Origin of the sequence: Delftia sp. CH05, from assembly GCF_009827015.1 — a bacterium.
Lineage (GTDB): Bacteria > Pseudomonadota > Gammaproteobacteria > Burkholderiales > Burkholderiaceae_C > Comamonas > Comamonas tsuruhatensis.
Map to the genome: position 1 here is coordinate 1 of NZ_WUMG01000001.1, position 223581 is coordinate 223581.

202 protein-coding genes and 1 pseudogene (1 of these 203 only partly in view) are annotated in these 223581 nt (G+C 67.8%); 83 read left to right on the forward strand and 120 right to left on the reverse strand.

The features are described 5' to 3' along the window. Positions 1-205 (forward strand): hypothetical protein (locus tag GRX31_RS30725; protein WP_209801177.1); only part of this gene is annotated, 205 nt, incomplete at its 5' end. Positions 206-457: 252 nt separating this feature from the next. Here GRX31_RS30725 and gshB read toward each other — a convergent pair. The 7 genes from gshB to GRX31_RS00035 form a co-directional block, all read right to left on the reverse strand. After that, a complete protein-coding gene (gene gshB / locus GRX31_RS00005) occupies positions 458-1408 on the reverse strand; it encodes a glutathione synthase (RefSeq protein ID WP_016454229.1) in 951 nt (316 codons plus the stop codon). A gap of 79 nt (positions 1409-1487) precedes the next feature. After that, a complete protein-coding gene (locus GRX31_RS00010) occupies positions 1488-2669 on the reverse strand; it encodes a benzoate/H(+) symporter BenE family transporter (RefSeq protein ID WP_160850952.1) in 1182 nt (393 codons plus the stop codon). Between the two features lie 50 nt (positions 2670-2719). Beyond that, on the reverse strand, positions 2720-4588 hold the full coding sequence (locus tag GRX31_RS00015) for a potassium transporter Kup (protein WP_026062036.1): 1869 nt from the start codon (positions 4586-4588) through the stop codon (positions 2720-2722). Positions 4589-4685: 97 nt separating this feature from the next. Then, positions 4686-5981, reverse strand: coding sequence for a glutamate--cysteine ligase (gene gshA / locus GRX31_RS00020; protein ID WP_012207794.1), 1296 nt, complete (start codon positions 5979-5981; stop codon positions 4686-4688). An 80-nt stretch (positions 5982-6061) separates the two neighbouring features. Beyond that, positions 6062-7528 carry a TrkH family potassium uptake protein gene (locus GRX31_RS00025; RefSeq protein ID WP_133072711.1) on the reverse strand — a complete coding sequence of 489 codons (1467 nt, stop codon included), beginning with the start codon at positions 7526-7528 and terminating at the stop codon, positions 6062-6064. Between the two features lie 9 nt (positions 7529-7537). Continuing rightward, on the reverse strand, positions 7538-8995 hold the full coding sequence (gene trkA / locus GRX31_RS00030) for a Trk system potassium transporter TrkA (protein WP_016454226.1): 1458 nt from the start codon (positions 8993-8995) through the stop codon (positions 7538-7540). Positions 8996-9054: 59 nt separating this feature from the next. After that, positions 9055-10335, reverse strand: a complete 1281-nt coding sequence (locus tag GRX31_RS00035; RefSeq protein WP_016454225.1) for a glutamate-5-semialdehyde dehydrogenase — start codon at positions 10333-10335, stop codon at positions 9055-9057. 178 nt (positions 10336-10513) lie between these two features. Between GRX31_RS00035 and GRX31_RS00040 the strand changes: the two genes are divergently transcribed. Beyond that, positions 10514-10816 carry a hypothetical protein gene (locus GRX31_RS00040; RefSeq protein ID WP_016447204.1) on the forward strand — a complete coding sequence of 101 codons (303 nt, stop codon included), beginning with the start codon at positions 10514-10516 and terminating at the stop codon, positions 10814-10816. A 12-nt stretch (positions 10817-10828) separates the two neighbouring features. On the opposite strand, the gene holA is transcribed toward GRX31_RS00040, so the two are convergent. From holA to leuS, 3 genes are all read right to left on the reverse strand, one after another. Further along, a complete protein-coding gene (gene holA, locus GRX31_RS00045) occupies positions 10829-11881 on the reverse strand; it encodes a DNA polymerase III subunit delta (protein WP_016447205.1) in 1053 nt (350 codons plus the stop codon). A gap of 5 nt (positions 11882-11886) precedes the next feature. Beyond that, positions 11887-12393 (reverse strand): LPS-assembly lipoprotein LptE, encoded by a 507-nt coding sequence (locus tag GRX31_RS00050; protein ID WP_016447206.1) that lies wholly within the window; start codon positions 12391-12393, stop codon positions 11887-11889. A 157-nt stretch (positions 12394-12550) separates the two neighbouring features. Beyond that, entirely contained in the window at positions 12551-15286 is a 2736-nt protein-coding gene (gene leuS / locus GRX31_RS00055) for a leucine--tRNA ligase (protein ID WP_160850954.1), read from the reverse strand. 351 nt (positions 15287-15637) lie between these two features. On the opposite strand from leuS, the gene GRX31_RS00060 reads away from it, so the two are divergent. Next, entirely contained in the window at positions 15638-16852 is a 1215-nt protein-coding gene (locus GRX31_RS00060; protein WP_016447208.1) for a mechanosensitive ion channel family protein, read from the forward strand. Between the two features lie 59 nt (positions 16853-16911). Here the strand turns inward: GRX31_RS00060 and GRX31_RS00065 are convergent, their stop codons facing one another. From GRX31_RS00065 to GRX31_RS00080, 4 genes are all read right to left on the reverse strand, one after another. Next, positions 16912-17391, reverse strand: a complete 480-nt coding sequence (locus tag GRX31_RS00065; protein ID WP_016447209.1) for an ExbD/TolR family protein — start codon at positions 17389-17391, stop codon at positions 16912-16914. Between the two features lie 24 nt (positions 17392-17415). After that, positions 17416-18147 carry a MotA/TolQ/ExbB proton channel family protein gene (locus GRX31_RS00070; protein WP_016447210.1) on the reverse strand — a complete coding sequence of 244 codons (732 nt, stop codon included), beginning with the start codon at positions 18145-18147 and terminating at the stop codon, positions 17416-17418. 30 nt (positions 18148-18177) lie between these two features. Then, a complete protein-coding gene (gene dapB, locus GRX31_RS00075) occupies positions 18178-19014 on the reverse strand; it encodes a 4-hydroxy-tetrahydrodipicolinate reductase (protein ID WP_017407286.1) in 837 nt (278 codons plus the stop codon). A 124-nt stretch (positions 19015-19138) separates the two neighbouring features. Continuing rightward, positions 19139-19687, reverse strand: coding sequence for an outer membrane protein assembly factor BamE (locus GRX31_RS00080; RefSeq protein WP_016447212.1), 549 nt, complete (start codon positions 19685-19687; stop codon positions 19139-19141). A gap of 156 nt (positions 19688-19843) precedes the next feature. Here GRX31_RS00080 and fur point away from each other — a divergent pair, with 156 nt between their 5' ends. The 3 genes from fur (at position 19844) to GRX31_RS00095 (ending at position 23221) form a co-directional block, all read left to right on the forward strand. Beyond that, entirely contained in the window at positions 19844-20269 is a 426-nt protein-coding gene (gene fur / locus GRX31_RS00085) for a ferric iron uptake transcriptional regulator (RefSeq protein WP_013804774.1), read from the forward strand. Positions 20270-20412: 143 nt separating this feature from the next. Next, entirely contained in the window at positions 20413-21990 is a 1578-nt protein-coding gene (locus GRX31_RS00090; RefSeq protein WP_160850957.1) for a DUF1800 domain-containing protein, read from the forward strand. 16 nt (positions 21991-22006) lie between these two features. Then, positions 22007-23221 (forward strand): DUF1501 domain-containing protein, encoded by a 1215-nt coding sequence (locus GRX31_RS00095; protein ID WP_160850959.1) that lies wholly within the window; start codon positions 22007-22009, stop codon positions 23219-23221. Here the strand turns inward: GRX31_RS00095 and sigJ are convergent, their stop codons facing one another. From sigJ to GRX31_RS00120, 5 genes are all read right to left on the reverse strand, one after another. Beyond that, positions 23222-24145: an RNA polymerase sigma factor SigJ gene (sigJ, locus tag GRX31_RS00100; protein WP_016447215.1), complete on the reverse strand. Its 924-nt coding sequence runs from the start codon at positions 24143-24145 to the stop codon at positions 23222-23224. It abuts the gene before it with no gap. A 70-nt stretch (positions 24146-24215) separates the two neighbouring features. Then, on the reverse strand, positions 24216-24716 hold the full coding sequence (locus tag GRX31_RS00105) for an NUDIX hydrolase (protein WP_017407282.1): 501 nt from the start codon (positions 24714-24716) through the stop codon (positions 24216-24218). Between the two features lie 92 nt (positions 24717-24808). After that, a complete protein-coding gene (locus GRX31_RS00110) occupies positions 24809-25351 on the reverse strand; it encodes a GNAT family N-acetyltransferase (RefSeq protein WP_026062867.1) in 543 nt (180 codons plus the stop codon). 87 nt (positions 25352-25438) lie between these two features. Beyond that, complete coding sequence (locus GRX31_RS00115) at positions 25439-26440, reverse strand: HD-GYP domain-containing protein (RefSeq protein WP_016447218.1); 1002 nt, start codon at positions 26438-26440, stop codon at positions 25439-25441. Beyond that, positions 26437-30225 carry a PAS domain S-box protein gene (locus GRX31_RS00120; RefSeq protein ID WP_160850961.1) on the reverse strand — a complete coding sequence of 1263 codons (3789 nt, stop codon included), beginning with the start codon at positions 30223-30225 and terminating at the stop codon, positions 26437-26439. Before GRX31_RS00120 ends, GRX31_RS00115 begins: the two co-directional genes overlap by 4 nt. Positions 30226-30363: 138 nt before the next feature. On the opposite strand from GRX31_RS00120, the gene GRX31_RS00125 reads away from it, so the two are divergent. Next, on the forward strand, positions 30364-30636 hold the full coding sequence (locus GRX31_RS00125) for a DUF2061 domain-containing protein (RefSeq protein ID WP_160850963.1): 273 nt from the start codon (positions 30364-30366) through the stop codon (positions 30634-30636). A 411-nt stretch (positions 30637-31047) separates the two neighbouring features. On the opposite strand, the gene GRX31_RS00130 is transcribed toward GRX31_RS00125, so the two are convergent. Further along, positions 31048-32016 carry a LysR family transcriptional regulator gene (locus GRX31_RS00130; RefSeq protein ID WP_160850966.1) on the reverse strand — a complete coding sequence of 323 codons (969 nt, stop codon included), beginning with the start codon at positions 32014-32016 and terminating at the stop codon, positions 31048-31050. A 246-nt stretch (positions 32017-32262) separates the two neighbouring features. On the opposite strand from GRX31_RS00130, the gene GRX31_RS00135 reads away from it, so the two are divergent. Further along, positions 32263-33621: an aspartate aminotransferase family protein gene (locus GRX31_RS00135; protein ID WP_016447223.1), complete on the forward strand. Its 1359-nt coding sequence runs from the start codon at positions 32263-32265 to the stop codon at positions 33619-33621. A gap of 79 nt (positions 33622-33700) precedes the next feature. Here GRX31_RS00135 and GRX31_RS00140 read toward each other — a convergent pair whose 3' ends face one another. Together GRX31_RS00140 and GRX31_RS00145 are read right to left on the reverse strand one after the other, a co-directional pair. Then, on the reverse strand, positions 33701-34729 hold the full coding sequence (locus GRX31_RS00140) for a Bug family tripartite tricarboxylate transporter substrate binding protein (protein WP_016454212.1): 1029 nt from the start codon (positions 34727-34729) through the stop codon (positions 33701-33703). A gap of 109 nt (positions 34730-34838) precedes the next feature. Next, positions 34839-35855 (reverse strand): FadR/GntR family transcriptional regulator, encoded by a 1017-nt coding sequence (locus GRX31_RS00145; RefSeq protein ID WP_160850968.1) that lies wholly within the window; start codon positions 35853-35855, stop codon positions 34839-34841. A 244-nt stretch (positions 35856-36099) separates the two neighbouring features. On the opposite strand from GRX31_RS00145, the gene GRX31_RS00150 reads away from it, so the two are divergent. The 10 genes from GRX31_RS00150 to GRX31_RS00195 all read left to right on the forward strand — a co-directional run bounded on the left by GRX31_RS00150 (position 36100) and on the right by GRX31_RS00195 (position 47469). Then, entirely contained in the window at positions 36100-37305 is a 1206-nt protein-coding gene (locus GRX31_RS00150; RefSeq protein WP_034365479.1) for an ABC transporter substrate-binding protein, read from the forward strand. 194 nt (positions 37306-37499) lie between these two features. After that, positions 37500-38360 carry a branched-chain amino acid ABC transporter permease gene (locus GRX31_RS00155; RefSeq protein ID WP_016447227.1) on the forward strand — a complete coding sequence of 287 codons (861 nt, stop codon included), beginning with the start codon at positions 37500-37502 and terminating at the stop codon, positions 38358-38360. A 5-nt stretch (positions 38361-38365) separates the two neighbouring features. After that, positions 38366-39358, forward strand: a complete 993-nt coding sequence (locus tag GRX31_RS00160; protein WP_026062103.1) for a branched-chain amino acid ABC transporter permease — start codon at positions 38366-38368, stop codon at positions 39356-39358. Further along, entirely contained in the window at positions 39355-40134 is a 780-nt protein-coding gene (locus GRX31_RS00165) for an ABC transporter ATP-binding protein (RefSeq protein WP_012207823.1), read from the forward strand. The genes GRX31_RS00160 and GRX31_RS00165 overlap by 4 nt, the downstream gene beginning before the upstream one ends. Then, positions 40131-40841 (forward strand): ABC transporter ATP-binding protein, encoded by a 711-nt coding sequence (locus GRX31_RS00170; RefSeq protein ID WP_017404300.1) that lies wholly within the window; start codon positions 40131-40133, stop codon positions 40839-40841. The genes GRX31_RS00165 and GRX31_RS00170 overlap by 4 nt, the downstream gene beginning before the upstream one ends. A 32-nt stretch (positions 40842-40873) precedes the next feature. Then, entirely contained in the window at positions 40874-42169 is a 1296-nt protein-coding gene (locus GRX31_RS00175; RefSeq protein WP_160850970.1) for a Zn-dependent hydrolase, read from the forward strand. After that, on the forward strand, positions 42166-43632 hold the full coding sequence (locus GRX31_RS00180) for a M81 family metallopeptidase (protein ID WP_160850973.1): 1467 nt from the start codon (positions 42166-42168) through the stop codon (positions 43630-43632). The genes GRX31_RS00175 and GRX31_RS00180 overlap by 4 nt, the downstream gene beginning before the upstream one ends. Before the next feature lie 208 nt (positions 43633-43840). Beyond that, positions 43841-46150, forward strand: a complete 2310-nt coding sequence (locus GRX31_RS00185) for an NADP-dependent malic enzyme (protein ID WP_016447231.1) — start codon at positions 43841-43843, stop codon at positions 46148-46150. A 324-nt stretch (positions 46151-46474) separates the two neighbouring features. After that, entirely contained in the window at positions 46475-46894 is a 420-nt protein-coding gene (locus GRX31_RS00190; RefSeq protein WP_160850975.1) for a ribonuclease domain-containing protein, read from the forward strand. A gap of 149 nt (positions 46895-47043) precedes the next feature. Next, positions 47044-47469, forward strand: coding sequence for a barstar family protein (locus GRX31_RS00195; protein WP_013804792.1), 426 nt, complete (start codon positions 47044-47046; stop codon positions 47467-47469). A gap of 66 nt (positions 47470-47535) precedes the next feature. On the opposite strand, the gene rsmA is transcribed toward GRX31_RS00195, so the two are convergent. The 3 genes from rsmA to GRX31_RS00210 form a co-directional block, all read right to left on the reverse strand. Next, positions 47536-48303 (reverse strand): 16S rRNA (adenine(1518)-N(6)/adenine(1519)-N(6))-dimethyltransferase RsmA, encoded by a 768-nt coding sequence (gene rsmA, locus GRX31_RS00200; RefSeq protein WP_017404994.1) that lies wholly within the window; start codon positions 48301-48303, stop codon positions 47536-47538. A 76-nt stretch (positions 48304-48379) separates the two neighbouring features. Then, the gene (locus GRX31_RS00205) at positions 48380-49807 is read right to left on the reverse strand and encodes a peptidylprolyl isomerase (protein WP_016447234.1); all 1428 of its coding nucleotides are present in this window, start codon (positions 49805-49807) and stop codon (positions 48380-48382) included. Positions 49808-49848: 41 nt separating this feature from the next. Next, positions 49849-52284: an LPS-assembly protein LptD gene (locus GRX31_RS00210; RefSeq protein ID WP_043791605.1), complete on the reverse strand. Its 2436-nt coding sequence runs from the start codon at positions 52282-52284 to the stop codon at positions 49849-49851. A 92-nt stretch (positions 52285-52376) separates the two neighbouring features. Between GRX31_RS00210 and GRX31_RS00215 the strand changes: the two genes are divergently transcribed. Further along, positions 52377-53474, forward strand: a complete 1098-nt coding sequence (locus GRX31_RS00215) for an aminoglycoside phosphotransferase family protein (protein ID WP_074921144.1) — start codon at positions 52377-52379, stop codon at positions 53472-53474. 13 nt (positions 53475-53487) lie between these two features. Next, positions 53488-54240: a 16S rRNA (uracil(1498)-N(3))-methyltransferase gene (locus tag GRX31_RS00220; protein WP_160850977.1), complete on the forward strand. Its 753-nt coding sequence runs from the start codon at positions 53488-53490 to the stop codon at positions 54238-54240. Here GRX31_RS00220 and GRX31_RS00225 read toward each other — a convergent pair. Both GRX31_RS00225 and GRX31_RS00230 read right to left on the reverse strand, forming a co-directional pair. Then, positions 54227-55111, reverse strand: a complete 885-nt coding sequence (locus tag GRX31_RS00225; RefSeq protein ID WP_047219259.1) for an alpha/beta hydrolase — start codon at positions 55109-55111, stop codon at positions 54227-54229. The genes GRX31_RS00220 and GRX31_RS00225 overlap by 14 nt on opposite strands. Next, complete coding sequence (locus tag GRX31_RS00230) at positions 55111-56625, reverse strand: M20 family metallopeptidase (RefSeq protein ID WP_016447239.1); 1515 nt, start codon at positions 56623-56625, stop codon at positions 55111-55113. Before GRX31_RS00230 ends, GRX31_RS00225 begins: the two co-directional genes overlap by 1 nt. 123 nt (positions 56626-56748) lie before the next feature. Between GRX31_RS00230 and GRX31_RS00235 the strand changes: the two genes are divergently transcribed. After that, a complete protein-coding gene (locus tag GRX31_RS00235; RefSeq protein ID WP_016447240.1) occupies positions 56749-57138 on the forward strand; it encodes a MerR family transcriptional regulator in 390 nt (129 codons plus the stop codon). Positions 57139-57176: 38 nt separating this feature from the next. After that, positions 57177-57818: an NAD(P)H-dependent oxidoreductase gene (locus GRX31_RS00240; RefSeq protein WP_034365457.1), complete on the forward strand. Its 642-nt coding sequence runs from the start codon at positions 57177-57179 to the stop codon at positions 57816-57818. Here GRX31_RS00240 and GRX31_RS00245 read toward each other — a convergent pair. The 4 genes from GRX31_RS00245 to GRX31_RS00260 all read right to left on the reverse strand — a co-directional run bounded on the left by GRX31_RS00245 (position 57802) and on the right by GRX31_RS00260 (position 61450). Beyond that, positions 57802-58965, reverse strand: a complete 1164-nt coding sequence (locus tag GRX31_RS00245) for a glycerophosphodiester phosphodiesterase (protein ID WP_202396449.1) — start codon at positions 58963-58965, stop codon at positions 57802-57804. The genes GRX31_RS00240 and GRX31_RS00245 overlap by 17 nt on opposite strands. 70 nt (positions 58966-59035) lie before the next feature. Then, positions 59036-59620, reverse strand: a complete 585-nt coding sequence (gene metW, locus GRX31_RS00250; protein WP_012207840.1) for a methionine biosynthesis protein MetW — start codon at positions 59618-59620, stop codon at positions 59036-59038. Then, positions 59617-60765: a homoserine O-succinyltransferase MetX gene (gene metX, locus GRX31_RS00255; RefSeq protein ID WP_047217601.1), complete on the reverse strand. Its 1149-nt coding sequence runs from the start codon at positions 60763-60765 to the stop codon at positions 59617-59619. Before metX ends, metW begins: the two co-directional genes overlap by 4 nt. 106 nt (positions 60766-60871) lie before the next feature. Continuing rightward, entirely contained in the window at positions 60872-61450 is a 579-nt protein-coding gene (locus tag GRX31_RS00260) for a TMEM165/GDT1 family protein (RefSeq protein WP_034348253.1), read from the reverse strand. Between the two features lie 493 nt (positions 61451-61943). On the opposite strand from GRX31_RS00260, the gene GRX31_RS00265 reads away from it, so the two are divergent. Continuing rightward, entirely contained in the window at positions 61944-62309 is a 366-nt protein-coding gene (locus tag GRX31_RS00265) for an RNA recognition motif domain-containing protein (RefSeq protein ID WP_016447246.1), read from the forward strand. Between the two features lie 255 nt (positions 62310-62564). Next, positions 62565-63095: an RNA recognition motif domain-containing protein gene (locus GRX31_RS00270; protein WP_074921147.1), complete on the forward strand. Its 531-nt coding sequence runs from the start codon at positions 62565-62567 to the stop codon at positions 63093-63095. Between the two features lie 103 nt (positions 63096-63198). Here GRX31_RS00270 and GRX31_RS00275 read toward each other — a convergent pair whose 3' ends face one another. From GRX31_RS00275 to GRX31_RS00290, 4 genes are read right to left on the reverse strand one after another with little or no spacing between them, the layout of a single operon-like run. Further along, complete coding sequence (locus GRX31_RS00275) at positions 63199-63999, reverse strand: SDR family oxidoreductase (RefSeq protein ID WP_016447248.1); 801 nt, start codon at positions 63997-63999, stop codon at positions 63199-63201. A gap of 41 nt (positions 64000-64040) precedes the next feature. Then, a complete protein-coding gene (gene lptC / locus GRX31_RS00280) occupies positions 64041-64658 on the reverse strand; it encodes an LPS export ABC transporter periplasmic protein LptC (RefSeq protein ID WP_016454197.1) in 618 nt (205 codons plus the stop codon). Further along, complete coding sequence (locus tag GRX31_RS00285; RefSeq protein WP_016454196.1) at positions 64655-65215, reverse strand: KdsC family phosphatase; 561 nt, start codon at positions 65213-65215, stop codon at positions 64655-64657. The genes lptC and GRX31_RS00285 overlap by 4 nt, the downstream gene beginning before the upstream one ends. Then, the gene (locus GRX31_RS00290) at positions 65215-66216 is read right to left on the reverse strand and encodes a KpsF/GutQ family sugar-phosphate isomerase (protein ID WP_016447251.1); all 1002 of its coding nucleotides are present in this window, start codon (positions 66214-66216) and stop codon (positions 65215-65217) included. Before GRX31_RS00290 ends, GRX31_RS00285 begins: the two co-directional genes overlap by 1 nt. Before the next feature lie 94 nt (positions 66217-66310). Between GRX31_RS00290 and GRX31_RS00295 the strand changes: the two genes are divergently transcribed. Then, positions 66311-66868, forward strand: a complete 558-nt coding sequence (locus GRX31_RS00295; RefSeq protein WP_016454194.1) for an adenine phosphoribosyltransferase — start codon at positions 66311-66313, stop codon at positions 66866-66868. 17 nt (positions 66869-66885) lie between these two features. Here the strand turns inward: GRX31_RS00295 and GRX31_RS00300 are convergent, their stop codons facing one another. From GRX31_RS00300 to rpmH, 7 genes are all read right to left on the reverse strand, one after another. After that, complete coding sequence (locus GRX31_RS00300; RefSeq protein WP_016447253.1) at positions 66886-67623, reverse strand: hypothetical protein; 738 nt, start codon at positions 67621-67623, stop codon at positions 66886-66888. 177 nt (positions 67624-67800) lie between these two features. Then, a complete protein-coding gene (locus tag GRX31_RS00305) occupies positions 67801-68280 on the reverse strand; it encodes a Crp/Fnr family transcriptional regulator (RefSeq protein WP_016447254.1) in 480 nt (159 codons plus the stop codon). A gap of 222 nt (positions 68281-68502) precedes the next feature. Beyond that, positions 68503-69924: a tRNA uridine-5-carboxymethylaminomethyl(34) synthesis GTPase MnmE gene (mnmE, locus tag GRX31_RS00310; protein ID WP_016454193.1), complete on the reverse strand. Its 1422-nt coding sequence runs from the start codon at positions 69922-69924 to the stop codon at positions 68503-68505. A 100-nt stretch (positions 69925-70024) separates the two neighbouring features. Continuing rightward, complete coding sequence (gene yidC, locus GRX31_RS00315; RefSeq protein ID WP_016447256.1) at positions 70025-71734, reverse strand: membrane protein insertase YidC; 1710 nt, start codon at positions 71732-71734, stop codon at positions 70025-70027. After that, entirely contained in the window at positions 71731-72021 is a 291-nt protein-coding gene (gene yidD, locus GRX31_RS00320) for a membrane protein insertion efficiency factor YidD (protein WP_016447257.1), read from the reverse strand. Before yidD ends, yidC begins: the two co-directional genes overlap by 4 nt. Continuing rightward, positions 72018-72527, reverse strand: coding sequence for a ribonuclease P protein component (locus GRX31_RS00325; protein ID WP_047217511.1), 510 nt, complete (start codon positions 72525-72527; stop codon positions 72018-72020). Before GRX31_RS00325 ends, yidD begins: the two co-directional genes overlap by 4 nt. A 58-nt stretch (positions 72528-72585) precedes the next feature. Then, the gene (gene rpmH, locus GRX31_RS00330) at positions 72586-72720 is read right to left on the reverse strand and encodes a 50S ribosomal protein L34 (protein WP_012207856.1); all 135 of its coding nucleotides are present in this window, start codon (positions 72718-72720) and stop codon (positions 72586-72588) included. Positions 72721-73134: 414 nt separating this feature from the next. Between rpmH and dnaA the strand changes: the two genes are divergently transcribed. The 3 genes from dnaA (at position 73135) to gyrB (ending at position 78563) form a co-directional block, all read left to right on the forward strand. Further along, a complete protein-coding gene (dnaA, locus tag GRX31_RS00335; protein ID WP_016447259.1) occupies positions 73135-74541 on the forward strand; it encodes a chromosomal replication initiator protein DnaA in 1407 nt (468 codons plus the stop codon). Positions 74542-74662: 121 nt separating this feature from the next. Continuing rightward, positions 74663-75781 carry a DNA polymerase III subunit beta gene (gene dnaN / locus GRX31_RS00340; protein ID WP_016447260.1) on the forward strand — a complete coding sequence of 373 codons (1119 nt, stop codon included), beginning with the start codon at positions 74663-74665 and terminating at the stop codon, positions 75779-75781. Between the two features lie 202 nt (positions 75782-75983). After that, on the forward strand, positions 75984-78563 hold the full coding sequence (gyrB, locus tag GRX31_RS00345; RefSeq protein WP_016447261.1) for a DNA topoisomerase (ATP-hydrolyzing) subunit B: 2580 nt from the start codon (positions 75984-75986) through the stop codon (positions 78561-78563). An 81-nt stretch (positions 78564-78644) separates the two neighbouring features. On the opposite strand, the gene GRX31_RS00350 is transcribed toward gyrB, so the two are convergent. Then, positions 78645-79790 (reverse strand): CaiB/BaiF CoA transferase family protein, encoded by a 1146-nt coding sequence (locus tag GRX31_RS00350; RefSeq protein ID WP_160850982.1) that lies wholly within the window; start codon positions 79788-79790, stop codon positions 78645-78647. 94 nt (positions 79791-79884) lie between these two features. Continuing rightward, the gene (locus GRX31_RS00355) at positions 79885-80805 is read right to left on the reverse strand and encodes a LysR family transcriptional regulator (protein ID WP_074921252.1); all 921 of its coding nucleotides are present in this window, start codon (positions 80803-80805) and stop codon (positions 79885-79887) included. A gap of 126 nt (positions 80806-80931) precedes the next feature. Between GRX31_RS00355 and GRX31_RS00360 the strand changes: the two genes are divergently transcribed. The 3 genes from GRX31_RS00360 (at position 80932) to GRX31_RS00370 (ending at position 82907) form a co-directional block, all read left to right on the forward strand. Then, the gene (locus GRX31_RS00360; RefSeq protein WP_099751006.1) at positions 80932-81903 is read left to right on the forward strand and encodes a tripartite tricarboxylate transporter substrate binding protein; all 972 of its coding nucleotides are present in this window, start codon (positions 80932-80934) and stop codon (positions 81901-81903) included. 11 nt (positions 81904-81914) lie between these two features. Further along, on the forward strand, positions 81915-82379 hold the full coding sequence (locus GRX31_RS00365; protein ID WP_160850985.1) for a MaoC family dehydratase: 465 nt from the start codon (positions 81915-81917) through the stop codon (positions 82377-82379). 129 nt (positions 82380-82508) lie between these two features. Then, positions 82509-82907: a YkgJ family cysteine cluster protein gene (locus GRX31_RS00370; RefSeq protein ID WP_013799932.1), complete on the forward strand. Its 399-nt coding sequence runs from the start codon at positions 82509-82511 to the stop codon at positions 82905-82907. A 7-nt stretch (positions 82908-82914) separates the two neighbouring features. Here GRX31_RS00370 and GRX31_RS00375 read toward each other — a convergent pair whose 3' ends face one another. The 5 genes from GRX31_RS00375 to GRX31_RS00395 all read right to left on the reverse strand — a co-directional run bounded on the left by GRX31_RS00375 (position 82915) and on the right by GRX31_RS00395 (position 90914). Then, complete coding sequence (locus tag GRX31_RS00375) at positions 82915-84315, reverse strand: sensor histidine kinase (RefSeq protein WP_013799933.1); 1401 nt, start codon at positions 84313-84315, stop codon at positions 82915-82917. A 4-nt stretch (positions 84316-84319) separates the two neighbouring features. Beyond that, a complete protein-coding gene (locus tag GRX31_RS00380) occupies positions 84320-85024 on the reverse strand; it encodes a response regulator transcription factor (protein WP_017407046.1) in 705 nt (234 codons plus the stop codon). A 153-nt stretch (positions 85025-85177) separates the two neighbouring features. Further along, positions 85178-86314 carry a TolC family protein gene (locus GRX31_RS00385; RefSeq protein ID WP_223275166.1) on the reverse strand — a complete coding sequence of 379 codons (1137 nt, stop codon included), beginning with the start codon at positions 86312-86314 and terminating at the stop codon, positions 85178-85180. 316 nt (positions 86315-86630) lie between these two features. Further along, the gene (locus GRX31_RS00390; RefSeq protein ID WP_160850989.1) at positions 86631-89744 is read right to left on the reverse strand and encodes an efflux RND transporter permease subunit; all 3114 of its coding nucleotides are present in this window, start codon (positions 89742-89744) and stop codon (positions 86631-86633) included. A gap of 21 nt (positions 89745-89765) precedes the next feature. Then, positions 89766-90914, reverse strand: coding sequence for an efflux RND transporter periplasmic adaptor subunit (locus GRX31_RS00395; RefSeq protein WP_016454185.1), 1149 nt, complete (start codon positions 90912-90914; stop codon positions 89766-89768). 816 nt (positions 90915-91730) lie between these two features. On the opposite strand from GRX31_RS00395, the gene dinG reads away from it, so the two are divergent. Further along, positions 91731-93905 carry an ATP-dependent DNA helicase DinG gene (gene dinG / locus GRX31_RS00400; RefSeq protein WP_160850992.1) on the forward strand — a complete coding sequence of 725 codons (2175 nt, stop codon included), beginning with the start codon at positions 91731-91733 and terminating at the stop codon, positions 93903-93905. A 1523-nt stretch (positions 93906-95428) separates the two neighbouring features. On the opposite strand, the gene GRX31_RS00410 is transcribed toward dinG, so the two are convergent. Then, positions 95429-96061, reverse strand: coding sequence for an acyloxyacyl hydrolase (locus GRX31_RS00410; protein WP_016452298.1), 633 nt, complete (start codon positions 96059-96061; stop codon positions 95429-95431). Positions 96062-96237: 176 nt separating this feature from the next. Beyond that, a complete protein-coding gene (locus tag GRX31_RS00415; RefSeq protein WP_016447272.1) occupies positions 96238-96783 on the reverse strand; it encodes a Spy/CpxP family protein refolding chaperone in 546 nt (181 codons plus the stop codon). A 309-nt stretch (positions 96784-97092) separates the two neighbouring features. Between GRX31_RS00415 and GRX31_RS00420 the strand changes: the two genes are divergently transcribed. Beyond that, a complete protein-coding gene (locus GRX31_RS00420; RefSeq protein WP_016447273.1) occupies positions 97093-98130 on the forward strand; it encodes a recombination-associated protein RdgC in 1038 nt (345 codons plus the stop codon). Positions 98131-98194: 64 nt separating this feature from the next. On the opposite strand, the gene GRX31_RS00425 is transcribed toward GRX31_RS00420, so the two are convergent. From GRX31_RS00425 to GRX31_RS00460, 8 genes are all read right to left on the reverse strand, one after another. Further along, complete coding sequence (locus GRX31_RS00425; protein WP_047217528.1) at positions 98195-99382, reverse strand: acetyl-CoA C-acyltransferase family protein; 1188 nt, start codon at positions 99380-99382, stop codon at positions 98195-98197. Positions 99383-99481: 99 nt separating this feature from the next. Then, complete coding sequence (locus GRX31_RS00430; protein ID WP_160850994.1) at positions 99482-100270, reverse strand: enoyl-CoA hydratase/isomerase family protein; 789 nt, start codon at positions 100268-100270, stop codon at positions 99482-99484. A 7-nt stretch (positions 100271-100277) separates the two neighbouring features. Continuing rightward, on the reverse strand, positions 100278-102113 hold the full coding sequence (locus GRX31_RS00435; RefSeq protein ID WP_160850996.1) for an AMP-dependent synthetase/ligase: 1836 nt from the start codon (positions 102111-102113) through the stop codon (positions 100278-100280). 145 nt (positions 102114-102258) lie between these two features. Continuing rightward, positions 102259-103077, reverse strand: a complete 819-nt coding sequence (locus GRX31_RS00440; protein ID WP_016447277.1) for an ABC transporter ATP-binding protein — start codon at positions 103075-103077, stop codon at positions 102259-102261. A 25-nt stretch (positions 103078-103102) separates the two neighbouring features. After that, a complete protein-coding gene (locus tag GRX31_RS00445) occupies positions 103103-104284 on the reverse strand; it encodes an ABC transporter substrate-binding protein (protein WP_016447278.1) in 1182 nt (393 codons plus the stop codon). Positions 104285-104320: 36 nt separating this feature from the next. Continuing rightward, positions 104321-105358 (reverse strand): branched-chain amino acid ABC transporter permease, encoded by a 1038-nt coding sequence (locus tag GRX31_RS00450; protein ID WP_046239407.1) that lies wholly within the window; start codon positions 105356-105358, stop codon positions 104321-104323. Between the two features lie 22 nt (positions 105359-105380). Beyond that, a complete protein-coding gene (locus GRX31_RS00455) occupies positions 105381-106262 on the reverse strand; it encodes a branched-chain amino acid ABC transporter permease (protein WP_017406956.1) in 882 nt (293 codons plus the stop codon). Next, a complete protein-coding gene (locus GRX31_RS00460; protein ID WP_160850998.1) occupies positions 106259-107143 on the reverse strand; it encodes an ABC transporter ATP-binding protein in 885 nt (294 codons plus the stop codon). The genes GRX31_RS00455 and GRX31_RS00460 overlap by 4 nt, the downstream gene beginning before the upstream one ends. 130 nt (positions 107144-107273) lie before the next feature. Between GRX31_RS00460 and GRX31_RS00465 the strand changes: the two genes are divergently transcribed. Next, on the forward strand, positions 107274-108017 hold the full coding sequence (locus GRX31_RS00465; protein WP_016452290.1) for a TetR/AcrR family transcriptional regulator: 744 nt from the start codon (positions 107274-107276) through the stop codon (positions 108015-108017). Positions 108018-108217: 200 nt separating this feature from the next. On the opposite strand, the gene GRX31_RS00470 is transcribed toward GRX31_RS00465, so the two are convergent. Genes GRX31_RS00470 through GRX31_RS00480 form a run of 3 tightly spaced genes read right to left on the reverse strand, consistent with a single transcriptional unit; the run spans position 108218 to position 110511 of the window. After that, positions 108218-109843, reverse strand: coding sequence for an ATP-binding protein (locus GRX31_RS00470; RefSeq protein ID WP_160851000.1), 1626 nt, complete (start codon positions 109841-109843; stop codon positions 108218-108220). A gap of 14 nt (positions 109844-109857) precedes the next feature. Continuing rightward, a complete protein-coding gene (cueR, locus tag GRX31_RS00475; RefSeq protein ID WP_046985949.1) occupies positions 109858-110295 on the reverse strand; it encodes a Cu(I)-responsive transcriptional regulator in 438 nt (145 codons plus the stop codon). Between the two features lie 21 nt (positions 110296-110316). Continuing rightward, complete coding sequence (locus GRX31_RS00480; protein ID WP_012201975.1) at positions 110317-110511, reverse strand: heavy-metal-associated domain-containing protein; 195 nt, start codon at positions 110509-110511, stop codon at positions 110317-110319. Positions 110512-110811: 300 nt separating this feature from the next. Here GRX31_RS00480 and GRX31_RS00485 point away from each other — a divergent pair, with 300 nt between their 5' ends. After that, entirely contained in the window at positions 110812-112515 is a 1704-nt protein-coding gene (locus GRX31_RS00485) for a methyl-accepting chemotaxis protein (RefSeq protein ID WP_016447285.1), read from the forward strand. Positions 112516-112620: 105 nt separating this feature from the next. Here the strand turns inward: GRX31_RS00485 and GRX31_RS00490 are convergent, their stop codons facing one another. The 6 genes from GRX31_RS00490 to GRX31_RS00515 form a co-directional block, all read right to left on the reverse strand. Beyond that, positions 112621-113739: an alkene reductase gene (locus GRX31_RS00490; protein WP_160851002.1), complete on the reverse strand. Its 1119-nt coding sequence runs from the start codon at positions 113737-113739 to the stop codon at positions 112621-112623. An 81-nt stretch (positions 113740-113820) separates the two neighbouring features. Next, complete coding sequence (locus tag GRX31_RS00495; RefSeq protein ID WP_160851004.1) at positions 113821-114402, reverse strand: NADPH-dependent FMN reductase; 582 nt, start codon at positions 114400-114402, stop codon at positions 113821-113823. A gap of 4 nt (positions 114403-114406) precedes the next feature. After that, positions 114407-115381, reverse strand: a complete 975-nt coding sequence (locus GRX31_RS00500) for a tripartite tricarboxylate transporter substrate binding protein (protein WP_160851006.1) — start codon at positions 115379-115381, stop codon at positions 114407-114409. A gap of 64 nt (positions 115382-115445) precedes the next feature. Continuing rightward, positions 115446-115997 (reverse strand): VOC family protein, encoded by a 552-nt coding sequence (locus tag GRX31_RS00505; protein ID WP_160851008.1) that lies wholly within the window; start codon positions 115995-115997, stop codon positions 115446-115448. A 12-nt stretch (positions 115998-116009) separates the two neighbouring features. Beyond that, on the reverse strand, positions 116010-116396 hold the full coding sequence (locus GRX31_RS00510) for an NIPSNAP family protein (protein ID WP_047469599.1): 387 nt from the start codon (positions 116394-116396) through the stop codon (positions 116010-116012). A gap of 13 nt (positions 116397-116409) precedes the next feature. Further along, the gene (locus GRX31_RS00515; RefSeq protein ID WP_160851010.1) at positions 116410-117165 is read right to left on the reverse strand and encodes an SDR family NAD(P)-dependent oxidoreductase; all 756 of its coding nucleotides are present in this window, start codon (positions 117163-117165) and stop codon (positions 116410-116412) included. A gap of 114 nt (positions 117166-117279) precedes the next feature. Between GRX31_RS00515 and GRX31_RS00520 the strand changes: the two genes are divergently transcribed. After that, on the forward strand, positions 117280-118053 hold the full coding sequence (locus GRX31_RS00520; protein ID WP_012201983.1) for an IclR family transcriptional regulator: 774 nt from the start codon (positions 117280-117282) through the stop codon (positions 118051-118053). Between the two features lie 71 nt (positions 118054-118124). Here the strand turns inward: GRX31_RS00520 and gstA are convergent, their stop codons facing one another. Both gstA and GRX31_RS00530 read right to left on the reverse strand, forming a co-directional pair. Next, positions 118125-118733 carry a glutathione transferase GstA gene (gstA, locus tag GRX31_RS00525; protein WP_013799958.1) on the reverse strand — a complete coding sequence of 203 codons (609 nt, stop codon included), beginning with the start codon at positions 118731-118733 and terminating at the stop codon, positions 118125-118127. Between the two features lie 95 nt (positions 118734-118828). Further along, the gene (locus tag GRX31_RS00530; RefSeq protein WP_017405070.1) at positions 118829-119416 is read right to left on the reverse strand and encodes an NADPH-dependent FMN reductase; all 588 of its coding nucleotides are present in this window, start codon (positions 119414-119416) and stop codon (positions 118829-118831) included. Positions 119417-119718: 302 nt separating this feature from the next. Here GRX31_RS00530 and mnmG point away from each other — a divergent pair, with 302 nt between their 5' ends. The 8 genes from mnmG (at position 119719) to GRX31_RS00570 (ending at position 127472) form a co-directional block, all read left to right on the forward strand. Further along, positions 119719-121698 carry a tRNA uridine-5-carboxymethylaminomethyl(34) synthesis enzyme MnmG gene (gene mnmG / locus GRX31_RS00535; protein WP_160851012.1) on the forward strand — a complete coding sequence of 660 codons (1980 nt, stop codon included), beginning with the start codon at positions 119719-119721 and terminating at the stop codon, positions 121696-121698. Next, positions 121695-122357 carry a 16S rRNA (guanine(527)-N(7))-methyltransferase RsmG gene (gene rsmG / locus GRX31_RS00540; protein ID WP_160851014.1) on the forward strand — a complete coding sequence of 221 codons (663 nt, stop codon included), beginning with the start codon at positions 121695-121697 and terminating at the stop codon, positions 122355-122357. Before mnmG ends, rsmG begins: the two co-directional genes overlap by 4 nt. 106 nt (positions 122358-122463) lie before the next feature. Continuing rightward, positions 122464-123078 (forward strand): LysE family transporter, encoded by a 615-nt coding sequence (locus GRX31_RS00545; RefSeq protein WP_160851016.1) that lies wholly within the window; start codon positions 122464-122466, stop codon positions 123076-123078. A gap of 13 nt (positions 123079-123091) precedes the next feature. After that, the gene (locus GRX31_RS00550) at positions 123092-123862 is read left to right on the forward strand and encodes a ParA family protein (protein WP_016447291.1); all 771 of its coding nucleotides are present in this window, start codon (positions 123092-123094) and stop codon (positions 123860-123862) included. 2 nt (positions 123863-123864) lie between these two features. Beyond that, positions 123865-124443, forward strand: coding sequence for an RBBP9/YdeN family alpha/beta hydrolase (locus GRX31_RS00555; protein ID WP_202396451.1), 579 nt, complete (start codon positions 123865-123867; stop codon positions 124441-124443). Positions 124444-124456: 13 nt separating this feature from the next. Further along, positions 124457-125392: a ParB/RepB/Spo0J family partition protein gene (locus GRX31_RS00560; protein WP_016447293.1), complete on the forward strand. Its 936-nt coding sequence runs from the start codon at positions 124457-124459 to the stop codon at positions 125390-125392. Between the two features lie 196 nt (positions 125393-125588). After that, complete coding sequence (locus GRX31_RS00565) at positions 125589-126623, forward strand: peptidoglycan-binding domain-containing protein (protein ID WP_016452287.1); 1035 nt, start codon at positions 125589-125591, stop codon at positions 126621-126623. A gap of 24 nt (positions 126624-126647) precedes the next feature. Next, a complete protein-coding gene (locus tag GRX31_RS00570) occupies positions 126648-127472 on the forward strand; it encodes a class I SAM-dependent methyltransferase (RefSeq protein ID WP_160851019.1) in 825 nt (274 codons plus the stop codon). A gap of 16 nt (positions 127473-127488) precedes the next feature. Here GRX31_RS00570 and sorU read toward each other — a convergent pair whose 3' ends face one another. From sorU to GRX31_RS00595, 5 genes are all read right to left on the reverse strand, one after another. Continuing rightward, complete coding sequence (gene sorU / locus GRX31_RS00575; RefSeq protein ID WP_160851021.1) at positions 127489-127836, reverse strand: SorU family sulfite dehydrogenase c-type cytochrome subunit; 348 nt, start codon at positions 127834-127836, stop codon at positions 127489-127491. Between the two features lie 95 nt (positions 127837-127931). Then, the gene (gene sorT, locus GRX31_RS00580) at positions 127932-129185 is read right to left on the reverse strand and encodes a SorT family sulfite dehydrogenase catalytic subunit (protein ID WP_160851024.1); all 1254 of its coding nucleotides are present in this window, start codon (positions 129183-129185) and stop codon (positions 127932-127934) included. 34 nt (positions 129186-129219) lie between these two features. After that, positions 129220-129807, reverse strand: a complete 588-nt coding sequence (locus GRX31_RS00585; protein WP_016447298.1) for a hypothetical protein — start codon at positions 129805-129807, stop codon at positions 129220-129222. Continuing rightward, entirely contained in the window at positions 129804-130379 is a 576-nt protein-coding gene (locus tag GRX31_RS00590) for an RNA polymerase sigma factor (protein WP_016452283.1), read from the reverse strand. Before GRX31_RS00590 ends, GRX31_RS00585 begins: the two co-directional genes overlap by 4 nt. 98 nt (positions 130380-130477) lie before the next feature. Next, positions 130478-131500 (reverse strand): AraC family transcriptional regulator, encoded by a 1023-nt coding sequence (locus GRX31_RS00595; protein ID WP_160851026.1) that lies wholly within the window; start codon positions 131498-131500, stop codon positions 130478-130480. 65 nt (positions 131501-131565) lie between these two features. On the opposite strand from GRX31_RS00595, the gene GRX31_RS00600 reads away from it, so the two are divergent. Beyond that, entirely contained in the window at positions 131566-132840 is a 1275-nt protein-coding gene (locus GRX31_RS00600) for an MFS transporter (protein ID WP_016447301.1), read from the forward strand. Positions 132841-132996: 156 nt separating this feature from the next. After that, complete coding sequence (locus GRX31_RS00605) at positions 132997-134286, forward strand: M20/M25/M40 family metallo-hydrolase (RefSeq protein ID WP_016452280.1); 1290 nt, start codon at positions 132997-132999, stop codon at positions 134284-134286. A gap of 188 nt (positions 134287-134474) precedes the next feature. Here GRX31_RS00605 and GRX31_RS00610 read toward each other — a convergent pair whose 3' ends face one another. Together GRX31_RS00610 and GRX31_RS00615 are read right to left on the reverse strand one after the other, a co-directional pair. Continuing rightward, positions 134475-135476 carry a Bug family tripartite tricarboxylate transporter substrate binding protein gene (locus GRX31_RS00610; protein WP_012202001.1) on the reverse strand — a complete coding sequence of 334 codons (1002 nt, stop codon included), beginning with the start codon at positions 135474-135476 and terminating at the stop codon, positions 134475-134477. A gap of 71 nt (positions 135477-135547) precedes the next feature. Further along, positions 135548-136756, reverse strand: a complete 1209-nt coding sequence (locus GRX31_RS00615) for a CaiB/BaiF CoA transferase family protein (RefSeq protein WP_154832980.1) — start codon at positions 136754-136756, stop codon at positions 135548-135550. Positions 136757-136885: 129 nt separating this feature from the next. Between GRX31_RS00615 and GRX31_RS00620 the strand changes: the two genes are divergently transcribed. Beyond that, positions 136886-137791: a LysR family transcriptional regulator gene (locus GRX31_RS00620; protein ID WP_016452279.1), complete on the forward strand. Its 906-nt coding sequence runs from the start codon at positions 136886-136888 to the stop codon at positions 137789-137791. Here the strand turns inward: GRX31_RS00620 and GRX31_RS00625 are convergent. Continuing rightward, on the reverse strand, positions 137781-139205 hold the full coding sequence (locus tag GRX31_RS00625; RefSeq protein ID WP_013799978.1) for an FAD-binding oxidoreductase: 1425 nt from the start codon (positions 139203-139205) through the stop codon (positions 137781-137783). The two genes, GRX31_RS00620 and GRX31_RS00625, sit on opposite strands and share 11 nt — an antisense overlap. An 81-nt stretch (positions 139206-139286) precedes the next feature. Continuing rightward, positions 139287-139646, reverse strand: a complete 360-nt coding sequence (locus tag GRX31_RS00630) for an EF-hand domain-containing protein (protein ID WP_043789497.1) — start codon at positions 139644-139646, stop codon at positions 139287-139289. Positions 139647-139825: 179 nt separating this feature from the next. Here GRX31_RS00630 and GRX31_RS00635 point away from each other — a divergent pair, with 179 nt between their 5' ends. Together GRX31_RS00635 and GRX31_RS00640 are read left to right on the forward strand one after the other, a co-directional pair. After that, positions 139826-140398 (forward strand): cob(I)yrinic acid a,c-diamide adenosyltransferase, encoded by a 573-nt coding sequence (locus GRX31_RS00635; RefSeq protein ID WP_017405705.1) that lies wholly within the window; start codon positions 139826-139828, stop codon positions 140396-140398. 18 nt (positions 140399-140416) lie between these two features. Then, complete coding sequence (locus tag GRX31_RS00640; protein WP_016452275.1) at positions 140417-141322, forward strand: LysR substrate-binding domain-containing protein; 906 nt, start codon at positions 140417-140419, stop codon at positions 141320-141322. Positions 141323-141334: 12 nt separating this feature from the next. Here GRX31_RS00640 and GRX31_RS00645 read toward each other — a convergent pair whose 3' ends face one another. Next, positions 141335-142564 carry a D-amino acid dehydrogenase gene (locus GRX31_RS00645; RefSeq protein WP_160851263.1) on the reverse strand — a complete coding sequence of 410 codons (1230 nt, stop codon included), beginning with the start codon at positions 142562-142564 and terminating at the stop codon, positions 141335-141337. A gap of 222 nt (positions 142565-142786) precedes the next feature. Here GRX31_RS00645 and GRX31_RS00650 point away from each other — a divergent pair, with 222 nt between their 5' ends. Together GRX31_RS00650 and GRX31_RS00655 are read left to right on the forward strand one after the other, a co-directional pair. Then, positions 142787-143668 (forward strand): amino acid ABC transporter substrate-binding protein, encoded by an 882-nt coding sequence (locus GRX31_RS00650; RefSeq protein WP_160851028.1) that lies wholly within the window; start codon positions 142787-142789, stop codon positions 143666-143668. A 14-nt stretch (positions 143669-143682) separates the two neighbouring features. Next, positions 143683-144444 (forward strand): aspartate/glutamate racemase family protein, encoded by a 762-nt coding sequence (locus GRX31_RS00655; protein WP_160851031.1) that lies wholly within the window; start codon positions 143683-143685, stop codon positions 144442-144444. On the opposite strand, the gene boxA is transcribed toward GRX31_RS00655, so the two are convergent. The 4 genes from boxA to GRX31_RS00675 form a co-directional block, all read right to left on the reverse strand. After that, complete coding sequence (boxA, locus tag GRX31_RS00660) at positions 144438-145769, reverse strand: benzoyl-CoA 2,3-epoxidase subunit BoxA (RefSeq protein WP_160851033.1); 1332 nt, start codon at positions 145767-145769, stop codon at positions 144438-144440. The two genes, GRX31_RS00655 and boxA, sit on opposite strands and share 7 nt — an antisense overlap. 26 nt (positions 145770-145795) lie before the next feature. After that, on the reverse strand, positions 145796-147223 hold the full coding sequence (boxB, locus tag GRX31_RS00665) for a benzoyl-CoA 2,3-epoxidase subunit BoxB (RefSeq protein ID WP_047475127.1): 1428 nt from the start codon (positions 147221-147223) through the stop codon (positions 145796-145798). A 38-nt stretch (positions 147224-147261) separates the two neighbouring features. After that, positions 147262-148932: a 2,3-epoxybenzoyl-CoA dihydrolase gene (gene boxC, locus GRX31_RS00670; RefSeq protein WP_046238977.1), complete on the reverse strand. Its 1671-nt coding sequence runs from the start codon at positions 148930-148932 to the stop codon at positions 147262-147264. A 194-nt stretch (positions 148933-149126) separates the two neighbouring features. Continuing rightward, a complete protein-coding gene (locus GRX31_RS00675) occupies positions 149127-150041 on the reverse strand; it encodes a helix-turn-helix transcriptional regulator (RefSeq protein WP_013799986.1) in 915 nt (304 codons plus the stop codon). 174 nt (positions 150042-150215) lie between these two features. On the opposite strand from GRX31_RS00675, the gene GRX31_RS00680 reads away from it, so the two are divergent. From GRX31_RS00680 to GRX31_RS00705, 6 genes are all read left to right on the forward strand, one after another. Beyond that, positions 150216-151808, forward strand: coding sequence for a benzoate-CoA ligase family protein (locus GRX31_RS00680; protein WP_160851035.1), 1593 nt, complete (start codon positions 150216-150218; stop codon positions 151806-151808). Between the two features lie 164 nt (positions 151809-151972). Continuing rightward, positions 151973-153136 (forward strand): ABC transporter substrate-binding protein, encoded by a 1164-nt coding sequence (locus GRX31_RS00685; protein ID WP_016447315.1) that lies wholly within the window; start codon positions 151973-151975, stop codon positions 153134-153136. 42 nt (positions 153137-153178) lie between these two features. Continuing rightward, positions 153179-154051, forward strand: a complete 873-nt coding sequence (locus GRX31_RS00690) for a branched-chain amino acid ABC transporter permease (protein WP_013799989.1) — start codon at positions 153179-153181, stop codon at positions 154049-154051. 3 nt (positions 154052-154054) lie between these two features. Further along, complete coding sequence (locus GRX31_RS00695; RefSeq protein WP_046984855.1) at positions 154055-155122, forward strand: branched-chain amino acid ABC transporter permease; 1068 nt, start codon at positions 154055-154057, stop codon at positions 155120-155122. Beyond that, positions 155115-155873: an ABC transporter ATP-binding protein gene (locus GRX31_RS00700; RefSeq protein ID WP_160851038.1), complete on the forward strand. Its 759-nt coding sequence runs from the start codon at positions 155115-155117 to the stop codon at positions 155871-155873. The genes GRX31_RS00695 and GRX31_RS00700 overlap by 8 nt, the downstream gene beginning before the upstream one ends. Beyond that, complete coding sequence (locus GRX31_RS00705; protein WP_016447319.1) at positions 155866-156579, forward strand: ABC transporter ATP-binding protein; 714 nt, start codon at positions 155866-155868, stop codon at positions 156577-156579. The genes GRX31_RS00700 and GRX31_RS00705 overlap by 8 nt, the downstream gene beginning before the upstream one ends. Here GRX31_RS00705 and GRX31_RS00710 read toward each other — a convergent pair whose 3' ends face one another. The 3 genes from GRX31_RS00710 to GRX31_RS00720 all read right to left on the reverse strand — a co-directional run bounded on the left by GRX31_RS00710 (position 156580) and on the right by GRX31_RS00720 (position 160221). Then, positions 156580-157053: a hotdog fold thioesterase gene (locus tag GRX31_RS00710; RefSeq protein WP_012202024.1), complete on the reverse strand. Its 474-nt coding sequence runs from the start codon at positions 157051-157053 to the stop codon at positions 156580-156582. Positions 157054-157191: 138 nt separating this feature from the next. Further along, a complete protein-coding gene (locus tag GRX31_RS00715) occupies positions 157192-158706 on the reverse strand; it encodes an acetyl-CoA hydrolase/transferase family protein (RefSeq protein ID WP_012202025.1) in 1515 nt (504 codons plus the stop codon). Positions 158707-158913: 207 nt separating this feature from the next. After that, complete coding sequence (locus tag GRX31_RS00720; protein WP_017405691.1) at positions 158914-160221, reverse strand: solute carrier family 23 protein; 1308 nt, start codon at positions 160219-160221, stop codon at positions 158914-158916. Between the two features lie 195 nt (positions 160222-160416). On the opposite strand from GRX31_RS00720, the gene GRX31_RS00725 reads away from it, so the two are divergent. The 7 genes from GRX31_RS00725 to minE all read left to right on the forward strand — a co-directional run bounded on the left by GRX31_RS00725 (position 160417) and on the right by minE (position 167798). Then, complete coding sequence (locus tag GRX31_RS00725; protein ID WP_160851040.1) at positions 160417-162480, forward strand: acetoacetate--CoA ligase; 2064 nt, start codon at positions 160417-160419, stop codon at positions 162478-162480. An 88-nt stretch (positions 162481-162568) separates the two neighbouring features. Beyond that, positions 162569-163726, forward strand: a complete 1158-nt coding sequence (locus tag GRX31_RS00730; protein WP_160851042.1) for an acyl-CoA dehydrogenase family protein — start codon at positions 162569-162571, stop codon at positions 163724-163726. Between the two features lie 195 nt (positions 163727-163921). Beyond that, positions 163922-164938, forward strand: a complete 1017-nt coding sequence (locus GRX31_RS00735) for an acyl-CoA dehydrogenase (RefSeq protein WP_160851045.1) — start codon at positions 163922-163924, stop codon at positions 164936-164938. 24 nt (positions 164939-164962) lie between these two features. After that, positions 164963-165751 carry a crotonase/enoyl-CoA hydratase family protein gene (locus GRX31_RS00740; protein ID WP_154833006.1) on the forward strand — a complete coding sequence of 263 codons (789 nt, stop codon included), beginning with the start codon at positions 164963-164965 and terminating at the stop codon, positions 165749-165751. A gap of 168 nt (positions 165752-165919) precedes the next feature. Continuing rightward, positions 165920-166666 carry a septum site-determining protein MinC gene (gene minC, locus GRX31_RS00745; RefSeq protein ID WP_017405687.1) on the forward strand — a complete coding sequence of 249 codons (747 nt, stop codon included), beginning with the start codon at positions 165920-165922 and terminating at the stop codon, positions 166664-166666. A 49-nt stretch (positions 166667-166715) separates the two neighbouring features. Further along, positions 166716-167528 carry a septum site-determining protein MinD gene (gene minD, locus GRX31_RS00750; protein ID WP_017405686.1) on the forward strand — a complete coding sequence of 271 codons (813 nt, stop codon included), beginning with the start codon at positions 166716-166718 and terminating at the stop codon, positions 167526-167528. A 6-nt stretch (positions 167529-167534) separates the two neighbouring features. After that, the gene (gene minE / locus GRX31_RS00755; RefSeq protein ID WP_016447328.1) at positions 167535-167798 is read left to right on the forward strand and encodes a cell division topological specificity factor MinE; all 264 of its coding nucleotides are present in this window, start codon (positions 167535-167537) and stop codon (positions 167796-167798) included. A 19-nt stretch (positions 167799-167817) separates the two neighbouring features. On the opposite strand, the gene GRX31_RS00760 is transcribed toward minE, so the two are convergent. The 3 genes from GRX31_RS00760 to GRX31_RS00770 are packed head-to-tail and all read right to left on the reverse strand — an operon-like array spanning position 167818 to position 170535. Then, entirely contained in the window at positions 167818-169155 is a 1338-nt protein-coding gene (locus GRX31_RS00760) for a sensor histidine kinase (protein WP_160851047.1), read from the reverse strand. Continuing rightward, entirely contained in the window at positions 169145-169825 is a 681-nt protein-coding gene (locus tag GRX31_RS00765) for a response regulator transcription factor (protein WP_016452258.1), read from the reverse strand. The genes GRX31_RS00760 and GRX31_RS00765 overlap by 11 nt, the downstream gene beginning before the upstream one ends. Then, a complete protein-coding gene (locus GRX31_RS00770) occupies positions 169825-170535 on the reverse strand; it encodes a PepSY domain-containing protein (RefSeq protein WP_337193828.1) in 711 nt (236 codons plus the stop codon). Before GRX31_RS00770 ends, GRX31_RS00765 begins: the two co-directional genes overlap by 1 nt. A gap of 148 nt (positions 170536-170683) precedes the next feature. Between GRX31_RS00770 and GRX31_RS00775 the strand changes: the two genes are divergently transcribed. Beyond that, positions 170684-171883, forward strand: coding sequence for a DUF5666 domain-containing protein (locus GRX31_RS00775; RefSeq protein ID WP_160851051.1), 1200 nt, complete (start codon positions 170684-170686; stop codon positions 171881-171883). Here GRX31_RS00775 and GRX31_RS00780 read toward each other — a convergent pair. The 18 genes and pseudogenes from GRX31_RS00780 to GRX31_RS00865 form a co-directional block, all read right to left on the reverse strand. Continuing rightward, the gene (locus tag GRX31_RS00780) at positions 171880-173295 is read right to left on the reverse strand and encodes an amino acid permease (protein WP_160851053.1); all 1416 of its coding nucleotides are present in this window, start codon (positions 173293-173295) and stop codon (positions 171880-171882) included. The two genes, GRX31_RS00775 and GRX31_RS00780, sit on opposite strands and share 4 nt — an antisense overlap. Before the next feature lie 210 nt (positions 173296-173505). Next, complete coding sequence (locus GRX31_RS00785) at positions 173506-174009, reverse strand: flavin reductase family protein (protein ID WP_046986323.1); 504 nt, start codon at positions 174007-174009, stop codon at positions 173506-173508. Positions 174010-174199: 190 nt separating this feature from the next. Beyond that, a complete protein-coding gene (locus GRX31_RS00790; protein ID WP_016447334.1) occupies positions 174200-174835 on the reverse strand; it encodes a 3'-5' exonuclease in 636 nt (211 codons plus the stop codon). 44 nt (positions 174836-174879) lie between these two features. After that, positions 174880-175368, reverse strand: a complete 489-nt coding sequence (hpaR, locus tag GRX31_RS00795; protein ID WP_013800005.1) for a homoprotocatechuate degradation operon regulator HpaR — start codon at positions 175366-175368, stop codon at positions 174880-174882. An 86-nt stretch (positions 175369-175454) separates the two neighbouring features. Then, positions 175455-176276 (reverse strand): aldolase/citrate lyase family protein, encoded by an 822-nt coding sequence (locus tag GRX31_RS00800; RefSeq protein ID WP_012202038.1) that lies wholly within the window; start codon positions 176274-176276, stop codon positions 175455-175457. A gap of 18 nt (positions 176277-176294) precedes the next feature. Further along, positions 176295-177749, reverse strand: a complete 1455-nt coding sequence (locus tag GRX31_RS00805) for an NAD-dependent succinate-semialdehyde dehydrogenase (RefSeq protein WP_016452253.1) — start codon at positions 177747-177749, stop codon at positions 176295-176297. A 45-nt stretch (positions 177750-177794) separates the two neighbouring features. Beyond that, positions 177795-178628: a 2-oxo-hept-4-ene-1,7-dioate hydratase gene (gene hpaH / locus GRX31_RS00810; RefSeq protein ID WP_034365851.1), complete on the reverse strand. Its 834-nt coding sequence runs from the start codon at positions 178626-178628 to the stop codon at positions 177795-177797. Between the two features lies 1 nt (position 178629). Then, positions 178630-179064, reverse strand: a complete 435-nt coding sequence (locus GRX31_RS00815; RefSeq protein ID WP_016447338.1) for a 5-carboxymethyl-2-hydroxymuconate Delta-isomerase — start codon at positions 179062-179064, stop codon at positions 178630-178632. Beyond that, positions 179065-179883: an extradiol ring-cleavage dioxygenase gene (locus tag GRX31_RS00820; protein ID WP_160851055.1), complete on the reverse strand. Its 819-nt coding sequence runs from the start codon at positions 179881-179883 to the stop codon at positions 179065-179067. 1 nt (position 179884) lies between these two features. Then, positions 179885-180211, reverse strand: coding sequence for an aromatic ring-opening dioxygenase subunit LigA (locus tag GRX31_RS00825; protein WP_133072877.1), 327 nt, complete (start codon positions 180209-180211; stop codon positions 179885-179887). Between the two features lie 20 nt (positions 180212-180231). Continuing rightward, a pseudogene (locus tag GRX31_RS00830) lies at positions 180232-181227 on the reverse strand (tripartite tricarboxylate transporter substrate binding protein); the annotation flags it as partial. Positions 181228-181269: 42 nt separating this feature from the next. After that, positions 181270-182727, reverse strand: a complete 1458-nt coding sequence (hpaE, locus tag GRX31_RS00835; RefSeq protein WP_160851059.1) for a 5-carboxymethyl-2-hydroxymuconate semialdehyde dehydrogenase — start codon at positions 182725-182727, stop codon at positions 181270-181272. Between the two features lie 27 nt (positions 182728-182754). After that, positions 182755-183516: a fumarylacetoacetate hydrolase family protein gene (locus GRX31_RS00840; protein WP_160851061.1), complete on the reverse strand. Its 762-nt coding sequence runs from the start codon at positions 183514-183516 to the stop codon at positions 182755-182757. Further along, positions 183513-184193: a fumarylacetoacetate hydrolase family protein gene (locus GRX31_RS00845; RefSeq protein ID WP_070080774.1), complete on the reverse strand. Its 681-nt coding sequence runs from the start codon at positions 184191-184193 to the stop codon at positions 183513-183515. The genes GRX31_RS00840 and GRX31_RS00845 overlap by 4 nt, the downstream gene beginning before the upstream one ends. Before the next feature lie 164 nt (positions 184194-184357). After that, a complete protein-coding gene (locus tag GRX31_RS00850; RefSeq protein ID WP_160851063.1) occupies positions 184358-188035 on the reverse strand; it encodes an IPTL-CTERM sorting domain-containing protein in 3678 nt (1225 codons plus the stop codon). A gap of 217 nt (positions 188036-188252) precedes the next feature. Beyond that, a complete protein-coding gene (locus GRX31_RS00855) occupies positions 188253-188675 on the reverse strand; it encodes a universal stress protein (protein ID WP_016447345.1) in 423 nt (140 codons plus the stop codon). Between the two features lie 63 nt (positions 188676-188738). Then, positions 188739-189629: a metallophosphoesterase gene (locus GRX31_RS00860; RefSeq protein ID WP_160851065.1), complete on the reverse strand. Its 891-nt coding sequence runs from the start codon at positions 189627-189629 to the stop codon at positions 188739-188741. A gap of 49 nt (positions 189630-189678) precedes the next feature. After that, positions 189679-190638 (reverse strand): LysR family transcriptional regulator, encoded by a 960-nt coding sequence (locus GRX31_RS00865; protein ID WP_016452246.1) that lies wholly within the window; start codon positions 190636-190638, stop codon positions 189679-189681. A 147-nt stretch (positions 190639-190785) separates the two neighbouring features. On the opposite strand from GRX31_RS00865, the gene GRX31_RS00870 reads away from it, so the two are divergent. Then, a complete protein-coding gene (locus GRX31_RS00870; protein WP_016447348.1) occupies positions 190786-191205 on the forward strand; it encodes a hypothetical protein in 420 nt (139 codons plus the stop codon). A gap of 299 nt (positions 191206-191504) precedes the next feature. Here the strand turns inward: GRX31_RS00870 and GRX31_RS00875 are convergent, their stop codons facing one another. Then, positions 191505-193370, reverse strand: coding sequence for a phosphoenolpyruvate carboxykinase (GTP) (locus tag GRX31_RS00875; RefSeq protein ID WP_016447349.1), 1866 nt, complete (start codon positions 193368-193370; stop codon positions 191505-191507). Between GRX31_RS00875 and GRX31_RS00880 the strand changes: the two genes are divergently transcribed. Continuing rightward, positions 193354-193605, forward strand: a complete 252-nt coding sequence (locus GRX31_RS00880; protein WP_126311565.1) for a hypothetical protein — start codon at positions 193354-193356, stop codon at positions 193603-193605. The genes GRX31_RS00875 and GRX31_RS00880 overlap by 17 nt on opposite strands. Before the next feature lie 92 nt (positions 193606-193697). Here GRX31_RS00880 and GRX31_RS30490 read toward each other — a convergent pair whose 3' ends face one another. Further along, positions 193698-193847, reverse strand: a complete 150-nt coding sequence (locus GRX31_RS30490; protein ID WP_016447350.1) for a hypothetical protein — start codon at positions 193845-193847, stop codon at positions 193698-193700. Positions 193848-193937: 90 nt separating this feature from the next. Then, entirely contained in the window at positions 193938-195137 is a 1200-nt protein-coding gene (locus tag GRX31_RS00885; protein WP_016447351.1) for a threonine ammonia-lyase, read from the reverse strand. A gap of 135 nt (positions 195138-195272) precedes the next feature. On the opposite strand from GRX31_RS00885, the gene GRX31_RS00890 reads away from it, so the two are divergent. Further along, positions 195273-196301, forward strand: coding sequence for a helix-turn-helix transcriptional regulator (locus GRX31_RS00890; protein ID WP_160851068.1), 1029 nt, complete (start codon positions 195273-195275; stop codon positions 196299-196301). Between the two features lie 107 nt (positions 196302-196408). Next, a complete protein-coding gene (locus tag GRX31_RS00895; RefSeq protein WP_160851070.1) occupies positions 196409-197536 on the forward strand; it encodes a siderophore-interacting protein in 1128 nt (375 codons plus the stop codon). A 45-nt stretch (positions 197537-197581) separates the two neighbouring features. Here GRX31_RS00895 and GRX31_RS00900 read toward each other — a convergent pair whose 3' ends face one another. Together GRX31_RS00900 and GRX31_RS00905 are read right to left on the reverse strand one after the other, a co-directional pair. Further along, complete coding sequence (locus GRX31_RS00900; protein ID WP_160851072.1) at positions 197582-199102, reverse strand: class I adenylate-forming enzyme family protein; 1521 nt, start codon at positions 199100-199102, stop codon at positions 197582-197584. A gap of 45 nt (positions 199103-199147) precedes the next feature. Next, a complete protein-coding gene (locus GRX31_RS00905; RefSeq protein WP_160851074.1) occupies positions 199148-200842 on the reverse strand; it encodes an acyl-CoA dehydrogenase family protein in 1695 nt (564 codons plus the stop codon). A 45-nt stretch (positions 200843-200887) separates the two neighbouring features. Here GRX31_RS00905 and GRX31_RS00910 point away from each other — a divergent pair, with 45 nt between their 5' ends. Continuing rightward, positions 200888-201541: a TetR/AcrR family transcriptional regulator gene (locus tag GRX31_RS00910; RefSeq protein ID WP_016452241.1), complete on the forward strand. Its 654-nt coding sequence runs from the start codon at positions 200888-200890 to the stop codon at positions 201539-201541. Positions 201542-201567: 26 nt separating this feature from the next. Here GRX31_RS00910 and GRX31_RS00915 read toward each other — a convergent pair whose 3' ends face one another. From GRX31_RS00915 to GRX31_RS00925, 3 genes are all read right to left on the reverse strand, one after another. After that, positions 201568-202746 carry a sensor histidine kinase gene (locus GRX31_RS00915; protein WP_016452240.1) on the reverse strand — a complete coding sequence of 393 codons (1179 nt, stop codon included), beginning with the start codon at positions 202744-202746 and terminating at the stop codon, positions 201568-201570. Further along, entirely contained in the window at positions 202731-203456 is a 726-nt protein-coding gene (locus GRX31_RS00920; protein WP_016447358.1) for a response regulator, read from the reverse strand. Before GRX31_RS00920 ends, GRX31_RS00915 begins: the two co-directional genes overlap by 16 nt. 132 nt (positions 203457-203588) lie before the next feature. Further along, positions 203589-204593, reverse strand: a complete 1005-nt coding sequence (locus GRX31_RS00925) for a fimbrial protein (RefSeq protein WP_160851077.1) — start codon at positions 204591-204593, stop codon at positions 203589-203591. Positions 204594-204941: 348 nt separating this feature from the next. Between GRX31_RS00925 and GRX31_RS00930 the strand changes: the two genes are divergently transcribed. The 9 genes from GRX31_RS00930 to GRX31_RS00970 all read left to right on the forward strand — a co-directional run bounded on the left by GRX31_RS00930 (position 204942) and on the right by GRX31_RS00970 (position 213166). After that, a complete protein-coding gene (locus GRX31_RS00930) occupies positions 204942-206411 on the forward strand; it encodes an efflux transporter outer membrane subunit (RefSeq protein ID WP_046982603.1) in 1470 nt (489 codons plus the stop codon). Next, on the forward strand, positions 206408-207562 hold the full coding sequence (locus GRX31_RS00935) for an ABC transporter permease (protein ID WP_016447361.1): 1155 nt from the start codon (positions 206408-206410) through the stop codon (positions 207560-207562). The genes GRX31_RS00930 and GRX31_RS00935 overlap by 4 nt, the downstream gene beginning before the upstream one ends. A 15-nt stretch (positions 207563-207577) precedes the next feature. Continuing rightward, entirely contained in the window at positions 207578-208336 is a 759-nt protein-coding gene (locus tag GRX31_RS00940; protein ID WP_016447362.1) for an ABC transporter ATP-binding protein, read from the forward strand. Beyond that, positions 208333-209277, forward strand: a complete 945-nt coding sequence (locus GRX31_RS00945) for an HlyD family secretion protein (RefSeq protein WP_160851079.1) — start codon at positions 208333-208335, stop codon at positions 209275-209277. Before GRX31_RS00940 ends, GRX31_RS00945 begins: the two co-directional genes overlap by 4 nt. After that, positions 209270-209974, forward strand: a complete 705-nt coding sequence (locus GRX31_RS00950) for an MtnX-like HAD-IB family phosphatase (protein ID WP_160851081.1) — start codon at positions 209270-209272, stop codon at positions 209972-209974. Before GRX31_RS00945 ends, GRX31_RS00950 begins: the two co-directional genes overlap by 8 nt. 174 nt (positions 209975-210148) lie before the next feature. Continuing rightward, a complete protein-coding gene (locus GRX31_RS00955) occupies positions 210149-211090 on the forward strand; it encodes an alpha/beta hydrolase (RefSeq protein WP_016452235.1) in 942 nt (313 codons plus the stop codon). Then, positions 211080-211448, forward strand: coding sequence for an EamA family transporter (locus GRX31_RS00960; protein ID WP_012202070.1), 369 nt, complete (start codon positions 211080-211082; stop codon positions 211446-211448). The genes GRX31_RS00955 and GRX31_RS00960 overlap by 11 nt, the downstream gene beginning before the upstream one ends. 1 nt (position 211449) lies before the next feature. After that, positions 211450-211944: a DMT family transporter gene (locus GRX31_RS00965; protein WP_016452234.1), complete on the forward strand. Its 495-nt coding sequence runs from the start codon at positions 211450-211452 to the stop codon at positions 211942-211944. After that, positions 211937-213166, forward strand: a complete 1230-nt coding sequence (locus GRX31_RS00970) for a DegT/DnrJ/EryC1/StrS family aminotransferase (protein ID WP_160851083.1) — start codon at positions 211937-211939, stop codon at positions 213164-213166. The genes GRX31_RS00965 and GRX31_RS00970 overlap by 8 nt, the downstream gene beginning before the upstream one ends. Before the next feature lie 36 nt (positions 213167-213202). Here GRX31_RS00970 and GRX31_RS00975 read toward each other — a convergent pair whose 3' ends face one another. Genes GRX31_RS00975 through GRX31_RS00985 form a run of 3 tightly spaced genes read right to left on the reverse strand, consistent with a single transcriptional unit; the run spans position 213203 to position 216544 of the window. Further along, positions 213203-214108: an arginase family protein gene (locus GRX31_RS00975; protein WP_160851085.1), complete on the reverse strand. Its 906-nt coding sequence runs from the start codon at positions 214106-214108 to the stop codon at positions 213203-213205. Further along, positions 214090-215163 (reverse strand): GNAT family N-acetyltransferase, encoded by a 1074-nt coding sequence (locus GRX31_RS00980; RefSeq protein WP_160851087.1) that lies wholly within the window; start codon positions 215161-215163, stop codon positions 214090-214092. Before GRX31_RS00980 ends, GRX31_RS00975 begins: the two co-directional genes overlap by 19 nt. A 7-nt stretch (positions 215164-215170) precedes the next feature. Next, positions 215171-216544 carry an aspartate aminotransferase family protein gene (locus GRX31_RS00985; RefSeq protein ID WP_016447370.1) on the reverse strand — a complete coding sequence of 458 codons (1374 nt, stop codon included), beginning with the start codon at positions 216542-216544 and terminating at the stop codon, positions 215171-215173. Between the two features lie 280 nt (positions 216545-216824). Here GRX31_RS00985 and GRX31_RS00990 point away from each other — a divergent pair, with 280 nt between their 5' ends. The 3 genes from GRX31_RS00990 (at position 216825) to GRX31_RS01000 (ending at position 220719) form a co-directional block, all read left to right on the forward strand. Beyond that, positions 216825-219242, forward strand: a complete 2418-nt coding sequence (locus GRX31_RS00990; RefSeq protein ID WP_160851090.1) for a TonB-dependent hemoglobin/transferrin/lactoferrin family receptor — start codon at positions 216825-216827, stop codon at positions 219240-219242. A 172-nt stretch (positions 219243-219414) separates the two neighbouring features. Beyond that, entirely contained in the window at positions 219415-219903 is a 489-nt protein-coding gene (locus GRX31_RS00995; RefSeq protein WP_012202078.1) for a hypothetical protein, read from the forward strand. A gap of 6 nt (positions 219904-219909) precedes the next feature. Beyond that, positions 219910-220719 carry a DUF4198 domain-containing protein gene (locus tag GRX31_RS01000; protein ID WP_160851092.1) on the forward strand — a complete coding sequence of 270 codons (810 nt, stop codon included), beginning with the start codon at positions 219910-219912 and terminating at the stop codon, positions 220717-220719. Between the two features lie 100 nt (positions 220720-220819). On the opposite strand, the gene GRX31_RS01005 is transcribed toward GRX31_RS01000, so the two are convergent. Next, positions 220820-222751: a RecQ family ATP-dependent DNA helicase gene (locus GRX31_RS01005; RefSeq protein ID WP_017405658.1), complete on the reverse strand. Its 1932-nt coding sequence runs from the start codon at positions 222749-222751 to the stop codon at positions 220820-220822. Positions 222752-223212: 461 nt separating this feature from the next. Here GRX31_RS01005 and GRX31_RS01010 point away from each other — a divergent pair, with 461 nt between their 5' ends. Continuing rightward, a protein-coding gene (locus GRX31_RS01010; RefSeq protein ID WP_160851094.1) for a DUF7948 domain-containing protein crosses the window boundary here: on the forward strand, positions 223213-223581 show its 5' end (the start). 2007 nt of this gene lie beyond the right edge of the window; the window shows 369 of its 2376 coding nt (coding positions 1-369); the start codon lies at positions 223213-223215; its stop codon lies beyond the right edge, outside the window.

A 223581-nucleotide genomic window follows, 5' to 3' on the forward strand; every position in this document is an offset into this window, starting at 1 on the left:
AACTCTACAGTTCGATCTTGAATTTAAAGTCTTTCGACTAACTCATAAAAACGGAATTGAAGTGAACTTCACTTCTATTCTCATGAGCGTTTTTTGGCTTCAAAGAGCCGAGTTCCAAAGAACTTGGCTGTTCGCCTCAAACGCCCACGCTTATCGGCTGTATATTTTTAAGGATCGAAGCGAAGAATTTCTTCTTTGCTTCTGACTTGCTGCGATCAGCGAAGCCTTGAATTCTAGCACAGTTTTTAGCGTCGTTGCAATCAAATTTCTTCGATTTTTTCAACACCAGCGATCTGCATTGCTCTCTTCAGCAGAGCTTTGCATTGTAGCACGTTTTTTAACGGTCTTGCAAAACTCTGGAAGCTTCACTTTTCAGACATTTGCGTGTCATCGAGTGCAGGGGCGCAATTCTAGCACCAAAACTTGGCGGATGACTGGCGTCATCCGCCAAGTTTTTTCAAGCCGCCGCCAAGGCCTGTTCCAGAGCGTCGACGAAGAGGCTGGCCACGTCGCAGCCGGTCTGGTCATGGATCTCCTGGAAGCAGGTGGGGCTGGTCACATTGATCTCGGTGATGCACTGGCCGATGACATCGACACCGGCCAGCAGCAGTCCACGCTCCATGAGGAGGGGACCGATCTCTTCGGCCATGGCCTTGTCGTGCTGGCTCAGAGGCTGGGCCACGCCCTTGCCGCCCGCTGCCAGGTTGCCGCGCACTTCGTTGCCCTGGGGAATGCGTGCCAGGCAATAGGGAACAGGTTTGCCGCCGATGACGAGCACACGCTTGTCGCCCTCGGTGATCTCGGGCAGGAATTTCTGCACCATGACGCTGCTGGCACCGCCCTGGTTCAGGGTTTCGATGATGCTGCCCAGGTTGCGGCCGTCGGCGCCCACGCGGAAGATGCCCATGCCGCCCATGCCGTCCAGCGGCTTGAGGATGATGTCCTGATGCTCTTCATGGAAGGCGCGGATGTCCTGCGCGCTGCGCGTGACCAGGGTCGGGCCGATGAATTGCGGGAATTCGAGGATGGCCAGCTTTTCCGGATGGTCTCGCAACGCCCTGGGCTTGTTGAAGACCTTTGCGCCTTCGCGCTCGGCCTGTTCCAGCAGGTGCGTGGAGTAGAAGTATTCGGAATCGAAGGGCGGGTCCTTGCGCATGAGGATGGCGTCGAAGCCCGCCAGCTCCTCCAGGCCTTCCTTGGAGATTTCAAACCACTGCCGGGCATCTCCCGTGAGCTGGATGTGCCGCACCTGGGCGACGACCTTGCCGCCGCGCTGCCAGGAAAGCTGCCTGGGTTCGCAGGCCACGATGGAGTGGCCGCGCCGCTGCGCCTCGCGCATCATGGCGAAGGTGGTGTCCTTGTAGGTCTGGAACGATTCGAGCGGATCGGCGACGAAGAGGATTTGCATGGGTTGTGTGCAGAAGGCGGCGGCCCGTGCCTCGCCTGTATGGGAGGCGGAAGTGGGGTGCCCGGGCCTGGGCCGCGTATCAGTCAGCCCGTGCACGTCGGTAATGTTGCACAAATAGCGCCAGGCTGCCCGCGACCACGCCCCAAAACGCCGAGCCGACTCCGGCTATCACCACGCCGCTGAGCGTCACCAGAAAGGTGATCAACGCAGCCTCCCTGTGTTCCTCCCCCTTGAGAGCTGTCGCCAGGCCGCTGCCTATGGAGCCCAGCAGGGCCAGTCCCGCTAGGCAGACCACCAGTTCCTTGGGGAAGGCGGTGAGCAGTCCCGTGACCACGGCGCCGAAGATGCCGATGACTATATAGAAGAGGCCACAGATCGCCGCCGCCGTGTAGCGGCGGGATTTGTCCTCATGGGCCTCGGGGCCCATGCAGATGGCAGCGGTGATGGCACTGAGGTTGAGCGCGTAGCCACCGAAGGGGGCCAGCACCAGGGTGGCGATGCCCGTCATGCTGATGATGCGGGAGATGGGCAGGTCGTAGCCGGTGGCACGGATGACGGCCACGCCGGGCAGGTTCTGCGAGGCCATGGTGACGACGAACAGGGGCAAGGCCAGACTCACCAGGGCGGGCACCGAGAACTGCGGCATGGTGAAGACTGGCCAGGCAAGGCCTGCATGCACGGCGGACCATTGCATTTGCCCGTTGAGCGCCACCCAGGCGATGGAGGCCACCAGCGTGGCGATGACCGCATAGCGCGGTGCCAGGCGGCGCGACAGCAGATAGGTCAGCAGCATAACCAGCACCAGGGGCAGCGCATCCCTGGCGGCGGCAAAGGCCTGCATGCCGAAGTTGGCCAGTACGCCCGCCAGGAGGGCGGCAGCGATTTCCATGGGGATGCGGTTCATGACGCGCTCGAACCAGCCTGTGGCTCCCACCAGGATGATCAGCCCCGCGCTGATGATGAAGGCGCCAATGGCCTCGCCCATGGAAAAGCCCCCGGCAAGCCCTGCCGTGGCAAGGACGGCTGCGCCTGGCGTGGACCAGGCGACCATGACCGGCATGCGCAGTATCAGCGAGGGCAGCAGAGAGCACAGGCCCATGCCCAGTCCCAGCGCCCAGATCCAGGACGTGATCTGCTCGGGCGTGGCATGGAAGGCCTGGGCGGCCTGAAAGACCAGGGCCACCGAGCTGGTGAAGCCCACGAGCACGGCCACGAAGCCGGCTGCGAAGGCAGAGGGACTCAAGTCACGGAAAAAGCGCATCGCGCGATTCTGTCACCACAGCCGCCGACCGTGCGATGCGCTGGCGACGCCTACAGCTCGATCTTGGAGCCCAGCTCCACCACGGAGTTGCTGGGCAGGTGCAGGAAGTCGGAGACACGGCTGGCGTTGCGGTGCATCTGGGCAAACAGCTTTTCGCGCCAGGGCGCCATGCGGTGGCTGATGCGCGGGATGATGACATCGCGCGACAGGAAGTAGCTGGTCTCCATGGCGTCGAGCTGGCAACCCCGGGGACGCAGCAGGGACAGTGCCGCCGGCACGTCCGGTTCGTTCTTGAAGCCGTAGTTGATGATGACCTGCCAGCAGTCGCTGCCCAGCGCCTCGATCTCGGTGCGCTTGTCCAGGCCCACCCAGGGAATTTCATGGTTGCGCACCGTGACGAAGATGTTCTGGTTGTGCAGCACCTTGTTGTGCTTGAGGTTGTGCAGCAGGGCGTTGGGTACGGTGCCCGGTTCGCCGGAAAGAAAGACGGCTGTGCCCGTCACGCGCGCCGGCGGATGGCGCCAGACCGATTCGAGGAAACTCTTGAGGTCGATGGCATCGGCCTGCAGCTTTTCGTGCAGCAGCTCGCGGCCCTTGCGCCAGGTCATCATCAGCGAGAACACCGTGCCGCCAATCAGCAGCGGGAACCAGCCGCCGTCGAACAGCTTGAGCAGGTTGGACGAGAAGAAGGCCAGGTCCACCAGGAAAAAGAATCCGGTGGCCGCGATGCACAGGGCCAGCGGGTAGTTCCAGCGGTAGCGGATCACGAAGAAGGTCAGCGTGGTGGTGATCAGCATGTCCAGCGTGACCGCAATGCCGTAGGCGGCCGCCAGGTTGCCGCTGGAGCGGAACAGCACCACGGCCAGCGCAATTGCCACGAACAGGCTCCAGTTGACCAGGGGCATGTAGATCTGGCCGGTCTCGCGCACGCTGGTGTGGCGCACTTCCAGGCGCGGCAGATAGCCCAGCTGTATGACCTGGCGCGTGACGCTGAAGGCGCCCGTGATCAGGGCCTGCGAAGCGATGACCGTGGCCATGGTGGCCATCAGCACCAGGGGCAGCAGCGCCCAGGCCGGGGCCATCATGTAGAAGGGATTCTTCACGGCGGCCGGGTTGGCCAGCAGCAGCGCACCCTGGCCGAAGTAATTGAGCGTGAGGGCAGGCATGGCCACGGAGAACCAGGCCAGGCGGATGGGCTTCTTGCCGAAGTGGCCCAGGTCGGCGTAAAGCGCCTCCGCCCCGGTCACGCACAGCACGACGGCGCCCAGGATGATGAAGCTGGTGCCGGGGTTGTCCCAGATGAAGCGCACCGCGAAGTGCGGGCTGATGGCCGCCAGGATTTCGGGATGGCCCGCGATCTGGTGCACGCCCAGCGCTGCGATGGTGGCAAACCAGACCAGGGTGATGGGGCCGAAAAACCGACCGATCCCCGCCGTGCCGTGCTTCTGGAACCAGAAAAGCAGGAAGAGGATCACCAGGGTCAGCGGGATCACGGCCTTGGTGAAGTGCGGAGAGACCACTTCCAGGCCTTCGACGGCCGAGAGCACGGAGATGGCCGGCGTGATCACGCCATCACCATAGAACAGCGAAGTGCCGAAGATGCCGATGAGCAGCAGCACGTTGCGCAGGCGGGGCTTGTCCTTGACGGTCTGCGAGGCCAGGGCCAGCATGGCGACCAAGCCGCCTTCGCCGTTGTTGTCGGCACGCAGCACCAGGACCACGTACTTGAGCGAGACGATGACCGTCAGGGTCCAGAACAGCAGCGACAGGACGCCGTAGATGTTCTCCTGGGTGAACGGCACATGGCCCGAGCCGAAGACCTCCTTGACCGAATACAGCACGCTGGTGCCGATATCGCCATAGACCACGCCGATGGCGCCCAGGGTGAGCGCGGCCAACGAAGATTTGGTTTTCTGCACAGGTCTATGCGCCATCCCGTGGGGAGATGGCTTCAGTCAATTGAAATGCCGGCATTGTCCGCTGTCCTGATGACGAGCGCATCGGACAGCACCCCGATCAGTCGTAGATTTCCGCGTTGGGGTTGGTCGCCTCCAGCTCATAGCTGGCCGCCAGCATGGCGACCCGGGCCACCACGCCATACATGTAGAAGCGGTTGGGCATGCTGGCACCCGGGCGCGCGCCGATCTGGGGCAGCTGGGTGCTGTGCTGGAAGGCCAGCGGCACGAAGCCGGCGCCGGGCGCGTTGAGGTTTTCGTCCACATCGCGTTCGGGATGCATGCGGTAGAAGCCGCCGACCACGTAGCGGTCCATCATGTAGACCACGGGCTCGGCCACGGCGTTGTTCATGCGCTCCTGGGTGAGCACGCCTTCCTGGATGATCACGTCGTGCACGGTCTGGCCGTCCTTGATCATGCCCATCTTGTTGCGGCTCTTGCGCGGCAGCTCGGCCAGCTCCTTGGCATCGCGCACGGTCATCACGCCCATGCCATAGGTGCCGTTGTCGGCCTTGACGATGGCAAACGGCTTTTCCTTGATGCCGTACTCCTTGTACTTGCGGCGCACCTTGGCCAGCAGCACATCGACCTGCTCGGCCAAGCCTTCCATGCCCACGCCATTGGCGAAGTCGATGCCTTCGCTGCGGCCGAACAGCGGGTTGATCAGCCAGGGATCGATGCCCAGCAGCTTGCCGAAGCGCTTGGCCACTTCCTCGTAGCTCTGGAAATGGCGGCTCTTGCGGCGCACGCTCCAGCCTGCATGCAGGGGGGGCAGCAGGTATTGCTCGTACAGCTCCTCGACGATGCCCGGGACGCCGGACGACAGGTCGTTGTTGAGCAAGATGGTGCAGGGATCGAAATCCTTGAGACCGATGCGGCGCTTGCTGCGGATCACCGGCTCCAGCGTCACCGTGTCGCCATGCGGCAGGGTGACGGTGGTGGTCTTCTTGACATCGGGGCTGATGGAGCCGATGCGCACGTTCAGACCGGCCATGTTGAAGATGCGCTTGAGCTGCACCACGTTGGCCAGGTAGTGCGTGTTGCGCGTGTGGTTCTCGGGAATGATGAGCAGATTGCGCGCTTCGGGGCAGATCTTCTCGATCGCCGCCATGGCCGCCTGTACGGCCAGCGGCAGCATTTCGTCGGTCAGGTTGTTCCAGCCCCCGGGGAAGAGGTTGGTGTCCACGGGTGCGAGCTTGAAACCGGCGTTGCGGATGTCCACCGAGCAATAGAAAGGCGGCGTGTGTTCCATCCATTCGAGCCGGAACCAGCGCTCGATCGCCGGCATGGAGTCGAGGATGCGCTGCTCAAGCTCGTTGATCGGGCCGGTCAGGGCCGTGATGAGATGTGGAACCATAAAGACCCTCTGGGTACGACGGTGGGGGCAATTGTAGAGATTGGACCATGGTCTAGGTGTTTTCCCCAGTCTTTGCAGCGTCAGCGGCGCCAGAAAGCCGGCGAAAGCAAGGCCATGAAGCTGAGGATTTCCAGGCGCCCCAGCAGCATGGCCAGGGTGCAGACCCAGGTCTGGAATTCGGTGAGCACAGCATAGTTGGAGGACGGGCCCACCGCGCCCAGGCCCGGCCCCATGCAGTGCACGCTGGCCAGCACGGCGGAGAAGGCGGTCACCGGGTCCAGGTCGGTGAGCAGCAGCACCATGCTGAGTGTGATCACGGTGGCGCCATAGACCAGCATGAAGGCCAGCACCGAGAAGATCATGCGGTTGTCCACCACGCCGGTGCCCAGCCGCACGGGCTGCAAGGCGCGCGGATGCGCGAGCCGCGTGAGTTCACGCCGCGCCTGCTTGAGCAGGATGAGCATGCGCACCATCTTGATGCCGCCGCCCGTGGAGCCCGCACTGGTGGCCACACCCGACATCAGCAGCATGAGCACGGGCGCAAAGACGGGCCAGCTCAGGTAGTCAACGGTGGTGAAGCCCGTGGTCGTGGCCACCGAGACCACGTGGAAGATGCCATAGCGCAGCGCCTCGACAGGCCCGTACACGCCCTTGGCCCACAGCAGCAGCGCGACGATGAGCCCGCCGCCCAGCAGCACGGCCAGCGTGGCGCGCATTTCGGGGTCGCGCCAGAAGCCGTCCCAGCGGCCCTTGCGCATGGCCACGAAGTACAGCGCGAAGTTGCAGCTGGCCAGCAGCATGAAGACCAGGGCGGTCAGTTCGATCAACGGCGAGTCGAAATACGCAAAGCTGGTGTCATGCGAGGACAGGCCACCGAGGCTGACGGTGGCGAACATGTGCATCAGCGCATCCAGCGGCGACATGCCTGCCGCCCAGAAGGCCAGCAGACAGGCCAGCGAGAACACGCCGTACACGCCCCACAGGCCCTTGGCGGTCTCGGTCACGCGCGGCGTCAGCTTGGTGTCCTTGATGGGGCCAGCGGCTTCGGCACGGAACAGCTGGGCGCCCCCCACGCCCAGCAGGGGCAGGATGGCCACGGCCAGGATCAGGATGCCCATGCCGCCCAACCATTGCAGGAAGGTGCGCCAGACATTGATGGACACGGGCAGCGCATCCAGCCCCGTGAGCACGGTGGCGCCGGTGGTCGTCAGGCCCGAGACGGCCTCGAAATAGGCATGGGTGAAGCTGATGCTCAGCCCCACATGGCCCATGCCCAGCACCAGAGGGAGCATGGCGCACAGCGGCAAAACCACCCAGACCAGGGTGACGAGGATGACGCCGTGGCGCGGCTGCAGCTCGCGCCGGAAGTGGTCCAGGCCTATCCACAGCGACAGCCCCGCAGCCGCCGTGATGCCGATGGCCCAGGGGTAGATGCGCCAGATGCCGTCGTCGGTGAACCAGGACACTGCAAAGGGCAGCAGCATGGACAGCGCAAACATGACCATGAGCATGCCAAGCACGCGCAGGACGGGTAACAGGTCGCGCATGGTGTCGGCTCAGAAGAAGGTGGCGCTGACGCGAAACAGGTTCTCCACGTCCCGTACCAGCCGCTTGTGGGGCAGGAAGAAGATCACGTGGTCGCCGCTCTCGATCACGGTGGTGCTGCGCGGGATGATGACCTCGGGCTCGGCACCGGCCGCGATTTCGTCGGCCGGCACGCCTTCGGGTATGCCGCGCACGATGAGGCCGATGTGGGCATCCTCGGGCACGCGCAGGTCCTCGACCTTGCGGCCGACCACGCGCGAGCTTTTGCGGTCGCCGCGCGCCACGATCTCCAGCGCCTCGGCCACGCCCCGGCGCAGGCTGTGCACGGCCTGCACGTCGCCGCGGCGCACATAGGCCAGCAGTTCGCCAAGCATGGCCTGGGCCGGCGACAGCGCAATGTCGATCTGCGTGCCGTGCATCAGGTCGGCGTAGGCACGCCGCGTGATCAGCGACAGCACGCGCCGCGCGCCCATGCGTTTGCCCAGCAGGCTGGCCATGATGTTGTTCTCATCGTCGTCGGTCAGGGCCAGGAACAGGTCCACGTCCTCCACGCTTTCATCGGCCAGCAGGTCCTCGTCGGTGGCATCGCCGTGCAGCACCAGCACCTCGGCCGGCAGCAGCGAGGCCAGGTCCTGGCAGCGCTGCTCGTCGGGCTCGATGATCTTGATGTGGAAGCGGCCCGGCACGCGCGACAGCTGCAGCGCCAGGCGCTGGCTGACCTGGTCACCGCCGGCGACCATGATGCGGTAGACCGGGCGCGAAGGCCGGCCGGCAGGCTGGTGGATGGCACGCAGCACCTCGGCCACATGCTCGCGTGCGGCCAGGATGAAGACCTCGTCGCCGGGCTCGATGCGCGTGTTGCCGTCGCAGCGGACGAAGCGGTCGGGCTCGTCCAGGAAACGCCGGTAGATGGCCACGATGCGCATGGCCAACTCGGGCATGCAGTCGCGCAGCTCGCCGATGTGCTTGCCGACGGCGGGGGCGCCGTCGCGCGCGCGCACCGAGGCCAGTGCGGCCCGCCCGCCAGCGAAGGCACGCACCTGCATGGCTTCGGGAAACTCGATGAGCTTGCTGATGTAGTTGGTCAGCGATTCCTCGGGGCAGATGATGCGGTCGACGCCAAAGCCTTCCTTGCCCAGCAGCGCCTCGTCCTCGCCAAAGCCCGAGGAGCGCACGCGCGCGATGCGTGTGGGAATCTCGAACAGGACCTGGGCCAGCTTGCAGCACACAAGGTTGGTTTCGTCGAGCGCGGCGCAGGCGATCAGCAGGTCCGTGTCCTTGGCACCGGCCTCGGCCAGCACATGGGGATCGATGCCGCTGCCCACGACGCCACGCAGGTCGAAGCGCGACTCCAGCTCGCGCAGGCGCCGTGCGTCGGTGTCGATCACCGTGATGTCGTTGCGTTCGGACACCAGGCTTTCTGCCACGCTGTAGCCCACACGGCCGGCGCCAAGAATGATGATTTTCATGGATTCATTGCAGTGCTGCGGTGCCGGCGCGGGGCATTCCGGCGCGCAGCACGGCTCGGTCAGGTGCGGACTTCGCCTTCACCCAGCACCACGTATTTGAGCGAGGTCAGACCTTCGATGCCCACAGGACCGCGCGCATGGAACTTGTCGGTGCTGATGCCGATTTCCGCGCCCAGGCCGTACTCGAAGCCGTCGGCAAAGCGCGTGCTGGCGTTGACCATGACGCTGGCCGAGTCCACTTCGCGCAGAAAGCGCTGGGCGTGCATATGGTCGCGCGTCAGGATGGCGTCCGTGTGGTGGCTGGAGTAGCGGTTGATGTGGGCGATGGCCTCGTCCACACCGGACACGATCTTGACGCTGATGATGGGCGCCAGGTATTCCTCGCTCCAGTCCTGCTCGGTGGCCTCGGCCAGTTGAGCACCGGCCACAGACTTCAGGATGGCCAGCGATTCGGGGCAGCCGCGCATCTCCACGCCCTTGGCGGCGTAGATGGCACCGATCTTCGGCAGGAATTCGGCGGCCACGCCGCGCGCCACCAGCAGGCTTTCACTGGCATTGCAGGGGCTGTACTTGTTGGTCTTGGCGTTGTCGGCCACCTTGACGGCCATGGCGATGTCGCAGGGATCATCGACATAGGTGTGGCAATTGCCGTCCAGGTGCTTGATGACGGGCACCTTGGCCTCGCGGCTGATGCGCTCGATCAGGCCCTTGCCGCCGCGCGGGATGATGACGTCCACGTAGTCGGGCATGGCGATGAGCTGGCCCACGGCCTCGCGGTCCGTGGTCTGCACCAGCTGCACGCCGTGCTCGGGCAGGCCGGCTTCGGCCAGCGCCCTGGCGACGAGGGCAGCCAGCGCCTTGTTGGAGTCGATGGCCTCGGAGCCGCCGCGCAGGATGCAGGCGTTGCCGCTCTTGATGCTGAGGCTGGCCGCCTCGATGGTCACGTTGGGGCGGCTTTCGTAGATCATGCCGAACACGCCGATCGGCACACGCATCTGGCCTACGCGGATGCCGCTGGGCATTTGCTTCATGCCGATGATCTCGCCGATCACATCGGCCATGGAGGCCAGCTGCTCACATCCCTGGGCACAGGTTTCCAGCACCTTGGGCGTCAGGCGCAGGCGGTCCACCATGGGAGCGGACAGGCCGTTGGCCACGGCGCGGTCGAGGTCACGGGCGTTGTCGGTCTGCAACGGCTCCACGTTCTCCCGCAGCAGGCGCGCCAGCGCCAGCAGGGCGCGGCTTTTGACGGCAGCCGAGGCTCGGGCCATCTGGGCGGAGGCCACTTTGGCCTGAACGCCCAGGTTGTGGGTGTATTCGACGATATTGAGCGCGTTCATTCCGAGATTCTCGCCGAGTTGCGCCCATTTGCGCACCGAGAGCGGGCATGCCCCGCGCCAACATGCGGCTGGGATGCGTCCTCGCGCGGCCACCAGAGGGCAAACCCCGCGTTCCGGCGGCCGGCAGGATGTCGCGGCCACCCTACACTGCTGCCCAGTACGCAGAGGTTTTCCCGCCATGTCCACCAGCCACGACACTCTTCTCGCCGCCCAGCAGCTCGCACAGTTGCGCGCGGGCTTCGCCCAACTGGCACAGCAGCAGCTGCCGGCCGCCGTGCTCGGGCAGCAGGCCAGGGCTTCCTCGGAGTTGCTGCAGGCCCTGCCGCCGCGCTACGGCGAAGTGCTGCTCAATCTGCTGGACCGATTGGAGTCCAGCGCGCTGTTCAGCGAGGAAAGCTGCTCCTTCAGCCAGAAGGACCTGCTGGACAACCTCGAGACCTGGGCCACCAAGGCCCAGGCGCAGCTGGAAAAGACGAGCTAGGAACGGGGTACGTCAGCCCTTGGCGCCGGCCTGGGCCAGGTCCATGGCCAGGCGGCGCAGGGCCTGCCAGCCGTCGCGTGGCCAGCCCTCGAAGGCCAGGCCCTTGACGATGCCGTCCACCGCGTGGGCCGATTGCAGCAGGCGCGCGGCCTGGGCGTCGGTGATGCGCGGCAGCAGGCGCTCGAACAAACGCTCCTTGACGCCCCAGACGCGCTGGGCGCGCAGGGCCATGGGCAGGGGCTGACCTGCGGCCATGGCGTCCTTGACGCGGCAGATGGAGCGGATGTCCTCGGCCAGGGTCCAATGCACCAGCACCTCGGCCGTGCCCTCGGCCTGCAGGCCGTCGAGCATGCGCGAGACGCGCGCCAACTGGCCGGACAGCACGGCCTCGGACAGCTTGAACACGTCGTAGCGCGCCACATTGAGCACTGCCTGCTCCACCTGCGCCTGGCTCAGCTCGCCGGCGGGGTGCAGCAGGGCCAGTTTCTGGATCTCCTGGTGTGCGGCCAGCAGGTTGCCCTCGACGCGGTCGGCAAAGAACTGCAGCGTGCGCTGGCCTTCCTCGCCGGGTGCCACGCGCTGGCCCTGGGCTGCCAGGCGCTGGGCAATCCAGGCCGGCAGCTGGCCGCGCTCTATGGGATCGATCTGCAGCGTCATGCCCTGGGCTTCCAGCGCGCTGAACCAGGCGCCGGTCCTGGTGGCCTTGTCCAGGCGCGGCAGCATGACCAGGGTGAGCGTGCTGTCATTGCCGCGCGCCGCCTCGGCGATCTGCTGCAGCGCGGCGCCGCCGTCCTTGCCGGGCTTGCCTGAGGGAATGCGGATCTCGATGATCTGCCGATCGGCAAACAGCGACAGCGAGCCACCGGCCGCCAGCACGGCGCTCCAGTCGAAATGGGCGCCGGCCACGGTGTAGCTGCTGCGCTCGGTGTAGCCCGCGGCGCGCGCGGCAGCACGGATGGCGTCGGCAGCCTCCTGCTGCTGCAGCGGCTCGTCGCCGTGCAGCACGTAGAGCGAGCGCAATCCCTTGGCCAGATGGCCGCCGAGCTGGTTCAGGGCAAGCTGCATGGGGCTCAGGTCAGGCTCTTGACGGCCGACAGGCGGCGCAGCAACTGCTGGACGATGTCGGTACGCATGTCCTTGTAGAGCATGGCCTCCTCGGCCTCCTTGGACAGCGCATTGGTTTCGTTGTACGTCACGTCGCGCTGCTGCAGGATCTCGGTCTCGGGGATCGGCTCGTCTCCATTGGGCGTGCGCAGCTTGAAGCGCACGCGCAGGCGCAGCTGCAACTCGCGCACCTGGCCCAGCGCGTTCATGCCGACGATGACCCGCTCCTGCCGCTCGCTGATGATCTGGAAGATCGCATCCGCATCGTCGGGCGATGCCGGATCGCGCAGCACGGTCAGCTTGTCGCTGGCACTGGCCAGGTTGCGCGACAGCTCCCGCGCCACCGGAGAGCCCCGGCCCGCCTGGATGTAGAGCGAGCGGAACACGAAGGTCGGCACCCCCCGCAGGCGAAAGCCGCAGGCCCCCAGCAGCGGAGCCAGGGCCAGGGCGGTGAGCAGGGTACGTTTTTGCATATCAGTTCTCCAAGGCGCTTGCGCCACTCACAGCCCTTGCAACGGTCGCGCCCAAAGCGAGGGACACCGAGCAAGGGCCGCCCCGCAGCGAGGGTGTCGTCCCCCCCGCGAAGCGAGAGGGGGAAGGCGCGCAGCGCCTCAGGGGGCATGCCATGGCCTAGACCACGACGTTGACCAGGCGGCCCGGCACCACGATCACCTTCTTGGGCGCCGCGCCATTGGTGAACTTCTGGCATTCCTCGTTGGCCAGGGCAATGCGCTCGATCTCGGCCTTGTCGGCCGTCGAGGACACGAGGATGGCCCCGCGCAGCTTGCCATTGACCTGCAGCACCAGAGAGATCTCGTCCTGCACCAGGGCCAGGGGATCGACCTGGGGCCAGGGCGCGTCCAGCACATCGCCCAGGTGGGCGGCGTAGCCCAGTTCGCTCCACAGCACATGGGCCAGGTGGGGCGTTGCCGGGTAGAGCACGCGCAGCAGGATGCCGAAGCCTTCGATCAGCGCCACCTGGGCGCCCGCGTCGTCGTGGGACTTGAAGTCCTCCAGCGCGTTGATCATCTTCATGGCGCCCGAGACCACGGTGTTGTACTGCATGCGCTGGTAGTCGTACTCCACCTGCTTGAGCACGGTGTGGATCTCCAGGCGCAGGGCCTTGGCGGCCTTGCCGAATGCCACGTCGTCCAGCGACTTGGCGCCGGCCACGCTCTGCACGGCGCCGGCCATGTCCATCTGCGACAGTTTGGCGCCGAAGTTGTAGACGCGGCGCAGGAAGCGGTAGCTGCCTTCGACGGCGGCATCGTTCCACTCCAGCGTCAGCTCGGGCGGCGCGGTGAACATGGTGTACAGGCGCGCGGTGTCGGCGCCGTACTTCTCGATCAGCTCCTGCGGATCGATGCCGTTGTTCTTGGACTTGGACATGGTGCCCACGCCCTCGTAGTCGATGTCCGTGCCCACGGGCAGCAGGCCGTCGGCGCTGTCCACCTCGGCCTTGAGCCTGGCGCCCACGATCTTGCCGGTCTCGTCGAACACATGCTCGACATCCTTGGGCCAGAAGTACTCCTTGGCACCCTTGGCCGTGCGGCGGCTGTAGATGTGGTTGAGCACCATGCCCTGGGTCAGCAGCTTGGTGAAGGGCTCATCGACCTTGACCAGGCCCAGGTCGCGCATGACCTTGGTCCAGAAGCGCGCGTACAGCAGGTGCAGGATGGCGTGCTCGATGCCGCCGATGTACTGGTCCATGCCGCTGCCGCCGGTGGCGGCATGCTGGTCCCGCATCCAGTAGTCCGTGCCCTTGCCCACCATCTGCTCGCTGTTCCTGGCGTCGCAATAGCGCATGAAGTACCAGGACGAGTCCACGAAGGTGTCCATGGTGTCGGTCTCGCGGCGCGCGCTCTTGCCGCAGCAGGGGCAGACCACGCCGGCGTGGAAGGCTTCGCTCTTGACCAGGGGGTTGCCCGAGCCATCGGGCACCAGGTCCTGGGGCAGGACCACGGGCAGGTCCTTGGCAGGCACGGGCTGGGCGCCGCAGTCCTCGCAGTGGATGATGGGAATCGGCGTGCCCCAGTAGCGCTGGCGGCTCACGCCCCAGTCGCGCAGGCGCCAGGTGGTTTTCTTCTCGCCAAGGCCCTTGGCGGCCAGCAGTTCGGCCACCTTGTCCACGGCAGCCCCATGGGGCAGGCCGTAGAGTTCGCCGGATTCGATGCAGACAGCGCGCTGCTTGTCGCCGTACCAGTCGGCCCATGCCTCGGTGCTGAAGGTCTCGCCCTCGACCGCGATGACCTGGCGGATGGCGATGCCGTACTTCTTCGCAAAGGCGAAGTCGCGCTCGTCATGCGCGGGCACGCCCATGACGGCGCCGTCGCCGTAGCTCATGAGCACGTAGTTGCCGACCCAGACCTCGACCTGGGCACCCGTCAGCGGATGGGTGACGAACAGGCCCGTGGGCAGGCCTTCCTTTTCCTTGAGCGCGAGTTCGGCCTCGGTGGTGCCGCCCTTCTTGCATTCTTCGATGAAGGCCGCGAGCTTGGGCTGCGATGCCGCGGCATGCTGGGCCAGCGGGTGCTCGGGCGCCACGGCGCAGAAGGTCACGCCCATGATGGTGTCGGCGCGCGTGGTGAACACATACAGGCGCCCGTCCTGGATGGGCTGGCCGTCGGTGCCACGGATGTCGTGGGTGAAGGCGAAGCGCACGCCCGCGCTCTTGCCGATCCAGTTTTCCTGCATCAGGCGCACTTTTTCAGGCCAGCCGGTCAGCGTGGCCTTGTCGCCGCCCACCTGGACATGGTCCAGCAGCTCCTGGGCGTAGTCGGTGATCTTCAGGTAGTAGCCGGGGATTTCGCGCTTTTCGACCGGCGCGCCCGTGCGCCAGCCGCGGCCGTCGATGACCTGCTCGTTGGCCAGCACGGTCTGGTCCACCGGGTCCCAGTTCACGATCTGGGTCTTGCGGTAGGCAATGCCCTTTTCCAGCATCTGCAGGAACAGCCACTGGTTCCACTTGTAGTAGTCGGGATCGCAGGTGGCCACTTCGCGGCTCCAGTCGATGGCCAGACCCATCGCCTGCATCTGCTTTTTCATGTAGGCGATGTTGTCGTAGGTCCACTGCGCAGGCGGCACCTTGTTCTTGAGCGCCGCGTTCTCGGCCGGCAGGCCGAAGGCATCCCAGCCCATGGGCATGAGGACGTTGTAGCCCTTCATGCGCAGCTGGCGCGCCAGCATGTCGTTGATGGTGTAGTTGCGCACATGGCCCATGTGCAGCTTGCCGCTGGGGTAGGGCAGCATGGAGCAGGCGTAGAACTTGGGCTTGGCCTGGTCTTCGGTCACGCGGTAGGCGTCGCGGGCGGACCAGTGGTCTTGCGCTGCGCGCTCAACGTCGATGTGGTTGTATTTCTCTTGCATGGTGCTGCGGCCCCAAGGGCCGGACAAGGTGGCCGGACGAGCCGGATGGCCGGAATCAACCGACGATTTTAGGGCCCCGGCCCGCCGGTGCCGCAAGCAGCCCACAAGCCCGCAGGCGGTACTGCGCCATCGGCACCCGGTTGCCCGGCCGCCGCGCGGGGAAAAGCCGCGCTGCGTATGCTTGGCACCCTCTGTGGCAGTGCGCCGCAGACGTTCCGCCATCGCCAGCCCGGACTTGCGCAGGAACGGATACGGACACCCCGGGCATGCCGCCATCGCGCGGCAGGTTTTTCCGCGCCCTGGAGTTTTCTCTTGCTGAACTGGTCTTTGATTTCCGGCTGGGATCCCGTCATGCAGGCCCTGGCTGCGCTGTGCGCGCTGGTGCTGCTGGCCCGCTCCGCGGGTTTTGTCGTGCAATGGCTGCTGTTGCGCGTGCTGCCACGCATGCGCAGCACGCTGGTGGAGATGGAGTGGGCCCAGGTGCTGCTGCACGACAGCGTGCTGCAGCGGCTGGCCAAGGCCGTGCCTTCGCTGGTCATGCAGTCGGGCGTGCAGGCCATACCGCAGCTGCAGCCGCAGTGGGCCACCCTGATCCTGAACCTGGCCATCGCCTGCACCATCTACCACGTGGCCCGCGTGATCAGCGCCCTGCTCAATGCCATGAACGAGGCGCACGACCTCAAGGAAGAGCGCAAGGCCACGCAGGCGCACTCGATCAAGAGCTATGTGCAGCTGGGCAAGCTGCTGGTGTTCCTGATCGCCATCGTGCTCATCGTCGCCACCCTGGTGGACCGCTCGCCGCTGCTGCTGCTGTCCGGCCTGGGCGCGGCCTCGGCCGTGCTGATGCTGATCTTCAAGGACACCATCATGTCCTTCGTGGCCGGCGTGCAGCTGGGCTCCAACGACATGCTGCGCGTGGGCGACTGGATCGAGATGCCCCAGGTCGGCGCCGACGGCTTCGTGATCGACATCGCGCTGCACACGGTCAAGGTGCAGAACTGGGACAAGACCATCACCACCATCCCGACCTGGCGGCTGATGAGCGACAGCTACAAGAACTGGCGCGGCATGTTCGAGTCGGGCGGGCGCCGCATCCGCCGCTCGCTGCACATAGACGCCCACACCATCCGCCTGCTGACGGCAGAGCAGCGGCAGAAATTGTCATTGCTCGAGCCCCTCAAGGACTATTGGAGCAGTGATGGCGGCCTGCGCATGGCCGATGCGCCGGCGGGCAGCGAGATGGCAGCGCAGCATCTGAGCAATCTGGCCGCGTTCAAGGCCTATGCATACGCCTACTTGCTGCGCCATCCGCACATCCACAAGACACCGAACATGTTCCTGCTGGTGCGCACCATGGAGCCTTCTCCCATGGGGGTGCCGCTGGAGCTGTTTTGCTACACCAGCACCACGGTCTGGGTGGAGTACGAGGCCATACAGGGCGCGATCTTCGATCACCTGATCGGCATGCTGCCGCTGTTCGGGCTCAGTCTGTACCAGCGTTCCTCGGACCATGGCCAGCATCTGCGGCTGGCGGGCAACGAGCGCTGGCCCGAAGGACAGGATTAGGTTCGCGGGCGCAGGCCCGGCGGCGCTTGAGCGCTTGAGCGCTTGAGCGCCTGATCGCTTCAGCGCCCGGCGCCGGTGGGACCCAGGACGGCTGCGGGTTTTCCATCCTGGTTTCGCGCCGGCTCAGCCACGAAGCCTATGCGCGTCAGCCCTGCCGCGTGGGCCCAGCCCATGAGTTCGGCCACGCGGCCATAGGGCACGGCCTGGTCGGCACGCAGTTGCAGTTCTGCCTGGGGGTTGCGCGCGCCGAGCTGAGCGAGGCGCTCACGCAGCGCATCCGCCGTGGCGGGCTGGCCCTGCATCCAGAGCGCGCCCTTCGCATCGACCTCCAGCAGCAGCGCATCGTCCTCGCCCGCGGCGGCCATGGGCTGGGTGCCCTGGGCCTGGGGCAATTGCACGCGCAGCGAGGCGGCCAGCATGGGTGCCGCGAGGATGAAGATGACGACGAGCACCAGCATCACATCCACCAGCGGGGTGACGTTGATGGCGTGCATGGGCTGGGAGGAGCTTTCCTTGCCGCTCAGTCGTCCAAAGGCCATGTGCGATCCTGGCGAGCCGCCCCGTCAGGGCGCTTCCATGGGGCCGGCAGGCAGGCCGGCGACGGCCATGCCGTCATCGTGCGGCGCCTGCTCCGCCGGCTGGGTGCCGAACATGGCCTGCAGGTCATGGGCAAAGCCTTCCAGCAAGGCCTCCATCTGGGCCGCAGCCCGGCCCAGCAGGTTGTAGGCCAGCACGGCCGGCAGGGCCACGGCCAGTCCGGCCGCCGTCATCACCAGGGCCTCGCCCACCGGGCCGGCCAGTTGTTCGATGCCGATCTGCCCGCTGCCCGCCAGCGTGGCCAGCGCGTGGTGAATGCCCCAGACGGTGCCCAGCAGGCCGACAAAAGGTGCCGTGGCGCCCACCGTGGCCAACAGGGTCTGGCCCCATTGCAGCTGGTGGCTGGCCGATTGCAGCGCCTGGCGAAGCCCCCGCGTCAGGCGGACGGAATGCGCCGCGCGTCCCGCAAGCGCCAGGCCGCTGCCCATGGGTGCCAGCGCCTGTGTCACGGCCTCGGCCATGGGTGCCACCAGTTGCTGGCGATCCCCCTCGCCCATGCGGGCCTGGCCCGAGGCCAGGTCCGGCGCGCTCCAGAAGGCCGCAATGGCCTGGGGAACGCGGCGCCGGCTGGCGGCCATGAACCAGACCTTCCAGACGATGACCACCCAGCTGGCCACCGACAGCGCCAGCAGCAGCAGCGCCGTGCCGCGCGCGACGGCATCGCCTTGCTGCCACCAGAGCCAGAGTGGACCGCTCATGGTCTTACCTTGCCCGTGCTGCGAGCCTCGTCACAGGCCCAATACGGCGTACATGTCGTACTGGCCGCTGGTCTTGCCCGCCAGGAAGCGCGCGGCACGCAGGCTGCCCTGGGCATAGCCGGCACGGCTGCTGGACTTGTGCGAGATCTCGATGCGCTCGCCCGTGCCCGCAAACAGCACCGTGTGGTCGCCGATGATGTCGCCACCGCGCACGGTGGCAAAGCCGATGGTGTTGTCCTCGCGCGCACCGGTGTGGCCGAAGCGCTCGTAGACGGCGCGGTCGGCCAGCTTCGTGCCCTGGGCTTCGGCGATGACCTCGCCCATCTTGAGGGCGGTGCCCGAAGGCGCATCCACCTTGTGGCGGTGGTGGGCCTCGACGATCTCGATGTCGTAGCCGCTGGACAGGGCCTTGGCCGCCATCTCCAGCAGCTTGAAGGTCACGTTCACGCCCACGCTCATGTTGGGCGACAGCACCACGGCCGTGCGCTGGGCGTACTCGGCGATGCGGGCCTTTTGCTCGTCGCTGAAGCCCGTGGTGCCGATGACCAGCCTGACGCCCAGTTCGGCGCAGATGGCCAGGTGCTCCAACGTGCCCTCGGGGCGCGTGAAGTCGATCAGGCAGTCGGCCTTGGACAGCGCGGCGCGCACATCGCTTTCGATGACGATGCCGCTGGCCAGGCCCAGGAAGGCCGAGGGATCGGTGCCCAGCGCAGGGCTGTCGGGACGGTCCAGCGCGGCGGTCAGCGCAAGGTCATCGCTTTGCGCGATGGCCTCGATCAGCATGCGGCCCATGCGGCCGGAGGCGCCGGCCACGGCCACGCGCAGGCGCTGGTTGTTGCTGGAGGAAGTGGCGGTCGTGGCGTTCATGTCGGGAAAGAGATGCAAAGGCTCAATGCGTGGAAAGTGGACTGCCCGGGCGCACGGCAGGCACCGCGGCAGCCGCCATCCACGGAAAAACGCCCGCATGCCTTGCGGCGCGCGGGCGGCGATATCAGCGGGCGCCGGGCTCCAGTGGCGGATAGCTGGCCGCCGCGGGCGGCGGCTCGGCGGCCACGGGCTCTTCGACCGGCTTGGCAGCGGGGAACTTGGACAGCTGCTCCTCGCTGGCTTCCAGCTGAGGAATCTTGCCCAGCTTCTTCTTGGAGCCCAGGCTGGCGACGAATTCGGCCTCGGTGGGCATCTCGTCGCCTTCGGAGCGCGCGAACAGGTCGCCGTTGAAGAAGACGGTCAGCTTGCGCACCTGGGAATCGACGCCGGGACGCTTGATGGTGAACACATATTCCCAGCGGTCGGCGTGGAATACGCTGGTGACCAGCGGCGTGCCGAGGATGTCACGCACCTGCTGGCGGCTCATGCCGGGCTGCAGGGCCTCGACCTGTTCGCGGGAGACGAAGTTGCCTTGGACGACCTCGACCTTGTAGGGAGTGACGACATTGGCGACTCGGTGCGCGGCGCCATCGAGGCTGCTGCAGCCTGCCAGCGCCACCCCGATCAACAGCATCAGGGCCGCACTGGCGCGGCAACGGGCTTGAACATGCATTGGTATCAGCATAGGGATATGATCGTGGATCATTGTAGCGGCTGGTCCCTGGGGCTTGCGATCATGCGACGCCCCTGGCACCAGGGCCATTTTGTTCGCCGTCCCGCACCTGCCGTGGTGGCAGCCCAGCGGGCAGTCTCTGCCAAAGACCCAGACATGAAGAACATCGACGAACTCAAGAGTACCGGCCTGAAGGCCACGCTGCCCCGCCTGAAGATCCTGGAGATCTTCCAGACGGGTGCGCAACGCCACATGACGGCCGAAGACGTGTTCCGCGTGCTGCTGGACGAGCGTTCGGACATCGGCCTGGCCACGGTCTACCGCGTGCTCACGCAGTTCGAGCAGGCAGGCATCCTCATCCGCAGCAATTTCGAGAGCGGCAAGGCCGTCTACGAGCTCAATGAAGGCCAGCACCACGACCACTTTGTCTGCACCAGCTGCGGCAAGGTCGAGGAGTTCTACGATCCCGATATCGAAAAGCGCCAGAACCTGATCGCCAAGGCCAAGGGCTGGGTGATCCAGGACCATTCGATGGCCCTGTACGGACAGTGCGCTGAATGCGCGAGCCGGCCCAGCAAATAAGGCCGGGTCCCTCAGAAAAAGCGGAGTGTGGAGCACTCCGCTTTTTTTTGCCTTTTACTTTTTGCTACCGGCGCTTTACAGGGCGAAGCACATGGGTGGAGGATGCTGGCGTCCAATGGATGCCCCCTACCCACCGAGACACCATGCGCCGCACTTCGCCGTTCGCCATCGCTCTCACTTTCTCCGCCATCGTCCTGGCCACAGGCTGTGCGCCCTTGCAGGCCCCGCCGTCGTCCGCAGCGGCCGCGCTGCAGGGAGTGGCCGAGGCACCGCTCACCGCCGCGCAGCGCCAGCAATGGCTGGACCGCGTCACCTGGGGCGCCACCGACAGCGAGGATGCGCAGCTGCAGCGCCTGGGCCTCAAGGCCTGGCTGGCACGGCAACTGCAGCCGGGGCCTCAGCCGCTGCCTGCGCAGGCGCAGCAGCGCATTGATGGGCTGGGCATCAGCCAGCGCCCCATGGACCAGGTGCTGCTGGAGCTGGGCGACCAGCGCAAGGCCGTTCAGGACGCCGCATCGGCCGATGAAAAGGCCGCGCGGCAGCAGGCCTACCAGCGCACGCTGAACCAGCTGGGCAGCGATGCCCAGAAGCGCTTCGTGATCCGCGCGCTGTACTCGCCGGCACAGCTGCAAGAGCAGATGACCTGGTTCTGGATGAACCATTTCAGCGTCAGCCTGCGCAAGGCCGATATCCGCGCCTGGGTGGGCGACTACGAGGAGCAGGCCATACGCCCGCATGCGCTGGGCAGTTTCCGCAGCCTGCTGGAGGCCTCGCTGCGCCACCCGGCCATGCTGCGCTACCTGGACAACGCCAGCAATGCGGCGGGCCGCATCAACGAAAACTACGCGCGCGAGCTGCTGGAGCTGCACACCATGGGCGTGGGCAGCGGCTACACCCAGGCCGACGTGCAGGAGATGGCGCGCATCCTGACAGGCGTGGGCATCAATCTGCAGCCGGCCGGCACGCCGCCGCCGCGCATGCGCGCCGGGCGCCAGGGCGACTACCTGCGCTCGGGATTCTTCGAGTTCAATCCCAACCGGCACGACTACGGAGCCAAGACCTTCCTGGGCCAGCCCCTGAACGCACGCGGCATGGCCGAGGTCCAGGAGGCGCTGGACCGCATCGTCGCCGCGCCGGCCACGGCGCAGTTCATCGCGCACAAGCTGGCGGTGTTCTTCATTGCCGACGATCCGCCGCCGGCCCTGGTGCAGCGCACGGCACAGGCCTTCACGCGCAGCCGGGGCGACATCGCAGCCACCGTGGCGGCGCTGCTGACCGATCCGGAGGCCGCGCGCTTTGGCCGCAAGTTCCGCGATCCGCTGCACTACGTGCTGGCCGCCACGCGGCTGTCGGTGGACCAGCGCGTGGCGGCCGACGTGGCGCCCGTGCTGGGCTGGATCAACCGGCTGGGCCAGAACCTCTACGCGCATGAGACGCCGGACGGCTATCCGCAGATGCAGTCCGACTGGGCCAGTTCGGGCCAGATGGCGGCACGCTTCGAGGTGGCGCGCCAGATCGCCACGCGCAGCGCCGTGCTGTTTCGCGCCGACCCCAAGGAGGCGCTGGAGAAGCCGCCCTACCCCATGCTGTCGGAACGGGCCAGCGTGCGCCAGCGCCTGCCCCAGTGGAGCCAGGCCACGCAGGCGGCACTGGCCCAGGCCCGCAATCCGGCGGACTGGAATACCTACTTCCTGTCCGCACCCGAGATGATGTTCCGCTGAACCCCGGAGACTTTCCATGCAGCGACGCCACTTCCTGACCATGGCATCGGCCCTGCCCTTTGCCGCCCACCTGGGCCGGCTGCAGGCGGCCGCCCTCCAGCCAGCCACGCCGCGCCTGCTGCTGGTGTTTCTGCGCGGTGCCTATGACTGCAACAGTCTGCTGGTGCCCACGCACAGCGACTTCTACTACGAGGCCCGTCCCAGCATTGCCATCCCCCGTCCCGGCGAGGCCGGCGGCGCGCTGGCGCTGGATGGCCGCTGGGGCCTGCACCCGATGCTGGAGGACAGCATCCATCCGCTGTTCCAGGCCGGCCAGGCCTGCTTCGTGCCCTTTGCAGGCACGTACGACCTGTCGCGCAGCCATTTCGAGACACAGGACTCCATCGAACTGGGCCAGGGCCTGGACGGGCGCCGCAGCTACCAGTCGGGCTTTCTGAACCGGCTGGCCCAGGTGCTGGGGCAGGACGGGCGGGGCCCGGTGTCGCCCATGTCGTTCACGCCCCAGTTGCCACTGCTGCTGCGTGGCAGCCTGCCGTCCGCCAACATGGCCCTGGCGTCCGTGGGCAAGGGCGGGCTGGACGATAGACGCAGCCAGGCCATTGCCGCCATGTACGCAGGCACTGCCCTGGGCACGGCCGTGCAGGAGGGCTTTGCCGTGCGCGATGCGGTGCAGCGCAGCGTGCAGGAAGAGATGGACCAGGCCGGGCGCGACGCCATCAGCGCGCGGGGCTTTGCGCTGGTGGCGCAGCGCATGGCGGCCCTGATGCGCGAGCGCTTCGACCTGGGCTTCGTCGATGTAGGCGGCTGGGACACGCACGTGGCCCAGGGCGGCGCCACAGGCGCGCTGGCCGGACGGCTGGACGAGCTGGGCCGGGGCCTGGCCGGTTTTGCCCAGGAGATAGGTCCCGAGGCCTGGCGCCATACGGTGGTGGTGGTGATCAGCGAATTCGGCCGCACCTTCCGCGAGAACGGCAACAAGGGCACGGACCACGGCCACGGCACGACCTACTGGCTGCTGGGCGGCGGGCTGTCCGCGCGCGCGGGCGGTCGCATCGTGGGAGAGCAGGTCGAGGTCAACCAGAAAAACCTGTTCCAGAACCGCGACCATCCCGTGCTCAACGAGTACCGCGCCGTGCTGGGCGGCCTGTTCCAGCGCATGTATGGATTGAGCCCCGCCCAGCTGCAGCGTGTCTTCGAAGGCGCGACGCCCCGCGACCTGCAACTCGTCTGACTACGGCAGCGCCTGCGGCGGCACTGGCACGCCGGACAGCTTGTCGGGATTGCGCAGCGTGTAGATGCGGCGGATCAGGCCGTCTTCGACCAGCAGCGTCTGCACGGATTCCAGCTCGCCGTCGATGCAGCGCAGCAGGCCCGGCAGGCCGTTGATGCGCGCCAGGTGCAGGGTCTGGCGCTGGCCGTTGCGCCGCATGCGGCGCGTGGTGGCGAAGTACAGCAGGGCCAGGCGCCGGCCGGTCTCCAGCACGCGGCCGAACGAGGGCACCTTGCCGCCGCCGTCGCTGATGAGTTCGGCATCGGGCGCGAACAGCGCCTGGATCTGCGCAAAGTCCCCACCCTGCACGGCCTGCGCAAAGCGCTGCAGCAGCGCGGCATGGGCCTCGGGCGGCGCCGCAAAGCGCGGGCGGCCGGCCTGCACATGGCTGCGGGCGCGGTGCACGAGCTGGCGGCAGGCGGCCTCGCTGCGGCCCAGGGCCTGGGCGACCTCGGCATAGTCGGCATCGAAGACCTCGCGCAGCAAAAAGGCGGCGCGCTCGTCGGGCGTGAGCTGCTCGAGCACGAACATCAGCGCCGTGGACACGTCGTGGGCACGCTCCAGCAGGTCTTCGGCCGAGGGTGCGGACTCCTCGGCCCAGGGCTGGACCAGGGGCTCGGGCAGCCAGAAGCCCTGGTAGTGCTCGCGCTCGGCGCGCAGGCGGCGCAGCCGGTCTATGGCCAGGCGCGTGGTCACGGAGACCAGCCAGGCCTCGGGCTGCTCTATGCCGGCGCGCTCGGCGCCATGCCAGCGCAGCCAGGCCTCCTGGACCAGGTCCTCGGCATCGGCGCGCTGGCCGAGCATGCGGTAGGCCAGGCCGAACAGGCGCGGGCGGTGGCGCTCGAACAGGGCCAGGGGATCGTCGGTGGCGGAGGAGGTCTGCATGCCATCAAGACGCGGGAGCGTGGCGTTGTGTGACAGACAGGGCCGGCATGGTGCTCGGTGCCTTGGTGACTCAGTGGGGCTGCGGAGCCTGCAGCACGCTGGGATCGGTGTGGATCAGCTCCAGCGGGTAGCGGCGGCCGGCGAGGTAGTCCTCTATGCTTTGCATCACCAGCGGACTGCGGTGCTGGGCGGTGCAGGCCTTGAGTTCGTCCAGCGTCATCCAGACCGTGCGGATGATGCCGTCGTCCAGCGGCTGGCCGGCCCGGAAGTCACCCAGCTCGCCCGTGAAGGCAAAGCGCAGATAGGTGATGTCGGAGCCGGTGCGCGTGCGAACGAAGCGGTTCAGGTAGACGCCGACCAGGGCCGTGGGCACGAAGTCGTGCGCCGTCTCCTCATCGACCTCGCGCACACAGGCGGTGATGGGCGACTCGGCAGGGTCGAGATGGCCGGCGGGGGTGTTGTAGCGCACGCCATCGGCCGTGTCTTCTTCCACCAGCAGAAAACGGCCATCGCGCTCAATGATGGCCGCCACAGTGACATTGGGTTTCCAGCGATCGGGCATGGCGCGCATTATGACCAGAGGCGGCCGGCCCGTCCCCGGCCAAAAACCCCATCACCGCGCCTTGCAGACCACCACGCGACACGGCGCCCTGTAGCACCGCCCTACAGCGGCCGGGCCATGTACAGCGCACCGTCGCCGTAGCTCACCAGGCGCTGCTGCTGCAGCGGGTCGGTCAACGCCTGCACGGCATAGCCATGGCGCTCCCAGTAGCCGCGCGAGCCCTGCACCGACACCAGGGCCGTGTGGCGCAGGCCCTCGGCGCGCGCCCGCTCCCACAGCGGAGCCAGCAGCGCACGGGCCAGGCCCTGGCCTGCGGCCTCGGGGTGCACGGCCATGTCGTGCAGGTAGAGGGTGTCGGCCTGCTCGACGGCCTCGAAGTCACCGTGCAGCGGCGTGATCTTGGCCATGAGGCTGCGGTAGGCCGCGAGATAGGCGCGCACACGGCCGCCCTGCTCCAGTGCCAGCGAGCAATGGGCCGTGCCGGCCAGGCGCCGCGCAAAGACCTCGCCGCTCTCGGCATAGTCCTCGCCATAGCAGGCCCGCTGGATGTCCAGCAGACCGGGCAGGTCGGCGGCGGTCAGTGCGCGGACATGGAAGCGGTCAGCGGCAGGCAAGGAAGAGGATGGAGAAGGCGAACAAGACATGGGCAGGACAGGCAGGTGCCGGAGACAGGCCGCCCAGGGTAAGCGATTGCCCAAGCCCCGGCGCACCCTGCCGGAATCGGTTCCCCGTCAATCCTTCCAGCGCTCGCGTATGTCTTCCAGCTGCGGGCGCAGGCCGATGAACAGCGGCACCAGGCGCGGGTCGAAGTGGGCGCCGGCCTGCTGCTCTATGTGATCCATGGCGTCGTCCACCGTCCACGCGTGCTTGTAGGGGCGTTCCGTGGTGAGGGCATCGAACACGTCGGCCACGGCCACGATGCGCGAGGCCAGCGGGATGTCCTCGCCCGCCAGGCCCTGCGGATAGCCCGTGCCGTCCCATTTCTCGTGGTGGGTCAGCGCGATGCTGTAGGCCATCTGCAGCACCTGGGAATCGTGCTCGCCGATGATCTCGGCGCCGATCTGCGGATGGCGGCGCATGACCGTCCATTCCTCGGCCGTCAGCGGGCCGTTCTTGAGCAGGATGGCATCGGGGATGCCGATCTTGCCCACATCGTGCATGGGCGCGGCGTTGAGCAGGTCGTCCGCCCATTCGTCGGTGCAGCCGGCCGCCAGCGCCAACGTCTTTGCGTAGTGGCTCATGCGGATCACGTGCATGCCCGTCTCGTTGTCGCGGTACTCGGCCGCGCGGCCCAGGCGCTGCACGATCTGCAGCCGCGTGCTGCGCAGCTCGTCGAGCTTGACCAGCGACAGGTGGTTGCGCACCCGCGCCCGCACCACGGGCGCGCGCACGGGCTTGACGATGTAGTCCACCGCGCCCGAGGCAAAGCCCAGGGCCTCGTCCTGTCCGTCCGACAGGGCGGTGATGAAGATCACCGGGATGCGGGCCGTGTCGGCCTGCGCCTTGAGCTGGCGGCACACGGCGTAGCCGTCCAGCTCGGGCATCATGATGTCCAGCAGGATCAGGTCCGGCTGGTGCTGGGCCAGCTGCAGAGCCTTGCGCCCGTCCGTGGCGAACGAGAGCCGGTAATCCTCGCCCAGGATCTGGCGCAGCACATGCAGGTTGGTCGGGTCGTCATCGACCAGCAGCAGGCGCGGGCGCTTGTCCGTTGCCAATAGATTGGGCGCATTCATGCTCTGTCTCCATCGTTCGAGGGCAGTTGCTGCTGCAACTGCTGGGCGCATTCCTGCGCGCGCTCGAAGTCGAAATTATCCAGTGCCTGCTGCAGCGGCTGAAGCTGTTCGGCCGTCAGCATGCGCACGAGGGCCTGCATGGCCTGCCCGTCCAGCTCCCCGCTGTGCAAGGCGGCCACAATGCGCTCCAGCCAGGGCCGGGCATCGGCAGGCAGGGCGGGTGCGCCCGCCTGGGGCGCCGCATCGCCGTCGGCCTGCGCCCACGCATGGCCCTGCGCCTGGCCCGGCGCCTCGCCCGATGCCGCCCCCTGCGCCTCGGCCATCGGCATGGCGGCCGGGTGGCGCTGGCGCAGCTCGCGCGCGACGGCATCCAGCGCCTGGTGCAGCTGGTCGATGAGGGCAAGCAGCTGCGGCTGCCCGGCGCCCTCCTGCGCCAGGCTTTCCAGGCGCGATGCCAGCCGGTACACGGCCTGCAGGCCCAGGTTGCCGGCCGCGCCGCGCACGCGGTGCGCCAGGCCGATCAAGGCCTCGGGTCCGGGGCGCTGCAGGGCACGGCGCAAGCGGTCGGCCAGGTCCAGCTGTTCGTTGAGGAAACGCCGAATGGCGGCCACCAGCGGATCGACCCGGCCCCACAGCGCAATGCCCGAGGCCCAGTCCACCGTGACATCAGGCAGCCCCGGCTGGGCGCTGGCGGGCGCGGGCGGCCTGGCCTCCTTGAGCGCCACCTGCAGCGACAGCAGGCGTGCGATCTCGGCCTGCAGCCGCGCCATGTCCAGCGGCTTGGAGGCAAAGCCGTCCATGCCGGCGGCGGTGGCGTCGCTGCGGTCCTTCTCCAGCACGCTGGCCGACAGCGCGACGATGGGCACGGGCCGGCGCTGCAGCTGCCGCTCCCAGACACGGATGGCGCGCGCCGCTGCCAAGCCGTCCATGCCCGGCATCTGCAGGTCCATCAGCACCACGTCGAAAGGAGGCTCCTGCGCCTGCACGCAGCGCAGCGCCTCGGCACCGTCGTGGGCCAGCACCATCTGGTGGTTCTGGCTGGAGAAGTTGATCTGCAGCAGCTCCAGGTTCTCGGGCACATCGTCCACGGCCAGGATGTGCAGCGGCGGCAGGCCGCGGCTGGCCGCCCCGCGCTCGGACAGCGGGCTCTCGCCGACCGGCAGGGGCAGGCGCACCTCGAACACCGTGCCCACGCCCACCGTGCTGTGCAGCTGGATGCTGCCGCCCATGAGTTCGGCCAGCTGGCGCGAGATGGTCGTGCCCAGGCCCGTGCCGCCGAAACGCCGCGTGGTCGAGGCGTCGGCCTGGGCAAAGGGGTCGAAGATGCGGTGGATCTTCTCGGCCGCGATGCCTATGCCCGTGTCATGCACATCGAGCTGGAGCACGCCCTGCTCGTAGCGCACGCGCAGCAGCACATGGCCGCGTTCGGTGAACTTCACGGCATTGCCCAGCAGGTTCACCAGGATCTGCTGCACACGCATGCCGTCGCCGCGCAGCGCGGCCGGCGTGTGCGGGTCGTAGTCCAGGCGCAGGTCCAGGCCCTTGCGATCGGCCGTGATGCGCAGCGATGCCAGGATCTGCTGGCACAGCTCGCGCACCGAGAAGTCCTCTATCTCCAGCTCCACCGCGCCCTTGTCGAGCTTGGCCGTGTCCAGGATGTCGTTGAGCAGGCGCAGCATGGAGCGCGCCGCGTAGTGCACCGTGTCCAGGTAGCGCGCCTGCGTGGGCTGCAGCGCCGTTTCGCGCAACGCCTCGGTGAAGCCGATGATGGCGTTCATGGGCGTGCGGATCTCGTGGCTCATGTTGGCCAGGAAGGTGCTGCGCGCGGCGGCCGCGGCTTCGGCATGCTCCTTGGCCAGCACCAGCTCCTGGGCCAGCTTGCGCTGGGCGCTGATGTCGGTGAGCAGCTTGACGATCTTGTAGGGCCGGCCGTCGGCACCGCGTATGGGGTTGTAGGTGGCCTGCACCCAGATGCGCCGCCCCTCGTGCCCGCAGCGCAGGAACTCGCCGGCCTGGAACTCGCCCTCGGCCAGGCGGCGCCAGAACTGCACATGCTCGGGCGAATGCGCATAGCCGGGCTCGCAGAACATGCCGTGGTGGCGGCCCGCGACCTCGTCGAGCCGGTAGCCGAACAGGTCCAGGAAATTGCGGTTGGCGCGCAGCACATGGCCGCGCAGGTCGTACTCGATGGTGGCCAGCGACAGGTCGATGGCGCGCACCGTGCCCTCGAACTCGGCATTGCGCGCGCGCGCCGCCGTCTGATCCATGATCACGCCGTCGATCCAGGTCAGTTCGTCCTGTTCGTTGAAGACGCCGCGCCCGGTCTCGGACACCCAGCGCGTGCTGCCGTCGCGGTGCAGCAGGCGGTAGTCGGCGTTGTAGGTCTGGCGCCGCGCCAGAGAATGCGCCACCGCAGCCTCCAGCCGGTCGCGGTCCTCGGCGTGGATGAGCCGGTCCCAGCCCGTGAGGCCATCGGTGAAATCCTGCTCGGTCCAGCCCGTCAACTCCTCGATGGAGCGGCTGAGCAGCAGCGGCGTCCATTTGCCGTCGTACAGGCAGCGGAACGTGGTGCCGGGCACGTTGTTGATCAGGGTGCGGTACTGCTCCTCGCTGCGGCGCAGCGACTGCAGCATCTGGCGGCGCTCGCGGATATCGGTCACAAAGCCCACGTACAGCGGATCGCCGGCAATCGCCACCCGGCCCACGGCCAGGCGCACGGCGATCTGCGTGCCGTCCTTGTGCATGGCGTTGATATCGCGGCTGGAGCCCAGCAGGCCCGCAAAGCCCGTGGCCAGATGCTTTTGCAGCGAGCCGCCATCGCCATCGCAGCCCGACGCGGGCATGAGCAGGCTGGCGCTGCGGCCCACCACCTCCTGCGCCGTCCAGCCCAGCAGCCGCTCGGCCGCGCCGTTGAACGACACGATGCTGCCGCGCCCGTTGATCATCACGATGCCGTCCACTGCCGTCTCCACCACGGCGCGCAGGCGCGATTCGCTGCGCTGCACCTGGCGGTAGATCTGGCGGTAACGCAGCGTCATGTTGACCGCGAACACCAGACCGAAGATCAGCACCACCATGCCGACGATGGAGAACACCAGCAGCGCATGCGTGGGCGACTCCACCTGCGCCAGCACATCGATCTCGGGCTTGAGGCGCAGTGCATACAGGCCCGCATAGTGCATGCAGGAAATGGCCAGGCCCATGACGATGCCGGCCACCAGCGTGGGCCACAGCCGGCCCGTGTTGCCCAGCCTGAAGCGCACCCACAGCGACAGCATGGCCATGCCTGCCGCCACGATCACCGACAGCAGCACGCCCCAGGGGTCGTAGAGCATCGAGGTCCAGGTCTGGGCCGCCGCCATGCCGATGTAGTGCATGGAGCCAATGCCCAGCCCCATGAGCACGCCGCCGCCCACCAGCGCCTGCGTGGACAGCTGCGGCCGAACCATCAGCGTCAGCGCCAGCCAGGACGCCAGCATGCTGGGCAGCATGGACAGCGTGGTGATCCAGGGGTCGTAGTCGCCAAAGGTGCAGGGCACGAAGGCCAGCATGCCGATGAAGTGCATGGCCCAGATGCCCGCGCCCAGGCAGAAGGCGCCCGTGAGCACGCCCACGCGGCGTATGCGCGGCGACGCGGCATCGCGCGCCAGCCCGGCAATCTGCATGGCCATCACCGACGTGGCCACGGCCACCAGCACCGACAGCGTCACCAGGCCCGGATGCAGCCACTGGAACCACTGCGGATGCGGCGCCCAGCCGAGCACGAAAATCTGGTCCCAGCTCATGGCGCGCCCCCCGCATGGCACAAGGCCGCAGCACGCAACCGCCGGCCATCGATAGTGTTTATAACTTTGATGATCATTTTCGATTGGCCATAACTATTTCACGCACCTAGCATGGAGTCTCATCCCGAGGAGAGCCCCATGAGCCGCGTCCGCCAGACCCTTCACCACCACCGCCGCACGCTGTTGAAGACTGCCAGCTACTACGTCATCCATGTCACCGTGGCAGCGGCCGTGGCCTATGCCGTGACCCGCAATCTCTGGGCCGCGCTGACGCTCAGCCTGCTGGAGCCCACGGTGCAGGCCGTGGCCTTCTTCTTCCATGAAAAGCTGTGGGAGCGCGGCCTGCGCCACCGTGCCGACGCGGGCGCCGGCATGGCGCCGCCCGCAGCAGCCACTGCGGCTGCGGCCTGAACCCGCCAGGAGCACGAACATGCCCACGCCCCTGCGGTCCTTCAGCGCGGACGCCTCATTCGGCAATTGGCTGACCGAAACCCTGGCAAGGATGGTCGATGGCGGCACGGGCTGAAACCCGGCCCTGCCGTGGCGGCAAGAGAGGTGGACATGGCGGCGCATGGTGGCAAGAACCCGGGAAATGCGAAATCGTTGGTATCAAGGCGCTGCCCGTGCGGCCCATGGCCGGCACGGAATCCATACATGCCTTTCGACCGCATCGGGGCGGACTGAAGCCCCGGCGCCGGTCACAATGCCAAACATTGTCAAGCGCATACGCTGGAAAATATGTGCACAAGCTGTGTGAAAAGCTGTGTATAGCCTCTTCGCAAACCTGTGATTTTCCTATTGCCAAGGCTGTGGCAAAGCCGTTCATTCACGGTGCACGCCCAGCAGCGCGTCGATGAACACACGGGCTGCACGCCCAGGCACCACGGCACTGCGCCAGACCGCGAAGAAATCACAGAGATAGAAGAACCGGTGGGGGGCCACGGCCTGCAGCAGACCCTGGCCCTCCATGGCCTGTGCATAGTGGTCGGGCAGAAATCCCAGGTAGCGGCCCGAGCGCACCAGCATGGCAATGGCCTCCTGGTCAAAACCCGTGGCCTGGCGCTGCAGGCCGGCCTGGTGGCTGAGCGCCATATTGGGTGACTGGTAGCCCAGGCCTGCAAAGGCATGTGCGCCCAGGCTGTCCCAGTCCAGCCCGCCATGGTCGGCGCCATGCAGCGGATGGCCGGGAGCGCAGTACAGCTGCATGCGCTCGCCGAACAACCGGGCACTGTCCAGCGCGCCCGAACTGGGTGCAGAGGGCAGCACGCCCACCTGCCAGCGCCCCTCCATCAGTCCGCGCTCGATGGCCTGTATCGAGGCCACGTGCAGCCGCAGGTGCAGTTGCGGCGCCTGATCGTGCAGCAGGCCTATCGCCTCGGGAATGCGTGACTGCGGATTGCCCACGGTCTTGTCGAACAGCGCCACGTCCAGCGTGCCGGCCAGCCGGCCATGGATGTCGTCCACCTGGCCCAGAAACCCCTCCACGCCGCCCAGCAGCTGCAGCGTGGCCTCGTAGATGCGGTGGCCTTCGGGCGTGAGCGCGAAGCCGGCGCGCCCGCGCCGGCACAGCGTCAGGCCCAGGCGCTCTTCCAGGTCCTTCATGTGGCGGCTCAGCGTGGAGCTGCCGATGTTCAGTTCCAGCTCGGTAGCCGACATGCCGCCGCACTCGACAACGGCCTTGAACACGCGCAGCAGGCGCAGATCCATGTCGCCCAGCTGGCCCAGCGCCGCGCGCGCACGGCCATCGCGTGCCCGGCGGCTCGCAGGGGTATCCAGAGAAAATTCCGCCATCGCCATTCGCCTCCCGGTGTGCTTGCCGGACATGGCCACCGCTACAGGGGAGCCACTATAGGGGAGCCACGGGGCGGCAGTGGCGACGGATTCCCCCAATGCGCGCACGCCATGCCGCGACCGGCAGGCGCTTGGTCACTTGCAGAAATATGCAAGTAAACCTCGATATCGCGCTCTTCGCGAAATCAAACAGCGCGCTCACAATGGGCCGATCCACATTTCTTCCCTAGGCTCGAGGAGATCGCCATGACCCTGGTTCCCACCGAACAAAGCGCCGCCCCCGCCACGCGCACCGATGCCGCCTGGCTCGAGGCCCACTGGATGCCCTTCACCGGCAACCGCGAGTTCAAGGCGCGCCCGCGCATGATCACCAGCGCCCAGGGCGCCTACTACACCGATGCCGACGGCCGCAAGATCTTCGACGGCCTGTCGGGCCTGTGGTGCTCGGGCCTGGGCCATGGCCGCCGCGAGATCGCCGAAGCCATCGGCCGCGCGGCCCAGCAGCTGGACTATGCGCCGGCCTTCCAGTTCGGCCACCCGGCCTCGTTCGCGCTGGCCAACAAGATCAAGGAGCTGACGCCCGCAGGCCTGGACCATGTGTTCTTCACGGGCTCGGGCTCGGAAGCCGCCGACACGGCGCTGAAGATGGCACGCGCCTACTGGCGCGCCAAGGGCCAGGGCGGCAAGACCCGGCTGATCGGGCGCGAGAAGGGCTACCACGGCGTGAACTTCGGCGGCATCTCCGTCGGCGGCATGGTGGGCAACCGCAAGACCTTCGGCCAGGGCGTGGAGGCCGACCACCTGCCGCACACGCAGCCGGCGCTGGGGTCCTTCCACAAAGGCATGCCTGCCACCGATGGCCGCGCGCTGGCCGACCGGCTGCTGGACCTGATCGCCCTGCATGACGCCAGCAACATCGCAGCCGTCATCGTCGAGCCCTTCTCGGGCTCGGCCGGCGTGGTGATTCCGCCGGCCGGCTACCTGCAGCGCCTGCGCGAGATCTGTACGCAGAACAACATCCTGCTGATCTTCGACGAGGTCATCACGGGCTTCGGCCGCTGCGGCGCCATGACGGGAGCGGAGGCCTTCGGCGTCACGCCCGACATCATGAACATCGCCAAGCAGGTGACCAATGGCGCCCAGCCCCTGGGCGCCGTGGTGGCCAGCAAGGAGATCTACGACACCTTCATGGCAGCGGGCGGCCCCGAGTACATGCTGGAGTTCCCGCACGGCTATACCTACTCGGCCCACCCCATTGCCTGCGCAGCGGGCGTGGCCGCGCTGGACCTGCTGCAGCGCGAGGACGGCCCGGGCCGCGTGCGCGCGCTGGCCCCGTTCTTCGAGCAGGCCGTGCACAGCCTCAAGGGAGCAAAGCATGTGGCCGACATCCGCAACTTCGGCCTGGCTGCGGGCTTCACCATCGAGTCGCTGCCCGGCGAGCCGGCCCGCCGTCCCTACGAGATCGCCATGAAGTGCTGGGACAAGGGCTTTTACGTGCGCTACGGCGGCGACACCATCCAGATCGCGCCGCCCTTCATCAGCGAGAAGGCCGAGATCGAGCGGCTGGTCAGCGCCCTGGGCGATGCCCTGACCGAAACGAACTGAGCATCTCCGGCACATGAGAAAAGCCCCTGGGCCGTGAGGCCGCAGGGGCTTTTTGCATGGCAACGGCAAGGCTGCGAAATCAGTCCAGCGTGATGCCCGCGTTCTTGATCACATCGCGCCACTTGTCCACTTCCACGCGCAGGAACTGGGCCGAGGCATCGGGCTTGAGGCCCGAGGGCAGCACGCCCATGGCGTCCAGCTTTTCCTTGACCTCGGGCGCGGGCAGGGCCTTGGCGATCTCGGCGTAGAGCCGGTCCACGATGGGCTTGGGCGTGCCTGCGGGCACGGCCGCGAGGAACCAGGCATCGGCCGTGAAGTCCTTGAGGCCGGCCTCCGACATGGTGGGCACGTCGGGCATGGACTGCAGGCGTTCGTTGTGGGCCACGGCCAGCGCGCGCACCTTGCCGGCCTTGAGCTGCGCGGCAATGGTCACGGCCGTGAGAAAGCCGAAGTCGGTCTCGCCGGCGGCCAGCGACACCACCGAAGGCGCGCTGCCCTTGTAGGGCACGTGGCCGATCTTGACCTTGGCCTGCATGGCATACAGCTCGGCGCCCAGATGGTTGGGTCCGCCCGTGCCCGACGAGGGGTAGTTGAGCTTGCCGGGCTGGGCCTGGGCCGCCGCCGTCAGCTCCTTGAGCGAGTGGAACGGGCTTTGCGCTCCCACGGTGAGCACCAGCGGGCTGCGCGCCACCAGGCTGATGGGCGCGAAGTCGCGCAGCGGGTCATAGGGCAGCTTGGTATACAGGCCCTTGGCCATGGCCATGCAGCCCACGTCGCCCAGCACCACGGTGTAGCCGTCGGCCGGCGCCTTGGCCACCAGGTCGCAGCCGATGGTGCCGTTGGCACCGGGCTTGTTGTCCACCACCACCGTGGTGTGCATGCTCTCGCCCAGCTTTTGCGCCAGCAGGCGGCCCAGGATGTCGGTGGAGCCACCGGGTGCGAAGGGCACGACCAGGCGAATGGTCTTGGACGGATAGCTGCCTGCGCCCTGGGCATGGGCAAGGGGCGCCGCCAGCGTGGCCGCCAGCGCAAGGCCGCCGGCCAGGGCGTGCCACAGGGCTGCGCGGCGCACCGGGGTGCGGGAGGATGCGAAAGGGGTTTGTCTCATGCTGTTGTCTCGTGAGGGGAATGCGTGAAGGCCAAGCGCGCGGCAGCATACCAGCAGCGGGCAGCGCGAAACGCGTGGCGTGGGGCGCCGATGACCGGTGCGGGACAGCTCAGGAGGCCGCGCGCTTGCGTGCGGCAGCAGGACGCGCGGACGTGGCCTTCGCAGGCGACTTTGCCGGAGTCTTCGCAGCCGTCTTTGCGGAGGCCTTTGGGATGGTTTTTGCGGGGGCCTTTGCCGGGGCCTTCGCGGTGGTCCTTGCGCTCGCCCTTGCCGTTGTTTTTGACGCAGTCCCTGGCGCTGTCGCTGCGGCCTTTTCCACCGGCTGCACGGCGCGTCGCGGACGCGGGCTGCGCAGGCTGTCGGCATCGAGGATGAGCCGGCCCTGGATGCGGCCCTTCATGCGCTTGACGCTGCTGGCCGCATCGCGCATGTGCTCCTGCATCAATGCGCGCACCTTCGCAGCATCGCGCTCGCGCGCGGCCTGCACGATGCTGCGGTGGAACTGCGCATTGGCCTCGCCGAAGCGCCGGTGCTCGGCCTGCGGAGTACGGTTGGCGAAGACGATGAGCTGGCGGATCATCTCGTTGATCAGCTCGCAGGTGAAGCGCAGGAACGGGTTGGGGTTGGCGGCCGCCAGGATGTCGTGGAAGTTCACGTCCTCGCGCCGCTGGCTCACCAGGTCGTCGCTGCTTTGCGTGGGATCGCAGCAGGCGATGCTGTGCTCCAGGGCCTCGAAATCGGCCTCGGTCAGATGGGGCACGGCGCCTGCCGCCAGCTCGGGCTCCAGCATCTGGCGCACCGTGTAGATGTCGTCGATGGTCACCTCCTGGAAGAACAGGTAGTTCTGCATGAACTGCAGCGTGCGGTCCAGCGGCACCTCCACGACCATGCCCCCGCCCGAAGGGCCCGTGGAGATGGTGATCAGCCCCTGCACTTCCAGCGACTTGAGAGCCTCGCGGATCGTTCCCTTACTGACCTGGAACTGGGCCTGCAGCTCGCTTTCGCGCGGCAGGCGGTCGCCGGGGCTGAGGTTCTTTTCGGTGATCAGGCGCTTGATCTCCTGGGCCACCAGATCCGGGCGCTTGAGCTGCCGGATCGCCAGGGGGGCCGACTTGGGTGTAGCCATTGTTGTGTTCTCCGGAAGGGCACCGGATCGTGTCCGCGCCCAGTCTGCATACGGGTTTGGTGCAGTATGCACCGCCATGGCGCGTGGGCGTTTGCGCCTAGGGTTAGCACGCGCCCTATTCCTTGTATTTATCACTATAAATATGAATCAAGGAGCCTGCACGCACCCGTTTCGACTGGCATGCAACTTGCTCTGAAAAGCGTACCCGGGCCGCAGCGCCTTCAGTCCCCATCACGGAGATCCCATGCAACGTCGTCACCTCCTGCAACTCTCGGCACTGGGCGCATTGCCCGCATCGCTGGGCCTGGGCCGCAGCGTCTGGGCGCAGTCCAAGGACAGCATCCAGTTCGCCTGCCCCGTGCCCATGTCGGGCGCCTTCGCGGCCAACGGCAAGTACGCGGACCTGGGCATGAAGCTGGCCATAGAGCAATACGGCAAGGCGCTGGGCCGCCCGCTGGCCTACACCGTGCTGGACACCGAGGGCAAGCCCGCCACGGCCGTGCGCAAGCTGCAGGAGTCTTCGCAGCAGCAGGGCACGCGCTTTTTCGCAGGCGGCATCCTGTCGTCGGAGGCGCTGGCCATGGGCAAGGAGGCCGAGAAGGCCGGCGGCATCTTCATCACCACCGCAGGCGCCGACGAGATCACGGGCAAGGACTGCAACAGCGCCACCTTCCGCTGGTCGGCACCCACCTTCGGCGCCATCGAGCAGACCGTGCGCCCGCTGATCGAATCCCTGCCCAAGGCCAAGCGCTGGTACACCATCACGCCGCAGTACGTGTTCGGCGACGGCCTGCTGACGGCGGCCAAGAACATCTTCAAGGAAAAGGGCATCGAGCATGTGGGCAACAGCTACCACTCGCTGACCGAAAAGGAGTTCAGCGGCTACCTGACCAATGCCGTGGCCGCCAAGCCCGACGTGCTGCTGCTGCTGAACTTCGGCGCCCAGTCCTCGGACACGCTGCGCCAGGCCATCAGCTTCGGCATGAACAAGAACATGACCATCCTGATCGCCTGGGCCTCGGGGCTGGAGCAGTTCGAGTCGCTGGGCGCCGACCTGTGCGACGGCGTGTACTTCGGCGCCCAGTACTGGCACACGGTGGACACGCCGCTCAACCGTGATCTGGTGCAGCGCTGCAACGACAAGTTCAAGGCCAATCCCAACTACAGCCTGGCCGGCCACTACATCTGCACCAAGCTGATGATCGATGCCATCGTCAAGGCCGGCACGGTCGACCCCAAGGCCGTGGTCGCCGCGCTGGAAGGCATGAAGTACCAGGGCCTGACGGGCGAGGAAGAGGTGCGCAAGGCAGACCACCAGGTGCTCAAGAACTACTACCTGCTCAAGGGCAAGGCCAAGTCCAAGATGAAGAACAAGGACGACTACGTGGATGTGGTCAGCTCCGGCAAGTCCTTCCTGCCCGTAGACCAGACCGGCTGCAAGCTGGTTTAGAGCTCCCCCTGAGGCGCTGCGCGCCTTCCCCCTCTCTCGCTTCGCGGGAGGGGGACGACACCCTCGGTGCGGGGCGGCCCTTCCTCGGTGTCCCTCACTTAGGCTGCGCCAGTTTCATAGGCACAGCACCATGACCGGCGTGCTTCAGAGCCACCGGGCACTTCGCCTCCTTCGTCCATCGTTTCGGACCCTGTATGAGCATCTATCTGCTTCAGACCATCAACGGGATCGGCATAGGCATGCTGTATTTCCTGTTGGCCGTGGGCCTGTCCATCGTTTTCGGCCTGCTGCGTTTCGTGAATTTCGCGCACGGTGCCTTCTACCTGCTGGGCGCCTATTTCTGCTACCAGATGACGCGCTGGGGCATGAGCTTCTGGCTGTCCCTGATCGTGGTGCCGCTGGCCGTGGGCGCGCTGGGCTGGCTGGTGGAAAAGCTCATGCTGCGCCATGTGTATGCCAAGGCGCATGAGTTCCACATCATCGTCACCGTGGGGCTGGCCCTGGTGGTGCAGGAGCTGGTGATCGTGCAATGGGGCCCGCTGGGCGACAGCGTGGCCGTGCCCGATCTGCTGCAGGGCGTGGTGATGTGGGGCAGCTTCGTCTATCCCAAGTACCGGCTGTTCGTGATCGGCTTCACCGCCGTGCTGGCCGTGCTGCTGTGGTGGCTGCTGGAAGGCACGCGGCTGGGCAGCGCGGTGCGCGCGGGCAGCGAATCGACCGAGATGGTGTCCCTGCTGGGCGTGAACGTGCTGCGCATCTTCAGCCTGGTGTTCGCGCTGGGCGCCGCCACGGCGGCGCTGGCCGGCGTGCTGGCCGCGCCCATACGCGGCGCAGAGCCCTTCATGGGCGTGGAGGCGCTGGGCGTGGCCTTCGTGATCGTGGTCGTGGGCGGGCTGGGCAGCTTCGGCGGCGCACTGGTCGGCGGCCTGCTGATCGGCATCGTGCAAAGCGTGATGAGCACGCTGTGGCCCGAGGGCGCGCGCCTGATGATCTACGTGGCCATGGCCGCCGTGCTGCTGCTGCGACCCCATGGCCTGCTGGGCCGCAAAGGATGAAGACCATGACCAGGCATTCCCATCTCCTTCTCGCGCTGGCCATCGTGGTGGCCATGCCGCTGTGCATGCAGTCGGGCTCGCTGGCCAGCGAAGTGCTGATCTTCGGCCTCGCGGCCATGGGCTGCAATCTGCTGCTGGGCTACACGGGGCTGCTGTCCTTCGGGCAGGGCATCTTCTTCGGGCTGGGCAGCTACACCATCGCCCTGCTGCTGACACGCTGGCCCCTGCCCATGCCGCTGGCCCTGCTGGCCGCCACCGCCATGGGCGCCGTGGGCGCGGCCATCGTCGGCTGGGTGGCCATACGCCAGCGCGGCACCTATTTCGTGATGCTCACCCTGGCGTTTGCGCAGATGTTCTACTTCATCGCCTACTCGGCCACGGACATCACCGGCGGCGACAACGGCCTGCTCGATGTGCCCCGCCCCGCCCTCGCGGTGGCCGGCCAGACGCTGTGGCCGCTGGCCACGCCCTGGCAGTACTACGGCTTTGTGGCCGTGCTCTTTCTGGTGGTGTTCTGGCTGCTGCGCCGCGTCTGCGACTCCATGTTCGGCCGCACGCTGCTGGCCGTGCGCGACAACGAGGAGCGCGCCGCCGCCGTGGGCTACGACCTGAGGCTGCTGAAGCTGCAGGCCTTCGTGATCTCGGGCGCAGTCACGGGCCTGGCCGGCGCGCTGCACGCCATGATGACGGGCATCGCCCCGCTGTCCAATGCCGAGTACCACACCAGCGAAATGATTCTGGTGATGACCGTGATCGGCGGCACGGGCAACCTGCTGGCCTCGGTGCTGGGCGCGGCCTTCTATGTGCTGCTGGGCGACTGGCTGTCCACGCTGTGGCCGCGCTGGCTGCTGCTGCTGGGCGTGGTGCTGATGATCGTGAGCCTGGGCCTGCAGCGCGGCCTGTGGGGCCTGGGCGAGAGCCTGTGGGCCCTGGTGCGCCGCAAAGGGCCGGCAGATGCCGCGGCGGCCGCTGCAGAAACCAAAGGAGGCCAGGCATGAGCGCCGCAGCATCTCCCATCCTGCTCGAGGCCGTGGGCGTCGAGAAGCGCTATGACAAGTTCGTCGCCCTGGGCGGCGTGGACCTCAAGGTGCGCGCCCATACCGTGCACTCGGTGATCGGCCCCAACGGCGCGGGCAAGACCACCCTGTTCCACATGCTCACGGGCACCAAGAGCGTGAGCGGCGGGCGCATCGTGTTCGACGGCCACGACGTGACGCGCGAGCCCGACCACCGCCGCGTGCGGCGTGGCATGGCACGGTCCTTTCAGGTCACCAGCCTGTTCCTGACCCTGCCCGTGCGCGAGAACCTGCGCCTGGCCGCCCAGGGCGTGGCGCCCGCCAGGGCGCTGGACTGCTGGAACGCGCCCGTGGGCGCTCGCGCCCTGGCCGACACCGTGGCCAGCGTGCTCTCGCGCCTGGGCCTGGAGCGCCATGCGGACACGCCGGCCGGCAACCTCTCGCACGGCCAGCAGCGGCGGCTGGAGGTGGGCATGGCCCTGGCCGCGCGGCCCAAGGCCATCTTCCTGGACGAGCCGACCTCGGGCATGGGCATCGATGACCTGGACGAGATGAAGCGCCTGATCCAGGGCCTCAGGGACGAGCACACCGTGGTGCTCATCGAGCACAACATGAACATCGTCATGGACATCTCCGACACCATCACCGTCATGCAGCAGGGCCGTGTGCTGGCCGAAGGCCTGCCCCACGAGATCCGCGCCGACGAGCGTGTGCGCAGCGCCTATCTGGGCAACATGATCACGGGAGGAAAGGCATGAGCGGTCCCCTGCTTTCGGTCGAGGGCATACACGCCCACTACGGCAAGAGCCATGTGCTGCAGGGCGTGTCGCTGCAGGTGCAGGACGGCGAACTGGTCACGCTGCTGGGCCGCAACGGCGCGGGCAAGACCACCACGCTCAAGTCCATCGCGGGGGTGATGCAGCCCTCGCAGGGGCAGATCCGCTTCGGCGGCGAGCCCGTGCACCGGCTGGCCACGCACCAGGTGGCCCAGCGCGGCATCTGCCTGGTGCCCGAGCACCGCGGCATCTTCAAGCTGCTCACGGTGGAGGAGAACCTGATGCTGGGCCAGCGCAAGCGCTCGCCCTGGCAGCTGGCCGACATCTACCGCATCTTCCCGCGCCTCAAGGAGCGGCGCGGCAACGGCGGCGGGCAGCTGTCGGGTGGCGAGCAGCAGATGCTGGCCATAGGCCGCGCCCTGATGAACGCGCCGCGCCTGCTCATGCTGGACGAGCCCGTCGAGGGCCTGGCGCCCGTGATCGTGGAGGAGATCGTGGCCCAGCTCAAGACCATCAAGGCCGCCGGCGTGGCGATCTTGCTGGTGGAGCAGAACCTGGAGGTCTGCACCCAGCTGGCCGACCGCCACTACATCATCGAACAGGGTGCGATTGCGCACGAGGCAGGCAATGCCGCTTTCCTGGCCGATGACGCCATCAAGGACCGGTATCTCGGTGTAGGGATCGCCTGATCCACCGCCTTTCGCATTCCCAGGAGTCATTCATGGATCTCAGTACCCCTCTTGCAGCCGCCGCCGTTGCGGCCGGGCTGCGCACCGACGGCGCCCGCCTGTGGCAATCGCTGATGGACCTGGCGCGCATAGGCGCCACACCCAAGGGCGGCGTGTGCCGCCTGGCGCTGACGGACCTGGACCGCCAGGGGCGCGATCTCTTCGTGCAGTGGGCGCGCGAGGCCGGCTGCAGCATCCGCGTCGATGCCATCGGCAACATCTTCGCGCGGCGCGCGGGCCTGGACGATGCGCTGCCGCCCGTGATGACGGGCAGCCACATCGACACCCAGCCCACGGGCGGCAAGTTCGACGGCAACTACGGCGTGCTGGCCGGGCTGGAGGTGCTGCGCACGCTCAACGATGGCGGGGTGCGCACGCGTGCCCCGGTGGAAGTGGCCGTGTGGACCAACGAGGAAGGCTCGCGCTTCGTGCCCGTGATGATGGGCTCGGGCGTGTTCGTCAATGCCTTCACGCTGGAGCATGCGCTGGCCCAGCGCGATGCCCAGGGCGTGAGCGTGGACGAGGCGCTGCGCGCCATCGGCTATGCCGGGCCGGCCGGCCCGGCGCCTGCGGTGGGCGCGTATTTCGAGGCCCATATCGAACAGGGCCCGGTGCTGGAAAACCATGAACGCGTGATCGGCGTGGTCAGCGCCGCGCTGGGCCAGCGCTGGTACGACGTCAGCGTGCAGGGCATGGAGGCCCATGCCGGCCCCACGCCCATGGAGCTGCGCCGCGACGCCCTGCTGGCCGCCAGCTGCATCGTGGCCGAGGTCAACCGCATCGCCCTGGACCGCCTGCCGCATGCGCGCGGCACCGTGGGATCGCTGGAGGTGTTCCCCAACTCGCGCAACGTGATCCCGGGCGGCGTCAAGCTCAGCGTGGACCTGCGCGCGCCGGACGACGGCCAGTTGCTGGACATGGACGCCGCACTGCGCGCGGCCTGCGAGCGCATTGCGGCCGCGCATGGCGTGACCGTTGGCGTGGAGCAGGTCGTCTACTTCCCGCCCCAGCCGTTCACGCCACACCTGGTGGAGGCCGTGCGCGCCAATGCCGCCGACCTGGGCTACAGCGCCATGGACGTGGTCAGCGGCGCGGGCCACGATGCCGTCTACCTGGCGCGCGTGGCGCCTGCCGCCATGATCTTCGTGCCCTGCGCCGACGGCATCAGCCACAACGAGATCGAGGATGCCGAGCCCGCCCACCTGGAGGCCGGCTGCAACGTGCTGCTGCGCGCCATGCTGGCGGCCGCGGGCGTGGTGCAGGCAGCGGACGGCGGGGTGCCGGCATGAAGATCCTGATCGCCCGGCTCAACCACGAGACCAATACCTTCTCGCCAGTGCCCACGCCCATCGAGGCGTTTGCGCCCACCTATGGCGAGGCCGCCTATTCGGCCAACAAGGGCATGCGCACGGCCATGGCCGCCTTCATCGACCTGGCCGAGGCGGCAGGCGCCACCCTGGTCACGCCGGTATCGGCCACCTCCAATCCCAGCGGCCCCGTGCATGCGGCCGCCTATGACGAACTCACTCGCCGCATCGTGGCGGCCGCGCCGGGCTGCGATGCCATCTTGCTGGACCTGCACGGCGCCATGGTGGCCGAGAACAGCGCCGACGGCGAAGGCGACCTGCTCGAACGCGTGCGCGCCGCCGCACCCGGCGTGCCCGTTGGCGTGGCGCTGGACCTGCACGGCAACATCACCAAAAAAATGGTGGGCAATGCCGATGTGATGGTCGGCTTCAAGACCTATCCGCACATCGACATGTACGAGACCGGCGAGCACGCGGGCCGCCTGCTGCTGGACATGCTGGCCGGCCGCGCGCGCTACGCCGTGTGCTGGCACCGCCTGCCCCTGATGAGCCACACGCTGCGCAGCACCACGCTGGACGGCCCCATGCTGGACGCCGTGAACGCAGCGCGCGCCCTGGAAGCGGAGGGCCTGCCCGCGGTCTCGGTGTTCGGCGGCTTCTCGCTGGCCGACATCGCCGCGCCCTGCGTGAGCGTGGTCGCCACCTGCAGGACCGAAGAACGCGCGGCCACCCAGGCGAGCGTGGACGCGCTGGCCGCCCGGATCTGGCAGCGCCGCGCCGACTTCGTCTACCGCAGCGAGCCGCTGGCCGATTCGCTGCGCCGCGCCCAGGCCCTGGCCGAGGGAGCCGACCGCCCCGTGCTGCTGCTCGACCATGGCGACAACTGCATGTCCGGCGGCACCTGCGACACCATGGACGTGCTGCAGACCGCGCTGGAGCTGGGCCTGTCAGGCATTGCCGTGGGCCCGCTGTGCGACCCCGAAGCGGTTGCCTCGCTCACGGCGGCCGGCGAAGGCGCCGAGGTGGAGATCGCGCTGGGCAACAAGGTCTCGCTGGAACGCATCGGCCTTCACAAGCAGCCGCTGCGGCTGCGCGGCACGGTGCGCGCCGTCAGCGACGGCGCCTACACGGTCAGCGGCCCCATCTACACCGGCCAGCGCTGCCACATGGGCCGCACGGTCTGCCTGGACACGGGCGCAGCGCAGATCGTGATCACCGAGCAGACGCACGAGCCCTGGGACCTGGGCGTGTTCCACTGCGTGGGCATGGACCCGACGCGCTTTCGCTTCGTGCTGCTCAAGTCGCGCATGTACTGCCGGCCCGTCTTCGTGCCGCTGTCGGCCGGCCTGGTCGAGTGCGACAGCCCCGGCGTGACCACCTCGGACTATTCGCGCTTTCCGTTCGCCCAGGTCAGCCGCCCGGTGTTTCCGCTGGACGCCATCTGATGGACGCCATCTGATTGCCCGGCTTTGCGGCGCCGCGCAAGCAAAGACCGCCGCCGCCGCGGGACATTGGGCAACCAGGCATCACAACAGTTTCACAGCAGGGCCCGGCTATTGCCTGTCGGCCTACAATCGGTTCCCCCCTACCTCGGCCGACGGCACGCGGGCTGATCCGCGCGTGCGTTGGCCATGCCTTCGCTGGAGACGCTTGATGTCCGACAACACGGCCCCGACCCCTTCCGATAAACGTGCCCAGCTGCGCCGTGCCGCACTCGAATACCACGAGTTTCCCAAGCCCGGCAAGCTGACCATCGTGCCGACCAAGCCCATGGCCAACCAGCATGACCTGGCCCTGGCCTACTCGCCCGGCGTGGCAGCGCCCTGCGAAGAGATCGTCAAGGACCCGGCCGCCGCCTTCAAGTACACGGCGCGCGGCAACCTGGTGGCCGTGATCTCCAACGGCACGGCCGTGCTGGGACTGGGCGACATCGGCGCGCTGGCCTCCAAGCCGGTGATGGAAGGCAAGGCCGTCCTGTTCAAGAAGTTCGCGGGCGTGGACGTCTTCGACATCGAGATCAACGAGAAGGACCCGCAAAAGCTGGTCGACGTGATCGCCGCGCTGGAGCCCACCTTCGGCGCCATCAACCTGGAAGACATCAAGGCGCCCGAGTGCTTCTTCGTGGAGCGCGAACTGCGCCGCCGCCTGAAGATCCCCGTCTTCCACGATGACCAGCACGGCACGGCCATCACCGTGGCTGCGGCCATGGTCAACGCGCTCAAGGTCGCGGGCAAGAAGATCGAGGAGGTCCGGCTCGTCGCCTCGGGCGCGGGCGCCGCTGCCCTGGCCTGCCTGAACCTGCTGCTCAAGGTCGGCCTGCGCCGGGAGAACGTGTTCGTCACCGACCTGGCCGGCGTGGTCTACGAAGGCCGCACCGAACTGATGGACGAGGACAAGGCCCAGTTCGCACGCGCCACCGAGCTGCGCACCCTGGGCCAGGTCATCGAAGGCGCCGACGTCTTCCTGGGCCTGTCCGCTGGCGGCGTGCTCAAGCAGGACATGGTGGTCAAGATGGCCGCGCGCCCGGTGATCTTCGCGCTGGCCAATCCCAACCCCGAAATCGTTCCCGAAGACGTCAAGGCCGTGCGCAGCGACGCCATCATCGCCACGGGCCGCTCGGACTATCCCAACCAGGTCAACAACGTCCTGTGTTTCCCGTACATCTTCCGCGGTGCGCTGGACTGCGGCGCGACCACCATCACCACCGAGATGGAAATCGCCACCGTCCACGCCATCGCCGAACTGGCCCAGGCCGAGCAGAGCGAGGAAGTGGCGGCAGCCTACGTGGGCGAGCAGCTGAGCTTCGGTCCTGAGTACCTGATCCCCAAGCCCTTCGATCCGCGCCTGATGATGAAGATCGCCTCGGCCGTGGCCCAGGCTGCCGCCGAATGCGGCGTGGCCCAGCGCCCGATCCAGGACATGGACGCCTACCGCGCCCATCTGCAGACCTTCGTCTACGCCTCGGGCACGATGATGAAGCCGCTGTTCGCCACGGCCAAGAAGGCCACCAAGAAGCGCGTGGCCTATGCCGAAGGCGAGGAAGAGCGCATCCTGCGCGCCGCGCAGATCGTGGTGGACGAGCGCATTGCGCGCCCCACGCTGATCGGCCGCCCGGCCATCATTGCCCAGCGCATCGAGAAGTTCGGCCTGCGCCTGAAGGAGGGCCAGGACTACGACGTGGTCAACGTCGAGCACGACGAGCGCTACCGCGACTTCTGGCAGACCTACCACCGCATGACCGAGCGCAAGGGCATCACCGTGCCCATCGCCAGGATCGAGATGCGCCGCCGCCTGACCCTGATCGGCTCCATGCTGCTGCACAAGGGCGAAGTGGACGGCCTGATCACCGGCACCTGGGGCCAGACATCGCACCACCTGCAGTACGTGGACCAGGTGATCGGCCGCCGCGCCGGCGTGCAGACCTATGCCTGCATGAACGGCCTGCTGCTGCCCGACCGCCAGGTCTTCCTGGTGGACACCCACGTCAACTACGACCCCACGGCCGAGCAGCTGGCCGAGATCACCATCATGGCCGCCGAGGAAATGATGCGCTTCGGCGTCAAGCCCAAGGCCGCCCTGCTGTCGCACTCCAACTACGGCTCCAGCAACCAGCCCAGCGCCGTCAAGATGCGCCAGACCCTGGAGCTGCTGCGCGAGCAGGCCCCCTGGCTGGAAGTGGACGGCGAGATGCACGGCGACGTGGCCCTGGACGGCAAGGCCCGCGCCCAGCTCATGCCCAACAGCACGCTGCTGGGCAATGCCAACCTGCTGGTCATGCCCAACATCGACGCGGCCAACATCAGCTACAACCTGCTCAAGCAGGCCGCTGGCGGCGGCATTGCCATCGGCCCCGTGCTGCTGGGCGCCGCCCGCCCCGTGCACATCCTCACGCCGAGCACGACGGTGCGCCGCATCGTCAACATGACGGCGCTGACGGTGGCGGACGCTAACGCTAACCGTTAAGCACCCCCTGAGCGGCTTCGCCGCTTCCCCCGTGTGCACGGCGCCCTCTCTCGCTTCGCGGGAGGGGGACGACACCCTCGCTGCGGGGCGGCCCTTGCTCGGTGTCCCTCGTTTTGGCCGCGCACGTTTTTGAGACAACGGGCGGCATTTGCATTGAATGGAAGGCAACTCAGGCGCAGAGTTGCCTTCTCACTGTTCAATCCCCAGACATTTCCTCGGTCAAGCTGCCTGTTTTTTAGGCAGAACTTGCATTTTGAGGGGTGTTCCGTCACACTAGCGGGTCGAGATTTCAGGGCTTCCCTGGATTTCTGAAAGGTGTAGTTGATGCTGAAGGCAGCCGCCGCCAAGGCGTACCAGTCCGGTCTAGCGCTCATCGTCGGGGCCGCCTTTGTGCTGTCGCCCTCGCTCGCTGATGCGCGCCGCTCGGCGCCCGAGAGCGCGGATTCGACGGTGGCCATGGCCACCGTCACCCTGTCAGAGCTGCCGCGCGAAGGCCGTTCCACCTATACGCTGATCCTGCGCGGCGGGCCTTTTGCCCACGACAAGGACGGCACGGTGTTCGGCAACCGCGAGCGCATCCTGCCGCGCCAGTCGCGCGGCTACTACCGTGAGTACACGGTGCGCACGCCCGGCTCGCGTGACCGCGGAGCCCGCCGCATCGTCTGCGGCGGAGAGCCCCAGCAGCCCGATGCCTGCTACTACACCAGCGACCACTACAGCAGCTTTCGCAAGATCATCGAATGACCTCGACCCAGTCTTTGCAGCCAGTTCGACCCTCCGCGTCCGACGCAGTGCGCTGGCAGGGGTCTGCATTTCATCCACAGCCCGGGGACGCCGCAGGCCACGTGCCCGTACCCGCAGGCCACATCCACGTTAGAGAAAGAGCCACGGAGATGGATGCACCACTTCGTAAGATCCCGGACACCCCTTTGCGGAACGTGCGCGCCAACATCGTGCAGTCCATCCGCGCCTACAGGGTGGAGGATCTGCAACAGGCGGCCGAGACGCTGGGGTGCCATTTCCTGTATGCCAACCTGGCCCATGCGCAGACCAAGGCCGACATCCTGGAGCTGCTGGCCACGCAGTTCTTCTTCCCCGCGCATTTCGGCAAGAACTTCGACGCGCTCTACGACTGCCTGACCGACCCCATCCACAAGGCCGGCCCGCAGCCGGGCTTTGTGCTCGTGCTCGACCAGATCCCGACCACGCCCAAGTTCGACAAGGAAGTGCGCGAGCAGCTGCTGGACAGCTTCCGCGACGCGGCCGAGTACTGGGCCGAGCGCAAGATCCCGTTCCGCTGCTTCTACTCTTTCCTGTAAGAGCCGCACATTGATTGCACGGCGCCAGCGTCCCATGTGGGCGCTGGCGCCGTGCGCCACCTGCGTCTAGCTGCGCGTGAACCGGGCTGCAAGTGCCTCGTACTCGGACACCGGCACTTCCTCGGCGCGGCGCTGCAGGTCGAACTCCCCGTCAAAGCCCTTGGCTTCCAGCCAGCGCCCCAGCGTGTTGCGCAGGATCTTGCGCCGCTGGCTGAAGGCCACCTGCACCATCTCCTCCAGCAGCTTCGCGTCCAGGGCCGCCGGCGCCTCGCGCGGGACCATGCGCACGACGGCGCTGTCCACCTTGGGCGGCGGATTGAAGCTCTCGGGCGGCACGTACAGCACGCTCTCCATCGCATAGCGCCACTGCAGCATGACCGTCAGCCGCCCATAGGCCGCCGTGGCCGGAGAGGCCACCATGCGGTCGATGACCTCCTTTTGCAGCATGAAGTGCTGGTCCTCGACCACGTCCACCTGCTCGAGCAGGTGAAAGAGGATGGGGCTGGAGATGTTGTAGGGCAGGTTGCCCGCAATGCGCAGCTTGGGCACGCCCAGGCGCGCAGCGATGGCGCGAAAGTCCACCTTGAGCACGTCGGACTCGACCACGTCGAGCTGCTCGTGCAGGCGCAGGCGCACGGCCAGGTCGCGGTCCAGTTCGATCACGGTGAGCCGGCCCAGGCGCTCGACCAGGGGCTGGGTCAGGGCCATCAGGCCCGGACCGATCTCGACCATGGACTGGCCCGGCCGGGGATCGATGGCACGCACGATGCCGTCGATGATGCCGCCATCGGTCAGGAAGTTCTGGCCGAAGCGTTTGCGAGGAATGTGTTTCATAGAAAAAGCAAGGCGGTGCGCCATGGCACCGCCTTCCATTGTGGACTGCCGCAGCCATGGCTGCTTGGGGGGTGTCTTATTGCGGGGGCTCGCGGTACTCGACGTAGGCGCGGCCACGCAGCTCCTGCAGCCAGGTCTGGTAGTCGGTTTCGAGCTTGCGCTCGCGCACCACGTTGCGCACCATGTCGCGCTGCTCGCGCGGCGTCAGCGCGGCCTGGCGACGCTCGATGAGCTGGATCAGGTGCACACCGAAGCGCGAGACCAGCGGGTCGCTGACCTGCCCGGGCTGCAGCGCATTGAGCACCTGCTCGAACTCGGGCACGAACTGGCCGGGCGAGGCCCAGCCCAGATCGCCGCCGTTGCGCGCGCTGCCGTCCTGCGAGAACTCGCGGGCCAGCGATTCGAAGCTGGCCTGGCCGCTGTCCACGCGGCGCTTGTAGTCGGCCAGGCGCTTGGCGGCATCGGCCTCGGTCATTTGGTCGCCGATGCGCAGCAGGATGTGGCGCGCATGGTTTTGCGTGACCACGGAAGGCATGCCGGCCTGCGACTTCTCCAGCACCTTGAGCACGTGAAAGCCCGCGCCCGAACGGAAGGGGCCGACGATGCCGCCCTGCGGCGTCTGGCCCACGGCCTTGGTGAACAGTTCGGGGTAGCGGTCCAGCGGGCGCATGCCCATGGCGCCGCCGCCCTGGCCGTCGGGCACATCGGAGAACTCCTTGACCACGGCCAGGAAGTCGCCTTGCGTGCGGGCCGCCTCGGCAGCCTGCTTGGCGCGGGCTTCGCGCTCGGCCACTTCGGCGGGGCTGGCATCCTCGCGCACGGCGATCAGGATGTGGCCCAGGTTCACGGCCGCCGGCGCCTTGTCGGCGCCGCCGCTGCGCTGCTCGGCCAGGTAGCGGTCGATGTCGGCTTCGGTCACGCGCACGCGGCCGTCCACATCGCGCTCGCGCAGGCGCTGCAGCGTGATCTGGCGGCGCAGTTCTTCGCGGAACTGCTTTTCGTTCACGCCCTCGGCCCGCAGGCGTGACTGCAGGCCGGCCTTGTCCAGGCCGTTTTGCCGCGCCACATTGGTCAGCGCCTGGTCCACGGCGTAGTCATCCACGCGCAGGCCCGTGTCCTTGGCTTCCTGCAGCTGGGCCTTTTCCACGATCAGCCGCTCCAGCACCTCGCGGGCCAGCAGCGCCTCGGGCGGCATCTGGCCGCCCTGCTCGGCAATGTTTTGCGCCACGCGCGCCATGCGGGCCCGCACCTCGTTGTTGGTCACGGGCTCGGAGTTGACCACGGCCACGATGTAGTCGGCCGAGCGCACGCCGGCATTGCTGCCGCGATCACGCGACAAGGGCTGGTTGGTGGCGTCCAGCGCGCGCGAGACGGAGGCATCGCCGGCCTGGGGCGCCCTGGACTGGCCCGGAACACGCAGGCCTTGCGCCTGGGCTGTGGTGGCCAGCAAGGCCAGCGCCACAGCGGCCGCTGCGCAGCAATGGGTCTGGGAAAGAAAACGCATGGGAGAGATGCCTTGCAAAAAGCGTGTTTGGAGCCTTGGCTCTAATCGTAATTGGTGAAGCGGCTGGGCGGCGTCACCGACTCGCGCAGGTACTGGTAGCGCGGCACATTCTGCTTGAGGCTGCGCTGCGGGTCGGCACCCAGGCTCAGCCGCGAGAAGCCTACGAACTCGATCTGGAACAGCAGCCGGGTGTTGGACTGGGTGATGGAGCTTTGCAGGCGCTCCAGCACCACGCGGCCAATCCAGCAGCAGCCGTCGTACTCCAGCCCGACCACGGTATCGACGAGCTTGCGGTCCTTCAGGCTGTAGTTCAGCCGGCCCACCGTGTACCAGCGGCCGCCGCCCTGGCCACGGCCGGCCCCCAGGTCACGGCCCTTGTCGCCCCAGAGGTCGTTGATGGGCCATTGCCAGCCCACATCGACCAGCTTGCTGGCATCGGTGCGTGCCACGGTGTCGTACTGGGTACGGTAGGCCACGTTCACCGTGCGGTAGGAGCTGGGGCTGTAGCGCGCGCCGAAGGTGGTGCGCACCGGGCGGTTCAGGTCGCGGTTGTACTGGGTCGTGCCTTCGGTGGACCAGGCATCGGTCCAGTTGATGGCCGCACCCAGCAGCACGTCGGACAGCCGGCTGGTGGCAGGCACCTCGCCCGGCAGGATGACCTTCTGGTCGGAGAAACGCACGCGCTGCGCAATGCCGAAACGCGCCTTCTCCGCGCCCGTGGCCCCGTCGATCAGGCGTGTGGTCGCGCCCAGGGTCAGCAGGTGGTTGTCGGCAATGCGGTCCTGGCCGTTGTAGTCGTTTTCGGAGTAGATGCTCGCGAAGTTGAAGTCGTTGCGCGCCGTGTCGTACAGCGGCAGAAAGCTCTGGTCGCGGTAGGGCGTGTAGGTGTAGAAGGCGCGCGGCTCGAAGGTCTGCAGCAGCTGGCGGCCGAACAGCGTGGTGTCGCGCTCGAACACCAGGCCGCTGTCCACGCTGACCGTGGGCAGCGTGCGCGAGGCGTTGCGGCTGCCGTTGCTCATCAGGCGGTCCACCTGGTAGTTGCTGGTGTGCAACTGGATCCTGGGCGTGATGAAGGCGCCCGGCGACAGGAAGGGACGGCTCAGCTGCGCCTGCATGTAGCTGCGCTGGCCGTTGTTGTAGGTCATGCCGGCCAGGGGCTTGTCGATCTCGAAGCGCGTGGTGTCGGCCACGAAGCTGAAGTCCAGGCCGTGCGGCAGGTCCAGCGGCGTGTAGCGCCATTGCAGCTGCGGCTTCATGCCGTAGGGCGGGGCAATGGGCGCCGATGCGTCCTGCATGGTCTGCCAGTACAGGGTGCGCAGGGTCAGCACCCCGTCGCCACGCGCCCAGGACAGGTTCACGTCGTTGGGCAGCAGGCGCTCGCGCAAGGAACGGGCGGCCAGCGGGAAATCACGCCAGTAGTTGTCGTCGCTGACGCGGTTGAGGTTCATGTTCAACCCCAGGCCGCCGATGGGCGAGCTGATGACGCCCCGGTGCTGCAGCGAGTAGGCCCAGCGGTCACGGTCGCGCTGGCGGTCGCCCGGCATGTAGGCCGCGTAGGCCTCGCCCGAATAGGTGGGCTCCAGATAGCGGAACTGGGCGCCCAGGTTGACGCCGCGCTTGCTCATGACCGAGGGATACAGGGTCATGTCGCGGTTGGGCGCGAGGTTCCAGTAGTAGGGCTGCGTGTATTCGATGCCGCTGAGCTTGTCCAGGCCCATGGTGGGGGGCAGCAGGCCCGACTTGCGCTTGTCCGACAGCGGAAAGCTCATGCGCGGCACGGGCAGCACGGTCACGCCCTTGAACTGCAGGGCCGCGCCTTCGGCCACGCCGACTTCCTCGGCCATGTCGATGTGCAAGGTCCGGGCGCGCAGCATCCAGGCCGGCTGCCAGGTGGCTTCGTCATCGCGCTGGCAGGTGGTGTAGGTCGCGTCATGGACCACGGCATGGTCGCGGTCGATGAAGTCCACGCGCGAGGATTTGCCGTAGGCCCCGTTGGCCAGGAAGCGGTAGCCGGCGTTGTCGAAAAAGCCCTTGAAGGCATCGACCTGCAGGTCCAGCTGCGAGCCTTCGTAGACATTGCCGGCCTGGTTGATGTGCACGGCGCCCGAGGCATTGACGCGGTCGTCGGGCACCTGATATTCGAGCCGGTCGGCGCGGATCATGGTGTCGCCGCGGCGCAGTTCGGCATTGCCCTCGATCACCGCATTGATGTCCGGCTGGCCGCTGAGCGCGTCACCGCGCACGTAGACGGGCTGCTGGGAGCGGACCGCCTCAGGGTAGGTTTCCTGCATCAGCGTGCTGGGGCGCAGCGGGCGCACCTGCTGCAGCCGGCCTTCATCGGCCGCAGCGGGCTGGGCCTGGGCCAGCGTCGAGCCACCGGCCCATGCGAGAGCCACAAGCCAGGCCAGCGGGCGTACAGCGGGGCGCGCGGGCGCGCGGGCAGCCAGCGGATCGGGGAGCGGCGGTCGGAGGTACACGGTGGTCAACAGCGGCGGGTGGACAAAGGCGCAAGCCTAGCATCACCGCCGGGCATTCGCCGGGGTGGCGGTTTGTAGAATCGCGATTATCCATGAGCCATCCAAACACCCCCACGGCCGGCGTTGTCTGGGCCGACCCCGCCCGCCATGCCGCCTTCGACGCCTGGCTGGCCCCGCTGTCCGCCCGCCACGCGCTGCGCCCCGAAACCCTGCGCCCTGCCTCGGCCGATGCCAGCTTTCGCCGCTATCTGCGCCTGGACACCGCCGCCGGCGCCAGCCTCATCGTCATGGATGCACCGCCGGACAAGGAAGACTGCGCGCCCTTCGCCAAGGTGCAGGCGCTGATGGCCTCGGCCGGCCTGGCCGTGCCGCAGATCCTGGACTGGGACGCCGTGCACGGCTTCATGCTGCTGTCCGACCTGGGCGGCCACACCGTCATCGAGGCGCTGGACCCGGAAAAGCCCCAGGACGCGGAAGCCTGGTACCGCTCGGCGCTGGAGGTGCTGCTGGCCTGGCAGACCGCCTCGCGCCCCGACGTGCTGCCCGCCTATGACGGCGCCCTGCTGCGCCGCGAACTGCAACTGTTCCCCGACTGGTACATCGCGCGCCACCGCGAGACCGTGCTCGACGACAGGCAGCAGGCCACGCTGGCCAAGGCCTTCGACCAGATCGTGGCCCACAACCTGGCGGCACCCAGCGTCTTCGTGCACCGCGACTTCATGACGCGCAATCTCATGCAGCCCGTGACCGCCAGCGGCCCGCTGGGCGTGCTGGACTTCCAGGATGCGGTCTACGGCCCGGTGACCTATGACATCGCCAGCCTGCTGCGCGATGCCTTCATCAGTTGGGAAGAGGACTTTGTCATCGACATTACCGTGCGTTACTGGGAAAAGGCACGCAAGTCGGGATTGGTGGGCGCGCGCAGCCAAAGCGGCTGGGGCGACGATTTCGGCGAGTTCTACCGTGGCGTGGAATGGATGGGGCTGCAGCGCCACCTCAAGGTGGCCGGCATCTTTGCACGGCTGACACTGCGAGACGGCAAGCCCCGCTACCTGGCGGATACGCCGCGCTTCATCCACTACATCCGCGCCACCTGCAGCCGCTACCGCGAGCTGACGCCGCTGCTGCGCCTGGTGGACCAGATCGAGAACATCCAGCCCCAGGTGGGCTGGGCCTACGGGCGCGTTTGAGGACAGGTACGCCATGCCACGCTTTCACTGCCCCATCGCGCTGCACAGCGGCGACGACATCGAACTGCCGCCCGGCGCGGCCCGCCATGTGCAGGTGCTGCGCCTGCAGCCCGGCGACGGCATCACCCTCTTTCAGGGCCGTGCCGGCGAGGGCTTCAGCGGCGGCGAGTTCGAGGCCACCGTGCTGCGCATGGGCCGCAGCGACGTGGCCGTGCGCATAGGCGCGCACCACGCCGTGGAACGCGAACCGCTGCGCCCCGTGCACCTGCTGGCAGGCATCACGGCCAACGAACGCATGGACTGGCTGGTGGAGAAGGCCGCCGAGCTGGGCGCCGCCAGCATCACGCCGCTGGTGGCCGAGCGCAGCGTGCTCAAGCTCAAGGGCGAGCGCGCCGAGAAAAAGCTGGCGCACTGGCAGGCCGTGGCCGTGTCGGCCTGCGAGCAGTGCACACGCAACCGCGTGCCGCCGCTGCATGCGCCCACCGACCTGCAAGACTGGCTGGAGGGCGGCGCGAAACAGCTGCCGCCCGGCACGCTGCGGCTGCTGCTGTCGCTGGGCGAGGGAACCCGGCCGCTGGGCGAGATCGTGGACGCCACGGCCGAGGATACGCCCGTGGTCTTTCTATCGGGCCCCGAAGGGGGCCTCTCTCCGGCCGAAGAGGCCCTGGCCCGCGCCCAGGGTTTCGTGCCCGTCACGCTGGGTCCACGCGTTCTGCGCGCGGAAACCGCGCCCTTGGCCGCGCTGGCGGCGCTCACGCTGGACTGAACCGGCCCAGCCACTGCCGCAGCCTTGCGAACACGGGCGCGGCGAAGGCATCGCTTTCGTTGAACAGCTCGTGGTAGGCGCCGTCAAAGCACTGCGCCTGCACCACGGCCGGCGGCGCACGGTCGGAAAAGGCCTGGCTGCCGGCCGGCGCCACCAGCCTGTCGTCCCCTGCCCACAGCAACAGGCTGGGCACACTCCAGCTGCCCGCACGGGCCAGCACCTGCGGGCCGCCCTGCGCCAGAAAGCGCGCCAGCCGTGCGCTGATGCGGTCGTGGCACAGCGGATCGGCGCGGTAGGCATCGCAGACCGCCACGTCATGCGAGAGATACGGAATCTGCAGGCCGTTGGACACGCGCAGATCGGGCAGCAGGCGCGGCAGCGTGCCAACGAGCAATTTCTGGATCGGCGACAGGCCCACATCGAGGGCTGGCGAGGACAGCACCAGCGCATCGACAGGCCGGATGGCCCGGGCCACGAACAGCGCCGCCACCAGGCCGCCCAGGCTGTGGCCCAACAGCACCAGCGGCTGGCCGGCCGGTTGCCGGGCGCGCGTGTCATCCACCACGGCCGCCAGGTCGTCCAGAAGCCGGTTGTCGCCCGTCAGGCCACCGCGCGGCCCTGCCGAGCGTCCGTGGCCATATTGGTCGTAGCCGCGTACGGCATAGCCCCAGGCATTGAGCCGCTGGGCCAGCGCCGCATAGCGGCCGATGTGCTCGCCCAGGCCGTGCACCAGCAGCACGGTGGCGCGCGCCGGGCCCTCGTCCACGGGCCAGTCGCGCAGTGACAGCTCGGCGCCGTCGCTGGACGCAAGGCGCGTGACCTGGCCTTGCGAGGCAGATGCAGGAACGGGTGCGGGGGCAGACGCTGCCATCACGCCACGCCGGCAGTGCCGGCACCGGCTTCGGAAGCTGCCTGCGTCCCGGCCATGGCGGCGATCACCTGGGCCACGGCGGCCGTGAGCTTCTTGGCATAGGGCACGTGCAGGAATTCATTGGGACCGTGGGCGTTGCTCTTGGGGCCGAGCACGCCGCAGACCATCATCTGGGCCTTGGGAAAGCCCTGGCTGAGCATGTTCATCAGCGGAATCGTGCCGCCCTGCCCGATGTAGCCGCAGGAAGCGCCGAAATGCGCCTGGCTGGCGGCGTTGAGCGCGTCCTCGAACCAGCCGTCCATGGCTGGCGCATTCCAGCCGCTGGCACCCGACAGCCCTTGCCAGGTCACACGGGCCTGGTAGGGCGCGTTGTCCTCCAGCAGCGCCTTCATCTCCTGCACGCAGGCGGCGGCATCGACCAGGGGCGGCAGGCGCAGGCTGAGCTTGAAGGCCGTGTAGGGCCGCAGCACGTTGCCGGCATCCTGCAGCGCGGGCAGGCCCTCTGCGCCTGTGACACTCAGCGTGGGCTCCCAGGTGCGCTTGACCAGCGCCTGCACCGGGTCGGTGGTGGTGGGCAGGGCAAACAGCGTGGAGCCGCCGCAGTCGTAGTGCGCCCAGGGAAAGCGCGCATAGGTCTCCTCGCCGAGGATGGCCGCCGTGGCGCGCATCTGGGCCATGCGGTCGGCCGGGACCTCGCAGTGGAAGCTGGCGGGCAGCAGGCGCCCGGTCTTGCTGTCCTCCAGACGGTCCAGCACCTGGCGCAGGATGCGGAAGGACGACGGCACGACGCCCGAGGCATCGCCCGAGTGCACGCCCTCGGTGAGGATCTCCACCTTCAGCGTGCCGCTGGCCATGCCGCGCAGGCTGGTGGTCAGCCACAGCTGGTCGTAGTTGCCGGCGCCGCTGTCCAGGCAGATCACCAGGCCCACATCGCCCAGGCGCGGACGCAGGGCATCGACATAGGGCAGCAGGTCGCGCGAGCCGCTTTCCTCGCAGGTCTCGATCAGGCCCAGGATGCGCGGGTGCGGCACGCCCTGGCGCTTGAGCTCCTGCACGGCCGCGATGCTGGCGTAGACCGCATAGCCGTCGTCGGCGCCGCCACGGCCATAGAGCTTGCCGTTCTCGTACTTGGGCGTCCACGGACCCAGGTCGCTGCGCCAGCCGTCGAACTCGGGCTGCTTGTCCAGATGGCCGTACATCAGCACCGTGGGGCTGGAGGCCGCCTTGTCCTGCGTGCCTTCCACCTCGAAGAACAGCACCGGCGTGCGGCCCGGCTGGCGCACGATCTCCAGCGTCAGGCCGGCCACCTTCTGCGCCTGCACCCAGTCGGCCGCATTGCGCAGCACGGTCTCCAGGTGGCCCTGTTGCTCCCAGTCGGGCGCGAACATGGGCGACTTGGCGGGAATGGCGATGTACTCGGTCAGCGCCGGGACGATGCGCTCGTCCCAGGAGCGGCTGATCCGGTCCAGCGCGGCTGCGGGCTGCAGCAGTTGTGAAGGAGTGCGTGCATTCATGGTGGGTCCTCGTGTCAGGGATGGGCGCACCGTTCGAGCGAAGCCAGCGCCGCGATCCGGTCATTGTGCGCCAACGCCATGCAGACCATGAGAGCCCGGCGCCAGCGACTACGATCACGCCCCATGTATATCGGAGAACTCGCCCGACGCGCCGGCTGCTCGCCCAAGGCCGTCAGGCTCTATGAATCACGGGGCCTGCTCGGTGCCGTGGCGCGGGCAGGCAGCTACCGCGTGTATGGACAGCAGGATCTGGTGCTGGTGCAGCGCATCCGCCAGGCGCTGGGGCTGGGCTTTCGGCTCGACGAGCTGCATGGCCTGCAGCGCCTGGACCACGCCGACAGCTGGGACGCGCTGGCCCGGCTGCTGCGCGGCCGCCGCGAGCAGGTGCAGGCGCAGATGCAGCACCTTCAGGGACTGCAGACGCAGCTGGCCGCACTGGAGCGTGAGCTGCTCGAATGCCGCCTGGAGCCGGCGGATTCCAGAGAACGCGCCTGCGAGACCGCCATGGCTTGATCCAGGGTCTTGACCCTGCCCCTTGGGGCAAGGCGAACATGGCCGCCATGTTTCCAAGCACCCCGCACCCCCATCATCCCCAGCGCATCCTGATCATCCTCGGCCACCCGTCGGCCGGCAGCCTGTGCGCCGGCCTGGCCGATGCCTACGCCCAGGGCGCACGCGACAGCGGTGCCCAAGTGCGCACGCTGCGCCTGGGCGAACTGGACTTCGACCCGCTGCTGCGCGCCGGCTATCGCCAGGATCAGCCCCTGGAGCCTGACCTGCAGCAGGCCCAGGCCGACATCCTGTGGGCCAGCCACCTGGCCTGGGTCTATCCGACCTGGTGGGGCGGCCTGCCGGCCTTGCTCAAGGGCTTCATCGACCGCATCTTTCTGCCGGGCTTCGCCTTCAAGTACCGCAAGGGCTCGATGCTGTGGGACCGGCTGCTGGCCGGCCGCACCGCCGATCTGCTGGTGAGCATGGATTCCCCGCCCTGGTATTACCGCTGGCTGGCGCACATGCCGGGCCATCACCAGATGCGCCGTGCCATCCTGGAGTTCAGCGGCATCCGGCCCGTGCGCATACACAGTTTCGGACCCGTGCTCGGCGCCGATGCCGCACGCCGCCAGCAGTGGCTGGAGCAGGCGCAGGCAGCGGGCCGGCGCACGGCAGCACGTCCGATCAAGGCCGCGACTTGAGCAAAGCGTCAATGGCGGCTCGCCCCACCGACGGGTCGTCGGTGAAGATGCCATCGATGCCCGTGCGCAGGAAATCGTCCATGTCGGCGCGCGCATTGCCACGCCGGGCGCCGTCCTGTGCGGGCGGCGATTTCAGGCTCAGGGGAAGGAAGGCGTTCTCGGGCCGCAGCGTCCAGGGATGGACCAGCAGCCCCGCGCGATGGGCATCGGCCACCAGCGCAGTGGGCGCGGCATTCGCACCCTGCACCACGGGGATCACCATGCTCTTGCTCGGCCCGATGCCGTTGGCATAGCGCGCAATCTCGGCCAGGCCTGCGGGCGTGACCATGTCGGCATAGCCGGGGCCCATGCCGCGTGCCACGCTGTCATAGGGCTTGCCCTTGGGCGCCAGCAATTGCACCAGGCGCAGGCTGCTGCGCGCGCGGATCCAGCGCAGGTTTTCCACCTCGAAGGACTGCACGAAGACTGGCGCCTGCGCATGGTTCCAGCCGTTGTCCGCAAGCAGCTTCAGCAGCACGGGCTCCAGCGGCAGGCCGATGGACTGGAAGTAGCTCGGGTGCTTGGTCTCGGGATAGATGCCTATGGTGCGGTTCGTGCGCGCGCTCTCCGCCTTTGCCAGGTCGATGACCTCCTGCAGCGTGGGCACCTCGAAACGGTCATTGAACTGCACATTCGCCGGGCGGATCGCCGGGATGCGTTCACGCGCACGCAGCGTCTTCAGCTCGGCCAGCGTGAAATCCTCCACGAACCAGCCCGTGATCGCCTGCCCGTCGATGGTTTTGGTGGTCTTGCGCGCCGCGAACTCGGGGCGGTCGGCCACATTGGTGGTGGCCTCCTTGAGGCTGCCGTCGGCCGCGAGGATGGCGATGGCGTTCTCATGCCGCGCCACCAGCACGCCATCGCGCGTGATGACCAGGTCGGGCTCGATGAAGTCGGCGCCCGCGCGTATGGCCTCGCGGTATGCCTCCAGCGTGTGCTCTGGCCGCAGCGCCGATGCGCCGCGATGGGCGATCAGCGCGGGCCGGGGCGGCCAGTCGGCAGCGGCATCGCTTCGGGCGGGCGCCTGCGGTGCGGCGCAGCCGGCCACCAGCAGGCCGGCGGCCGCGCCGGCCAGGGCCAGCGCGCGGCGGCGTGGGAGGTTGTCCATGTCTGTCTCCGGGGTCTCGGGGCATTCGATTGTGCGCGCCGGGGATGACACGGGCATGGCCCGCCTGCGCTCAGGCGTGCTCGAAATGGAAGACCGCCGTGCCCGCCATGAGATTGGGCAGGGTACGCACGCTGCGGCCATCCTGCAGGCCGAAGGAGTCCAGTATGCGCAGCCGGTTCCGGGTGGCCAGCACCTCGAAGTCCTTGTAGGTGCCCACGCGGATATTGGGCGTGTCATACCACTGGTAGGGCAGGCGCCGCGTCACCGGCATGCGCCCGCGCAGCACGGACAGGCGGTTGGGCCAGTGCGCGAAGTTGGGGAAGGCGACGATGCCCGCGCGCCCTATGCGCGCCGTCTCCTGCAGCATGGTCTCGGCATTGCGCAGATGCTGCAGCGTATCGATCTGCAGCACCACGTCGAAGCTGTTGTCCTGGAAGATGGCCAGGCCGTCCTCCAGGTTCAGCTGCAGCACGTTCACGCCCCGGCGCACGCAGGCCAGCACGTTGGCGTCATCCAGCTCCACGCCGTAGCCGGTGCAGCCACGCTCGCGCTGAAGGTGCGACAGCAGGGCGCCATCGCCGCAGCCCAGGTCGAGCACGCGCGAGCCCTTGGGGATCAGGCGCGCAATCGCCTGCATGGTGTTCAGCTCGGTCATGCGGCCTCCTTGGCGGCTGTCGTGGTTTCCTGGGCGATGCCGTCGAAGTAGGAGCGCATCACGTTCATGTAGCGGGGGTCGTCGAGCAGGAAGGCGTCATGGCCGTGGGGCGCGTCGATCTCGGCATAGCTGACGTCGCGGTTGTTCTCCAGCAGCGACTTCACGATCTCGCGGCTGCGTGCGGGCGCGAAGCGCCAGTCGGTGGTGAAGCTGACCAGCAAAAAGCCGGCCTTGGCCACCGACAGCGCCTGGGTCAGGTCGCCGCCATGCGTGCGCGCCGGGTCGAAGTAGTCGAGCGCGCGCGTGATCAGGAGGTAGGTGTTGGCGTCGAAGTAGCTGCTGAACTTCTCGCCCTGGTAGCGCAGGTAGCTCTCGATCTGGAACTCCACGTCCTGCGTGCTGTACTTCAGGTCCAGGCCCTCCCTCAGCTGGCGGCCGAACTTCTGGTTCATCACGTCGTCGCTCAGGTAGGTGATGTGGCCGATCATGCGGGCGATGCGCAGGCCGCGCGCCGGCACCACGCCATGCTCGTAGAAATGCCCGCCATGGAAATCCGGATCGGTGACGATGGCGCGCCGCGCCACCTCGTTGAAGGCGATGTTCTCCGCATTGAGGTTGGGCGCGCTGGCCACGACCACGGCATGGCGCATGCGGTCCGGATGGCGCAGCGACCAGGACAGCGCCTGCATGCCGCCCAGGCTGCCGCCCAGCACCGCGGCCAGCTGCACTATGCCCAGCCGGTCCAGCAGCCGGGCCTGGGCGTCCACCCAATCCTCCACGGTGACCACGGGAAAGTCGGCGCCATAGATCCTGCCGGTGTCCGGATGCGTGTGCATGGGGCCCGTGGAGCCAAAGCACGAGCCCAGGTTGTTCACGCCGATCACGAAGAACCGGTTCGTGTCCACGGGCTTGCCGGGGCCGATCATGTTGTCCCACCAGCCCTCGCTCTTGGGCTGGCCCTCGTACACGCCGGCCACATGGTGGGAAGCGTTGAGCGCATGGCAGACCAGCACGGCATTGCTGCGGTCGGCGTTGAGCTGCCCGTAGGTCTCGTAGGCGAGGTCGTAGTCGCGGATCGAGCCGCCGCCCTGCAGCGGCAGCGGCTCGTCGAAGTGCATGGATTGTGGTGTGGCGATGAAGGACATGAAAAAACCCGGCATCGCTAAAAACGAGGCCGGGTTCTCTGGTGTCGTCTTTAGCTGGATTTATAAAGCGCCCGCAAGCAGAAGCAAATCGGCGCATGAAGAATCATTATGCCAAAACGCCTGCCCCCGGAAGGAACAGGGCCAGCACGCCCAGCACCAGGAAGATCACGGCCGAGATCACATGCACCAGCCGGATGGGCACGCGCTTGACCAGCTTGTCGCCCAGCCACACCACGGGAGCGTTGGCCAGCATCATGCCCAGCGTGGTGCCGGCCACCACCCACAGGTAGGCGTTGTACTTGGCCGCCAGCATCACGGTGGCAATCTGCGTCTTGTCGCCCATCTCGGCCAGGAAGAAGGCCACCAGCGTCGTGCCGAAGACGCCCCAGCGCGAATGCCCGGAGACCTCGTCCTCGTCGAGCTTGTCGGGGATCAGCATCCAGACCGCCATGGCGATGAAGGACAGGCCAAGAATCCAGCGCATGGCGTTCTCGCCAAGATAGCTGGTGATCCAGGCGCCCACGGCACCGGCCAGCGCATGGTTGACCAGGGTGGCCACGAAAATGCCCGCAACGATGGGCCAGGGTTTGCGAAAACGCGCGGCGAGCACCAGCGACAGCAGCTGGGTCTTGTCCCCCATCTCGGCAAGCGCGACGACGGAGGTTGAAATCAGGAAGGCTTCCATGGTGTGGGGATTTATCCGGCCGGATAGAGCACGCATTGACCACGCTCCGACTCCGGCCTTTGGATCGGTGCGCGGTCAATGGTCTCGATCGGTCACACGCAGCATTGCACTGCGCGCCGCATACGCCATAGGCCAGCGAAGGCCCAAGTTTGTTGACGCATGCATCCGGCTGCTGAGCCGAACGATCTACTCCCCAAAGACTGAGCCGGCGATCATAGCAGCCCTCGGATCTGCATGCCGGCCCCCACTGCCGCCAAGGCACTTGCTTATGCGCTGCCGCAATTTCAGGGTAACTCCCAGGGGCATTCTGTGGCGGGCACGACGAATTTTTGCGAAACAGTAATAACGTGCGAAAACTTCTGCCACATAATGGGCGAGCTTTCGTTCGGGCTTCGGCTCAATGAGTGCTAGTGCGTTTGCGTCTCTAACGTTGTCATCCCGTGTTGACTCCCTAGGGCTCCATCGCGTTTTCCAGTTTTTTCAGGAGTCCTCCATGGGCAACAAGCTTTACGTCGGCAACCTGCCGTACACCTTCCGTGACAGCGATCTGGAGCAAGCCTTCAGCGAATTCGGCGCCGTTAACAGCGCCAAGGTAATGATGGAGCGCGACACCGGCCGTTCCAAGGGTTTCGGCTTCGTCGAAATGGGCAGCGATGCCGAAGCACAAGCTGCTATCCAAGGCCTGCACGGCCAAAACCGCGGCGGCCGTGACCTGGTGGTCAACGAAGCCCGCCCGATGGAGCCCCGCGCTCCCCGTAGCGGCGGCTTCGGCGGCGGCTTCGGTGGTGGCGGCGGTGGCGGCTTCGGCGGTGGCAACCGCGACGGCGGCTACGGCGGTGGCCGTCGCAACAGCTACTAAGCTCTCGCTTAGAGCATGCGTTAGCAAAAAAAGGGGCCCTCCGGGCCCCTTTTTTGTTGCCAAACGTTATCAGCTTGTGTTTTCGAGCATTTATCTTTTTGATTTTTGTGCTTCATAATTTAGTTTCGGGCAGACCCGTTCGAACGCTATGTGTTTAGGAAGGTTGGCCAGGCTCTTGTATACAAGGAACCTGATGTCTGTGCGTCCTGAAGCCGAGCGCAAACCAGTGAGCATTGAGGAGTTGAGGAGTTTTTGATGGGCAATAAGCTTTACGTCGGCAACCTTCCCTATGGTGTGCGTGACAACGACTTGGAGCAGGCATTCAGCCAGTTCGGCGCTGTCACCAGCGCCCGGGTCATGATGGAGCGCGACACAGGCCGTTCCAAGGGATTCGGGTTTGTCGAGATGGGCAGTGATGCCGAGGCTCAGGCTGCCGTTCAGGGCATGAATGGCCAGCCATTGGGCGGACGCAGCCTCGTGGTAAACGAAGCACGTCCCATGGAGCCTCGCCCCCCGCGTTCGGGCGGCTTTGGCGGCGGTGGCGGCGGCTATGGCCGTGGTGATGGTGGCGGCGGCGGCGGTTACGGTGGCGGTGGCCGCGGTGATGGCGGTGGCTACGGACGCGGTGACGGTGGCGACCGTGGCGGCTATGGCCGTGGCGACGGCGGCGGTGGCGGCGGCTACGGCGGTCGTGGCGACGGCGGATTCCGCAGCCCTTATGGCTCCGGCCCCCGCAATGGCGGCCGTGGCGGCGGCTGGGGAAACAACAATAACAACGGGGAATGAGATCCACGGTTCTCAGTGTTACCCCGAATCAAAAAGGCTCCTTCATGGAGCCTTTTTTACGCACAAGATGCGTGCATGAGCATATTCCGAACGGCAATGGGCATCAGGGATTTTCCAAATGCCGATGTTTGCGCTTCCGTCCTACAAGCAGCCTGTCGAATATCGCGTTGGGGAGAATTTTCATCAACCGCCCCACCCAGGCCATTTGCCATGGAATGATGACCAGACTGCGGCGAGCTTCAATGGCACGCCAGGCCCTTGCGGAAAACTCCTGCGGCTCCAATAGGAATGGCATGCCATAGCGGTTACCACGCGTGAGGGGTGTATCCACATAGCCAGGAAGCAATGTCGTGACTTTTACGCCACTACTGCGCAATTCACCGCGAAGGCTTTCGCAATAGGCAATGACTGCAGCCTTGCTGGCGCAATAAGCGCCGTGTCCTGGCAGGCCGCGCAGCCCGGCCACACTGGAAATTCCGACCAGTTGCCCGCTTCCACGCTGCACCATGGGTGCGATGAAGGGGTGGAAGCTGGCCACAACCCCCATCGTGTTGACGGCCAGCACCTGCTGCATGGTGTCGATGTCCTCGCGCATCGAGGTGTCCACGCCCCAGCTGACGCCAGCATTGGCGATCACGACATCGGGCAGGCCCTGCTGCTGCTCGCAGCGCCGGGCGGCGGCGATGATGCTGTCAGGCACGCCCACATCAGCCTCGTAGAGGGCGAAACGCGAGGAGTCCAGGCCCTGTTGCGCAGCCCATTGCGCCATCACGTCGCCGCGCCGAGCCACCAGCGCCAGCGACCAGCCTTGCTGGTAGGCGTGCCAGGCCAGGGCCTGGCCTATGCCGCTGGATGCGCCGGTGATGAAGGCCAGGGGTGCCGGGCTGCGCGAGGATGTCGTCATGGCTTGTTCTCCATCGGCACGCCTGCGCTTGCGCTGGCGCCTTACTTGGTCCTGGAAGGCTGCAGGGTGCCGCGCACGCGGCCCTGCAGTTTCATGACCAGATCCAGGTTGCTGTAGTGCATGCTGTCGGCCGTGAAGCGGTCCTTGCCACGGGTCAGCACCACGGGCTGGTTGGAACTCACGCGCTCCTCGTTGGGCCAGGCGTGCAGGAATTCGCCCTGGAATTGCAACTGCGGCTGCGGCTGTTTACCTGCTGTCACAAATGGCTCTCGCGTGACGATGGCATTGCCGAACATCTGCACCTCGGAACCATCGGCATTGCTCAGCGCCCGGTTCGCACTGCCGCGCGTGATGCGGCCTTCGGGCGAGACCGCGAACATGCGGACGTTGTCGATTTCAAGCGTGTCGGTATCGGGATAGTGGCGGCCCATGCTGCCCTCGATCTGGCTCTTCAGACGCCCCGTGGCATCGAAGCTCTTGATCGAGAAATCCTTCATGAAATAGTCGGGCTCGTGCGCCACGGCCTTTTCGGTGCCGCTGGCCAGGGGCTGCGGCGCATTGCGCACCAGCCACCAGGTGCCCAGCGCCAGCAGGCCCATCAGCAGCACGGGCAGGTACAGGGAAAGCCGGTCACCGACGCGGCGCCAGGCCTGGGTCATGATGCGTATTCCGCCAGCAGCCCGGCATAGGCGCCACGCGCGGCCAGCAGCAGGTCGCACAGCTGGCGCACCGCTCCTTCACCGCCGCTGCGCGGCGTGACCCAATCGGCCACGGCCAGCACTTCGTCATGGGCGTTGGCCGGTGCGCAGGCGAAGGCGGAGCGCCGCATCACGGGCAGGTCCGGCCAGTCGTCGCCCATGGCTGCCGCCTGGTGCCATTGCAGGCCCAGCTCCTTCAGGATGGCCTCGGCGGCAGGCACCTTGTCTTCCGTGCCAAAGCGCGCATGCGTGACGCCCAGATTGCTCAGCCGCAGGCGAAGCGCGGGCGAATCGCGGCCCGTCACCACGGCGGGCGTGATGCCAGCCTTTTGCAGCAGTTTCAGACCATGGCCGTCCAGCGTGTTGAAGCGCTTGAGCACTTCGCCTTCGCCAGAGAACAGCAGGCCGCCATCGGTCAGCACGCCATCGACATCGAAGAATGCCACCCGCACGTCCTGCGCCAGCAGCAGCAGCGGTGCGTCCCAGTTCTGCACGGGCGTCAAGGGAGCGCGTGCCATCAGATTACCTTGGCGCGCATCAGGTCGCGGATATGGACCACGCCGCGCAGCTGGTGCTGCGCATCGGCCACCAGCACGGCGGTGATGCCGTGCTCCTCCATCATGCTGGCGGCGTCGACGGCCAGCGCGTCTTCGGCGATGGTGCGGGGGCCCTTGTGCATGACATCGCCGGCCTGCAGCGCGCGCAGGTCGGTGCCGGCCTCGACACGGCGGCGCAGGTCTCCGTCGGTGAAGATGCCTTGCAGCACGCCTGCCGCATCGACGATGGCCGAGCAGCCCAGGCCCTTGGCGCTCATCTCGCGCATCAACTCGACAAAGCTGGCATCGGCCCCGACCTTGGGCAGCTCTTTGCCGCTGCGCATGACATCGCGCACATGGGTCAGCAGCTTGCGGCCCAGCGCGCCGCCCGGATGGGAGCGCGCAAAGTCCTCGGCGCCAAAGCCGCGTGCATCGAGCAGTGCCACGGCAAGGGCGTCGCCCATGGCCATCTGCGCGGTGGTGCTGGCCGTGGGTGCCAGGTTCAAAGGGCAGGCCTCGCGCTCCACACGGGTGTCCAGCACCCAGTCGGCATGGCGGGCCAGCGTGGACTGCGCGCCGCCGGTCATGGCCACCAGGGGTATGCCCTGGCGCTTGATGGCAGGCAGCAGCACGGTGAGTTCATCGGCCTCGCCGCTGTTGGACAGCGCCAGTACCAGATCGATGCCGGTCACCATGCCCAGGTCGCCATGGCTGGCCTCGCCCGGATGCACGAAGAAGGCGGGAGTGCCCGTGGATGCCAGGGTGGCCGCCACCTTGCGCCCGACGTGGCCACTCTTGCCCATGCCCATCACGACGACGCGGCCGGACAGGCTCAGGATGCGCTGCACCACTTCACCGAACACGCCATCCAGGCGCTGCGACATGGCAAGAAGGGCATCGGCCTCGATGCCCAGGGTGTCGCGGGCCAGGCGCAGGACCCTGGACGTATCCAGCGCATTCAAGGTGGCAGCATCAGAATTCATCTGGAAGATTTTAGGCGGTCTGGCTACCCGGCGGCGGCCCCCATCGGGCGTCTGGGTACACTGGCCCGTTCTTTCCAGCCCCCGATCCAGCGCCATGCACACCACCCTCAGCGTCAACGACTACCTGCGATCGCACATACGCACCGTGCCCGACTGGCCGGCGCCCGGCGTGCAGTTCCGCGACATCACGCCGCTGCTGCAGGATCCCCAGGTCTTTCGCGTGATGACCGACGCCTTCGTGCACCGCTACATGCAGCGCGGCATGCGCCCCGACGTGGTGGCAGGGCTCGATGCACGCGGCTTCATCCTGGGTGCCGTGGTGGCCCACGAGCTGGGCGTTGGCTTTGTGCCCATCCGCAAGAAGGGCAAGCTGCCGTTCACCACGGTGGAGGAAACCTATGAGCTCGAATACGGCAGCGCCACGGTGGAGCTGCACACAGATGCCGTCAAGACCGGCGATCGCGTACTGCTGATCGACGACCTGATCGCCACCGGCGGCACCATGATGGCCGGCAAGAGATTGCTGGAAAAGCTGGGCGCCACGGTGATCGAGGGCGCGGCCATCGTGGATCTGCCCGAACTGGGCGGCTCCACCCTGCTGCACGATGGCGGCCTGCCGCTGTTCACGCTGGTGGATTTCGCCGGCCACTGAATCAGGGCGGCGCCCGGTCAGCGCAGTTCGCCGTACTGGGTGACACCCAGGTCCAGATGGTCCAGCGTGCTGTGGTGAAAGTCCGCGCCGCGTTCGCCTGCGCCCGGCCCGAGCAAGGGGCCCGAGCGGCGCACGCCGGCGGGCGCCGCAGCTGCAGAGCCCGCACCACGGGCTGCAGCGGGCATGGCCGCCACGGCCATCTTGAAGGCGGCCATTTCCTGGTCGTCTATGGGCTCGAACGGCGCCGTGTCCTGCCTGCGGCGCTGGGGCGCCACGGCCTCCATCGCAGCCACGGCGGGGACGGCCACGGGCTGGACGGGACGCGGTGTGCGCACGGCCACGGAATGCACCTGGGCCTGGGCGGCAGCGTTCTGGTCGCTGACCCGCCAGTACACGGCTGTCACGACCGCGCCCATGCGGGCCTTGGCCGCCTGGGCCAGCATGGCCTCGATCTCGCTGAGCCGAGCGGTTTCGCTGGCATAGGCCCGTGCCAGGTCCATCATCACCACGAAGCGCTGGCCCACGCTGTCCAGCGAGAGCACCTTGAACTTGTAGCTGGCCGACAACACCCCGGCACGCACCATGACATCGCGCACCACGCCATAGAGCTGCTCACGGCGCTCGGACCGCTCGCTGCGGCGCCCGGCCGCGACGGCATCACGGCGTGCCGCGGGGTTGGCCTGGCCATCGTTTCCAGGCGAACCACGGCCCTGTTCGGGCAAAGGCTTGCGGGAAAACCAGTTGAACACAGACATGGGGGCTCTCATTGTCACGAATAGTCACAAACTCGCGGCATTGTGCCTGCAACTTGGCGACATTTTGAGCACAGGTGTTGCAAAAACCGCTGTATCAATTTGTCGCAGAGCAAAGCCCGGTCTGTAATCCCACCCGGCCCCCGGAGAGCCTTCGCCCAAGTGCCGTTCAGGTGCTGCTCAGGTGCTCGCCACCCGGCGGCGGCTGTCCACCGCGCGTCGCGCCAGGACCTGGCCGGCGGCCATGACCAGGGCCAGCGCCACCCCGGGCTGGCGGTTGCTGAGTTCGGCGAAGCGCATGGCCGTCAGGCACCACAGGCGCCCCGGCGCGGCAGCCTGCACGGTGGCGTGGCGCGCGCGGTGCGCGAAGAAGGCGCCCTCGCCCAGGATGGAGCCCGGACCGACGATGGCCAGGCGGATGCGCTCCTTGGCATCCTGGTAGTGCACGCTGAGGCTGCCGGACTCCACGAAGTACAGATTGCGGTCCAGCGAACCTTCGGCAAACAGCAGCTCGCCCGCGGCCAGAGTGACGGGCACCAGGTAAGGTGCCAGCAGATCCCACTGCTCCGAGGTCAGCGCGTTCTGCACACCGTCGACAGCCACGGCCGACGACATGGCCTGGGCCAAGGGCCGCAAATCATTGTGGGAGGAAGAAGACATGGCGGATCCGGTTCGAAGTGGGCCGCGTACCCGCTCCGGGACGGCACCCGGCGACAGGCAGCGGCAAGGGCCGCTGCGGCACGCCGCATGCTAAGCGACGGCAGCGTGCACGCCAATGCCGGCGCGTGGGTTTTCGACGGCAAATTTTGTAGCAAAAGATAAATATTGCCGCCATCCCATCAGCCGTGCTGGGCATGCCGCGCTCAGCCCGCATCCCCTCTGTCACTTGCCAATGCAAAAGCTCGAGAAGATCACACCCAGCAGGTCATCCGAGCTGAATTCCCCGGTGATGGAGTTCAGCGAGACCTGGGCCAGGCGCAGTTCCTCGGCCAGCAGGTCCAGATGGGCGGCCTGGGCCGCCAGCTGCAGCTCGGCCTCTTCCAGGTGCGCGGCCACGGCCTGCAGCGCCTCCACATGGCGTGCGCGCGCCAGGTACAGGCCTTCGGGAGCGGACTGCCATCCGGCCACATCCAGCAGGCGCCGGCGCAGCGCATCCAGGCCGTCGCCAGTGCGTGCCGACAGCGCCACGCTGCCTTCGCGCCCGCCATGCGCCTGCAGCTGGGCCGGCTCGGCGCGATCGGTCTTGTTCCAGACATCGATCACGGGCACCTGGCCCGGCAGCTTCTGGGCCAGGGTTTCGGCGATGGCCGCGTCTGCGGCCAGATAGTCGTTGTCGCCCATGCGCGTGAGGTCGTGCAGGAAGAGCACGGCATCGGCCGCAGCGATCTCCTCCCAGGCGCGGGCGATGCCGATGCGCTCGACTTCGTCACTGCTCTCGCGCAGGCCGGCTGTGTCTATCACGTGCAGCGGCACGCCCTCGATCTGGATGGTCTGCTGCACCTTGTCGCGCGTGGTGCCGGCGATGGGCGTGACGATGGCCAGCTCGGCACCGGCCAGCGCATTGAGCAGCGAGCTCTTGCCCGCATTGGGCTGCCCTGCGATCACGACCTTGATGCCTTCGCGCAGCAGCGCACCCTGGTGGGCGCGCGACAGCACCTGGTCCAGCTTGCCGCGCAGCCGCGCGAGCTGGCCGCTGGCATCGGCCTTTTGCAGGAAGTCGATCTCTTCCTCGGGAAAGTCCAGCGTGGCCTCGACCAGCATGCGCAGGTGCACCAGCGCATCGCGCAGGCCATGAATCTCCTCGGAGAAGGCTCCCGACAGCGAGCGGCTCGCGCTGCGCGCGGCGGCCTCGGTGCTGGCGTCGATCAGGTCGGCAATGGCTTCGGCCTGGGCCAGATCGATCTTGTCGTTGAGAAAGGCACGTTCGGTGAATTCCCCAGGCTGGGCCAGGCGCAGGCCAGGCAGTACGCTGCGATGGCCTTCGAGAGGCTCTTGCGCCGCCTCCAGGCAGCGTGCCAGCAGCAGCTGCAGCACGACCGGGCCGCCGTGGGCCTGCAGCTCCAGCACGTCCTCGCCGGTGTAGCTGTGCGGCGCCGGGAAGAACAGGGCCAGGCCGTGGTCTATGGGTCCGCCTGCGGCATCGCGCAACGGCAGGTAGGTGGCCTCGCGCGGCTTGAGGTCGCGCCCGCACAGCACCCGCACCAGCGGCGCCACCCCCTTGCCGGAGACGCGCACGATGCCCACGGCGCCGCGCCCCGGAGCGGTGGCGATGGCGGCAATGGGGTCGTTGTGGCGGGGCAGCATGGATGGAGCTTTCTTGGGAAGGGATTTCAGGCCGCCGATGATAGGCCGCCCATGAAAAAAGCCCGCCGAAGCGGGCTTTGGAGCCAGGGCCTTCGCAGGCTTACTTGGCAGGCTTGGTCTTGCCGAAGTTGGGCAGATTGAACTGCGGCGGCACGCCCATGCGGGTGTTGATGATCCACTGCTGGGCAATGGACAGGATGTTGTTCGTCAGCCAGTACAGCACCAGGCCGGCCGGGAAGAAGAAGAACATCACGCTGAAGACCAGGGGCATGATCCACATCATCTTGGCCTGCATCGGATCCGGCGGAGCGGGGTTCAGCGCGGTCTGCAGCAGCGACGACAGGGTCATCAGCACGGGCAGGATGAACAGCGGGTCCTTGGCCGACAGGTCGGTGATCCAGCCGATCCAGGGCGCGTTGCGGATTTCCACGCTGGACAGCAGCACCCAGTACAGCGCGATGAACACCGGGATCTGGATGATGATGGGCAGGCAGCCGCCCATGGGGTTGACCTTTTCCTCGCGGTAGATGCGCATCATCTCCTGCTGCATCTGCTGGGGCTTGTCCTTGAGGCGCTCGCGCATTTCCATGATGCGCGGGTTGATGGCCTTCATCTTGGCCATCGAGGAGTAGGCCTTGGCATTGAGCCAGTAGAAGGCGATCTTCAGCAGCAGCACCAGGGCCACGATGGACCAGCCCCAGTTGCCCAGGAAACCGTGCAGCTTGTCCAGCAGCCAGTAAAGCGGCTTGGCCAGGATGGTCAGCCAGCCATAGTCCTTGACCAGCTCCAGGCCGGGGGCCAGAGCCTCCAGGCGCTTTTCGATCTGGGGTCCGGCAAACAGGCGCGCTTCCACGCTCTTGCTCTGGCCGGGCTCGATGGTGCCCACGGGCGTGATCATGCCGACGGCGTAGAGGTTGCTGTCCACCTTGCGCAGGAAGTTCTCGCGCTGCACGCCTTCGGCCAGCAGCCAGGCGCTGGCGAAGTAATGCTGGACCATGGCCACGTAGCCGCCCGAGGACGACTTCTCGACGCTGGCCTTGCCGTTTTCGATGTCCTTGAACTCGACCTTCTGGTACTTCTTCTCGTCGGTGTAGACGGCCGGGCCCGTGAAGGTGGAGTACATGGTGGACTCTTCGCCTTCGGGCTTGTTGCCGTCGCGCACCAGCTGCAGGTACAGCTGCGGGTTCACGGCAGTCGTGCCGGTGTTCACCACTTCATGGCGCACGCCGATGTCGTAGGCACCGCGCTTGAGCGTCCAGATCTTGACCAGCTTCACGCCGCCCATGTCGGGCGACTCGAAGCGAAGCTCCATCTGGTCCTCGCCGTCCTTGAGCTCGCGTGCACCGGGCAGCGCGGTCATGGTCGTCTTGTGCGTGGGGAAACCGCCGCCGATCAGGCCCGACTGGCCCAGATACACACGGTGCACGCTCTCGTCGAACAGCACGACCGGCTTGTCCTTGTGGGCGGAATCGGCGTACTTGAGCAGCTCGGCATGGCGCAGCGTGCCGCCCTGGCTGTCGAAGGTCAGGCGCAGCACGTCGGTGCTGATGGTCACGTTCTGGCGCGGGGCAGCCTCGGGCGCGGCAGCGCCGCCAGGCACTTCGCCGGCACCGGCCGTTGCCGCAGTCGCTGCCGAGGGCACGCTGGCGTCGCCGGGCGCCTTGCCCGTTTCAGGTGCCGGGGCCGTGGCCACGGCCGGCGCGGGGAAGAAAGTGGCCTTCTTGCCGTTGTGCACTTGCCATTTGTCCCATAGCAAGACCAGCGAAAAGCCAAATATCACCCACAGGATGGTGCGGCGAATATCGTTCATGAAGACTTCTTAGGTGAGGAAGGTTGGGTGTTTTCGGGCGCAGCCGTCAGGCTGGTGAACAGCCTGGGCTTGTGCTCTGGCACAGGGTCATGCCCCCCGTCACACCACGGATGACAGCGCGCCAGTCGGCGCAGTGTCAGGTAGGAGCCTACCGCAGCGCCGTGTTGCTCCAGCGCTTCAAGGGAATAGGCAGAGCAGGTCGGCGTGAAGCGGCAGGCCGAGCCCAGCCAGGGACTGAGCATCAGCCGATAGCCACGCACCAGCGCCATCAGCAGCCGCTGCATCATGGCGTGGCTCCGGCAGGCTCGCCAGCGGCAGCGGCCGGCTCCTGCGCTGGCTGAGGCAACCCGGGTGCCGGCTGCGACAGGCGTTTCGCGGCATGGGCGAACAGCTGCTGCAGCTCGGCACGAACCGCCTGCTTGAGCACATCGGACGTGGCGCTCACGAACTGGCGCCGGTCAAAGCCCGAGCGCAATCGCACCACATGCGCGCCATGGAGCATCAAGGCCTCGTGCTCGCCGCCCACGGCGTAGATCTGCCGCTTGATGGTGTGGCGTGTCACCGATCGGCGCGCCCAGCGCTTGGGCACCATGGCACCCAGCCAGGCATCCCGGCGCACCGCGCCAACGCCGAACAGGGCCTGCGGATCTTGCGATCCGGGCCCTGTCGGTGGCGGCATGGCAGCGACCTGCTCCGTCAGAACGAGACGGTGCAGGGCGAAGTGCGCGGTACGCGAAACCGTACCGGCAGCCATGGCGGCCTGAAACTGCGGACGTGTTTTCAGCCGTTGCATTCCAGCACCCCTTTCAGGGGTTCAGTGCAGCGAGCAAACCGCCCAGCAATGGCTGGCCTTAGACGGCCAGACGCTTGCGGCCCTTGGCGCGGCGAGCGTTGATCACGGCGCGGCCGCCCTTGGTCTTCATGCGGACCAGAAAGCCGTGGGTGCGGGCGCGACGGGTCTTGGAGGGTTGGTAAGTACGTTTCATGTTGGTTCCTAGAGAAGGTTCAGTTTTGCACCGGTCCCGTATCCGGCACGCTACACGCAGTGCAGCCAGCAGCCGCCACAAAGGCAAACCGCCAGGCCACCTGCCAAAAATCTGCACGATGCACTTGCCATGTGCGGCCAGGAGCGCGAACCGGGAAGGTTTCGCCCAAGGCAACCAGCAGCAGCATGCAGACCCGATGCAGACGGGCGGGACATATCACCCTGAACACATTCAGGGAAACCCGCGATTATCACAGCGTTGCCCACTTGATGCAATGCCCTTCGAACCCGAAGGATGCCTGCCCATTTTGCGACAGGGCAGAGGACAAGCTCCTGATATTTTGTGGATAACTTCCGCAAAAGCTACAATGGCAGCCTCGCAACAGTTCCTCCTATCCACAACTAGACTTCGACAATGACAGAGGAACCTACGAACGATGCAGGCCAGGGCCTGTGGCAAGTCTGCGTTGAGCAACTGGGGCAGGAAATGCCTGAGCAGCAGTTCAACACCTGGATCAAGCCCCTGACCGCGCACGTCGCCGAAGACTTCTCCAAAGTCACCGTCTACGTGGCCAACCGCTTCAAGCTCGACTGGATCCGCGCCCAATATGCAGGCCGAATCTCGGCCATGCTGGAGTCGCTCTATGGCCAGCCGGTGACACTTGAGTTAGCGCTCGCTCAACGGGAAAGCGTTGTGCGTACTTATGTTCGCCCATCTTCCAGCGAGCGCTCGGCCCCACCGGAAACCATTGTCACCTCGGTGCCCACGGTCACTGGCGAAGACGCGGCAGCGCCGGTCTTCCGTACGCGCCTGAACGCCGCGCTGACCTTTGAAACCCTGGTGGAAGGCACGGCCAACCGCATGGCACGCTCGGCCGCCATGCATGTGGCGGGCTCGCCCGGCCACCTGTACAACCCGCTGTTCATCTACGGCGGCGTGGGCCTGGGCAAGACCCACCTGGTGCATGCCGTGGGCAACAAGCTGCTGGCCGACAAGCCCGACGCGAAAGTTCTCTACATCCACGCCGAGCAGTTCGTCTCGGATGTGGTCAAGGCCTACCAGCGCCGCACTTTTGACGAATTCAAGGAGCGCTACCACTCGCTGGATCTGCTGCTGATCGACGATGTGCAGTTCTTCGCCAACAAGGACCGCACGCAGGAGGAGTTCTTCAACGCCTTCGAGGCCCTGCTGGCCAAGAAGAGCCACATCGTGATGACCTCGGACACCTATCCCAAGGGCCTGGCCAACATCCACGAGCGGCTGGTCTCGCGCTTCGACTCCGGGCTGACGGTGGCCATCGAGCCGCCCGAGCTGGAGATGCGCGTGGCCATCCTGATCAACAAGGCCCGCGCCGAGAACGCCGAGATGCCCGAGGAAGTCGCCTTCTTCGTGGCCAAGAACGTGCGCTCCAACGTGCGCGAGCTCGAAGGCGCGCTGCGCAAGATCCTGGCCTATTCGCGCTTCAACCAGAAGGAAGTCTCCATCCAGCTGGCCCGCGAGGCCCTGCGTGATCTGCTGTCCATCCAGAACCGCCAGATCAGCGTGGAAAACATCCAGAAGACGGTGGCCGACTACTACAAGATCAAGGTGGCCGACATGTACAGCAAGAAGCGCCCGGCCAGCATTGCCCGGCCGCGCCAGATTGCCATGTACCTGGCCAAGGAATTGACCCAGAAGAGCCTGCCCGAGATCGGCGAGCTGTTCGGCGGACGCGACCACACCACCGTGCTGCACGCGGTGCGCAAGATCGCCGGCGAACGCCAGCAGCTGACCGAGCTGAACCAGCAGCTGCACGTGCTGGAGCAAACTCTCAAAGGTTGATGAAAACTCCCCCGTTCAGGCCCTGCGTACGCGGCAAAATGGGGGATTCGAGCGGCAAGAGGGGGCTCATGTGTGAGCCGCCGCTCCCACCGAGACCCGCATCCTTAAATCAGAGGTTGACATGATCGTCCTGAAAGCCACACAAGACAAAGTTCTCGCGGTCCTGCAATCGGTGTCCGGCATCGTCGAACGCCGCCACACGCTGCCCATCCTGGCCAACGTGCTGATCAAGAAGACCGGCAACGCATTGCAGCTGACCACCAGCGACCTGGAAATCCAGATCCGCACCACCGCCGAACTCGGCGGCGACACCGGCGACTTCACCACCACCGTGGGCGCGCGCAAGCTGATCGACATCCTCAAGACCATGCCCGGCGACCAGACCGTGAGCCTGGAGACCCAGCAGGCCAAGATGGTGCTCAAGGGCGGCAAGAGCCGCTTCACGCTGCAGACCCTGCCGGCCGAGGACTTCCCGCTGGTGCAGGAGGCTGCGGCCTTCGGCCCTTCCTTCAGCGTGCCGCAGAAGGTGCTCAAGGACCTGCTGGGCCAGGTCTCCTTCGCCATGGCCGTGCAGGACATCCGCTACTACCTCAACGGCATCCTGTTCGTGGCCGAGGGCAAGCAGCTGTCCCTGGTGGCCACCGACGGCCACCGACTGGCCTTTGCAAGCAGCCAGCTGGACGTGGAAGTGCCCAAGCAGGAAGTGATCCTGCCGCGCAAGACCGTGCTGGAGCTGCAGCGCCTGCTGTCGGATGCCGGCGGCGAGAACCAGCCCCACATCGAGATGCAGTTCGCCAACAACCAGGCCAAGTTCACCTTCGGCGGCATGGAGTTCGTGACCAAGCTGGTCGAGGGCAAGTTCCCCGACTACAACCGCGTCATCCCGCGCAACCACACCAACAGCGTGACCCTGGGCCGCGCCCCGCTGCTGGCCAGCCTGCAGCGCACGGCCATCATGACCAGCGACAAGTTCAAGGGCGTGCGCCTGACGGTGGAGCCCGGCACCTTGCGCGTGGCCTCCAACAACGCCGAGCAGGAAGAGGCCATGGACGAGCTGGACATCGACTACGGTGGCGACACCATCGAGATCGGCTTCAACGTCACCTACCTGATCGACGCCCTGTCCAACATGGGCCAGGACATGATCAGGATCGACCTGCAGGACGGCAACAGCTCGGCGCTGCTGACCATCCCCGAGAACGACAGCTTCAAGTACGTCGTGATGCCGATGCGCATCTGAGCGCGCGCCACACCTACCCGATGCCTGACACATTGCGCAGCCCCTGCACCCGCCGCCCGGTGGCACAAGCCGGTGCAAGGCGCGCAACCACCCTATCCGACTCGTAGCCCGCAGCGCGCGTCCCTACGCACCGCGCCAGCGGCCGAATCGAACATTTTCAAGCGAAGCGACAGCTTCCGACGGAACTACCCCAGGGCCTTCCATGACCGACGAGAACAAGCCAGAAAACCAGACCATTGCCCCCGAAGGCTCAGACTCCAGCGGCTATGGCGAAGGCGCGATCCAGATCCTCGAAGGCCTGGAGGCCGTGCGCAAGCGCCCCGGCATGTACATCGGCGACACCTCCGATGGCACGGGCCTGCACCACCTGGTCTTCGAAGTGGTGGACAACTCCATCGACGAAGCCCTGGCCGGCTACTGCGACGACATCCTGGTCACCATCCATGCCGATGGCTCCCTGTCCGTCATCGACAACGGCCGTGGCATCCCCACGCGCGTGAAGATGGACGACAAGCACGAGCCCAAGCGCTCGGCGGCCGAAATCGCCCTCACCGAACTGCACGCGGGCGGCAAGTTCAACCAGAACAGCTACAAGGTCTCGGGCGGCCTGCACGGCGTGGGCGTGTCCTGCGTGAACGCACTGTCCATCTGGCTCAAGCTCAGCGTGCGCCGCGACGGCGAAGTCTACGAGATCGACTTCTCGCGCGGCCAGGTGCAGAACCGCCCCATCGAGATCGTGGACGGCGTCGAGGTCTCACCCATGCGCGTGGTCGGCAAGAGCGACAAGCGCGGCACCAAGGTCCACTTCCTGCCCGACACGGAAATCTTCACGCAGAACCATGAGTTCCGCTACGAGATCCTGGCCAAGCGCCTGCGCGAACTGTCCTTCCTGAACAACGGCGTGCGCATCCGCCTCAAGGACGAGCGCGACGGCCGCGAGGACGACTTCTCCGGCGCCGGCGGCGTCATGGGCTTCGTGCAGTTCATCAACGCCAACAAGAAGGTGCTGCACCCCACCGCCTTCCACGCCAACGGCACGCGTCCTGCGGAAAGCTACGGCGGCATCCCCGGCACCGAGATCGGCGTCGAAGTCGCCATGCAGTGGAACGACAGCTATGCCGAGCAGGTGCTGTGCTTCACCAACAACATCCCGCAGCGCGACGGCGGCACCCACCTGACGGGCCTGCGCGCCGCCATGACGCGCGTGATCGGCAAGTACATCGAGCAGAACGAGCTGGCCAAGAAGGCCAAGGTCGAGGTCAGCGGCGACGACATGCGCGAAGGCCTGTGCTGCGTGCTGTCCGTGAAGGTGCCCGAGCCCAAGTTCAGCAGCCAGACCAAGGACAAGCTGGTCTCCAGCGAAGTGCGCGCGCCCGTGGAGGACATCGTCGCCAAGGCGCTGACCGACTACCTGGAGGAAAAGCCCAACGACGCCAAGATCCTGTGCAGCAAGATCGTCGATGCCGCGCGTGCCCGCGAGGCCGCGCGCAAGGCCCGCGAGATGACGCGCCGCAAGGGTGTGCTCGACGGCATGGGCCTGCCCGGCAAGCTGGCCGACTGCCAGGAAAAGGACCCGGCGCTGTGCGAGATCTACATCGTCGAGGGTGACTCCGCCGGCGGCTCCGCCAAGCAAGGTCGCGACCGCAAGTTCCAGGCCATCCTGCCGCTGCGCGGCAAGATCCTGAACGTGGAAAAGGCCCGCTACGAGAAGCTGCTGTCCAGCAACGAAATCGTCACCCTGATCACGGCCCTGGGCACCGGCATCGGCAAGGCCACGGCCGAATCGGGCAAGAGCGGCAGCGACGACTTCGACCCCAACAAGCTGCGCTACCACCGCATCATCATCATGACCGACGCGGACGTGGACGGCGCCCACATCCGCACCCTGCTGCTGACCTTCTTCTACCGCCAGATGCCGGACCTGGTCGAGCGCGGCCACATCTACATCGCCCAGCCGCCGCTGTACAAGGTCAAGAACGGCAAGGAAGAGCTGTACATCAAGGACGGCCCCGCGCTCAACCAGTACCTGCTGCGCATCGCGCTGATGAACGCCAGCGTCAGCACCGGCGGCGCCAACCCGCGCACGCTGGACGGCGAGGAACTGGCCAAGCTGGCCAACATGCACCTGGCTGCCGAGACCGTCATCGACCGCCTGTCCAACTTCATGGATGCCGAGGCCCTGCGCGCCATCGCCGACGGCGTGCAGATCACGCTGGATAGCATCGAGGCGGCACAGGCCTGCGCCCCCATCCTGGAGGCCAAGCTGCGCGAGTTGACCACCACGGGCGTGCCCGCCGAGGTCACGGCCGAAATCGATCCGGTCTCCGAAAAGCCCGTGCTGCGCATCAGCCGCCACCACCACGGCAACATCAAGAGCTCCATCCTCACCCAGGAGTTCGTGCGCAGCCACGACTACGCCGCGCTGGCCGACGAAGCCCAGAACTTCAACGGCCTGCTGGGCGAAGGCGCCAAGGTCACGCGCGGCGAAGGCGAGAAGGCCAAGAGCGACAAGGCCACCGACTTTCGCCAGGCCATGCAATGGCTGCTGCACGAGGCCGAACGCACCACGGCCCGCCAGCGCTACAAGGGCCTGGGCGAAATGAACCCCGAGCAGCTGTGGGAGACCACCATGGACCCCACCGTGCGCAGCCTGCTGCAGGTGCAGATCGGCGACGCCATCGAGGCCGACCGCGTGTTCACCATGCTCATGGGCGACGAGGTGGAGCCGCGCCGGGACTTCATCGAGACGAATGCGCTGCGGGCGGGCAATATCGACGTCTGATCCAGCCGAACGGCACACTGCAAAAAGCGCTCTGCAAGGAGCGCTTTTTTCATGGCCGGACCTTGGCGCCCCTGGTCATGTTCACCGCCCGCCAAACTCCTCCCACAGCGCCTGCGTATGCTCGCCCAGCGCGGGCACGGCGCCCATGGCGGCTTCGGCATCCGACAGCGTGGCCGGGGGCAGCAGGGCCTGGATGCTGCCGGTGGGCGTGGCCACCTCGCGCCAGCGTTCACGCGCCTGCAGCTGGGGATGGTCCCAGACCGCGTGCATGTCGTTGAGCGGCGCGTTGGCGATGCCGCCTGCATCCAGGCGCTGCATGGCCTGTTCGCGGCTCAGGGGGGCCAGCGCGGAGGCAATCACCGCATCGAGTTCCTTGCGGTGCGCCACGCGCTGCAGGTTGGTGGCAAAGCGCGTGTCCTGCGCCAGCGCGGGCTGCTGCAGCACATGGGCGCAGAAGCTGTGCCATTCGCGGTCGTTCTGCAGGCCGAAGATCAGGCTCTGGCCATCACCGGCCGTGTACTGGCCATAGGGCGCGATGGAAGGGTGGGTCAGCCCGCTGCGCGCAGGCGCCGTGCCGCCGTAGTGGGCGAAGTTCAGCGGGTAGGACATCCATTCGGCCAGCGCCTCCAGCATGGACACCTCCACGCGCAGGCCCCGGCCGGTGCGGGCGCGCTGCAGCAGGGCGGACAAAATGCCCGAGTAGGCATACATGCCGGCCGCGATGTCAGCGATGGAAATGCCCACGCGCGCGGGATGGTCGGGCGTGCCCGTGACCGAGATCAGGCCGGCTGCCGCCTGGATCAGCAGGTCATAGGCCTTCCTGTCACTGAGCGGGCCGCCCTCGCCATAGCCCGATATATCGCAGACGATGAGACGCGGATATTTCTCATGCAGGCTGTCGAAATCCATGCCCATTCTCTGCATGGCACCCGGGGCCAGGTTCTGGATCAGGATATCGGCGTTTTCCAGTATTTTCCCGACGATATGCTGCCCCTCGGCAGTCTTGATATCCGCAGCCAGGCTTTGCTTTCCCCGATTGGCCCAGACAAAAAAGGATGATTCACCATGGACCTTGTCGTCATAGCCCCGTGCAAAATCCCCATCGGGCAATCGCTCCAGCTTGATGACCCTGGCACCCAGGTCCGCCAGCTGCCGGCTGGCAAAAGGCCCTGCCACGGCGTGTTCCATGGCCAATACCGTCAAACCATCCAATGGGCGTGTCTGCATTTTCTTGAACGAGGCGAATATTCGATTCGCCGCATTCTAGAAGTGCGACCATCACCCAGCCAGTCGGCATTTTCTAAGCGGAATTCCAAATCTTCTAAGACAGGGATTCCTGCACGGCGCCTTCCTCGGGCAAAGGCTGGGCCGCCACATAGGCCACGAAATCGCGGGCATAGGCGGGCAGGGTTTCGGGTTCGCGCGTGACCACCTTCTGCTCGCGCTGCGCCCAGGCCTCGTCCAGGCCCACGGCAGCCAGCCTGCGCGCCTGCAGCGCCGGCCGGGCAATGGAGCGCGGCACCAGCGCAATGCCCACGCCTTCCTGCACGCACTGCAGCACGGCCTCGAATGTTGGTGCGTGCACACGTACCCTTGGATTCATGCCCAGCCTGGAAGCCATGCCTTGGAGGTAGAGGAAGTTGCTGGTCTTGCGGCCGATCGAGACCAGGTCGTAGGTCAGCGCGGTTTCCAGCGGCACCCTGCTGCTGGCGGCCAAGGGGTGGCCAGCGGGCACCACAAACACCAGTTCATCGTGGCCATAGGTGATGGCGTGCAGGCCATGCAGATCGATCTGGCCGGCCACCAGGCCCACATCGGCACTGCCGTCGAGCAAGGCGCGCACCGTGTCTTCGCTCAGGCGCTCCTCCAGGTCCACATTGACGTTCGGATAATGGGCCAGATAACGGCTGAGCACGGGCGCAATTCCCGTCAGCGTGCTGCTGTTGGCAAAGACGCGGATATGGCCCGATATTCCGTTGATGTGTCTTTGCATTTCTCCGTGCAAGCGGTCCACGCTGCCAAAAATGGAATCGGCGTATTTCTTGACCGTCATTCCTGCCGGGGTCAGCACCATGCCTTTGGACGTTCTTTCAAACAGCGATGCACCCATGGCCTGCTCCAGATTCTTGAGCCGGTAGCTGGCAGATGGCGCCGTCAAATGCATTTCAGCCGCGCCTGCGCTGAGGCTTTTGGCCTGGGCAATGGCAAGGAAAACCCTGAGATCCGTCAATTCATATCGCATCCGTTGCATGCCCGCCGGGAGCATTTCCTTGGTGTTAGACGGTTTCTAACCGCCCTATCAATGATTCGACTGGCTGCATTGGCCGCGCATTTCTATAGTCGGCGCCAGGAGACAACGGAGAAAATTATGGACTTCAAGACGGCAAGACGCCAAACCCTTCTCACCGCCCTGCTTCTGGCCGCCGGCGCGGCCGCAGCGCAGGACTATCCGGCGCGCCCCATCAAGCTGGTGATTCCCTACGCGGCAGGCGGCCCCACCGACACCTTTGGCCGCGCCATGGCCGATGTCTGGAGCCAGAAGCTGGGCACGCCCGTGGTGATCGAGAACCGCACGGGCGCCGGCACCCTGGTGGGCACGGAGGCGGTTGCCAAGGCAGCCCCTGACGGCTACACCCTGCTGCTGACCACGGTGGCGCATGCCGTCAATCCCTACATCCACGACAAGCTGGGCTACCGCACGGAGGAAGACTTCGCGCCCGTGGGATTGCTCGCCAGGGCGCCGCTGGTGCTGGTGGTGGACAAGCGGCTGCCCGTGCAGAGCCTGCCGGATTTCCTGGCCTATCTGCGGGCGCGGCCCGGCCAGGTCAACTATGCCTCGGCGGGCGTGGGCAGCGCTCCGCATCTGGGTGCGGAGCTGCTCAACCTGATGGCGGGAACCCGGGCCCAGCATGTGCCCTACCGGGGCAGTGCGCCGGCCATACAGGACCTCATCGGCGGGCACCTGGCCTTCATGCTGGACAGTGCGCCCACGGGCCTGGCCCAGGTCAAGGCGGGCACGGTGCGCCTGCTGGCCACCACCATGGCCCAGCGCCTGCCGCAGACGCCCGACACGCCTGCCATTGCCGAGCAGGTGCCCGGCTACGAGGCCTATACCTGGAACGCCGTGTTCGCCCCCGCAGGCACGCCGCCAGCGCTGATTGCCCGCCTGCAGTCCAGCCTGCAGGCCACGGTGGACGATGCCGGGCTGCAGAAAAAGGCCTACGACATGGGCCTGGTGCTGGAAAAGCAGCCGCGCCCCCAGGCGCTGGCCGCCTTCCTCAAGCAGGAGCTGGACAAATGGGGCAAGGTCGCCCGGGCCGCCCACATGAGCGCGAACTGAGGAGAGTCGCCATGCCACGCCACCCATCCCTGTGCGCCCAGCGCTACTTTGACGACTTCGCGCTGGGCGAGGTCTTCGCCCTGCCCTCGCGCACCATGACCGATGCCCTGTTCGCCGCCTTCCAGCTGGCCAGCGGCGACAACCATCCCGTGCACTACGACGTGGAGTACTGCCGCGCGCGCGGCATGCCCCACATGCTGGCCCACGGCTACCAGGTGGCCATACAGACGGCGGCAGGCGCCGGCCTGTTCCCACACATGGTCGAGGAATCGCTCAAGGGCTTTCTGGAGCAGGGCAGCCGCTTCCTGGCCCCTGTCTATGTGGGCGACACGCTGTACTGCACGCTGACGGTGTCCGAGCTCAAGCCCGGCAACACCACGGGCGTGCTGACCCTGGCCACCGAGGTGCTGAACCAGCGCGCCGAGCGGGTGTCCGACGGGTTTCAGAAATACCTGCTGAGGAAGCGGCCGGCCTGAAGGCCAGGGGATGGATGCAGGGGCAGCGTCTCCCAAAGACCCGCCCCCTCGCTTGGCTACGCCGGCGCGGCAACCGCCGCCGGGCTTTCTGGCGAAAAATAGCGGCCCTGCACACGCCCATCCCCCACCATGAGATCCCCCATCAGCATCGTCGACGTCGACCGCCTCGACTCCTGGAGCAAATACAAGCCCGGCATGTGCGACAGCTGTGCGGCCAACTGCTGCACCATGCCGCTGGAGGTGCAGCTGCCCGATCTGGTGCGGCTGGAGCTGGTGGATCCGTTCGAGGTGGACAACGTGGAGCCCAAGCTCATCGCCAAGCGGCTGATGAAGATGCGCTTGATCGACCACTACAACCCCAAGCACAACATCTTCACCATGGCGCGGCGCGCCAGCGGGGACTGCAATTTTCTGGATGCCAAGTCGCGGCGCTGCACGGTCTACGACAAGCGGCCCGAAACCTGTCGCCTGCACCCCAAGAAGGGCCCCAAGCCCGGCTTTTGCGCCTACGGTCACAAGGACCGCTGAAACGGCTTCAGGCCGTGGGCAACCCGGGCAGCCAGATGCGCGCCTGCAGGCCCGGATGCATGTTCTCGAAGCCCAGCTTGCCGCCGTGCAGCTGCACGATGGCCAGCACGCTGGCCAGGCCCAGGCCATAGCCTTCGCGGTCCGATTCGGCGCGGTAAAAGCGGGTGCTCATCTTCTCGCGCGTCTGCGCGTCCACACCGGGGCCTCGGTCCTGCACGATGATTTCCACGCCCCAGGCGCCGCCGTCCATGCCGTGTTCGTGGGCCACGCCCGCGCGCAGCAGCATGTCGGCGCCGTGGTCGCTGTCGGGCAGTGATCCGTACTTGATGGCGTTGTCCACGAGGTTGGCCACGGCGCTGGCCAGCAGGTCGCCGTCACCCAGCGCCATGGGCGTGCCCTCGACCTCCAGGCGCAGCACGCCGCCTGCGTCCTCGACCAGCGGTTCGTAGAACTCCACCACGTCGACCAGCAGGGCACGCAGGTCCACGGGCGCGAAGTTCTTGCGGCTGGCGCCGCTTTCCACTTCGGCAATCTGCAGCAACTTGTCGAAGACCACGCCCAGCTCGGCCACTTCCTGGGCCACCAGCGCCAGCGTCTCGTTCTTTTCCTCGGGCGTGGCCTGCTGGGCATTGCGCAGGCGCAGCAGGATGCGCGTCAGCGGCGTGCGCAGGTTGTGGGCGATGGTGTTGGAGACATGGCGTATGCCGTCCATCAGCAGTTCCAGCCGGTCCAGCATGGTGTTGATGTCGCGGTTGAGCAGCGTGAACTCATCGTCGCGGCGCGTGACCGGAATGCGCTGGCGCAGGTCGCCCGTGGCCACGCGCGCCATGGTGCTGCGGATGTCGGCGGCCCGCTCTTCCACCACGCGCCGGAAGGCCCCGGCGCCCAGTACGGCCATGCCCAGGGCCACCAGGCCGGCCAGCAGGCTGGCGCGGCCGAACAGCTCCTCCACATCGCTTTGCACCTGCATGTCGCTGCCCACGGCCAGCAGCTTGCCGTCGGACAGCTGGGCCACGGCCACGCGGCCCGCGATGATGCGGCCGTTGCGCCGCACCTTGAGATCGCGCACGCCCATCTCCGTCAGGCGGCGTGCGGGCACCACGTCGGCGTTGCCGATGATGGGATTGCCGTCGCCATCCATGAGGATGAGGATTTCGGTATCGGTGTTGACGCCGTCCAGCAGGGTCTGCTGGATCTCGGCCTCCAGCGCGGGCTCGCCGTACTTGTCGCGGTGCTCGACCAGGCGGCGCATGTGGTTCTCGGCCTGCCGGTCCATGCGCATGCGCAGCACGCCCACGGTCTGCACGTAGAACACCGACAGCACGATGGACATGGTCAGCACCAGCAGCACGCCGTAGGTCAGCGCCAGCCGGAAGGCCGTGGAGCTCCAGGGCTTGGCCAGCGACATGGGATCAGGCCACCTGCGGCAGGTCCTGCGGCCGGTCCGACAGGCTGTAGCCCACGCCGCGCACGGTGTGGATCAGCGCGGGCTCGAAGCCCTTGTCCACCTTGCCGCGCAGGCGGCTGATGTGCACGTCGATGACATTGGTCTGCGGGTCGAACCGGTAGTCCCACACCGACTCCAGCAGCATGGTGCGCGTGACGATCTGGTGCGCGTGCTGCATCAGAAAGGCCAGCAGGCGGAACTCGCGCGGCTGCAGCGCCAGCGGCTGGCCCGCGCGCTCGGCGCTGCGCGTGAGCAGATTCAACCGCAGGTCGGCCAGGCGCATCTCGCGCGCAGGGGCCGGGATCTGGGCGCGGCGCACCAGGGCCTCCAGGCGTGCCGAGAGTTCGGAGAAGGCAAAGGGCTTGGTCAGGTAGTCGTCGCAGCCGGCCTTGAGGCCGCGCACGCGCTCGTCCGTGGCCGACAGGGCGCTGAGCACCAGCACCGGGGTCTGCTTGCCCATGGAGCGCAGCGTCTGCAGGATCTGCAGGCCGTCGAAGCCATTGGGCAGCATGCGGTCGAGGATGATCACATCCCAGCTCTCGCCCACGGCCATGGCGATGCCCTGCACACCATCGCTGCACACCGCCACCTGCGCGCCCTGCTGGCGCAGGCCTTCGGCGATGTAGCGCGCGTTCAGCGCGTCGTCTTCGATGATGAGATAGCGGTACATGCGGGCGGCAGGGCCTGACTCGAAACTGAGGCAGACACTATACGGCGCGCCAGACTCCGCCGAGACCGGTGGGGGTGCCGGCATGTTGACCACCTCTTTCCAGGTAGGGGCAGGGCCGCGCGGCATCCCAGAGCACCGCGCCGCATGAAACCGTCAGGGCGCAGCCCACATCGGCAGATCGCCGCTGGCCACGCGCACCTGCCACTCGGCCAGCATCATTTCCTTGACCAGGTCCAGGTGCTCCAGGCGGTGCTCGTTGATCGATCCCAGCGAATCGATCAGCTCCAGGATGGAGCCCTGGCCCAGCTTGTAGGCATCCTGGGCCATCTGGTTGAGCGGCGCGATCTGGGCCAGGCCCTGCTTTTCGTAGGCGCGCACGGCATCGCGGCGCAGCTTCAGCTGCCTGATGGCGCGCTGCAGCTCGGTACGCGCCTCGATCAGCGCGGCGTCGTAGCGCAGCTGGGCCTGCTCGGCCTCCACCTGGGCACGCGCGATGGGGCCTTCACGGCGATCGAACAGCGGCAGCTCCACCGACACGCCGATCTGGTTGTAGTTGCCGTCCAGCCGGTTGCGCACCCGCGCCACGCTGATGCTGGGCGTGGGCAGGGCTTCGCGGCGTTCCAGCTCGACCTTGTGGCGCAGCTGGTCCAGCTCGGCCTGGGCGGCCACCAGGGCCGGCAGGCGCAGGCGCGCGGCCTCCCAAAGTTCCTGCTCGTGCAACAGCTGGGCCACGGGAACGGCCTGCAGGCTGCCTGTGGCGCGCGGCGCCCATTGGGGCAGGGCGGCCAGGGCGGCGGCGTGCGAGGCGGCATCCTGCCAGTCCGACTGGGCCTGGCTGACCTGCATGGCCATCTGGGCCTGCTGCAGGCTCAGGCGCGCGCCGTCATAGCGGCTGCGCGCACCGGCCTCGATCTGTCCGCGCACGATATTGCCCGCGCTGTTCAGGGCCTCCTGCGCCTCTTGCCAGACCTTCAGGCGCTGCTGCGTCATCAGCAGGTCGATGAAGGCCGTGGCTGCATCGTTGAGCGTGGTGGCCACGGCCACCTCGACATTGGCACGCGCCGCCGTCTCGCCCTTGCGCGCGTTCTCCATGCGCAGGCGCCGCTGGCCGAAAATGGGCAGCGGCTGCTCGATGCCCCACTGCTTCTCGCCCGGCTTGCTGCTGTACGACGCCGAAGGATTGGGAAACGCCGCCGCCGTGCGGCTGTCCGCCTGCGCAATCCCGATCTGCAGCCGCTGCGCAGCCAGCTGGGGCTGGTTGCGCACCACCATCTGCAGATACTCCTGCATCCCCACCGGCTGCTGCGGCGCAGCCGCCGGAGCCACCTCGGAGGCAGGCGCCGCAGTGATGGCCGGCACAGCCGCCCCGCCCGGTACAGCGGGTACAGCGGGTACAGCGGGTACAGCGGGTACAGCCTGCTGCGCAAGCGCAGAACCCGCCCCGCAGCACAGCGCCACAGCCACAAACAGGGCCCGATAACGGGCGCTGCCTGCAAAACCGGCGCGACCAAAAGCCAGGGACGCCGAGCAAGAGCCGCCTCGCGGCGAGGGCGTCGTCCCCCCCGCGAAGCGAGAGGGGGAAGCGGCGCAGCCGCTCAGGGGGTGCTTACTCTTTTTCATCGAGTTCTTCCTGCGTCAACATGTTCTTGGGGCCCAGCAGCGCATAGAGCACGGGCAGCAGCACCAGGGCCACCAGGGGCAGCACCACCATGCCGCCCACGATCACGGAGGCGAAGGGCTTTTGCGTCTCGCTGCCCACGCCCGTGGACAGCGCCATGGGCAGCAGGCCCAGCAGCGCCAGCAGCGCCACGAGCACGATGGAGCGCATGCGCTCGGCAGCGCCCTCGACCAGGGCCTGCATCATGGGCATACCCTGCCGTCGCAGCTCCTCCACGGCCGAGACCACCAGCAGCCCGGCCAGCGCCACCTGCCCCAGCAAGGCAATGAAGCCGATGGCCGCGCTGATGGACAGCTCGATGCCCGCCAAGTGCAGGGCCGCGATGCCGCCCACCATGGTGAAGGGCGCGCACAGCAAGATGATGCCGGCGCTGCGCGCCTGGCCCAGCGCGCCGAACAGCAGGGCGTAGACGATGATCAGCGACAGCGGCACCACGATCTTCAGGCGTGCGGCCGCGCGCTGCTGGTTCTCCCACTCGCCGCCCCAGACGGCCTGGTAGCCCTCGGGGATCTTCACGTTCTTCTTGAACGTGGCCAGCGTGTCCTTGACCACGGAGCCGATGTCGCGGCCTTCCACGTTGAACTTGAGCGCCATGTAGCGCGCATTGCCTTCGCGGAAGATGGAGGAGTTGCCGATCTTGATGGCGACCTGGCCCACGGAGTGCAGCGGCACCGAGCCGCCCGCAGCGCCATTGGGCAGGGGGATGGCGATGTTGCGGATACGCTCCTCATCCATGCGGTCCACATAGGGCAGGCGTACGCGCACGGGCACGGGGTACTCGCCCTCCCACAGCGTGGTGGAGATGTTGCCGGCCAGCGCCGCTTCCAGCGTCTTTTGCGCGGTCTCCATGGCAATGCCCTGGCGCGCCAGCGCCTGGCGGTCGAACTCCACGTGCACCTGGGGCGCAGGCGCGTCGCGGTACAGGCCCAGGTCGACCACGCCGTCGATGTCCTTCACCAGGTCCACGGTCTGCTGCAGGATGGAGCGCAGCTGCGGAATGTCGGGGCCGAAGACCTTGAGCACCACCTGGCCGCGCGCGCCGGACGTCGATTCCTCCACGCTGTCGCGGATGGGCTGGGCGAAGTTGAACGACACGCCCGGAATCTCGCTGAGCGTGGCGCGCATCTGCTCGATGAGCTGGGGCTTGGTCAGGCCCTTGCGCCATTCGCCGTGGCCCTTCAGGCGCACCAGCACCTTGGCCAGGTTCAGCGTCTCGTTGTCGGTGCCGGACTCGGGACGGCCCTGCTCGGTGGTGACGGTGATGACCTCGGGGAAGGTCTTCAGGCGCAGGCGCACGTCGCGCAGCACTTCCTGGCCCTTTTCCAGCGAGATCGATGCCGGCATCTGCACCAGCACGTAGGCGTCGCCTTCATCGAGCTCGGGCAGGAATTCCGTGCCCAGCCAGGCGGCCGACAGGCCGGCCGCCACCAGGATGGCCAGCGAGGCGACCACCACCATGACACGGCGCCGCCCGGCGCCCAGCAGGCTGCCGATCCAGTGCTGGTAGCCGTGGTGCGCGCGGTCGAAGATCTTGGGCTCTTCCACCATCACGTGCTGGGGCTTGAGGAACAGCGCGCACAGCGCCGGCACCAGGCCCATGGCGAAGACCAGGGCACCCAGCAGCGCGAAGCTGTAGGTCATGGCCAGCGGACGGAAGATGCGGCCCTCGATGCTTTCCAGCGAGAACACGGGGATCAGCGCCGCGATCACGATGGCCATGGCGAACAGCGTGGGCTTGGCCACGGCCACGGCCGAGTCGATGATGATGTGGCGCATGTCCGCCTGCGTCTGCGGCTTGCGCAGGCGGGCGTTGCGGATGATGTTCTCGGCCAGCACCACGGCGCCGTCCACCATGATGCCGAAGTCGATGGCGCCCATGGAGATCAGGTTGGCCGGCATGCCCAGCAGGTGCAGGCCGATGAAGGCCACCAGCAGCGACAGCGGGATCACCGTGGCCACGATCAGCGAGCCGCGCAGGCTGCGCAGGAACAGCCACAGCACGCCCACGATCAGCGTGGCGCCGAACAGCAGGTTGTGCTGCACCGTGCCCAGCGTGTGGCCGACCAGGTCGGAGCGGTCGTAGTTGGTCTCCATGTGCATGCCCTCGGGCAGGCCGCCGTCATTGAGCGCGGCCACCTTGGCATGGATCTGGTCCAGCACCACCGAGGGGTTCTCGCCGCGCTTGAGCAGCACGATGCCCTGGACCACGTCGTCGGCATCGTCCATGCCCACCGAGCCCTGGCGCGGCGTGTGCGACTGCACCACGCGCGCCACGTCGCCAATGGTCACGGGCGCGCTGCCGCGCATGGCCACGACCACGCCCTGGATCTCCTGCGGCGTGCGCAGCAGGCCGATGCCGCGGATGATCAGCGACTGCTCGCCGCGGCGCATCAGGCCGCCGCCCACGTTGCGGTTGGACTTGGACAGGGCATCGCTCACGTCTTCCAGCGACAGGCCCAGCGCATACAGCTTCTCGGGATCGACCTCGACGTGGTACTCCTTGACGAAGCCGCCGATGCTGACCACGTCGGCCACGCCCTGCACCTGCTTGAGCACGCGCACCACGCGCCATTCCTGCTCGGTGCGCAGCTGCGCCAGCGTGTGGCGGTCGCTCTTCAGGCGGTAGTAGAAGATCTTGCCCAGCGGCGTGTAGTCGGGCGCCATCTCGGGCGTGACGCCGTCGGGCAGATTGGCCTGGGGCAGGCGCTGCGACACCTCGGCGCGCGCATGGAAGCTGTCGGCCTCGTCATTGAAGACGAGGTTGATCATGGCCAGGCCGAAGTAGCTCTCCGAGCGCAGCGACACCAGGCCCGGCGTGCCGTTGAGCTCGCGCTCCAGCGGCTGGGTGATCTGGCGCTCCACCTCCTCGGGGGCCAGGCCCGGCGCCTGGGCAATCACGCCCACCTGCACATTGGTCACATCGGGATAGGCCTCGATGGCCGTGTGCAGGTACGAATACACGCCATAGATGGCGATGATCAGGGTGGCGCACAGGGCGACGAGCCGCCGGTGCACCACAAACGCTATCAGGGAACGCAGCATTGATGGGACTCCTTGCCGCGATCAGAGCAGCTGGCTGGCTGCGCCGTCGAGCAGCAGGCCACCGCGCACGACGATCTTCTCACCCGACTTCAGGCCCGACACCACGGGCACCATGCCGCGCGAGGGCCGGCCCAGCACCACGGTGCGGGCCTCGAACTGCAGCTCGCCGGTCTGCACGAAGACGATGCTGCGGCTTTCATCCTTGATGAGCACGGCCGTCACGGGGATCAGCATCTCGTGCTCGTTGGAGACCTGCAGGCCCACGCGCGCCTGCATGCCGGAACGCAGCACGGGGTTTTGCGCATCGAGCTGCACGATGACGGAGGCGCGGCGCGATTCCTTGTCCAGCGTGGCGCCCAGGTGGCGCACCGTGCCGGTCAGGGGCTTGGGCAGCTGCGGCACATCGACCTGCACGGCACTGCCCAGGCGGATGCCGGGCAGATCGCTTTCGAAGACATCGGCCACCACGTTCATGGCGGCGGGATCGCCGATCAGGAACAGCTCGCCGCTGGGCTCGACCGAGGCGCCGACCACGGCCTTGCGCTCGGCCACCACGCCGGCGCGCGGCGCACGCAGCACCAGCCGGTCGCCGCCGCCTTGCCCCAGCAGCGCCGACGTGCCCTGGGCACGCGCGAGCTCCTGGGCCGACTCGCGCAGCTTGGCCTGGGCCGCACGCAGATCCACTTCCACGCCCACGCCCTTGTCCACCATGGTCTGCTGGCGCCGCACTTCCACGGTTGCCACGTCATGCGCGCTGCGGGCAGCTTCCACTTCGTAGCGCACGCGCAGCGCCTCGGGGCTGACCAGGGTGGCCAGCTCGTCGCCGGCCTTGACGATGTCGCCCACGTGGGCACGCACGGACACCACGCGCGCGGCCAGCGGCACCGAGACGGTGGCCACGCGGTCCTCGGCAAAGGTCACGCGCGCCGGCGCCCAGGCCATCTGCGTGCCCTGCGGATCGGCCACCGCGGCGATGTCCAGCATCTTCAGCGACTCGGGCTTGACCCGCACCACGCCGGCGGGCGCGGGTGCCTGCGCGGCAGGCTCGTTCTGTGCCGATGCCTTGGATGCATCGCAGCCCGCCACAAGGCAGGCCACGGCGATGACGGCGCATGCCGAGGCCGCCGGAAACCGGGCTGCCGTGGGCAGGCCCGCAAGTGTCTTGATCATTCTTGCCCCTTCAATCCATGCCTGGAGCGCAGGGACTGCAGCGAGCCGACCCTTGTCTCCTGAGATGAAACAGATGCTAGAAAACGCATCTTCCGGCGTGCGTGAAGCCTTCATTACCGTTTGGTAAGGCACTCGCATGCCCTGGGCTCGCCCCCGGGACCTGTCCCCGGCGGGGATGGTCTGTGCCTTTGCCGGACTTTTGCGAGATCCGGCGCGGTCCGCGGCGCACAGCCTGCGCGGCCCCGGACCTGCCGCCTGGCGTGGGACCCAGGCCAGGCCGCAGCGGCGGCAGACCTGTGGATATCCCGGGGAAAAATGTGCCCTGCAAAGCCAGAGATCTGCACAAGCCCTGTTTTCCACAGTGATGACAACTTCCATCACCTTCTGCAAATTGCAGCAAACCTGAATCCGCGAAAAATTCGTTGCAAATCAACGATGAATCGCGACAATTACTCAATCAATCCACAGGTATGCCAACAGCATGCACACAAGATTGACCACAGGCCGCACACCCTGGCAGCTGTGGGCAAGACTGTGGATGCAGCCACGCGCACAGCCATCAACGGCCATGGGAACAATCCAGGAACAGCCGGTGGACAGATGTCCATCCCGGCCACCGATACCCACCTGTACGCACATGCGATTGGCGGGTGCAGTGATCCATATGACGTGCAGCTTGTAGGCTGTACGGCATACGAAAAACGCGCTTTGTGCGCTGTATTCCATAAGATTTCGCATCTTATTTAATACATATCACTGTACGAATCCTTATAAACAGACGGACCAAAGTGATCCATCTGGTCGAAATACGCCGAAATGCATGAAAAAAAATGGGCTGACCAAGCCCTGAAATCCTTCGATGACGTGGTCGGAGCCATCCCAGGGTTCCGAAATCGTGAGGGGCAGCGAAAAATGGCGGCCCAGGTCGCGCAGACCTTGAGCCAGGCCCAGCTGGGAAAAATCGATGAGGGCGCGCCGGAGCCCACCCGGTCCATTGCCGTGGTGCAGGCCGGAACGGGGGTGGGCAAATCGCTGGCGTACAGCATTCCCGCCATTTCGATGGCGCTGGCGCGCGGCACCCGGGTGCTGATTTCCACGGCCACCGTGGCGCTGCAGGAACAGCTGGTGAACAAGGATCTGCCCGCGCTGGCCCAGCAGCTGGAGCAGCCTTTCAAGTTCGCGCTGGCCAAGGGCCGGGGCCGCTTTGTCTGCAAACTGAAGCTGGAGCGGCTGGCCAGCACCGGCGAGGCCCAGGACGAGGATCTGGACGATCTGTTCGCCGAGGAAAAGGCCCAGGCCCAAAGCCGCGTGGCACGCCCGGCCCTGGAGCTGGAGGCGCGCATGCAGTTCTACAAAAACATGGCCAACGCGCTGGCCAGCCAGGCCTGGGACGGCGACCGCGACTCTCTGGAAACCCCGCCCGAGGCCGAGGCCTGGAGCCCCGTGGCGGCCGAATCCTCGTCCTGCACGGGCAAGCACTGCCCGGCCTTCAGCAACTGCGTCTACTACGAGCGCCGCAAGGACTTGGTGGCCGCCCAGGTCATCGTGGCCAACCACGATCTGCTGCTGTCCTCCCTGGGCGCGCGGCTGCTGCCCGAGCTGGACAACTGCCTTCTGGTGCTGGACGAAGCCCACCATCTGCCCGCCACGGCGCTGGGCCAGTTCGCCGGCGAGATGGACCTGAGCCGCCTGGGCTGGATAGACAAGCTGACCAGCCGCGCCCTGCGCGTGAATACCCTGGTCGAAGTGGAGGAACTGGCCGACCTGCCCAGCCATGCAAGCCAGCTGCGCCAGCAGCTGCAGGAACTGGCGCGCCTGGTGATGGAGCTGTACGGCGATACGCTCAAGTCACAAAAGGACAGCTGGGGGCCGGCCCGGGTGCGCGTGCCGCGCGGCATGCTGCCCGAGCCCCTGCTGGAGCCGCTGGGCCGGGCGGCCCACCATGCCAACAGCTTTCTCGACGCGCTGCGCGCCATCTCCAAGGCGCTGCGCGCCGCCATCAAGGACAATCCAGAGGAAGCACGCAGGTTGTCTACAGCTTATGCACAGGTTGGCGCACTGGCACCCCGCCTGGAATCCGTCTATGACACGGCCCAGTTGCTGATGCAGCAGCCGGCGCAGGATGACGACAGTAGCCGCGTGCCCAATGCCAAATGGTTCACGTTGGAGACAGATGGCGAGTACATCGTGGTCAAGGCCCATGCCAGCCCCATCCTGCCCGGCGCCACGCTGCGCCATCACCTGTGGTCCCAGGTGCGCGGCGCGGTGCTCACGTCGGCCACCTTGACCAGCTGTGGACAATTCGACTTCTTCCTGCGCGAGGCCGGCCTGCACGACGATGCGGCCGTGACCACGCTGGAAGTGCCCAGCCCCTTCGACTACGCGCGACAGGGCACGCTGGTGGCGCGCGAAACCGTGGCCGATCCGAAGGAAGCCGCCCGCTTCACCCAGGAGATGGTGGACGCGCTGCTGGGCGACCTGTCCCGTGTGCAGGCCGGCGCCCTGGTGCTGTTCACCTCGCGCGAGCAGATGCGCCTGGCGGTGGATGCGCTGTCCACGGCCATGCGCTCGCAGGTGCTGGTGCAGACGGCCATGCCCCGCGCCCTGCTGCTGGCCCGCCACCGCGATGCCGTGGAGATGGGCGAGCCCTCCATCATCTTCGGCATGCAGTCCTTCGGGGAGGGACTGGACCTGCCCGGCGCACTGTGCGAGTCCCTGTTCATCACCAAGCTGCCCTTTGCCCCGCCCGACGACCCCGTGGGCGAGGCCCGCGCCGAATGGCTGCGCAGCAGCGGCCGCAACCCCTTCAACGAACTCGTGGTGCCCGCCACGGCGATACGGCTGGCCCAGTGGGTGGGCCGCGCCATCCGCACCGAGGAAGACCAGGCCCATGTCTACTGCTATGACCGGCGCCTGGTGAACACCAGCTATGGCCAGCAGCTGCTCAAGGGCCTGCCGCCCTTTGCCCTGCAGCGCCGCCCGGCACGCTGAGACGAAAGCTGTGGAAAGAACGGGGAAACCAGCCCCTCTCCGTTTCCTCCACCTCGCTCCATCCACATAAGCCCTTGATTTCAGGCAATTTTCCTGAAAACCATCCTCCCGATTGCCCACAGGCCATTTGCACACAGCCTGTGGGCAACTTCACTCCACGGGATCCGTTCATGCATGCGGCGCCCGGCAACAGGTTCAAAGGACCTGCGCGACCTCGCAGGCCACACCTGCCGACCACCCCCGGAGATCACGGCCCACAGGCCATCAGGCGGCCCCAGGAAGCGCTTTGGCGCCCCTGCAGGGGTCCTGGCATCTGCCTGGTGTTTGCGCTGTCTGCGGGCCGTTGGAGAGACGGCCTGATTCCCATCCTTTCTCCCTGCAGTGCTGCAGCCATCACTTTTCGTGATTGCCCTTGCCAGTGCTGGATCAGCTGCTCCTGATTCGGATGCACAGGCCGCTTGCAGGGCCCAGATCAAGGATTGAATTTTTTTGAATGAACAACGGCGGCCTCTGGCGTGTCCGCATGTGCCCGTGCGAGAGACGCCGTTTCCTCGAAGTTTTCCCTGGTTGTTCACAGCCTGGCGTGAAAAAGGCCGTCGTTCACCTGCATGCCAACCGGGTGACGGGTGACGTCTTGTCTTCATGAGCAAGGCCATCGCCCAGGAGTCTTGCGGATTTTTTGCAGACAGGCGCGCCAATTTCGCTGGAGCGCAGTCCTTCTTTGCACTTGCCTGGCTCCAGCCAAGCTCACGCGTCTGTTTTTTTGGCAAACCTGGCTGCCTTGGCTTCCCGGCGTGACTTCGCCTTTGGTTGTTCTTTGATCTTCTTATAAAGAATAGTCGTAGTAGTAGAGGCATGATATCTCTGTGGATAACTGCCATTACCTTAAAAAAAACAAGGATCTAGCGTACTGAAAAACATGTGGTCAACGCCCTGTTCCTGGTGTCTTGCCAACGGGGATAGATTGCATGTCACGGATTTTTCTGTGGATAACTTGAAAGTTGATCATCTTCTATCCACAGTTTTACATGACAGGCTTTTTTTGTGATGTTTTCTCGTAAGTTATTGATTTAAAAGAAATTTAAGCGTTTACCACTCAGAAGGCAGACCTGTGATGCATGGATGAACACAGGGTCTGACCATGCTGTGATCTGTTGACAAGCAGCTTTTCCTGGGTAAGGGGGCTGCTTTTTTTATCCAGATCGGCGTTCGTGCTGTGAAAAACCGAGCTCGGCTGTTATTCCTATTTCTTCTATTTTTTAATTAGTAGTAGTAGTAAGTGAAGCGCTTAATTGTTGATAACTGATTTTTCACATGGAAAATCAATAAGTTATGAGTATGCAAACCCTGTGGTGGATGCTGCCTTGCAGCTGCACCCGTTTTGGGAACAACTTTCCGAGATGCATCCATCCTGTGAATAAGCATGGATTTACAAGGTTTTTATACCCAGGTTTTTCCACAGGCCTGCAGCGGGCAAAAAAAAGACCACCTCGCGGGTGGTCGGGGCTGGGCTGCAGCGATGGTCAGAAATGGTGGGCGTAGCGCAGCTGCAGGAAGTTTTCGCCGGGGTTGGGCTTCTTGATGCCAGCGTTGGAATGGTGCTCCAGCCTCAGCACCAGTTCATGCTGGCCTTGGTTGCCAAACAGGTAGCCCACGCCGATATGGGTGGCGAAGTTGTAGCGGGTCGGGAATTCCTTCTCGTCCGTGACGTAGCGCCGGTTCAGTGCCCAGCTCAGACCCACGCCGGTTTCTGCAAACCAGGGCGACTGTCCGTTGCTGCCACGCCAGCGCAGCGTGGGATTGATGCCCACCACCCAGGTGCTGCGGTGGCTGCCTTCCAGGGGGGCGGACCATCGCGCGCCCCAGATATCCCAGTAGCCGCTGAGCTGGCCGCCCCACAGCGCATGGCGCCAGTTGCGCCAGGGCACGGTAACGCCCAGGGTCCAGCTGTCGGCGCTGCGCTCGGCCGCGCCATATTGCAGGTACAGGGAAGGGGTGGATTCCGGCGCCAAGGATTGCGCCTGGGTCGCCATCGGCAGGACAGCGCCTGCGCAGGCCAGCATCACGGTCGCTACCAGGCGTGCTGGCGGATGGATGCGTGCCTTGGCGAGGCGCTGGTAGCTGGATGGCGTCGTTTGAATGATTTTGAGGGCCATGATCTTCTCCGGGGGCGGCACACGTTGCTGTGCCTGTAACACTCTAGGGAGGCTGGTGAAGACCAGGGCGTCAGCAAAAAAGCCCTTGCACTGTCGGTCGCCCGACAAGGCGTCCGTGCAAGGGCTGGCTCAAGCAATCCGGCTGCCCGCCGGTGGCAGGCAGGCCAGGCTGGCGCTTACTGGGCAGGTGCCGGGGCAGGGCGGGCCTGGCCGCTCTTGTGGTCATGGCGCGGGCCGTGGCCCATGCCGTGGTGGCCAGGGTGTCCCTTGTGCAGCGTGGCGGCATCGAAGGTCTTTTGCTGGTTGGCGTCCAGCTGGGCGTAGAAGGCCTTGGTGGCTTCGCCGCGGCGATCGGCATCGGCCGCGCGCTGGGCGCGCATTTCACGCATCTTGTCGATGCGCTGGGGCGTGGTCAGCTTGGCGAAGTCCTCGCGCTCCATGCGCTGGGGACGCTCGCCGGGCTTGAAGGTGGCCGCATAGGTGTTCCATGCGGTCTCCTGGGCCGGCGTGAGCTTGAGGTCGGCCTTGAGCTTTGCGATGCGCTGCTGCATGTGCTCGCGGCGCTCGCCGGGCTTGTGCATTGGACGTTCGGGCTTGGGCGTGGTGGCTGCAGCCGGTGCTGCCGGCGCGGCGGTCTGGGCGTACGAGGGCAGGGCGAACGATGCCAGCAAGGCGGTGGCAGCTGCGGCGCTGGCGAGGGTGCGGCGGAAGGTGGTGGTCATTCCAAAATCCTTTCTGGAGAGGGTGACTGAAGGCCGCCGTCAAGGCACTTGGCGGGCCCTGTGCAGCGGATGGTTGAAGTGTGGTCGTCCGATGTATCGGGGCCGTGAGGTTTTGCGCAGGGCTTGTAAAGAATTGACAAGCTTGTGCAGCGCTGTCCGGTGCCAGGCATGCACAATGGCCGGGCGGGGCGCCAAGGCATGGCGCCCCTGCTGTTTTTTCTGTTTTCTCCCTCTGGATGGAGGCGGCGCAGCCCGGTGTTGCACACCCTCTTGCGGCACGGCCGCAGTCCGTCCGAGCAAAGGTTCGCTATGTTCAAAAACATGATCGTCTATCGCATTGCCGAGAGCTGGCAGGGCGATTTGCAGCAGCTTGAAGAAGCCCTGGGCAAGAGCCCGTTTGCCGAGTGCGGCGCCACGCAGGAGCGCAGCGCCGGCTGGGTGCCGCCGCGCGGTGAGCCCCATGGCCCGCTGGCCGAGTCCGTGGCCAATCAGTGGGTGATGCGCTTCATGACCGAGGCCAAGATGCTGCCGGCCAGCGTGCTCAACCGCCGCGTCAACGAGAAGGCCGCCCACATCGAGGCCACCGAAGGCCGCAAGCCCGGCAAGAAGGAAAAGAAGGAACTCAAGGACGAGGCCAAGCTGGACCTGCTGCCCATGGCCTTCACCAAGCAGGGCTCCATGTGGGTGTGGCTGGACCCGCAGGCCCGCACCCTGGTGCTGGACACCGGCAGCCAGGCGCGCGCCGACGAGGTGGTCAGCTCGCTGGTGGAGGGCCTCACAGGCTTTGCGCTGGCCCTGGTCGATACGCAGACCAGCGCACAGGCCGCCATGGCGCACTGGCTGACCACGCAGGAAAGCCCGGCCGGCTTTTCGATTGACCGTGAATGCGAGCTCAAGGCCGCCGACGAATCCAAGGCCGTGGTGCGCTATGCGCGCCATCCGCTGGACATCGACGAGGTGCGCCAGCACATCGAGCACGGCAAGCTGCCCACACGCCTGGCGCTGACCTGGGACGACCGCGTGAGCTTTGTGCTGACCGAGGGTCTGCAGATCCGCAAGATCGCGCTGCTCGATGCCGTGATGGAAGGCCAGTCGCAGGACGACGGCGGCTTCGATGCCGACGTGGCGATTGCCACGGGCGAGCTGTCCAGGCTCATCCCCGATCTGATCGAGGCGTTGGGCGGGGAAGGGCGCACGGGCCTGGGCCAGGATCTTCCCGCATCGCTGCAGACGCCTGCTGCCCACGCTCCCGCGACGGCACCGCGCGCAGCGGCATCGGGCCGTGGTGCGCTGACGGGGCCGGCCACGGCACCCGTGGACACGGCGCCTGAAGAAGCGCCGTTCTGAGCCAGCAGCCGGGCACCCGGGCCGGCAATGTTTCATGTGAAACATCGCCGCGCCCCCAGGGCGCTCAGACCCTTTCGAAGATGGCTGCGATGCCCTGGCCGCCGCCTATGCACATGGTCACCAGCGCATAGCGGCCGCCCGTGCGCTGCAGTTCGGCGATGGCCTTGGTGGTGATGATGGCGCCCGTGGCGCCGACCGGGTGGCCCAGCGAGATGCCCGAGCCGTTGGGATTGACCTTGGCCGGGTCCAGCGCCAGTTGCTGGATCACGGCGCAGGCCTGGGCCGCAAAGGCCTCGTTGGCCTCGATGACGTCCATGTCTGCAATCTTCAGGCCCGTGCGCTGCAGCACCTTCTGCGTAGCCGGCACGGGGCCTATGCCCATGTAGGCGGGGTCCACGCCGGCATGGGCGTAGCCCACCAGGCGCGCCAGCGGCTTCAGTCCCAGGGCAGCCACGCGATCGCCTGCGGCCAGTGCCACGGCGGCGGCACCGTCGTTGATGCCCGAGGCATTGCCGGCCGTCACGGTGCCGCCTTCCTTGCGGAAGGCCGGCTTCATGGCGCTGAGCACTTCGATGGTGGTGGCCGCGCGCACATGCTCGTCGGTGTCGAAGACCACGACGCCCTTGCGCGTGGCGATTTCCACGGGAACGATCTGCTCCTTGAAGTGGCCGGCCGCGATGGCAGCGGCCGCGCGCTGGTGGCTGGCCGCTGCCAGTTCATCCTGCATTTCGCGGCTGATGTGGTAGCGCTCGGCCACGTTCTCGGCCGTGATGCCCATGTGCATCTTCTGCCAGGGATCGTGCAGGATGCCCAGCATGTAGTCGATGCTCTTGGCGTCGCCCATGCGCGCGCCCCAGCGCGCGGCCTGGTCGAAGTAGGGGCCGCGGCTCATGGACTCGCTGCCGCCGCCGATGGCCACGTCGCAATCGCCCAGCGCAATGGCCTGGGCGGCAGAGACGATGGCCTGCAGGCCGGAGCCGCACAGCCGGTTGACGTTGAAGGCCGGCGTCTCGATGGGGCAGCCCGCATCGATGGCGGCCACGCGCGAGAGGTAGGCGTCCTTGGTATCGGTGGGGATCACATTGCCCATGACCACGTGGCCGACGGCGTCGGGCGCCAGGCCCGCGCGCTCGATGGCGGCCTTGACGGCCGTGGTGGCCAGCTGGGTGTTGGGTACGTCCTTGAGGCTGCCGCCGAAGGTGCCGATGGCGGTGCGCGCAGTGCCGACGACGAAGACGTCGCGTGGGGTCATGGTGAAGCTCCTCGAAGCGATGAACACGGGGGATGGAGTGCATTGTGCCGGGCAGGCGGCAGGCAGCGCAGCCGCCTCGGCGTCAGTTCCGGGCGCAGGTCAACGTCCCTCGAATTGCGGAGTCTGCTTGGCGTGGAACGCCGCAATGCCGCGCGGCAGGTCGGCCGTGCGGGCACAGGCATCGAAGGCGCAGGCCTCGGCCGCCAGCTGGTCGCGCAGGCTGCGGTCCAGACCGGCGCGCATGAGGCGGCGCATATGGCCCAGCGCCACCGTGGGGCCGGCGGCCAGGCGCTGGGCCAGCTGCTGCACGGCGGCGTCGAGTTCGGCGGGCGGCAGGACGCGGTTGATCAGGCTCAGGCGCTGCGCTTGGGCGCAGTCCAGGGTCTCGCCCAGCATGGCGATCTCCAGCGCGTTGCGCAGGCCCACGATGCGCGGCAGCGCCCAGGAGGCTCCCACGTCGCAGCTGGCGCCCAGGTTGATGTAGGCCAGGTTGAAGCGTGTGCCCTCGGCCGCGCAGACGAAGTCGGCCTGCAGCATCAGCGACAGGCCTGCGCCTGCCGCCGCGCCATGCACCTTGGCGATGACGGGCGCATCGAGCTGGCCCAGCAGCGCCACGGCCTCGTTGAGCGGCGCCAGCAGCTCGGCTGCGCCGCGCACGGGGTCGGCGGCCAGCGTGTCCAGGTCGCCGCCCGCCATGAAGGCGCGGCCCGCGCCTTCCAGCACCACGCAGCGCAGCGCGCGGTCCTGGGCCAGGGCGCGCACGGCGTCGCGCAGCGCCAGTGCCATGGGCACGTCGATGGCGTTGAGGGCGGCGGGGCGGTGGAAGGTCAGCGTGGCGATGGCGCCTTCGCGCTGCAGCCGCAGCGGGGTGTCTTGCGTATCGGTCATGGGAGGCTCAGTGGTACAGGGCGTCGATTTCGGCGGCGTAGGTCTTGTAGATGGAAGAACGGCGCACCTTCATCGTGGCCGTGACTTCGCCATCGTCGTGGTCCAGCTCCTTGGTCAGCAGATGGAAGCGCCGCACATGCGAGACCTGGGCCAGGCGCGCATTGCCCTGTGCGATCTCGGCCTCGATGAGCGCGCGCACCTCGGGCATCTCGGCCAGGGAGCGGAAATGCGTGAAGGCAATGCGCCGCGCCTGTGCCCATTGGCCCACGGTCTCGTAGTCGATCTGAACCAGCGCGCCCACGAACTTGCGGCCCTCGGCCACGACGATGCACTCCTTGATGAAGGGGCTGGCCTTCATGGTGTTCTCGATCTCCGAGGGCGTGAGGTTCTTGCCGCCGGCGGTGATCATGATGTCCTTGAGGCGGTCCACGATGCGCAGCTGGCCGCCCTGCAGGCGCACCACGTCGCCCGTGTGCAGCCAGCCGTCCTGGATGCTTTGCGCCGTGGCCTCGGGGTTCTTGTAGTAGCCCGCGAAGACCATGTCGCCCTTGATCTGCAGTTCGCCGCTGTCGTCACCCTCGTGGCCCGCGCTGCTGCCGAGGCTGGCAATGCGCCATTGCACGCCTTCGGTGGCCACGCCTACGCTGCCCACGGACACGTCGTCCAGCCGGTGGCCCGTGACCATGCCCGTGGATTCGGTCAGGCCGTAGACCTCGATCAGCGGCACGCCCAGCGTGCGGAAAAAGCGCACCACGTCGGCTGGTATGGGCGCGGCGCCCGTGAGCGCCACGCGCGCCTCGCGCAGGCCGATGAAGTTCTGCAGTGCGCGCAGCACGCTCCAGTAGCTGGCGGCCCAGGTGAGGTGTTCGGCCAGGCTCCACTGCCTGCGGGGCTTTTCGGCCAGCGGCGCGCAGGCCGCCATGGCACGCCGGTAGAGCGTGCGGCGCAGCGACCCGGTCTCCTGCATCTTGATGCTGATGGCCGCATGCAGCTTTTCCCAGATGCGCGGCACGCCCAGGAACATGTTGGGCGCGACTTCGCGCAGGTCTTCCTGCACCGTGCGGATGGACTCGCCGAAGTGCACCTGCGAGCCCAGGTAGACCGGCACGAAGCTGGTCAGCATCTGCTCGGCCACGTGGCACAGCGGCAGGTAGGACAGGTGGCGCGTGCCGCCATCCAGCCCCAGCCGCTCGGCAATGCCGGGCACCACGCCGCGGATGTTGCGGTAGGTGATCATGGCGCCCTTGGGCTTGCCGGTGGAGCCCGAGGTGTAGATCATCAGCCCCACGTCATCCAGCGTCTGGCGTGCCAGCGCCTCTTCGATGGGGGCGCGGCTGGCGGCCTGGGCGCCCAGGCGCTCGACCTCGTCGAAGGTGGTGATCAGGGCGCGCAGCTCGGGCGCAAGGCTGCGCAGGCCCTTGGTCTCCATGACGATGATTTTCTGCAGCTGCGGCAGCTCGGGCAGGGCGGCCAGCAGCTTGTCGGTCTGCTCCTGGTCCTCGCACACCATGATGGCGATGTCCGCGTGTCCGGCCACGTAGGCGACCTCGGGCGTGGGACTGGTGGGGTAGACGCCCACGGTGATGGCGCCGATCAGGCCCGCGCCCATCTGGGCCAGCACCCACTCGATGCGGTTCTCGGAGATCACGCCCATGTGGCCGCCTGGCGGCAGGCCCAGCTGCGCCAGGCCCAGCCCGAAGTGGCTGGCACGCTCGTGGTAGCGCGCCCAGCTGGTGGGCTTCCAGATGCCGAAGTCCTTTTGCCGTATGGCCACGCGCTGGGCATCGCTGCGCGCGCGTTCGGCCAGCATCTGGGGCAGGGTGAGTTCGGGAAGGTTCTTCATATCAATGACCCATCGCGCTGCCTGTGACACTGGCGTGCCCCCACACGGGAGCACCGAGGAAGGGCCGCCCCGCACCGAGGATGCTGTCCCCCTCCCTCGCGAAGCGGGAGAGAGGGGGAAGGCGCGAAGCGACTCAGGGGGTGCTTCATGACAACCAGCGCTTGCGGCGCTTGTAGTGCTTCAGGTCGCGAAAACTTTTTGCCTCGCCGCCACCACCCATGCCCAGGTAGAACTCGCGCACGTCAGCATCCTGGGCCAGGCGTTCGGCCGGGCCGTCGATGACGATCTTGCCGTTCTCCATGATGTAGCCGCTGTGCGCCACGGCCAGGGCCACGGTGGCGTTCTGCTCGACCAGCAGCATGGAGGTGCCGCGCTCGGCATTGATGCGCGCGATGATGGTGAAGATGTCCTCCACCAGCTTGGGCGCCAGGCCCAGCGAGGGCTCGTCCAGCAGCATGAGCTGGGGCTCGGCGATCAGCGCGCGGCCAATGGCCAGCATCTGCTGCTCGCCGCCCGACAGGTAGCCGGCCAGGCCTTTGCGTCGCTCATGCAGGCGCGGGAAGTAGCTGTAGACCAGGTCGAAGTCGGGCTTGACTTGATGGCGGCCCGTGAGCGCGTAGGTCGCGGCCACGAGGTTTTCCTCCACCGTGAGGTCCTCGAACACGCGCCGGCCCTCCATCACATGCGACAGCCCCAGGCGCACCAGCTGCTGGGGCGCGTACTGCGCGGTGGACTGGCCGTTGTAGCGCACGCTGCCGCTGGCCAGCAGGCCGTCCTCCAGCGCCAGCAGTCCGGAGACGGCCTTGAGCGTGGTGCTCTTGCCCGCGCCGTTGCTGCCCAGCAGCGCCACGATCTGGCCGCGCGGCACGGCCAGCGAAAGGCCCCGCAGGGCCTGCACGACCTTGTTGTAGATGACCTCGATGTTGTTGATTTCGAGGACCTTGTCCGTGGGCTGCTCGGTCATGTGCGGGCGTCTGTTCGGACGACAGTCAAAGTGCGATCCAGTCAGAGGCGGGCAGCATCTTCTGCGCCTTCATATCTGCCTTGTAGACGCGGCCCACGGGGATGGAATTGCCCTTGATGGTGATGGGCACGCCGATCAGTCCGCCCGTGTCGAAGTCCTTGATGGAGTTGAGCGCTGCCTTGAGGTTGGGGCCGGTGAGCGGCTTGCCCGCGTCCAGGCAGCGCCTGGCCGATTCCACGAACAGCATGGCCGCCAGAAAGCCCTGGATATAGGCCGTGCTCTGGTACTCGGGGCGCAGCGCGCGGATCTTGTCCAGCATGGGCGCCTTGGCCGAGGTGTCGTAGTAGTAGCGGTAGGGCATGACGCCCATGAAGCCGTCGCCGGCCTCGCCCATCTTCATGACGGTGGAGCTGTCCATGGTCCAGAAGGTGCCCATCCATCGGCTGGTCATGCCCATCTGCTTGCCCTGCTGGATGAACTCGGGAATGGGCGCGAGGATGTAGCCGTGGAAGATGGTGTAGTCGGGTGCGGCGCGGCGCAGCTTGATGACTTCGGTGGACACGTCCACGCTGCCGGGCGGCGTCATCAGCTTGGCCACCATGTTCAGGCCCAGCTTCTTGGCGGCCGCTTCGCTGGCCTCGATGGGGTCGCGGCCGAATTCGGAGTCGGAGTAGACGAAGGCCACCTTGGCGCCCGGCTTTTCCTTGGCGATGTGCTTGAGCAGGATGCCGAACATCTCCGTGTAGTCGGGCCCCACGAGGAACTGGTTCGGGTACTTGGCCGGGTTGTTGAGTTCGGTGGCGAAGGAGGCGCCCGCCATGAGGATGGCGCCGTTGCGGTCCAACTCGGGGTTGATGGTCTTGGAAAAGCCCGTGGAGTCGCCGTAGTAGAGGTTGACCTTGTTCTGGCTGGTGATCTTCTTGAACGCGGCCACCGAGACATCGACCTTGTAGCCCGTGTCCTCGGGCACGTAGCGGACCTTGCGGCCCTTGATGCCGCCGGCCTCGTTGACGATCTTCACGTAGTCGCCCATGCCGGCATTGATGCCCACGCCCGCGAAGGCGAACACGCCCGTCATGGGGATGGAGCCGCCGATCACGATGTCTTCGCCACCGGCCTGGGCGCGGGCGGCCAGCGGCGCGGCCAGGCTGGCGCCGGCCGCCAGCAGCAGGCTGCGGCGGCGCGAGGAAGTCGGGTGTTGCTGCATGCTTGTCTCCTTTTGCTTGTCGTGCGCGGCGCCGCCTCAATTGCGGAAGGGCCACAGGTGGAAGAAGCGGCGCAGGCGCCGCCACATTTGTGCGAGCCCCTGCGGCTCGAAGACCAGAAAGACGATGATCAGCAGCCCGAACACCATGGTGCGCACGGGCGACAGGAAGACGGTGAGCTCGGAGCCGCCGGGCAGCAGGTCCACGATGAGCTTGAGCAGCTCCGGCACCATGGTCATGAAGACCGCGCCCAGGATGGAGCCCAGGATGGAGCCCATGCCGCCGACGATGATGGCCGCCAGAAAGAAGATGGACATCAAGAGCGGAAAGCTCTCAGGCGTGACCACGCGGAAGAAGTACGCCCACAGCCCGCCCGCCACGCCCGCGTAGAACGAGGACAGCCCGAACGACAGCAGCTTGTAGCGCAGCAGCGGTATGCCCAGCACCTCGGCCGAGATGTCGCGGTCGCGGATGGCGATGAAGGCGCGGCCTGTGCGTGTGCGAAACAGGTTGGCCGCGCCCAGCAGCATCAGCAGCGTGACCGGCACGATCACCCAGTACAGCCGGAACGAGGTGTCCAGCGCCACACCGAACACCGTGGCCGGCTGCAGCGTCAGGCCGGCCGTGCCGCCCGTGAGCCTGAGGTTGGCGAACAGGAAGTGCGCGATGAACGAGGCCGCGATGGTGGCAATCGCCAGGTACAGGCCCTTGACGCGCAGCGAGGGCAGGCCCACCACGATGCCGCCCAGCATGGCCACGAAGCCGCCCGCCAGCAGGTTGAACAGCACGGGCGTGCCCCAGCGCGCCTGCACGATGGCCACCGTATAGGCGCCCAGGCCCATGAAGGCGGCCTGGCCCAGGCTCACCAGGCCCGTGTAGCCCGTGAGGATGTTCAGCCCCGTGGCGCTGGCCACGTTGATGCTGACCAGGCAGGCCAGGTACAGCCAGTAGTCGCTGGCCATGAAGGGAAACAGCACCAGCAGCGCGCCGGCCACGGCCAGCCAGATGCGTTGCGTGCGGGAGTCGAACAGCGCCGCGTCGGCGATGTAGCTTTCCTTGAGGGTGCCTATGCGCATGCTGCCGTCTTTCTGAAGCTGTCTAGAGCCGCTCGATCTCGTGTGTGCCGAACAGGCCGTAGGGCCTGAGCATCAGCACCACGACCAGCACGATGAAGGTGGCCAGCAGCTTGTATTCGCCGCCCAGGTAGGCGCCGGCCAGCGCCTCCACCAGGCCGATGAACAGGCCGCCGACCAGGGCGCCCAGCACGCTGTCCAGCCCGCCCACGATGACGACCACCAGCACCGACAGGCCGAACACGCCCATGCTCGACGAGATGCCGCCGATGGAGCCGACGATGATTCCCGACACGGCGGCGATCATGGCCGACACCGCCCACGCCAGCGAGAACACGCGCGGCACATTGATGCCCACCGAATAGGCCGCTGCCTGGTCGCTGGCCGTCGCACGCAGGGCCACGCCGCCGCGCCAGTAGCGGAACACCAGCAGCACGGCCGCGATGAAGACCACGGCCACGGCTGCGCCCCAGGCCACCTTGGGCGCGAGAAAGGCCTCGCCGATCATCACGGGCTGCGTGGGCATGAACTCGGGCAGGCGGCGCTGGTCGGCCGTCCAGATCAGCTCCACCAGGCCCACCAGCACCGAGGCCAGGCCCACGGTGACCATGAACACCGAGATCGGCGGCTCGCCCAGCAGCGGCCGGATCATCGTGCGCTCGATCAGCGCGCCCAGCAGCCCCGTGCCCAGCACGGCGGCGGGAATGGCCAGCCACAGCGGCAGCGCGAACATGGCCGCGAAGGTGAAGAACAGGTAGGCGCCCACCATCAGCAGCTCGCCGATGGCGATGTTGACCACGCGCGTGGCCTTGTAGACCACCACGAAGGCCAGCGCGGCCAGCGCATACAGGCCGCCGCCGGCCAGGCCCGTGAGGGCGATCTCGAACAGGTAGGCCCAGTCCATCATGCGGCTTCCTGTGCCAGGGCAGGCTGCGGCGTGGCGGGCTCCGGCCGGGCGGACGCGCCACGCAGCCGGCGCCGCAGCTCGCCCACATCACCGGCGCCCAGGTAGGCCCGGTTCACCTCGGGATCGGCCTGCACCGCGGCCGGCGTGCCCTGGGCGATGACCTGGCCGAAGTTGAGCACCACCACATGGTCTGACAGGTCCATGACCATGCCCATGTCGTGCTCCACCATGAGCACGGTCACGCCCCATTCGGCGCGCACGTCCAGGATGAAGCGCGCCATGTCCTCGGTCTCCTCGCGGTTCATGCCGGCCACGGGCTCGTCCAGCATCAGGATGCGCGGCTGCATGGCCAGGGCGCGCGCCATCTCCACGCGCTTTTGCAACCCGTAGGACAGGGCGGCCACGGGCGCATGGCGGATGTGGTCTATCTCCAGGAAATCGATGATGCGCTCCTCGATGTCGCGGCGCAGCTCGGCCTCTTCGCGGCGAGCGCGGCCCAGATAGAGCAGGGCATCGAACACGTTGGTGCGCAGGTGGGCGTGGCGGCCCAGCTTGATGTTGTCCAGCACCGTCATGCCCCGGAACAGCGCAATGTTCTGGAAGCTGCGCCCCAGGCCCAGCCGCGCGCGGCGCGGCGCCGGCACGCGCGTGATGTCCTCGCCCTGGAAGCGGATGGAGCCGCCCGTGGGCCGGTAAAAGCCCGAGATGGTGTTGAACAGCGACGTCTTGCCCGCGCCGTTGGGACCGATCACGGCCGTGATCGAGCCGGGCTGCACATCGAAGCCCACGCCCGACAGCGCCTTCACGCCGCCAAAGGCGAGCGTGACGCCATCGACCTGCAGCAAGGGGGCGGGCCGGCCGCCGTCGGGGTGTGTCTCCATGGCTGTCTCGTGCGTGGGTTCGTCGAGTCGGGCAGGAGCCTACTGGTGCGTAGACTGCTTACTTTGGAGTAGATTCTGGTTGTCGCCCACCGCATGCAGCATCGGTGATTTCCCCGGTGCACCCGCCGCCATGAAGCCATCGAGCCCTGAAACCAAGACCCGACCCAGCCCCGGAACCCGCGCCCGCAAAGGCCGTGCGGCGCCCGCCGTGGACTCGCCCTGGAGCGGCACGCCCGACCGCGAGCAGCAGCGCGAGGCCAAGCGCCAGGCCGTGCTGCAGGCCGCCGCGCAGCTGTTCAACGAGCGCGGCTTCTCCGCCACCTCGCTGGACGACATCGCCGCGCGGCTGGGCGTGAGCAAGCCCACGCTGTACTACTACGTCAAGAACAAGGACGAGATCCTGCTGCAGTGCGTGAACCAGGGCCTGGCCATGACGCTGGAAGGCATCGAGGCCTCGCGCCGCGCAGGTGGCCAGGCCGTGGACCAGCTGCGCGCCTGCATGCAGGTCTATGCGCGCATCGTCACCATGGACTTCGGCATGTGCCTGATCCGTGTCGGCGACGAACAGGTCCCTCCCGACAGCCGCCGCGAACTGCGCCGCCAGAAGGCCGCCATAGACCAGGCCTTCCGGCGCCTGGTGGCCGCCGGCGTGCAGGAGGGCTCCCTGGCCCCCTGCGACCCCAAGATGACGGCCTTTGTCATCGCGGGCGCGCTCAGCTGGATAGGCCGCTGGTACCAGCCTGGCGGCCAGTACTCGGCCGAGGAAGTGGCGCAACAGTGCATTGATACCTTGATGGGGGGGGTGTTGCGCAGGGCGGAGCCTGCTCGGCGCGCGGCCTCCGCAAAGCGCGCGGCAAACCCTTCCAAGGATTGAGCCGAAGCCGCACATGCCCGCAGAGCTTTGGTTCTATAGAGGTGTTTCCAAGAGCCTAAAAGAGCCTCCGGCAATTTTGGGGCGCTTTATAAGTCGTTGTGGTTAAACAGTTTTTCGCACTCTCTAAAAGAGGCTAAAGAACTTGGCATCTTTTGGACTCATAGACCGGTCTTGATGCCACGGCCCAAACGCTGCAGATATCAATCCGACAAATGCCATCGTGCCCAACGGCGCGCACCCATCAGCTGGAGGCGCCCCTCATTGCGCAGCTCTTTCAGCAGATCCTGAACGGCACTCATTGGCAAGGACGGCAGCACCTGCCGCAGTTCGGCCAGCGCAGCACCATGCTCTCTGTGCTTTGTGAGGTGTTTGAGCAGCAGCGCCTTGTTGGTCTCTCTGTCCAGGCCGCGTTGCCGGGTATGCGTTCCTTTGGCGCCCAAAGACGCATACAAGGCCTCGGACAGGATGTAGCGCGTCCCTTTGCCTCGACCTATGGATTCCACCGCTCCCGCCGCCAGCAGGCCTGCAAGGCGTTCCCTCAAAGGGGCAGACAGCGGCTTTTCCTGTTGCAGGCATTCCAGCGCGAGGTAGTCCAATGTCGAGAAGCTGCTCAGCTTCTCTTCGCCGAGGTGCTCCATGAAGCGTACGAAGGCCGGGTTGCGCACTCCGCCTTCCAGGGTCAACCGTACTTCGTGGGCGGATGTTCCTGCAAGGCTGGGCAGGGGCTTGCCTTGTCGCACCGCGCTTTCCACCATGAGATTCAGGCCTTGACCAGAGCGCTCGATCAAGCCGCAGCGGGCGAGGGCTTCGGCGAGTCTGCGATTGCGCGGATTCTGTTGGTCAATGATGTTCTCGGGCGTGATTCCGGGCGGCAGCCCTCCCGGGCTGATCACCTCCAGCCGCTTGGAAAATTGCCTGACGAAAATCGAACCACCCAGGCGATAGTCCCTATGGGCAACCGCATTCAGGAGCGCTTCCCGGACCGGAACCTCGGCAAATGTCGGCAGGTCCATGCGGAAAAAGTCGTCCTGGTAGCTTTGGCGGTCATTGCGCAAGTTGATCTTTTTCCAGAGCGCGTCCTGCCACGCAAAAAAGCCCTCTCGAAACTCTTCGCGATCGGCAGCCGGTCCTGCCGATTCGGACGACCGGTATTCAAAGACCAGCTCCGCCTGGGCCAACCATCTTGTCAGAGCCGCTCTTTTGCCGAACAGGATGAGCGCGGCATAGCTCACCTGATTGCCTTCTACGAGCAACTCTGCATCCCGCAGGGTCTGTTCGTCGCTCAGTTCGCGTCTGCGAGCGGTATTGCCTTTGCGAGCCCAGCGCTCCCGGAACAATGCAATGGATGACGGCTCCAGATCCTCCAGCGTGGCCCCTTGGCATGGCTGTGCCGAGAAGTCGGGGCCGGTTTCATCGAAGATGGCCCGCAGTTCTTGCGCGCTCATTGCCGCCAGATCATCGCCGGCCCGTTTGAGAAAGCTGCCGTCGATCTGCCATGCTGTGCCCGGCAGCCGGGAGGGCACACGCACAACCAGCACACGGCCTTGCGGCAGGCGCAGTTCCTCAACAGGGATACGGTGGCCCAGTCTCTGGTGCAATCCGGCCTCGGTGCGGCCCGGGTCTTCGAACGCCTGCGTACCCACGATGAGGCGAGGTCGTCTGTCGGTCACGCCCAGCACGATGGCGCCGCCGCCTTCGTTGGCCAGGGCTACGCAGTACTTGAGCAGTTTTTCAAAGTCATAGCGCTGCTTGGCTTCCTTGAACTCAAGCCGCTGACCTTCAGGCTCAAGCAACCATTGGTGAAGCTGGGTGGGCGTGGTGAGCATGCCCACAGCTTAAATTAAGCGCCACTTCCCACTGTGTCGGGCGCTGCCAGATCATCCAATATCGGGCAGTCCGGCCGGTCGTCGCCGTGGCAGCAGTGCACCAGGGTCTTGAGCGTGCGCTGCATGGCCTGCATGGCGGCGATGCGCTCGGTCAGTGCGTCGATGTGGCGCTGGGCGATGTCCTTGACCTGGCTGCTGGCACGGCTCTTGTCCTGCCACAGGCCCAGCAAGGTGGCGATCTCGTCCATGGAGAAACCGAGGTCGCGGGCGCGGCGGATGAAGCGCAGGGCGTGCACGTCGGACTCGGCGTACTGGCGGTAGCCGCCGTCCGTGCGGTGCATGGGCGGCAGCAGGCCCTGGGCTTCGTAGTGGCGCACCATGCGCGCCGAGACACCGGCGCGGCGCGCGGCCTCGCCGATGGAGACGGGCCAGTGCTGTGCTTGGGCGGACATGGTGCGTGTCACTCCGGGGACTCAGGCGACCTTGTAGCCTTCTTCGGCGATGGCCGCGCCCAGCGCCTCGCGGCTGGCGCTGCTGTCGACTTCCACGCGCTGGGCTGCGCGATCGATTTTTACCTGGGCCTGGTCATCCACGCCCTGCACGGCCTGGGTGACGGCGCGTTCGCAGTGGCCGCAGGTCATGCCCTGCACGGTGAAAACATGTTGCATTTCTAGCTCCTGGTTGGGGCGCGCCGAAGTGGCGCAAGCCATGGACGGCATGTTGAACCCTGACACCATGGCAAGGTCAAGCGCCTGGCTGGGCAAGGGTTGATTTGGCCCAACTCGATGTGAGTCGGCCGGCTCAATGATCCGCTGCAATGGCCGATAGATCGAAAAGAGCCGTGAATATGCAAAAACCGTCATAGACCATTGGCGATCATCTGACAAACTGCAACAATTTGTATTTACGTTGGCGCTATGCATTTGGAGACCGTGCGTGCGCCCTGACTGACAGAGAGGAAAACGGTCATGAACTTGTTGGGAATGATGCGGGCTTTCACGATCCGCACGCGGATGCTGGGTGCCATCGCCATGGTGCTGGTGCTGCTGGGTCTGCTGGGCGGAGCCGGGATGCTGGGCATGTTCCGCATCCATGGCATGAGTCAGCAGTTCATGCATACCTCGTACGCCAAGATGGGCTACATGGTGGAGTTGCGCGCCGAGTTGGGCGCGGTGCGCGCCCATGAAAAGGACATGATCATCCAGTACGAGCGTGCCGACGAGGTGCGCAAGGCCCACGGGCAGTGGTTGGCGGCCATCGAGCGCGTCAAGGCCGTGGCGGGGCGTTTTCTGAAGGACGAGGACCCTGCCGACGATGCCATCGTCAGCGGCATCTCCGACCGTGTGGACCGCTACCGCCAGCAGTTCGAGCACATTGCGCGCCAGCTGGAGGCCGGTGGCTACGACACGGCCACCACGGCCAACCGCATGAGCGGCAAGGCCATGGCCGAGGTGGCCGAGGTCGAGAAGCTCATCGCCCAGCTCGACCAGCTGCTGCGCCAGCAGGTCGATGCCATGGCCGCCGAGGAGCAGGGCGTGGCCGAGCAGACGCAGTGGATCTTCGTTGCCGCCGTGGTGCTCACGGTGCTGGTGGTGGTGCCGCTGACGCTGATGAACATGCTGTCCATCTGCCGCCCCCTGGTGCAGGCGCGCCAGACGGCGCTGACCATCGCCCAGGGCGACCTGTCGCAGAGCGTGAAGGTGGAGGGCAAGGACGAGGTGGCCGACCTGCAGCGCGCGCTGGACCAGATGCAGCAGAGCCTGGGCTCCATGGTGACCCAGGTGCGCGATGCCAGCGGCAACATCGCCACGGCCAGCCAGGAGATCGCCACGGGCAACCAGGACCTGTCCTCGCGCACAGAGCAGACGGCCAGCAATGTGCAGGAGACCGTGGCCTCGCTGTCCCAGCTCACGGCCACGGTGCAGCAGACGGCATCGTCCTCGCAGCTGGCCAACCAGTTGGCGGCATCGGCCTCGACCACGGCCACGCGCGGTGGCGACGTGGTGGCCCAGGCCGTGGTGAGCATGCAGGAGATCACGACCTCCAGCCGCAAGATCGGCGACATCATCGGCCTGATCGACTCCATCGCCTTCCAGACCAACATCCTGGCGCTGAACGCCGCCGTGGAAGCGGCGCGCGCCGGCGAGCAGGGCCGCGGCTTTGCCGTGGTGGCCGCCGAGGTGCGATCCCTGGCCCAGCGCTCGGCCCAGGCGGCCAGCGAGATCAAGGCGCTGATCCAGACCAGCGTGCAGGCCGTGGACGTGGGCGTGCGCCAGGTCGAGGACGCGGGCAAGACCATGAAGGAGATCGTGGACAGCGTGCAGCGCGTGGGCGACATCATTGGCGAGATCACGGCGGCTTCCAGCGAGCAGTCGGGCGGCATCGGCCAGGTCAACCAGGCCGTGGGCGATATCGACCGCATGACGCAGCAGAACGCAGCCCTGGTCGAGGAGTCGGCTGCCGCTGCCGAGTCGCTGCGCGAGCAGGCCGCGCGCCTGGCGCAGGTGGTGGGCCAGTTCCGCATTGCCGGTGCGGCCGTGGCATCCATGGGCTCGCATGCTTCCTACGGCCGTCCCTCCCAGGGCCAGCCCAGCCTGGCACCGGCCGCAGGCCGCGCCTCGCTGGCCTCTGGCCGTGACACGCGCGAGACCCAGCTGCTGGAACACGCCTGAGATAGCGGACGCAGGGACAGGGGCCCGGCCCCTGTTCCACGTGAATCGTCTGGATAAAAAAAGCGGAGTGCGATGCACTCCGCTTTTTGTTTGTGCGGCCGCCAATCAGGCCTGGCGCGCGAACGGGTAGTCGATATAGCCCTCTGCGCCGCCGCCGTAGAACAGGCTGGAGTTCCAGGGGGTCAGCGGCAGGTCGTCGTGCAGGCGGTGGACCAGGTCGGGATTGGAGATGAAGGCCTTGCCGAAGGCCACGATATCGGCGTGGCCGCTTTCCACGGCGCGCAGGGCCATGTCGCGGTCATAGCCGTTGTTGACCATCCAGGCGCCCTGGCCGCCGGCCTGGCGGTAGGCGGATTTGAGGGCCGCGTAGTCGAAGGGCCGGTCCGGCAATTCACGCGGGCCGCCGGTGGAGCCTTCGATGATGTGGATGTAGGCCAGGCCCAGCGGCGCCAGCTGGCGCACCACGTATTCGAACAGCGGCTGGGGATCGGCATCGGCGATGTCGTTGGCCGGCGTCACGGGCGACAGGCGGATGCCCACGCGGCCGCCGCCCACGGCATCGGCGGCGGCGCGTGTGCATTCGAGCAGCAGGCGGGCGCGGTTCTCGATGCTGCCGCCGTAGTCGTCATCGCGCCGATTGGCGCCGGTCTTGAGGAACTGGTCCAGCAGGTAGCCGTTGGCGCCGTGCAGCTCCACGCCGTCGAAACCGGCCGTCTCCACGGCATTGCGCGCGGCCACGGCGAAGCTGTGGACGATGGCGGGCAGCTCGTGCTGGGCGAGCGCGCGCGGCGCGGAGGTGGGCACGAACTGGCCCTTGCCCGAGTCCTCGTCGATCACATAGGTCTTGGATCTGGCCGCCACCGGGGACGGTCCCACGGGCGCCTGGCCTTCGGGCTGCAGCGAGGTGTGCGAGACCCGGCCCACATGCCACAGCTGGGTGACGATGCGCCCGCCCTCCTTGTGCACGGCGTCGGTCACGCGCCTCCAGCCGTCGAGCTGCTCGCTGCCGTACAGGCCCGGCACATGGGCATAGCCCTGTCCCTGGTGGCTGATGGCCGTGCCTTCGCTGATCAGCAGGCCGGCGCTGGCGCGCTGGGCGTAGTAGGTGACCATGATGTCGTTGGGCAGGGCCTGGGGTGCGCGGTTGCGCGTCAGCGGCGCCATGGCGATGCGGTTGGGCAGGCGCAGTTCGCCAGCCTGTATGGGTTCGAACAGAGAGGTCATGCAACGGGGCTTTCTGTGCGTGAAGCAAAAGCGCCGCCCGTGCGGGCGGCGCGGCGTACGGCACAGATTACGCCCATGGAATCAATCGTGCAGGCCAGGGATTTGCGCGCTGTCGTGCAGGCGACGGTGCTGTGCCACGAGTCGGCCCAGCGCCTGCATCTGCGCTGTCACGAAGCTGCGCGTGGCGGCATCGGTGCACAGGCCCTGGCTGTCGAATTTCTGCGCCGCCTGGCCCACAAACACCTCGGGCCGGGCCAGCACGTCGGCTTCCATGCACTGCAATACCTTGCGAAGTTCGTACTGCACGCGCGCCCCGCCCAGCGGGCCCGGCGAGGCCGAGACAAGGGCCACGGGCTTGTGCCGAAAGGGTTGGTCGTCGCCACGCGAGATCCAGTCCAGCGCATTCTTGAACATGCCTGGAATGGAGAAGTTGTACTCGGGCGTGGCCAGCACCACGGCGTCGGCGCGGCGGATGCGCTCGCGCAACTGGTGCACGGATTCGGGCATGCCCGTGGCCAGCAGGCCGGCATCCAGCGGCGGCAGCGCGCGCCAGTCGCAGACCTGCATCGTGGCCTGGGGTGGCAGGCATTCGCCCGCCAGCTCCAGCAGCATGCGGTTCAGTGAATGGCGGCGCAGGCTGCCGCACAGGCCGATGATGTCCATGGCGTCAGGCCTGCAGCGGAATGCCGACCTGCTGGATGACGCCGCGCCAGCGCGCGATTTCGGTGCCCACCATGCCACGCATCTCCTCGGGGCTGCAGGGCGTGGCCGCGCTGCCGGCGCTGGCCAGGGCCTGGAGCAGGTCGGGCTCCTTCAGGGCCTTGTGGGTTTCGGCGGCGAGCCTTTGCACCACGTCGGCGGGCGTGCCTGCGGGCGCGGCCAGGCCCAGCCAGGAGCGCACCTCGAAGCCGGGCAGCACGGCCGAGGCCGGCGGCACCTCGGGCAGGGTGGGCCAGGCCTGGGCGCTGGTGACAGCCAGGGCGCGCAGCCGGCCCGACTTGATGTGCGGCATGGCCACGGTCAGCGTGTCGCTGAGCACGTCCACATCGCCTGCTATCACGGCCTGCACGGGTGCGCCGCCGCCCCGGTAGGGCACGTGCAGCAGCTGCACCTTGGCCGTGGAGCCCAGCAGCTCGCCGGCCATGTGCTGGGTGGAGCCCACGCCCACCGAGGTGAAGGTGATGCGTCCCGGCTCCTTGCGGGCCATGGCCAGCAGATCGGCCAGGGTCCTGGCGGGATGCTCGGCGCGCACGGCCACCACGAAGGGAAAGGACGAGACGGTGGAGACAAAGGCGAAGTCCTTGACCGCGTCGTAGGGCAGCGATTTGCGCAGCGCGGCCGACACGGTGTGCGCGCCCGTGAGCATGACCAGGCTGTAGCCGTCCGGCACCGCCTTGGCCACGAAGTTGCTGGCAATGGAGCCGCCCGCGCCGCTCTTGATCTCCACCACCACGGGTTGCCTGAGCGACTCCTGCAGCTTCTGGGCCACGAGCCGGGCCACCACGTCGGCATTGCCGCCCGCGCCAAAGCCGTGGATCAATTGAATGGGCCGGTTGGGAAAGCCGCCCTGGGCCCGGGCCGTGGGCAGGGCGAGTGAGGCGGCGCCTGCAAGCAGGGCCGTGCGTCGGGTGATGGCAGTCATGTCGTGTCTCCTTTTTTTGTATTGCGCGCTGCGGACGTGTCCAGTGGCTTCGCTGGCGTTGCTGCTAGCGGTCCGCGCGCGCGTAGCCGGTCTGGGCGCCGTAGAGCTTTTCGCGCTGCGACCAGTCGTGGGTCTCGTTCCACAGGGCCAGCACCTGCATGGCCTCCTGCTCGAAGACCTGGTGGCGCGCCGCGTCGGCCGTGCGCGCGGTCAGCTCCAGGCGGTGGCCCGAAGGGTCGAAGAAGTAGATGGAGGTGATGAAGTCGTCGTGGTTGGTGGGGCCCACCACGTCAATGCCCAGGTCCAGCAGGTCCTGCCGGGCGCGCAGCACGGTGTCCACGTCGGCGACCTCGAAGGCGAAGTGCTGTATCCAGCCCGGCGACTCCATGTCCTTCATCTGGCCCGGGTCCCGGGGGCACTCGAAGAAGGCGATGGAGCTGCCGTCCTCCATCTCGAAAAAGATGTGGATGTGCGGGCTGTACTGGCCCGTGGAGGGCACATGGTCCTCGCCCATGGCGTGGGTGAAGCGCAGGCCCAGCACCTCGGTATAGAAGCGCACGGTCTCGGCCGCGTCCTTGCAGCGGTAGGCGGCGTGGTGAAGCTTTTTGCACAGCATGGATGTCTCCTGTCAGTCGGTGGAAAAGGGGCCGGAAGTGGACGCGGGGCCTGTGGCGCCGTGGAGCGGCTCCTGGCAGCCGCTCCACTGGGGCTGGAAGAAGGGGGCCGGGACCAGGAGCTTCGATTCCTGGCTTTGCAGCAGCGGCAGCATGCGCGCCACATAGGCCTGCCAGCGTGGCTCGGCCAGCAGGCGGGCGCGGCGCTCGGCGCGCTCGTTCAGGTCCGTATAGGCCCACAGGTGGACGATCTGGTTGAGTGGCCCCGAGTCGCTGGTGTAGTAGCCGACCATGCGGCCCAGAATGCGTTGCTGCAGCTCCAGGCCCTCGGCCTGGTAGAGCGCCAGGTAGTCCCGCCACTTGCCGGGGTGGGCGGTGTAGGTGCGTTGTTCGACGAGCATGCCGTGCCTTTTTTCAACCGAGGCTGTGGCCGCCGTCGATCACGATGCGCGTGCCCGTGGCCGTGCGCAGATGCGTGGCGCAGGCGAGGATGGCCTGCGCCACATCGCCGGGCTCGACCACGCGGCCCAGCGGCGTGTGCGCGGCCTTTTTCTCCAGCTCCTGGCGGCTGCGGCCCCCCACGAAGCCCGTGTCCACGGCGGCGGGCGAGACGCAGAGAAAGCGCACCGGGCCGAAGGCGCGCGCCATGGACACCGTCAGCGTGTCCAGCGCGGCCTTGGCGGCGCAATAGGCCATGTTGCTGCCCAGGCCCGTGAAGGCGGAGACCGAGGACACGTTGACCACGGCGGCATCCTGCGAGGCGCGCAGCAGCGGCAGCAGGGCCCGCGTCACGGCATAGGTGCCGCCCACATTGGCGCACAGGATGCGGTTGAACAGAGCGGGCTCCAGCGCATCGATCTGCGCGTGCGCGATGCGCTCGGTGAAGCCCGCGCAGTTGACCAGCAGGTCCACCCGGCCCAGGTGCTGCTGCAGCCACTGGGCGGCGGTGGCGTGGCTGGCCTCGTCTTGCAGCGACAGCTGCAGCGTGTGGTGGCTGCCCGGCAGTTCCTCGCGCAGCGCCTGGGCGCGGTCGCGGCCCTGGTGGTAGCCGATCACGACGGTGGCGCCTTCGCTGGCCAGGGCCCGCGCCGTGGCGGCGCCTATGCCGCTGCTGGCGCCGGTGACGACGGCGATTCTGTCTTGCAATGGCGGATAGGAGAGTTGCATCATTCGGAAATCCGTGGCGCCCGGCCTTGCCGTGCCCTGGCCGGGCCGTGGTTGATCGGCCATTCCGATTGTTTTCAAATCGCCCGGCGGCGCCACTCAGTTGTCCGATAAACGAACATGACCTCATCGTCCGATGCCGGCTCCCTCAAACGGGGCGTGGCCTTTCTCAAGCTGCTGGCGACCGGGGGCGTGCGCGGTTGCCCGCTCAGCGAACTGGCCGAAAAATCCGGCGTGCCCCACCCTTCGGCCCACCGCATCCTCAAGCAGCTGATTGCCGAGCGCCTGGTGGTGCACGACGCCCAGACCCACCGCTACCGGCTGGGGCCGCTGGCCTTCGAACTGGGCCTGGCCGGGTCGATGCTGCACGACATACGCGACCTGTGCGAGCCGGCCATGGCGGCGCTGTCACGTGAAACCGAGGACACGGCCTACCTGGTGGTGCGCAGCGGATTCGAGGCCGTGTGCCTGCACCGGCTCGAAGGCGACTTCCCCATACGCACGCTGGTGCTGCAGGTCGGCAGCCGGCGCCCGCTGGGCGTGGGCGCCGGTGGGCTGGCCGTGCTGGCCGCCATTGCGCCAGAGGAGCGCGAGGCCATCATCGAGCGCGTGGCGCCCGCCCTGCCGGCCTTTGGCAAGCTCACCGATGCGGGACTGCGCCTGGCCTGCGAGGAAACGGCCCGCGCAGGCGTGGCCGTGATACAGAACCGCGTGAGCCTGGGCGTGACGGCCGTGGGCGCGCATTTTTGCGACAGCATGGGCCAGGCCATGGGGGCGGTCAGCGTGGCCGCGCTGACCCAGCGCATGACGGCGGCGCGCGTGCGGCGCATCGCCCAGCAGGTGCGCGCTGCGGCGGCCCAGATAGAGCAGCGCATCCGCACGCGCAAAAGATAAGGGGCCGGCTGGTCCACACCAGCCGGCCCCTTGTCGGCCCCTTGTGCCGCCGAGCCCAGGCTCGGCGCTGCTTACTTGAGCAGGCCTTCGGCCTTCATCGCCGCCTGCACGGCAGGGCGGGCCAGCACGCGCTCGCGGTAGGCCAGGAGGTTGGTCAGCTCGGAGATGTCCACGCCCACGAACTGGGCCCAGCCCGTCACGGTGAACAGGTAGGCGTCGGCCACGGTGAACTGCTCGCCCATCAGGTAGTCGCGGCCATTGAGCTCGCCGTCCACCCACTTGAGGCGGTCCAGCACGCGCTGGCGCACCACGGGCTTGTAGTCGTCGGGCGTGGCGGGGTTGAACAGGGGACCGAAGCCCTTGTGCAGCTCGGTGCCGATGAAGTTCAGCCACTCCTGCAGGTGGTAGCGGGCCATGGTGCCGTTGGCCGGGGCCAGCTTCTTCTCGGGGACCAGATCGGCCAGGTACTGGACGATGGCCGGGCCTTCATGCAGCGTGTCGCCGTCGTCGAGCACGAGGAAGGGAACATAGCCCAGCGGGTTGATGCCGTAGTAGTCCGTGCCGTCCTGCAGCTTGTGCGTCTTGGTGCTGGCCAGGACCGGCTCGTAGGCCAGGCCTGCCTCGTGCAGGACGATGTGGGGAGACAGAGAGCAGGCGCCAGGGCTGTAGTAGAGCTTCATGGTGGATGGCTTCCGATCAGGGTAAGAAAGACAAGCGCCCATGCTAACCCCATGTGGCGGGGCTGCGCATGATGGGACCGCGCTGGCGGCAGGGTTCAGGCCGACAGGCGCTGTGCAGCCCAGAGCACCTGTTCCAGCACGGCCTTCATGCCCTGCTGGTCCTGGGATCGCTGCAGGCGGCCGGCGTCGTCGAATGCCTGGCCTGCCTGTCCCACGGCGTGGCTCACGGGGGCCAGCCAGCACTGCAGGTTCAGCAGCAGCGGCGCCAGGTGCGACTGGGCGCGCAGGCCGCCCAGGCCGCCGGGCGAGGCGCTGGCCATGCCCACGACCTTGCCGCGAAAGGGCAGGGTGCCATCGGACCAGACCGGATCACCGGCCACGGGGCTGGAAGCCCAGTCGATGGCGTTCTTGAGCAGGGCAGGGTAGCTGCCGTTGTACTCGGGCGAGCAGATCAGCCAGGCCGGGTGGCTGTGCAGCGCGGCCTTGAAGCGCAGCACGTCGGGCGGCGTGCCGCTGGCCTCCAGGTCGGCGTTGTACATGGGGATGTCGAAATCCGACAGCTCCAGCAGCGTGGGCTGGGCGCCCAGTTCGCGCGCCATGTCGGCGGCGGCGGCGGCCAGGCGCCGGTTGTGCGATTGTTGGCGGGTACTGCCCGCGAAGATGAGGATCTGCATGGCCGCCATTGCATCACAGGCCCTGCACATGTTTCTTGCAAGCGGGCCGCCCTGCGGGCGGCGGCGCGCAGCATCCTGCGGAGAATGCGGCCGCCCGCCGCACTGTTTCACGTGGAACACCGGCGCAGTGCCGGCCCGGTGGCAGGGCCGGCCGACCCCTTGCAAGGCACTGGTGCGGCAAAGGTGGGAAAATCGCGGGTTCCCCGCTGGGTTCCCCTCGCTACATGAACGAGGGCCACCTGCCATGAGCGCCGGAGCGTGAGTGCTCCGTGTCGGGGGCTTGGGCCGGGCAGGCCCCCGGAGTCATAAGCATGTTGTATCCACAGGAATTTGATGTGATCGTGGTCGGTGGCGGCCACGCCGGCACCGAGGCCGCGCTGGCCGCTGCGCGCATGGGCTGCAAGACGCTGCTGCTGAGCCACAACATCGAGACACTGGGCCAGATGAGCTGCAACCCCAGCATCGGCGGGATCGGCAAGGGCCATCTGGTCAAGGAAGTGGATGCGCTGGGCGGCGCCATGGCGCTGGCCACCGATATCGGCGGCATACAGTTCCGCATCCTCAACAGCTCCAAGGGCCCGGCCGTGCGTGCCACGCGCGCCCAGGCCGACCGCATTCTCTACAAGGCCGCCATCCGCGACATGCTGGAGAACCAGCCCAACCTGTGGCTGTTCCAGCAGGCGGTGGACGACCTCATGGTCGAGGGCGACCGCGTGGTGGGTGCCGTCACCCAGGTGGGCGTGCGCTTTCGCAGCCGCACCGTGGTGCTCACGGCGGGCACCTTCCTGGACGGCAAGATCCACGTGGGCCTGAACAACTACGCGGCAGGCCGCGCGGGCGACCCGCCGGCCGTCAGCCTGTCGTCGCGGCTCAAGGAGCTGCAGCTGCCCCAGGGGCGCCTGAAGACCGGCACGCCGCCGCGCCTGGATGGCCGCAGCATCGACTTCTCGCAGTGCGAGGAGCAGCCCGGCGACGGCATGCCCGGCGGTGTCAACGAAGGCGTGCTGCCGGTGTTCAGCTTCATCGGCAATGCGGCCATGCACCCGCGCCAGATGCCCTGCTGGATCACCCACACCAACGAGCGCACGCACGACATCATCCGCAGCGGCTTTGACCGCAGCCCCATGTTCACGGGCAAGATCGAGGGCGTGGGCCCGCGCTACTGCCCCAGCGTCGAGGACAAGATCAACCGCTTTGCCGACAAGGAAAGCCACCAGATCTTCCTGGAGCCCGAAGGCCTGACCACCAACGAGTTCTATCCCAACGGCATCTCCACCAGCCTGCCCTTCGACATCCAGTACGAATTGGTGCGCAGCATGAAGGGGCTGGAGAACGCGCACATCCTGCGCCCCGGCTACGCCATCGAGTACGACTACTTCGATCCGCGCTCGCTCAAGAGCAGCTTCGAGACGCGCCAGATCCAGGGCCTGTTCTTCGCGGGCCAGATCAACGGCACGACCGGCTACGAGGAAGCGGCGGCCCAGGGCCTGTTCGCAGGCCTCAACGCCGCGCTGCAGTGCCGCGGCCAGGAAGCCTGGCTGCCGCGCCGCGACGAGGCCTACCTGGGCGTGCTGGTCGATGACCTGATCACCAAGGGCGTGACCGAGCCGTACCGCATGTTCACCAGCCGCGCCGAGTTCCGTCTGCAGCTGCGCGAGGACAACGCCGACATGCGCCTGACCGAGGCCGGCCGCGCCATGGGCCTGGTGGACGATGCGCGCTGGGATGCCTTCAGCCGCAAACGCGATGCTGTTTCACGTGAAACAGAGCGCCTGAAGTCCACCTGGGTCAATCCGCGCATCGTCGCGCCCGAGGAATCGGAGCGGGTGCTGGGCAAGTCCATCGAGCGTGAATACAACCTCTTCGACCTGCTGCGCCGCCCCGATGTGGGCTACGGCAAGCTGATGAGCCTGAACGAAGGCCGCTATGCCTCGGCCGATGTGCAGCCCGAGGTGCTGGGCGATCTCAGCGCCTCCGTCGTCGAGCAGGTGGAGATCGCGGCCAAGTACGCAGGCTACATCGACCGCCAGAAGGACGAGGTGCAGCGCGCCGCCCACTTCGAGAACCTGCGTCTGCCGGCCGAGCTGGACTATATGCAGGTGCCGGCCGTGTCCTTCGAGGTGCGCCAGTCGCTGCAAAAGCACAGGCCCGAGACGCTGGGCCAGGCATCGCGCATGTCGGGCGTGACGCCAGCGGCGATCTCCCTGCTCGTGGTGCACCTGAAGAAGGGGGGCTTCCGCGGCTTTGCCCCTGATGTGACAGACGCGAAGGGCGAGGAGGCATCCGCATGAGCCAGGAACTGCGCGCTCCTCTCGAGGCCGGCCTGCAGGCGCTGGGCCTGGAGCTTTCCCCTGCCCAGGTCGATACGCTGATGGAATTCCAGGCCCTGCTGGGCAAGTGGAACAAGGTCTACAACCTCACGGCAGTGCGTGATCCGCAGGAAATGCTGACCCACCACCTGCTCGACAGCCTGGCCGCCGTGCCGCCCCTGCAGCGCCACCTGGCCCAGATGCCTGCGCGCGCAGGGCGCACCGCCATGCTGGACGTGGGATCGGGCGGCGGCCTGCCCGGCGTGGTCTTTGCCGTCTGCTGCCCGCAGATCGACGTGCACTGCGTGGACACGGTGGGCAAGAAGGCGGCCTTCATCCAGCAGGCGGCGGCCACTCTGCGCCTGCCCAACCTGCGCGGCATCCACAGCCGCGTGGAGCAGTTGACCACGCGCTATCCGCTGATCAGCTGCCGTGCCTTTGCCTCGCTGGCGGACTTCACCAGCTGGTCGCGCCAGTCGCTGGAGGAGGGCGGCACCTGGCTGGCCATGAAGGGCAAGCACCCCGACGAGGAAATCGCCGCGCTGCCTGCCGACGTGCAGGTGTTTCACGTGGAACCATTGAAGGTGCCGGGCCTCGATGCCGAGCGCTGCATCCTCTGGCTGCGCACTGCTGCAGCCTGATTTTTTTACCGAATAGCACACTGCCGCGTTGCGGCGGGGCCATGTTCCCCATGCGCTGGCCATGGCCCTCGCATAAACTCCCAGCTTTCATCGCTCAGGGGTCAGCATGTTCGGCATCTCCGATTTCAGCGCATTCGTTGTTGCCATTCTTCTGTTTTTGCTGATTCCGGGGCCGGGCAATCTGGCGCTGATCACCTCCACCGGCAAGGGCGGCATACGGGCCGGAATGGCGGCCTGCGCCGGCGTGCTGGCGGCCGACCAGGTACTGATCTGGATGGCGGTGGCGGGCGTGGCCGCGTTGCTGGCTTCCTATCCCGCGGCCTTCCATGCCGTGCAGTGGCTGGGCGCCGCCTACCTGGGCTGGCTGGGTTTCAGGATGCTCACAGCCAGGCCCGGCGAAAAGCCCGTGCTGCACATCGAGCCGCGCCACTACTTTCGCCAGGCTGGCCTGATCACCCTGATGAACCCCAAGTCCATCGTGTTCTACATGGCCTTCTTCCCGCTGTTCGTGGATCCCGCAAGCCACCAGGGCCTGCTCACGTTCGCGGTGATGGCGGCCACGGTGGCCGTGCTGACCTTTCTCTATTGCCTGATCGTGGTGCTGCTGACCGCGCATCTGGCCGAGCGCATGCGCGCCAATCCTGCGGTTTCCCGGGTTCTCGAAAAGACTGCGGGCGTGTTTCTGATCGGTTTTGGCCTCAAGCTGGCCATCGCCAAATAAGCGTGTAAATACCATGGCCAAAATCTTCTGTGTCGCCAATCAAAAGGGTGGGGTCGGCAAGACCACCACCGCCGTCAACCTTGCTGCGGGCCTGGCCAAGATCGGCCAGCGCGTGCTGATGATCGACCTGGACCCCCAGGGCAATGCCACCATGGGCTCGGGCGTGGACAAGCGCGCGCTGGAGCTGTCGGTCTACGACGTGCTGCTGGAGAACGCCAGCGTCAAGGAAGCCGCCGTGCGCTCCGAGGCCGTGGGCTATGACGTGCTGGGCGCCAACCGCGAACTCAGCGGCGCCGAGATCGAGCTGGTCACGCTGGAGCGCCGCAACGAGCGCCTGAAGGGCGCCCTCAGGGCGGCCGATGCCGACTACGACTTCGTGCTCGTGGACTGCCCGCCCAGCCTGTCCATGCTCACCCTGAACGGCCTGTGCGCGGCCCATGGCGTGGTCGTGCCCATGCAGTGCGAGTACTTCGCGCTCGAAGGCCTGACCGACCTGGTCAACACCATCAAGCAGGTGCATGCCAACATGAACCCCGACCTGCAGATCATCGGCCTGCTGCGCGTGATGTTCGACCCGCGCACCACGCTGCAGCAGCAGGTCAGCGACCAGCTCAAGGAGCACTTCGGCGACAAGGTCTTCGACACCGTGATCCCGCGCAACGTGCGCCTGGCCGAGGCGCCCAGCTATGGCGTACCTGGCGTGGTCTTCGACCCGGGCGCCAAGGGCAGCAAGGCCTTCATCGATTTCGCGCACGAGATGGTGCGCCGCATCAAGAAGATGTAGCCATGCAAGGTTCACATGAAACGGCAGGGCAGGGCGTGCCGACCGGGTGGGCTGCCGAGGACGTCTGGCTGCTGCCCGGCTGGCAGAACTCGGACGCCGGCCACTGGCAAAGCCGCTGGGAGCAGCGCCACGGCTACCGCCGCCTGGAGCAAAACGACTGGGACCGTCCGCTGCGCGGCGACTGGAGCGCCAGGCTGCAGGAGACGGTGCTCGACGCGCCGCGCCCGGTGGTGCTGGTGGCCCACAGTCTGGGCTGCATCCTTGTGGCGTGGTGGGCGGCGCATTCGCCGCTGGCCGCCCGCAAGGTGCGTGGCGCGCTGCTGGTCGCCCCCGGCGATACCGAGCAGCCCCAGCTGCGCGAGCAATTGCCTGGCTGGTCGCCCGTGATGATGCAGCGCCTGCCGTTTGCCTCCATCGTGGTCGGCAGCAACAACGATATCTATTGCAGCGCGCAGCGCGTGCAGACCCTGGCCGATGCCTGGGACGCGCGCTTTGTCGATGCAGGGCCTTCGGGCCACCTCAACACGGCCAGCGGGCTGGGCGACTGGGACAGCGGACACGCGCTGCTGGCGTCGCTTTGACAAGGACAACACCATGGTGACCAAGAAACCCAAGGGACTGGGACGCGGACTCGAAGCCCTGCTCGGCCCCAAGGTCCACGACAAGGAAGAGGCCGGCGGCCCCGTGGCCGAGACCGGGCTGCCCAGCATCCTGCAGCTGGACGTGATGGTGCCCGGCCAGTACCAGCCGCGCACCCACATGGACGAGGGCGCGCTCTACGAGCTGGCCGAAAGCATCAAGGCCCAGGGCATCATGCAGCCCATCCTGGTGCGCCGCCTGGCCAAGGGCGAACACGCCGGCAAATACGAAATCATCGCGGGCGAGCGGCGCTTTCGCGCAGCCCGCATCGCCGGCCTGGCCGAGGTGCCGGTGCTGGTGCGCGAGGTGCCCGACGAGGCCGCCGCCGCCATGGCGCTGATCGAGAACATCCAGCGCGAGGACCTCAACCCGCTGGAAGAGGCCCAGGGCCTGTCGCGCCTGGTCAAGGAATTCGGCCTCACGCACGAGCAGGCGGCCCAGGCCGTGGGACGCTCGCGCAGCGCGGCCACCAACATCCTGCGCCTGCTGAACCTGGCCGACCCGGTGCAGACCATGCTCATGGCCGGCGACATCGACATGGGCCATGCGCGCGCCCTGCTGTCGCTGGACCGCGCGGCCCAGATCACAGCCGGCAACCAGATCGCGGCCAAGAAGCTGTCGGTGCGCGAGGCCGAGGCCCTGGTCAAGAAGATCGGCGCCGACTTCAGCCTGGTGCGCCAGAAGTCCAAGAAGGAAGGCAAGACGCGCGACATCAAGCGCGTGGAGGAAGAGCTGTCCGACCTGCTCATGGCCGATGTCGAGGTGCGCATCAAGAAGTCCGTGCGCCGGGGCGGCAAGCTGCAGGAAATGGGCGAAGTGGCGATCCAGTTCGGCTCGCTCGATGCGCTCAACGGGCTGATCGAACGTTTGCGCGGCGATGCACCCGAGTGATGACAACAGTTTGTAACCGTCTGTGATCTGTCGTTCTCCAGCAAAGCAGCGCTTTTTCGCAAGGGTGAATCCCGGTATATTTGCGCGCTGTTATGCGGGGTAATTGTGTGTAATCGCTGACTGGCGACGCTGCCAGTGCGTGGACGCCCATTGCCCTGGCGCTGATTCACCTAGACCAGACCAAGAGGATTACAACGTGAAGAAGTATCTTGCCCTGACTGCCATCGCCGCCGTGGCGCTGACCGGCTGCGTGACCACCGACATGCGCATGGGTTCGCCGGAAGCCAAGACCGTGGCCACGGGCGCCGCGGGCGGTGCCAGCGCCGAGAACGCCAACACCGAGCTGGAGCGCTGCGATTCCTCGCTGGGCACCATCTCCCTGGTCGAGAACCAGACCGCCGGCTGGTACACCATCCTCACCCAGCAGTACCGCCTGCCGCCCACATCGCAGCTGCTGCGCCTGATGATCCAGCAGTCCAACTGCTTCATCGTCGTGGAACGCGGCGCGGCCGGCATGGGTGCCATGGCGCGTGAACGCGCGCTGATGGACTCGGGCGAAATGCGCGGCGGCAGCAACCTGGGCAAGGGCCAGATGGTGGCCTCCGACTACGGCCTGTCCCCCGAAGTGATCTTCAACCAGAGCGATGCCGGCGGCATGGGCGGCGCCATCGGCGGCCGCGCAGGCGGCATCTTCGGCGCGCTGGCTGCAGCCACCAAGACCCGCGAGGCCTCGGTCATGCTGGCCCTGGTGGACAACCGTTCGGGCGTGCAGGTGTCGGCTTCCGAAGGCTCGTCTTCCAAGACCGACTGGGGCGGCATGGGCGCGCTGTTCGGCGGCTCCGCCGGCGCCTCGCTGGGCGGCTACACGCGCACGGCCGAAGGCAAGGTGATCGCCGCCGCCTTCATGGACGCCTACAACCAGATGGTGCGCGCGCTGCGCAACTACAAGGCACAGACCGTCAAGGGCCAGGGCCTGGGCGGCGGTGGACGCCTGGGCGTGGACGGCGGTGCCGCACCGTCGCAGACATCGGCTCCGGGCGCCAATGCCGCCGGCATGTCGCTGCGCGCCGCGCAGCAAAAGCTCAACGCCCTGGGCTACACCGCAGGCACGCCTGACGGCGCCATGGGCAAGAACACCCAGAACGCCCTGCGCGAATTCCAGCGCGACCAGAGCCTGCCGCAGACCGGCCGCCTCGACCGTGCCACCTCGCAAGCACTGCAACAGCAATAAGCGGCTCCCGGCCGGAGGGCGCGCATGATGCGGCGCCTTCCCTGGCCGGCCCCGGCCCTTCTTGCCTGGGCCGGCGCCTGGCTTGTGTACGCCGCGCTGCAATCGACCCTAGGGCCGCTGGCCGCCTGGCTGGCGGCCTGTTTTTTGGGCGTGCTCGCCAGCCTGCTGGCCACGCCCTGGTGGCGGCGCTTGGCCGTGGCGGCGGGCTTTCCGCTGTCCTGCCTGATGCTGTGGGGGCCGGGCGGCCTGGCCGCCATCAGCCCCTGGCTGTGGCTGGCGGCGCTGGGCCTGCTCGCCCTGGTCTACCCGCTCAACGCCTGGCGCGATGCGCCGCTGTTTCCCACGCCCGCCGATGCGCTGCAAGGCCTGGCCGATGCCGCGCCGCTGCCGGACGGCGCGGCCGTGCTCGATGCCGGCTGCGGCCTGGGTGACGGCCTGCGCGCGCTGCGCGGGCAGTACCCGCAGGCGCGGCTCAACGGCATGGAGTGGAGCTGGCCGCTGCGCTGGCTGTGCGCGCTGCGCTGCCCCTGGGCCCGTGTGCGCCGCGCCGATATCTGGCTGGCCGACTGGAGCGGCTACCAGATGGTCTACCTGTTCCAGCGCCCTGAAAGCATGGGCCGTGCAGCCGTCAAGGCCGCCACGGAGCTGCCTGAGGGCGCCTGGCTGGTCAGCCTGGACTTTGCGCTGCCCGGCGTGGAGCCCTCCTGGCAGCGCCAGGGACCGGGCCGGCACAGCCTCTGGGTCTACCGCATGCCGCTGGGCGGTGCCGGCGAGGCCGTGGTGCATGTTCCGGAACCCGAGGAAACACCCTACGAGAAGGCGCTGCGCGAAATGCGGGAACGCCGGTGACGGCTGTGCGTGGCGCCTACTTCTTCGCGCTGGCCTTGCTCACGTAGAGCGACAGCGCGGCGATATCGGCCTCGCTGAGCGAGGCCTTGAATGAGGGCATGGCGCCTATGCCGTCGCGCAGGGCACGGGCCACGCGCGCGGCATCGGGCTGCAGCTCGTCGAGCACGGGGCCGATGGCGCCCTCGGCACCCGCGTCCTTGAGCGTGTGGCACAGCGCGCAGGCGGGCGTGGCCGTGGCGAACAGCTTCTTGCCCAGGGCCATCTGGGCCGCTTCATTGGCAAAGGCGGGGGCGCACAGCAGGGCGCTGCCGAGCAAAGTGCTGCCCAGCAGGGCGGTGTGGATCAGGTGTTTCATCGTGAACATGGCAATGGGGGTACGGGCCCGCCACGGTCTGGCGCCGTGTGCGGGAGGTGACGGGAGTGAAGAGAAGGGAGGCGGGATGAGCGCGCGGGCCGTGTTCAGGCCACGGTGACGGTCACGGCGTGGTCGGCCCAGCTGGTGTTGTTGTAGCCACTCTGGTTTTCGCCGCGCGTCTCGGGCTGGACCCGGCCGCGCGCGTCGGTGGCGCGGCTGGCCAGCACATGCGTGCCCTTGGGCAGGCGCGCCTGCAGCACGAACTGGCGCCAGGCGTACTTGCCCAGGTCGGGGCCAACCAGGCGCGCGGCCTGCCAGCTCTTGCCGCCGTCCGTGGACACCTCCACGCCCTTGACGGCGTCCATGCCGCCAAAGGCCACGCCGTGGATCTGCACCAGGCCGGCGGCCTGCCCGCCGTCCTCGTGCAGGGGTGAGTTGATCCAGGACTTGACGCTCATCTCCTGCACCGAGGGCTGGCTCGGATCGCCCTTGCTGCCGGGCGGCGAGATGCGGTAGCCGTGGGACATGATGTGGGCCTCGCTCTCGCGCGGCGTGAAGGCCAGCTGCTTGATGTACTTGATGTTGTTCACACCCGTGTAGCCGGGCACGATCAGGCGCAGCGGCCCGCCGTGGGCCAGCGGGATGGGCTCGCCGTTCATCTCCCAGGCCAGCAGCGCGTCTTCCATGGCCGACAGCGGCACCGAGCGCTCGACGATGACGCTCTTGGGGTCCAGCCCCGCAGGCAGCACCTCGCCGCCCGTGCCGGTCATGTAGAGGCCGCCGTCTGACACGCCGCCCAGGGCCTTGACCACCTCGCGCACGGGCACGCCGCTCCAGACCACGCAGCCGGCCGCACCCACGGTCCAAGCCGTGCCGCTGGGCTTGCTGGGAAAGAAGGCGCGGCCATTGCCCGAGCACTGCAGCACCATGGCCACGGTCTCCAGGCCCAGGGACTTGAGCTCGCGCACGCTGAGGCTGCGGGGCTGGCGCACGCCCCCCACCTGCAACTGCCAGGCATCGCGGTCGGCCACGATGGATTCGGGCGGTGTGGGCAGGTTGTTGCGCACATAGAGCTGGTCGCTGGGCGTGATCACGCTGGTGCCGAAGGCGCCGCGCCGCGTCTCTATGGTGGTGGAGCTGTGGACGATGAGGGCATCGGCCTTCTTCCAGCCCGCGTAGCCGGGCAGGGGCTTGGCCGCCGGTGCTGCCGCAGCTGCGGGTGCCTGGGCCTGGGCTTGGGCTTGGGCCAGTGCGCCCTGGTGCAGGCCGGCCAGGCCTGCGGCGGCCAGTGCGCTGGCGCTGCCGGCCAGCAGGCTGCGGCGCGCGGGGGAGGTGGGCGATGTCGGCAAGTGGTTCATGGGTGTCTCCTCGTGGTGGTTGTCATGGGGCATCTCATGGGGCAGGGGTGCCCAGGGCCTTGCTGGCCACGGCCAGGGCCTGTTTCTTCTGGGCTACCAGCACCAGCGGCCGGCCTTCGCGCGAGCGAACGACCTGCCAGTGCATGTTGGCCCACCAGCCCTGGCCATCGGCCAGGCGCTGGGGCTGGTCGAAGGCCAGCACGGTGACGATGCCGCCCTTCTCGAAGAAGGTGGTCAGGTGGTAGGCGCGCGTGCCGTCGATATCGCAGGGCCGCATCAGCTGGGTGTAGCCGGGCAGCTTCTCGCCGGCCGGCAGGTCCAGGCGGCGCGCCACCTCGGCCTCGGGCATGAAGCTGCCGCGCAGCGTGCGCTCGTAGTACTCATGCTCGATGGCGGCGCGCACCAGCTCGGGCGGGCGCATGGCGAACACGGCGGTGGCGGCCGAGCTGCCCACCAGCAGCGCGGCGATCAGCCGGCGCACGCCGCTGCGCGCATGCCAGGGCGTGTGGCGCAGCAGATGGGCGGGCGGCTCGCCGTGCGGCCCGGGGTCGAAGGCCAGGGCCAGTTCGGCGCGTGCGCGCAGGTCGAAGGCCGATTCGTCGGTCGTGTCCGGGGCAGTCATTTCAAGCCTTGGTATCGTGTGGCGCGCAGCGGGGTGGGGCGCAGCGGGATCACGCTGGCAGTCTCTGGGGCAGGCGCCGGGGCGGCCTGCTCCAGCGCCGCCTTCAGCGCATCGCGGGCGCGTGACAGGCGCGACAGCACCGTGCCCGGCGCAATGTCCAGGGCCTCGGCCATCTGGGCCGTGGGCATGTCGTCGAAGTAGTAGAGCACCAGCACCTCGCGGTGGATGGGGGCGATGCGCGACAGCGCCTTGACCACGTCGAGCCGGTCGTCCAGCGCCGAAGGCGAGGGGGAGGGGGCGGGATGCTGGTCCAGCGCCTCGTCATCGCTGACCAGATGGGCCGATGGCGCAAGGTGCCGGAAGGCATGGCGGCGCATGATCTGGAACAGCCAGGCCCGCGCCATCGCGGCCTCGCGCAGCTGGTGGCGAAAGCGCCAGGCGCTGGTGAAGCAGTCCTGCACCACGTCCTCGGCCAGCGCGCGCGAGCCGGTCAGCGCCCAGGCGCTGCGCAGCAGGAATCGGTAGTGCTCGCGCACCCACTGGTTGTAGCGCGACTCGGCGGTGGAGATCATGCGGCATAAGAGCACGCAGGGCGCCGCCCTATTCCATGGGCTGGCCTTAGGCAAACCCTATATCGGATCAGCTATCGCGAAGAGGCGATGGCTCCCTGTCATTCCCTGATCGGCCGCGATACAGCGCCTGATCCGACCCTGTGGGCAGCGGAGCCGGCCTGCTGCCCGAAGAACCGTGCCGGAGGCATGCCCACCGTGCGGTGCACCATGGCGCTGAAGGCGCTGGGGCTGTATCCCAGCTCGGCCGCGATCTGCTGTATGGGAAGGCCGCGCGCGGCCAGGCTCAGGCCGTGGGCCAGCACGACTTGCTGGCGCCAGGTGGTGAAGCTGCAGCCCAGCTGCTGCTGGAACAGCCGGGCCACGGTGCGCGGGCTGGCGCCGGTGTCTGCCGCCCAGTCGGCCAGGCTCTCGTGCTGGGTGGGGTCGGCCACCACGGCTTCGCAGAGCATGCGCAGCCGCTTGTCCTGGGGCATGTTCACGCCAAGGTGGACTTCGCTGGCCCGGCGAAGCTCTTCCAGCAGCAGGGCGCTCAGATGGTGCTCGCGCTGCAGGGTGGCGGCGTCCGGGGCGGGCTGGTCATCGCTTTGCTTGGGCAGGGCCGTGATCAGCTCGCGCATCAGCGGCGAAACCTCCAGCACGCGGCAGCGTGCCCAGTCCTGCGGGTTGCAGGCCACGCCGCAGGGCGGGAGGTCCGGCAGTACGGGGCCCTGGGCCGGATCGTCCTGCAGCACGTAGATGGAGACGAGATCGGCTTCCTCGACCATGGCCACGGCGTGGACCAGGCCGGGCGGAATCCACACGGCCTTGGAGGGTGGGGCGATCAGCGTGCCCTGGGGGGCCGACAGGTGCAGCACGCCGTCCAGCGAGATGGCGATCTGTGCCCAGCTGTGGCTGTGCGGTATGACGCGCGTGCGTGCCGACAGGCGGTGCTGCTTGGCGCGCACGGGGCGCTGGGGCGTGGGCACGAACAGGTGCGGATGCAGGGCCTCCACCGGCTCCATCGGCCGGGCCCTGCGCACCGACCGCAGTGCGGCTGCGGGGCAGGCGCTGGGCAGGGTGTCGGCACAAGTGTCGGCAAGGGTGTGGGCAGGGGTGCCGGGTGTGGAGACAGGCTTTGGCATGTTTGCGACAGAAGTTGGCAGACTATCGCATACAAGACGAAACGCTGCTGCCTAAGATGCGGCCCATGACCGCCTCTTTCTCTTCCATGCCGGACGCCGTGGCGCCGGACCCGCTGCGCAGCGATGTGCGCACCATCGGCCTGATCGGCCTGGCGCATGGTTCCTCGCATTTCTTCCACCTGCTGCTGCCGCCGCTGTTTCCGTGGCTGATCGCCGAGTTCGGCTACAGCTATGCCGAGCTCAGCGTGATGGTGTCGCTGTTCTTCGTGGTCTCCGGCGTGGGACAGGCCATGGCCGGCTTTGCCGTGGACCGCTTCGGCGCACGCCCCATTCTGTTTGCGGCGCTGGGCAGCTTCACCGTGGCGGGCGTGGTCGCCAGCCTGGCGCAGGGCTATGGAATGCTGCTGCTGGCGGCCTTCTTCGCGGGCCTGGGCAATGCGCCCTTCCACCCGGTGGACTTCACCATCCTCAACAAGCGCGTGTCGGCCAAGCGCATCGGCCATGCGTTCTCGGTGCACGGCCTGTCGGGCAATATCGGCTGGGCGCTGGCGCCGCTGTTCATGGCGGGCATCACCACGGCCACGGGCTCGTGGCGCCTGGCCTGCCTGTGCGGCGCGGCCCTGGCCGCCGTCATCCTCACCATCATGGTGCTCAACCGCGAGGCGCTGGACGACCGTGCGGCCGATGCCCAGGCCCCCGCGGCGCGCGCCGCTGCGGCCGCCGTGCCGCAGGAGCATCCCATGGCCTTCCTGAAGCTGCCCTCGGTCTGGCTGTGCTTCTCGTTCTTCTTCTGGAGCACCTGCGCGCTCAGCGCCATCCAGAGCTTTGCCAGCCCCGCCATGCAGTCCATGTACGGACTGCCGCTGAGCGTGACGGCGCTGATCGTCACGGGCTACATGCTCTGCGGCGCGGCAGGCATGCTGGCCGGTGGCTTCCTCGTGGGCCGCGTGCAGCGGCTGGAGAAGGTGATCTCCATCTGCATGCTGGGCTCGGGTGTTGCGCTGTTCCTGGTCGGCACGGGCTGGCTGCCGGCCATGGCGGCCGTGGCCGTGGCCTCCATCGCGGGCCTGGGCACGGGCCTGGCCGGTCCCTCGCGCGACATGCTGATCAAGCGCGCCGCGCCCCCCGGCGCCACGGGCCGGGTCTACGGCACGGTGTATTCGGGCCTGGACCTGGGCTTTTGCCTGGCCGCGCCGGTGTTCGGCTACATGCTGGACCACGGCATGAGCCACGGCGTGTTCTACGGATCGGCCATTGCCCTGGTGCTGAGCGTGGTGTCGGCCGTGGTCGTGGGCGATGGCGTGAGCCGGAAAAGCGGCATGGCGCTGAGCGCGGGCTGATACCGGGTCGCGCTCCCCACAAGGCCCCGCAGGCCCAAGCTTGCGGGGCCTTTGCTTTGGGCGCAGAGATGGACAAAACAGGCACGGCAATTGCGTGCGCCCTGCGCGGCGCCTGCTATCGTGCAGGCACAACTTTTCAACACAGGAGACCTGTCCATGCGTTCCGCCTTCGCACCACTTTCCCTCATGTTCCGCAGCGCCCCGCTGGCGCTGGCCCTTGCCATGGCCGGCCTGTCCGGCAGTGCCCTGGCTGCGCCCAAGGCCGATATCCAGGCGCTGGCGCAAAAGCACCAGCAGCCCCTGCTGGACACGCTGCGCGAGCTGGTGCACATCGAGTCGGGCAGCAAGGACATGGAGGGCGTGGAGCAGATCGCCAACTACGTGGCCGGCAAGCTGCGCGAGCAGGGCGGCAAGGTCGAGATCCTGCAGCCCACCGACGTCTACCGGCTGGGTGACACGCCCGAGAAGATCGGCCCCATGGTGCATGCCGAGTTCAAGGGCAAGGGCACCAGCCGCATCATGCTGATCGCCCACATGGACACGGTCTACCTGCGCGGCATGCTCAAGGACCAGCCGTTTCGCATCGACGGCGAGCGTGCCTACGGCCTGGGTATTGCCGACGACAAGCAGGGCGTGGCCCTGATCCTGCACACCGTGGCCATGCTGCGCCAGCTGGGCTTCGACAACTACGGCACGCTGACCGTGCTGATGAACAGCGACGAGGAAATCAGCTCGCCCGGCGCGCGCAGCACCATCACGCGCCTGGGCGCCGAGCAGGATGCGGTCTTCTCGTTCGAAGGCGGCGGCACCGACGGCGGCGTGCGCCTGGCCACCAGCGGCATCGGCGCGGCCTACCTCAAGGTCGAGGGCAAGGCCTCGCACGCGGGCGCCAAGCCCGAGGACGGCGTGAATGCGCTGTACGAGCTGTCGCACCAGCTGCTGCAGATGAAGGACCTGTCCAAGCCCGAGACCGGCCTCAAGCTCAACTGGACCGTGGCCAAGGCCGGCACCAACCGCAACGTCATTCCCGCCGAGGCCACGGCCCAGGCCGACGCCCGCGCGCTGCGCGTGGCCGACTTCACGGCGCTGGAGCAGGCCATGCAGGCCAAGGTGGGCCACAAGCTGCTGGACGCCAGCAAGGTGCAGCTCAAGTTCGAAGTGCGCCGCCCGCCGCTGGAGGCCAACGAGGCCTCGCGCAGCCTGGCCAAACAGGCGCAGACCATCTACAGCGATGAGCTGGGCCTGAAGATGAGCGTGATGGAAAAGGCCACGGGCGGCGGCACCGACGCGGCGTTTGCGGCACTCAAGGCCAAGGGTGCGGTCATCGAGGGCTTTGGCCTGAGCGGCTACGGCGCGCACTCCAATGATGCGGAGTATGTGCAGCTGAACACCATCGTGCCGCGCCTGTACCTGGCCACGCGCATGATCATGGATCTGTCGAAGTAGCCCCCACGCTCCCCCTGCTTCGCATGGTCCGCTGCCCCTGGCCGGGCGCCCCCCGAGGGGGCCGCGTTTCGCCTTGGGGCGGCCCGGCAGCGAAACCTGGCGCACGCTGCGGATGGCGGGGTCAAAAAGCAAAAAAGGGCATGCCTTGCGGCATGCCCTGAAGGCGCATCGTGGGGCGCTCTGTGTTCTTACTGCGAAGAGATGTTCTTGTCTTTCGCGATCTTGCTCCAGCGCGTGAAGTCGGCATTCAGGCGCGCCTTCATGGCCGCGCCGTCCTGGTAGGTGGCGATGGCGCCTGCGGCCAGCATCTTCTTTTGCAGCTCGGGCTCGGCCAGGATGAGCTTGAGCTCCTGGTTCAGGCGCTGGACCACGGCGGGAGGCGTGTTCAGCGGGGCGATCAGGCCGCCCCAGGTGTCGGCGTCGAAGCCGGGGAAGCCCTGCTCGGCCACCGACTTCACATTGGGCAGCAGCTGCTTGGCCTTTTGCGAGCTGACGGCAATGGCGCGCAGCTTGCCGGCCTGGATGTGGGGCAGGGCCGCGACCACGTCGGCGAACATCACGGCGATCTGGCCGCCGATCAGGTCGGTCACGGCCGGCGCGCTGCCGCGGTAGGGCACGTGCTGCATGTCGAAGCCGCCCAGGTCCTTGAGCTGCTCCATGGACAGGTGGCCGAAGCTGCCCGTGCCCGAGCTGGTGTAGTTCAGCGCGGGCTTGGCCTTCCTGGCGTGCTCGATCAGCTGCTGCAGGTTGGTCACGTCCGGCAGCTCGCGCGGGTTGATGACGATGGCCATGGGCAGGTCATAGACCGTGGCCACGGGCAGGAAGTCCTTGCGCACGTCGTACAGGTTGTTGTTGAACAGCATGGGCGCCAGCAGCGCGGGCATGCCGAACATGGACAGCGAGTAGCCGTCGGGCTGCGACTTGATGAAGGCCGCCGTGCCCACCGAGCCCGAGGCGCCGGGGCGGTTGTCGATGACGATGGTCTGGCCCAGGCGCTCGGTCAGGCGCTGGGCGACGATGCGCGCGGCCGTGTCGGTGGGGCCGCCGGGCGGGAAGGCCACGGTCAGCTTGATCAGTTTGTCGGGCCACTGGCTCTGGGCCCGTGCGGCGGGGGCCAGCGTGGCGATGGCGGTGGCGCAGGCGGCGGAAAGGATCTGGCGGCGCGAGGCCTGGAAGGGGGTGGAAGTCATATGTCTCCTCAAGCGGGAAGGGGTGGAAATGAGAGCCGTGGAGCGGTCTGGGTGGGAACGTCTGCGCGCTCTCAGATGATGTTTTTGGCGCGCAGCGCGGCGCGGGCCTGTTCGTCCAGGCCCAGGCGCTGCTGCAGCACCTCGTCGGTGTGTTCGCCCTGGTGCGGCGGCGGGCGGCGCACGGGCAGGCGCTGGCCGTCCAGCGCATAGGGCGGGGCCAGCACGGACTGGCTGCCGGCCTCGCTGTCCTCGAAGCGGTGCAGCAGGCCGGCGTCGGCCGTGCGCTGCGAGTTCAGGGCCTCGAACAGGCCCAGCACCTCGCCGCAGGGAATCTGCGCGGCCGTCAGGCATTCGAGCAGTTGGGCGCGCGTGAAGCGCAGCAGCTCGGCCTGCACCAGCGGCATCAGCAGATCGCGGTTTGCCGAGCGTGCGGTATTGGTGGCAAAGCGCTCGTCGGCGGCCCACTCGGGCTTGGCGATGACGTCGGTGCAAAAGCGCTGGAACTGGCCGTTGTTGCCCACGGTGATGACCAGCGGGCCGTCGGCCGCCTCGAACACGCCGTAGGGCACGATGGACGGATGGGCGTTGCCGAACTTGGGCGGGTCGCCGGCCTTGAGCAAGGCCTCCATGCCGTAGTAGCTGGTGATCATCAGGCCGCAGTCGTACAGGGCCATCTGCACATGGCGGCCGCGCCCGCTGCGCTCGCGCTCGTAGAGCGCGGCCAGGATGGCCTGGGCCGAGTACATGCCCGTGAACATGTCCACGGCGGCCACGCCGAACTTCAGCGGGCCCTGGCCCTGCTCGCCGTTCATGGCCATGATGCCGGACTCGCCCTGCACCACCAGGTCGTAGCCGGGCCGCGTGGCCTCGGGGCCGCTGCGCGAGTAGCCCGAGATGGAGCAGTACACCAGGCGCGGGTTCAGCTGCGACAGCTGCTCGTAGCCCAGGCCCAGCTTTTCGGCGCCGCCGACCTTGAAGTTCTGGATGACCACATCGCTGTCGGCCGCCAGCTCGCGTGCGATGCGCAGGCCCTCTTCGGCCTGCAGGTCCAGCGTGACCGAGCGCTTGTTGCGGTTGGCGCTGTTGAAGTAGGAGGTGTTGCGCTGGCCCACGCGCACGCCCCAGTCGCGCGTGTCGTCGCCGCGGCCCGGGTGCTCGACCTTGATGACATCGGCACCCAGGTCGGCCAGCGCCATGGCACACATGGGGCCGGCCAGCACGCGCGAAAGATCCAGGACGCGCACGCCGTCCAGCGGCAGGGAAGAGGGGAGAGCACTCATGCGAAACCTTGTCGAACCACGAAAACCGCGACGGGCCGGTGATGCCCGGGCAGGCCCGCATTCTTCATTCGTTTATTGACTTTGACAATCGTGCTAAAAAATGGACATTGTGTGTACTGAGGTTTGACAATGGATCTGGGCGGACTGTCCCTGCTGGTGGACATCATCGAAGCCGGCAACCTGAGCCGCGCCGCCGTGCGCCTGGGCATGAGCCGCGCCAACGTCAGCCACCGGCTCAACCAGTTCGAGCGCCAGATCGGCCAGCAGCTGCTGCGCCGCACCACGCGCCAGGTCGAGCCCACCGAGCTGGGCCTGCGCCTGTACGCGCATGGACGGGCGATACGCCAGGAGGTCATGGCGGCGGCCGAGTCGGTGGACAGCCTGGGCCAGAGCCTGCAGGGCACCGTGCGGCTGAGCGTGCCCAGCGGCTACGGCCAGCTGCAGATGTCGGGCTGGCTGACGGAGTTCATGCGCATGCATCCGGGCATCACGCTGGAGGTGATCTTCGACAACGACATCGAGGACCTGATGCAGGGCGCGGTGGACTTCGCCGTGCGCGTGATGACCGAGCCGCCCGAAAGCCTGGTGGCCTGCAAGCTCGGCGACGTGCTCTACGAGGCCTGCGCCACGCCGCAGTTCCTGGCGCAGCATGGCCACCCCGACTCGCTGCTGGCGCTCAAGCGCGTGCCGCTGATCACCTCGGCGCTCACGGGCCAGAAGCTGCGCACGGCGGGCATGAACGGCGCGCGGCCCACCGAGCTGCGCATACGCCCGCGCCTGATGTCGCCCAACTTCCATTTCCTGCGCGATGCCGTGCTGCAGGGCCTGGGCGTGGCCGTGGTGCCGCGCTACATGGTGGCGGCCGAGCTGGCCAGCGGCGCGCTTGAGCGCCTGCCGCTGCCGCCGGGCAGCCTGGACTTTCTGGCCACGCGCCAGTACCTGCTGTACATGCCGTCCCGCTACCAGACGCGGGCCATCACCACGCTGATCGACTTCCTGCGCGAGAAGGCCGAGGCGGAGGGACTCAGAGGCTGAAGATTTTCCCGGGATTCAGGATGTTCTTCGGGTCCAGCGCCTGCTTGATGGAGCGCATCATCTGCACCGCGCCGTCGCCGGCTTCCTCGCGCAGGAAATCCATCTTGTGGATGCCCACGCCATGCTCGCCCGTGCAGGTGCCGCCCAGCGCGATGGAGCGCGACACCAGCTGGTGGTTGAGCTGCTCGGCGCGCGAGCGCTCGTCCTCGTTGTCCGGGTCGATCAGGTAGCCGAAGTGGAAGTTGCCGTCGCCCACGTGGCCGACGAGGAAGTAGGGAATGCCGCTGTCGTCGGCCTCGCGCACCGAGTCCAGCAGTGCATCGGCCAGGCGGCTGATGGGCACGCAGGCGTCGGTGGTAATGCAGCGGCAGCCGGGGCGGCTGGAGACAGCCGCGAAATAGGCGTTGTGGCGGGCCGTGAACAATCGTGTGCGGTCCTCGGGACGCTCGGCCCATTCGAAGGCGTTGCCGCCGAACTCGCCCGCAATGTCCTGCACCATCTCGGCCTGCTCCTTCACGCCCGTGGGCGAGCCGTGGAACTCCATCAGCAGCATGGGCTCCTCGCGCAGCGTGAGCTTGCTGTAGGCGTTGACCATACGCACCGAGTTCACGTCCACCAGCTCCACGCGGGCAATAGGCACGCCCATCTGTATGGTCTGGATCACCGTGCGCACGGCGGCCTCGATGCTGGGGAAGGAGCAGATGGCCGCGCTCACGGCCTCGGGCAGCGGGTACAGGCGCACCGTGATCTCGGTGACCACGCCCAGCGTGCCCTCGCTGCCCACGATCAGGCGCGTGAGGTCGTAGCCCGCGCTGCTTTTCTTGGCGCGCGTGCCGGTGCGCATCAGCTCGCCGCTGGCCGTGACCAGTTCCAGCGCCAGCACGTTCTCGCGCATGGTGCCGTAGCGCACGGCATTGGTGCCGCTGGCGCGCGTGGCGGTCATGCCGCCGATGGAGGCATCGGCGCCGGGATCGATGGGAAAGAAGAAGCCCGTGTCCTTGATGGCATCGTTGAGCTGCTTGCGCGTGATGCCGGGCTGCACGGTGACAGTCAGGTCCTCGGTGTTGACCGAGAGAATGCGGTTCATGCGGCTCAGGTCCAGGCTGATGCCGCCCTCGACGGCCAGCAGATGGCCTTCGAGCGAGGAGCCAGCACCGTAGGGGATGACCGGCACGGCATGCTGGTCGGCCAGCTTCAGCGCGTCCTGCACGTCCTGCGTGCTTTCGGCAAAGACCACGGCCGCAGGCGGGGGCGCCTGGATGGCGCCCTCGTCGCGGCCGTGCTGTTCGCGCACCGCCAAAGCCGTGGAGCACTGGGCGCCGAAACGCTGGGCCAGGGCTTGGAGGAAGGCTTCGGGAATGGGGCGCTGAGCGAAGTCAGGCTGCAGGCGGACGGGGGCGACAGGGGCGTTCATCGGTGTTCTCCAGGGGGAACTGGAAAGAATACCACCGGCCCTGTCGCCCAACCGTGTGGTCAGCCGCCAGGCATCCGGGTGTCAGCGCGGCTGGACAGCCTTGCTGAATTCATCGCGCGACAGCGATCCGTTCTTGTCGGCATCGATCTGGGCGAAATTGCTGCTCACGGCGGGCAGGGCCTCGGCCTCCTTCTTGCTCAGCTTGCCGTCCCGGTTGGTGTCGGCGCGGTCGAATGCGGCTTGCACCTCGTTGGCGCCGCCCGCTGGTGCTGCGGGTGCTGGCGCAGATTGCACGCCTGCTGCCGAGCCGCCGCCAAACGTCGGCTGCGGTGCCGTGGACGGAGCCTGCGCCATGGCAGCAACGCTGCCCAGCGAAATGGCCGCGAACAACATCACGCTGCGGATTTCAAAACCGGAGACTTTGCGCAGTTGAGAGGTCATGTGTCGAACTCCTTGTCGAACGTGGAACATGACTGCATTCCACCTGTTGCAGCGCAGCAGGGCCAGCACTTTTGCCGGCTGTTGCCTGCTACAACATTTGCGTGCCGGCTGTAACGCACAATCAGGTGATGGGCCGTCACGGGTCCTGTTTTTCACCCCGCATCGCCAAGGAGAACCCCATGGGCAACCGTTTGACACAGATCGCCACGCGCACCGGAGACGACGGCAGCACGGGCCTGGGCGACAACACGCGCGTCTCCAAGAACAGCGGCCGCCCGCACGCCATGGGCGATGTGGACGAGCTCAATTCCCACATCGGCCTGCTGCTGTGCGAGGCCCTGCCCGACGACGTGCGCGAGCTGCTGGTCGATGTGCAGCACCAGCTGTTCAACCTCGGCGGCGAGCTGTCCATTCCCGGCTATGAACTGCTCAAGGACGACGCCCTGCTGCAGCTCGATGAAGCGCTGGCCCACTACAACGCGCAGCTGCCCCGGCTGCAGGAATTCATCCTGCCGGCCGGCAGCCGCGCAGCGGCCCAGGCCCATGTCTGCCGCACCGTGGCGCGCCGTGCCGAGCGCATGGTGGTGGCGCTGGAGCAGGGCGAGGCCATGCGGCCCGCGCCGCGCCAATACCTGAACCGCCTGTCCGACCTGCTGTTCGTGCTGGCACGCGTGCTCAACCGCATGGATGGCGGCGACGACGTGTACTGGAAAAGCGAGCGGCTGGCGCGCGCGCAGTCCGCTCAAGAGTGACCGTGCTGAGGACGGCCCATGCGCCTGCGCCACATCGAGGTCTTCAATGCCGTCATGCAGACCGGCAGCGTCAGCGCTGCCGCACGGCTGATCAACATCACCCAGCCGGCCGTCAGCCGCACCCTGCAGCACGCTGAGCTGCAGCTGGGCTTTGCGCTGTTCCAGCGCGCACGCGGGCGGCTCACGCCCACCAATGAGGCGCTGGCGCTGTTCCCCCACATCGAGAAGCTGTTCGAGCAGCTCGACGAGGTCCAGCGTCTGGCCGACAACCTGCGCCATGGCCGGGCAGCGGACCGGCTCACCGTGCTCACCGTCTTCGCGCTCAGCCGCGAGGTGCTGCCGCGCGCCGTGGCCGGCTTTCGGCGCCGCCACCCGCAGGTGCAGGTCCATGTGCAGGCACTGCACACGCCCCAGGTGGTCTCGGCCCTGCTGCTGCAGGAGGCCGACGTGGGCTTCGTCATCAGCTCCGTGGGCCAGCCCGCGCTGGAGCATGAGCTGCTGGCCGAGGTGGACATGTTCTGCGTGCTGCCCAAGGGCCTGCTGCCGCCCTCGCGCGTGCGCGAAGAGGGGATGGAGCTCAAGGACCTGGCCGAGCTGCCCGTGGTCGCTCTCGATGCGCGCGACCCGCTGGGCATGCGCCTGGGCCAGGCCTGCCGCGAGCACGGCGTGGGCCTGTCGCCCGTGGTCACCGTGCAGACCTACCACGCGGCCCTGTCCATGGCCGAGTACGGCCTGGGCGCCGCCATCATGGACGGCTGCACCGCCCTGGCCGCCGACCGCCGCAAGGTCCATGTCGTCCCCCTGCTGCCGCGCATCACGGTGGGTGTGAATGCCCTGAGCCTGCCCCAGCGGCCGGGGTCGGTGCTGGCGCGGGCAATGACTGAGGAAATGCGCAAGGCCTTGCGCGAGTTGCTGGCTGGTTGAGGCCTGCGGGTTTCAGGCCTGCTCCATCTGCCCCACCAGCCTCTGCGCCGATCCGAACGCCAGCGTCAGCCCCAGCGCGCCATGCCCCGTCTGCAGCCACAGGTTGCGCGGACCGCCGCGCTGGCGGCCGGTGAGGGGCAGGCCGGTGGGTGTGGCGGGGCGCATGCCGGTCCAGGGGTGGAGGTTGCCGTCCAGCGGCAGGTCGGCGAAGACCTCCTGCGTGGAGCGGCGCAGGCTGGCGATGCGGCGCGGGTCGGTGCCTGTGTCGTGGCCCACGATTTCCACCATGCCGGCCACGCGCAGGCGTTCGCCGATGCGTGCGAAGACGACCTTGCGTGCGGTGTCGGTGACGCTGACCCGGGGCGCGGCGTGCGGCAGCTGCGCGGCGGCATCGGCGGTGATGCTGTAGCCCTTGAGCGGGTAGACGGGAATGTGCAGGCCCAGCTGGCGCGCGTGGACCGCGCTTTCCCAGCCGCTGGCCAGCACGTAGTGGTCGGCGCGCAGCGGCAGCGGGCCTGCGGCGGTGTGCAGGCCGGTGATGGCGTCGCCTTCGCGCTCGAAGCCCTGCAGCTCCACGCCGTAGCGCAGTTCGGCGCCGCGTGCGGTGAGCCGGGCGGCCAGTTGCTCGCACAGCAGGCGGCAGTCGGCTGCGGCCTCGCTGGGCGTGTGCACGGCGCCTGCAATGCGCTGGGCGTAGCCGGCGAGCGCGGGTTCGATGCGCGCCACTTCGGCGGCGTTGACGATGCGCTGCGGCGCACCGCCCAGGCCCGCTTGCAGTGCCACCTGCTGCGCGGCGGCATCCAGCGCCTGCTGGGTGGGGTAGAGCACCAGCTTGCCCGGAGTGTGCAGGTCGCAGGCCAGTGCTTCGTCGGCCTGGAGCGACTCGAAGGCCTGGCGGCTTTCGGCGGCCAGGGCCAGCAGGGCGCGCGTTCCTTCGGCCGAGGCATGGGCATTGCAGGCGCCCAGAAAGCGCAGTCCCCAGGCCCATTGCGCGGGGTCGGCGCGCAGGCGGAAGGCCAGCGGCGAATCCTTTTGCAGCAGCAGGCGGGGCAGCATCTTCCAGATGCCGGGATCGGCCAGCGGCTGCACGTAGGAATAGCTCAGCTGCGCGCCATTGCCGCCGCTGGCACCCTGGGCGGGGCCCGGTGCGCGGTCCAGCACGGTGATGCGGTGGCCGGCCTGCCGCAGCGCCCAGGCCGTTGCCAGGCCGACGATGCCGGCGCCCACGATGCAGACATGCATTGATCGTTTCTCCATGCAGCCGCACTGTAGGCCGCGCGCGGCAGGCCGGGCCATGGCATTTGGCACACGGGCCATGCACGCAGGTTATGGCCGGGGGCTGCTGCTCAGGGCAGGGCGACAGCCCATAACCGGCGGGCATGGACCGGCCCGATATTGTCATTCCGCAAAGGCCGCCGCCCTTCCTACACTGGCCGCACATCCACCAAAGACGAGGAGACAAGCATGCAATTTCACACCACCGCGCTGTGCGCGGCCCTGGCCCTGGGAGGCCTGGCTGCGGCCCATGCCGACACGCTGGCCAAGGTGCGCGACAGCGGCCGCATCACGCTGGCCTACCGCGAGTCCTCCGTGCCCTTCAGCTACCTGGACAACGGCAAGCCCATCGGCATGACGGTGGAGATGTCCCAGGCCGTGGCCGAGGCCGTGAAGAAGGCGGTGAACCGGCCCGATCTGAAGGTGCAGTGGCAGGCCGTGACCTCGCAGAACCGCATGCCGCTGCTGGCCAACGGCACCATCGACCTGGAATGCGGCTCGACCACCAACAACACGGTGCGCGGCAAGGAGGTGGCCTTTGCCATCAACCATTTCTACACGGGCACGCGGCTGCTGGTGAAGAAGAGCTCGGGCATCAAAAACTACGCCGACCTCAAGGACAAGACCGTGGCCATCACCACGGGAACCACCAACCTGCAGGTGCTGCGCAAGGCCAATGCCGACAAGGCCTGGGGCATGAACATCGTCATGGCCAAGGACCATGCGGACGGCTTCCTGCTGGTGGAGAACGACCGCGCCGCGGCCTTCGGCATGGACGACATCCTGCTCTTCGGCCTGATCCCCACGGCCAAGAACCCCGGCGACTTCGAGGTGGTGGCCGACTCGCTGCAGGTCGAGCCCTATGCCTGCATGCTGCGCAAGGACGACCCCCAGTTCAAGCAGCTGGTCGATGGAGTGATCGGCGACATGATGAAGTCGGGCGCGTTCGCCAGGCTGTATGACAAGTGGTTCATGCAGCCCATTGCCCCGAGGAACGTGGCCCTGGGCCTGCCGATGAGCGAGCAATTGCAGAAAAACCTGCAGGACCTCAGCGACAAACCCGCTTTTTGATGTCGGATCGCAGCATGCAGCAGCAGCTTCAGCCCCCGCGCGCGGTGGGCATTCTCGGGGGCATGGGTCCGGCCGCAGGCGCGGATTTCGTGCGCCTGTTCGTCCAGGCCTGCACGGCGCACCTGCAGCAGCAGGGCCTGCCCGTGCATGACCAGGCCTATCCCGAGCACTGGCTGGTGCAGCTGCCCATGCCCGACCGTAGCGCCGCGCTGCGCGCGGACCCGCAGTCGCCCACGGGGCCGGCCCAGCACCTGCTGCAGGGCGTGGGCCGCATGGCGGCGCTGGGCGTGCGCAGCGTGGCCCTGGCCTGCAACACGGCCCATGCCTGGCATGGGCAGCTGCAGGCGCTTTTTCCGCAGCTGCATGTGCTGCACATCGCGCGCCAGGCCGCCCTGCACCTGCAGGCCGGCGGCGCGCAACAGGCCATCGTGCTGGCCACGCAGGGCACCTATGACAGCGGCCTGTACGACGCGGCACTGGCCGAGTGCGGCATCACCGCGCTGCAGCCCGATGCGCAGGGCCGCGCGCGGCTCATGCAGGGCATCTACGACGGCGTCAAGCAGGGCGACATGGACCTGGCCGCGCGCTGCTTCGGCGAGGTGCTGGCGCCGCTGCTGCAGCGCCATGGCGATGTGCCCGTGATCATGGGCTGCACCGAGATCCCGCTGGCCCTGCCGCAGTCGCCGCTGGCGCGCGGTGCCGAGCTGGTGGACCCTGCCTGGATACTGGCCCAGGCCCTGGCCAGCGATGCGTATGGGCCTGTAGCGATTCAATAAGTCTCCAGATGCAGCCGGCCTTCGCGCTTGAGGCGCGCGCCGATCTGCTCCCAGTCCAGTCCCGATTGCTGCGCCACGTCGCGCAGTGCCAGCACCACGCCTTCCTCCATGCTCTTGAGCCCGCAGACGTAGAAGTGCGCGTTGTCGTCGCGCAGCAGGGCCGCCAGGTCGGCCGCACGTTCGCGCAGCAGGTCCTGCACGTAGCGCCGGGGCTGGCCGGCCACGCGCGAGAAGGCCAGGTTGTTGTCGATGAAGTCGCGCGGCAGGCTTTGCAGCGGGCCGAAGTAGGGCAGCTCCTGCGGCGTGCGTGCGCCGAAGAACAGCATGAGCTTGCCGCCCTCGAACCTGCCGCTCTTGCGCAGGCGCCTGCGCCATTCGGTCATGGCGCGCATGGGGGCGCTGCCCGTGCCCGTGCAGATCATCACGATGTGCGAGCGGGGATGGTTGGGCATCAGGAACGACTGGCCGAACGGGCCTATGACCTGGACCCTGTCGCCGATGCGTGCGTCGCACAGGTAGTTGCTGGCCACGCCGCGCACGGGGCGGCCCTGGTGGTCCTGGGTGACGCGTTTCACGGTCAGCGCCAGGTTGTTGTAGCCGGGCCGCTCGCCATTGCGCGCACTGGCCACCGAGTACTGGCGCGCCACATGCGGGCGGCCCTGGGCGTCGGTGCCGGGCGCGATGACGGCGATGGACTGGCCTTCGAGCACGGGGAACGGCTGGCTGCCGAAGTCCAGCACGATGTGGTGGGTCTCGCTGTCGAAGCCCGCCTCCGTGCAGTTGAGGTTGCCGACCACGGTGGCCGTGACGGGGCTCCTGGGGCCATGCAGGTTGGTGTACGGATGGGCGGCCGACCAGGGCGGCACGGTGGCGCCGTAGCTGGCGCTGCGCAACACCTGGGTATCGGCCTGGTCATCGGGCCGGGCCGCATCCGCACCGCGCGTGGCGGCCGCCGCGATCACGGCCTGGGCCTGGCTCAGGTCCTCGCCGGCAGGTGCGTCCCCTGTGTCCTGCGCCTGAACCAGTGCCTGGACCAGCGCCTCAGGCGGCAGCTCCTCGGGCAGCTCGTCCCAGAGCAGCTGCTCGGACACGGGATAGGCGCTTGCCAGCGGCACCTTGCGCCAGTTGTCGATGGCGCCCGTGGGGCAGGGCGAGACGCAGTCCATGCAGCCGTTGCACTGCTCGGCCTGTACCACGTAGTTGCGGTCATCGTGCGTGATGGCGCCCACGGGGCAGGTGGCCTCGCAGGTGTTGCAGCGTATGCAGATCTCCGGGTCGATCAGGTGCTGGGTGAGGATGCCGTGTTCTACCAAGGCGACTGTCATGGGCGACTCCCTGCTGGCGCGGCGCTTCAGTTGAAGCGCACGTATTCGAAATCCACGGGCTGGCGGTTGATGCCCATGACCGGCGGCGCGATCCAGCCCGCGAACTGGCCCGGCTCCACGCAGCGGCCCATGAGCGAGGCGACGAAGGCGCGGTCGGCGTCCGAGGGCAGCCATTCGCCCTCGCGCATGCGCCATTCCTGCTCGCTGACCACGCGGCCGTCGGGGCTCATGCGCACGCCCGCCAGCGCGCCGATCTGGCGGTTGAAGGCCTTGTGCGGCACGGTGAGGCGGAAATCGATGCCGGCCTTTTCCATGACCTTGTTCCAGCGGCCCACGCCCGCGTTGGAGTCCTTGATGTAGTCGTCGCGCAGCACCTCGTTGAGCGCGTTGAGCATGGGCACTTCCTTTTCCTGCAGCCTGCCGTCCACCACTTCCAGCACCTTGTAGTGCTGGTCGTGCAGGCGGTGGTCGTCCGCGCGCTTGCCTTCCTCGTAGCGGCCCTTGAGGCCGCTGCTGTAGAAGGTGGCGGCATTGCTGGACTGGTCGGCGCCGAACAGGTCGATGGTCACGCTGTAGTGGAAGTTCAGGTAGCGCTGCAGCGTGGGCAGGTCGATCACGCCGGCCGCGCGCAGGCGGCCCACGTCGTCGGTGCGCAGCTCGTTCATGACCTGGCAGGTGCGCTGCAGCACGCGCGAGACACCGGACTCGCCCACGAACATGTGGTGGGCCTCCTCGGTCAGCATGAACTTGGTGGTGCGCGCCAGCGGGTCGAAGGCGCTCTCGGCCAGCGCGGCCAGCTGGAACTTGCCGTCGCGGTCGGTGAAGTAGGTGAACATGAAGAAGGACAGCCAGTCGGGCGTCTTCTCGTTGAAGGCGCCCAGGATGCGCGGGTTGTTCTCGTCGCCGGACTGGCGCTCCAGCAGGGCCTCGGCCTCCTCGCGGCCGTCGCGGCCGAAGTGCTTGTGCAGCAGGTAGACCATGGCCCACAGGTGGCGGCCTTCCTCCACGTTGACCTGGAACAGGTTGCGCAGGTCGTACATGGACGGCGCGGTCAGGCCCAGGTGGCGCTGCTGCTCCACCGAGGCGGGCTCGGTATCGCCCTGGGTGACGATGATGCGGCGCAGGTTGGCGCGGTGCTCGCCGGGCACGTCCTGCCAGGCCTTCTCGCCCGCGTGGTCGCCGAAGTGCACCTTGCGGTCGGCCTCGGCCGGGTTCAGGAAGATGCCCCAGCGGTAGTCGCGCATCTTCACGTGGCCGAACTGGGCCCAGCCCTGCGGGTCCACGCTGATGGCGGTGCGCAGGTAGACGTCGTAGTCGGTGGAGCCTTCGGGGCCCACGTCGCCCCACCAGTTCAGGAAGTTGGGCTGCCAGCTCTCCAGCGCGCGCTGCAGGGTGCGGTCTTCGCCGAGGTTGACGTTGTTGGGGATCTTCTCGCTGTAGTTGATGGCGCTCATGGTGGGGTCTCCGTGGATGTTTCGGGGCGTGCCTGCGGTCAGACGCGGTTGAAGTCGAAGCCGGCCTTCTGGCCCGTGCCGTAGAGCTTGAGAGCGCCCTTGTCGCCCACGGCATTGGGGCGGTTGAAGATCCAGTTCTGCCAGGCCGACAGGCGCCCGAAGATGCGCGTGACCATGTTCTCGCGGCTGGCAAAGCGCAGGTTGGCCTCCAGGCCCGTGAGCGCATCGGGCGACATGGCGGCGCGCTCTTCCATGGCGATGCGGATCTCGTCGTCCCAGTCGATGTCGTCGGGCGCGGCCGTGACCAGGCCCAGGGCCAGGGCCTGGTCGCCGTCCAGCGCGCGGCCCGTGGCGGCGCGCGCGGCCTCCAGCGGCGCGGCCTCCTCGTAGAAGCGGCGCTGCAGGCGCGACTGGTCGTTGACCAGGGGCAGCAGGCCGAAATTGAATTCGTCCAGCTGGATACGCGGGGCGCGCTCGGTGTCATCGGGCAGCACCAGCATGTAGGCGCGGTCGGCCGCGAAGGCCAGCTCGGCCAGCATGCCCACGAAGCAGGAGCCGGGCTCGATCAGCGCGAACAGCGTGCGCGAGGACACATCGAGCCGCGCAAAGCTGCGGCGCAGCAGGCCCAGCGTCTCGCGCGCCAGCCAGTGGTCCTGGTGGGCGAGCAGGGCGGCGTCTGCGGCCAGCACGGCGGCGGCATCGCCTTCGGTCTTGAGCAGCCAGGTGCCCACGTCCAGCTCGTTGGTGCGCAGGTGCAGGATGGCGTCGTCCAGCTCGCGGCCCATGGCCAGCGGCCACCAGGCGTCCCCGGCCTGCTCGATGGCTTCGAGGGTGGCCGGCTGCGGGCCTTGCCCAAGCGTGGGCGCCTTCACGGTCAGCGTGGCGCTGCGGCGCGCGCGGTCGATCTGCACGCTGACATGGCGGTAGTGCAGTGCGTCGTCCGTGGCTTCGCGTTCCAGGCGCGTGAGCGTGATGCCCTGCGCATTGGCAGGGCGCGTGCTGCCTTCGGCCAGGCGCTGCGCGCGCTGGGCCACTACGGCGTCGAACTGCGCGGGCTTGGCCACGGCATCCACCAGGCGCCAGTCCACGGCGCGCTGGCCGCGCACGCCTTCGACGCTGGTGCAGAAGATGTCGGCCAGGTCATGGCGCACATGGCGCTTGTCGGTCACGCGCGTGAGGCCGCCCGTGCCGGGCAGCACGCCCAGCAGCGGCACCTCGGGCAGAGAGACGGAGGAGGAGCGGTCGTCGATCAGCACGATGTCGTCGCAGGCCAGGGCCAGCTCGTAGCCGCCGCCTGCGCAGGCGCCGTTGACGGCGGCCAGGAACTTCAGGCCCGAGTGGCGTGAACTGTCCTCGATGCCGTTGCGCGTCTCGTTCGTGAACTTGCAGAAGTTCACCTTCCAGGCATGGCTGGACACGCCCAGCATGAAGATGTTGGCGCCCGAGCAGAAGATGCGGTCGCGCCCGCTGGTGACGATGACGGTGCGCACCTGCGGATGCTCGAAGCGGATGCGGTTGAGCGCGTCGTGCAGCTCGATGTCCACGCCCAGGTCGTAGCTGTTGAGCTTGAGCTTGTAGCCGGGCCGTATGCCGCCGTCCTCGGCGATGTTCAGCTGCATGCGGGCGATGGCGCCCTCGACGGTGAACGACCAGTGGCGGTACTGGGCGGGCTCGGTGCGGTAATCGACAGTGGGGCTGGACGGGTGCATGGACGGCCTCTTGGTTGAAAAATAGTGCAGTCGCAGATAGGGTGCAGGCACAATTATGCAGATTCATCCCAAAAATGCACGCAGCAACACGCACGATAGTGCGTGTTTTGGCTATATCCAGGGTAAACACCAGCCAGCACAGGCGAAAAAAATCCAGGCCTGGGGCCTGGATGCCGTGGGTTGCTGCCGCCGTCTCAGCGTGCGGGCAGGAACAGTGCCTTCAACTGATCGAAGCTCTGCTCCAGCGTCTGGCCGCTGGTATCCACCACGTGGTCGGCCTTGGCGTAGAAGCCGGCGCGGCCTTCGAGGATGCTGCGCAGATCGTCCATGGCCTCGGGATTGGCGGCCATGGGGCGGGTGTCGCCCTGGGCCACGACGCGGGCCATGTGCTCCTCGGGCTGGGCCTTGAGCCAGACCGTGGTGCAGTGCGACAGCAGCTCGTTGAAGGTGGCCGGGTCGGAGACGATGCCGCCCGGCGTGGCGATGACCACGTCGCTGTAGATCTGCACGGCTTCCTCCAGCGCGCGGCGCTCGTAGCGGCGGTAGGCGTTGGCACCGTACAGGTCGTGGATGGCGCGCACGCTGCAGCCCGCAATGCGCTCGATTTCCTGGTTGAGTTCGAGGAAGGGCACGCCCAGCTGCTCGGCCAGCATGCGGCCCAGCGTGGACTTGCCCGCGCCGCGCAGGCCGATCAGGGCGATGCGCGTGTGGCGCTGGCGGTCGCTGGGCGCCGTGCCCAGCAGCTCGCCTGCGGCCAGGCGCACGCGGCGCAGATCCTCTTCATCGCGGCCTTCCAGCAGTTCGCGGATCAGCAGCCATTCGGCGCTGGTGGTGGTCACGTCGCCCAGCAGCTCGGCCATGGAGCATTGCAGGGCCTGTGCAATATGGTGCAGGACCAGCACCGACACATTGCCCGTGCCGTATTCGAGGTTGGCCAGGTGGCGCTCCGAGACATCGGCCGCCGCCGCCAGGGCGCGCCGCGTCATGCCCCGGCGCGAGCGCAGGCTGCGCACACGCTCGCCCAGCGCCTGCAGCACCTGGTTCCTGGGGGCTTCTGAGAGGGAATCCGCCGCCCCGGCGGACTGGGCTGCCGTCTCGAACTGGTCCATAGAGTTTCCTTGAAGAGGGCGTGAATGATAAACAGTCGGGGTTAACACCAGCCATGCAATATAGTGCTTGACGCTCGGTGGTGTTCTAACTATCTTTCTGATGCACGCACAATATTGCATGTTGTGCGGAAGATCACAAGTCGGGCCGGATGCCCGATGTCGAAGGAGACCCCGATGATCGACTTCACCCAGCCCTTCAATTTCGCTGCGCACCTGTTCGCGCTCAATGAGGGGCGGCCCGGCAAGATCGCCTACATCGACGACCACGGCACGCTGAGCTACGGCCAACTGCAGCAGCAGGCGCAGCGCATGGCCAGCGGCCTGCTGGCGGCGGGCATCCACCGCGAGGAGCGCGTGCTGCTGCTCATGCACGACCGCCATGAATGGGCCGTGGCCTTTCTGGGCGCGCTGTATGCGGGCGTGGTGCCGGTGGCGGTGAACACCTTGCTCACGGCCGACGACTACGCCTACATGCTGGGCCACAGCCGCGCCCAGGCCGTGCTGACCTGCGATGCGCTGCTGCCCCTGCTGCGCCAGGCGCTGGACCGGGCGCCCAACGAGGTGCGCCATGTCTGGGTGGCCGGCGACGAAGCGGCCGCGCGCGCCGCAGGCTTTGCGCCGATGCAGCCCTGGCTGGCGGCGCAGCCGCCGCTGCCCGCACCGGCGCCCACGCTGGGCGATGACCCAGGCTTTTGGCTGTATTCCTCCGGCTCCACGGGCAAGCCCAAGGGCGCGGTCCACACGCATGCCAATCCGTACTGGACGGCCGAACTCTATGGCGGCCCGGTGCTGGGCCTGGGCGAGGGCGACATCTGCTTTTCCGCCGCCAAGCTCTACTTCGCCTACGGCCTGGGCAATGCCCTGAGCTTTCCGCTGAGCGTGGGCGCCACCGTGCTGCTGATGGCCGAGCGGCCCACACCCGAGGCCACCTTCGCGCGCTGGGTGCAGCACCGGCCCACGGTGTTCTTCGGCGCGCCCACGGGCTTTGCGGGCATGCTGGCCTCGCCGCTGCTGCCCGCGCGCGAGCAGGTCAGCCTGCGCATGTGCTCCTCGGCCGGCGAGGCGCTGCCGGCCGAGATCGCCCAGCGCTTCAAGGCGCATTTCGGCGCCGACATCGTGGACGGCATCGGCTCCACCGAGATGCTGCACATCTTCCTGTCCAACCGGCCCGGCGACATCCGCTACGGCACCACGGGCAAGCCCGTGGACGGCTACCGCGTGGAGCTGCGCGGCGAGGACGGCCGCCCCGTGGCCGATGGCGAGGTGGGCGACCTGTTCATCCAGGGCCCCAGCGCCGCCCTCATGTACTGGGGCAACCGCGACAAGACGCGCGAGACCTTCCAGGGCGGCTGGCTCAAGAGCGGCGACAAGTACGTGCGCGACGCCGATGGCTACTACACCTATGCCGGGCGCAGCGACGACATGCTCAAGGTCAGCGGCATCTATGTCTCGCCCTTCGAGGTCGAGGCCACGCTGATGCAGCACCCGGCCGTGCTGGAGGCCGCCGTGATCGGCAAGACCGACGCCGACGGCCTGCTCAAGACCAAATCCTTCGTCGTGCTCAAGGACGGCTGCAGCGCCACCGAGGCCGAGCTCAAGGCCTTCGTGAAGCAGCGCCTGGCCGCCTACAAGTACCCGCGCTTCATCGAATTCGTGGACGAACTTCCCAAGACCGCCACCGGAAAGATCCAGCGTTTCAGGCTTCGAGAGCGCGAAGCCAGTACACCCCCTGAGCCGCTACGCGGCTTCCCCCTCTCTACTCGCTGAGCGAGGGAGGGGGACGACACCCTCGGTGCGGGGCGGCCCTTCCTCGGTGTCCCTCGCTTTGGGACGCGCCAGTTTCAAGGGGCGTGGCCGTGCCATGGAGAACCGAAATGAATTGTGTGAGCAAGACCCGCAAAGCAAGACCCATCCACCACAAGGAGACACGCATGAACATCGATCGCAAACACTGGGCCGCCCTCGCCCTGACGGCCTCCCTGTCCTGCGGCGCATATGCGCAGGACAGGATCAAGGTCGGCTTCATGCTGCCCTACAGCGGCACCTACGCGGCGCTGGGCTCGGCCATAGAGAACGGCTTTCGCATGTTCGTGAACGAGCAGGGCGGCAGGCTGGGCGGGCGCGAGATCGAGTTCTTCAAGGTCGATGACGAGTCCGATCCGGCCAAGGCCACGGACAACGTCAACCGCCTGATCAAGCGCGACAAGGTCGATGTGCTGGTGGGCACCGTGCATTCGGGCGTGGCCATGGCCATGGCGCGCGCGGCCAAGGAAAGCGGCACCGTGCTCATCGTGCCCAATGCGGGCGCCGATGCGGTCACGGGCGCCATGTGCGCGCCCAACATCTTCCGTTCGTCCTTCTCCAACTGGCAGTCCTCCTATCCCATGGGCGTGGTGGCGGCCAGGCAGGAGGGCAGGAAAACCGCCATGACCATCACCTGGAAATACGCGGCCGGCGAGGAGATGACCAATGCCTTCAAGGAGGGCTTCGAGAAGGAGGGCGGCAAGGTCAGCAAGCAGCTCACCGTGCCCTTTCCCAACGTGGAGTTCCAGGCCCTGCTGACCGAGATCGCGGCGGCCAGGCCCGATGCGGTGTTTGCCTTCTTCGCGGGCGCGGGCGCCGTCAAGTTCGTCAAGGACTACCACGCGGCCGGCCTGCACAAAACCATCCCGCTGTACGGCTCGGGCTTTCTGACCGACGGCACGCTGGAGGCCCAGGGCGAGGCCGCCCAGGGGGTGCTGACCACGCTGCACTACGCCGACGAGCTGGGCACGGAGCGCGACCGGCGCTTTCGCTCCGCCTATGCCCAGGCCTACAAGCTGATGCCCGATGTGTATGCCGTGCAGGGCTACGACGCCGCCCAGATGCTGGGCGTGGGCCTGAAGGCGGCGGGCGGCGACATCGCGAAAAAGGCCGAGTTCCGCCAGGCCATCGAGAAGGCCACCATCCCCAGCCCGCGCGGTGACTTCACCATCAGCAAGTCGCACAACCCCGTGCAGGACATGTACCTGCGCAAGGTCGTGGGCAAGGAGAACCAGCGCATGGGCGTGGCCATCAAGGCCCTGGGCGATACCGGCCGCGGCTGCCGCATGTGAGGCGCGGGGCGCACTCATATACGGACGCATACGGACATCGCCATGGACCTTGCCACCTTTCTCGTGCAGTGCCTGAACGCCGTCCAGTACGGGCTGCTGCTGTTCCTGCTGGCCTCCGGCCTGACGCTGATCTTCGGGATCATGGGCGTGATCAACCTGGCCCATGGCAGCTTCTACATGATCGGCGCCTACATGGCCTTTGCGCTGTCCCCGCTGCTGGGCCAGCACTTCATCACCATGCTGCTGGCCGGCGTGGCGCTGACCGTGGTGCTGGGCTATGCGCTGGAGTGGGCCTTCTTCAGCTACCTCTACGAGCGCGAGCACCTGCAGCAGGTGCTGATGACCTTCGGGCTGATCCTGGTGTTCGAGGAGCTGCGCTCGCTGCTGGCGGGCAACGACGTGCATGGCGTGCCGCTGCCCGGCTGGCTGTCGGGCAGCTTCTCGCTGGGCGGGCTCATGAGCTATCCGTGGTACCGGCTGTTCGCCTCGGGCGTGTGCCTGCTGGTGGCGCTGGCGCTGTACTGGGTGGTCAACCGCACGCGCCTGGGAATGATGGTGCGCGCGGGCGCCAGCAACCGCGACATGGTGCGCGGCCTGGGCATCGACGTGAAGCGCCTGTACCGCATCGTCTTCGCCATCGGCGTGGCGCTGGCGGCACTGGCGGGCATGATCGCCGCGCCCATGAGTTCGGTCTATCCGGGCATGGGCGGCAACGTGCTCATCATCTGCTTCGTGGTGGTGGTGATCGGCGGCATCGGCTCGATCACGGGCGCGCTGCTGGCCTCGCTGCTGGTGGGCTTTGTCGATACCTTCGGCAAGCTGTTCTTCCAGGAGCTCAGCGGCATGAGCGTCTACCTGCTGATGGCGGTGGTGCTGGTGTGGCGGCCCCAGGGCCTGATGGGGCAAAGGAGCTGAACAATGGCCGTATCCAATCCTTCTCCGGCGCTGCTGGCCGCCGCCGTGCAGCCTGCTCAGTTGCCGCAGCGCGCCTGCCGATGGCAGACCTGCGCCGTGCCGCTGGCCTGCGTGGCGCTGCTGGCGCTGGCCGGCCCCTGGTGGTCGGACTATCTGTCGGGCCTGGTGGTCAAGACCATGATCCTGGCCATCTTCGCGCTCAGCCTGCAGCTGCTGGTGGGCGGCACGGGCCTGGTGAGCCTGGGGCATGCGGCCTTCATGGGCCTGGGCGCCTATGCCGCCGTGCTGTCCGCAGGCAACGAGGGCGGCAGCCTGCCGGCCATGCTGGGCTGGGCGCTGCTGGCCTCGGGCGGCTATGCGCTGCTGGTGGGCCTGCTGAGCCTGCGCACGCGCGGCATCTACTTCATCATGGTGACGCTGGCCTTCGCACAGATGGCCTACTTCGTGGTCCACGACACGGGCATCGGCGGCGGCAGCGATGGCATCTACCTGATGGCCCGGCCCGCGCTGGGCGCCATCGACATGGAAATCCCGCGCGTGCAGTACTACGTGGTGCTGGCCGCCCTGGTGCTGGTCTATGCCTTCCTGGCCGGGCTGCGCCAGTCGCGCTTCGGCGCGGCGCTGGCGGGCATACGCGTCAACGAGCAGCGCATGCGTGCGGCCGGCTTCACCACCTACGGGTACAAGCTCGCGGCCTTCGTGCTGGCCGGCATGCTGGCCGGCGTGGCAGGCTTTTTGCTGGCGGTGCGCGATGCCGTGGTCAACCCCGAGCTGCTGTCCTGGCACCACTCGGGTGAGGTGCTGCTGATGGTCATCCTCGGCGGCCTGGGCTCGCTGCGCGGCGCCGTGCTGGGCACGGTGGCCTTCGTCGCGCTCAAGGAGGTGCTGTCCACGCATGCCATCGTCGGCCCCATGGCCGATCACTGGCAGCTGAGCCTGGGCCTGGCCATCATCGTGCTCGTGGCCCTGCTGCCGAAAGGACTGATGGGGCTGATCGGGCTGGCTGGCCTTGCACGGCAACGCGCTGGAGTGCACAACGAGGTCCACCACAAGGAGGCCGGACATGGCTGATGCGGCACTGCTTTCGGTGCGCGGCCTCACGCGCCGCTTCGGCGGGCTCACGGCCGTGGGCGACGTGGACCTGGACCTGCATGAGGGCGAGGTCCATGCCGTGATCGGCACCAACGGCGCGGGCAAGTCCACCCTGGTCAACATGCTCTCGGGCGAACTGGCGGCCAGCGCGGGGCGCATCGCGCTCGCGGGCCAGGACGTCACGCGCATGCCCCAGCCCCGGCGCGCGCGTGCCGGCGTGGGCCGCAGCTACCAGCGCACCACCATCTTTCCCGAGTTCTCGGCGCTGGAGAACTGCCGGCTCGCGGCCCAGGCGCAGATGGCGCTCAGGCCCTGGCAGCTGGGCCTGTCCGCACAGCGCTGCGCGGACAGCCTGCGCCAGGCCCATGCGGCCCTGGAGCGTGCGGGCCTGGCCGGGCAGGCCCAGGCCGTGGCCGGCACGCTGAGCCATGGCGCCAAGCGCCAGCTGGAAGTGGCCATGTGCCTGGCCACCGGCCCGCGCGTGCTGCTGCTGGACGAACCGCTGGCCGGCATGGGCGCCGAGGAGACCGAGCGCATGCTGGCCCTGCTGCAGGAGCTCAAGCGCGGCCATGCGGTACTGCTGGTCGAGCACGACATGGACGCCGTGTTCCGCATCGCCGACCGCATCACCGTGATGGTCAACGGCAGCGTGGTGGCCACGGGCACGCCAGCGCAGATCCGTGTCGATCCCGTGGTCCGTACTGCCTATCTCGGAGAAGACGATGACTGAGCCCATGTTCGCCATCGACGAGCTGCATACCTACTACGGCGACAGCCACATCCTGCAGGGCGTGAGCCTGGCGCTGGGCGCGGGCCAGGCCGTGGGCCTGCTGGGGCGCAACGGCATGGGCAAGACCACGCTGATCCGCACGCTCATGGGCTATGTGCCCGCGCGCCGTGGCCGCCTGCGCGCCGATGGCCGCGACTGCACGGGCGCGCCGCCCGAGCGCATGGCGCGGCTGGGCATTGGCTATGTGCCAGAGGGGCGCGGCATCTTCCCCAACCTCAGCGTGCGCGAGAACCTGGTCATGAGCGCCCGCCCCGGACTGCAGGGCGAGCGCCACTGGACGCTGGAGCGCGTGCTCGACACCTTCCCCCGGCTCGCGGAGCGCCTGGCCAACGGCGGCGACCAGCTCTCTGGCGGCGAGCAGCAGATGCTGTCCATAGGCCGCGCGCTGATGACGCACCCGCGCCTGCTCATCCTCGACGAAGCCACCGAAGGCCTGGCCCCCCTGGTCGTCGCCGAAATCTGGCGCGTGATCGCCGCCATCCGCAGCACCGGCATCTCCACCCTGATCGTGGACCGCGACTACAAAAAGGTCCTGGCCCACACCGACCGCGCCGTGGTCATGGCCAAGGGCCGGCTGGCGCTGCAGGCCGATTCGCGGGAGCTGCTGGCGCAGCCGGAGCGCCTGTCGGAGTTGCTGGGGGTTTGATCAGGGCTGGGCCGCCACCGGCGGCTGCGCCGCGAGCTTGACGTTCTGCGCATGCGTGGGCGGCAGCAGCGCCATGGTCAGGCTGCAGGTGCAGGTCAGGCGGCCGGTTTCGTCGTGCAGTTCGATGGCCCAGACATGGGTGGTCTGGCCCAGGTGCACGGGGCGGGCCGTGCCCGTGACCCAGCCCTGGCGCGCGGCGCGCACATGGTTGGCCGAGACGTTCAGGCCCACGCTGCGCCAGCCTTCGGGGATGGAGCAGGCCGCGGCCACCGAGCCCAGGGTTTCGGCCAGCACCACGTTCACGCCGCCGTGCAGGATGCCGTAGGGCTGGCAGGTGCGCTGGTCCACATGCACGCGGCCGCGCAGGAAGTCGTCACCGATCTCGGTGAACTCGATGCCCAGGTGCGAGACGGCCGTGTCGGCGCTCAGCGAGGTGATGTCTTCAAGGGTGAAGCTGCGCTTCCAGATCGGCATGGGAGAAGTCCTGTGGGTGCAACGAAAAAGACGGCCCCGTGGGCCGTCCTTGCATGCTACGCCAGTCCGGGCAGCCATGCCGATGGCCGCCTGTAGCCCAGGAGACTGCGCGCTGGCGCGCTGGCGCGCTTGCGCGGGTCAGGCGCGCATGTCGCCCGTTTCGACAAAGCGCTGGTGCCAGCTCAGCGCTTCGCCCAGGATGTGCGGCGTGTGCAGCGCGCCCTGGCGCTGGGCGCGGTCGAAGTAGTCCTGCAGCTGGGGGCGGAAGTCGGGATGGGCGCAGCGGTCGATGATGACCTGGGCGCGCTTGCGCGGCGACAGGCCGCGCAGGTCGGCCAGGCCCTGCTCGGTGACGATGATCTGCGTGTCGTGCTCGGTATGGTCCACATGCGAGCACATGGGCACGATGCAGCTGATCTTGCCGCCCTTGGCCACCGAGGGCGTGACGAAGAAGGACAGATAGCCGTTGCGCGCGAAGTCGCCCGAGCCGCCGATGCCGTTCATCATCCCCGTGCCCATGACGTGGGTGGAGTTGATGTTGCCGTAGATGTCGGCCTCGATCATGGAGTTCATGGCGATCACGCCCAGCCGGCGCACCAGCTCGGGGTGGTTGCTGATCTCCTGGGGGCGCAGGATGATGCGCTCGCGGTAGAAATCGATGTTCTCCTCGAAGTCCCTGTAGGCGCTGCCGGACAGCGAGATCGAGGTGGCCGAGGCGCGGCTCATCTTGCCTGCGCGCAGCAGGTCCAGCATGCCGTCCTGCAGCACCTCGGTGAAGCCCAGCAGGTTCTCGAACGGCCCCGTCAGCAGGCCGGCCAGCACGGCGTTGGCCACGTTGCCCACGCCTGACTGGATGGGCAGCATCTCCTTGGGCAGGCGGCCCATCTTCATCTCGTGCGCGAGGAAGTCGATGATGGACGCGGCGATCAGGTTGGAGTTGGCGTCGGGCTGGGCAAAGACGTTGTCGCGGTCGCCCTTGTGGGTTTCGACCACGGCGACCACCTTGGCCGGGTCCACGCGCAGGTAGGGCTCGCCGATGCGGTCATCGGCATGGGTCAGGGCAATGGGCACGCGGCGCGGCGGGATGGCCGTGCCGTAGTAGATGTCGTGCATGCCTTCCATCTTGGCCGGCGGCTTGGTGTTGACCTCCAGGATCACCTTGTCGGCGATCTCCAGCCAGGTCTTGTTGTTGCCCACGGCGGTGGAGGGGATGAGGCGCCCGTCCTCGGTCACGCCCAGCACCTCGACCACGGCCACGCTCATGGGGCCCAGGAAGCCGAACCACGCATGCTGGGCCACGTGGGACAGGTGCATGTCGATGAAGTCGATCTCGCCGGCATTGATCCTGGCGCGGCAGGTGGGGTCGGTGTTGAAGGGCAGGCGCTGGCCCAGTGCGCCGGCCTCGGCCAGGGCGCCGTCCATCTCGGCGGCCGTGGAGGCGCCGGTCCAGACATTGATCTTGTAGGGCCGGCCGGCCGCGTGTTCGCTCTTGGCGTGCTGGGCGATGGCCTGGGGCAGGGCCTTGGGGTAGCCCGCGCCCGTGAATCCGCTCATGCCGACGTTGACGCCGTGGGGGATCAGGGCGGCGGCCTGCTCGGCCGTCATGGTGCGCGAAAGGAATTCTGGGAAACGTACGCGGTCTGCGAGGGACATCTATGGCTCCGGCTGACGGCTCGCGCCAGCCGGCAGGGTGCCGCAGCGCTGGCTTGCAAGCCTAAAAAAAACCGCCCCATGCAAGAACGTAAGGGCGGTATATCTCCGGAAACCGATGGTAGCAGCGCTGGCAGCGGCCCTCGGGTTTCCCCGTAAAGGCCCTGCCGCGCAGTCAAAGGCTCAAAGAATGTTTGCGTGTGCTCACATTCAATGAATCAGCGGCTGATCATCGCGTGCGTGATCCAGCAGCGCGTACAGGATGATGGCGCCGAAAGTCGCGGTCCCGATGCCGCCCAGCGCGAAGTCGCCGAACTTGAGCGTGAAGTCGCCCGTGCCCAGGATCAGGGTGATGGCCGCCACGATCAGGTTCTTGTTCTGCGAGAAGTCCACGCGGTTGTCCACCCAGATCTTGGCGCCGGCCACGGCGATCAGGCCGAACACCACGATGGACACGCCGCCCATCACGGGCAGCGGGATCGCCTGGATCAGCGCGCCGAACTTGGGCGAGAAGCCCAGCAGCACGGCCAGGACGGCGGCCACGAAGAACACGGCCGTCGAGTAGATGCGCGTGGCGGCCATCACGCCGATGTTCTCGGCATAGGTGGTCACGCCGGTGCCGCCGGCCGCGCCGCTGACCATGGTGGCCACGCCGTCGCCGATGAAGGCCCGGCCCATGTACTGGTCCAGGTTCTTGCCCGTCATGGCGGTCACGGCCTTGATGTGGCCCAGGTTCTCGGCCACCAGGATGATGACCACGGGCACGATGAGCACCATGGCCGGGCCGCTGAACACGGGCGCGTGGAACTGGGGCAGGCCGAACCAGGCGGCATTGGCCACGCCCGACAGGTCCACGGGCTTGCCCATGCCCAGCACATTGGTGAACAGGCCGTACAGCACGCTGGCGGCGATCAGGCCCACCAGGATCAGCAGGCGCTGCACCATGCCGCGCGTGAACACGGCCACCAGGCCCACGCAGACGAAGGTCAGGGCCTGCATCCACGACTCGAAGTTGTTGGCCGCCATGTTCTTGACGGGTATGGCCGCCAGGTTCAGCCCGATCACGGCCACCACGGCGCCCGTGACCACGGGCGGCATGAAGCGCTCGATCCAGCGCGTGCCCACCATCTGCACCACCAGGCCGATCAGCGCATAGACCGCACCGCAGGCAATGATGCCGCCCAGCGCCACGCCGATGTTGCCGTTGGCGCCCTTGCCGCCATAGGCCGTGGCTGCGATCACCACGCCGATGAAGGCAAAGGACGAACCCAGGTAGCTGGGCACCTTGCCGCCCGTGATCAGGAAGAAGATCAGCGTGCCGATGCCGCTCATGAGCACGGCCACGTTGGGGTCGAACCCCATGAGGATGGGCGCCAGCACGGTGGAGCCGAACATGGCGATCACGTGCTGTATGCCCATCAGCCCGGTCTGGGGCCAGGGCAGGCGCTCATCGGGGCCGATCACGCCTCCCCGTTGCAGCTGGTCGGCGGATTTCTCCGTCCATTGGAAAAGGCCCATGTGGCATCGCTCCTTGTAAAAAATTGGCGCGATATTAGAGGCATTTGTTTTCTGGCAGGAGGGGGCGAGCGGAAATTTTTTCCCAGTGTTTGTGCGCAGATACGCGATCCGGCCCGCAGACTTTGTCGCCCAGGTGCCAGGCTAATGGCTTTCCCGTCTGGGCTCGCGGGCAGCGCGCGCGTACCGTGGCCGGTCATGAGCCACACCCCTGCCTTCATCCCCCAGATCCGCCTGTACCAGGACTGGCTGCGCGAGCGCCACGGCCTGCAGTTCGACAGCTACGACGCGCTGTGGCGCTGGTCGGTGACCGACCTGGACGCCTTCTGGCAAAGCATCTGGGACTACAACGCGCTGCAGTCGCCCACGCCGCACACGGCCGTGCTGGAGCGCAACACCATGCCCGGCGCCCAGTGGTTTCCGGGTGCCCAGATCAACTACACGCGCCAGGCGCTGCGCCATGTGGATGCCGCCCATGCGGCCGGCATGCCCGCCGTGGTCAGCCGCAACGAGACGGGCCGCCACCGCGAACTGTCCTGGCCCGAGCTGCGCCGCCAGGTCGCCGCCCTGGCCCTGCACCTGAAGGCCCAGGGCGTGGGCCGCGGCGACCGCGTGGCTGCCTACCTGCCCAACATCCCCGAGGCCATGGTCGCCCTGCTGGCCACGGCCAGCCTGGGCGCCGTCTGGAGCATCTGCGCGCCCGACATGGGCACCAACGCGGTGCTGGACCGCTTCCGCCAGATCGCGCCCAAGGCGCTGATCGCCGTCGATGGCGTGCACTACGCCGGGCGCGATATCGACCGCATGGCCGTGCTGGCCGAACTGCGCGCAGGCCTGCCCAGCGTGGAGCATGTGGTGCTGGTGCCCAACCTGGATCTGCAGGCCAGGCTGGCCGATGCCGCCGACTACGGCCAGGTCACGGCCCGCGACGACGCGGCCACGGCGGCCTTCGAGCCCGAATGGCTGCCCTTCGACCACCCGCTGTGGATCGTCTACTCCAGCGGCACCACCGGCCTGCCCAAGCCCATCGTCCACGGCCATGGCGGCATGGTGCTGGTGGCCCTGCAGCTCAAGGCCCTGCACAACGACGTGGGCTGCAGCTACCACCCCAACAGCTGGGGCGAGCGCTACCACTGGTACAGCTCCACGGGCTGGGTGATGTGGAACGCCCAGGTCTCGGGCCTGCTGGGCGGCACCACCTGCGTGATCTTCGACGGCAGCCCCGGCGGCAGCAAGGACAGGCCCGACTGGGGCGTGCTGTGGCGCTTCGCGGCCGAGACCGGCGTGACCAGCTTCGGCTCGGGCGCGGCCTTCTACGCCAACTGCATGAAGGCTGGCGTGGACCTGGCCCAGTGCGGCGACCTGTCGCGCATCCGCAGCCTGGGCACCACGGGCTCGCCGCTGTCGCCCGAGGTGCAAAGCTGGGGCACGGCGCAGTTCGCAGGCATGGGGCGGCCTGACATCTGGTGGAACAACATCTCGGGTGGCACCGACTTCGCGGGCGCCTTCATCGGCGGCCACCGCGAACTGCCCCAGCAGCCGGGCATCATGCAGTGCCGCCAGCTGGGCGCGGCCGTGGAGGCGTGGAACGAGCAGGGCCAGCCCGTCATCGACGAGGTGGGCGAGCTGGTCTGCACCCAGCCCATCCCCTCCATGCCGCTGTACCTGTGGGGCGATGCGGACGGCAAGCGCTACCTGTCCAGCTACTTCGACATGTACCCGGCCGGCCACGGCCGCGCGCCCGGCGGCGGTGACGGCCCCGCCGCCATGGGCCCGGTCTGGCGCCACGGCGACTGGATACGCATCCTCCCGGAGGGCGGCTGCATCATCTACGGCCGCAGCGACGCCACCATCAACCGCCACGGCCTGCGCATGGGCACCAGCGAGATCTACAGCGCCGTCGAGGCCCTGCCCGAAGTGCTGGACTCCATGGTCGTGGACCTCGAATACCTGGGCCGCGAAAGCTACATGCCGCTGTTCGTGGTGCTGCGCCCGGGCGTGGATCTGGACGACGCCCTGCGCGCGCGCCTGCAGGGCGCCATCCGCCAGGCCCTGTCGCCGCGCTTCGTGCCCGACGACATCGTGCAGGTGGCTGAGATCCCGCGCACGCTCAGCGGCAAGAAGCAGGAGCTGCCCATCAAGAAGCTGATGCTGGGCCAGCCGCTGGACAAGGTGGTCAACAAGGAGGCCATGGCCAACCCGGGCTGCCTGGACTGGTACGTGGGCTTTGCGGCGCAGCATGCCAAGGCACAGGCTGCCTGATATTCAAACGGTATCAGTGGCTCGGTTTTTAATATTGGACTGCGACAGACCGGCTGCCTAGAGTGGGGTCCAACCATGGAGCCCTGCAATGAGCGTGCTTGATTCCCTTGCCCTGACCCGCATCCCCGCCGAGGACGAAGCCCTGCGCGCCGAGGTGCGCGCCTTCCTCGCCCAGGCCATAAGCGGCCTGCCGCCCCATGTGCGTGCGCGCTCCTGGGGCGGCTACAGCGCCGAACTGAGCCGGCAACTGGGCGAAAAGGGCTGGATAGGCGTCACCCTGCCGCGCGAGTACGGCGGCGGCGGGCGCAGCGCCTTCACGCGATACGTGCTGGTGGAGGAATACCTGGCCTGCGGCGCGCCCGTGGGCTCGCACTGGATTGCCGACCGCCAGAGCGGTCCACTGATCCTCAAGTACGGCACCGAGGCGCAAAAGCGGTTCTACCTGCCGCGCATCTGCCGGGGCGAGGCCTTCTTTTGCATCGGCATGAGCGAGCCCGGCGCGGGCTCGGACCTGGCCAGCGTGAAGACGCGCGCCGCGCCGAACGGCAAGGGCTTCGTGCTCAACGGCCAGAAGATCTGGACCACCAACGCCCACCACTGCCACTACATGATCGCCCTGGTGCGCACCTCGGGCGAGGCGGGTGACCGGCACAAGGGGCTGTCCCAGGTCATCGTGGACCTGTCGCTGCCGGGCGTGACCGTGCGGCCCATCACCGACCTCTCGGGCGACAGCCATTTCTGCGAAGTCTTCTTCGACAACGTGCAGCTGCCGCCCGACGCCCTGATCGGCCAGGAAGGCCAGGGCTGGGAGCAGGTCACGGCCGAGCTGGCCTTCGAGCGCAGCGGGCCCGAGCGGCTGTTCTCCAGCATCGTGCTGTTCGACGAATGGCTGGCCTGGCTGCGTGCAACGGGCGAGCGCAGCGAAGGCGCGCTGCGCCTGGCCGGCCGCGTGTTCATCGAGCTGGCCCCGCTGCGCGCCATGTCGGTGGCCGTGCAGGACAAGCTGGTGCGCGGCGAAAGCCCCATCGTCGAGGCGGCCCTGGTCAAGGAGCTGGGCACGACGCTGGAGCAGTCCATTCCCGCCGCCATTGCCGACGACCTGTTCGCACGCGAGGCGTCCGAGGTTCCGCTGGAGCTGCTGCGCACCCTCAACTACGTGACGGAGGTGGCACCTTCGTACTCGCTGCGCGGCGGCACGCGCGACATCCTGCGCGGAATGATCGCGCGAGGTTTGGGGCTTCGTTGACACGAAGCGCCCCCTGAGCCGCTGCGCGTCTTCCCGTTGCACGGCGCCCCCTCTCGCTTCGCGGGGGGCGACACCCTCGGTGCGGGGCGGCGCGGCCGGCGTAGGCCCTTCCTCGGTGTCCCTGGTGTTAAAGGTGCGCCAGTTTCAAACGGAACGCCCAAGGCCTGGCGTCATGTGTCATGAATGGAGAGAGACATGGAAGACGATTTGTTTGCCGATGCCGCACGCCAGTTGCTGCAGGGCGAGTGCACGCCCGCGCGGGTGCGCGCCATCGAGGCCGGGGGCTCGCCCCGGGCGCTGTGGCAATCGCTGGAGCAGGCCGGCTTTGCCGATGCCCTGGTGCCTGAGCACGCGGGCGGCGCGGGGCTGGCGCTGGCGCAGCTGTTCGATGTGTGGTCGCAGGCCGGCGCCCATGCGCTGCCCGTGCCGCTGGGCGAGACCATGCTGGCGCGCGCGCTGTTGGCGGGCGCGGGGGCGGAGCGTCCACCAGGCGCCATCGCGTTGGCGCAAGGCCTGCTCCAGCCGGATGGCAGCCTGCACTGCGCACCCGTGCGCCTGGGCGCGGTGGCGGACAGCGTGCTGGTGCAGCATGCGCAGGGCTGGAGCCTGCTGCCCGTGGCGCAGGCGCAGTCCGAGCCGGCGGCCTTCTGCCTGGACGTGAACCTGCGCTGGAGCGCCGATCAGGTCCGCGCAGCACCTGCTCCCGATATCGCCCTGCCGGATGGGCTGGACCTGCGCACGCTGCAGGCCGGCCTGGTGGCGGCGCAGCTGGCGGGCGCGCTCATGGAGGTGTTCCAGCGCACGCTGCAGTATGCGAATGACCGCCAGCAGTTCGGCCGCCCCATCGGCAAGTTCCAGGCCATTCAGCACCAGCTGGCGGTGATGAGCGAGCATGTCTTCGCCGCGCGCATGGCGGCCCGGCTGGGCTGCGCGGGGCAGGGCATCTTCCCCGATCGGCTGCGCGTGGCCGTGGCCAAGGCGCGCTGCAGCCAGGCCGCGCTGGCCGTGGCCGAGGCGGCCCACGCCATCCACGGCGCCATGGGCTTCACCGAGGAATACGACCTGCAACTGCTCACGCGCCGCCTGCATGCCTGGCGCCAGACGGCCGGCTCCGAGTCGTACTGGCACGGTGTGGCAGGCACCGCGCTGGTCCATGGCCACGCGGGCAGCACGCTGGACCTGATCCGTTCGACCACCGACATCACCGCATAAACCCTTGCTCAAGGAGTCTTCTCCATGTCCTTTCTGAACATCGCCCGCGACGGCGCCATCTGGACCCTCACCATGAACCAGCCCGAGACGCGCAATGCGCTCACGGGCAACACGGCCGTGGAGGAATTCGTGCAGGTCTGCGACGAGATCCGGCGCGACGCCTCGGTCAAGGCCGTCATCCTCACGGGCGCCGGCCCCATCTTCAGCTCGGGCGGCAACGTCAAGGACATGCAGCGCTTCTTCGACGACGCGCTCACGCCCGACGCCATCCGCGAGGAGTACCGCCAGGGCATACAGCGCATTCCGCGTGCCCTGACCCAGCTGGACGTGCCCGTGATCTGCGCCATCAACGGCCCGGCCATCGGCGCGGGGCTGGACCTGACCTGCATGTGCGACATCCGCATCGCCAGCGAGACGGCCACCTTTGCCGAGAGCTTCGTGCGCGTGGGCATCGTCCCCGGGGACGGCGGCGCCTGGCTGCTGCCGCGCGCCGTGGGCCGCGCCAAGGCGGCCGAGATGGCGTTCACGGGCGAGGCCATCGACGCGCAGGAGGCCCTGGCCTGCGGCCTGGTCAGCCGCGTCGTGCCGGCGGACCAGCTGCTGCCCACGGCACGCGCACTGGCCGACAAGATCGCCGCCAACCCCGGCGCCGTGATGCGCATGACCAAGCGCCTGCTGCGCGAGGGCGAGCACAGCACGCTGGAATCGCTGCTGGAGCTGTCCGCCGGCTACCAGGCCCTGGCCCACAAGACCGCCGACCACCGCGAGGCCGTGATGGCCTTCGTGGAGAAGCGTAAGCCCCGGTTTCAGTGACCGGGCCCGCCCGGCCCCCGCCACGGGGGCATGGGCCGTGTGTGACACAACACAAATGGACACTCCCCGGTGCCGGCCTCCCGGCGGGAGTGGGCGCCCATGTACTGCACACACAGTACACTTTGCGCGTCGAGAGGCAACTCTCCCATCCACCGCACTCCCAGTCCCATGGCCGTTGAAACGACGAGTACTGCCCGCCCCAGCTTCGACCTCAAGAGCGCGCAGCTGCCCGTGGTGGCCGTGACCCTGCGGGATACCGACGTACGTGCGCTCGTGGCCGACCTGGCCCAGCGCCTGGCCGACGACCCGGATTTCTTCGACAACGACCCCGTGCTGATCGACCTGGCCCATGTGCGCGAGGCCGAGGAGGCCATCGACTTCGCCGTGCTCGTGGAGGCGCTGCGCTTTCACCGCACCGTGCCCGTGGCCGTGCGCGGCGGCAGCCCCGCCCAGATGGAGGCGGCGCGCGCCGCAGGCCTGGCGCCCGCGCCCGAGGCCGCACCCGTGCGGCCCACGGTGCCCGAGATCGAGATCCAGGAAGTCGTGCGCGAGGTCGAGGTGGTGCGCGAGGTGCCTGCTCCCCAGGCCGACGCCCTCATCGTGGACAAGCCGCTGCGCTCGGGCCAGCGCGTCTATGCGCGCGGCACCGACATCGTGGTGCTGGCCATGGTCAGCTATGGCGCCGAAGTCATCGCCGACGGCAACGTCCATGTCTACGCGCCGCTGCGCGGCAGGGCCATCGCCGGGGCACGCGGCAACACCGAGGCGCGCATCTTCAGCACCTGCATGGAAGCACAGCTGCTGTCGATTGCCGGCATCTATCGCACAATCGAGACCGATCTCCCGGCGGACGTAGCTGCCAGGCCCGCCAAGGTGCGTCTCGACGGCGAGAAAATCCTCATCGAGCCGGTATGACACCGGACCCTTCTTCTTTGCTCTCCAGTCTTTAAGGAACCGTGCAAACATGGCCAAAATAGTCGTCGTGACCTCCGGCAAGGGTGGCGTGGGCAAGACCACCACCAGCGCCAGCTTCGCATCGGGCCTCGCATTGCGCGGGCACAAGACCGCCGTCATCGATTTCGACGTGGGCCTGCGCAACCTGGACCTGATCATGGGCTGCGAGCGCCGCGTGGTCTACGACCTGATCAACGTCATCCAGGGCGAGGCCAACCTCAACCAGGCCCTGATCAAGGACAAGCAGTGCGACAACCTCTTCGTGCTGGCCGCCTCCCAGACGCGTGACAAGGATGCGCTCACGCAGGACGGCGTCAAGAAGATCCTGGACGACCTGGCGGGCATGGACTTCGAGTACATCGTCTGCGACTCGCCGGCCGGCATCGAAAGCGGCGCGCTGATCGCCATGCACTTCGCCGACGAGGCCCTGGTCGTGACCAACCCCGAAGTCTCCTCCGTGCGCGACTCCGACCGCATCCTGGGCATGCTCAGCTCCAAGACCGCGCGCGCCATCGCGGGCGAGACCGTCAAGGAACACCTGCTGATCACGCGCTACAACCCCAACCGCGTGCAGGACGGCCAGATGCTGTCGCTGGAGGACATCCAGGACATCCTGCGCATCGAGCTGATCGGCGTCGTGCCCGAGTCCGAAACCGTGCTGCAGGCCTCCAACCAGGGCATTCCCGCCGTGCACATGCAGGGCTCGGACGTGGCCGAGGCCTACCAGGACGTGGTCGCGCGCTTCCTGGGCGAGGAAAAGCCCATGCGCTTCACCGAAGCGCAAAAGCCCGGCTTCTTCAAACGCATGTTCGGGGGGAGGTAAGCGGCCATGTCCATGCTCTCTTTCCTGCTCGGAGAAAAGAAGAAGACGGCCTCGGTGGCCAAGGAGCGCCTGCAGATCATCCTCGCGCGTGAGCGCGTGGGCGGCAACGGCGGCGGTCCCGACTACCTGCCTGCGCTGCAAAAGGAGCTGATGGCGGTGATCTCCAAGTACGTGGACATCGACGTCAACGACATCAAGGTGCACCTGGAGCGCCAGGAAAACCTGGAAGTGCTCGAAGTCAAGATCGAACTGCCCGACGCCGCGCGCTGAGCGCCGCCCGGCGCCGTGCTCAGCCCAGGCGCAGCGTGCAGCGCAACCCGCCCAGCGGGCTCGGCCCCATCTCCAGCGATCCTCCATAGGTCTCGGCGATGTCGCGCACGATGGCCAGGCCCAGGCCGTGGCCCTGGGCCTGTTCGTCGAAGCGGACACCGCGCTCCATGGCCTGCGCGAGATGCTCCGGTGCCAGGCCTGGGCCGTCGTCATCGATCTGCAGCAGCGTCGTCGTGCCATCCTGGCACACGGCCAGCGTGACGCGGCTGCGCGCCCACTTGCCGGCGTTGTCCAGCAGGTTTCCCGCCATCTCCTCCAGGTCCGAGGCCGCGCCGCGCCAGCGCAGCCCATGGCCGGGCAGCGGCGTGGAGGTCTGGATGGACCAGAACAGGCGCCGCTGGGCGTGGATCTGGCGCATGGCATCCAGCAGCCGGGCCAGCACCTCATCCAGCGCCACGCTGCCGGCGCTGCCGGCGCCGCTGGCGAAGCGCGCCAGATGGCGGTCGATGGTGTGGGACATGGCCTGTACCTGGTCACGCAGCCACGGGCCATCGACCTGATGGCCGCGTGCCTGGATGCCGAGCACGGCCAGCGGCTTCTTGAGCGCATGGCTCAGGTCGGCCGCCTGGTGGCGCGCGCGCTCCACGACCTGGGCATTGCGCTGCAGCACCTGGTCCACGGCCTCGGCAATCGGGTCCAGGTCGGGGCCGAAGTGCCGCCCCAGCTGCGTGCGTGTGCCGTCTTCCATGTCCTGCAGCGCCTGCTGCAGGCTGCGCAGCGGCTGCAATCCCAGGCGCACCAGCGCCACCGTGCACAGCAGCAGCGCGGCGACCAGGCCCAGCTCGGTGACCAGCAGGATGCGGTCGATGCGGCGCCATTCCTGGCGCGTACCGTCCAGCGGGCCGAAGACGTGCAGCTGCACACGCCGGCCCGCGACATCGAAGCTGCGGCGCAGTCCCAGCAGTTCGCGCCCCTGCGGCCCGCGCAGCGACAGCAGCGTCTCGCTGCCCTTGTGCCGGGGCCAGGGACGGGCGTCGTCCAGCTCCAGGCTGTCGTCCCAGACCGAGCGCGACTGCTGCAGCCGCCCGTCCTGCTCCAGTGTCCAGTACCAGCCCGAGAAAATGCGGCCGAACTCGCCGCGATTGAGCCGCGTGCCCTGTCCGGTCAGGGGCCCCGGGGACTGCAGCTCGGCCTGCAGCCGCTCGGCACGGTCCTGCAGGCCGGCCTTGAAGCCGCGCAGCACTGCATCGTGCAACTGCTCGCGCAGCAGCCAGCTGGCGGCCGTGCCGCAGGCCAGCGTGGCCACCAGGCTCAGTGCCAGCAGGCGCTCCGACAGGCCCCAGTGCCTAGGACGCATGGTCGCCGCTGGCCTGCTGCAGGCGAAAGCCCCGTCCGCGCTCGGTATGGATCAGGCCATGCGGGGACAGCTTGCGGCGGATGCGGCCGACCAGCACGTCCACGGTGTTGGAGTCCGGGTCCAGGTCGCGTGCGTAGACATGCTCGCTGATGTCGGCGCGGCTGACGAGCTGTCCATGCCGGTTGGTCAGAAAGCTCAGGATGCGTTGCTCCTGCGCGGTCAGCGCAAGCGGCCGTCCTTCGAGCGTGAAGCGGTCTGCCATGGTGTCGTAGGCCAGCGGGCCTATCTGCACCAGGGGCCGGCTGCTGCCTGCTGCGCGCCGGTGCAGCACGCGCAGCCGCGTGACGACCTCCTCGTGCAGAAAGGGCTTGGTCAGGTAGTCGTCCGCGCCGGCCTGGAAGGCCGTGAGCTTGTCGCTCCAGCGGTTGCGGGCCGTGAGCACCAGCACGGGAAAGGAGCGGCCCTGCTCGCGCCAATGGCGCAGCACCGAGACGCCGTCCTGTCCTGGCAGCCCCAGGTCCAGCAAGGCGGCGTCATAGTGTTCGACGCTGCCCAGTTCCTGGGCGAGGCGGCCGTCCGCGCAGCACTCGGCCAGCATGCCGGCCTCCTGCAGGATGGCCTGCAGGCCTGCAGCAAGATCGGCGTCGTCTTCGACGATGAGCACCCGCATCAGCGCAGTCCGTCCTCTTCGATGGGCTGGCCGCTGTACGCATCCACATGCACTTCGATGCTGCGGCCGGCGCTCAGCTGCAACTCGACCTCGTAGTAGGCGCGCTGCCGGACGTCGATCTTGAGCTCGGCCTCTGTGGCACGGGCCTGGTACTTGCGCTCCAGCTCCTCAAGAATGCGCGGCAGCGGTTGCAGCGTGGCGGCCTGCTCCCGGCTCAGGACAGGCTCCACCAGGATGCGGCCCGTCTGGGCGTCGGCGCGCAGCAGCTGCTCACGGCCTTCGCGCGTGAGCAGCTGGATCTCGTAGTAGGGCCTGGGGCTGCGCGTTTCCTCCAGCTCGATCTGCAGCACGGTGCCGGGATGCAAGCGGGTGACGGCTGCCGCCACGACGGACATGGGTATCAGCACGGCGGTGGTCGCGCCCGGCCGGGGGATGTCCTGTCCCGTGACTGCATCGATATAGATTTCCGTGCGCTGGCCATTGGCGAGCTTGATTTCGTACCAGCGCCGGCCGTCGGCACCGCGCTCGAGTTCGATGTCGATGACGCGCCCTTTGTGGCGCTGCTGCACGTCCTGGAGGATTTCCGCCAAGGGCCGCAGGCGCTTGGACTGCACCTCGCGGCGCACGCTTTCATGCTCCGCTGGCGTGGTGGCAGAGGCGGGCGCCAGCGGCAAGGCCAGCAAGGCAGCAAGTGCGAGGCGGAGTTTCACGGCCACGCATCTTATGTGCACGTTCTTAAACAGTGCATGAACGCGCCATTCATGCGCGGTTTAGGCGCCTTTGCCGACACTGCAGGCGGTTGCACCGATGGCCCCGCCGCGGTGCCTTTTCATCTGTTTCTTTCTGGCATCGAACACCATGCATTTTCTTCGCTTTTCCCGCTCCGCCCCGCCATTGCACCGGGTCCTGGGCGCTGGCGCGCTCTCGCTGTCCGTGCTGCTGGCCGCCTGCGGTGGTGGCGGCGGCGGGGCTGACAAGCCCGCCCCCACGCCGGTCACTCCCAGCGCCAGCTATGCGTCGGGCACCATTGACGGCTTCGGCTCCATCCTGGTCAATGGGGTGCGGTATGACGAGCGCCAGGCCCGGATCACCGATGGCGATGGCGTCCTGCTGGCCAGCGATGCGCTCAAGCTGGGCATGGCGGTCCATGTCACGGCCGACCCCGTGACCACCGGCAGCGATGGTGTGGCGCGCGCCATGGCCCGCCAGATTCTTGTGCGCAGCGATCTGGAAGGTCCGTTGAGCGCGGTCGTGGGCGACCGGCTGACCGTACTGGGCCAGACCGTGATCGTCGATGCGGCCACGGTGTTCGAGGACGGCCGCGCGGCGGCGCTGCAGGTCGGCCGTGTGCTGGAAGTCCACGGCCTGCGCGATGCGCAGGGCCGCATTCTTGCCAGCCGCATCGAGATCGAGGATGACGCCGACGAGCCCTGGCGCCTGCGCGCGCCTGTGGATGCCGTTGACGCGTCGCGCCGCACCCTGCGCATCGGCGAGGCCGTCGTCAACTGGAGCGGCGTGCAGGTTGCCGCCGCGCTGGCTGCCGGCGACGTGGTCAGCCTGCGCCTGGCGCACCAGCCCGATGCCGCCGGCCTGTGGGTGGCCACCGCACTGTCGGTGCAGCGTCCCACGCTGCCCGAACAGGCGGGCGTGGAGGCCGACGTCACCGGCCATATCACCCGCATGGACTCGCCGACCCGCTTCGTCGTGGACGGCCTGAGCGTGGACGCGGGCAGCGCCGCACGCCTGCCCGCAGGCCTTGCCGTGGGCGACCTGGTCGAGGTCGAGGGTATGTTCCAGGACGGGGTGCTTCGCGCCTCCGAGGTCGAGCGCAAGCTGCGGCTGGACAGTGACGATGGCTTCGAGATCGAGGGCCGCATCACCGCTGTCGACAGCCTGGCCGGCATCTTCGAGCTGCGCGGCGTGCGCGTGGACTATCGCAATGCGCGCTTCGAGGATGGCAGCGCTGCCCAAATTGCCGTGGGGCGCGTGGTCGAGGTCAAGGGCCGGCTCTCGGACGATGGCGCGATGGTGGTGGCCACCGAGGTCGAGTTCGACTAAGGGTTCGCGTTCGCCGCAGGCCGCATGGCCTCGCTCTGCGCACGCGCGGCGGCGGGGCGCACCCACAGCAGGTAGGCGGCGCCCAGCAGCACGATCCACAGGCCGCCCACGACCAGCGCGGCACGGGTGTGGGGGAAGTAGCCGAGCACGCCCAGCACCAGCAGCATGAAGGCGATGGCGGCCAGCGGCGCGGCGGGCCACAGCGGGACCGGGAACTTCAGCGCGGCCACCTGCTGCGGGCTCATGCGGCGGCGCGCCGCGAACTGCGACAGCAGGATCATCAGCCAGACCCAGACCGTGGCGAAGGTGGCGATGGAGGCGATCAGCAGGAACACGTCCTCGGGGATCAGGTAGTTCAGCACCACGCCGGCCAGCAGCGCCACGGCCATCACCACCACGGTCATCCAGGGCACGCCATGGCGCGAGACACGGCCGAAGCCGGCGGGGGCCTGGCCCTGGTGCGCCATGCCGTACAGCATGCGGCCGGCGCCGAAGATGTCGCTGTTGATGGCCGACACGGCCGCCGAGATCACCACGACGTTGAGGATGGTGGCGGCCGAGGAAATGCCCAGGCCGCTGAAGATCTGCACGAAGGGGCTGCCTTGGCTGCCGATCTGCGGCCAGGGGAAGATGCTCATCAGCACGAACAGCGTGAGCACGTAGAACAGCAGGATGCGCAGCGGCACGGCGTTGATGGCGCGCGGGATCACGCGCGCCGGGTCCTTGGCCTCGCCGGCCGAGATGCCGATGATCTCGATGCCTCCGAAGGCGAACACCACCACCGCCAGCGAGGCGATCAGGCCCGAGACGCCATGGGGCATGAAGCCGCCGTGCACCCACAGGTTCTGCACGCCGGTCGGCGCCTGGTCGGCCGCCATGCCGAAGCCGAACACCATGATGCCCAGGCCGCCGCCGATCATGGCGATGATGGCCGCCACCTTGAGCAGGGACAGCCAGAACTCCATCTCGCCGAACACCTTGACCGAGCACAGGTTGAGCGCGCCGATGAAGCAGACGATGGACAGCACCCAGATCCAGCGCGGCACCTCGGGAAACCAGAACCCCATGTAGATGCCGAAGGCCGTCACGTCGGCCAGGCAGACGATGACCATCTCGAAGGTATAGGTCCAGCCCGTGACGAAGCCGGCGAACGGCCCCAGGTAGTCGCTGGCGTACTGGCCGAAGGAGCCGGGCACGGGGTTGTGCACGGCCATCTCGCCCAGCGCGCGCATCACCATGTAGACCGCCGCGCCCGCCAGCAGGTAGGCGATCAGCACCGAGGGCCCCGCCTGCTGTATGGCCTTGGCCGAGCCGTAGAACAGCCCCGTGCCTATGGCCGAGCCCAGTGCCATGAAGCGGATATGGCGGGCCGACAGCCCTCGGTGCAGGCTGCCTGCAGATGGTGAACTCATGCGCTGTCTCCCCCCGTCATTGGTGAAATGGCTGCCGCATCCACAGGCTTCATCAGCCTGCGGATGGGTCTGCGATCAGATGTATAAGCCTGTATATACAATATGCGCAGACACCGATTTCCCGGACCGGGGATTACCCGGAGGCGGGAAGGAACGGGAATGGGGGAGCCGCCGAAAGAGGCGACGGGAGTGCCGCCGCAGGCCCCGGTATCAGCCCAGGCCGCCCGTGTGCATGCGGCCTGCGTGGTACAGCAGCGGCGTGTGTCCGGCCTGGTGGCTGCACTGCTCGACCTCGCCGATGAAGATCACATGGTCGCCCTCTTCATGGCGATGGCGATTGCGGCACTCGAAGACGGTGGTGGCTTCGGACAGCAGGGGCACGCCTTGTGCCGAGCTGCGCCAGGCGGTGTTGGCGAAGCGGTCCACGCCCTTGCGCGCGAACAGCTCGGCCAGGGGCTTTTGCGAGGCCGACAGCACGTGGATGGCGTAGTGCGAGCAATGCTGGAACACGGGCAGCGAGGCCGCTGACAGCGCCATGCTCCACAGCACCAGCGGCGGTGTGAGCGAGACGGAGTTGAACGAGCTCACGGTGACGCCCACCGGATGGCCCTGCGGGCTGCGCGCGGTGACGATGGTCACGCCCGTGGCGAACTGGCCCAGCGCGTCGCGGAACTCGCGCGACGAGAACGGGGCCTGAGGGGCCAGGTTGGCCATGGCGGCAGGAGGCAGGGCGGAATTCACGGGTGCAAGAACCAGGCGGCAGCAAGGCGGCAGCAGGGCTGCCGCGTTTGGGACGGGCGCCCGTAGCCGGGCAGCAACCGTGCATTATGGGTGCGGATGCCGGCAGATGCGGCCGATGGGGATTTGGCCAGGGAGGTCTTTGCCTTGCGTGCGCCGTGCCGGCTCACAGCGCCATGCGCATCTGGGCGGGCGCGGCGTTCTCCTGCAGCCAGCCTGCCATGCGGGCGCGCGCGCAGCGCTGCAGCCGCATCAGCAGGGCATGCTCGGGCCAGGCCAGCGCATAGCGCCGGCACAGGTCCTGCTGCATGCGCGCCAGCAGGGCGGCGGCCATCTCGGCATCGGCCAGCGCCCGGTGGGCACGCTCGGCCACGGGCAGGCCCAGGTGGGCGGTGAGCCGGCTCAGACTGTGGCTGGGCGCGTCGGGATAGATGCGGCGCGACAGCAGCACGGTGCAGGCAAAGGGCTGGGGCGCGGCCTCGCCGGCCAGGGCCAGTTCGGACTGCCAGAACTTGCTGTCGAAGGCCGCGTTGTGCGCCACCATGGGCGCGCTGCCCACGAAGCGGGCGGCATCGCGCATCACCTCCTCGGCGGGCGGCGCGGCTGCGACCATGGCATTGGTGATGCCGGTCAGCCGCGTGATGAAGGGCGGTATCCAGGCACCCGTGCGCATCAGGCTCTGGAAGCGGTCCACGACCTGGCCGCCCTCGATCAGCACGATGGCGACCTCGGTGGCACGCGCGCCCTGGGCGGGCGCCATGCCCGTGGTTTCAAAGTCGATGACGGCAATCGGCTGCGGCATGGGGCGATTGTGCCCGGCAGTGCCCGACCGGCGTGCCGGGGCGGCTATTCCTCGGCCTGGCTGCCGTCGGCCGCGCCCAGGCGCTGCACGACCTGGTCGAGCAGGGCGTAGAGCTGCTCGATCTCTTCATGGCCCACCAGGCGCTCGATCTCGGCATAGGTCTCGGAGGAATGCGGCGCGATCTCGGCCACGATGGCGTGGCCGGCCGCCGTGAGTTCGAACTCGGCGCCGCGCATGTCGCTGGCGTGGCGCGAGCGCTCCACCAGCTGCCGGCCTTCCAGCGTCTTGAGCAGGCGCGAGAGGCTGGGCATGCTGATGTAGGTGGCCTGCGACAGCTCCATGGGCCGCAGCCTGTGCGTGACCGCCGCCATGGCGCGCAGCACGCGCCACTGCTGTTCGGTCAGGCCATGGGCGCGCAGCATGGGCCGAAAGCGCACCATGACCGATTCGCGGGCGCGCAGCAGCGCCATGGGCAGGGAGCGCGAGAAGGCGCGCAGCGGCTCGGGGGCAAAAGAGGGCGTGGTCTGGGGCATGTTCGGCAGCATCTGTCGGCTGGATTCTATGCAGCCGCCGCTCCCTCCCCGGAGCGGCGTTGCAGGCGCCTTGTCAGGCCGGGGCCTCAATAGGTCTGGCTTTTCGGCGCGGGGGCCGCTGCCTGCTTGAAGCGCGCAGCCAGCGCGCTGGTGGCCTGAACCAGCACGCTGGTGTCCAGGCCCACGGCCGTGAAGGTGCAGCCCAGCTCCAGGTACTTGCGCGCCAGGGCCTCGTTGGGCGTGAGGATGCCGGGCGCCTTGCCGGCGCGGCGTATGCGCGCGATGGCGTCGGCAATCGCCTCCTGCACCTCGGGATGGCCGGGGTTGCCGATGTGGCCCATGGAGGCCGACAGGTCGGCCGGGCCGATGAAGACGCCGTCCACGCCCTCGGTGGCGGCAATGGCGTCCAGGTGGGCCAGCGCCTGGCGCGTCTCCACCTGCACCAGCACGCAGACCTGGGCGTTGGCTTCATGGGCGTAGTTGGCGCGCCGGCCCCAGGCCGAGGCGCGTGCGCCGCCCATGCCGCGGATGCCGCCCTGGCCGTCGGCCTGCGGATAGCGCGCGGCGCGCACGATGCGTGCGGCCTGCTCGGCCGTGTCCACCATGGGCACGAGCAGGGTCTGCACGCCGATGTCCAGGTACTGCTTGATCAGCATCTCGCCGACCTCGCCGTGTCCCATGGGCACGCGGGCAATGGCATGGCTGTCGGGATAGGCCGCGATGGCCTGCAGCTGCGCCAGCAGGGTGCGCGTGTCGTTGGGCGAATGCTCGCCGTCGATCAGGAGCCAGTCGAAGCCGGCGCCCGCGCAGATTTCCGCCGAATAGGCGTCGGCCAGGCCCAGCCACAGGCCGATCTGGGGTTGGTCGGCCGCAATGGCGGCCTTGAAGCGGTTCACAGGTGTCTGCATGGTGTGATTGTCCGGGCCTCAGTGGCCCATGCACAGGTACTTGGTGCTCAGGTATTCCTCTATGCCGGCGGCGCCGCCCTCGCGGCCCATGCCCGACTGCTTGACGCCGCCAAACGGCGCCACGGCCGTGCTGATGATGCCGCTGTTGATGCCCACCATGCCGTACTCCAGCGCCTCGCCCACGCGCCACACGCGGCCCACGTCGCGGGCGTAGAAGTAGGCAGCCAGGCCGTACTCGGTGTCGTTGGCCATGCGGATGGCCTCTTCCTCGGTCTTGAAGCGGAACACGGGCGCCACGGGGCCGAAGACCTCTTCCCTGGCGATGCGCATGCGGTCCGTGGCGTTGGCCAGGATGGTGGGCTCGTAGAAGGTGCCGCCCAGCGCATGGCGCTTGCCGCCCAGCACGACCTCGGCGCCGTTCTTCACGGCGTCGGCCACCAGCTCCTCGACCTTGTCCACGGCGGCCTGGTCGATCAGCGGGCCCTGGCCCACGCCGGCCTCCAGCCCGTTGCCCACCTTGAGGGCCTGCACGGCGACCTTGAGCCTGGCCATGAAGGCGTCGTACACGCCGTCCTGCACCAGCAGGCGGTTGGCGCACACGCAGGTCTGGCCGGTGTTGCGGTACTTGGAGGCCATGGCGCCTTCGACGGCGGCATCCAGGTCCGCGTCATCGAAGACGATGAAGGGCGCGTTGCCGCCCAGCTCCAGAGACATCTTCTTGAGCGTGGGCGCGCATTGCTCGGCCAGCACGCGGCCCACTTCGGTGGAGCCCGTGAAGGTCAGCTTGCGCACGGCCATGCTGGCCGTGAGCACGCCACCGATGGCGCGCGAGGAGCCCGTGATCACGCTGAACACGCCCTCGGGAATGCCGGCGCGCTGGGCCAGCTCGGCCATGGCCAGGGCCGACAGCGGTGTCTGCTGCGCGGGCTTGACGATGATGGTGCAGCCCGCCGCCAGGGCGGGCGCGACCTTGCGCGTGATCATGGCGGCCGGGAAGTTCCAGGGCGTGATCGCGGCGCAGACGCCCACGGGCTCCTTGGTCACGATGATGCGCTTGTCGGCCCAGGGCGCGGGCACGGTGGAGCCGTAGATGCGGCGCGCTTCCTCGGCAAACCACTGCACGTAGGAGGCCGCATAGGCGATCTCGCCGCGCGACTCGGCCAGGGGCTTGCCCTGCTCGCTGGTCATGATCAGGGCCAGGTCCTCCTGATTCTCCATCATCAGCTCGAACCAGCGATGCAGCAGGCGTGCGCGGGCCTCGGCGGTCTGCTGCTTCCAAAGGGCGAAGGCGCGCTCGGCGGCGGCGATGGCGCGCTGCGTCTCGGCCTCGCCCATGCGGGGCACATGGCCCACGGCTTCGCCCGTGGCGGGGTTGTGGACGTCGATGCGGCTGCCATCGTCGGCGGCCAGCCATTGGCCGTCGATCAGGCAGAGGTTCTTGAGCAGGCTGGGGTCGCGCAGTGCAAGCGGCATGGGAAATCTCCAATAAGGGCGGGGCAGGCGTCGGGACGACGGCGCCTAGACAAAACGGAATTGCAGGCGGCCCAGCGGGCCGTAGTCGGCATCGAACAGGTCGCCAGGCTTGGCGGCCACGGGGCGCGTGAACGAGCCGGCCAGCACGGTCTGGCCGGCCTCCAGGGCCTCGCCCCAGGGCGAGAGCTTGTTGGCCAGCCAGGCCACGCCGATGGCGGGATGGCCCTGCACGCCGGCAGCCAGGCCGGTCTCCTCGACCACGCCGTTGCAGCGCAGTATGGCGCCGCACCAGGGCAGGTCTATCACCTGGGGGTCAGCGCGGCCGGCGCCGGTGACGATGCCCGCATTGGCCGCGTTGTCGCTGATGGTGTCGTAGACCTTGCGCATGGCCTTGGTGTGGCGGTCGAACTGCTCGATGCGCGCGTCGATGATCTCGATGGCCGGCGTCACGTGGTCGGTGGCGTCCAGCACGTCCTGCAGCGTGATCTCCTTGCCGCCGGGCAGGCCCGGGCCGCGCAGCGGCGCCTTGAGCACGAAGGCCAGCTCCACCTCCACGCGCGGCGCGATGAAGTGGGCTGCCGGGATGTCCAGCACCTGGCCCGGCGTGCAGCGGTAGAGCATGCTGTCGAGCAGGGTGCCGTAGTCGGGCTCGTCGATCTGGCTCGATATCTGCATGGCGCGCGAGGTCAGGCCGATCTTGTGGCCTATCACCTTGCGGCCCGCCGCGATCTGCAGGCGCACCCATTCGCGCGAGACGCGGTAGCCATCCTCCACGGTCATGCCGGGAAAGCGCTTGGAGAAATGCTCGACCTGCACGCGCGTCTTCTCGCTGCGGTCCAGCTCCTGGGCCAGTTGGGTCAACAGTTCTTGGGAAAACATTTCAAGGCCTGGAAAAGAGGGGATGAAGGGTGCTGTGCTTGCCGTCATACACCTGGCCCGGGCTTTCATCGACCTGAACGGTCAGGCCCAGGTGGCGCTGCGCGAACAGCGGCTGCAGATGGCGGCGCGCGCAGGCCAGCAGGGCGTCGCCCGCCTGCTGCTGCACGGCGGCCGTGCGGCCCCGGCCCATGCGCAGGTTGATGTAGATGAAGCCGTAGTCGCCATCGCCGCCCGCTGCGCGGCCCGCAGCCCCGCCATCGGCCACGGCGCTGTGCGGCGCGGGGTAGGCCAGCACGCGCGTGCCGCCCGTGGGAAAGACCTGGGCGCCGTCTTCGGCGCGCACGGTGAGCATGGTGTCGGCCAGGGCGCGGCACAGCTGCGTCATGTCGGTGTGCGCGTCCAGGCTGGCCGTGTAGAGGATGACCACGTGCGGCATTCAGGCCACCTCCATGGTGGCGGCCGTGCAGCTCACGGCGAAGATGGGAATGGGCTGGCAGTACAGCACCTGGCCCGCGCCGCGCGCGGCGGCGGCCACGGCGATGAAGCTGCGGATCTCGAAGCCGCCCTGGCCGCCGTCGCGGTAGGTCTCGGCGTCGGTGTACGACAGCAGCGCGTCCCGGTCGTTGCGGCACCAGCGGTCCATGAACTGCTGGTCCCATTCCCAGTTGACCTTGCCCGAGTCGGGCGTGGCCGGCCAGTGCGAGATGCCGCCCGTGCCCACGATGGCGATGCGCTCGGGCGCCTTGTCGCAGGCGCGGCGCAGGGCCTCGCCAAAGGCCCAGGCGCGGTGCAGCGGCGTCAGCGGCGGGCCCTGGCAGTTGATGTTGACCGGGATGATGTCCCTGTCATAGGCCGGCGTCAGAAAGTGCAGCGGGACCATGATGCCGTGGTCGAACTTCCACTCCTCGGCAAAGGCCACGTCCACGGTCTGCATGACCTCGGTGATCAGGCGCCGCGACAGCTCGGCATTGCCGGGAATGCGGTGGCGCTCTATGCCCAGCCAGGCCGGGTCCTCGATGGGCCCTTCGTAGTGGTCCGCCATGCCGATGGCATAGGCCGGCATGTTGTTCATGAAGAAGTTGGCGAAGTGCTCGGCCGCGATGACGATCACGGCGTCGGGCCGCGCCGCCTCCAGCCGTGCGCCCATGTCGCGGAAGGCGGCATGGAAGGCATCCTTGGTGGCCGGATCGGCCAGGTGTGCGCGGCCCGTGATGCCGGGCGCATGGCTGCAAACGCCTGCAAATACCAGACTCATCTCAAACTCCTGCGATCTTTTCGTGGGTGGCTGTCGTCATCGCGTAGACGCCCGCGCGCACCGGTCCGTGCTTTTGCACGCCGTCGCGCATGGCCTGCAGGTAGTCGGCCCAGGGCATGCCCAGCAGCGGCGCGAAGTGCATCAGCAGCTGGCCGTTGCAGCCCAGCACGTAGAGCTTGCCGATGTCGCCATGGAACATGGCTTCGTACTCCTCGGGCTCCAGCGCGTACTCGGCCAGCAGCGCGGCGCGGTCCTCGGCAAAGCGCCGCTGCACCTCGGGCTCGCGGTTGAGCTGGAACAGGAATTTCTGCATGGTGTACAGGCTCATGGCGGCTCCCGGTGTCTGCCTCAGCCCAGCGTGATGTTGGCGCGGCGGATGATGGCTTCGTACTTGGCGATTTCGCTGGTGACGAAGGCCGCGAACTGCTGCGCCGTGCCGGCCTGCGAGACGATGCCGCCGCGCGCGAAGGCGTCCACCACGGCGGGCTCGGCCAGCGCCTTGACCACGGCGGCGTTGATGCGCTGCACCAGCGCATCGGGCGTGGCGCCGGGTGCCAGCAGCCCCTGCCAGGAGTTGGATTCCAGCGCCACGCCCTGCTCGGCCAGCGTGGGCACCTGGGGAGCGAACTGCGAGCGCTGGCGCGTGGCCATGCCCAGTGCCACCAGCTTGCCGCTTTGCACATGGCCACGGAACTCGGGCCAGTTGCCGAACATCACGTCCACCTGGCCGCCCAGCAGGTCGGCCAGCGCCGGGCCCTGGCCCTTGTAGGGGATGTGGACCATGTCGATGCCCATCTCCTGGCACAGCAGCGCGCCCGACAGATGGGCCGAGGTGCCGTTGCCGAACGAGGCATAGCTGAGCTCGCCGGGCCTGGCCTTGGCGCGGTTGCGCAGGTCCGCCAGCGTCTTCAGTCCGCTGCCCGGGTGGGTGGCCAGCACATGCTCGGACAGGCCCATCAGCGCCACGGGCTTGAGGTCGCGCGTGGTGTCGTAGGGCAGGTTCTTCACCAGCGTCTTGTTGGCCGTGAAGCTGTTGGCCACGCACACCAGGGTGTAGCCGTCGGCCGGCTGCTTGGACACATAGTCCACGCCGATCACCGTGCCCGCGCCGGGCTTGTTCTCCACGATCACAGGCTGGCCCAGGGACTTGCCCAGCTCGGTGCCCACCAGGCGCGCCACCAGGTCGGTGGTGCCGCCCGGCGTGAAGGGCACGATGATGCGCAGCGGCTTTGCGGGCCAGGTGCCGGACGCGCTGCCGGGCTGGGCCTGGGAAAGGCCCGGGAGCATCAGCGCTGCGGCCGTGGTGGCTGCGGTGGATTGCAGGAAATGGCGGCGTTGCATGTCTTGTCTCCTCGGTTCTCTTTGTCGTTGTCGTTGGCCGCCCGTTCAGGCGCCCCAGTGCGGAATATGGTGCAAGCCCAGCGACACGGCCACGTTCTTGGGCTCGCAAAAGACCTCGTAGCTCCAGCTGCCGCCCTCCCGGCCCGTGCCCGAGGCCTTGGTGCCGCCGAAGGGCTGGCGCAGGTCGCGCACGTTCTGGCTGTTGACGAAGCACATGCCGGCCTCGATGGCGGCGGCCACGCGGTGGGCTCGGCCCACGCTCTCGGTCCAGACATAGCTGGACAGGCCGTACTGGATATCGTTGGCCAGGCGCACGGCCTCGGCCTCGTCGCTGAAGGGGATGATGCAGGCCACGGGGCCGAAGATCTCGTCCTGGGCGATCTGCATGCGGTTGTCCACGTCGGCAAACACCGTGGGCAGCACGTAGTTGCCCTTGCGCACGCGCTCGGGCAGCACGGGCGCATCCAGGCCGCCGCACAGCATGCTGGCGCCTTCCTTCTGGCCCAGCTCGATGTAGTGGCGCACCTTGGCCAGGTGGCTGGCGCTGATCATGGGGCCGACGATGGTGGACTCGTCCAGCGGGTCGCCCACGGTGATCTTCCTGGCGCGCTCCACGAAGCGGTCCACGAACTTCGCGTAGATGCCCTTTTGCACCAGGATGCGGCTGCCGGCCGTGCAGCGCTCGCCGTTGTTGGAGAAGATCATGAACACGGCCGCATCCAGCGCGCGCTCGAAGTCGGCGTCGTCAAAGATCACGAAGGGGCTCTTGCCGCCCAGCTCCATGCTGAACTTCTTGAGGCCGGCGGCCTGCACGATGCGGTTGCCGGTCTGGGTCGAGCCCGTGAACGAGACGGCGCGCACATCGCGGTGGCGCACCAGGGGCTCGCCCGCGTCCTTGCCGTAGCCGTGCACCAGGTTGAGCACGCCGGGCGGAATGCCCGCCTCCAGCGCCAGCTCGCCCAGGCGCGCGGCCGTCATGGGCGACAGCTCGCTCATCTTGAGCACGGCTGTGTTGCCGAAGGCCAGGCAGGGCGCCACCTTCCAGGTGGCCGTCATGAAGGGCACGTTCCAGGGCGAGATCAGCGCGCACACGCCCACGGGGTGGAACAGGGTGTAGTTCAGGTGCGTGGGCGTGGGATAGGTGTGGCCGTCCACGCGCGTGCACATCTCGGCAAAGTAGTAGAAGTTGTCGGCCGCGCGCGGCACCAGTTGCTTGCCCGTCTGGGCGATGACCTGGCCGCAGTCGTTGGTCTCGGTCTGCGCGATCTCGGGCACATGGCGGGCGATCAGGTCGCCCAGCTTGCGCACGAGCTTGGCGCGTTCGGTGGCGGGCGTGTTGGCCCATTTCGGGAAGGCGTTCTTCGCGGCGGCGACGGCGGCCTGCACCTCGGCCTCGCCGCCTGCGGCAACCTCGGCCAGCACCTCCTGGGTGGCGGGGTTGACGGTCTCGAAATAGTCCTTGCCGGCGACGGCCTTGCCGTCGATCAGGTGGTCAATGCGCATGGGGATTCCTTGGCGTATGCGGTGGGTTCAGGAGGCGGCCGGCGCGTCGCCGACGATGGTGTTGACCAGGCGGCCCAGGCCTTCGATCTCGGTGACGATCTCGTCGCCCACGCGGGAGTCGGCCACGCCGTCGGGCGTGCCGGTGAGGATGAGATCGCCGGGGTTCAGCGTCATGAAGCCCGACAGGTGGGCGATCAGCGAGGGGATGTCATGCACCATGTCGCGCGTGCTGCCGTCCTGCTTGAGCTCGCCGTTGACCCAGCTGCGCAGGCGCAGGTTCATGGGGTCGGGCACATCGGTCGCATCGACGAACCACGGGCCCACGGGCGTGGCGCCGTCGCGGTTCTTCACGCGCAGGTTGGGCCGGTAGAAGTTCTCCAGGTAGTCGCGTATGGCGTAGTCGTTGGCCGTGCAGTAGCCGGCGACCACGCTGTAGGCGTCTTCGCGGCGCACGTTGCGGCAGGTCTTGCCTATGACCACGCCCAGCTCGCACTCGAAGTGCATGTAGGCCACGTCGGCGGGCCGGTACGTGTGGCCGTGGTGGCCGTTCAGCGTGTTCGGGCCCTTGAGGAAGACCAGCGGCTCCTCGGGCGCCTTGTTGAAGGCGATTTCCTTGGCATGGTCCGCATAGTTCAGGCCCAGCGCGAAGACGGTGCCGAACTGCAGCGGCGGCAGCCACTGCACGGCGGTCTCCGCCACCAGGCGGCCATCGGGCAGCTGCACCTGTCTGTGCGGGCCTTCGGTGACCTGCAGGCTCTGTCCTTCGAAGATGACGCGTCCGTGCTTCATGCTGCTGCTCCCTGTTCTGCCACCACCGAATGCGTGAGCCGGCCCAGGCCGGGCACCTCGATGACCACGCGGTCCCCGGGCCGCGCCAGCGGCGCGCCTTCGCCCGGGCCCAGCAGCAGCACGTCGCCGGGCGACAGCGTCATGAATTCGGTCACGTCGGCCAGCAGCCTTGCGGGCGAGCGCACCAGGTCGGCAAAGCCGCGCTGCCAGACCTGTTCACCATTGATGGACACCGTGAGTTCTGCCGCTTGCGCATCGAAGCCTGCGCCGCGCACCGGCGTGCCCAGCGGGCAGAAACCGTCGCGGCAGCGCTGGCGGATGGCGGGGCGGTAGTAGTTCTCGTGCGGCAGCGTGAGGTCGCTGGCGATCAGCCAGCCGGCCACATGGTCCAGGGCCGTTGCTTCGCTGACGCGCGTGGCGCTGCGGCCGATCACCAGGCCGATGCTGGCATCGACGCGGACCTCGCCGGGATCGGCCGGCACGGCCACCGCAGCGCCATCGCGCGCCCAGGTGTTGCGCGGCTTGAGATAGAGCACGGGGGCGCGCGGAGCGGCCTTGTAGGGCGCGCTGTCGAACTGCGGCGACAGGCGCTGCACGGTGGCCTGCTGGTTGAGCAGCGTGCCGTAGACCGTGCCCAGCGCAAGGCCGTCATCCAGGAGAAAGGGCTGAATCTGCATGGTGTGGATTTAGTTAACGTGGTAATTATTGTTTGTGCAACAAGCCCCGTCAACACGGGGGATTCAGGGTTTTCCCAGGCCGCAGCAAAAAGCCCCTGCACGGCGAACCGTGCAGGGGCTTGAAGGGGGTACCGGGTGCGGCCGGTACAGAAGGCGCGCGGGCGTCAGCCGCGTCGGCGGCGCAGTGCGGCCATGCCGCCCAGGGCCAGCGCCAGCAGCGCCTGGGCCAGCGTGGACAGGCCGGGCACGGGGGTGGCCGTGGCGCCGGGCGGCAGGGCCGCAGGCGCGGCCACCGCCACGGGGTCCACGATGACGCCGTTGACGATCAGGTCGCTGTCGCCCGTCTGCCCGTCGGTGATGTCGAAGCTCACCGAGCGGCGGTCGGGTGCGAAGCGGTAGGCCGACGCGGCCAGCTCATACCAGTGCGCCGTGGGCGTGGCGGCCGTGGGGCCGTACTTCCAGAGCGTGGCCTGGGCGGGTGCGGCTTCAGGCAGGTCCATGCGGATGGTGGCCATGGAGCCCGGCGTGCCGCCCATGAGCACGAAGCTCAGGCTGCCGTAGGGCATGCGCAGGCCGCCCGGCAGCGGGCTTTGCGAGGGCGCAGGCTGAAAGCCTGCCGAGTTCGAGGCGAACTGCCACTGGTCTGCACCCACGTTGCCCGTGCCGTTGCTGACACCTGCCGTGTTGCTGCCCGTGCCGATCTGCGTGCCGATGGGCACGGGCTTGCTAAGGGCCAGTACAGCCGGCGCGCTGGCCGTGCCCGAGGCCGGCAGGTTGACCGCATGCACGCGGTAGCTCACGGCGGGGTCCAGGCCGGTGAAGGACAGCGTGGCGGCCGTGCCGGCCGCGGTGCTGACCGTGTTGCTGGCAGGGGCCGGCAGGCCGGCGGCATCCAGGCCGGCCATGACCTGTTCCCAGCTGGGGACGGGGGCGTTGGCGGGCAGGGCCACGGCGCGCAGGCTGCCGCCCACGCTGGGCGTGGCCTGGACCACGGCCGATGTCTGGTCCACGGCCTGGGCGGACAGGGCCACGGTGGACAGGGCGGGTACCGCCAGGCTGTCCAGGCGCGCCTTTTTCCAGGCGGCATAGGGCAGGTCCTTGGCCACGGTGCCATCGCCGTAGAAATCGGCATCGCCGCAGTCGCTGAGGATGTCCACGCTGCCGCCCGCGTCCAGGCTGGCGGGCATGGCGCCTATGCCTTCGGCCGAGCAGGCGGTGTGGGGCGCGGTGATGGCGGCCAGGTCGGCAGCGCGCGGGCGCAGGTTCAGGGCCAGGCCTGCGCTGTTCACGCGGCCGTCCCAGGAATAGAGCTGGAAGTTGCGCGGCGCGGTGCCCGTGGCGCTGGCCGAGGGGCCGGCAATGATCAGGTACTCGCCCGCCGCGTTCTTGCGGATTTCGCGGATGCCGCGGCCGCCCAGGTCCAGGCGAATCGGCTGGCCCATGGTCGCGCTGCCCTTGCTGCCGCCATCGGCCGCAGGCAGGGCCGCGAAGTTGGTCACGGGCACGATCAGCGCATGCGTGCGGCCCGTGGCGTCGTCGGCCGTGACGGCGGGCGCGCCCGGCGCCGGCACCAGCGGCGCGCGAAAGCCCAGCCATGCGGCGCCGTCGTCGGGGCTGGTGGACATGCCTTCGATGGAAAAACCGCTCATCGTCTCGGCCTCGGGCGCCTTGGTGGCGCCGCCGTCCGAGCTGGCCACCAGGCCCAGATAGTTGGCGGCAAGGCCGTCATGCGCGGCCGCGTCCCAGCTGCGCAGGTCCTCGCGCAGCCAGCGGTAGTAGCCACTGGCGGTCAGCGCCGTGGAGGCGCCGGAGCCGGTCACATCCATCGCCGCCAGGCGCCAGCGGTCGGTGCGCGACTTGCCGCTCTTGTTGTTGGAGTGCGAGCCCGCCACGTACACGCGGCTGCCCAGGGCAAAGCTGGCCTCGATGTCCATTTCCTCGTCGCTCTTGCAGCTGTCCAGGCCCGTGAGGCCGGGGGCGGTGCAGGCGGCGGCATCGGCCAGGCCCAGGGCGGTCCTGTCCAGCATCAGCGGCTTGACGGGCAGCCCGCCGGCCGGGCCATAGGCCGAGAAGGAGTTGCCGGCCGGCAGCGCATTGCCCGAGGCATCCTGGGCAGGCGCCTCGTCGTCGCCCACCAGCATGGTGGCGGCATCGATGACGATGGCCGTCGATGCGTCCGAGCGCCCGGCCAGCCAGCGCGGGCTGGTGTTGGCTGCGGTGTTGGCCGAGGCCGCGTACTTGATGGTGCGGCTGACGGAGGCGCCGCCCGCGTTGATCAGCGTGACGGTGATGTCGGCATAGCCCACGCCCGTGGGCGTGATCCTGAGCACGGCGCTGCCGGCCTGGTTGGACGCGGCCAGGCCGGCGTCGGCCACCACGGCCTGGTTGCTCGAACGCGCAGTGACCTGTACGCCGCCAGCGCCCCCCGCATCCTGCACCGTGAAGCCGATGCCTGCCGAGGCCAGCGGGTCGTTGGCGTCGCCGACCACGCCGGAAAACGCGGTCAGTTCGGGCAGCGAGGCCGTCGGCGGGGCCGAGGCCATGAAAGGCACGCTCACTGCAGCCGTGCTCCCGCCGAGGCCGTTGACGGCGCGCACGCGCAGCGTATAGCTGCCGGGCTGCAGGCCTTCCAGCGCCTGGCTGTTGCCCAGGGCCACGGCCGTGGAGGCTACCGATGCAAAGCTGTCCTGCGACAGCTCCACCACGTAGTAGGCGGCGCCCGGCACGGCGTCCCAGGCGGCCGTCACGCGGTTGCCGGCCGGGGTGGCCGCCAGGTTGGAGGGGGCGGCGGGCACGGTCGCCGGCACGGTCTCCAGCGGAGCCCAGGCCACGCCATAGAACACGCCGTCCTGCGGCGCGGCGATGGACTCGGCCGTGCCCGACAGCGTGCCGGCGTAGCCGCCGTGATCGAAGGCGCGGTACAGGCGGCCCGTGGTGTCGGTGGCCATCAGCATCACATTGCCGCCGCCGGTATCGAAGGCGGCCAGGCCGTGGACCTTGGACAGGCCGGCAATGGAGCCTGCGGGCTGCCAGCTGGTGCCGTCCATCGAGAGGCGGAATTTCCGGATGGCGCCGGTATCGTTGTCCGCCACGTAGACGGTGTTCGCCAGGGCGGGGCCGCCATCGAGTTGCAGGAAGGCGATGCCGCGGTAGGTGGAGGGCGTCAGGCCCGCCAGGGGCAGGGCCGTCTGGATGCCCGTGGTCGGCAAATTCGTGCCGATCTGGTTGAGCGAGCCTCCGTTGATGGCGGCGATCAACTGGCCGCCGGCGACCGCCAGGCCCTGGACATTGCTGCTGTTCAGTTGGGAGATGCCCGTGCCGTCGGCAGCCACATGCCAGATGCCATTGTTGGCCGTGGCCGTACCCTTGCCGCTGGCCCAGACGGCGCCGCAGTCGCTGCTGGCTGCTGCGCGGATGGTGTCCTTGCTGAAGGCCGTGGTGCCGAGCGGGCGCAGGCTTTTCACGTCGGAGTCGAACCCCACCACGGCCACGGCGCGCGGGGCCGCCGCTGCAGTGACGCCGTTGGGCTCGGTGCCGCCGGTGGCCACGGCATAGCCGGGAACCACCAGGCACAGGCCATTGTCCGAGCGGTTGAGCAGGCCTTCCGAGCCCTTGCTGCTGGCCGTCAGCGGCGTCGCTCCGCCTGACAGCGGCAGCGATTGCACCAGCGTGCCGTCCACGCGGTACTCATCCAGGAACACGGGCAGCGCGCCTGTGCCCGTGCCCACGCGGTAGGCCACCAGGTTGCCCGGGGTGAAGGGCGCGGACCATGCAGCGCCACACAGGGCCAGGCAGGCCGTTGCAATCGCCTTGTGCCGCCAATCCAAAGTACTCGCGCGCATGCTCACCATCCCCCTGTGTGACAAATCGCGCGACTGTAAGAGGCGGCTGTGACAGCCCGGTGACGGCAGGCCCGCAGGATGGTGGGAAGGCACCATGCAAAAAAAAGACGGCTCCCTCAGGGGAGCCGTCCTTGCCTCATTGCGCCGTGATGCCCGCGCTTTGCTTTTTCTGGTTATGGGCGCTGCGTGTGCACGGGGCAGCGTATCGAGCGGTCGATCAGCGGATCAGCAGCACAGGCACCTGGCTGCCGGCCAGCACCTGGGTGCTGACCGAGCCCATGACCAGGCGGCCCAGCGTGCCGTGGCCATGCGTGCCCATGACCAGCAGGTCGAACTTGCCTTCTTCGGCCGCCTTGATGATGGAGTCGGCAATCGGGCCGACCTTGCTCAGGCGGGCTGCCTGCACGCCGTGCTCGGCCAGGTAGCTGCACACGGGGTCCAGCACCTTGGTCGACTCCTCGGCGTAGTACTCGTCCACCACGTCCTTGCCCAGGGCGGCGCGCGCGCGGGCCGGCAGCTGGGGCTGGACGGTGATGGCGCTGTAGCTGTGGGCCGAACCCAGGATCTCCGGGTGCGAGGTCAGGTAGGCCAGCATCTTCTGGGTGTAGGGGCTGCCATCGACAGCGAGCAGGATGTTCATGAAGGTCCTCCTTGGATATGGCCCGAGACTAAGCCCAAGCCGGGGTGGAGTGCTTGATCCAGGTCAAGCACGGGCCGGTGCCTCTGCCGCCCCTGCGGTCGCATGCACCGGCAACTCGATGGTAGAGCGCGGCGAAAACCCCTCCTGCTCGCCCTTGCGCGCGTAGCCCAGCGGGTTGGCCACCACGCGGCAGCGCCAGGCGCTGCCATCGCCGCGCAGGCCCTCGGCCACATAGTCGCTGGGCGAATGCAGGTGGCCGTGCAGCCACAGACCGGCAAAGGGCAGCAGTTCATCCAGCACGTTGCAAAAGCCGGCCGTGCCCGGCACCAGGCCGTAGCGCGGGTCGGCGCTGCGCAGGCTGGGCGCGAAATGCGTGACGGCCACCGTGGGGCCATCGAAGGGCCTGGCCAGCGCCTGGCGCAGCCATTGCTGGCAGACCAGCGACTGCTCGCGCATGGGCTCGGCCAGGAAGGGCTCGCCGTCGCGCGTGCCGCCGGTCTTTTGCAGGTAGAAATTGGCGGCGCGAAAGGCCTTCTCGCGCAGTTTGAGCAGCCGGGCCAGATCGGTCACGCCTTCATGCATGGACATGGCGTCGTAGTCGCTCCACAGCGTGGTGCCCACGAAGCGCACGCCGTCCAGCACGGCCGTCTCGCGCTCCAGCCAGACCATGCCCATGCGCTCGCAGGTGGCACGCAGGCGGGCGTGGGCGGCGTCGAAGTCCTGCATGTCGTACTCATGGTTGCCCGGCACGAAGATCACGGGGCAGGGCCAGCCCGCGTACTGGGGCAGGGGAGAGAAGCGCTCCAGCCCGAAATCCTGGCCCGGCAGCAGGCTGCCGCTCTGGTAGGAGCCTATGTCGCCGGCCAGCACCAGCACGTCGGCATCGGGTGCGGGCTCGGCGATGAAATGCGGATGGGCCTCGAGGTGCAGGTCGGACAGCAGCTGGATCTTCATGCGGCCAAGTGTAGAACCTGCGCTGGCGCGGGCGCCCCGCAAACGGCGCTCAGGTGTGCGGGAAGGTCGCCTCTGCAGAGCGCGTGAGCGTGCGCAGCAGCCAGTCGTAGGCCTGAGGATGCTGGCCGCGCCGGCGCCACAGCGCGTCCACGTGCACGGGCTGCACGTCGAAGGGCAGCTCGCGCAGCACCAGCTTGTCGGCCATGCCGGTCACGGGCACGAAGTGGCGCGGCAATATGGTCAGCAGGTTGGAGGTCATGACCACGCGCCCGGCCGTGAAGAACTGGTTGACGGTAAGCACCACCTGGCGCGTGCGGCCCAGCGAGGCCAGGGCCTCGTCGATGAAGCCGAAGGAGCGGCCCGAGAAGCTCACCAGCATGTGGCGCGCCGCGCAGTAGTTGTCCAGCGTCAGCGGCACATCGGCCAGCGGATGGCCCTGGCGCATCACGCACAGGTACTCGCCTTCATACAGGCGCCGGCTGTCGAAGGCCACCAGGGCGCCCGACTGCGCGCGCGCCGTCAGGTCGGCCAGCGCGGCGGGGAAGTAGCCCACGGCCATGTCGGCCTCGCCGGCCTCCAGCAGGCTGCGCGGGTCGCGCGTGGTCAGCGGCAGCACGCGGATGCCGATGCCGGGCGCCTCGCGCTCCAGCAGGCTGAACATGGGAGGAATCAGCGTGGCGGCCGTGGCGTCGGCCATGGCCAGCACAAAGGTGGCGGTGGCGGTGGAGGGGTGGAATTCGCCTGGCGTCAGCGTGTCCTGCAGCTGCTGCAGCGCCTCGCGGATCACGGGCCACAGCGCCAGCGCGCGCGGCGTGGGCTCCACGCCCTGGCCCTGGCGCACCAGGAGCTCGTCGCCCAGCGCCTCGCGCAGGCGGCGCAGCGCATTGCTCACGGCCGGCTGGGTGATGGCCAGCTTGTGGGCCGCCCGCGTGAGGCTGCGCTCCGCCATCACCTCGTCGAAGACGCGCAGCAGGTTCAGATCCAGTGTGCGGAAGTTCAGGGCGGACATGGCCGTGGCAGCGAGCGCTGAGTCATCACTGGTGTGAATGCTACAGATTCAAGATATAAATTTGAAGAACTCTAGGGTAAACCCTATAGTTACACCTAGTCGCCCGCCACGCCGTCAAAAGCGGCCATTTAACTGGGTTTATCTGCCATGAGCAACTTCATTTACAACTCCTACTGTGTCGAGCACCCTGGTGTGGTGCATGTCTATCAAGCCGCCGACGACCGCAAGAGCGCCGTCAAGCGTTTCTCCGGCAAGCGCGGCGCCAGCGCCCTGCTGCTCGCTGCCCTGGTGGCCGCGCTGATGGTGGTGGTCAACGAGGTGGCCCACAACTGGACCGACGGCCACATGCTGGGCGCCTGGGTCGTGCTGTGGGTTGCCGCCTTCATGGGCCTGGCCCTGTTCTCCGCCCCCGCCCGCCGCGCCGCCATGATGGCCCGTGCCGGCTACCGCGCCTGGACCGAGAGCCGCCAGCAGGCCGCCGCTGACGAGCGCATCTGGAACGCCGCCCTGCAGGACGCCCGCCTGATGGCCGATCTGGCCCGCGCCATGGATAGGCAAGGTAGCTGATCTCTGCCTGGGGCGCCTTGCGGCGCTCCTCCAAAAAAAGCCGCTGCCCACAAGGCGCGGCTTTTTTGTTGTCTGGGGGCGTCGTTGAAACGCCACAAAAAAGGCCTCGCAGTGCGAGGCTTTTTCCATGGGTCGAGAGCTACTCAGGGATTCATTGTTCTGTGCATCTTCCACAGTCCATGAAACGGGCGCTGCCCCAAGCAAGGGGCACCGAGGAAGGGCCGCCCCGCACCGAGGGTGCCGTCCCCCCCCCCCCGCGAAGCGAGAGGGGGAAGCGGCGTAGCCGCTCAGGGGGAGCTTTATGTCCCCAGGCGCTTTTCCAGTTCGGCCTTGGTCACCAGCAGCTCCTGGGGCAGCTTGTGGGCCAGCTTGTCGAAGTGCTCGGTGTGCAGCTGCATTTCCTCGGCCCAGGCGGCCTTGTCGATGCTGGTCACGCTGGCGAACTGGTCGGCGGAGAAGTCCAGGCCGGTCCAGTTGATCTCGGCGTACTGGGGCGCAATGCCGAAGGCGGTCTGCTCGCCCTGTGCCTGGCCTTCGAGGCGGTCGATCATCCACTTGAGCACGCGCATGTTCTCGCCGTAGCCGGGCCAGACGAACTTGCCGTCGGCATTCTTGCGGAACCAGTTGGTGGTGAAGATCTTGGGCAGGGCCGCGCCCTGGGCCTGGATCTTGGCGCCCAGCGTGAGCCAGTGCTGGAAGTAGTCGCTCATGTTGTAGCCGGCAAACGGCAGCATGGCGAAGGGGTCGCGGCGCACCACGCCCTGGGCGCCGAAGGCGGCGGCCGTGGTTTCCGAGCCCATGGTGGCGGCCATGTAGACGCCTTCGGTCCAGTTGCGGGCCTCGGTCACCAGCGGCACGGTGGTGGAGCGGCGGCCGCCGAAGATGATGGCGTCGATCTTCACGCCCTTGGGATCGTCCCAGGCTTCGTCCAGCGCGGGGTTGTTGGTCGCGGCCACGGTGAAGCGGGCGTTGGGGTGGGCGGCCTTGGCGCCGGTCTCGCGGGCGATCTGGGGCGTCCAGTCCTTGCCTTGCCAGTCGATCAGGTGATCGGGCAGCTTGCCGGTGTCCTTGTCCATGCCTTCCCACCACACGTCGTTGTCGTCGGTCAGCGCGACGTTCGTGAAGATCACGTTCTTGTCGAGGCTGGCCATGCAGTTGGGATTGGTGTGATAGTTCGTGCCCGGGGCCACGCCGAAATAGCCGGCTTCGGGGTTGATCGCGCGCAGCGAGCCGTCGGCCTGGGGCTTGATCCAGGCGATGTCGTCGCCGATGGTGGTGACCTTCCAGCCTTCGAAGACCTTGGGCGGCACCAGCATGGAGAAGTTGGTCTTGCCGCAGGCGCTGGGGAAGGCCGCAGCCACGTGGTACTTCTTGCCTTCGGGGTTGGTCACGCCCAGGATGAGCATGTGCTCGGCCAGCCAGCCCTGGTCGCGGCCCATGGTGGAGGCGATGCGCAGCGCAAAGCACTTCTTGCCCAGCAGGGCGTTGCCGCCGTAGCCCGAGCCATAGCTCCAGATTTCGCGCGTCTCGGGGTAGTGGACGATGTACTTGGTCTTGTTGCAGGGCCAGCTGGTCTGGTCCTTCTCGCCTTCGGCCAGGGGCGCGCCCACGGTGTGCACGCAGGGCACGAACTCGCCTTCCACGCCGATCACGTCATACACGGCACGGCCCATGCGGGTCATGATCTTCATGTTGACGGCCACATAGGCGCTGTCGGACAGCTCCACGCCCACGTGGGCGATGGGCGAGCCCAGCGGGCCCATGGAGAAAGGCACCACATACATGGTGCGGCCGGCCATGCAGCCGTCGAACAGCGGCTGCAGCGTGGCGCGCATCTCGTTCGGGGCCATCCAGTTGTTGGTCGGGCCTGCGTCTTCCTTGTTGGCCGAGCAGATGTAGGTGCGGTCCTCGACGCGCGCCACATCGGACGGATCGGACCAGGCCAGGTAGCTGCCGGGGCGCTTGACGGGATCGAGCTTCTTGAAGGTGCCGGCATCGACGAGCTGCTGGCACAGCTGCTCGTATTCCTCCTGCGAGCCATCGCACCAATGGATTTTGGCGGGCTTGCACAGTGCGGCCATCTCGGCCACCCAGGCGATCAGGCGGCTGTTCTTGACATAGGCGGGGGCCTGGATGTTCAGGCCTTGCATGACGGGTGCGTTCATCGCGGAGCTTCCTTCAATTGAAAAAACCAGTTTTTCAAAGGGGACGCGCCTGCTGCACCGCGCCAACTTTGAGAAACGGGCTCTCGTTCAGTCGGCGCGCGAAGGAAGCTCTTCTCTGGGCGGCGAAGCGGCGCTGGCGGAAGCTGGCGGCGCACCGGCTGGGGATTCGATTCTAGGGAGCGGTCACGAATTTGTCAGCAAACGAATGGCAAAAACTATGCATTCTATGCATTGAAGTATGCAATATGAACGATGAAATTGCCTGTTGAAAAGGCAAGCAAAAAGCCCCGCAAAGCGGGGCCTGGTGCAGGGGCAGGAGGGCCGGAATCAGGCCATGTTGACGGCAATGAAGGCCAGCAGAAACATCAGCACGGCGCCTGCCAGGGGCAGGATGACAGGCATGTAGGGGACGACGGCCTCGGTGGCGTCTTCGGGGGCCGGCTGCTCGCCGTGGTGCGCTGCGGGATCGTGCGTCATGCAAAAGCTCCTGGCTTGCCAATGGGGATGCCTGATTCTAGGCAGGCCTGTCCCCTGGCGCCTTCGGGGAAAGCCATGACACCGGGCCTGCTAGACGGCATTGACCTGCATGCCTTCGGCCTGAAGGGCGGCTATGACCTCGTCGATATGGGCCTTGTTGCGCGTCTGCAGCACCAGCTCGATTTCCACGCTCTGCGCGGCCAGCATGGTGAAGGCGCGCTGGTGGTGGACTTCCTCGATATTGGCGCCCGCTGCAGCCACTGTGGCCGTGATGCGCGCCAGCACGCCGGGCACGTCGCGCGCGCTGACCTTGATGCGTGCCAGCCGCCCGGAGCGCACCATTCCGCGCCCGATGATGGCCGCCAGCAGCAGCGGATCGATATTGCCGCCCGACAGGATCATTCCCACCTTCTTGCCCGCAAAGCGCTGCGGATGGCGCAGCAGCGCGGCCAGGCCTGCGGCGCCCGCGCCCTCGACCAGGGTCTTCTCGATCTCCAGCAGCATGAGCACGGCCTGCTCGATATCGCCCTCATCGACCAGCAGCATGTCGTCCACCAGGCGTGCCACGACTTCCTGCGTGATCGCGCCGGGCTGGGTGACGGCAATGCCTTCGGCGATGGTCGAGGTGCCCATCGGCAGCTCGGCCTGGCGCACGGCATTGAACATGGACGGAAAGCGCTGGGTCTGCACGCCGATGATTTCGATGTCCGGGTTCAGCCCCTTGGCCGCCGTGGCCACGCCCGCGATCAGGCCGCCGCCGCCAATGGCCACGACCAGCAGGTCCAAATCCGGCTGTTCGGCCAGCATTTCCAGCGCCAGGGTGCCCTGGCCCGCCGCGATCTGCTCGTCGTCATAGGGATGGACAAAGCACAGGCCCTGTTGCTCGGCCAGCGCGTAGGCGTGCTGGCGCGCCTCGGCCAGGGAGTCGCCGTGCAGCACGACCTCGGCGCCGAAGCCGCGCGTGCGCTCCACCTTCACCCCCGGCGTGAAGCGCGGCATGACGATGACGGCACGCACCCCCAGGCGCTGCGCGTGGTAGGCCACGCCCTGGGCATGGTTGCCGGCGCTCATGGCGACCACGCCGCGTGCGCGCTCCTCGGGCGAGAGCTGGGCCAGCTTGTTGAGGGCGCCGCGTTCCTTGAACGAGGCCGTGAACTGCAGGTTCTCGAACTTGAGATACACCTGCGCGCCCGTGATCTGGGACAGCGTGCGCGATTCCACGCAGGGCGTTTCGAGCACGGCGCCGCGCAGGCGGCCGGCGGCGTTCTGGATGTCTTGGAGGCTGAGCATGGCGCATTGTGGCGCACACGCGGGCCTGCGCGCGCCAGGCCATGCAATGGATTCCCCGCAGCCAGCGTGGTGCAGGGGGCTTTCATAAAATAAGAATCATTCTTGTCTGTGGGGCGCGCACCGCTCCGGCTGGCCATGGCTTTCTCCTCTGTCCAAACACCTGCACGCCCTCCGCGCTGGCTGGGGCGGGGCACGCTGCGTGCCTGTGATTTCAGCGGGCCCGACTACCGCATCCTCGATGCCGAGGTCACGGCACAGGATGCGCTGCTGGCCGGGCACCTGCAGGCCTGGCAGGTCCAGCCCGGCCTGTGGCTGCATGGCGTGGAAGCCCGCGACCTGCGCACCATGAGCACGCGTTCGCCGGCCGTGCCGGGCCTGCACATGGTCGTGCTGCTGGAGGGGTGCGTGGACGTGGCCTTCGGCAACCAGGGCCTGCAGCTGCAGGTGGCGCCCGCCAGCGCCGCCGGTGCCCATGTGCAGGCCTGCGGGGCCGTCATCCACACGCGGCCCGGCGACATGTTCATGCGGCAGTGGCGGCGCGGAAAGTTCGAGCGCAAGCTCAGCATCACCGTGCAGCCGCAGTGGTTTGCCGCACAGACCCTGCCCATGGCGCCGCCGCCGCTGCTGCAGCACTGGATGGAGCAGCAATTGCTGGCCATACGGCCCTGGCAGCCCTCGCCGCGCGCCGTGGCGGTGGCCGAGCAGATCATCCAGCTGGCACGCGAGGGCTCGGCGCCCTTGCTGCTGGCCAGCCGCACGCTGGAGCTGGTGCACGAGGCCGTGCAGTCCCTCGAGGCGCCCGAGCCCGATCCGGCGCAGACCGTGCCGGGCGTGCTGGGCGTACGCGAGCACCGGCGCATGGCGCGCCTCAAGGCCCTGCTGGACAGCGGCGGCGACGGCTGCCGCACGCTGGCCGAGATCGCACGCGAAGTGGGCCTGAGCGCCAGTGCGCTGCAGCGCCAGTTCCGCCTGGCCTATGGCTCCAGCATCGACGAGTACCGGCGCGAGCAGCGGCTGGCGCGCGCCTGGGCCGCGCTGGAGCAGACGGGCTGCAGCGTGGCCGAGGTCGCACATGGGGCCGGCTATTCCAGCGCGGCCAACTTTTCCACGGCCTTCAAGCGCCGCTTCGGCATCTCTCCCAAGCTGGTGCGTGCCCGGGTCTGACGCCCGGCGGGCGTCTTTGGCGCGTGGCGCAAACATCGGCAGGCCTGCCGCAAAGCCTGCTTGCGCCAGGCGGTGCTGCAATCTGGCAAAAGAAAGGACATACGCGAATGACACAGCTGCAGGCGCGCACCTCGGTGCACATGGACAGGCCCGACGAAGCCATTGCCGCCATCGTCGGGCACATGCAGGAGCACGACATCACCGTGCGCCGCGAAGGCTCGCGCTGGGTGGCCGACTACGAAGGCGGCCGGGGCCAGCTGTGGCTGGAGGGCCGGCAGGTGCATGCCGAGGTGGCCGCGCCCGGCGTGGAACTGCTGCAGGACATGAAGCTCATGCTGGCCCACCTGCTGCTGGAGGCCACGGGCGCCGCCGACGGCTCCCTGGCCTGGGAGGGTGACGGCGCCGCGCTGCAGCGCCCGCCGGCCTTCCGCGAGCTGCGGGTGCTGGCCGTGCGCGATCTCACGCCGCACATGCGCCGCGTGCGCTTTGCCTGCGACGACATGGCGCGCTATGCGCAGGACACCCACATCCACGTCAAGCTGCTGTTCCCCCAGCCCGGCGTGACCGAGCCCGAATGGCCCACGCTGTCGGCCAGCGGCCTGCTGCGCCTGCCCGAGGGTGACATGCGCCTGGACATGCGCACGTACACCATGCGTGCGATGGGTGTGGATGGCGTGGACAGCGAGGCGGGCGGCGCCAACGGATGGATCGACGTGGACTTCGTGCTGCACGAGGACGCCGGCCCCGGGTCGGCCTGGGCCGCGCGCGCCCAGCCGGGCCAGCGCATCGGCATGACCGGCCCCGGCGGGCGCACGGCCACCCCGGCCGACTGGATGCTGCTGGCCGGCGACGACACCGGCCTGCCGGCCATGCTGCGCATTGCGGCCGCCCTGCCCGCGCACACGCGCGGCCATGTCTTCGCCGAAGTCCAGAGCCCGCAGGACGAGCAGCCCGTGCAGGCGCCCGCAGGCCTGCAATGGCACTGGCTGCACCGCGGCGCTGCCGAGGCCGGCACCACCACGCTGCTGATCGACGCGCTGCGCGCCGTGCGCTGGCCGGATGCGTTGGCCGGTCATCCCGCCAGCCGCTTCGTCTGGGCCGCTGGCGAGTTCGATACCGCCCAGGCCGTGCGCCAGTGGGCGCGCGAGGAGCGCGGGCTGGAAAAGCACGAGCAGCTGGTCGTGGCCTATTGGCGGCGCGGCATGAGCGAGTCGGATTTCAAGGCCGCGAAGTAGGCCGCGAAGCAGGTCGCGAAGCAGGCCACGCAGGGGGCCGGCGCCTCAGGGGGCGCTGCGCTCCTGACGCAGCAGAAACTTCTGCAGCTTGCCTGTGGGCGTGCGCGGCAGGCTGGCCGCAAAGACGAATTCACGCGGGATCTTGTAGCGTGCCAGCCTGTCGGCCAGGAATTGCTGCAGCGCCTCGGTATCGGGCGCGGTCTCGCCGCGCAGCACCACATGGGCGATGACGGTCTCGCCCCATTCGGGGTGGGGCCGGCCCACGACGGCGACGTCGGCGACCTGGGGATGGGCCGAGATCGCATCCTCCACCTCCTTGGAATAAACGTTCTCGCCACCCGTGATGACCATGTCCTTGGTCCGGTCCACGATGAAGAGATAGCCCGCGTCGTCCAGGCGCGCAAGATCGCCCGTGCGGTACCAGCCGCCGGGCGCGAAGGCGGCGGCCGTGGCCTGGGCGTCGTGCAGGTAGCCGTCCATCACGCTGCCGGTGCGCAGCCAGATCTCGCCGGTATCGCCCGGGCCGGCATCCTCGCCGTCGTCGCGCACCACGCGCATGTCCACGCCGGGCAGGGCCACGCGGCCGATGGAGCCTGCCCGCTCCACCTGCTCCTCGGGGTAGAGCGTGGTGCCCGTGGGGCCGGTCTCGGTCATGCCGTAGACCTGGTAGAAGCGGTCGCTGCGGTAGGCCGTGGCCAGCTTGCGCGCCATGTCGGCGCCTATGGGGCCGCCGCCGTAGACCCAGGCTCGCACGCTGCTCAGGTCGTAGCGGGCAAAGTCGGGCAGCATCTGCAGCGGCGCGAAGTAGGAGACGGGGGCGCCGAAGTACAGCGTCACGCCCTCGTCCTGCACGGCCTGCAGGAAATGCTGCGGGTGGTACTCGCGCAGCAGCACCACGGTGCCGCCCATGTACAGCGTGCCGCCAAACCAGTTGTTGAGCGGCGAGGAATGCCAGATGGGCATGGCCATCAGCGTGCGTTCCTCGCGCGTGATGGACAGGCCCAGCGCGGCCGTGATCGCCGCCAGCGTGACGGCGCGGTGGCTCAGCAGGCAGCCCTTGGGCCGGCCCGTGGTGCCGGAGGTGTAGAGCACCTGGGCGATGTCGCCATCGGCGGGCCCCGCGCCTTCCAGGGGCCTGGCGGCCGCCACCAGCGTGTCCCAGTCCTGGACACCCGGGACGGCCTCTTGCGCCTCGGTCACAAGTCGGGCGCAGGGGTGTGGCGCAGCGGCGACCACGGGCGCGAGTGCGGCGTCAAATACCAGGGCCTTGCACTGCGCGTGGCCGAGGATGTACTGCAGCTCGGGTGCCTGCAGCTTGTGGTTGACGGGCACCAGCGCGGCGCCCAGGCGCCAGGCGCCGAGCAGGGCTTCGACAAACCCCGGCGTGTTCAGGCACATCAGGGCCACGGTGTCGCCCCGGCCCACGCCCTGGGCCTGGAGGACGGCGGCAGCGCGCTGCGAGCGCCGCTGCATGTCGGCATAGCTGATGGAGGCGCCGCGGTCGCGCAGAAAGGCCTTGGCAGGCGTCTTGCGCACGGCGCTGTCGAAGGCGTCGAGCAGGTTCATGTCTTGTCTCCTTGTGCTTTGTTGTGTGGCGCGCCGGCCACCGCTTCAGGCGGGCAGCGCACGCTGCAGGATGGCGGCAATGTCCAGGCCTGCGGGATCGAAGGCGCCCGCCACCATGGCGCCCTGCTGCGCGCCCAGGCGCGTGGCGATGAAGCCGTCGGCCATGGCGGGCGGCGCATGGCGGCGCAGCAGGCAGGCCTGGGCCAGCAGCACCAGGTCCTGCACCAGGCGGCGTGCCTGGGCCTCGAGCTGGTCAGGCGGGCCGGACAGGCGCCGGGCCAGCGACTGCGCCTGCTGCAGCAGCGCGGGCTCGCCCGCCGCCGTGTCGATCAGGTCCTGCAGCAGCAGCTGCGCGCCGTCGGGCTCGCGCGAGATGGCGCGCAGCACGTCCAGGCACATGACGTTGCCCGAGCCTTCCCAGATCGAGTTCACGGGCGCCTCGCGGAACAGGCGCGCCATCACGCCCGTGTCCACATAGCCGTTGCCGCCCAGCACCTCCATGGCCTCGCCCGTCAGCTCCACGCCGCGCTTGCAGACCCAGAACTTGGCCGCCGGCGTCATGATGCGCTTCCAGGCGCGCTCCAGTGGATCGCCCTCGTCGCCTCCACGCTCATAGGCCTGGGCCAGGCGCATGGCGATCTGCAGCGCGGCCTCGCTTTCCAGCGCCAGGTCGGCCAGTACGGTGCGCATCAGCGGCTGCTCGGCCAGCCGCTTGCCGAAGACGCTGCGCCGGCGCGCATAGGCCAGGGCCTGCACCGTGGCCGAGCGCAGGATGGCGGCGCTGCCCAGCACGCAGTTCAGGCGGGTGTAGGTGGCCATCTCGATGATGGTGGGAATGCCCCGGCCTTCCTCGCCCATCAGGATGCCCCAGGCGTCCTCGAACTCCACTTCGCTGCTGGAGTTGCTGCGGTTGCCCACCTTGTCCTTCAGGCGCTGCACGCGCACCGCATTCTTTGTGCCGTCGGGGCGCCAGCGCGGTACGTAGAAGCAGGCCTGCCCACCGCCTTCCCCCATGCGCGCCACCACCAGGTGGGCATCGCACATGGGGGCCGAGAAGAACCACTTGTGGCCGCGCAGCAGGTACTCGCCGCCGCGCCCGCCGGCGTGCACCGGCATGGCCACCGTGGTGTTGGCGCGCACGTCGGAGCCGCCCTGCTTCTCGGTCATGCCCATGCCCAGCCACATCGATGCCTTGTCGGCCACGGGCAGGTCACGCGGATCGTATTCGTGGCTGAACAGCTTGCCCTGCAGCTGCTGCCACAGCGCCGGTTCCTTTTGCAGCAGCGGGATGGCGGCCGTGGTCATGGTGGCCGGGCACAGCGTGCCCTGTTCGACCTGGCCGTGCAGGTAAAAACCTGCGGCCCAGGCGCTCCAGCGGCCCGCGCTGCTGTCCTCGAAGGGCAGGGAGATCAGCCCCTGCTGCCGGTATAGTCCCAGCAGCGTGTGCCAGCTCGGGTGGAACTCCACGGCGTCGATGATGCGGCCGCGTGCGTCGAAGCGGTGCAGCTCGGGCGTGTGGCGGTTGGCCTGCTCGGCCAGCTCCCAGGTGGCGCGCTCGCCCAGCTGCTGCGCATAGCGCGACAGCGAAGGGATGTGGCGCGCAGCGCCGCTGCGCTGCAGGGCCTCGGCCAGGGCAGGGTCGGCCTCCAGCAGGTTGAAGTCGGTGAGTTCGTCGACCTGGTTCAGGACGTCGTGCGTGTTCCAGGTGTGCCCTGTCTGCAAAGTCTGGCCGGTGCTCATGCGTGTCTCCGTGATCGTGGGTCTCAACGCAAAAGTCTAGGAAAAATGCCCAGCAAAGGTGTTCGGGTTTCAAGGCAGCAGCCGCAGCCGCCCAAAGTGCGGCGCCGCCCCCTGCAATCGCGCGCGCAGGCCACCTCGCAGGCGCTGCAGGACGCCTTTGTTCGGCTTGTGATCGAGCAGGGCTACGAGCGCACCACGGTGCGCGAGGTGGCGGCCGTGGCCGGCGTGGGCCTGGGCACCTTCTACGAATACTTCGGCAACATGGACACGCTGGCGGCCATGTGCATCCACCGGCAGGTGCAGGCCCTGCATGCCCAGGGACTGCAGACGCTGCAGGGATGCGCCGGCATGGCGCCGGCCACGCGCGTGGACCGGCTGCTGGACACCTTGGTGGACGGCATTGCGCGCGAGGCGCCGATGTGGGCTGCGCTGTTCATGCTCGAGCGTAAGGTGTCCGCGCCCGAGCCCTTCCGGCGCCACTACCAGGCCTATGTGCAGCTGTGGGCCATGGCGCTGCAGGACTGCGATCCGCCGCTGCCCGAGCCGGCCCAGCCCCTGGCGCGGCTGCTGCACACGATGACCTATGGCTGGGTTTCGCAGTCGCTGCTGGCGCTGGGGCCGCAGCAGACGCCGCAGCAACTGCGCGAGCCGCTGGGCTGGGCCATTCATGCGCTGCTGCGCAAGGCGCAGGCTGCGTAGTCCCTCAGGGCCCAGGGGCCCGAGACTCAGATGCGCGGAAAGCGCAGCGTGAAGCGGGCGCCGCCCCGCTCGGAATCGTCGGCCTCCACGCTGCCGCCCTGGGACAGGGTCAGCGCCTTGACGATGGACAGGCCCAGGCCAGAACCCTCGCGGCGGCGCTTGCCGGGCACCTGGGCAAAGCGCTGGAAGGGATGGGCGCGCAGCTCGCTGGGCAGGCCGGGGCCTGCATCGCTGATGCGCAGCACGGTCCAGGCGCGGCCTTCGATATCGGACTCCACCGTGAGCGCCACGCCCAGCCAGGCGCCGCTGGCCGCATGGCGCATGGCGTTGCTGACCAGGTTGGAGAGGATCTGGCGCATGCGGTCGGCATCGGCGCGGATGTCGGTCATGCCTTCGTCGGTGGGGCCGGGCAGGGACAGGTCCAGCTGCATGCCGTGCTGCTGCAGCTGGGGGTGGAGCTGGTCCAGCGTCTCGGCCACCAGCAGGGTCAGGTCCATGCGCTGCTTTTGCAGCGAGAGCTGGCCTGCATCGGCCATGGACAGCGTGTGCAGGTCGTCCACCAGCCGGCCCAGGTGCTCGACCTGGGACAGCAGGGTGTTCAATTCGGTGTCGTCCGCCGCGATGACGCCATCGCAGATGGCATGCAGTCGCGCCTGCAGCACCGTCAGCGGCGTGCGCAGCTCATGCGAGATCGAGGCCGCCGTGGCGCGGCGCTCGGTCTCCAGCGTCTCCAGCGAATCGATCATGCGGTTGAAGGCCACCACCATCTCGGCCATCTCGCCGTGAGCCTTGCCGGGCAGGGCGCGCGCGCTGAAGTCGCCCAGCTCCACGCGCTTGGCCACCTCGACCATGGACGCCAGGGGCCGCGTCACCAGGCGAGACACCCAAAAGCCCACGGCCAGTCCGAAGGGCAGGCACACCAGCAGGCCGATGACCAGCGACCATTTCTCGCCGAACAGCAGATCGCCCGTCCAGTACTGGCCATAGATCTGCATGGCGCGCGGGCTGTCCTCCAGCGACTGGGCGTTGAGTTCGTCCAGCTCGATCTGCACGGCCGGCGGCAGGCTGTTGTAGAAGTCGCGGTACTGGATCTCGGAGAACACCAGCACGCCGATGGCCAGCAGGGCGATGGTGCTGAGCACGGTGGCCGTGATCCACAGGCCGAAGCGCACCCAGATGCGGTTGGGCCTCAGTCCCAGGGCCATAGCCGGTAGCCGATGCCACGCACGGTTTCGATCAGGCCTTCCTGGCCGGCCAGCTGCAGCTTGCGGCGCAGCTTGGACAGGTGCGAGTCGATGACGCGCTCCAGCGCATCGCTCTCGGGCAGGCAGTGCTCGATCAGGTGGGAGCGCGAGAAGCAGCGCCGGGGCTGGGCCGCCAGGCAGGCCAGCAGGCGGAACTCGGTCAGCGTCAGGGGCAGCGGCAGGGCGCGGCCCTCGTTGTCGTAGACCACGGCGCTGTGCGCCTCGGTATCGATCTCGATGGGGCCCACGCGGATGGGCGCGGGCGCCGGGTTCTTGCGTGCCTGGGTGCGGCGCAGCACGGCGCGCACGCGGGCCACGACCTCGGGCGGATTGAAGGGCTTGACCACGTAGTCGTCGGCGCCCAGGCGCAGGGCCAGCAGCTTGTCCACATCATCGGCCAGGGCCGTGACCATGATCACGGGCGTCTGGCTGTCATCGCGGATGGCGCGCAGCACGTCGATGCCATCCATGCCGGGCAGGTGGATGTCCAGCAGCACCAGGTCGGGCCGCAGCTGGCGGAACAGCTGCAGCGCCTCCTGCCCGTCCGAGGCCATGCGCGAACGCAGCCCGTCCCGCTCGAGATAGGCCGTCAGGATGCTGGCGATGGCGGGCTCGTCTTCGACGACGAGCACGAGGGGGGTGGTTGCCGTTGGCTGTGCTGTGGAGTTCATGGGAAAGCTGGCAGGGCCAAGCGCACATTATGGTGCGATGCCCTGCGAGCCGTAGCCCTCCATATTGGCTCCACGAAGTCTGCAATCGCGCGCAAGGCTGGCGCTGTTCATTTCCTGCAGTCCCATCAGCGGCTATTGGTAGCTCATCGTGAAGGTCGCCCTGCCATAGGCCACGCCAGGTGTCACGCTGCCGGCTGTCTGCACCAGGCGCGCGCTCAGCGGAATCTTCAGGCTGTTCTGCCCCTGTGCGACCTGGCCCGCATTCCATTGGTTGGCATTGCCCAGGCTGCCGGAGTCGGGGCCGAAGCTCACGGGCACGTTGTTTCTCAGTACCTGTATGCCGACACCCCGGGCCTTGGAGTTTTGGGCCAGCGTCAGCGTGCTCGATCGGTTGGTCGCCTGGGTGGCGTCCGTCAGCGTGATGAAGGCGGTCAGGCGTGTATTGGCTTCGCCTCCCGCGCAGGTCAACTCGATGCTGAAGTCCTTGGCTGCCGTGACGGTCCCGATTCCCTTGAAATCGGCGAACGGGGCGGGGGCCATGGCCACGTCGATCTTGCCCGTGGACACCCGGCAGGTCGGCGGCCTGGGGCGGCTGCTGACGTTGACGGTGATGCCACTCGAAAAGAATACCGTGGCCAGCAAGTCACGGGCATTGCTGGTCCCAGAGTAGATTCGTGCGAAGCTGCCATTCAGGAAACCGCCAGATGTGAGTTCCCCGGTTTTCACGAGCTCGAGGGTCATGTTGTTGCTTGGCAGTGAATGGAATATGCCCTGTTTCAGCATGGACCCGAAATAAGGCGCGGCTCTTTCCCACGTGATTCTCATGCCCAGGTTGGGAATGGAGGTGGAATATATTCCACTGCTTTCCGTTCCAATGCCTTCTATGTAATAAAAATCATTGTCGCAAGAAATGTGGTAGCTGCCGGCCCCGGTATTTTGCAAAGCCATTGTCCTGGAATAGACAACGCTGCCAATCGGATAATTTTCGTTGACGATGGTGGGGGTGTTGGCCGAACCCGGAAACTGGGCATTCCAGCCCTGGGAGGAACAACGGGCCCAGGATGAAATAGGGGCCATGAAGAGAATCAAGAGGAGCGGCATGGCCAATGCATGGCGCAAGATGGCTGTGAAAGGCATGCTGTGGACTCCAGCCAGGAAGATATGGATCAATGTCCTTGGGACAGGCGGCACCGGGCGCGATATCCGGTCAATATACCGACCTGTATGCGGCATTGGAATCGGAGTGTTCTGAAAATAAACTCGGAATCATCCGAGTCCGCGGTAATCTGGCGCGGTCCGCGACTGACTCCCGCCCGGGATGGGCAAGAGAGGCTTGCGCACGGCGCCGCGTTCTCCATGTTTCCTCCATAAAGCCTGCAACCTCGCGCAAGCTTGGCCGCGTCCAATGGCTATCCGGGGACATGGTTCCCTGGCCTCGTTTTCCCGGTCCTCTCCCTCGATCATCCCCTCCCGCCTGTCCATCCCGTGAACCACGCCGCCGCGACGCAACGCCTCTCCAGCCTGTGCCTGGGCGCCGCCCTGGCGCTGGCCGGCTGCTCATCGCCGCCCCCGGCACAGCTCGACGGCTCGGTGCCTGCGCAGTGGACACAGCCCCTGCCCGCCGCCGCGCCGGGTGCACCTGGCTCGGCCGCCGCACCCGACCTGCAGGGCTGGTGGAAGGCCTGGGGCGATGAATCCCTCAACACCCTGGTCGAGGAGGCGCTGGCCGCCAACCTCGATCTGTCCCAGGCCCAGTCGCGCCTGCGCCAGCAGCGGCTGCTGGCGGGCACGGCCGGCGCTGCCTTCCGGCCCGTGTTCACGGCCGGTGCGCGCACGCTGCAGGACATCGCAGCCATCGACTCGTATTTCCACGCCAGCATCGACGTGAGCTGGGACCTGGGCCTGTTCGGCGCCCGCGAGGCCGGCGAGCGCAATGCCGCAGCTGCCGTGCTCGATGCACGGGGCCGCCTGCAGGCAGCGCGCGTGGCCCTGGTGGCCGACGTGGTGCACCGCTACCTGGACATCCGCATGGCCCAGCGCCAGCTGGCCCTGATCGACGAGCAGGCGCAGCTGGATGCGCGTGCCCTGCAACTGGCCCAGGTGCGCCAGCAGCAGCGCCTGGGCACGGCCGAGGCCGTGCGCCAGCTGCAGCTGCAGGCCGGCCAGAGCGCTGCCCTGCGTGCGGGCCTGCGTGAAACCCAGGCCCGCAGCGCCCACATGCTGGCCGCACTGCTGGGCCGCACGCGGCCCGATGCGCAATGGCTGCAGGCCGATGCGACAGCGCCGCTGCCTGGCCCGCAGGCGCTGGGCGTGGCGGTCCTTCCGGCCGACCTGCTGCGCACGCGCCCCGACATCCAGGTGGCGCAGGCCGGCGTGGAACGCGCCGCAGCCGAGCAGGGCATTGCGCAAGCGGCGCTGTACCCGCGCTTCGTGATCGGCGGCTCGCTGCTGTATTCGTTCAACATCACCCAGAACCTGCGCACCACGCAGGACAACGCGCCCACCTTCGGGCCGCAGATCGACATTCCCCTGTTCGACTGGGGCCGCCGCCGCTCGCAGGCCGATGCCAGCGAGCTGGCGCTGCAGGCTGCCATCCAGGGCTACCGCCAGAGCGTGCTGGACGGCGTGGCCGAGGTCGAATCCGCCCTGGCCGCCATCGGTGCCCAGCGCCAGCGCATTGCCGCGCTGCAGGACTCGCAGCAGGTGCTGGCCGAGCGCGAACGCGTGCAGCACCAGCGCCAGAAGCTGGGCCTGGACAGCGAGTTCGGTGGTCTGGCGTCCCGGCGCGCCGCATTGCAGGCGCGCAGCGAGCAGACCACCGCCCTGGCCGCCCATGCCCTGGCCTATGTGGCGCTGTACAAGGCCCTGGGCGGCGCGCCGCTGCCTGCCGAGGACAGGCCGGAGGACGATTCCGGCAACGGCCCTGCGCCCGTGGCTCAGGGGGCATCCTCATGATCGCGCTGGCGCGCAAGACGCTGGTGCACGAGTGGCGCCGGTTCATTCCCTCCGTCTTCGCGGTGGGCTTCTCCGGCGTGCTGCTGGCCATGCAGGCCGCGCTGGTGCTGGGCATCTTCGGATCGGCCGCGCTGTATGTGACGGCGTCCTCGGCCGATCTGTGGATCGGCTACCCGGGCACGCAGAGCGTGAATTTCGGCCGCACCATCGGCCGCGACGTGGACATGCGCCTGCGCATGGACCCGGACATCACTGCCGTCGAGCCCTACGTCTGGGTCGATGGCGACTGGCGCTCCAGCACGCCGGCCGGCGGCGCGGCCAGCGAACACGGCGGCGGCGTGTCGGTCTACCTGTCCGGCATTGCCACCGATGATGCCTCCATGCTGTTTTCCCGCGTGCTCCAGCCCTGGCAGCGGCAGCGCCTGCGCGAACCCGGCGCCGTGATCGTGGACCGGGCCGACCTGCAGACGCTGGGCGCCAGCGAGGGCGGCGTGGCCTGGGTCAACAACCACCGCGTGCAGGTGGTGGCCGCCGTGGACGGGCTGCGCGGCCTGGGCGGCGTGAACGTGCTGGCCTCGCTGGCCACGGCGCGCGAGATTGCCGGTGACCCGGGCCAGGGCAGCACCTACTTCGTGGCGCGCGTGCGCCCCGGCGCCTCGGCCAAGGCCGTCCAGCAGCGCCTGAACCAGTCCACGCCCAGCTTCGGCCCCTACGAGGCATGGACAGCCAAGGAATTCGCGCGGCGCTCGCAGCGCTACTGGATGTTCGACACGGGCGCCGGCGCGGGCGTGCTGTTCATGGCCGTCATCGTCTGCCTGGTGGGCTCGGTGGTCACCAGCCAGTCGCTCAAGGCCGTGGTGGCTGCCTCGTCGCGCGAGTACGCCGTGCTCAACGCGCTGGGCGTGAGCCGCGCGGCCCTGGGCCGCGTGGTGGTGGAGCAGGCCTGCTGGATCGGCGGCCTGGGCTTCGTGATGGCCGCGCTGGCCAGCGCCGTGCTGCTGGCCGTGGCCACGGCCTACCGCGTGCCCGTGGCGCTGAACGCATCGGCCGTGCTGGCCTGTGCCGTGCTGGTGGCCGTGCTGTCCCTGCTGTCGGGCCTGGGCGCCATGCGCAGCCTGCTGCGCGCCGACCCGGCCACGCTGCTGCGCTGAAGACTTCCAGACACCATGAACGTGATGAATGCCTCTTCCCCCGCGCCCACGGCGGTGCCCCGCACGGCGCCCAGCCTGGAAGCCGTGCGGCTGTGCAAGTCCTTCCTGTCGGGCATGGTCAGCGTGCAGGTGCTGCAGGGCCTGTCGGTATCGCTGTACGCGGGCGAACTGAGCCTGATCTCTGGCCCTTCGGGCTGCGGCAAGAGCACCCTTCTGTCGCTGATGTCGGGCCTGCAGGCGCCGGACAGCGGCTACGCCATGGCGCTGGGCGAGGACCTGGGCAAGCTGGGCACGCGGGCGCTGGAGAAGTTTCGCCTGCGCCACACGGGCTTCGTCTTCCAGGGCTTCAACCTGTTCCCGGCACTGACGGCCATCGAGCAGGTGCAGCTGCCCCTGGGCTACATGGGCCTGCGCAGCGACGAGGCCCTGCGCCGCGCGCAGCAGGCGCTGGACGAGGTCGGCCTGTCCCACCGCGCCCACATGCGCCCGGCCGAACTGTCGGGCGGCGAAAAGCAGCGCGTGGCCATTGCGCGCGCCATGGCCAAGGCGCCGCAGCTGCTGTTCGCCGACGAACCCACGAGTGCGCTGGATGCCGAAAGCGGCCAGCGCGTCATCGACATCCTGCACCGCGCGGCGCGCAACCATGGCACGACCGTGCTGTGCGTGAGCCATGACCCGCGCCTGGTGCGCCATGCCGACCGCGTGCTCGGCATGGAGGACGGCGCCATCCGCAGCGACTGGCGCCAGACCTCCCCGTTGAAGGAAAAACAATGAAGCACCCCCTGAGCGGCCTTGCCGCTTCCACTGCCGGACTGGCTGCGGCGCTGGCCGCCGCCGCGCTGCTGGCGGGCTGCGGTCCTTCGCACGATGCGCCCGCCAATGCGGGCCAGGACAGCTCCAGGGCGCAGCAAAGCGGCCCGGCGGCAGTGGCCGTGGCGCGCGGCAAGATCGAGGTGGAAGGCGGGCTGCTGGACCTGTCGCCCGCCGTGGCCGGCGTGGTGCAGCAGCTGTCCGTCAAGGAAGGACAGTCCGTGCAGCGCGGCCAGCTGCTGCTGAGGCTGGCCGACGAGACGGGCCAGGCCGACCTGGCCGTGGCCGAGTCCGAGGCCCAGCTGGCCAGGGCCCGCCAGAAGGCACGCGCCGCGCGCCTGCCCCAGCTCAAGCAGACCCTGGCGCGCTGGCAGGCAGCGGCCCGCGAGGGCGCGGCCGACGCGCAGAACGTGGACGAGGCCGCGCAGGCACTGCGCGATGCCCAGGCCGAGATCGACGTGGCCGCGGCCGAGGCCCAGGTGGCGCAGCGCAAGCTCGAACAATTGCGCGCCCAGCACAAGCGCCAGGAACTGCGCGCGCCCGAGGCCGGCACCGTGGTGCGCCTGGCCACCCACGCGGGCAGCCAGGCCGTGCCCGGCACGCCGGCCGTGGTGCTGCTGCCGCAGCGCCCGCTGCAGGTGCGCGCCGAAATCAACGAAAGCTTCGCCGCCGCCGTGCGCGAAGGCATGCGGGCCACGGTGACGCTGGATGCCGATGGCTCCGCACAGCAGCAGCTGCCCTCGGCACGCGTGCTGCGCATCAGCCCCGTCTATGGCACGGCGCGGCTGCAGGACGACCAGCAGCGCGGGCCGGTGCGTGTCATCGAATGTGTGCTGGTCTTCGAACAAGCTCCCGCCGCCGCCGTGCGCGTGGGCCAAAACGTAAGGGTGCAGTTCCATGAATAAGCGCATTCCCCTGTATCTGGACACCGCCGCGCCCGGCTGGATGGTGCAAAGCGATTTCGACGGCACGATCAGCCTGCTGGACGTGACCGACACCCTGCTCAACCGCTTCGGCAAGCCCGGCTGGCAGGAGCTGGAAGACGCCTGGGAGCGCGGCGAGATCGGCTCGCGCGAATGCATGAAGGGCCAGGTCGCGCTGCTGGACATGGACGAGGCCGAGCTGCGCGCCCATCTGGACACCATCGAGATCGATCCCGGCTTCGCCGGCTTCGTGGCGGCCGCCCAGGCCAACGGCATGGTGGTGCAGGTGGTCAGCGACGGCATCGACTACGCCATACGCCATGTGCTGGAGCGCCATGGCCTGGGCCATCTGCAGGTCATCGCCAACCGTCTGGTGCCGACCGGCGAGCGCAGCTGGCGCCTGGACTCGCCCTGGGCCAGTGCGCAGTGCGCGCGCGCCAGCGGCAACTGCAAGTGCGAGCGCCTGGCCGAGCAGCAGGCCCAGCATGGCCGCGTGCTCTATGTGGGCGACAGTACCTCGGACTTCTGCGTCTCGGGCCGGGCCGACTTCGTGCTGGCCAAGTACAAGCTGATCGCCCACTGCGAAAGCCGGGGCATCGCCCATGCGCCCTTCGAGCATTTCGAGCAGGCCACGGCCTTGCTCGACAAGGTCGTCCTGGGCCTGGAGGCGCTGGCATGACATACCACCCCCTGAGTCGCTTCGCGCCTTGCCGTTGCACGGCGCCCCCCAAGGGGGACGACACCTTCGGTGCGGGGCGGCGCGGCCGGCCCAGGCCCTTCCTTGGTGTCTCTGGCTTCAGGGCACGCCATTTTCATGGACAGAGGGCGACGCGCAGCGTCATGGAAAATTGACATGAATTTGAGTGATGGGCTCTCCCTGGTTCAGCGCAGCGAGCCTGCCACGGGGCTGGAAAGCGTCTGCGTGACCGAGCATGAATTCGTCATGCCCGGCACGGGCGCTGCCGCGCGCACCGGCGTGCTGCTGGTGCACGGGCTCACGGGCACGCCGGCCGAGATGCGCCTGCTGGCCAAGGGGCTGAACAAGCAGGGCTTCACCGTCTATGCGGTCCAGCTGGCCGGCCATTGCGGCAGCATGGAAGATCTCGTGGACACGCGCTGGACCGACTGGCTGGCCAGCGTGGAAGGCGGCCTGCAGCGGCTGTCGCAGCATGTGGACCATGTGGTGGTCGGCGGCCTGTCCATGGGCGCCGTGCTCTCGCTGGCCGTGGCCCAGCGTCATCCCGACAAGGTGGACGGCGTCTGCGCCCTGTCCACCACCTTCCGCTACGACGGCTGGAGCATCCCCTTCTACACGCGCCTGGCCTTTTTGCTGCCGCTGTTCCGCGCGCTGGGCATTGGCCGCCGCAGCGTGTTCATGGAGCAGCCGCCCTACGGCATCAAGGACGAGGCCCTGCGCGCACGCGTGGTCGAGCAGATGCACTCGGGCGACAGCGCGGCGGCCGGCCTGCCGGGCAATCCCTGGTGGTCCATCATCGAGCTGCGCCGCCTCTCGGCCCATGTGCTGGCGCGCCTGCCCCAGCTGCGCTCGCCCTGCCTGGTCATCCATGCGCGCAACGACGACATCTCGTCGGTGGCCAACGCCCACGACATCGTGCACGGCGCCAGCCAGGCCCATGTCGAGCTGGTGCTGCTGGACAACAGCTACCACATGGTCACCATCGACCGCGACCGCCGCACCGTGATCGCGCGCACCACCGAGTTCGTGGCGCGCATCGCCAGCGGTGCCGCCCCCCGCGAAGGCCGGGCTGTGGAGGCTGCGCCGCATGGGCAGTGATCTCTCGCCGCTGGTCATCACGCTGTGGGTGCTGAACGTGCTGGTGGACAGCGGCGGCCAGCTGGCCTTCAAGGCCGCCGCCAGCCAGCCCGGTGACCTCGACGGCCTGGCACGCTGGCGCTTCATGGCCTCCAGGCCCTGGCTGTGGCTGGGCGTGGGCTGCTATGTGGCCGAGTTCGTGCTGTGGCTGGCCTTTCTTTCGCTGGTGCCGCTGTCCGAGGGCGTGCTGCTGGGCTCCATCAACATCGTGGCCATCATGATCGCGGGCCGGCTGCTGTTTGCCGAGAAGCTGGCACCCATGCGCGTGGCAGGCATCGTTCTGGTGTCCATCGGCGTCGCCATCGTGGGCCTGCATTGAAATGAAGCGCTTTTATTTCATCGGCTTTCTGGTGCTCATGGCCTTCGACACGCTGGCCCAGCTGAGCTTCAAGCAGGCCGGCAATGCGGCGCTGCCGCTGGAGTTCTCGGTGGACTGGCTGGCGCGCGTGTTCGGCCAGCCCTGGATCTATGGCGCCTTCGTGGGCTACATCGGCGCCTTTTTCTCGTGGATGACCTTGCTCAAGCGCGCGCCCATCGGCCCGGCCTTTGCGGCATCGCACCTGGAGATTCTTTCCGTGCTGGCGCTGTCGTACTGGCTGTTCGACGAGCGCATAGGCATGCCCCAGATCATCGGCTGCCTGTTCATCGTGGCCGGCATCGCCTGCCTGGCCGTCAGCGAGACGCAGGAGGCCGAGGGGCCCGGCGCAGACGATGACACGCCGGGCCATGCGGGCGGCAACCCGGGCGCGGGTTCGGCCAGCGCGGGTGCCGCGCATCTGGCGGCCTCGGCCGAGCACGGCACGCACCGTGGCTGAACGCATGCTGCCGCCCACGGCGGGCCTGCCACTGCGCGCGGCCGACCTGCTGCCCTGGGGCGACGCGGACCTGGCGACGGCGCTGGCGCAGTGGCTGGGCGTGCCCGCCGTGCAGCTCGAATGCTCTGGCACCTCGGCGCTGATGGTGGCGCTGCAGACGCTGCGCCGCCTGGCGCCGGGCCGCAGCGAAGTCATCGCCCCCGCCTATACCTGCCCGCTGGTGGCCCTGGCCGTGGCGCACTGCGGCCTGCAGCTGCGCCTGTGCGATCTGCATGCCGACACGCTGGACATGGACCCCGCGCGCCTGCGCGCCCTGTGCAGCGAACGCACGCTGGCCGTGCTGCCCACGCATCTGTGCGGCCGCGTGGCCGACGTGGACACGGCCCTGGACTGCGCGCGCGCCGTGGGTGCCTGGGTGGTGGAGGACGCTGCCCAGGCCCTGGGCGCGCGCCTGCGCGGCGAGCCCGTGGGCTGGCAGGGCAATGTGGGCTTCTACAGCCTGGCCGTGGGCAAGGGCCTGACCACCTTCGAGGGCGGCGTGCTGCTGGCGCGCGACCCCGCGCTGCGCGAGGCACTGCGCGAGACACATGCAGCCAGCGTGCGCCAGGACCGGGGCTGGGAGTTGCGCCGCAGCCTGGAGCTGCTGGGCTATGCGGCGCTGTACCGCCCCGCCGGGCTGGACCTGGCCTATGGCCGCCCCCTGCGCGATGCGCTGTCGCGCAGCGACTGGGTGCAGGCCGCCGGCGATGATTTCGACGACGCCATTGCCCGCCATGAACTGGGCACCTGGCGCCGCCGCGTGGGCCGGCGCGCACTGGCGCGGCTGGCGGACTTCCAGCAGCAACTGCAGCGCCAGGCGCGTGAGCGCGGCGCCTGGCTGTCGGCCATCGATGGCATCGAGGTGGTGGGCGACACCGTGCCGGGTGCGCAAGGCGTCTGGCCCGTGCTGCTGCTGCGCCTGCGCGATGCCGCCACGCGCGATGCGCTGCTGCGCGCGCAATGGGGGCGGGGCTGGGGTTTGTCGCTGCCCTTCGTCCATGTGCTGCCCGACTATGGCCGCTACGACCATGTGCTGGGCCTGGCACGCCAGGACGTGGTGGACCAGGGGCGCGACTGGGCGCAGCGCCTGGTGGCGGTGGGCAACAGCCTGTGGTTCGACGACGCGCGCTTTGGCGATCTGGTCCAGGTGCTGGAAAGCGCCATGAAGCAGGCCGCCGCCTGACCTCGCAGCACCGGTCGCCGCAGCTCCGGTGGGGCCTCAGCCGGCCTGCTGCAGACGCTCCACCAGGCGCTCGTTGAACGCATGCTGGCCCAGTTGCCAGGTGGCCAGCGTCTGCGCGCCGATCTGCGTGTCCTGGCCGTCACCCGCGCTCATCCAGCGCTTCCACCAGGTCGCGTAGCGCCAGGAAGACACATCGCCCGTGATGTCGCTGCCCACGATCTGGCCGGACAGCGCGCCAATGATGTCCATGGCTTCGTTCTCCAGCATGCGGCCCTGGTCCCAGTTGGTGCGCACCACCTCGGGCGCGAACACGTCCTTGTCGATGCTCAGGTAGGTGGGCTGGGCCTGCTCGCGCAGCATGCGCGCCAGCGTGCGCGACAGCTCGGCCACGCTGGCAAAGCTGCGAAAGGCCGAGTCCACGCCCAGGCGGCGCGCCCAGCCCGTGTCCACGCCCGCGCTCCAGTAGCTCAGGCGACCGGCGCGCAGCGGCGTGAGGTAGTTCTCCCAGGCGTGTGCGCGGCCGATGTCGCCGGAAGTGATGCCGGCCACGTGCACATGCGAGATGGCCGGATGCAGGGCCACGCGGCGCACCCAGGAGCCGCAGTGCACGCCCCAGGGAAAGCGCATGTTGTCGGGGTGGTTGTCCAGCACGACCACGCGCAGCGGCCGGCCTGAGGACAGGGCCCGCGCCGCGATGCAGCGCTCGATCAGCGGCCAGCTCAGATGGTGGAAGTCGCCGCTGCCCATGAGGGCCGTGCCATGCGCGGCGGGCAGCTGCGCATCGAGCGCCGCGCGGAACCGCGCGAAGCGCCGCAGGCCGCAACCGAAGCGCACCTGCTCCTGCCAGTGCTGCAGCGGCAGGCGCAGCTCGCCGGGCAAGGATCCCACCGAGCCATCCACATCCAGCACGACCGGCTGGGCATTCAGTTCTGTTCGCTCCATTGGCGATCGCTTTCGAAGTGGCCGGCAAAGCGCCGGCCCAGTGCGCGCAGCAGCGGGTTGCGTATGAAGACCGCATGCTGCGTGAAGGTGAAGCTGGCGCCCAGCTGGGCCTTGACCTCGGGATCGGTCCAGCCGGCCACGTAGTGGCTCAGGCCGCGTTCGATGGCGTATTCGAGGTTGACCATCCAGCTCACGAAGTAGAGGTTGGCCTCGCGTGCGGCCGGGTAGGACAGGCCGATGTACTTGTCGACCAGCTTGCCGCCGTGCTCGAAGCACAGGTTCCAGCCCAGCAGCGCACCGGGCGCGCCGTCGTCTTGCAGCGCGCGGTACTCGAAGACGAGGCCGCCGTTGCCTGCATCGCGCAGCACGGCCGCGAAGAAATCGCGCGTGAGTTTGTCGAAGTGGATCTCGCTTTGCGCATACACCGCATCGAACAGCGCGTAGTAGGCATCGACGCAGGCGTCATCGGCAAAGGCCGCGCCCGTGGGAATGCGCTGCACCTGCAGCTGCGCGCGGCTTTTGAGCTTGCGGCGCAGGTTCTGGCGGCGGCTCCTGGACAGGCGCGCAAGGTACTCGTCCAGGCTGGAGAAGTCGATGGGCACATGGGCCAGGGCCTGGCCTTCGACCAGGATGAAGCCCGCATCGGCCAGGGCCTGCGCCAGCGCCCGTGCATGGGCGTTGTCGGCGTCCGGCAGCAGCGGGGAATCCTGGGGCAGGTCCTTGACGATGGTCAGCATGCGCCGGCCTGCGCGCGCACGCAGCGCGGCAGCCTGCTGGGCGGCAGGGATGCCCATGGGCAGCACGGCGTACTCGCTGACCGTGGTGCCCACGAAGTCGGTGGACAGGCGCAGCCGGCGCGACAGCCAGCCGCCACCGGGCAACGACAAAAGACGCGCCTTGAGCGCGTCGTCCGCCGTGGTCAGAAGATCGAAGGGCGCCGTGAAGGCCGGCGCCGGCCAGTCCTGCAGCAGTGCGAAGCCCTCGGGAGGATGGGCCGCGAACTGCGCGAGCAGGCCTGGGGGTTCGAGCTGGTTGTGCAGGCGCTCTGCGGGCATCGCGCCTTCAGGCCGCCTTGGCTTTCGTGAGCAACTGGTCCAGCAGGACCATGGCCTCGTCGATCTCGGGGCGCGAGATCATCAGCGAGGGCGCGAAGGTGATCACGTTCTTGTAGTAGCCGCCCACGTCCAGCACCAGGCCGCGTTTCTGGCCCTGGTATTCCAGGCCGCCTTCGAGGCCGATGTCCACCATCTTGTCCAGCAGCGCCTTGTTGGGCGTGAAGCCGTCCTCGGTACAGATCTCGGCGCGCAGCGCCAGGCCCAGGCCGTCCACATCGCCGATTTCCTTGTGGCGCTTTTGCAGCTCCTTGAGGCCTTCGAGGAAGTAGGCGCCCGATTCGCGCACCTGGCGGCCGAAGTCCATCTCGTGGGTCATCTTCATGACTTCCAGGCCCAGGGCCGTGCCCAGCGGGTTGGAGGCGAAGGTGGAGTGGGTCGATCCCGGCGGGAAGATGGTGGGGTTGATCAGTTCCTCGCGCGCCCACAGGCCCGACAGGGCGTTGAGGCCGTTGGTCAGCGCCTTGGCGAAGACCAGCACGTCGGGCTTGACGCCGAAGTTCTCCACCGACCACAGCGTGCCGGTGCGCCAGAAACCCATCTGGATTTCATCGACCACCATCAGCACGCCGTGGTCGTCCAGCACCTTCTTGAGGCCCTTGAAGAAATTGGGCGGCGGCACGACGTAGCCGCCCGTGCCCTGGATGGGCTCCACGTAGAAGGCTGCGTACTCGCACTGGTTGGTCTTGGGGTCCCAGATGGCGTGGTATTCGTTCTCGAACTTGCGCGCGAATTCCCGGACGATGGAGTCCGCGTATTCCTCCGACGTCATGCCCTTGGGGCGGCGGAACGGGTAGGGGAAGGGGATGAACTGCGCGCGGTCGCCGAAGTGGCCGTAGCGGCGGCGGTAGCGGTAGCTGGAGGTGATGCTGGAGGCGCCCAGCGTGCGGCCGTGGTAGCCGCCCTCGAAGGCGAACATCAGGCTCTTGCCACCGCTGGCATTGCGCACGACCTTGAGCGAGTCCTCGATGGCCTGGGCGCCGCCCACGTTGAAGTGCACGCGGCCGGCATGGCCCCACTTGCGCTCCGCATCCTGGGCGATGAACTTGGCCAGCTCGATCTTGGTGGGGTGCAGGTACTGGCTGGCGACCTGGGGCAGGGTCTGCAGCTGCTCGATCATCTTCTGCTCGAGGCGCTTGTTCTTGTAGCCGAAGTTCACGGCCGAATACCACATCTGCAGATCGAGGTAGGGCGTGCCGGCCTCGTCGTACATGTAGCTGCCTTCGCAGCCCGAAAAGATCTTGGGGGGATTGACGTAGTGGACGGTATCCCCGAACGAGCAGTACTTGGCTTCGTCGGCCAGGAGTTGGGCGTTATTGGTCACAGCAAAGGGCTCCAGATATTCAGCCGCCGCAGTGTGAGCGGGCAATCTTGCTGCGCTGTCGAGTCTTTGTGTGGGGTTTGTGGAGGAGGTCCGCGCGGGACCGTGATCTGTCCCTGTGACGTAAATGATACAAAACAAATGATAATCATTATCAATTGGTGGGAGAATCGCGGAAAGCCAGCAGGAAGAAATCACACCCGGGGGGAATCAATGGTCTCGCAAGAGCACTCCGCGAAGAGGTCGGCAGCTAGCCAGCAACCCTCGTTCCCCGATTCCTGCCATGGCTCCATCTTCACGCTCCTGCGCCCCTGTCTCCCTTTTCTGGAACCCCTGCGCTGCGCCGGCCTTGCGGCCCAGCCTGCTGGCCGTGGCCGTGCAGGCCGCCGTGATCGGCCTGGCCACGTCCGGCGCCTGGGCCCAGCCCCGGCCTCAGGCCCTGGACTATGAGGCCCGGCTGATGGCGCAGGCACCCACCAAGGCACTGGCCCAGGTCGACGTGGTCGACACGGCCGAGCCCGCGCAGCGAACCCCGGGCGCCTCCACCACCGTCAGCGGCCCGGCGCTGGAGCAGGCCGGCAGCATGGCCGACGTGGTGCGCTACCAGCCCCTGGTCTCCGCGCCGGGCACGGCCTCGGGCACCAGCCGCAACCGCAGCAGCTTCGACCGCTTGGGCACCACGGGCTACAACATCCGCGGCATCGAGGGCAACCGCATCGGCATGGATGTGGACGGCGTCGAGATGCCCGACGCCACCACGCGCCCCTATGTGAGCCGTGTCGGCGCCAACACCTTCGGCGTGGGCCGCGACTTCATCGATCCGGAAATGTTCTCGGGCGTGGACATCCACTCCGGCACCACCACGGCGCGGCGCGCGGCCGGTGGCATCGGCGGCTCGGTGGGCTTTCGCACCAAGTCCGCCGAGGACTACCTGGTGGGCGGCAAGACCTCCTACCTGGGCAGCAAGATCGGCCACGACACGGCCGACCGCTCCTGGAACGAGAGCTTCACGGCCGCTGGCCGCTCGGGCGATCTCGACGGCCTGATCGCCTACTCGCGCCGCGACGGCCACGAGACGCGCAACCACAGCGCCATCGTCAACAGCTATCCCGACGACTGGAACTCCAACGCGCTGCTGCTCAAGGGCGGCCTGCGCATCAACCCGGCCCACCGCCTGGTGCTGTCGGCCGACCTGTATCGCCGCAAGAACGACACCTCCTTCCATGGCTGGGACACCACCAACACCAGCATCACCGAAAGCTCGCGCCAGAACAGCGACACCAGCCGCAACACGCTGCAGCTGCAGCACCTGTGGACACCGGCCGGCGCCTGGGTGGACCAGCTGGACACGCGGCTGTACTTCCAGAACACGGACACCAACGACGTCACCGACACCACCACGCTGGCCACGGGCGCCAAGGTGCACAACGTCTCGGGCAACGAGACGCGCACCTGGGGTTTCTCGAGCACGGGCGACAAGCGCATCGACCGCCACCGCCTGAGCTTTGGCGTCAATGCATCGACACAGGACACGGAGCGGCCGTGGAACGTTTTCGCTACCGGCACGCCCGTTATGAAGCCCCAGCCCGACACCACCACCCGCCGCTACGGCGCCTTCCTGCAGGACGAGATCAGCTTCCAGGCCGGCGGCCGCCGCCTGGCGCTGATTCCCGCGCTGCGCGTGGACCGCGTGGAGATCAAGACACGCGACTTGGACAACTTCGTCTCGGGCGTGCTCACGGCCGCCGATGTGGAAAAGATTTACGGCGGCACGCGCGGCAACACCATCCTCAGCCCCAGCCTGGCCCTGGTCTATGACCTCACGCCCACGTTCAGCGCCTATGCCCAGTTCAAGCGCAGCGGGCGCGCGCCCTCGGCCGGCGAGATCTTCGGCTCGTGGAACATGGCCAGCAACTACAACGCGGCAGGCCAGTACGCCCTGGTGGGCAACCCCAACCTGAAGGAGGAAAGCAGCAATGCCTTCGACTTCGGCCTCAAGGGTTCGCCTACGCCGGGCGTGACCTTCAACAGCTCGGTCTTCTATACCAGGTACTCCGACTTCATCGCCTACACGCGCTACCTGCGCGCGGGCCGTCCCGACCTGTTCGTCAACGTGCCCGCCCACATCGGCACCATCTACCAGGCCGAGAACCGCGACAGCGCAAAGATCTACGGCTTCGAGGCCAGCGCGCGCCTGGACCACGGCCAGTGGATGCCCGCCGCCAGGGGCCTGTACTCCACCTGGGCGCTGGGCATCAGCCGCGGCACCTCCAAGTCCTACTACGCAGGCGACAAGGATGTGCCGCTGGACAGCGTGCTGCCGCGCAAGGCCATCGTCGGCGTGGGCTATGACGCACCGGCCCGGCAATGGGGCCTGAACCTGACCGGCACCTTCGTCGCGGGCAAGCAGGCCGTGGCCACCAACCGCGACAGCTACCTGAACGCGGGCACCGGCCTGACCGACTCGACCACCGAGCTGTTCCGCGTGCCCGGCCATGCCATCTTCGACCTGGCCGGCTACTGGCAGGTCGCAAAGAACGTGCGCCTGAACGCCGGCATCTACAACCTGGGCGACAAGCGCTACTGGGACTATTCCAGCACCCGCAGCCTGCAGCCCGGCGTGGCGCGCGACCGCCGCGACATCGAGCTGCTGAGCAACCCGGGCCGCACCTTCGCCGTGTCCATGAACGTTGCGTTCTGAGCACCCTGCGCACCATGCCATTGCATCCACGCCACCTTCACTTGCCGCGTGGCGCGGATCCGAGGAGTTTCTCCAGGGGCCGGCCGGCCTTCCCTACAGCGGCGGTGTCGGCCGGAAAGCCTCCACCACCATCGCAGCCGCCGCTGTATCTGCCTACTTCAGGAGTCGTTTCATGATCGAGTTCTCTCTGTCCCACCGCATGCTGGCCGCTGCCGGCCTGGCGGCCCTGCTCACCGCCTGCGCATCGCCCACGGCACCGTCCGCCAGCGGCCCGGCCCAGCCTGCGGGCGGGCATGGCCAGTCTGCCTTCATGGGCAGCTACGACGCCAACCGTGATGGCGTGGTCACGCGCCAGGAGTACGACACCGTGCGCAAGCAGCGCTTCCTGGCCGGCGACACCAATGGCGACGGCTGGCTCAGCGAGAAGGAGTACGTGGACGAGTTCGAGGCCCGCCTCAAGCAGCAGTACGCGGGCCGCCAGCCCGACGAGCGCTATGCCCAGTCCATGAAGCAGGCCCATGTGCGCTTCGGCATCGTGGACAGGAACCGCGACGGCAAATACACCGTGGAAGAAGACATGGCCATCGCCGAACGCAGCTTCAAGGAAGCCGACGTCAATGCCGATGGCGTCGTGGACAAGAACGACGTCAAGAAGCCCTGAGCGGACATGGCCAAAACCCCATCCAAGCGATTGGCCTGGTGGCTGCCGCTGCTGTCGGCCGTGTGCATCTCCGCCCAGGCCCACACGCCCTACCTGCTGCCCACCAGCTTCGAGGCCCAGCCCCGGGCCGTCATCAGCGTGGACGCCAGCTTCGCCGACAAGTTCTTCATCCCCGAAGTGGCTTTTGGCGAAACGCGCTTCGCCGTGACGGCGCCCGACGGCTCGGTCACGCCCGTGGCCGATGTGCGCCAGTTCAAGACCCGCACCGTGGCCGAGCACCAACTGCCCGACGAGAAGGGCACCTACCGCGTGAGCACCGGCCCGCGCCTGGGCGCCATCTTCCGTTCGTGGGAGCGCAACGGCAAGGTCGAGACCGCGCGTGATCCCGCCACGCCCACGCCGGCCGATGCCAGGCTGCTGAGCCACTACCAGTCGCTGTCGGTCTCCGAGACCTACATCACGGTGGGCAAGCCCAGCCGGGCCGCGCTCGCGCCCTCAGGCAAGGGCCTGGAGATCGTGCCCGTCACGCATCCCGCCGACCTGTTCGCGGGCGAGAAGTTCGACTTCACCGTGCAATACGACGGCAGGCCGCTGGCCGCGCAGAAGGTGGAAATCTTCCGCTCGGCCATGGACCTGGCCAGCCAGCACAGCGTGGATGCGCTGACCACCGATGGCCAGGGCCGCATCTCCTACGCCCTGCCCAAGTCCGGCATCTACCTGGCCCTGGTGCGCTACCGCGCCGACGCCCCCGCCGGCGCCGCCGCGCCGCAGTACGGCAACAACTACACGCTGACCTTCAGGGTGCTGGCGCAGTAAGGGGTTCCGGTTTCACGAAAAAGGCCTGCCGCCATGGAGGTGCAGGCCTTTTCTCATGGTGAAGCCCTGCCCCATGCGATGTGCATGAGGGCTATGCGCCTCAGCCCGTGGCCACCACCCGCAGCACCTCGGCGCCATAGGCGTCCAGCTTCTTGGCGCCCATGCCGCTGATGCCCTGCAGGTCGTCCAGCGAGGCCGGGTTGCGCTCGGCAATGGCGGCCAGCGTGGCGTCGTGGAAGATCACATAGGCCGGCAGGTTGTGCTCGCGCGCGACCTCGGCGCGCCAGGCCTTGAGGTTGATGAAGCGCACCTGGGCATCAGGCCCCAGGCTGGCGGCGGCCGCGTTGGGCTGGGTGGCGCGCTTGGAGGTGCGCGTGCGCGGCGCTGCGACGGCCTCGCGCAGCTGTACCTGGACATTGCCGCGCAGCACTTCGCGCGAGCCTTCGGCCAGGCACAGGGTGTCGAAGCTGTGGCCGCTGTTCTCGCTGGTGATCTTGTGCAGGCCCAGGGCGCCGGTGGCCAGCAGCTGGCGCATCACGCCGCGCAGCTGGGGCTCGCTGTAGTCCTTGCCCAGGCCGAAGGTGGAGATCTTCTCGTGCCCGTACTGGCGCACCTTCTCGGTGTCCTTGCCGCGCAGCACGTCCATGATGTGGCCCGCGCCAAAGGTCAGCTGGCTGGCCTCGTGCACGCGGTAGATGGTGGACAGCAGCTTGCGCGCGGCGTCCGTTCCATCCCACAGGGCCGGGGGCTCCAGGCAGTTGTCGCAGTTGCCGCAGGCGGTCTTTGCCACGCGCTGCAGCGGCCGGCCTTCAATGTCCGTCTCTGCGTCTTCTCCCGGTGCGCCCAGGCCGTACTGCTCGCCGAAGTAGGCCAGCAGCCGCACGCGGCGGCAGTCCGTGGCCTCGGCCAGGCCCAGCAGGGCATCGAGCTTGCCGCGCATGACCTGCTTGAAGGTGTCCTCGGCCGGGCTTTCGTCGATCATGCGGCGCTGGTTGACCACGTCGGACAGGCCGTAGGCCATCCAGGCGTCGGCGGGCAGCCCGTCGCGGCCTGCGCGGCCGGTTTCCTGGTAGTAGCCCTCGATGTTCTTGGGCATGTCCACGTGCGCCACGAAGCGCACATCGGGCTTGTTGATGCCCATGCCGAAGGCGATGGTGGCCACGATGACGATGCCGTCCTCGCGCAGGAAGCGGTCCTGGTGCAGCTGGCGCGTCTCAAAGGGCAGGCCCGCGTGGTAGGGCAGGGCGGGCACGCCGGCCTGGCTCAGCGTCTGGGCCAGCTCCTCCACGCGCTTGCGCGACTGGCAATAGACCACGCCGGCCTCGCCCTCGTGCTCGCGCTCGATGAAGCGCAGCAGCTGGTTGCTGACGTCCTTCTTCTCGGCGATGCGGTAGCGGATGTTGGGGCGGTCGAAGCTGCTGACGAAATGCCGTGCGCTCTCCAGCTGCAGCCGCTCGACGATGTCGGCGCGCGTCAGCGCATCGGCCGTGGCCGTGAGCGCGATGCGCGGCACGCCCGCATAGCGTTCGTGCAGCACGCTCAGCGCGCGGTACTCGGGCCGGAAGTCATGGCCCCACTGGCTCACGCAGTGGGCCTCGTCGATGGCGAACAGCGACAGCTTGCCCTGGGCATGCAGGTCGTCGAGCAGGCCCAGGAAGCGCGGCGTGTTCAGGCGCTCGGGCGCGGCATACAGCAAGGTGATGTCGCCGCTTTGCAGGCGCCATTCGACTTCCTGCGTCTCGTCATAGGACAGCGTGGAGTTCAGGTAGGCGGCGCTGACACCGGCCTCGTGCAGCGCGCCGACCTGGTCGTGCATGAGCGCGATCAGCGGCGACACCACCACCGCCACGCCGTGGCCTTGCTGCTGGCGCACGATGGCCGGCACCTGGTAGCACAGGCTCTTGCCGCCGCCCGTGGGCATGAGCACCAGCGCATCGCCGCCGGCGACCACGTGCGAGACGATGGCCTCCTGCGGACCGCGGAATTGTTCGTAGCCGAACACGGCTTGCAGGACGGAATGCGCGGCGGACAACGGAGGCTTTCGGAGAAGGGGCGGCGGTGCCGCGAGTTGGCGAAGCGGGAATGCAGGGCAAGCACCCAAAAAACGGTTCCGGCCACAAGGGCCGGAACCCGCAATTGTGCTCCCCCGGCAAGGGCTGCGAGGGTCATGGGGTTTCGGGAAGGCCTGGCAGCCCATTCTCCCTGCGCATTTCCTGCTCACAGGCGACTTGTGTAGCACGGTTTTCAACGGCGTCCAACAGACTATTCCTAGGAGATAGGACGGCGTGGTCGCCGGATTTCCAGCCAAAAACAAACTCCATAAGCTGCATTTTTTCGCAACGAAACGGGAGGCTGGATATGTGGAAGCGACATCAATCAGTGCGATCAGTGCGCAAGCGGGCTCACGGTCCATGGGCCGCAGGGCTTGGGCTGTTGCTCACCTGGACCGGGCAGGGAGCGGTGGCTGCGGCAGTGTCTGAGCCATCGGTGCCCATGCCCATGCAGCAGGTCAGCCAGGCCCTGCAGGGTCTGGCCGTGCCCTTCGAAGCCAACGGCGGCCAGTTCGACCCGGCCGTCGCCTTCAGGGCCAGGACCTTCGCCGGGGCCGTCTTTGTGACGCAGCAGGGCCAGATCGTCTACAGCCTGCCCGGTCCCGTGAACGGCAGTGCAGACCGGGCGCGTCCGGGTCCGGCTCGTGATGCCGAGCTTACCCGCCAGCCCGGCTGGCGGCTGACGGAAACCCTGGTCGGCGCGCAGCCGCTGGCGCCGCAGGGCGGGGAGGCCGCCCAGGTACAGGTGCGCCACTTCACCGGCCCGCGCAGCTACCACGCCGCCACCTACCACAACGTGCAACTGGGCCAG

Excerpts from the sequence above, each read along its gene's own strand:
- GRX31_RS00105 (WP_017407282.1), bottom strand. The coding sequence starts at position 24,716 with ATGCGCGCCATGCCCGATCGCTGGAAACCCAATGTCACTGTGGCGGCC.
- boxB (WP_047475127.1), bottom strand. The coding sequence starts at position 147,223 with ATGAGCGCCATCAACTACAGCGAGAAGATCCCCAACAACGTCAACCTC.
- GRX31_RS00890 (WP_160851068.1), top strand. The coding sequence starts at position 195,273 with ATGGCTTTCTCCTCTGTCCAAACACCTGCACGCCCTCCGCGCTGGCTG.
- gstA (WP_013799958.1), bottom strand. The coding sequence starts at position 118,733 with ATGAAGCTCTACTACAGCCCTGGCGCCTGCTCTCTGTCTCCCCACATC.
- GRX31_RS00640 (WP_016452275.1), top strand. The coding sequence starts at position 140,417 with ATGCGCCTGCGCCACATCGAGGTCTTCAATGCCGTCATGCAGACCGGC.
- rsmG (WP_160851014.1), top strand. The coding sequence starts at position 121,695 with ATGAGCCAGGAACTGCGCGCTCCTCTCGAGGCCGGCCTGCAGGCGCTG.
- GRX31_RS00780 (WP_160851053.1), bottom strand. The coding sequence starts at position 173,295 with ATGAGTTCACCATCTGCAGGCAGCCTGCACCGAGGGCTGTCGGCCCGC.
- GRX31_RS00990 (WP_160851090.1), top strand. The coding sequence starts at position 216,825 with ATGGCTCCATCTTCACGCTCCTGCGCCCCTGTCTCCCTTTTCTGGAAC.
- GRX31_RS00360 (WP_099751006.1), top strand. The coding sequence starts at position 80,932 with ATGGACTTCAAGACGGCAAGACGCCAAACCCTTCTCACCGCCCTGCTT.
- GRX31_RS00140 (WP_016454212.1), bottom strand. The coding sequence starts at position 34,729 with ATGAGACAAACCCCTTTCGCATCCTCCCGCACCCCGGTGCGCCGCGCA.
- GRX31_RS00765 (WP_016452258.1), bottom strand. The coding sequence starts at position 169,825 with ATGCGGGTGCTCATCGTCGAAGACGACGCCGATCTTGCTGCAGGCCTG.
- GRX31_RS00715 (WP_012202025.1), bottom strand. The coding sequence starts at position 158,706 with ATGTCCCTCGCAGACCGCGTACGTTTCCCAGAATTCCTTTCGCGCACC.
- GRX31_RS00010 (WP_160850952.1), bottom strand. The coding sequence starts at position 2,669 with ATGCGCTTTTTCCGTGACTTGAGTCCCTCTGCCTTCGCAGCCGGCTTC.
- GRX31_RS00615 (WP_154832980.1), bottom strand. The coding sequence starts at position 136,756 with ATGAGTGCTCTCCCCTCTTCCCTGCCGCTGGACGGCGTGCGCGTCCTG.
- GRX31_RS00275 (WP_016447248.1), bottom strand. The coding sequence starts at position 63,999 with ATGACGACATCCTCGCGCAGCCCGGCACCCCTGGCCTTCATCACCGGC.
- GRX31_RS00980 (WP_160851087.1), bottom strand. The coding sequence starts at position 215,163 with ATGCCCGCAGAGCGCCTGCACAACCAGCTCGAACCCCCAGGCCTGCTC.
- GRX31_RS00740 (WP_154833006.1), top strand. The coding sequence starts at position 164,963 with ATGTCCTTTCTGAACATCGCCCGCGACGGCGCCATCTGGACCCTCACC.
- GRX31_RS00815 (WP_016447338.1), bottom strand. The coding sequence starts at position 179,064 with ATGCCGCACGTGGTCATCCTCTACACGGCCAGCCTGGACGCGCACACC.
- GRX31_RS00605 (WP_016452280.1), top strand. The coding sequence starts at position 132,997 with ATGCGTTCCGCCTTCGCACCACTTTCCCTCATGTTCCGCAGCGCCCCG.
- GRX31_RS00720 (WP_017405691.1), bottom strand. The coding sequence starts at position 160,221 with ATGGGCCTTTTCCAATGGACGGAGAAATCCGCCGACCAGCTGCAACGG.
- sorU (WP_160851021.1), bottom strand. The coding sequence starts at position 127,836 with ATGTTCACGATGAAACACCTGATCCACACCGCCCTGCTGGGCAGCACT.
- holA (WP_016447205.1), bottom strand. The coding sequence starts at position 11,881 with ATGCAGCTTGCCCTGAACCAGCTCGGCGGCCATCTGGCCAAGGGATTG.
- GRX31_RS00145 (WP_160850968.1), bottom strand. The coding sequence starts at position 35,855 with ATGGCTACACCCAAGTCGGCCCCCCTGGCGATCCGGCAGCTCAAGCGC.
- GRX31_RS00445 (WP_016447278.1), bottom strand. The coding sequence starts at position 104,284 with ATGCAGCAACACCCGACTTCCTCGCGCCGCCGCAGCCTGCTGCTGGCG.
- GRX31_RS00700 (WP_160851038.1), top strand. The coding sequence starts at position 155,115 with ATGGCTGATGCGGCACTGCTTTCGGTGCGCGGCCTCACGCGCCGCTTC.
- GRX31_RS00415 (WP_016447272.1), bottom strand. The coding sequence starts at position 96,783 with ATGACCACCACCTTCCGCCGCACCCTCGCCAGCGCCGCAGCTGCCACC.
- GRX31_RS00500 (WP_160851006.1), bottom strand. The coding sequence starts at position 115,381 with ATGACTGCCATCACCCGACGCACGGCCCTGCTTGCAGGCGCCGCCTCA.
- GRX31_RS00130 (WP_160850966.1), bottom strand. The coding sequence starts at position 32,016 with ATGGCGGAATTTTCTCTGGATACCCCTGCGAGCCGCCGGGCACGCGAT.
- mnmG (WP_160851012.1), top strand. The coding sequence starts at position 119,719 with ATGTTGTATCCACAGGAATTTGATGTGATCGTGGTCGGTGGCGGCCAC.
- boxC (WP_046238977.1), bottom strand. The coding sequence starts at position 148,932 with ATGCACCCGTCCAGCCCCACTGTCGATTACCGCACCGAGCCCGCCCAG.
- leuS (WP_160850954.1), bottom strand. The coding sequence starts at position 15,286 with ATGCAAGAGAAATACAACCACATCGACGTTGAGCGCGCAGCGCAAGAC.
- GRX31_RS00265 (WP_016447246.1), top strand. The coding sequence starts at position 61,944 with ATGGGCAACAAGCTTTACGTCGGCAACCTGCCGTACACCTTCCGTGAC.
- GRX31_RS00595 (WP_160851026.1), bottom strand. The coding sequence starts at position 131,500 with ATGCCAAAGCCTGTCTCCACACCCGGCACCCCTGCCCACACCCTTGCC.
- GRX31_RS00125 (WP_160850963.1), top strand. The coding sequence starts at position 30,364 with ATGAGCCGCGTCCGCCAGACCCTTCACCACCACCGCCGCACGCTGTTG.
- yidC (WP_016447256.1), bottom strand. The coding sequence starts at position 71,734 with ATGAACGATATTCGCCGCACCATCCTGTGGGTGATATTTGGCTTTTCG.
- minC (WP_017405687.1), top strand. The coding sequence starts at position 165,920 with ATGGCCGTTGAAACGACGAGTACTGCCCGCCCCAGCTTCGACCTCAAG.
- GRX31_RS00035 (WP_016454225.1), bottom strand. The coding sequence starts at position 10,335 with ATGAACGCGCTCAATATCGTCGAATACACCCACAACCTGGGCGTTCAG.
- GRX31_RS00925 (WP_160851077.1), bottom strand. The coding sequence starts at position 204,593 with ATGCCTTTCACAGCCATCTTGCGCCATGCATTGGCCATGCCGCTCCTC.
- cueR (WP_046985949.1), bottom strand. The coding sequence starts at position 110,295 with ATGTCCGCCCAAGCACAGCACTGGCCCGTCTCCATCGGCGAGGCCGCG.
- GRX31_RS00960 (WP_012202070.1), top strand. The coding sequence starts at position 211,080 with ATGGGCAGTGATCTCTCGCCGCTGGTCATCACGCTGTGGGTGCTGAAC.
- GRX31_RS00825 (WP_133072877.1), bottom strand. The coding sequence starts at position 180,211 with ATGAGCCTGTACACCATGCAGAAATTCCTGTTCCAGCTCAACCGCGAG.
- GRX31_RS00480 (WP_012201975.1), bottom strand. The coding sequence starts at position 110,511 with ATGCAACATGTTTTCACCGTGCAGGGCATGACCTGCGGCCACTGCGAA.
- GRX31_RS00430 (WP_160850994.1), bottom strand. The coding sequence starts at position 100,270 with ATGACCGATACGCAAGACACCCCGCTGCGGCTGCAGCGCGAAGGCGCC.
- GRX31_RS00800 (WP_012202038.1), bottom strand. The coding sequence starts at position 176,276 with ATGCAGACACCTGTGAACCGCTTCAAGGCCGCCATTGCGGCCGACCAA.
- GRX31_RS00420 (WP_016447273.1), top strand. The coding sequence starts at position 97,093 with ATGTTCAAAAACATGATCGTCTATCGCATTGCCGAGAGCTGGCAGGGC.
- hpaR (WP_013800005.1), bottom strand. The coding sequence starts at position 175,368 with ATGCCCCAGACCACGCCCTCTTTTGCCCCCGAGCCGCTGCGCGCCTTC.
- GRX31_RS00185 (WP_016447231.1), top strand. The coding sequence starts at position 43,841 with ATGTCCGACAACACGGCCCCGACCCCTTCCGATAAACGTGCCCAGCTG.
- GRX31_RS00050 (WP_016447206.1), bottom strand. The coding sequence starts at position 12,393 with ATGCAAAAACGTACCCTGCTCACCGCCCTGGCCCTGGCTCCGCTGCTG.
- boxA (WP_160851033.1), bottom strand. The coding sequence starts at position 145,769 with ATGACAGTCGCCTTGGTAGAACACGGCATCCTCACCCAGCACCTGATC.
- GRX31_RS00845 (WP_070080774.1), bottom strand. The coding sequence starts at position 184,193 with ATGCAGATTCAGCCCTTTCTCCTGGATGACGGCCTTGCGCTGGGCACG.
- GRX31_RS00095 (WP_160850959.1), top strand. The coding sequence starts at position 22,007 with ATGCAGCGACGCCACTTCCTGACCATGGCATCGGCCCTGCCCTTTGCC.
- GRX31_RS00905 (WP_160851074.1), bottom strand. The coding sequence starts at position 200,842 with ATGAGCACCGGCCAGACTTTGCAGACAGGGCACACCTGGAACACGCAC.
- GRX31_RS00735 (WP_160851045.1), top strand. The coding sequence starts at position 163,922 with ATGGAAGACGATTTGTTTGCCGATGCCGCACGCCAGTTGCTGCAGGGC.
- GRX31_RS00305 (WP_016447254.1), bottom strand. The coding sequence starts at position 68,280 with ATGTCTTCTTCCTCCCACAATGATTTGCGGCCCTTGGCCCAGGCCATG.
- GRX31_RS00170 (WP_017404300.1), top strand. The coding sequence starts at position 40,131 with ATGAGCGGTCCCCTGCTTTCGGTCGAGGGCATACACGCCCACTACGGC.
- GRX31_RS00155 (WP_016447227.1), top strand. The coding sequence starts at position 37,500 with ATGAGCATCTATCTGCTTCAGACCATCAACGGGATCGGCATAGGCATG.
- GRX31_RS00175 (WP_160850970.1), top strand. The coding sequence starts at position 40,874 with ATGGATCTCAGTACCCCTCTTGCAGCCGCCGCCGTTGCGGCCGGGCTG.
- GRX31_RS00785 (WP_046986323.1), bottom strand. The coding sequence starts at position 174,009 with ATGGCCAACCTGGCCCCTCAGGCCCCGTTCTCGTCGCGCGAGTTCCGC.
- GRX31_RS00245 (WP_202396449.1), bottom strand. The coding sequence starts at position 58,965 with ATGGACAACCTCCCACGCCGCCGCGCGCTGGCCCTGGCCGGCGCGGCC.
- GRX31_RS01000 (WP_160851092.1), top strand. The coding sequence starts at position 219,910 with ATGGCCAAAACCCCATCCAAGCGATTGGCCTGGTGGCTGCCGCTGCTG.
- GRX31_RS00065 (WP_016447209.1), bottom strand. The coding sequence starts at position 17,391 with ATGGCCTTTGGACGACTGAGCGGCAAGGAAAGCTCCTCCCAGCCCATG.
- GRX31_RS00935 (WP_016447361.1), top strand. The coding sequence starts at position 206,408 with ATGATCGCGCTGGCGCGCAAGACGCTGGTGCACGAGTGGCGCCGGTTC.
- GRX31_RS00110 (WP_026062867.1), bottom strand. The coding sequence starts at position 25,351 with ATGTCTTGTTCGCCTTCTCCATCCTCTTCCTTGCCTGCCGCTGACCGC.
- GRX31_RS00440 (WP_016447277.1), bottom strand. The coding sequence starts at position 103,077 with ATGACCGAGCAGCCCACGGACAAGGTCCTCGAAATCAACAACATCGAG.
- GRX31_RS00610 (WP_012202001.1), bottom strand. The coding sequence starts at position 135,476 with ATGACTTCCACCCCCTTCCAGGCCTCGCGCCGCCAGATCCTTTCCGCC.
- GRX31_RS00235 (WP_016447240.1), top strand. The coding sequence starts at position 56,749 with ATGTATATCGGAGAACTCGCCCGACGCGCCGGCTGCTCGCCCAAGGCC.
- GRX31_RS00910 (WP_016452241.1), top strand. The coding sequence starts at position 200,888 with ATGCCCAGCAAAGGTGTTCGGGTTTCAAGGCAGCAGCCGCAGCCGCCC.
- GRX31_RS00995 (WP_012202078.1), top strand. The coding sequence starts at position 219,415 with ATGATCGAGTTCTCTCTGTCCCACCGCATGCTGGCCGCTGCCGGCCTG.
- GRX31_RS00295 (WP_016454194.1), top strand. The coding sequence starts at position 66,311 with ATGCACACCACCCTCAGCGTCAACGACTACCTGCGATCGCACATACGC.
- GRX31_RS00555 (WP_202396451.1), top strand. The coding sequence starts at position 123,865 with ATGCAAGGTTCACATGAAACGGCAGGGCAGGGCGTGCCGACCGGGTGG.
- GRX31_RS00545 (WP_160851016.1), top strand. The coding sequence starts at position 122,464 with ATGTTCGGCATCTCCGATTTCAGCGCATTCGTTGTTGCCATTCTTCTG.
- GRX31_RS00705 (WP_016447319.1), top strand. The coding sequence starts at position 155,866 with ATGACTGAGCCCATGTTCGCCATCGACGAGCTGCATACCTACTACGGC.
- GRX31_RS00220 (WP_160850977.1), top strand. The coding sequence starts at position 53,488 with ATGCCACGCTTTCACTGCCCCATCGCGCTGCACAGCGGCGACGACATC.
- GRX31_RS00855 (WP_016447345.1), bottom strand. The coding sequence starts at position 188,675 with ATGAACATCCTGCTCGCTGTCGATGGCAGCCCCTACACCCAGAAGATG.
- GRX31_RS00290 (WP_016447251.1), bottom strand. The coding sequence starts at position 66,216 with ATGAATTCTGATGCTGCCACCTTGAATGCGCTGGATACGTCCAGGGTC.
- GRX31_RS00730 (WP_160851042.1), top strand. The coding sequence starts at position 162,569 with ATGAGCGTGCTTGATTCCCTTGCCCTGACCCGCATCCCCGCCGAGGAC.
- GRX31_RS00505 (WP_160851008.1), bottom strand. The coding sequence starts at position 115,997 with ATGCTGTGCAAAAAGCTTCACCACGCCGCCTACCGCTGCAAGGACGCG.
- GRX31_RS00090 (WP_160850957.1), top strand. The coding sequence starts at position 20,413 with ATGCGCCGCACTTCGCCGTTCGCCATCGCTCTCACTTTCTCCGCCATC.
- GRX31_RS00775 (WP_160851051.1), top strand. The coding sequence starts at position 170,684 with ATGCATTTTCTTCGCTTTTCCCGCTCCGCCCCGCCATTGCACCGGGTC.
- GRX31_RS00900 (WP_160851072.1), bottom strand. The coding sequence starts at position 199,102 with ATGAACCTGCTCGACGCCTTCGACAGCGCCGTGCGCAAGACGCCTGCC.
- GRX31_RS00880 (WP_126311565.1), top strand. The coding sequence starts at position 193,354 with ATGACGGGTGCGTTCATCGCGGAGCTTCCTTCAATTGAAAAAACCAGT.
- GRX31_RS00680 (WP_160851035.1), top strand. The coding sequence starts at position 150,216 with ATGATCGACTTCACCCAGCCCTTCAATTTCGCTGCGCACCTGTTCGCG.
- minE (WP_016447328.1), top strand. The coding sequence starts at position 167,535 with ATGTCCATGCTCTCTTTCCTGCTCGGAGAAAAGAAGAAGACGGCCTCG.
- GRX31_RS00690 (WP_013799989.1), top strand. The coding sequence starts at position 153,179 with ATGGACCTTGCCACCTTTCTCGTGCAGTGCCTGAACGCCGTCCAGTAC.
- GRX31_RS00710 (WP_012202024.1), bottom strand. The coding sequence starts at position 157,053 with ATGCCGATCTGGAAGCGCAGCTTCACCCTTGAAGACATCACCTCGCTG.
- GRX31_RS00040 (WP_016447204.1), top strand. The coding sequence starts at position 10,514 with ATGTCCACCAGCCACGACACTCTTCTCGCCGCCCAGCAGCTCGCACAG.
- GRX31_RS00895 (WP_160851070.1), top strand. The coding sequence starts at position 196,409 with ATGACACAGCTGCAGGCGCGCACCTCGGTGCACATGGACAGGCCCGAC.
- dnaA (WP_016447259.1), top strand. The coding sequence starts at position 73,135 with ATGACAGAGGAACCTACGAACGATGCAGGCCAGGGCCTGTGGCAAGTC.
- GRX31_RS00150 (WP_034365479.1), top strand. The coding sequence starts at position 36,100 with ATGCAACGTCGTCACCTCCTGCAACTCTCGGCACTGGGCGCATTGCCC.
- GRX31_RS00135 (WP_016447223.1), top strand. The coding sequence starts at position 32,263 with ATGACCCTGGTTCCCACCGAACAAAGCGCCGCCCCCGCCACGCGCACC.
- GRX31_RS00635 (WP_017405705.1), top strand. The coding sequence starts at position 139,826 with ATGGGCAACCGTTTGACACAGATCGCCACGCGCACCGGAGACGACGGC.
- GRX31_RS00625 (WP_013799978.1), bottom strand. The coding sequence starts at position 139,205 with ATGAACGCCCCTGTCGCCCCCGTCCGCCTGCAGCCTGACTTCGCTCAG.
- GRX31_RS00645 (WP_160851263.1), bottom strand. The coding sequence starts at position 142,564 with ATGCATGTCTGCATCGTGGGCGCCGGCATCGTCGGCCTGGCAACGGCC.
- GRX31_RS00630 (WP_043789497.1), bottom strand. The coding sequence starts at position 139,646 with ATGACCTCTCAACTGCGCAAAGTCTCCGGTTTTGAAATCCGCAGCGTG.
- metX (WP_047217601.1), bottom strand. The coding sequence starts at position 60,765 with ATGTCCTTCATCGCCACACCACAATCCATGCACTTCGACGAGCCGCTG.
- GRX31_RS00520 (WP_012201983.1), top strand. The coding sequence starts at position 117,280 with ATGACCTCATCGTCCGATGCCGGCTCCCTCAAACGGGGCGTGGCCTTT.
- GRX31_RS00840 (WP_160851061.1), bottom strand. The coding sequence starts at position 183,516 with ATGAAGCACGGACGCGTCATCTTCGAAGGACAGAGCCTGCAGGTCACC.
- GRX31_RS00240 (WP_034365457.1), top strand. The coding sequence starts at position 57,177 with ATGGCCGCCATGTTTCCAAGCACCCCGCACCCCCATCATCCCCAGCGC.
- GRX31_RS00300 (WP_016447253.1), bottom strand. The coding sequence starts at position 67,623 with ATGTCTGTGTTCAACTGGTTTTCCCGCAAGCCTTTGCCCGAACAGGGC.
- dapB (WP_017407286.1), bottom strand. The coding sequence starts at position 19,014 with ATGAACGCCACGACCGCCACTTCCTCCAGCAACAACCAGCGCCTGCGC.
- GRX31_RS00590 (WP_016452283.1), bottom strand. The coding sequence starts at position 130,379 with ATGATCTCCACCGCCGAGTCGCGCTACAACCAGTGGGTGCGCGAGCAC.
- GRX31_RS00560 (WP_016447293.1), top strand. The coding sequence starts at position 124,457 with ATGGTGACCAAGAAACCCAAGGGACTGGGACGCGGACTCGAAGCCCTG.
- GRX31_RS00965 (WP_016452234.1), top strand. The coding sequence starts at position 211,450 with ATGAAGCGCTTTTATTTCATCGGCTTTCTGGTGCTCATGGCCTTCGAC.
- GRX31_RS00955 (WP_016452235.1), top strand. The coding sequence starts at position 210,149 with ATGAATTTGAGTGATGGGCTCTCCCTGGTTCAGCGCAGCGAGCCTGCC.
- GRX31_RS00885 (WP_016447351.1), bottom strand. The coding sequence starts at position 195,137 with ATGCTCAGCCTCCAAGACATCCAGAACGCCGCCGGCCGCCTGCGCGGC.
- GRX31_RS00160 (WP_026062103.1), top strand. The coding sequence starts at position 38,366 with ATGACCAGGCATTCCCATCTCCTTCTCGCGCTGGCCATCGTGGTGGCC.
- GRX31_RS00205 (WP_016447234.1), bottom strand. The coding sequence starts at position 49,807 with ATGCGTTTTCTTTCCCAGACCCATTGCTGCGCAGCGGCCGCTGTGGCG.
- yidD (WP_016447257.1), bottom strand. The coding sequence starts at position 72,021 with ATGATGCAGCGGCTGCTGATGGCGCTGGTGCGTGGCTATCGGCTGATG.
- GRX31_RS30490 (WP_016447350.1), bottom strand. The coding sequence starts at position 193,847 with ATGACGCACGATCCCGCAGCGCACCACGGCGAGCAGCCGGCCCCCGAA.
- GRX31_RS00270 (WP_074921147.1), top strand. The coding sequence starts at position 62,565 with ATGGGCAATAAGCTTTACGTCGGCAACCTTCCCTATGGTGTGCGTGAC.
- GRX31_RS00225 (WP_047219259.1), bottom strand. The coding sequence starts at position 55,111 with ATGGCAGCGTCTGCCCCCGCACCCGTTCCTGCATCTGCCTCGCAAGGC.
- GRX31_RS00410 (WP_016452298.1), bottom strand. The coding sequence starts at position 96,061 with ATGGCCCTCAAAATCATTCAAACGACGCCATCCAGCTACCAGCGCCTC.
- GRX31_RS00215 (WP_074921144.1), top strand. The coding sequence starts at position 52,377 with ATGAGCCATCCAAACACCCCCACGGCCGGCGTTGTCTGGGCCGACCCC.
- GRX31_RS00515 (WP_160851010.1), bottom strand. The coding sequence starts at position 117,165 with ATGATGCAACTCTCCTATCCGCCATTGCAAGACAGAATCGCCGTCGTC.
- GRX31_RS00805 (WP_016452253.1), bottom strand. The coding sequence starts at position 177,749 with ATGCCGCTTGCACTGCGCGACCCCAGCCTGCTCAAGAACCTCTGCCTG.
- hpaE (WP_160851059.1), bottom strand. The coding sequence starts at position 182,727 with ATGCGCATTGACCACCTGATCGACGGCAAGGCCGTCGCCGGCAAGGAC.
- GRX31_RS00485 (WP_016447285.1), top strand. The coding sequence starts at position 110,812 with ATGAACTTGTTGGGAATGATGCGGGCTTTCACGATCCGCACGCGGATG.
- GRX31_RS00945 (WP_160851079.1), top strand. The coding sequence starts at position 208,333 with ATGAAGCACCCCCTGAGCGGCCTTGCCGCTTCCACTGCCGGACTGGCT.
- gyrB (WP_016447261.1), top strand. The coding sequence starts at position 75,984 with ATGACCGACGAGAACAAGCCAGAAAACCAGACCATTGCCCCCGAAGGC.
- GRX31_RS00350 (WP_160850982.1), bottom strand. The coding sequence starts at position 79,790 with ATGCAGACACGCCCATTGGATGGTTTGACGGTATTGGCCATGGAACAC.
- GRX31_RS00975 (WP_160851085.1), bottom strand. The coding sequence starts at position 214,108 with ATGGAGCGAACAGAACTGAATGCCCAGCCGGTCGTGCTGGATGTGGAT.
- GRX31_RS00355 (WP_074921252.1), bottom strand. The coding sequence starts at position 80,805 with ATGCGATATGAATTGACGGATCTCAGGGTTTTCCTTGCCATTGCCCAG.
- GRX31_RS00790 (WP_016447334.1), bottom strand. The coding sequence starts at position 174,835 with ATGCCGCAGCCGATTGCCGTCATCGACTTTGAAACCACGGGCATGGCG.
- GRX31_RS00025 (WP_133072711.1), bottom strand. The coding sequence starts at position 7,528 with ATGCGCGACCTGTTACCCGTCCTGCGCGTGCTTGGCATGCTCATGGTC.
- GRX31_RS00325 (WP_047217511.1), bottom strand. The coding sequence starts at position 72,527 with ATGCAACGGCTGAAAACACGTCCGCAGTTTCAGGCCGCCATGGCTGCC.
- GRX31_RS00655 (WP_160851031.1), top strand. The coding sequence starts at position 143,683 with ATGCAGCAGCAGCTTCAGCCCCCGCGCGCGGTGGGCATTCTCGGGGGC.
- GRX31_RS00490 (WP_160851002.1), bottom strand. The coding sequence starts at position 113,739 with ATGACCTCTCTGTTCGAACCCATACAGGCTGGCGAACTGCGCCTGCCC.
- GRX31_RS00570 (WP_160851019.1), top strand. The coding sequence starts at position 126,648 with ATGATGCGGCGCCTTCCCTGGCCGGCCCCGGCCCTTCTTGCCTGGGCC.
- GRX31_RS00165 (WP_012207823.1), top strand. The coding sequence starts at position 39,355 with ATGAGCGCCGCAGCATCTCCCATCCTGCTCGAGGCCGTGGGCGTCGAG.
- GRX31_RS00865 (WP_016452246.1), bottom strand. The coding sequence starts at position 190,638 with ATGTCCGCCCTGAACTTCCGCACACTGGATCTGAACCTGCTGCGCGTC.
- rsmA (WP_017404994.1), bottom strand. The coding sequence starts at position 48,303 with ATGAAACACATTCCTCGCAAACGCTTCGGCCAGAACTTCCTGACCGAT.
- GRX31_RS00620 (WP_016452279.1), top strand. The coding sequence starts at position 136,886 with ATGGATCTGGGCGGACTGTCCCTGCTGGTGGACATCATCGAAGCCGGC.
- sigJ (WP_016447215.1), bottom strand. The coding sequence starts at position 24,145 with ATGCAGACCTCCTCCGCCACCGACGATCCCCTGGCCCTGTTCGAGCGC.
- GRX31_RS00395 (WP_016454185.1), bottom strand. The coding sequence starts at position 90,914 with ATGATCAAGACACTTGCGGGCCTGCCCACGGCAGCCCGGTTTCCGGCG.
- GRX31_RS00585 (WP_016447298.1), bottom strand. The coding sequence starts at position 129,807 with ATGACTGCCCCGGACACGACCGACGAATCGGCCTTCGACCTGCGCGCA.
- GRX31_RS00470 (WP_160851000.1), bottom strand. The coding sequence starts at position 109,843 with ATGCTCACCACGCCCACCCAGCTTCACCAATGGTTGCTTGAGCCTGAA.
- GRX31_RS00550 (WP_016447291.1), top strand. The coding sequence starts at position 123,092 with ATGGCCAAAATCTTCTGTGTCGCCAATCAAAAGGGTGGGGTCGGCAAG.
- GRX31_RS00370 (WP_013799932.1), top strand. The coding sequence starts at position 82,509 with ATGAGATCCCCCATCAGCATCGTCGACGTCGACCGCCTCGACTCCTGG.
- GRX31_RS00115 (WP_016447218.1), bottom strand. The coding sequence starts at position 26,440 with ATGAATGCGCCCAATCTATTGGCAACGGACAAGCGCCCGCGCCTGCTG.
- GRX31_RS00465 (WP_016452290.1), top strand. The coding sequence starts at position 107,274 with ATGAAGCCATCGAGCCCTGAAACCAAGACCCGACCCAGCCCCGGAACC.
- GRX31_RS00725 (WP_160851040.1), top strand. The coding sequence starts at position 160,417 with ATGAGCCACACCCCTGCCTTCATCCCCCAGATCCGCCTGTACCAGGAC.
- GRX31_RS00425 (WP_047217528.1), bottom strand. The coding sequence starts at position 99,382 with ATGACCCCACGCGACGTCTTCGTCGTCGGCACTGCGCGCACCGCCATC.
- GRX31_RS00230 (WP_016447239.1), bottom strand. The coding sequence starts at position 56,625 with ATGAATGCACGCACTCCTTCACAACTGCTGCAGCCCGCAGCCGCGCTG.
- GRX31_RS00510 (WP_047469599.1), bottom strand. The coding sequence starts at position 116,396 with ATGCTCGTCGAACAACGCACCTACACCGCCCACCCCGGCAAGTGGCGG.
- GRX31_RS00455 (WP_017406956.1), bottom strand. The coding sequence starts at position 106,262 with ATGATGGACTGGGCCTACCTGTTCGAGATCGCCCTCACGGGCCTGGCC.
- hpaH (WP_034365851.1), bottom strand. The coding sequence starts at position 178,628 with ATGTTTTCCCAAGAACTGTTGACCCAACTGGCCCAGGAGCTGGACCGC.
- GRX31_RS00080 (WP_016447212.1), bottom strand. The coding sequence starts at position 19,687 with ATGCATGTTCAAGCCCGTTGCCGCGCCAGTGCGGCCCTGATGCTGTTG.
- GRX31_RS00940 (WP_016447362.1), top strand. The coding sequence starts at position 207,578 with ATGAACGTGATGAATGCCTCTTCCCCCGCGCCCACGGCGGTGCCCCGC.
- GRX31_RS00460 (WP_160850998.1), bottom strand. The coding sequence starts at position 107,143 with ATGGAGACACACCCCGACGGCGGCCGGCCCGCCCCCTTGCTGCAGGTC.
- GRX31_RS00070 (WP_016447210.1), bottom strand. The coding sequence starts at position 18,147 with ATGAGCGGTCCACTCTGGCTCTGGTGGCAGCAAGGCGATGCCGTCGCG.
- GRX31_RS00850 (WP_160851063.1), bottom strand. The coding sequence starts at position 188,035 with ATGCGCGCGAGTACTTTGGATTGGCGGCACAAGGCGATTGCAACGGCC.
- GRX31_RS00195 (WP_013804792.1), top strand. The coding sequence starts at position 47,044 with ATGGATGCACCACTTCGTAAGATCCCGGACACCCCTTTGCGGAACGTG.
- trkA (WP_016454226.1), bottom strand. The coding sequence starts at position 8,995 with ATGAAAATCATCATTCTTGGCGCCGGCCGTGTGGGCTACAGCGTGGCA.
- GRX31_RS00760 (WP_160851047.1), bottom strand. The coding sequence starts at position 169,155 with ATGCGTCCTAGGCACTGGGGCCTGTCGGAGCGCCTGCTGGCACTGAGC.
- GRX31_RS00675 (WP_013799986.1), bottom strand. The coding sequence starts at position 150,041 with ATGGACCAGTTCGAGACGGCAGCCCAGTCCGCCGGGGCGGCGGATTCC.
- GRX31_RS00695 (WP_046984855.1), top strand. The coding sequence starts at position 154,055 with ATGGCCGTATCCAATCCTTCTCCGGCGCTGCTGGCCGCCGCCGTGCAG.
- GRX31_RS00860 (WP_160851065.1), bottom strand. The coding sequence starts at position 189,629 with ATGAAGATCCAGCTGCTGTCCGACCTGCACCTCGAGGCCCATCCGCAT.
- gshA (WP_012207794.1), bottom strand. The coding sequence starts at position 5,981 with ATGGTTCCACATCTCATCACGGCCCTGACCGGCCCGATCAACGAGCTT.
- GRX31_RS00180 (WP_160850973.1), top strand. The coding sequence starts at position 42,166 with ATGAAGATCCTGATCGCCCGGCTCAACCACGAGACCAATACCTTCTCG.
- GRX31_RS00600 (WP_016447301.1), top strand. The coding sequence starts at position 131,566 with ATGACCGCCTCTTTCTCTTCCATGCCGGACGCCGTGGCGCCGGACCCG.
- GRX31_RS00875 (WP_016447349.1), bottom strand. The coding sequence starts at position 193,370 with ATGAACGCACCCGTCATGCAAGGCCTGAACATCCAGGCCCCCGCCTAT.
- dnaN (WP_016447260.1), top strand. The coding sequence starts at position 74,663 with ATGATCGTCCTGAAAGCCACACAAGACAAAGTTCTCGCGGTCCTGCAA.
- rpmH (WP_012207856.1), bottom strand. The coding sequence starts at position 72,720 with ATGAAACGTACTTACCAACCCTCCAAGACCCGTCGCGCCCGCACCCAC.
- GRX31_RS00920 (WP_016447358.1), bottom strand. The coding sequence starts at position 203,456 with ATGAACTCCACAGCACAGCCAACGGCAACCACCCCCCTCGTGCTCGTC.
- GRX31_RS00870 (WP_016447348.1), top strand. The coding sequence starts at position 190,786 with ATGAGCAACTTCATTTACAACTCCTACTGTGTCGAGCACCCTGGTGTG.
- GRX31_RS00950 (WP_160851081.1), top strand. The coding sequence starts at position 209,270 with ATGAATAAGCGCATTCCCCTGTATCTGGACACCGCCGCGCCCGGCTGG.
- GRX31_RS00375 (WP_013799933.1), bottom strand. The coding sequence starts at position 84,315 with ATGTCGCTGGCCAAGCCCTGGAGCTCCACGGCCTTCCGGCTGGCGCTG.
- GRX31_RS00060 (WP_016447208.1), top strand. The coding sequence starts at position 15,638 with ATGCAGGCCCTGGCTGCGCTGTGCGCGCTGGTGCTGCTGGCCCGCTCC.
- GRX31_RS00365 (WP_160850985.1), top strand. The coding sequence starts at position 81,915 with ATGCCACGCCACCCATCCCTGTGCGCCCAGCGCTACTTTGACGACTTC.
- GRX31_RS00685 (WP_016447315.1), top strand. The coding sequence starts at position 151,973 with ATGAACATCGATCGCAAACACTGGGCCGCCCTCGCCCTGACGGCCTCC.
- GRX31_RS00385 (WP_223275166.1), bottom strand. The coding sequence starts at position 86,314 with ATGCAGGAGTATCTGCAGATGGTGGTGCGCAACCAGCCCCAGCTGGCT.
- metW (WP_012207840.1), bottom strand. The coding sequence starts at position 59,620 with ATGACCGAGCTGAACACCATGCAGGCGATTGCGCGCCTGATCCCCAAG.
- GRX31_RS00390 (WP_160850989.1), bottom strand. The coding sequence starts at position 89,744 with ATGCTGCGTTCCCTGATAGCGTTTGTGGTGCACCGGCGGCTCGTCGCC.
- minD (WP_017405686.1), top strand. The coding sequence starts at position 166,716 with ATGGCCAAAATAGTCGTCGTGACCTCCGGCAAGGGTGGCGTGGGCAAG.
- GRX31_RS00260 (WP_034348253.1), bottom strand. The coding sequence starts at position 61,450 with ATGGAAGCCTTCCTGATTTCAACCTCCGTCGTCGCGCTTGCCGAGATG.
- sorT (WP_160851024.1), bottom strand. The coding sequence starts at position 129,185 with ATGAACCACTTGCCGACATCGCCCACCTCCCCCGCGCGCCGCAGCCTG.
- GRX31_RS00915 (WP_016452240.1), bottom strand. The coding sequence starts at position 202,746 with ATGGCCCTGGGACTGAGGCCCAACCGCATCTGGGTGCGCTTCGGCCTG.
- GRX31_RS00450 (WP_046239407.1), bottom strand. The coding sequence starts at position 105,358 with ATGCGCATAGGCACCCTCAAGGAAAGCTACATCGCCGACGCGGCGCTG.
- lptC (WP_016454197.1), bottom strand. The coding sequence starts at position 64,658 with ATGACCCAGGCCTGGCGCCGCGTCGGTGACCGGCTTTCCCTGTACCTG.
- gshB (WP_016454229.1), bottom strand. The coding sequence starts at position 1,408 with ATGCAAATCCTCTTCGTCGCCGATCCGCTCGAATCGTTCCAGACCTAC.
- GRX31_RS00530 (WP_017405070.1), bottom strand. The coding sequence starts at position 119,416 with ATGGCGGCCATGCAGATCCTCATCTTCGCGGGCAGTACCCGCCAACAA.
- GRX31_RS00820 (WP_160851055.1), bottom strand. The coding sequence starts at position 179,883 with ATGAGTCTGGTATTTGCAGGCGTTTGCAGCCATGCGCCCGGCATCACG.
- mnmE (WP_016454193.1), bottom strand. The coding sequence starts at position 69,924 with ATGCTGCCCCGCCACAACGACCCCATTGCCGCCATCGCCACCGCTCCG.
- GRX31_RS00380 (WP_017407046.1), bottom strand. The coding sequence starts at position 85,024 with ATGTACCGCTATCTCATCATCGAAGACGACGCGCTGAACGCGCGCTAC.
- GRX31_RS00285 (WP_016454196.1), bottom strand. The coding sequence starts at position 65,215 with ATGGCACGCGCTCCCTTGACGCCCGTGCAGAACTGGGACGCACCGCTG.
- GRX31_RS00650 (WP_160851028.1), top strand. The coding sequence starts at position 142,787 with ATGCAATTTCACACCACCGCGCTGTGCGCGGCCCTGGCCCTGGGAGGC.
- GRX31_RS00435 (WP_160850996.1), bottom strand. The coding sequence starts at position 102,113 with ATGAAGAACCTTCCCGAACTCACCCTGCCCCAGATGCTGGCCGAACGC.
- dinG (WP_160850992.1), top strand. The coding sequence starts at position 91,731 with ATGCATGAAAAAAAATGGGCTGACCAAGCCCTGAAATCCTTCGATGAC.
- GRX31_RS00120 (WP_160850961.1), bottom strand. The coding sequence starts at position 30,225 with ATGAGCTGGGACCAGATTTTCGTGCTCGGCTGGGCGCCGCATCCGCAG.
- fur (WP_013804774.1), top strand. The coding sequence starts at position 19,844 with ATGAAGAACATCGACGAACTCAAGAGTACCGGCCTGAAGGCCACGCTG.
- GRX31_RS00190 (WP_160850975.1), top strand. The coding sequence starts at position 46,475 with ATGCTGAAGGCAGCCGCCGCCAAGGCGTACCAGTCCGGTCTAGCGCTC.
- GRX31_RS00495 (WP_160851004.1), bottom strand. The coding sequence starts at position 114,402 with ATGGACATCATCGGCCTGTGCGGCAGCCTGCGCCGCCATTCACTGAAC.